This window comes from Enterobacter sp. Res13-Sevr-PEC09-46 (assembly GCF_015672585.1).
Classification (GTDB): Bacteria; Pseudomonadota; Gammaproteobacteria; order Enterobacterales; family Enterobacteriaceae; genus Enterobacter; species Enterobacter hormaechei_C.
The window spans coordinates 228,398-459,083 of sequence record NZ_JADABR010000017.1 but is presented as its reverse complement, the minus strand read 5'-3'; the positions used below and the strand labels follow the sequence as shown (position 1 = coordinate 459,083).

Sequence of the window (230,686 nt, the reverse complement as noted above, 5' to 3'; positions counted from 1 at the left end):
AAAATGGTTGCGATTTTGCCGTCAATCACCCCCAGCTCACGCAGTTTTGCCGCAGTGACGCCCGCCGGGCCAAAGTGGGCGATAAAGACATCGGCCCGGTACGGCTGGGCCGTTTGCCCGCAAATGGCGGAAAGGATCAGGTTGCGGGCCTCCGCCCCATAGCGCGACATATTCAGCGCCCGCCACGTCGAGGCGCGATGAAGGCCGCGCAGCGTCTGGCTGGCGCGATGGCGCAGTTTGTTCATTCGTCCGGTGGGTTCATCCTGCAACCAGCGGGTTTTCGCCTCCAGCCCATACCGGGTATACGCCGCATGGGTATTTTGCGTATCGCCCTTTTGCAGGGCGATAATCTCCACGTCATACCCCATATCGATAAACGCGGTGATTTGGTTCAGCACAAAGGTTTCAGACGACAGCGGAAATTTCAGTAAGAAGAAACCAACCTTCATTTCCCCTCCCGGACGCGGTCGAGTACGGATTTCACCATGCCAATACCTTTTTCGCGTTCGGCTTTTACCGCCACCGCCAGACGTTCGTTGATCGCAGGCAGCTGGCCGAGCGTGTCGCCCACCATCGCCCCCAGAGATCCGTCCAGCAGATGACGAATATCGACGGCCATTTCCGGCATACCGAGCTGCTGCATAATGCCCGCGGACTTGTGTTCGTAGTTAATGGCGATGGCTGGCGTGCCGAAGTTCATCGAGATAATGGCCGAGTGCAGACGCGTGCCCACGGTCAGGTCACAGGCGGAGAGCAGCTTGCCCATCTCAAGGTCGTTCAGCTCGTCCATCACCACGTGATAGCGGGACGGGTCGTTCACCAGGTTGCGCAGGTTGAGCGCCACCATACGGTCATCTTTGTTGTAGCTGTCGATACCGGTACAGGTGGAAAGCGCCAGCACCTGGTAACCGCTGTCCAGCACGCGGTTCACCACGTCGGCAAAGGCTTTCTCGTACGCCGCCTGGGTCGTGCCGAGGCGTTTATCGAACGGAGCAAGTTCACGCAGGGTAATGGCGACGGTTTTCTGCTTTGCCGCCACGTCCAGCCAGTGCTGTACCGCGTAGCTGGCCTGGAAACTGTCATCCTGATGATCCACCAGCCAGGCGGTGTCCACACCGTGCTCCACTTTGGTGGTGTCGATTTCACTGCGTTTCATCATGTCGAGGCTGACCGATTCACGCAGGATCAGCGCGTCGCAGTGGCCGAAGACATAGTTCGCCAGCTGGTTAAACTGCGGATCCTGGAATGGCCCGACGCTGTGGCCGATCATAAACAGCGGTTTTTTCGCCATGAAGGTGCAGAGTGCATGCTCAAACTGTGGCACGCCGTAGAGATCGACGAAGAATGAACCGCCCACCTGAATAATGGCGTCATAGCCGGACAGCAGACGAACAAAATCGGTAAAACCCTGCGCGATGGCGATGTTGCGCAGCTTGCCGGTGTCGGTCACGCGAGAAAGCAGCACCTGATGCTGGTAGCGGCGACGCAGCACTTTCTTCACTCGCCCCATCACGCCCGCGGCGTTGTTGTGCTGTTTCATCTGGCTGTAGAGCGGGTCGCCCATCACCGGGCGGTTCAGTAACCAGGATGAGCTGACCGGATAACGGCTCATCACATCCACTTCTGTCTCAGGCTTAAGGGTGTTAATTGCATCCAGTAAACCGCGCAGGATGGCGCTGTCGCCACGGTTGCCGCAGGTATGGTTGCCAAGAATAAGTAATTTCATAATGGCCTCGTAAAATTAGCCTGCGCGAAGCAGCGTTTTCATTTTTTCGTTACGGCAAAACTGGCGCTTCATCTCGACCACCAGCGCATTGCGTGACAGCACAATCATCACGGCGAACGCCAGCGCGCCTGCCGCGACCTGCACCGCAAGCAGCGCCGCCAGCGGCAGATGCCCGTTGAGCACCACGCCCAGGCCGTAGCTCACCGCAAGCGTCGGTAAGGAGAGATAGAACGGCAGCCACAGGCTGAGGATGTACTGACGGTAGCTGGAGCCCAGCACCGGTTTGATCATCACAAAGTAGCTCAGCACGGTATTGACGATTTGCACCAGCAGGAAGCCGAGCGTCACGCCAATGGCGCCCGCCATGTGGCCGCCCACAATAATTGCCGGAATAAACAGGAAGGTTTTAAACACGTTGAACTTGAAGCTGATATCCACGCGCGCCTTCGCCATTAGCAGAGAACCAATCGGGTTCCCCACCGAGCGCAGCAGCCCCACGACGCACAGCAGTTGCAGGATCGGGATGATGCTGTTCCACTTCTCGCCAAACACCAGCGGTACGAAATTGCTGGCGACCACCATCAGCCCCAGCAGGACCGGGAAGTTGATGATCCCCACGACGGAGAGCAGCTTGTAAAAGTTCACGCGCAGCTTTTCGGTATCGTCCTGAATTTTGGCGAACGCCGGGAACAGCACGCGGGTAATGATAGGGTTGAGCTTCATCGGCGGGACAACCGCGACGTTATACGCCAGGTTGTAGCCACCCGCGACGCTCGCGCCCAGAATGCGCGCCAGCACCAGCGTGGAGAGGTTAGTATTCACGTAGTTGATAATGCTGTCTGCCGTCAGCCACGCGCCGAAGCGCAGGTTGGATGAAACAGACGCCAGCGAAAAATGCAGCCCCGGGCGATAAATCTTACGGCCAAAGAAGCCAAACAGCAGCGTGCGCACGGCAGAGTTAACCAGGTAGCCGAGGATGGCGGTCATCGCCAGCGGCCAGAAATGGGCGCTGACCACGGTGAAGGTAAAGCCCGCCAGCACGGCGCTGGTTTCAATCATGCCGATTTTGTTGAACTCCAGCTCCTTCTGCATCAGCGCGCGGAACTGCTGCCCGTGCGGGATCACCACGAAAGCGAACGACAGGGTGCGCATCAGCGGCGCCAGGTCCGGGTTATGCAGCACGCCGGCGATCACATCGCTCAGCAGGAACACCAGCACAAAAACGAAGATACCCAGCCCAACGTTCAGCCAGTAGAGGGTGGTCAGTTCCAGATGGCTGATCTCTTTGCGCTGGATAATGGAGTTGGCGATACCAAAGTCCGACAGCGTATCGGCCAGGGCGATAATCACCAGCGAGACGGTCAGCAGACCAAACTGGTGATTATCGATAATGCGCGCCAGCACCGTCATCTGCACCAGGCCGAGGCCAATGATGACGATGGTGGCCATGGCTGACCATTTCGCGCCGCTGATGGTTTTTTCTCGTAAGCTCATCTTAGTACGCCGCTTTGTTCACGAAGCCTTTGAAAATGGTCAGAAAAACAATCTTGATATCGAACCAGAGGCTCCACTCGCGGATGTACTCCAGATCGAACTCGATACGTTTTTCCATTTTTTCCAGCGTGTCGGTCTCGCCGCGCCAGCCGTTGATCTGCGCCCAGCCGGTGATGCCTGGCTTCACCTTATGGCGCAGCATGTAGCCTTCAATCAGGGTGCGGTACTGCTCGTTATGGGCCACGGCGTGAGGACGAGGCCCGACGATGGACATCCCGCCGGTGAACACGTTGATGAACTGCGGCAGCTCATCGAGCGAGGTACGGCGCAGGAAGTTGCCCACGCGGGTGACGCGCGGATCGTTCTGCGTCGCCTGGGTCACCACCTTGTCGTTCTCCATCACCTTCATGGAGCGGAATTTCCACACCATGATCGGCTTACCGTCCATGCCGTAGCGGGTCTGACGGAAGATGATCGGCCCCGGCGAGCTGAGCTTCACCGCCAGCGCAATACAGCACAGCACCGGGGAGATGAGCAGCAGGATCAGGGACGAAAGCACGATATCTTCCACGCGCTTCAGCACGCGGTTAATCCCCGACAGCGGCGTGTCGTACAGTGGAACAACCGGTACCCCGTTCACCTCTTCAATACGGGAGTGGAGAATATTGAAGGTGAAGACATCCGGGATGAGGATCACCGAGCAGGTGGTATCCGCCAGCTCGCGCATCAGTTTCTTGATGCGGGATTCATCTTTCATCTGCATGGCGATGTAGACGTTATGAATTTTGCCGGCTTTCGCATCGTCAATAAGCTGTTCGTAGTTACCTGCCCAGTCGGACGGCACACCGCCGGGCTTCGCGTCGTGATAAATCCCGACCACTTCAAAACCTAACCACGGCTCTTTGCGGAAGCTGTCGAGCAGCACCTGCCCCACCGGCAGGTCGCCCGCCACGGCAACGAAGCGACGGTTATACCCGCGGTTGCGCAGCCAGCCCGCGCCAAAGCGGATCAGCGAGCGGCAGACCACCATGCCAATGCTGGTTAACAGATACCAGCAGAGATAGGTCACAAGACGGTTATCAAAATCATGGCTGAACGCCACCAGCCCTGCGCTGAAAACCAGGCTTAAGGTCCAGTTCTGGAGCAGCAGCATCAGTTCGGTGGTCATTTTGACGCCGCGCCATGAACGATAGAAATCGGTCATGCCGCCGATCATCTGAAACACCACCAGCGCAATCAACGCCATCAGCAAGTGCATGTATAAGAACGACTGCCCGCTGACCCAACACACCGCCCACAGTCCGCCGACCATGATGGTGATATCAGAAAAACGCTGCACCATAGAGATTAACGATGCATTCGTTCTCGCTCGTTCGCGCTTTTTTAGATTTGTCATCGTTGTTCCTTTAGTTCTAAACCTTACCCCTCACCCTACCCCTCTCCCCAGAGGGTAGAGGGAACTTGAACACCCTCTCCCCTCTGGGGGGAGGGCTGGGGTGAGGGGCAGTTTTTACTGATTCAACAGCGCCAGAATGTCCTTCGTTCGGGCTTCCATCAGCGCGGTATCGGCGCGGGACTCCACGTTCAGGCGCACCACCGGCTCGGTGTTGGAGGAGCGCAGGTTGAAGCGCCACTGCGGGAACGCCATGCTGATACCGTCGGTACGGTCAATCTCCAGCGCATGAATGGCAAAGTGGTGCTCTACGCGGGCAATGGCCTCAGCGGGCTGCGCCAGTTTGCTGTTGATCTCGCCGCTCGCCGGGAACGCCGCCATGCGGTCGCGCACCAGTTCGCCCAGGCTCTTCCCTTTCAGGCACAGCAGCTCAGTCACCAGCAGCCACGGGATCATCCCGCTGTCGCAGTAGGCAAAATCACGGAAATAGTGGTGGGCGCTCATCTCGCCGCCGTAGATGGCGTCTTCCTCACGCATACGCTCTTTGATAAACGCGTGGCCGGTTTTGGACATCACCGGCTCGCCGCCCGCGGCCTTCACCACGTCGACGGTGTTCCAGGAAAGACGCGGATCGTGAATGATCTTCGCCCCCGGGTTTTTCTCGAGGAACGCTTCCGCCAGCAGGCCAACGATGTAGTAGCCTTCGATAAACTGCCCTTTCTCGTCGAACAGGAAGCAGCGGTCGAAATCGCCGTCAAAGGCGATACCCATATCGGCGCCGTGCTCAATCACCGCGTTGCGGGTGTCGTCGCGGCACTCCGGCAGCAGCGGATTAGGAATACCGTTCGGGAAGTTGCCGTCTGGCGTGTTGTGCACTTTGACGAAGGTCACCGGCACGTTCAGCGCCTTAAAGCGGGCTTCAAGTGCATCGACAACCGGGCCTGCCGCGCCGTTGCCGGAGTTAATCACCAGCTTCAGCGGTTTGAGGTTCGCCACGTTGATGTAGCCCAGCAGGTGGTCGATGTACTCTTTTTGCAGGTTAATCTGCTTATAGCTGCCGCGTGTGGCTTCATTCACCGGCGGGAAGTCGTTGGCCTCGGCCAGACGCTGCACGTCACGCAGGCCGGTGTCACCGCTGATAGGACGCGCGCCCTTGCGCACCAGCTTCATGCCGTTGTAGTCCATCGGGTTATGGCTGGCCGTCACTTCGATACCGCCGTCCACGCCCAGGTGGAAGGTGGCAAAATAGATCTCTTCGGTACCGGAAAGGCCAATGTCCAGCACATCGACGCCCGCGTCCTGTAGCCCTTTCGCCAGCGCCAGCTTCAGGGATTTGCTGGTCAGACGCACGTCGCCGCCCAGCACGATAGTTTTTGGTTTCAGGTATTCGCCGTACGCGCGGCCGATGCGCCACGCAATGTCTTCGTTCAGCTCTTCGCCCAGCTTGCCGCGAATATCGTAGGCTTTAAAACAGGTTAATTTTTCCATGATGACCCCTTTTTCAGGCAACAGTTGGCCCTGACCATGTAATGGCCAAATTTATTTTTGTCATTCGTAGGCCCGGAAAGCGCAGCGCCACCGGGCATGATGCGGAGTGCTACACGCGCCCGTAGCGATCCTGGAAGCGGATGATGTCGTCCTCTTCCAGATAGGAGCCGGAACGCACCTCAATTAAGTCGAGCGGAATTTTCCCCGGGTTCTCCAGACAGTGCGTCGCCCCCAGCGGAATATAAATGGACTCGTTTTCACCGAGCAGCTTCACTTCACCGTCGATGGTCACTTTGGCGGTCCCCGCCACCACCACCCAGTGTTCGGCGCGGTGATGGTGCATCTGCACCGACAGCCCTTCTCCCGGCTTCACGGTGATGCGTTTCACCTGGTAACGCTCGCCGGCGTCGATGGAGTCATATTTGCCCCACGGGCGGTAGACTTCGCGGTGAATATGGTGTTCGTGGCGGCCATCGGCCTTGATCTGCTCCACCACTTTTTTAACGTCCTGCACGGCATTACGGTCGGCAATCAGCACCGCGTCTTTGGTCTGCACGACCACCAGATCCTTCACCCCTACCGTGGTGACGAGGCCAGATTCGGCGTAGACGTAGCTGTTTTCCGTTTTGTGGCTGATCACATCCCCGTGATGGACGTTACCCTCCGGGGTATGCGCGCTGATCTCCCACAGTGACGACCAGGAGCCGACGTCGCTCCAGCCCGCATCCATCGGTACCACTACCGCATCTGCCGTACGTTCCATTACCGCATAGTCAATGGACTCTTCCGGACAGGCGAGGAAGGCTTCTTCGTCCACACGGATAAAATCGAGATCCGGATCCACCACCGCCATCGCTTTTTCGCAGGCGCGTAAGATATCCGGGCGATATTTTTCCAGCTCTTCCAGGTAGCGACCGGCGCGGAACAGGAACATACCGCTGTTCCAGTAGTATTCCCCGCTGGCCACGTACGCCTGCGCGGTTTCCAGATTCGGTTTTTCGACAAACTGCGCCACGTCAAAGGCCACGCTGTCGCCTTCACCAGGCGTAACGCTGCCGCGACGAATATAGCCATAGCCGGTTTCCGGGAGATCCGGCACGATGCCGAAGGTCACCAGCTTGCCGTTCTCAGCGTAAGGAATCGCGGCGCGTACCGCGTCGCGGAAGGCCTCTTCCTGCTGGATTACGTGGTCAGCCGCCAGCACCAGCATCAGCGGGTCGCAGTCCGGGCTGCTGCGTTTTGCCGCCAGCGCCGCGAGGGCAATGGCAGGCGCCGTGTTGCGTCCGGCAGGCTCCAGAATGATATTTTCGGTCAGTTTGTTCAGCTGGCGCAGCTGCTCGGCAACGATAAAGCGGTGCTGTTCGTTACAGATCACCACCGGGCTTTCACACTCCACGCCGTGCAGACGGTTAACCGTCGTTTGCAGCATGGTGAGGTCGCCTTTCAGGCACAGAAATTGTTTTGGATAAAGCACGCGGGACAGTGGCCACAACCGGCTCCCGGATCCACCCGCCATTACGACCGGATACAAAGTGGTTTGACTCATGATTTATCCCCGTATATCTGCAATAAATTGGCTCAGCACGTTCTCTTTCTCGAGCGTGCGTTCGGCATATTCACGTGCCACCGTGTTCTCTTTTGGCATGGCGAGTGCCTGCTCAATTCCGGTCACCAGCGCAGGAACCGATTCCGGCTCCACGCAAACGGCAATGCCCGGGTAGCTGTTGCACAGCTGGCCTAATTCTGTTGCGGCTTCTGCCGTAATCACCGCGTTTCCGCCCACTGCCAGAATGTTGGTCAGCTTGGACGGCAGCACCGCATCCGCCGCGCCGCGTTTTTGCACCACCAGATGGCAATCCGCCATTTTCAGCAGCGCGGGCAGCGCGTCATAAGACTGAAGCGGGAAGAAGCGGATGTTGGTCAGTCCGCGCTCGCTGGCCATTTTTTCCAGCCGCGCTTTACCGCCGCCCTGCCCGACTATCACGAACATCCACGGGTGTTCGCTCAGCTGAAGCGCGGCGTCAATCACGCTCTCCAGCCCCTGTTTTTCGCCGATGTTGCCTGAGTAAAGAATGATTTTTTGCTCAGCAGGCAACCCGAGCTGCGCGCGTAACGCCTGCGCATCCTGGTCTGTCACATCGCGGAAGCGCGCCACTTCGGACCAGTTCGGAAAGAAGATCACTTTTTCCGCCGGGACGCCCTTCTCCTGCGCCTTGTTCATCATCGAGCGCGAAATGGTCGAGACGTAATCTACGTTGTGCAGGCCGCTGCGCTCAAAGGCGCTGGCGAGCTTCGCCACCTTGCCGCCCTTGCCTTTCCCGGCCATCCCCAGCCCGAGCATGGCGTCCACTTCATAATCCTGAATGTGCAGCAGGGTGCGCGCGCCGGAGAGTTTGCCCAGCAGGCGCATGCCTGGCGTACAGAACAGCGTCGGCACCACGCCGATGATGCGATCCGGCTTCCAGCGACGCTGCGCCATCAGCGGGAAGAAACTGCTCAGGGCAAAGCTGCCCAGATGAATTAAACGTTTCAGCGTCGAGGGCTGTTTCGGCACGTAGAGCGGGCAGCGCCAGACGGTCGCGGCGCCCTCTTCGCGGCGGTAGCGCCAGCTGGAATAGCGTTCGCCTACCTTCCACTCCGGGTAATACGGCGGGGCAGTAATCACCCGCACGTCATGTCCCTGGCTCGCCATCCACTCGACCATCTCGCCGGTGTATTTCCCGATACCGGTAAGCTCCGGCGAGTAGTTAATTCCGTAGACGAGGATTTTCATAGACCTGGCACCTCGGCCTGACGTTCCGCAAGGAAGTACGCCCGACTGTTGTCATGGACGTTGTCGCTTGCCAGCAGCGCCTCTGGCGTTAACCAGCGGTAATCGTCATGCTGAGAATCAGGCAGACGCAGGTCTGCCTCACTCACCTTCAGGCGGAACCCCAGCACGATGTAGTGCGTGGTGAACCCGGTGCCTGAAAAGTTATCGTCATAGAAGTGCTGCCAGACCCCGTAAAACTGGCCCGCTGCCATCGGCAGTTGCAGGCCCAGTTCCGCCAGAGTGAGACGCTCAAACGCATCGGTAAGCGTCTCATCCTTCTGCACGCGCCCGCCGGGCACGAACCAGAAGCCCTGTGCAGGACGATTGGTTCGTTTCCCCAGCAAGAACTCGCCGCGTTCGTTCTCCACGATCAAATCAATTGAGATCAGCGGAGTGGAACGCACTACCGTGGCAAAATCTTCCTGACTTAAAAACATCATTACCCCCGGAAGCGGTGCTGGTTTTCCAGGAACCACTGGTAGGTGCTGGCCAGCCCCTGCTCCAGTGAGACCTCGTGATACCAGCCCAGCTGATGCAGACGGGTCACGTCCAGCAGCTTGCGCGGCGTGCCGTCCGGTTTGGTGGCGTCAAACACCACGCGTCCTTTGTAGCCCACCACCTGCGCGATGGTCTGTGCCAGCTCGCGAATGGTGCAGTCCACGCCGGTCCCGACGTTAATGTGCGACAGCATCGGCTCGGTGTTTTCCTGCCACACCTCGCGATCCAGCTCCATGACGTGAATGCTGGCCGCCGCCATGTCGTCCACGTGCAGGAACTCGCGCATTGGCGTACCGCTACCCCACACCACCACATCCGGGGCGTTTTCGGCAGTCGCCTCGTGGAAACGACGCAGCAGCGCCGGGATCACGTGCGAATTGCTCGGGTGGAAGTTGTCGTGCGGTCCGTACAGGTTGGTCGGCATCACCGAGCGATAGTCGCGGTTATACTGACGGTTGTAGGATTCACACAGCTTGATCCCGGCAATTTTGGCAATCGCATACGGCTCGTTGGTGGCTTCAAGCGTGCCCTGCAACAGTTCGCTCTCGGCGATCGGCTGCTTCGCCATTTTCGGGTAGATACAGGATGAGCCGAGGAACAGCAGTTTATTCACGTTGTGCAGATGCGCCGCGTGAATGATGTTGCTCTCAATCATCATGTTCTCGTAGATGAAATCCGCCGGGTAGGTGTTGTTAGCGACAATGCCGCCCACCTTCGCCGCCGCCAGATACACCTGGTCGATACGTTCGCTGGCGAAGAAGTCCTGCACCGCTTTGCTGTCAAGCAGGTTCAGCTCGTCGCGGGTGCGAACAATCACCTCAACGTCGCCGCGCTGTTTCAGCTGGCGAACAATCGCGGAACCCACCATTCCGCGATGACCGGCGACAAAAATACGTTGTTTTGTCATTCTCAGGACTCCAGCGCGATGGCAACCTCGTAGCCATGAGACTTGAGCAGGGAGTGTTTTTTCGCTGCTTCAAGATCTTTGGCCACCATCTCGGATACCATTTCTTGCAGGGTGGTTTCTGGTTTCCAGCCCAGCTTCTCGTGCGCTTTGGTTGGGTCGCCCAGCAGGGTTTCCACTTCAGCAGGACGGAAGTAACGCGGATCAACCTGGACAATCACGTCGCCTGGCTTCACGCCCGGTGCGTCGTGGCCGGTTACGGAAACAACGATACCCTTCTCTTCCACGCCGGTGCCTTCGAAGCGCAGCTTGATGCCCAGCTGTGCCGCAGCCATCTCAACGAACTGACGTACGGAGTACTGCACGCCGGTCGCGATCACGAAGTCTTCTGGCTGTTCCTGCTGCAACATCATCCACTGCATTTTCACGTAGTCTTTCGCATGGCCCCAGTCACGCAGGGAATCCATGTTGCCGAGGTGCAGGCAAGACTCCAGGCCCTGAGCGATGTTGGCGATCGCGCGGGTGATTTTGCGGGTCACGAAGGTTTCGCCGCGACGCGGAGATTCGTGGTTGAACAGAATGCCGTTACAGGCGTACATGCCGTAGGATTCACGGTAGTTCACGGTGATCCAGTAAGCGTACAGTTTCGCCACAGCGTACGGAGAACGTGGGTAGAACGGCGTGGTCTCTTTCTGCGGAATTTCCTGCACCAGACCGTACAACTCAGAGGTAGATGCCTGGTAGAAGCGGGTTTTCTTCTCAAGACCAAGGAAGCGAATCGCTTCCAGCAGACGCAGCGTACCCATCGCATCCACGTCAGCGGTGTACTCCGGGGACTCGAAGGAAACCGCAACGTGGCTCATTGCCCCCAGGTTGTACACTTCGTCCGGCTGTACTTCTTGCAGGATGCGGGTCAGGTTGGAGGTATCGGTCAGGTCGCCGTAATGCAGATGGAATTTCGGGTTTGCCGCATGCGGATCCTGGTAAATGTGATCGACACGCTCGGTGTTGAATGAAGAGGCACGACGCTTAATACCGTGAACTTCATACCCTTTTTCCAGCAGCAATTCTGCCAGGTAAGAACCATCTTGTCCGGTAACGCCGGTGATGAGAGCGACTTTAGACATGTTTATATTCCTCTGTACTTATCAAAGTTTTTCAGTTTCAACGCGTTCGCGTATCACCACTGCGGGGTTGCCACGGCAAATTTTATTTGCCGGTAGCGATTTAAAAACGCTGCTGCGGGCACCGACTACCGTGCCATCGCCAACAGAAACACCGGGTGCAACAAAGACGTCTGTTGCCAGCCAGCATTTTTCACCGATCACAACAGGCGAAGCGGTGATATCAAAATGCGGGCTCATAAAATCGTGGCTGCCGGTGCACAAATAACACTTCTGTGAAACCACCGAATTTGCGCCAATCGTAATCTCGCCAAGGGTATATAACACTGCGTCATCCCCAACCCAGGCGTAATCCCCAAGCGTTAATTTCCAGGGATAAGTAATTTTCACCGAAGGTCGAATGACTACGTTTTTTCCTATTTTTGCGCCAAACAGACGCAGTAAAAATGCGCGCCAGCGGTACAGTATTTGCGGCGACCAGGCAAATAACGTTGCCTGTACAGCCCACCACAGTTGTACTTTAATACCGCTCCCGCCCCGAAAACCTTTCGGCACGGAGAATCCCTTTAATTCCTGCATTACGTTTCCTTATATCTCAGGCTTTGTTATATAAGGCTTTCGCTTTACCCGTCGTTTTCAGACGTAAGAAATAAGATAATTCCGCCCAGAACCCCGGCACGCGTAATATTTTACGCTGCACGTTTTTGGCATCCTGGCACAGTTCCAGATTATTCGAGGTTGACACGCCACCCATTGAAAATTCAGATACCAGTCCTTTAATTCGACGGAACGGGTAGCCAGATTTGTACAGGCTGGCGGCCAGGGCATAATCTGATGACACTTTATAGCGCAAATCGTAAGGCTGTTTTTTCAGGCCGCTCATTGGGAAGAAAATAGCCTGATGGCTGGCCGGCAGGCTGTGGTAGATATACCAGCCTGGTTTCGCGCCGCGCAGCACTTTTTTCCCCTCGCCGAAATCAAGCAGCGCATCACCAATAAACATGGCATCTTCTTTCTGGCGCGCCAGTTGACGGGCAAACAGCGCCACATCTTCATGGAACACATCGCCGGAATTGAGGAAGATCGCGTAACGCCCCTGCGCCATGTTGATGCCTTTATTCATGGCATCGTAAATACCTTTATCTTTCTCGCTGATGTAACGTAAGTTGAACTCACCGTTGAGTTTTTCCAGGAACTCCGCCGTGCCGTCGTTCGAGCCGCCATCGACCACGATCCACTCAAAGGTGAGGCTCGGATCGCGCGCCAGGTTGCGCAGCGAGCGCCAGGTTTTTACCACCCCTTCGTAGTTACGAAAGGCGACAGTAATGACGCTAAGAAACATAAATCACCTCATTTCGTCATACGCTCGTAATATTCAGCGCTTTGCGCAAAATAAACGGACATACAATTAAGAATGCATATTCCGGGCTAAATATTGACCCGGTAAAAAACAACGACACCGGTGTGAACAGATAAAGTTGCACGCGAAAGTTCTGGTTATCACCAAACGCGTTAATCATCATTTTGAAAACTTTAAACAGATACCACAGTGTCAACAGTACGGCGAACCAGGAAAAATAGATAATTAACAGATACAGACCATTGTCTATGGTTTTACCGACATCCGCACCGTTAAAGATTCCGAATGATGCAACATATTCGTAAAGTGAGCCGAATCTTACTACGCCATCAATATGGGTTAAGGAATAACCCACCATCACCAGTGGACCAATGATGCGATAATAGGACGACGAACCTTCCGTTCCCAAATCACCCAGACGTTCAGAAATGTACGGAAACGCAAATATTACGCCCACTAAAAATACCGTCAGAGAGATTATCGCCAGCGGCAGTTTTTTCTTAATCGCCTCTTTGTTCAGGTACTGGAACGCCCACTCCAGCAGGTAAAACAGAATAAACGTCATTACCCCGGAGAACGACCCTGACAGAACGATTCCTGCAAGAATCATAGCATCGGTCTTGGGGGTTTTGATACCGAACTGTTTGATGCTGAGCCAAATTGAGATTAATGCCAGAGCAAAAAACGCCGGTTCAAAATAGAGCGCGGTTGTACGCTTGCCACCAAACTTAATGAAGTTCAGTACATAGCTGTTACTGTATATAAGATATTTCGAAATTATTTCCATCAGGCTACTGCCGCCTGTGAGAATAATTTGCGCCATCTCCATTGCCGCAAGCACAACAATCAGCCCGACGACAATATAAAAGAACCTGAGGATTTTCCTATAATTGTGCGGAGAAATAGTTTTAAAGCGAATACTCCACACCATGCCAATAATGATAACGATATAAACAAACAGCATGGTGGAGGTGACATATTTGCTGGCGTCCAGCGACTGACCAAAGATGTAGTTAAACGCCGTCAGACCAAACCCGATGCCCAGTGAAATCATCAGCTTTTTGAGGTTAAGCTTGTCAACGTAAAGCAACAGCAGAACCGGCAGGAAGGTGACGATAGTGATCGGGAAGCTTTCACCGAGCTGGGCAATCTTAACGTTGACCAGCAGGTAGATCAGCGGCAGCAGCAGATAACTACAGATTCTGATAGAACGAGACATACTCCTCCAGCATCTGTTGTCCACTGTACGCTTTGCGGCTACGGTTGCGGAACGATTCCAGGTCCGTGCCAAAAACAGCCTGCGCGATATCGGCCTTCGACAACTGCACCAGCGGCAGCACCTCATTTTCACTGAAGGTTTTACCGCCGGATTTCTCCAGCACTTCCCGCGCGGCGTCGCTGTGGGTGGCAATCACCGGTACGCCGATGGAGAGCGCTTCGCACAGGATCAGCGGGTAGTTGTCCACGCGGGAGCTGAACACCAGCGCGTCCATACCGTTCAGCGCGCTCATCAGTTTGCGCTTGTCGGTTTCAAACCCGTGGTTCACCACGTTAGCGCCATCAAACGGCGAGAATTTGCCAAAGGTATGCAGCTCAATTTTGTCGCCGAGCGCCATCATGTCGCGCACCAGCTGCTGGTTGGTTTTGCCGTCGTAGCGCAGGTCATGGGCGACGACCGCAATTTTCGGCTTACCGGGGGTAACGGCTACGGGCATCAGTTCGGCCAGGATCGCTTCCGTTGCCACATCAATACCGTTGTTGATGATCTGGCAGCGCCCTGCTCCGTACAGGCTATTAAAAGCGTCCGCCACGTGCTGGCTTGGGGAGATAAAGGTGCAGCCGAGCGAGAGCATATCGCGGAACAGCTGACGCTTACCCTCAACCAGCTGATGCGCGCGATCGACCTTCACCGGCGGGTAGTTGCTGAGCGTAGGGCATTTCTGGCAGTTATCTTTCCAGCCTTCGCAGCCGTCGGTAAAGGCGCAACGTCCGGTCACGCTCCAGTGGTCGTGCAGCGTCCAGACAAATCGGGTATCCGGCTTGTGCGCCTTCACCTTGCCACAAAACGCCACCACCTCTTCCAGATTCAGCCAGTAGCTGTGCAGCACGTGGAAGTGCAGCACAACCGGGCCGCGAGTGCGGGTGACGGTGCGGTAGAGATTATTCAGGTTGCCGAACAGGTCGCGGTTAAACAGGCGGAACAGCGCAATATTGGCGATGGAGGTCAGACGTGGCGTCTGCTTCAGCACCTGCGGATAGTTATCATGGCTGACGCTTTTCTTGCCGCCTTTACCGTAACCGTAAACAAAGCGCGACTGGAGTCCTTTTTGCAGCGCGCGCTGGTGCAGATCCAGCGCTACGCCTGCCGCCCCGCCCTCTGCGAGGCGTACGTTAAATTGCAGAATGTTCATTTAATCACCTTCACGCGGGCTTTCTCGCCCACCACCAGCGCGTTGTCCGGAATGCTGTCCAGCACCACGCTGCCTGCGCCAATCGTCACGTTATTACCCACGGTAATGTCCCCGATCATCACCACGTTGGCGCCCAACTCGACGTTATTGCCAATCACCGGGCAGGCCAGGCTGTCTGGCCCGCGGTTGCCGATTGTCACCCCGTGGCGAATGGTGAAATCATCACCCGCGACGACGAACTTGTTGATGACCACCGCATAGCCGTGATGAATGGTAAAGCGGCGGCCAATGGTGGCAGCGGCCTGAATTTCATAGCCAAAAAAGCATTCGGTGATGATGCGGTACAGCACCAGCACCGGCGCGGCCCAGATATTGTTCAGCACATTTTTTTTGCGCCACACCGAGCAAAAGTGCGCAATACGGTAGGCCAGAACCATGCAGCACGGGCGCAGGCTCCAGCTGTTAGCGCGGCAATCTTCCAGAAACATTATTTCCCCCGAAGCCCGTCAGCCAGACGCTTGCCGTTACGTACCGACAGCAGCGTCAGCAGCGTGCGCCAGTTCATGCGCTTGTTGCGGATCTGATACAGGGTAAAGAGCTGATACTTCCGGCTGGCACGGTCAAACTTGTCCTTGTGCTTGCGGTAAAAATGGAAGTAGCCCGAGAATTTCTTCGGCGACGAGGTGATTTGCATCTCCCCGTGATTGATGTGCAGGATCTGCGTGGCCTCTTCCACCTTCCACGGCTCGCCGTACTCCACCACCATCCGCAGGAAGATGTCGTAATCCTGCGCGGCCTTCAGCTCGGTATCGAACAGGCACTCCTTAAAGCGCCATGCCCAGGTAAACACCTGATTGCCGATAATGTTGCGCTTGTAGAACAGGCGGCGGGAATACGGTGATTTCGGATACAGCGGCAGGCTGGCCGGCTGCGAATAGACCTCGCCCTGGCAAACATAGTCATTGGCATACAGAAACGCGTGGGTCACCAGCTGCGCTTTGTGCGACAGGAAGATTGACAGACGGTTTGGCGTCCATTCGTCATCGTCGTCGATACCGGTCAGATACTGCCCTTTCGCCTGCATAATCGCCTGGTTGCGCACCGCACACGCCCCGGAGTTGATGGCGTTGTGCGTGTACACCACGCGCGGGTCGTTCAGGTCTTCAACAAACTTTTGCAGTTGTTCGTAAGAGGAGGAACAGTCATCCACGATAATCAGTTCCCAGTTATCGTAATCCTGACGCAGGACCGATTTAATCGCGCGGATCGCCAGCTGCTGACGATTCCATGTCGGCATATAGATAGAAATCAAAGGGCGTTGTGTGGTCATGGTCTTCCCCTTATCCCTCACCCCGCCCCTCTCCCGGAGGGAGAGGGAGAAAAGCTGCACCATGCAGTCCTCCTTCCCCCCTGGGGAGAGGGTTAGGATGAGGGGGATTATTATTTACTGTCAGACTTGTATTCGTACTCGTAGTAGCCGTAATCCTGGTATCCGGTCGCGCGGCGGAAGATGGAGTTCAGAATGACCCCCTTCACCTCAATACCGTTCTGCTCAAAGCGGCTCAGGCTGGTTTCCACTTCCTTCAGGGTGTTCACCGCATAGCGTGCGACCATCAGCGTGGTGCCCGCATGACGCCCTACCACGGCGGCGTCGGTAACCGCCAGAATTGGTGGGGTATCGATCAGCACCAGGTCATAGTTTTTGCTCGCCCACTCAATCAGCTGCGTGAAGCGCTCGCTCATCAGCAGTTCAGACGGGTTCGGCGGCACCTGACCGCGCGGGATCAGGTCAAATTTCGGAATCGACGTCGGCTTGGCGCTCTCGCTGATTTCCCCTTTACCGAGCAGGATTTCTGACAGACCGTTAACGTTGTTGGTGCCCAGCAGCTCGTGGGTGTAGCCCTTACGCATATCGCAGTCGATCAACAGCACGCGCTTGTTGGTCTGGCTCACCACCGCCGCCAGGTTGGCGCAGACGAAGGTTTTACCGATTGACGGGCTGACACCGGTCATCATCAGGACGTTGTTTTTGGCCTGCATCATGGCGAAGTGGAGGCTGGTACGCAGGCTGCGCACCGCTTCAATCGCCAGGTCAGTCGGGTTACCCACGGCCAGCAGCTGGCTCTGTTTGTAACGCTTGACGCCCTTAACGGTTTTCACGCTGTCACGGGACTTCTGCCACTCTGAAAGCGGGATGCTGGCGTACACGCTGATCCCGTTCTCTTCCAGCACCTGCGGGCTTTCGATACCGCGGTTGAACAGCGAGCGCAGCAGCACGCCGACAATGGAAAGCATCAGGCCGAGAATAATGCTGCCGAGGATAATCAGCGCTTTCTTCGGCTTCAGCACGCCCGGCTGGGTAATCGCCGGGTCAACGATACGCACGTCGCCGACGGTGCTGGCTTCGGTGATTTTCAGCTCCTGCTGTTTGTTCAGCAGCTGCATGTAAACCTGCTGGCCGGATTCCACATCACGCGTCAGGCGTACAATTTCCTGCTGCGTCTTCGGCATCGCGGTCACGCGGTCATTCAGCTTCGCCTTCTCTTCTTCCAGGGTACGACGTTTCTCCAGCAGCGTGCGGTACGCCGGGTGACGTTTGGTATAGAGCTTGGAAATCTCCGCCTCTTTGAAGGTCAGCTCGTTCAGCTGCGCATCAATATTCACCATGGAGTCGAGAACCGATTTCGCCTCCAGCGGCAGATCGACGGAATCCTTGTCCTGACGGTACGCGTTCAGCTTGTTCTCAGCGTCATCCAGACGGGCGCGCACCTCCGGCAGCTGTTTACTGAGAAACGCCAGGCTTTTTGCGGCTTCCGCTGACTTGCGCTCAACGTTCTGCTCCAGATAGTTGCGGGTGATGCTATTGAGGATGTCGCGAATTTGATCCTTGTCTTCACCGGTGAAGGTCATGCTCAGGACGCCGGTGTCCTTGCCGTTTTCGGTGACGGTCAGGTTGTTTTGCAGGTTGTTGATCATCCCGAGCGTCGAGAATTTGGTGACCGTAAACTCCCCGCCCTCATGCGCCTGAATTGCGCTGACCTTGATGCTGACGCCCTCTTTGGTCAGCATCTGCCCCACCTCACCGCGTGCGCTGAAGCCCGCGTCGCTGGTCAGTTGATACTGTTTTGGTCCCAGCACGGTCAGGGTAAAGGTTTGGTCCCCTGCCCCTTTTGGGATCACGAAGTCGGTCACTTTTACCGTATCGTTACTGCGCCCCATCAGGCGATCCCAGCCTGCGCCAAATACCGGGAAGGTGTTTTTGGTAACCGCGATATCCAGCCCCAGATCGTGAACCGTTTTGCCCAGTACCAGGCGCGACTGGATCAGCTGAATTTCGGCTTCCGATGCCGGCGGCTTGTTGGCCAGCGCCGAGCCGATATCCTGAACCAGCGAGTTTCCGGTATTTTGTTCGATCTGCACCAGCGCGTCGGCGCTGTAAATAGGCGTCGCGAACAGCGTATAAACGATCGCCGCCACGGCAAAGATGGCGGTAATACCCAGCACCCACCATTTCGCTTCAATAACGGTCCCGACCAGGCGACCGATATCGATTTCATCACTGCCCGACGTCGGGGCGGCAGAAGGTCTTGTTTTTTCTGTCATTGTTATCCCTGCTGAGCTTTCAGTGCCTGCGCCCACTGACGGGCAGACTGGTCTAGTAAGGTGTATACCGCCTCAAAGGCCTCGCGGCTCTTGCGATACGGATCGGGAATTTCGCGCTCACCATCCCAGTGACCAAACAGCATCACCTTGCCGCGCATCTCCGGTGCGATATCGCACAGCGCGTGAATGTGGCGTTTTTCCATCGCGAGAATCAGGTCATATTCCCGGCACATCCGGCCAGAGACCTGACGGGCAACGTGCCCGTCGAGTGAGAGGTTATGCTCAAGGGCAACGCTTGCGGCACGTTCGTCGGCACCTTTTCCGACCAGCGCGCCCAGCCCTGCGGAGTCGACCGTTAACGCAGGCTGGTAATTTTTCAACAGCCTTTCAGCCGTGGGGGAACGGCAAATGTTCCCCACGCACACCACCAGAATTTTGTTAAACATCGCGGCTTACCAGTTATGAACGTCGCTCGCCGTATCCGTCATGTAGCGAACGCCACTGATGGTAGGCAGCAACTGGTTGATCAGACGGTTCCAGCGGGCAACCGGCGCGGTGGTGACATAGACCACATCGTACGGCTGGAGACGGAACGACGTTGCCATGACCAGGGACGTCGCGTCGGACATATCCAGCTGGTAGATGTTGGCAATCTTGCCCTTCGCGTTCTCGCCTTTGATAGGACGGATCACGAAGATACCGCTGGCGTTGGAGGCGGTCAGATCGATGCCTTCCGCATTGCCCAGCGCTTCGGTCAGGGTCATACCGCTGAAGTCCATCTTGAGGGTGCTCTGTTTCTTCACTTCACCCATCACGAACACTTTCAGATCGTCGTTGCGCGGCACGTACAGAATATCGCCCGGATAAAGGAGGCGGTTCTGGGTCAGGTCACCGTTTTGCATCAGCGCCTGAAGCGAAATGCGCTGCTCTTTGCCGTTGTGGGTCAGCACCACGTTGCGCCAGTCAGCGCCGTCGGTTAAGCCGCCTGCGGCATTGATCGCATCGAGAACGGTGAGCGGGACGTTGGTGATCGCCTGCTGACCGGATTTGTTGACCTGGCCAGAGATATAGGCTTTCTGGGATCGGAACGCGGCGATATTAACGTCCACCTGCGGGTCAGCAATGTACTGCGCCAGGCGGCCGGTAATATCACTACGGATCTCAGCAAGCGTTTTGCCCGCGACGTGCACTTTGCCAATGTAGGGATAGAACATGGTGCCATCGGACTGTACCCAGTTACCGGTGTCACTTGAGCTGCGGTACTGGCCCGCAGGCGTGGTCAGTTCAGGGTGATCCCAGACGGTCACATTAATGACGTCACCCGGACCCACGCGATACTGGTAAGAGGCAATTTCCTGGTCCAGAGACATATTTGGCTGAGCAACATTTGGACGTGGGCGTAATTGTTCCACCAGACGTGGGGTTAATGGATACACATTCACCATTTTGTCGAGATCAAAATCAGCATCCTGCTGTTTAATCACATCCTTGCCCATTGTCGACATATTGCTGCCGGGAAAGACCGTGCAACCACTCATCAAGGTCACAGACACCAATAATGGCATCAATTTCATTTTGGATTTCATCATTGATTATTTATCACTTTGGCAGAGTAATTATCCTGTGCAATTAAAATAAGCGCGGGTCGTGGTGACAATCAGAATGCAGTTAATCATTTAGCAATATAACTGGCATCAGTCCTAAAAAAAGCTTATTCATCCATTGGCTATTGACAGAATAATTGAGGCTGATTCACACGCTTTCAGGCACGCTACCGCCCTTGGCTTTCAGTTACCAATCCACTGACTAAACAATGCGTTATGGTTAGACACCCTCTTGGATAAGGCCTTTTGCGAAATATATCAAACGCCTCACAGGGGCGATTGATAATGTATAACCTTCACCAAAGACCGAAACAAAAATAGCAACAAGGAGATTTAACATTTGATGCTGGAAGAATTGTTGCAGCTAACCTAATAGCAGGCAAGGAGACAACCGTCCTAATATTCGTTTTTAAGATTAATATTAAGAGCAAAGTTTTAAGGTTTTCGGATTTTCTTTATATTGACAAAATAGATCGCCGGACCATTTATTGCGATATTTCCTAAATATCGACTTGTGTAATTAAATCTTCGCAATTAACTTATTTACACCGCCCGGCAAATGGGGTTTACCAGAGTGTAGCATTAAGAGAAATCTCACCCCGGCATTGCAATTTCCGTCGGCTTTATCCATGATCGAAGTGTGACATTAGTCATATAACAGAAGGTATTGCATTTACTATGGAATGGATTGCCGATCCATCAATCTGGGCCGGGCTGGTGACGCTGGTCGTCATCGAATTAGTGCTCGGCATTGATAACCTGGTGTTTATCGCCATCCTTGCCGATAAATTACCCTCTTCACAACGCGACCGCGCCCGCGTGACGGGTCTTCTGCTCGCCATGGTGATGCGTCTGCTGTTACTGGCCTCAATCTCCTGGCTGGTGACGCTGACCAAACCCTTATTCAGCGTGCAGGGTCTGAGCTTTAGCGCCCGCGACCTGATCATGCTTTTCGGCGGATTGTTCCTGCTGTTCAAAGCCACGGTTGAGCTTAATGAGCGGCTGGAAGGAAAAGACAGTGAAAACCCCACCCAGCGACGCGGTGCAAAATTCTGGCCAGTGGTCGCGCAGATAGTGGTGCTGGATGCCGTCTTTTCTCTCGACTCCGTGATCACGGCCGTCGGGATGGTTGACCATCTGGCGGTGATGATGGCCGCGGTGATCATCGCCATCACCCTGATGGTGATCGCCAGTAAAGCCCTGACGCGCTTCGTGAACAGTCACCCGACTATCGTCATCCTCTGTCTGAGCTTCCTGCTGATGATTGGCTTTAGCCTGGTCGCGGATGGTTTTGGCTTCCATATCCCGAAAGGGTATCTGTACGCCGCCATTGGTTTCTCGGTGCTGATTGAGTTTCTCAACCAGCTGGCCATTTTCAACCGTCGCCGTTTTCTCTCCGCGAACCAGACATTACGACAGCGCACCGCAGATACGGTGATGCGCCTGCTGAGCGGCAAAAAAGAGGATGCCGAGCTGGATGCTGAATCCGCGGCGATGCTTGCCGACCACAGCGACGGGCAGATCTTCAACCCGCAGGAACGCCGGATGATAGAGCGCGTGCTTAACCTCAACCAGCGCTCGGTGAGCAGTATCATGACCTCCCGCCATGACATTGAGCATATTGACCTGACGGCGCCGGAAGAGCAGATCCGCGCCCTGCTGGATAAAAACCAGCACACCCGCGTGGTCGTGACCGGCGGTGAAGAGGAAGAAGAGCTGCTGGGCGTGGTACACGTGATTGACCTCCTGCAACAGCAGCTCCACGGCGAGCCGCTCAACCTGCGGGCGCTGGTGCGCCAGCCGCTGGTCTTCCCGGAAGCGCTGCCGCTGCTCTCCGCGCTGGAGCAGTTCCGCAACGCGCGTACCCACTTCGCGTTTGTCGTTGATGAGTTTGGTTCTGTGGAAGGGCTGGTAACGCTCAGCGACGTGATGGAAACCATCGCCGGTAATCTGCCTAATGAGGTGGATGAGATCGATGCGCGTCACGATATTCAGAAAAACGCCGACGGCAGCTGGACCGCCAACGGCCATATGCCGCTCGAAGATCTGGTGCAGTTCGTTCCGCTTCCGCTGGATGAGAAGCGCGAATACCACACCATCGCCGGTTTGCTGATGGAATATCTGCAACGTATTCCGCAGCCGGGCGAAGAGGTCCAGGTGGGGGATTACATGATCAAAACCTTGCAGGTAGAGAGCCATCGCGTGCAGAAGGTGCAGCTGATACCGCTGCGCGGTGAAGATGAGATGGATTTTGAGGTGTAAAAAAGCCGGGTGGCGCTTCGCTTACCCGGCCTACGGTGTCTGGCTTTTATAGGCCGGGTAAGACAAAGCCGCCACCCGGCACAACAGGCATCACAGCTTATCGAGCAGCTTTTTCACGTCCTTACCTGACTGAGACTCTTTATTGCGGTCCGCCCAGTCATTCAGCCGACGTTTCGCTTCATCCTGAAGGTGCTTCCGCAGGATCTGATCGACCTGCAAACTGTAATTCAACTCCTGCCATTTTCCGTACACGCGCAGCGGTATCGGCGTCTCTTTCAGGAACTCCACAAGCTGGCCTTCGCCTTCCCAGCCAGCCTTCACGCGGACGTTGAAGCGGGTGTCTGCCGTCTCTTTCACCAGATCCAGCGCGCCGGTTCCGGTCAGCGCCAGCAGTGACGAAGTCCCCTGCATGTCGTCAAGCGAGAGCTGACCGTTGTCGAGGGCAAGCTCGCTGGTAAAGCTGTCCAGACGGGTTGCGCTGTCGTAGTTTTCATTCGCTTTCACGCTGCTGCTGCGTTCTACCGCCTGCTGCACCAGCTGCTGGAAGTTCAGCCCTTCCATGCGCGAATCTTTCAGCTCAACGTGCGCCTTCCCCTGCCAGCTACGACGGAAGGCGTCCGCATCAATCTTCGTACCAGAGAAATCCCCTGCCAGCGACAGCTGCCCCGTGAGGGCAATCGGGTAATTAAAGGCTTTCAGGATGGTGCCAATCTCAACGTTTTCCAGACGCGGCTGGAACGCGGCGCTGGCAACGTCTTTGCGTACATCCAGCGTGCCCGGCAGGGAGAGGTTCCCTGCTCCCATTTTTCCGCTGAGCTCGGAGATGACCAGCAGGCCGTTGTGGTTGAACATCTGGCTGCTGACGTCAGTAAAATCAATCCCACGCCAGCGCACGCTGTTCGCTTTCAGCAGAATGTCGGCGGTAAATCCGCGCAGGCCGTTGTAGTCAGGCTGATCGAGATTTGAGGAGATCACCGGACGCGACTGCGTGACCTGGCTTTGCCCCACCTGCGTGGCTCCCTCATCGGTCGCGTTCACCGATTGGGGCGGAAGCAGGTTCTCGAGGTTCAGCTTGTCGAATTGCAGATCCAGCACCCACTTAGGTTTCTCATCAAGCGTGACGCTCGCCTGCCCCTTCAGGGCACTGTCGTTGGCCTGGAGATTGAGCGCGTTCAGTTCGAGCTGTTTGCGCTCTTCATGCCACACCGCCTGCATCGTGCCCTGGCCGACAATCCCCTTCGCGGGTAAATCCGCGCCGGTCAGCTGCCAGTTGAGCTGCTGAACGTCCGCCGTCAGCTGGTGCGGATAGTCAGAGGCGTTCACGTTCGCGTTCATCGACAGGTTGAGATCGCGCTGATTGCGGTTGATCCGCCCGGAGAACTCCATGGTGGCGTGATGGTTGGCATCCTGCTCCATCCTGAGGTTGATATTGCGTACGGTGATCTGTTCGTCATCTTCATGCTGGAAAACCAGCACGCTGTCAGCAACTTTCAGATTACCAATATCGAACGACCAGCCGGTGTCAGACGGGACGTCAGGCAAGGTGTTTTCACGCGGTGCGACCGGAGCATCCGCCTGACGAACGGCTTCGGTTTGCGGCGTAAGCTGAATCACCGCCCCTTTCAGCATCACCTGTTCAACCTGGAGCTGATGGGATAAGAGCGGGATGAGAGCGACATCAAGACGCATGTTATCCGCCGTGACCAGCGGCTGCGCGGCACCCGGCGCGGTGAGGGACATACGTCCGGAGAGAATGCTGAGCTGAGGCCAGACGTGCCAGCGCAGCGGCCCGTCCAGCTTGAGTTCATACCCGCTGCGCGCTTCCACCTGCCGCACCATGTAGGCCCGGAAGTCATTCGGGTTAACCAGCAGCACCAACGCTGAAAGGCCAGCCACCAGCACCACCAGCAAAATCATCAGCGTTGTCAGAACTCTTCTCATGGCTTCCTCAGTGAACTCACAGATCAGTCTTTATCGATACGACTGGCAACCGCACCCTGCTGGTCGCGATATTTTGCGTCCTGACGGCGGTTATAAGGACGGTCTGCCGGGCCGGTCAGCGGTTCAAAGCTCAACGCACCAATCATCATTCCCGGACGAAGCGCCAGCGGCAATTTACCGGCGTTAAAGAACTCCAGCACGATACGGCCAGACCAGCCCGGATCGATACGGTGCGCGGTGACGTGCACCATCAGGCCCAGACGCGCCAGGGAAGAGCGTCCGTCAAGCCAGCCGACCAGGTCCGCAGGCAGCGTGACCGATTCAAAGGTCACCGCCAGCGCCAGTTCGCCAGGATGGAGATAAAACGCCTCTCCTTCTTCGATGACGATTTCGTCGCTCATGACGCGATCCAGCGCCGCACTGACTTCGTCTTTCGGCCCGCTGAGGTCTATAAACGGTGCCGTGTGGCCGCTGAAGGTGCGGAATTTATTCCCCAGACGCACATCGACGGTCACGCCGTTAATACGCTCAACCGGCGGACGCGGGGTGATAGACAGGCGGCCTTCATCCAGCCAGGCTTCTATATCGCGGTCACAAAGACGCATGGCACTTTCTCCTTTCGTGCATCGCGCCCTGAAGCCTTACGGCGTCAGGGCAAAACCAGGTTATCTCTGAACGGTACACAATTCACACGGCTTATTCAAAAAACTGACTGATTTTCGCTTTTAAGATATCAATGGCAATACGGTTTTTACCGCCGCGAGGCACGATAATATCGGCGTATTGTTTCGAAGGCTCAATAAATTGCAGGAACATCGGGCGAACGGTTTTCTGATATTGCGCCATCACGGAGTCCATGGAGCGGCCGCGTTCGTTAACGTCGCGTTTAATACGCCGCATCAGGCAGATATCCAGCGGAGTGTCGACGAAAATCGAGAAGTTCATAGATTCCCGCAGACGGGCGTCGGTGAGCAGCAAAATCCCTTCAAGGATAATCACCTTCTTGGGCTCGATACGGATCGTTTCCTGGGTGCGGGTATGTTCCACGTAGCTGTAGACGGGCAGCTCAATCGCCTCGCCGCGCTTGAGCGCTTCCAGATGCTGGAACAGCAGGCTGTGATCCATCGCACTGGGGTGGTCGTAGTTGGTTTTTACGCGCTCTTCCATCGAAAGATGGGATTGATCTTTGTAATAGCTATCTTCGGGAATCACACCGATATGCTCATCACCCACTTGTTCACGCAGTTCGCGATAAAGCGTACTGGCAATAAGACTTTTACCTGAAGCCGATGCGCCGGCGATGCCTATGATGACGCACTGATGAGACTTATCAGTCATAAATTTAGCGACCTGATTAACCTGGATGTAAGGAAGGACGACGCCGGAGCGTCAAACGCGGCAATTATAGGGATTTCGGGGGCGTGATACCAGTCGAATGCGCAGGTTATGCGAGGCGGGCTGAAAAGCGCTGTTTCACGCCTTTAGCAAAATTTTTACGCGCGGTTTTTCGCCATTTCATCACCCTTCTTCGCAGAGTAACTATTTTATAAGTCTATGAAGTCAAAATCTGACCACTCAGCATATGAATTGTAAAATGTTTGTACTAGCATAAACCAAATTATTAATTTCACGCGTCCGGACCTGGCTCCTGACAACATGGCGTCCCTGGATAGAGCGGTAATGAATAAACAATACCAGCGGGTTTTGGTTACTACCCCACATCCTTTACTGCGGCTTGTCTGTCTGGGTCTGGTCACGTTCATCTTCACCTTATTTTCCCTCGAGCTGACTCGCTTCGGTACGCTGCTGGCGCCACTATGGTTCCCGACTTCAATTATGATGGTGGCGTTTTACCGCCATGCGGGAAAAATGTGGCCCGGCATTGCGCTCGCCTGCTCCTTTGGCAATATTTTTGCCTCGTGGATGCTCTTCTCATGGGCATCGATCAACATCACCTACACGGCGATCAATATCATTGAGGCCACGGTTGGCGCGCTGTTACTGCGTAAGCTGCTCCCCTGGTATAACCCGCTGCAAAACCTCAACGACTGGGTCCGGCTTGCCCTCGGCAGTGCCCTGGTGCCGCCGCTGGTGGGGGGCGTTCTGGTTCATTTTCTGGTGCCGAGCGCGGAGCCGCTGCGTAATTTCCTTGTCTGGGTACTTTCAGAAGCCATTGGCGCACTGGCGCTGGTGCCGTTAGGTCTGCTGTTTAAGCCGCATTACCTGCTGCGCCACCGCAACCCGAAACTGCTGCTGGAAACGCTGGTGACCCTGGTCGTCACGCTGGTTCTTAGCTGGACGGCAATCACCTGGCTGCCGTGGCCATTCACCTGCATTATCGTTCTACTGATGTGGAGCGCGGTCCGTCTGCCGCGTATGGAAGCGTTCCTGATATTTTTATTCACCATCATGATGGTGTCCCTGATGATGGCGCGAAATCCGCTCTCCATGACGCCCTCCACCATGATCGTCACCTTCAACGCGCCGTGGCTCCCCTTCCTGATGATGCTGCTCCCCGCCAACATTATGACGATGGTGATGTATGCCTTCCGGGCCGAGCGTAAACATATTACGGAAAGCGAAGAACGTTTTCGCAATGCGATGGAGTATTCCGCGATTGGTATGGCGCTGGTGGGCATTGAGGGCCAGTGGCTTCAGGCCAACAAGGCGCTGTGCAATTTCCTCGGTTACAGCCAGTCTGAGCTTCAGTCGCTCACGTTCCAGCAGTTAACCTGGCCGGAAGATTTAAATACCGACCTGGAACAGTTGCAACAGCTGATTCACGGCGAGATCAACACCTACACCCTCGAAAAACGCTACTACACCCGCAGCGGCGAGGTGGTGTGGGCGCTGCTGGCCGTCTCCGTTGTGCGCCATGCCGACGGCACCCCGCTCTACTTTATTGCCCAGATTGAAGACATCAACGATCTGAAACAGACCGAGTGGGTGAATAAGCGTCTGATGGAGCGTATCACTCTCGCTAACGAAGCCGGCGGAATCGGGATTTGGGAGTGGGATCTCGAGCCGGACGTAATCAGCTGGGATAAACGGATGTTTGAGCTGTACGAGATCCCCTCGCACATTAAACCCACCTGGCAGCTCTGGCATGCGGCCATGGTGCCTGAAGATCGTACGCACGCCGAACAGGTCCTGCGTGAGTCACTCCAGGCCAGGGTACCTTTCAAGCTGGAATTTCGCATTCGCGTCAAGGATGGCATTCGCCACATTCGTTCGCTGGCGAACCGGGTGCTGAACAAACAGGGCGAAGTGGAGCGGCTGTTAGGGATCAACATGGATATGACCGAGGTGAAGCAGCTGAACGAGGCGCTATTCCAGGAAAAAGAGCGCCTGCATATCACCCTCGACTCTATCGGCGAAGCGGTGCTGTGTACCGACATCGACATGAACATCACCTTTATGAACCCGGTCGCCGAGAAGATGAGCGGCTGGTCGCAAAGCGAAGCGCTGGGTCAGCCCATTCTGAAGGTGCTACACATTACCTTCGGCGAGAACGGTCCGTTAATGGAAAACATCCACAGCGGCGATATGTCCCGTACCGATATCGAACAGGATGTGGTGCTTAACTGCCGCAATGGCGGCAGTTTCGACATTCATTACAGCATAACCCCCCTCAGCACTCTGGAAGGACACACCATCGGCTCGGTGCTGGTGATTCAGGACGTCACCGAGTCGCGCAAAATGCTGCGCCAGCTGAGCTACAGCGCTTCCCATGACGCCCTTACCCACCTGGCGAACCGCGTCAGCTTTGAAAACCATCTGAAGCGCCTGTTGCAGACGGTACAGGAGACCCATCAGCGTCACGCGCTGGTCTTTATCGATCTTGACCGTTTTAAGGCGGTGAACGATACGGCAGGCCACGCGGCGGGCGACGCTCTCCTGCGCGAACTCTCTTCGCTGATGCTGACCATGCTGCGCTCCAGCGACGTACTGGCGCGTCTGGGCGGCGACGAGTTTGGCCTGCTGCTGCCGGACTGCAACGTCGAAAGCGCACGCTATATTGCGGGCCGGTTGATCGACGCCATCAACAACTATCATTTTTCCTGGGAAGGACGCCTGCACCGCATTGGCGCCAGCGCGGGGATTACGCTGATTGACGACACCAATTACCAGGCTGCGGAAGTGATGTCTCAGGCCGATATCGCCTGCTACGCCTCGAAAAACAGCGGGCGCGGCGTGGTCACCGTCTACGAACCCCAGCAGGAGCGGATCCACAGCACGCGCAGCATGATGTCGCTGGATGAGCAGTGGCACATGATTAAAGATAACCATCTGCTGATGATCGCCCGCAGCGTCGCCTCGCCGCGCATTCCCGAGAGCAGTAGCTTCTGGCTGATTTCCTTGCGGCTGTGGACCAGCCAGGGAGAAGTGCTGGAAGAGCATGCCTTCCGCGCCGGGCTGGCGGAGCCGGAGCTGCTGCACGCCCTGGACCGACGGATATTCAGCGAATTTTTCCGTACCTATGCCGCACAGGTGGCGGCCAAAGGAATGGGCGTCGCGCTGCCGCTCTCAGAAGCGGGTTTAGCCAGCGTCACGCTGGTGGATGAGCTGCTCGACCTCATTACCAAAGGTCCGCTGCCGGCGCGGCTGCTGCATCTGGCGATCGCCGCTGATGTGCTGAGCAATAAAGATGAAAACGTGCAGCAGGGTCTGCAAAAGCTTCGTCAGGCTGGCTGTCGCGTGGTGCTGACCCGGGTCGGACGCGATATGAACGTCTTCAGCCAGCTCAGCGCCAATACCGCTGATTATCTGCTGCTGGATGCAGACGTGGTGACTAACGTCCACGGCAATCTGATGGATGAGATGATGGTGACAATCATTCAGGGCCACGCCCAGCGTCTGGGCATAAAAACCATTGCCGGGCCATGCCATCAGTCGATCATGATGGATACGCTATCGGGCATCGGCGTTGACTTCATTTACGGCGACACCATCGGGGAAGCGCAGCCGCTCGATCTACTGCTGAATACCAGCTATTTCGCCATCAACTGACGGCGACCAGCCGTCGGTGTACCAGATATGTAACAGCGCATACGAGCGCCACGGCTGCCAGCGCTCGGCATAGCGACGGATCTGCGCGGGCGTCATACCGGCAAAGCGCTGTTTAATCAGATAGTCATCCGGCAGGAAAACATCCTTCGCCTGTCAGCCGCGCAGGGCCAGATAATTCGCGGTCCAGCGCCCGATGCCGGGGCGCTGTTGTAGCGCCTTCATCCCGGCCTCAACGTTCGCAGGCGGGAACAGCGGGAATTCACCGTCCACCACCGACTGCGCCAGATGAATCAACGACTCCGCACGCCTGAGCGGCATCCCGAGGGCTTTCAACGCCAGCGGATCTGCCGCGGCCAGCACCTCTGGCGGAGGAAAGCAGAGATAGCCCGGCGCATCCTCAATGGGTTCACCGCACAGCGCCACCACCCGTGACGCCAGTTTTGCCGCCATCGCCACGCTCACCAGTTGCCCGAGAATGGCGCGCACGCCCTGCTCGTATGCATCCATCGCGCCGGGCAAACGTAAGCCCGGCCGCGCCGCGCCGAGCTCGCCGAGAGTCTGCGCAATGTGCAGCGGGTCGCAATCGAGGTCAAACAGGCGGGAGATGCGGTCGAGGCAGATATCCGCCACCGGGATCAGGCCAGGGCTGAGCGACACCGCCAGCGTAGGGGTTGCGCTGTCTGGCGTAACCCGGAAAACGCCCTGGTGCCCGGCATAGCCAAAACTGCGCTCGTAGTAATCCTCCGTAACGGTCTCAACCCCCGTGACCGCACGCGCGGCAAGAAAGCCAAACATCCACGACCAGTCGTAGGGCGGTTGCCAGTTCAGGGTGTACATCGTCTCTCCTTTTGTATTTACCTCAGCATAAACCGAAAGATCGCCTTGCGCCTTGCTTTCATATTCCTGTTGTCGCCTGGCAGACATTTCGCTAAAGTCTCGCCCCTTCTCACCGGCATGGGGATTTATTGTGTTTATTGGATTCGACTACGGCACCGCAAACTGCTCGGTTGCGATAATGCAAAACGGACAACCGCAGCTCCTGAAAATGGAAAACGGCAGTACGCTGTTGCCGTCAATGCTTTGTGCGCCCACGCGTGAAGCGGTGAGCGAGTGGCTGTTCCGCCACCATCAGGTTCCGGCCACGGCGGCGGAGACCCAGGCGCTGCTGCGCCGTGCGGTCAGCTTTAACCGCGAGGAAGATATCGACGTTACCTCGTCCAGCGTGCAGTTCGGCCTCTCTTCCCTCGGGCAGTACATTGAAGATCCGGAAGAGGTCTACTTCGTTAAATCGCCGAAATCCTTCCTCGGCGCCAGCGGCATGAAGCCGCAGCAGGTGGCGATGTTTGAAGATCTGGTCTGCGCGATGATGCTGCACATCCGCAATCAGGCGCAGTCTCAGGTGCCGGATGCCATCACCCAGGCGGTGATTGGCCGTCCGATTAACTTTCAGGGGCTGGGCGGCGACGAAGCCAACCAGCAGGCGCAGGGGATCCTTGAGCGTGCAGCGCACCGGGCAGGCTTCCGTGACGTGGTGTTCCAGTATGAGCCGGTTGCGGCGGGGCTGGATTTTGAAGCCACGCTGACGGAAGAGAAACGGGTGCTGGTGGTGGACATCGGCGGCGGTACGACGGACTGTTCATTACTGCTGATGGGTCCGCAGTGGCATCACCGTCGCGATCGTGAAAATAGTCTGCTGGGGCACAGCGGCTGCCGCGTGGGCGGTAACGATCTGGATATTGCCCTGGCCTTCAAGAGCCTGATGCCGCTGCTCGGCATGGGCGGTCAAACCGAGAAAGGCATCGCCCTGCCGATCCTGCCGTGGTGGAACGCGATTGCCATCAACGACGTCCCTGCCCAGAGTGATTTTTACAGCACCGCGAATGGCCGTTTCCTCAACGATCTGGTGCGTGATGCGCAGGATGCAGAGAAGGTCGCACTTCTGTATAAGGTGTGGCGTCAGCGTCTGAGCTACCGCGTGGTGCGCACCGCCGAAGAGAGCAAAATTGCCCTTTCCGATCGTCCAGAGCATGCGGTTTCGCTGCCGTTTATCAGTGACGATCTGGCTACGGCTATCACTCAGGAAGGGCTGGAAATGGCGCTGACTCAGCCGCTTCAGCGTATTCTGGAGCAGGTGCAGCTGGCGCTTGAGAACGGCAACGTGAAGCCGGACGTAATTTACCTGACTGGCGGTAGCGCCCGTTCGCCGCTGATCAAGAAAGCGCTGGCGGAACAGCTGCCGGGGATCCCGATTGCCGGTGGCGATGACTTTGGCTCCGTTACGGCAGGGCTGGCGCGCTGGGCGCAGGTGGTGTTTAGCTAATGGGGTTGTGCCGGGTGGCGGCTTCGCCTTACCCGGCCTACAAGATCCTCCAACCGTAGGCCGGGTAAGCGCAGCGCCACCCGGCGAAGGCGAAACCGCAGCGCCACACTCAGACAATTCCCGACAGTCTTCCATATTTCCTCCATTTTTCCGCTGTGTTAGCTGACTAAACTAGTATCATTCCCCGAAAGAGTTTCAGGATGAGAACGTATAACGATGAAAGGCAGTAACAAATCCCGCTGGGCAATCGCCGTTGGTCTGATTGTGGTGGTCCTGGCCGCCGCCTGGTACTGGCACAGCCAGTCCGCGAACTCCACGGCACCTGCTGGCGCTAATAGCCCCTCACAACGCTCAACGGGCGGCGGGCGCCACGGTATGCGCGGCGGTGCGCTGGCACCGGTGCAGGCGGCAACGGCGGTGAATAAAGCGGTGCCTCGTTATCTCTCCGGGCTGGGAACCATCACCGCCGCCAACACCGTGACGGTACGTAGCCGCGTGGACGGTCAGTTGATGGCCATCCATTTCCAGGAAGGTCAGCAGGTAAAAGCCGGCGATCTGCTGGCGGAAATCGATCCAAGCCAGTTTAAGGTGGCCCTGGCGCAGGCGCAGGGGCAGCTCGCGAAAGACAAAGCCACCCTCGCCAATGCCCGCCGCGATTTAGCCCGCTATCAGCAGCTGGTAAAAACCAACCTCGTGTCGCGCCAGGAGCTGGACACCCAGCAGTCTCTGGTCAGTGAATCTCAGGGCACCATCAAGGCCGACGAAGCCGCGGTCACCAGCGCCCAGCTCCAGCTTGACTGGAGCCGGATCACCGCGCCGATTGACGGCCGCGTGGGCCTGAAACAGGTCGATATCGGGAACCAAATCTCCAGCGGCGATACCACGGGCATCGTGGTGATCACCCAGACGCACCCTATCGATCTCGTCTTTACCCTGCCGGAAAGCGACATTGCGACGGTGATACAGGCGCAGAAGGCCGGAAAAACGCTGGTGGTTGAAGCCTGGGATCGCACCAACAAGCAGAAGCTGAGCGAAGGTTCGCTGTTGAGCCTGGATAACCAGATCGACACCACCACCGGCACCATTAAGCTAAAAGCACGCTTCAACAATCAGGACGATGCGCTGTTCCCGAATCAGTTCGTCAACGCGCGAATGCTGGTCGCGACCGAAGAAAACGCGGTAGTGATCCCGACGGCGGCCCTGCAAATGGGCAGTGAAGGCAACTTTGTCTGGGTGCTGAACAGCGAAAACAAGGTCAGCAAACACCTGGTGAAAACCGGCATCCAGGACAGCCAGACGGTGGTGATCAGCGCCGGGCTGTCCGCTGGCGACCGCGTCGTGACCGACGGTATTGACCGTCTGACCGAAGGGGCGCAGGTCGAGGTGGTGGAAGCGCAGAATACAGGAGCAAAAGCCTGATGCAGGTGATGCCGCCGAGCTCTACAGGTGGGCCATCACGCCTGTTTATTTTACGTCCGGTTGCGACGACCCTGCTGATGGTGGCGATCCTGCTGGCCGGGATCATTGGCTACCGTTTTCTGCCCGTGTCGGCGCTGCCGGAAGTGGACTACCCGACCATTCAGGTTGTCACCCTCTATCCGGGCGCCAGTCCGGATGTGGTGACGTCCGCCATCACCGCCCCGCTGGAGCGTCAGTTTGGCCAGATGTCTGGCCTGAAGCAAATGTCCTCCCAGAGCTCCGGTGGCGCTTCGGTCGTCACGCTTCAGTTTCAGCTCACGCTGTCGCTGGACGTCGCCGAGCAGGAGGTGCAGGCCGCGATTAACGCCGCCACAAACCTGCTGCCGTCTGACCTGCCGAATCCACCTGTTTACAGCAAGGTCAACCCGGCGGATCCGCCGATCATGACCCTTGCCGTCACCTCCTCCGCCATGCCGATGACCCAGGTGGAAGACATGGTTGAAACCCGCGTGGCGCAGAAGATTTCGCAGGTGACCGGCGTGGGGCTGGTGACGCTGGCGGGCGGTCAACGCCCCGCCGTGCGCGTCAAACTGAATGCCCAGGCCATTGCCGCGCTGGGGTTAACCAGCGAAACCATTCGCACCGCCATCAGCAGCGCCAACGTCAACTCAGCGAAGGGTTCGCTGGACGGCCCGACCCGCGCGGTCACGCTCTCCGCCAACGACCAGATGCAGTCCGCCGATGAGTACCGTCAGCTGATCATTGCCTACCAGAACGGCGCGCCGATCCGTTTGGGCGACGTGGCAACCGTTGAACAAGGCGCGGAAAACAGCTGGCTCGGGGCGTGGGCCAATAAGCAGCAGGCGATTGTCATGAACGTTCAGCGCCAGCCGGGCGCGAACATTATTGATACCGCCGACAGCATTCGCACCATGCTGCCGCAGCTGGTGGAAAGCCTGCCAAAATCGGTCAGCGTGAAAGTGCTCTCTGACCGCACCACGAATATTCGCGCGTCAGTGACCGACACCCAGTTCGAGCTGATGCTGGCGATTGCGCTGGTGGTGATGATCATCTACCTGTTCCTGCGCAACGTCCCGGCAACCATCATTCCCGCCGTCGCCGTGCCGCTCTCGCTGGTCGGAACGTTCGCGGTGATGGTGTTCCTCGACTTCTCGATTAACAACCTGACGCTGATGGCGCTCACCATCGCCACCGGGTTTGTGGTGGACGACGCCATCGTGGTAATCGAGAACATCTCGCGCTATATCGAAAAAGGTGAAAAGCCGTTAGCCGCCGCGCTGAAGGGCGCGGGGGAGATCGGCTTTACCATTATCTCGCTCACCTTCTCGCTGATTGCGGTGCTGATCCCGCTGCTGTTTATGGGCGATATCGTCGGGCGGCTGTTCCGCGAGTTTGCCGTGACGCTGGCGGTCGCCATTCTGATCTCTGCCGTGGTGTCGCTGACGCTGACGCCGATGATGTGCGCCCGCATGCTGAGCCACGAGTCCTTGCGCAAGCAAAACCGCTTCTCGCGCGCCTCCGAGCGGATGTTCGAGCGCATTATCGCCGCCTACGGCCGCGTGCTGGCGAAAGTGCTGAACCATCCGTGGGCAACGCTCGGCGTGGCGCTCGGCACCCTGGCGCTCAGCGTCATGCTGTGGATTTTCATTCCGAAAGACTTCTTCCCGATTCAGGACAACGGCATTATTCAGGGCACGCTTCAGGCGCCGCAGACGGTCTCCTTCGCCAACATGGCGCAGCGCCAGCAGCAGGTGTCTGAGATCATCATGAAAGATCCGGCGGTGGAAAGCCTGACTGCCTACGTGGGCGTGGACGGTACCAACCCGTCGCTCAACAGCGCGCGCCTGCAAATTAACCTTAAACCGCTCGATGACCGCGACGATCGCGTTAACGCGGTGATTGAACGCCTGCAAAGCGCGGTGGCGCGCGTGCCGGGCATTGAGCTGTATCTGCAACCGATCCAGGATTTAACCATTGATACGCAGGTGAGCCGCACGCAGTACCAGTTTACGCTCCAGGCCACCTCGCTTGAGGCGCTGAGCACCTGGGTGCCGCAGCTGGTGGACAAGCTGAAAGCACTGCCGCAGGTTTCTGACGTCAGCAGCGACTGGCAGGATAAAGGGCTGGCGGCGTACGTGAACGTCAACCGCGACACCGCCAGCCGTCTGGGCATTACCATGTCCGACGTGGATAACGCCCTGTATAACGCCTTTGGCCAGCGCCTGATCTCCACCATCTATACCCAGGCCAACCAGTATCGCGTGGTGCTGGAACATAACACCGAGAACACGCCCGGGCTGGCCGCGCTGGACACGGTGCGCCTGACCAGCAAAGACGGCGGGATTGTGCCGCTCAGCGCCATTGCCAGCGTGGAAGAGCGTCACACCCCGCTGTCGATTAACCATCTCGATCAGTTCCCGTCCACCACCATTTCCTTCAACGTGCCGGACGGGTATTCCCTGGGCGAAGCGGTGGAGGCCATTCTGGGCGCGGAGAAAGAACTCAGCTTCCCGTCCGATATTCAGACCCAGTTCCAGGGCAGTACGCTAGCGTTCCAGGCCGCGCTGGGCAGCACCGTCTGGCTGATTGTCGCGGCGGTGGTGGCGATGTATATCGTGCTTGGCGTGCTGTATGAAAGCTTTATCCATCCGATCACCATCCTCTCCACCCTGCCGACGGCGGGCGTGGGGGCGCTGCTGGCGCTGATGCTGGCGGGGAGCGAGCTGGACGTCATTGCGATCATCGGCATCATCCTGCTTATCGGCATCGTGAAGAAAAACGCCATCATGATGATCGACTTTGCGCTGGCCGCCGAGCGCGAGCAGGGTATGGCGCCGCGCGAGGCCATTTACCAGGCCTGTCTGCTGCGTTTTCGTCCGATCCTGATGACCACCCTCGCCGCCCTGCTGGGCGCGCTGCCGCTGATGCTGAGCACCGGCGTGGGGGCCGAACTGCGCCGTCCGCTGGGCATCGGGATGGTGGGCGGCCTGCTGGTAAGCCAGGTGCTGACGCTGTTTACCACGCCGGTTATCTACCTGCTGTTTGACCGTCTGGCCCTGTGGACGAAAAGTCGCTTCCCGAAACGTGAAGAGGAGGCGTAAGTGAAGTTTTTCGCCCTCTTCATTTACCGTCCGGTGGCGACGATTTTACTCTCCGTCGCTATCACCCTGTGCGGCGTGCTGGGCTTCCGGCTGCTGCCGGTGGCCCCGCTGCCGCAGGTCGATTTCCCGGTGATCATGGTCAGCGCCTCGCTGCCGGGTGCCTCGCCGGAAACCATGGCGTCATCGGTGGCGACGCCGCTTGAGCGCTCGCTTGGGCGAATTGCCGGGGTTAACGAGATGACCTCCAGCAGCTCGCTGGGCAGCACGCGCATCATTCTGGAATTTAACTTTGACCGGGACATCAACGGCGCGGCGCGTGACGTGCAGGCCGCGATTAACGCCGCCCAAAGCCTGCTGCCAAGCGGCATGCCGAGCCGTCCAACCTACCGTAAGGCTAACCCGTCCGACGCGCCGATCATGATCCTGACGCTCACGTCAGAGACCTACTCCCAGGGCGAGCTGTACGATTTTGCCTCCACCCAGCTGGCGCAAACCATCGCCCAGATTGACGGTGTGGGCGACGTGGACGTCGGCGGCAGCTCCCTGCCCGCCGTGCGCGTGGGGCTGAATCCGCAGGCGCTGTTTAACCAGGGCGTGTCGCTGGACGACGTGCGTTCCGCCATCAGCAACGCCAACGTGCGTAAGCCGCAGGGCGCGATTGAGGACAACAGCCACCGCTGGCAGATCCAGACCAACGACGAGCTGAAAACCGCCGCCGAGTATCAGCCGTTGATTATTCACTACAACAACGGTGCGGCGGTGCGCCTGAGCGACGTCGCCAGCGTCACCGATTCGGTGCAGGACGTGCGTAACGCCGGGATGACTAACGCCAAACCGGCGATTTTGCTGATGATCCGCAAACTGCCGGAAGCCAACATTATCCAGACGGTGAACAGCATCCGCGCGCGCCTGCCGGAGCTCCAGGAAACGATTCCGGCGGCCATCGACCTCCAGATTGCGCAGGACCGCTCCCCTACCATCCGCGCCTCGCTTGAGGAGGTAGAGCAAACGCTGATCATCTCCGTCGCGCTGGTGATCCTGGTGGTGTTCCTGTTCCTGCGCTCGGGGCGCGCCACGCTGATCCCGGCGGTGGCGGTTCCGGTATCGCTGATAGGCACCTTTGCCGCCATGTACCTGTGTGGGTTTAGTCTTAACAACCTGTCGCTGATGGCGCTGACGATTGCCACCGGGTTTGTAGTGGATGACGCCATCGTGGTGCTGGAGAATATCTCGCGCCATCTGGAAGCGGGCATGAAGCCGCTCCAGGCGGCGCTTCAGGGGACGCGCGAAGTGGGCTTCACGGTCCTGTCCATGAGCCTGTCGCTGGTGGCGGTGTTCCTGCCGCTGCTGCTGATGGGCGGCCTGCCGGGGCGACTGCTGCGCGAATTTGCCGTCACGCTTTCCGTCGCCATCGGTATCTCCCTGGTGATTTCGCTGACGCTGACGCCTATGATGTGCGGCTGGATGCTAAAGCGCAGCCAACCGCACTCGCAGCCGCGCAGGAAAGGCTTTGGCCGCGTCCTGATGGCAATGCAGTCCGGCTATGGCAAATCGCTGAAATGGGTGCTGAACCACACGCGTCTTGTCGGGCTGGTGCTGATCGGCACCATTGTGCTCAACGTCTGGATGTATATCACCATCCCGAAAACCTTCTTCCCGGAGCAGGATACCGGCGTGCTGATGGGCGGTATTCAGGCGGACCAGAGTATTTCGTTCCAGGCGATGCGGGGCAAACTGCAAGACTTTATGAAAATCATCCGGGAAGATCCGGCCGTGGATAACGTCACCGGATTTACCGGCGGCTCGCGCGTTAACAGCGGGATGATGTTTATTACCCTTAAGCCACGCGGTGAACGTCACGAAACGGCGCAGCAGATCATTGACCGCCTGCGGCTGAAGCTTGCCAAAGAGCCGGGGGCAAATCTGTTTTTGATGGCCGTTCAGGATATCCGCGTCGGCGGACGACAGGCTAACGCCAGCTATCAGTATACCCTGCTCTCAGATGACTTAGCCGCCCTGCGCGAGTGGGAGCCGAAGATCCGTAAAGCGCTGGCCGCGCTGCCGCAGCTGGCGGACGTGAACTCCGACAGCCAGAATAACGGCGCCGAGATGGCGCTCACCTACGATCGCGAAACCATGTCCCGCCTGGGCATTAACGTTGAAGCGGCCAACAGCCTGCTTAACAACGCCTTCGGGCAGCGTGAAGTCTCCACCATCTATCAGCCGATGAACCAGTACAAGGTGGTGATGGAAGTTGATCCGCGCTACACCCAGGACATCAGCGCGCTGGACAAGATGTTTGTGATCAATAATGACGGCAAGGCGATCCCGCTGTCGTACTTCGCCAGCTGGCAGCCGTCGAACGCGCCGCTGTCGGTGAACCACCAGGGGCTTTCCGCCGCCTCGACCGTGTCGTTTAACCTGCCAACCGGCTCGTCGCTGTCTGAGGCCAGCGACGCCATCAACCGCGCCATGACCCAGCTCGGGGTGCCCTCCTCCGTGCGCGGCAGCTTTGCCGGTACGGCGCAGGTGTTCCAGGACACCATGAACTCGCAGGTCATTTTGATCCTGGCGGCTATTGCCACGGTTTATATCGTGCTGGGCGTGCTGTACGAAAGCTATGTGCACCCGTTGACCATTCTCTCCACGCTTCCCTCTGCGGGCGTGGGGGCGCTGCTGGCGCTGGAGCTGTTCGGTGCCCCGTTCAGCCTAATCGCGCTCATCGGGATCATGCTATTAATAGGTATTGTGAAGAAAAACGCGATTATGATGGTCGACTTTGCCCTGGACGCCCAGCGTAACGGCAACCTGACGCCGGACGAGGCGATATTCCAGGCCTGTCTGCTGCGTTTTCGCCCGATCATGATGACCACGCTGGCCGCGCTGTTCGGTGCGCTACCGCTGGTTATATCCGGCGGTGACGGCTCTGAACTGCGCCAGCCGCTGGGGATCACGATTGTCGGCGGCCTGGTGATGAGCCAGCTGCTGACGCTCTACACCACGCCGGTAGTCTATCTGTTCTTTGACCGACTGCGGCTGCGTTTTTCGCGTAAAAAGAGAACCACGGTGACCGAGTAAATGACCGACCTACCCAGTAATGTTCGCTGGCAATTGTGGATCGTCGCGTTCGGCTTCTTTATGCAGTCGCTGGACACGACCATCGTGAACACCGCCCTCCCCTCGATGGCGAAAAGCCTGGGGGAGAGCCCGCTGCACATGCATATGGTGATTGTCGCCTACGTGCTGACGGTCGCCGTGATGCTGCCCGCCAGCGGCTGGCTGGCGGATAAAGTCGGTGTGCGAAACATCTTCTTCACCGCCATTGTGCTGTTTACCACCGGGTCGCTGTTTTGCGCCCAGGCCAATACCCTCGACCAGCTGGTGATGGCGCGCGTGCTACAGGGCGTCGGCGGCGCGATGATGGTGCCCGTCGGGCGGTTAACGGTGATGAAAATTGTTCCGCGCGCGCAGTATATGGCGGCGATGACCTTCGTCACCCTGCCCGGTCAGGTCGGCCCGCTGCTTGGCCCGGCGCTGGGCGGTATTCTGGTGGAGTATGCCTCCTGGCACTGGATCTTCCTGATCAACCTGCCGGTCGGTATTATCGGCGCGATTGCCACCCTGACGCTGATGCCGAACTATAAAATGCAGACCCGGCGCTTTGATTTCGTTGGCTTTATCCTGCTGGCGGCTGGCATGGCGACGCTCACCCTGGCCCTCGACGGGCAAAAAGGGCTGGGGATCTCCTCCCTGTCGCTCGCCCTGCTGGTGGCGCTGGGGATCACCGCGATTCTCTGGTATCTGTGGCATGCCAGAGGCAACGCTAACGCGCTGTTCAGCCTGAATCTGTTCAGAAATCCCACCTACCGTCTTGGTCTCTTCGGCAGCTTTGCCGGACGCATCGGCAGCGGCATGTTGCCGTTTATGACGCCGGTGTTTTTACAGATTGGGATGGGCTTCTCGCCGTTCCACGCCGGGCTGATGATGATCCCGATGGTGCTCGGCAGCATGGGGATGAAGCGTATTGTGGTGCAGGTGGTGAACCGCTTTGGCTATCGCCGGGTGCTGGTGACCGCCACGATCGGGCTGGCGTTGGTTTGCCTGCTGTTTATGGCCGTGGCGCTGCTGGGCTGGTACTACATCCTGCCGCTGGTGCTGTTCTGCCAGGGGATCATCAACTCCATGCGCTTCTCGTCGATGAACACCCTGACGCTGAAAGATCTGCCGGACGAGCTGGCGAGCAGCGGTAACAGCCTGCTGTCGATGATCATGCAGCTCTCCATGAGCGTGGGGGTCACGGTCGCCGGATTGCTGCTCGGCATGTACGGGCAGCACCATCTCAGCGCCGACACCCCCGTCGCGCATCAGGTATTTTTATACACTTACCTCAGCATGGCGGTAATTATCGCCCTGCCCGCTTTTATCTTTGTCAGAGTACCGAATGACACGACCAAAAACGTCGTGATCCGACGCGGCAAAAGGAGTGCACCATGAAATTCTGGCGTCCGGGGATCACCGGTAAGCTTTTTGTGGCGATTTTCGCCACCTGTATCGTTCTGCTGATTACCATGCACTGGGCGGTGCGGGTCAGCTTTGAGCGCGGCTTTATTGACTACATTAAGCACGGTAACGAACAGCGACTACAGGGCTTAAGCGACGCGCTGGGCGAACAGTATAGCCTGCACGGTAACTGGCGTTTTCTGCGCAATAACGATCGCTTTGTGTTTCAAATCCTGCGCTCGCTGGAGCACGATAATGACGACGACCGCCCGGGGCCGGGCATGCCGCCGCACGGCTGGCGCACCCAGTTCTGGGTGATAGATCAGGAGATGCGCGTGCTCGTTGGACCACGCTCTCCGGTACCGCCGGACGGCACAAAGCGCGCCATTACCTCGAACGGCGCGACGGTGGGCTGGGTTATCGCCTCGCCGGTCGAGCGGCTGACGCGCAACACCGACATCAACTTTGACCGCCAGCAGCGTCAGACCAGTTGGCTGATTGTCGCGCTTTCTACCCTGCTTGCGGCGCTCGCCACCTTCCCGCTGGCGCGCGGCCTGCTGGCGCCGGTTAAGCGCCTGGTGGAAGGCACGCACAAGCTGGCGGCGGGTGATTTCTCGACCCGCGTTGACACCCGCAGCCAGGATGAACTGGGCAAGCTGGCGCAGGACTTCAACCAGCTCGCCAGCACGCTGGAAAAAAACCAGCAGATGCGCCGCGATTTTATGGCCGACATTTCGCACGAGCTGCGCACCCCGCTGGCGGTGCTGCGCGGCGAGCTGGAGGCGATTCAGGACGGCGTGCGACAGTTCACCCCCGAGTCCGTGGCCTCGCTTCAGGCGGAAGTCGGCACGCTGACCAAGCTGGTGGACGATCTGCATCAGCTTTCCATGTCCGACGAAGGCGCCCTGGCCTACCAGAAAGCCCCAGTCGACGTGATCAATATCCTTGAAGTCGTGACCGGCGCATTCCGCGAACGCTTCGCCAGCCGTGACCTGAAAATCAACCTCTCGCTGCCGGACAGCGCGGTGGTATTTGGCGACAGAGATCGCCTGATGCAGCTGTTCAATAATCTGCTGGAGAACAGCCTCCGCTACACCGACGGCGGCGGCGCGCTGCATATCTCCGGCAGGCAGGAAAACGGGCGCTTTGCCCTGACCTTTGCGGACTCCGCCCCTGGCGTGAAAGATGCGCAGCTGGAAAAACTGTTCGAGCGCTTCTATCGCACCGAAGGTTCACGCAACCGCGCCAGCGGCGGTTCCGGCCTTGGGCTGGCGATTTGCGTTAACATTGTTGAGGCCCACGGCGGCACCATCCGCGCCGCCCATTCGCCTTTTGGCGGGGTTAGCATTACAGTAGAGTTACCTCTGGAACGGGATTTATCGAGGGAAGCATGACCGAGTTACCGATTGACGACAACACACCGCGTATTTTGATCGTGGAAGACGAGCCTAAACTTGGACAACTGCTGATCGACTATTTGCGTGCCGCAAGTTACGCGCCAACGCTTATCAGCCACGGCGACCAGGTGCTGCCCTACGTGCGCCAGACGCCGCCGGATCTGATCCTGCTGGATCTGATGCTGCCGGGTACCGACGGCCTGACCCTGTGCCGGGAAATTCGTCGTTTCTCCGATGTGCCCATCGTGATGGTGACGGCCAAAATCGAAGAGATCGACCGTCTGCTGGGGCTCGAAATCGGCGCCGACGATTACATCTGCAAGCCTTACAGCCCGCGGGAGGTGGTCGCTCGGGTGAAAACCATCCTCCGCCGCTGTAAGCCACAGCGTGAATTGCAGGTGCTGGATGCGCAAAGCCCGCTGATCGTCGACGAAAGCCGCTTCCAGGCGAGCTGGCGCAGCAAACTATTGGATCTTACCCCAGCGGAGTTCCGCCTGCTGAAAACGCTCTCCCACGAGCCGGGAAAAGTGTTTTCCCGCGAGCAGTTGCTCAACCATCTGTATGACGATTACCGCGTGGTGACCGACCGCACCATCGACAGCCACATCAAAAACCTGCGCCGCAAGCTGGAGGCGCTCGACGCCGACCAGTCGTTTATTCGCGCGGTGTACGGCGTGGGTTATCGCTGGGAAGCGGATGCGTGTAGGATTGCCTGAATACCCCCCCCCTCACCCCAGCCCTCTCCCTCAAGGGAGAGGGGGCCGTCTGTGCAGGCATTATTTTGTGGGGAACCCTCAGCCCCAAAGGGGAGAGGGTTAGGGTGAGGGGCAAAGCTTTACCTCTCTTCCCCGCAGCGCTACAATGCCCGCCCTTAAAGTGGGGGATCTCCCCTTACCGCTGCACCAGGTGCACGCGGATCTGACCTGTCATCAGAACGAGAACAAACATGTTTAAACCGGAACTCCTTTCCCCGGCGGGAACGCTGCAAAATATGCGTTACGCTTTCGCCTATGGTGCCGACGCCGTTTACGCGGGCCAGCCGCGCTACTCGCTGCGCGTGCGTAACAACGAATTCAACCACGAGAATCTTCAGCTCGGCATCAATGAAGCGCATGCCCTGGGCAAAAAATTCTACGTGGTGGTGAACATCGCGCCGCACAACGCCAAGCTGAAAACGTTCATTCGCGACCTGAAGCCGGTCGTGGAGATGGGGCCGGACGCGCTGATCATGTCGGACCCGGGTTTAATCATGCTGGTTCGGGAGAACTTCCCGGAGATGGACATTCACCTCTCGGTGCAGGCTAACGCCGTCAACTGGGCAACGGTGAAATTCTGGAAACAGATGGGGCTGACCCGCGTCATTCTGTCCCGCGAGCTGTCCCTCGAAGAGATCGAAGAGATCCGCACCCAGGTGCCGGATATGGAGATCGAAATCTTCGTTCACGGCGCGCTGTGCATGGCCTACTCCGGCCGCTGCCTGCTCTCTGGCTACATCAACAAGCGTGACCCGAACCAGGGCACCTGCACCAACGCCTGCCGCTGGGAATATAACGTTCAGGAAGGCAAAGAAGATGACATCGGCAATATCGTGCACAAACACGAGCCGATCCCGGTCACCAACGTTGAGCCAACGCTGGGTATCGGCGCGCCTACCGACAGCGTGTTTATGATCGAAGAAGCCAAACGTCCGGGCGAATACATGACCGCCTTCGAAGACGAGCATGGCACCTACATCATGAACTCCAAAGATCTGCGCGCCATCGCACACGTCGAGCGTTTAACCCAGATGGGCGTACACTCCCTGAAAATCGAAGGCCGCACCAAGTCTTACTACTACTGCGCCCGTACCGCACAGGTGTATCGCAAAGCCATCGACGATGCCGCCGCCGGCAAACCGTTCGACACCAGCCTGCTGGAAACGCTGGAAGGTCTGGCGCATCGCGGCTATACCGAAGGTTTCCTGCGTCGTCACACCCACGACGACTACCAGAACTACGAGCATGGCTACTCGATTTCCGAACGCCAGCAGTTTGTAGGCGACTTCACCGGCGAACGTAAAGGTCCGCTGGCCGCCGTCGCCGTAAAAAACAAATTCACTAAAGGCGACAGCCTGGAGCTGATGACGCCTCAGGGCAACATGAACTTCCGCCTCGAGCACCTGGAAAACAAAAAAGGTGAGGCGATAGAGGTCGCTCCTGGCGACGGCCATGTGGTCTGGCTGCCGGTTCCTGAAGAGGTAGAGCTGGAGTTTGCGCTGCTGATGCGTAATTTTGAAGGTGAAAATACCCGAAATCCACACGGCAAATAGTCAATCAACGGGATTTTTTCACGCTGGGATAATTCTTAGAATCGGATCACATACCGCTTCGTTCAATACGGGTATTATCCCCCCGCTGAAAAACATAACCCATAAATGCTAGCTGTACCAGGAACCACCTCCTTAGCCTGCGTAATCTCCCTTACGCGGGCTTATTTTTTACCTTTCATCCTGTTCTTACCCGCTTTTTCCTTCTCTGGGATACACTCTTTCTATAGTTAAAAAAGGGAGCAACCCGGATGGCATCCTATCCAGACAGTTTATTAATTCTCAATGGCAAAAGTGCAGGCAACGATCTGTTGCGCCAGGCGATCACCGAATTGCGTGAAGATGGCGCGCGTATTCACGTGCGGGTGACCTTCGAAAAAGGCGATGCGGCACGCTATATCGACGAAGGCATCAGGTTAGGCGCTGAGACCATCATTTCAGGCGGCGGCGACGGAACAATCAACGAGATCGCTGGTGCGCTTATTGACCTCAACACAGCACATCGCCCGGTGATGGGCATTTTACCGCTCGGTACCGCCAATGATTTTGCCACCAGCGCCGGCATACCTGAGGATTTAGGCAAAGCGCTGCAACTGGCTATCCTCGGGAAAGCGACCGCCGTCGACATTGCACAGGTGAATGAAAGAACCTGTTTTATCAACATGGCAACGGGCGGTTTCGGCACGCGGATCACCAGCGAAACGCCGGAGAAGCTGAAAGCCGCGCTGGGCGGCGTCTCGTACCTCATTCACGGCCTGATGCGCATGGACACCCTCAAGCCCGACAGCTGTGAAATCCACGGTGAGAACTTCCACTGGCAGGGCGACGCGCTGGTGATTGGTATCGGCAACGGACGTCAGGCAGGCGGCGGTCAGCAGCTTTGCCCGGAAGCCCTGATTAATGATGGTCAGCTACAGCTGCGCATTTTTACTGGCGACGGGCTGCTGCCCGCGCTGTTTACGACGCTGACGCAGCCAGAGGAGAGCCCCAATATCATCGCCGGGAAATCCGCGTGGTTTGAAGTGATCGCCCCACACGGCATGACCTTTAACCTTGATGGCGAACCGCTGAGCGGAGAGAAATTCCGCATCGAAGTTGTTCCGGGCGCGTTGCAGTGCCGATTACCGCCGGATTGTCAGCTCTTGCGCTGATGGTTTGCCGGGTGGCGGCTACGCCTTACCCGGCCTACAGGACCGATCGCGTAGTCGCCACCCGGCTACCTAATACACCGCCACCTCCCGCGCCATCTCGCGGGAATACTGCTGTGAGGCATTGACCAGCATCCGCGTATAGTCGGTTTTGGCCTGCCCGGCGACCAGTTCGTCCACCGTCAGGCTTTCAAGGATTTTGCCATACTGCATTACCGCCACCTTCTGACACAGATGGGCAATCACGCCCAGATCGTGGGTGACCATCAGGTAGGTCAGGTTCGACTCACGCTGAAGTTCCGCCAGCAGGTTGAGGATTTCCGCCTGTACCGAGACGTCCAGCGCCGAGGTAGGTTCATCCAGCAGCAGCACCTGCGGCTCCAGAATCAGCGCCCTGGCAATCGCCACGCGCTGGCGCTGCCCGCCGGAAAGCTGGTGCGGATAGCGATCGCGAAACGCCCGGCTAAGCCCAACTTTATCCAGCAGGGCGTGAACGCGCCGCTCCCGATTTTTTATGCGGTGAATGTGCAGCGGCTCTTCCAGAATATCGCCGATGGTGTGACGCGGATGCAAAGAGCCGTACGGATCCTGAAATACCATCTGCACCCGGCGGCAGCGTTCCTGGCTGATACGTTTTTCCAGCCGCTTGCCGTTAATCGCCAGCTCGCCCTCCCAGTGGGTAAACAGCCCGGCAAGGCATTTCAGCACCGTGGTTTTGCCCGAACCGGACTCCCCCACCAGGCCGTAAATCTCGCCGTCCCTCACGCTGATATTCACATCGTCCAGCACCTGATTACGCTTCTCGCCCTCGCCAAACGTCAGGTTAAGGTGTTGTATCTCGATCATCTCTGCTCCTTACTCGGTGAGCCAGCTGGCCTGACGCTGTAATACCGGCAGCGTCGGTCGGCGATGGTTGATTTCCGGTAGCGCGCTGATGAGCCCCTGGGTGTAGGGATGCCTGGCGTTGTGCAGATCCTTCGCGGCAATCGACTCCACCACCCGTCCGGCGTACATCACCAGCACCCGGTCGCAGAAGCTGCGCACCAGGTTGATGTCGTGGCTGATAAAGATCAGCCCCAGACCGCGGGACTGCACCAGGTCGTCGAGCAGGCCCAGCACCTGCAAACGCACCGACACGTCCAGCGCCGAAGTCGGCTCGTCGGCAATGACCAGCTCGGGATCGGCGATCAGCATCATGGCGATCATGATGCGTTGCCCCTGCCCGCCGGAAATCTCGTGCGGGCAGAGGTGATACACCCGTTCCGGCTGGCGAATGCGCACCACGTCGAGCATCTCCAGCACTCTGGCTTTGGCTTCCGCCTTGCGCCCCGGATGATGGGTCAGCCAGGCTTCGGCAATTTGGTCGCCCACGCACACCACCGGGTTAAGGGAGTATTTCGGGTCCTGCATGATCATCGAGATGCGCTTGCCGCGAATGCCGCGCATCTGCGCCTCGCTGACGGCCTGTAAATCGACATCGCCAAACTGCATCCGCGCGGCGCGGATCTGCGCTTTGGCCGGATGCAGGCGTAGCAGCGCCCGCCCGACGGTGGATTTACCGGAACCGGATTCACCGACAATCGCCAGCTTTTCGCGTCCGAGCTGGAAAGAGACGCCGCGCACCGCGTGGGTGACCGCGCCGCCGTTGATAAAATCGACGTGGAGATCGCGCACGTCGAGCATCGGGTTATTCGCTACGAGGATCGAGGATGTCACGCAAGCCATCTCCTAAGAAGTTGAACGCCAGACTGTTGATCAGGATCGCCAGCCCCGGAATAGTCACCACCCACCAGCACTCCATCATGTAGGTACGACCGCTGGAGATCATCGCTCCCCACTCCGGCTCCGGCGGCTGTGCGCCAAGGCCAAGAAAGCCCAGCCCGGCGGCGGTGAGAATGATCCCCGCCATGTTCATGGTGATGCGGATAATCACTGACGGCAGGCACAGCGGGACAATGTGACGCCACAGTACGCGCACCGGGGAAGCACCCTGAAGCCGCACGGCGGAGACAAAATCGGCCTGGCGCAGAGAGAGAGTTTCGGCGCGCGCCAGACGGGCAATCGGCGGCCAGGCGGTGAGCGTAATCGCAATCACCACGTGCTCCAGCCCCGGCCCGAGCGCCGCGACAAACGCCAGCGCCAGCACCAGGCTCGGGAAGGAGATAAAGATATCGGTGACGCGCATCAGCACCGCGTCCACCCTCACGCCCAGCAGCAGCCCCAGCGGGCCAACGGTCACGGAGACCAGCAGCACGATGTAGAGCGTGATGCGCGCGCCGTACACCAGCCGGCTGAAGATGTCCCGGCCAAACTCGTCGGTGCCGAACCAGTGCAGTGCGTTCGGGGCGACCAGCGCGTTATTGAGGTCCTGCACCAGCGGGTTGTACGGCGCGATCAGCGGGGCAAACGCCGCCACAATCAGCAGCAGTAGGATAATCCCGCCGCCGATGGCGGTGAGCGGATTGCGCGCCATCTTGCCGACGAAGCCCGCGGCGCGGCCCAGCGTGCGTCTGATACGCTGGCGGCGTTCGGATGGCCCGGTCCCCAGCGGCGAATCCAGAGAAACGGTCATGATTTCGTCCTCGGGTCAAAGAGTTGATACAGCATGTCGGAGAGCAGGTTCAGCATCACGAAGATGACCCCCACCAGCAGCACGCAGCCCATGACCGCGTTCATATCCCCGAGCAGCAGGCTGCCGGTGAGATACGAACCGAAGCCCGGCCAGGAGAAGACGGTTTCAATCAGCACCGCCCCCTCCAGCAGCGAGCCGTAGGCCAGCGCCACTACCGTCAGGAGCTGCACGAGAATGTTGCGAAACGCGTGATTCCAGATCACCTGACGTTCAGTTAAGCCCTTCACCCGGGCAGTGATAATGAACTCCTGCGACAGCTGCGCCAGCATAAAGCTGCGGGTCATGCGGCTGATATAGGCCAGGGAGTGGAAGCCAAGCAGCGACGCGGGCAAAACCAGATGGTTAATGGCGTTCCAGAACACCGCGCCGTTTCCGGCCAGCAATGCATCCACCGTCATCAGTCCGGTGCGGCGTGGGACTACCCCCTCCAGTCCGAGATCCAGACGTCCCGCGCCTCCCACCCAGCCAAGCCAGGCGTAGAACAGCAGCAGCCCCATCATCCCGACCCAGAAAATCGGCGTGGAATAACCCGCCAGACTGATGATGCGCACCACGTAGTCGGAAACGCTGTTGCGCCGCGCCGCCGCCAGTACGCCCAGCGGAATGCCCAGACCCGCACCGACGATAATCGCCATCGTCGCCAGCTCGAGCGTCGCCGGGAAGACGCGCAGAATATCGGCAGTCACCGGTTTACCCGTCAGCAGGGCATTGCCCAGATCGCCGTGCAGCAGGTTATTGAGGTAAATACCGAACTGAGCCAGCAGCGACCGGTCGAATCCCAGCTGGTGATAGACCTGCTGATAGGTGCTGTGGTCGGCATCCGGTCCGACAATCGCCAGCACCGGATCAACGGGCATTACGCGGCCGATGAAAAAGGTCAGCAGCAGAAGGCCGAACAGCGTCACCACCACCTGCGTTAACCGCTTTGAGAAGCGCCGGGTCCGTGAGCCGGGCGCGAGAATTGCCACACTCATTTGTCACCTCCGGTTTTGTAGACCTCACGCAGGAAGGTGGTGGCCGACGGGTGCGACTGGAAGTTCTTCACCTCGTTACGCACCACCACCGAATCGACCATCTGTGACAGGGGGATCATCGCCGGGATCAGCGCGTCGTAGCGGACCTGGATCTGCTGGTAGTCGGCGATCTGTTTTTCCGGATCGCGCTCCAGCAGGGCCTTGTCGATCATTTCGTTGAGCGGCTTGTCGTAGAAGCTGGTACGCCAGCCCTGGAAGTTGGTCAGACGGGCTTCATCGCTGTTGTCCGGGTTATAGACCAACGCCCGCAGGCTGGAGTGCGGATGGGGTTCGACGCCGCTACCGCCGCGCCCCACCAGCATGTCGAACTTGCGCTCGCGCATTGCGCCGTAAATCTGGTTCCCGGTGCCGGTGATGATTTTGGCGTTGATGCCCGCCTGCATCAGCGTCGACTGCACGGCGATGGCGATATTGAGGAACGGCTGATCCGCCAGCACCCGCAGGGTGGTGTCAAACCCGTCCGGGTAGCCCGCCTCCGCCAGCAGCTTTCTGGCGCGCGGGAGATCGAGCCTATAGCCCGGGTCCGGCAGCGTGGACGGCATACCCGCCTTGATCGGGCGCTGGTGCAGCACGCCGTAGCCCGGCATCAGCGCGCTGTTGATGCCCTGATAGTCAATCAGATAGCGCACCGCTTCGCGCACCTTCGGGTTAGCGAAATGGACCTCTTTCATGCTCATCGCCACGTAGTAGACCGTGCCTTTCTGCACGGCTTCGACGGTGAGCTGCGGGTCTTTGCGCAGGGCGTTAATGTCCGCCACCGCCATGTTGTTGGCAACGTCGAGGTCGCCTTTCTCAATCATCAGGCGCAGGGTTTGTGACTCCTGGAAATGACGCAGCACCACCCGGCTCATTTTGGGTTCTTCCCGCCAGTATTGCGGGTTGCGCTGCATGCGCAGCATGTCCTTCGCCTGCCAGGTTTCCAGCATAAACGGGCCGGAACCCGCTTCGTTGGTGGTAAGCCAGCGGTTGCCCCAGTCGTTATTCACCGCGTGCTGCTGCACCGTTTTGCTGTCGAGCACGCCGAGGTTGCCGAGCGCGCCGAGGGAGTAGATCACCAGCTGCGGATCGTTGGCTTTTGGCAGGACAATCTGCACGGTGTATGCATTCGGGGCGCTGATTTGGTTATCAATGTTCTTTTTAGAAAATCCGTAGGATTTCCACACCGAAGCCTGGGCCAGGTTGAGGTGCAGCAGGCGGCGCATTGACCAGACCACGTCCTCCGCCGTGAGCGGGTTGCCAGAGTGGAATTTAACGTCGTCACGCAGGTGAAAGGTCAGGGTTTTACGGTCCGGCGAAATATCCCAGGACGTCGCCAGCGCGGGCCTGACGTTGGTGAGCGCGTTCGGGTCCAGCTCCACCAGCGAGTCGTAGAGATTGACCACAATGCCGACCACTTCGTTACCGGTCATTGCCGCCGGATCGAGGGTCAGCAGGTTATTCATGTTCATGCCGATGATGAGCTGGTCGGGCGGCGTTTTCGCGTACGCCGCACCGCTCCCCATCATCAGCGAGAGCGCGAGCAAGCACGCCCCGGCTAAGGGAGATCGTTTCATGTATATATCGCCTGTAGGGTACGTTTTTATCTGTCAGTCGTGGCTGACGGTATTGGCTTCGATATATGCAAAATTAATGTCTTCGCCCAGTCCCGGGCGGGTCGGCAGACTGACCATGCCGTTTTCGTCCATCGGGTCCACCAGGCTGTTGAGGTACGCCGCCGGTTGGTCGTAGTCGAGGAACGGGTGCAGCAGGCCGCGCTCGTACCAGCGGCAGTTTTTGATGGCGCCAATCACCGCCAGGCTGGCCGCGCCGTTGCCGTGTATTTCGCAGTCCATGCCAAAAGATTCCGCCAGGTTCGCCACCTTCAGCGTTGGGGAAATGCCGCCCACGCCGTTCGACCCTGCGCGCAGGATGTCGCAGGCCCCGGCTTTGATCCAGTCCGCGCGGCTGTGGTGCTTTCCGCCCAGGCTTTCCGGGCCGATAACCGGAATCGAGAGGTTCTCCGCCAGCCACGCGTAGGAGGCCATGCTCTCCTCCTCCATCGGCTCTTCAAACCAGGCGAAGTCAAGCTTTTCCAGCGCTTTGCCGATGTACAGCGCCTCGGTACGGCTATACCAGTGGTAGCCGTCAATCATGAGGTCAATGTCCGGGCCAACCGCTTCACGCACGGCGGCACAGGCTTTGACGTCCATCTTTGGATTGGGGGCGAAAGAGACTGGCGGCATCCAGGTGTGCAGCTTGATGGCCTTGTAACCGCGCGCTACCAGCTTTTCGGCAAAGCTGGCGTACTCCTCCGGCGTGGATAATCCGCCCGGCAGATCGTCGCCGCACATGGTGCTGCCGTAGGCCGGCACCTTATCGCGATAGCCGCCAAGCAGTTTCCAGACCGGCAGGTTGAGCTTACGGCCAATCAGATCCCACAGCGCCTGTTCAACGAAGCCCAGCGCACGCTCGGTCAGCTGATGCGCGCTTCCCCGCTGCCAGTGCGCCAGATCCTGCCAGATGCGTTCCCGGTTGAATGCGTCCTGCCCCACCAGCACTTTGCGAAAGAAGGTATTGACCACAAAGGGGCGCACCACTTCCGGCGGCGCGAACGAATATCCGCGGGTGCCCTCTTCTGCCGTGATGGTCAACATCGCCATTTTGGCCATGCTTTCCGGCCCAGGATGCGAATGCCCCGCGGCGTCAGAGACCCGACGCGTCGGGTACTGAAAGACGGTGACGTTTACAGATTCAATTTTCATTATCGGTCCTTAAGTCCGGCGATAAGCCCAGAAGCAGAAAATGACAAAGGGGTTTTATGTTTTTAAAAATGCGTTTCAGTATGTAATTTAAGCATAAAAAATCAGCACGTCCTCGGACAAAACGCGTTAAGGAGAGGCTATTTTTTGGGCATATGCACGGTCGGACGTGACAATTTTCACAAAAGCGCGGGGAAATGTGAGGTTGATCGGGAGACGTTATTTGAAGGTAAGCGCAGAAGCAGGAATATGCTGACCGGCAACAACCCGCGGAAACTTCTGCGCTTACAAATCAGTCAACTAACCCGCTTCCGGGGCTGGAACGGCAAGCGTTTCCAGCAGCGCATGCATAGACGCATACCGGCCACTGGCATTGTTAAAGCTGGCATGATGGCACGCTGGCGAGACGATGAGGGTTTTGAGCCCCGCACTAAGGGCGGCACGGTAGCCGCTCTGGCTGTCCTCAATCACTATGCACTGCGAGGCCGTCAGGCCTAATTTTCGCAGCGCCGAGAGATAGACGGCAGGGTGCGGTTTTCCGTAGCGTTCATCGTCGGCGCTGCAAATGACCTCAAAATAGTGACCCATCCTGAGTTTCTTAAGCACCGCATGCACGATTTCATGCGACGAAGAGGTGGCAAGTGCAATCCGGTAACCTGCCTCACGAAAATACGACATCACGTCGTAGATGCCCTCTATCGCTTTGCCTTCCCGGCCAATCAGTTCGATGATGCGCAGACGAATGTCCGCTTCAATCATTTCAGGATCGGCCTCAAGTTTGCAGTATTCGCACCAGGTCCGGGCAATCTCATCCAGCCGCTTGCCTTTCGTCAGTGACTCACACTCTTCGTCGCTGACCTCAGCACGCCAGCCTGCCAGAGCTGCTTTCTGCGCCTGACGCCACAGGCCTTCGGAGTCAATGATGACGCCATCCATGTCAAAAATTACCGCCTTAACATCCATCATACGTCTCCGTGAATGGCCCGACGCTGCCGTCAGGCCTGAATAAATTACGAAATTCCGACCGTTTCACCCTTACAGGTTTCCTGACGAACAAACCCAGGCTGTTCAACCCGAATAAACGGACACAGGATGAAGGCCACGACATACAGCGCCGTGTAGGCAATGACCACGCCGAGCGTGCTGAACCAGGGCAGCAGCACCACGGCAATCGCCGGCGCAAGGAAGTTAGACAGACCGGCTGACAGGTTATACACCGAAATCGCCGCCCCCTTGTGCCGCGGCTCCAGCGCCGGGAACACCGCCGCCATCGGTACGAAGGCCGCCACAAAAATCCCCAGCGCGATGGCCGGGACCAGCGCCATGGCAAAGTTATGCCCGAAGTGCTGCGGAATGTAGTAAAACGCCAGGCTCGAGAGCGCCATCCCGATACAGCCAAACCAGCGCACCACCCGCATCCAGCCCATTTTTTCCGCCACCACGCCCCAGAAGACGTTCGAGAAGATGGTGGTGAAGAAGAATACCGCCCAGACCTGAAGCCACTCGGAGGTGGTGAAGCCCAGCTCGTCAACAAACATCATCGGCATGATGACGGCAAACCCGAACAGGGAGAGGGTGTTGATGATACGCACCATGCTGGAGAGCAGAATACTGCGGTTGGTGTAGAGCAGCGTCGCTGCACGGCCCAGCTCGGCGAATTTTTCTCGGGTGGAGAGAGTCTGCATATGCCGTGGCGTTTCCACCTTACGCATAGAGACCAGCGCAATGATCCCGCCGGTTACGCAGAATGCCAGCGCCAGCCACAGCGTGCCCATCTCCCCGATGTGCGGAATGGTAAAGCTCGGAATGTAGCTGCCGAACACGCCGATGCCGATAGAGTAAACCGCCCAGAACCAGCCCAGCGCCGCGCTGGTACTGTCACTGCGAACGTTATGCACAATGGCGACGATAAAGGCATAGAGGAACAGCGGATAGGCCAGGCCGCGGATCCCGTAGAACAGCAGAATTAATGCGTAATTTGCCTGACCCAGACCAAAAACGAGAAACAGGACGTGGAAAACGCACCACAGGACGAAGCCAATCAGCATGGTTTTTTGCGGGGTGATGATTTCAGCCACCACGCCGGAAATCCATGCGGAGAGCGCCGCCGCGAGACCGTAGAGCGTGAAGGCGAAAGAGGCTTCAGCAGGCGTGAAGCCCAGCGCCTTAATATAGTGCGACAGGAATGCCAGCTCGAAACCATCGCCCGTCATAAAGACCGCGATAGCGATATACCCCCAGACCAGACTCAGGGGTAATCCCAGCCATTGTTTGTTATTTAACGACATATTGACCTCGTTTTTAGGGTACAGGGAACCGCTCCGGCAGCATCACCGGAGGGTCTTTGCCACAGAATTATGGGTTTCGGTAGTTCAGGTCGTTTTGGTAAAGCGCGTTAAACTGCTGGTAACGCGTCATCAGCGCACGGTGGCGCGCCGGATCGCTGCGCCAGGTTTTATAGACTTCAGGTTTTTCGCACACGGAAGCCAGCGGCTTACCGGCTGCGAGACAGGCCAGCCGTGCAGCCCCCAGCGCACCGCCGGTTTCGCCGCCCTTATGCGTCACCACCGGCATCGCCAGAATATCGGCCAGCAGCTGGGCCCAGAAGGGGCTCCGCGCCCCGCCGCCGACGAGGGAGCACTGTTCAATCTGCGTGCCGCTCTCCTGCAACACGCGAAGGCCATCGGCAATACCGAAGCTGACGCCTTCCAGCACCGCATACCCCATCAGCGCACGCTGGCTGGAGTGCGTTAGCCCCCAGAACATGCCCCGTGCACAGGGATCGTTATGCGGCGTACGTTCCCCGGAAAGGTACGGCAGGAACATCGGCGCGCTCGCTTTCTCCGCATCGCTTAGCTGGGCGATCTCCTCAAGCAATGCCAGCTCCGTGACGCCCACCAGACGGCAAAACCACTGTAGACAACTGGCGGCGCTTAACATCACGCTCATCTGATGCCACAGGTTTGGCAGCACGTGACAGAACGCGTGCACGGCAGACTGGGGTGCCGGACGGTAGGCATCTGTGACCACAAACAGCACGCCGGAGGTGCCCAGCGAAATAAACGCATCGCCCGGCGAAACGGCCCCAACCCCTATCGCGCTGACGGCGTTATCTCCCCCGCCGCCGGCAACGATAACCGAGGGGTTCAGACCCCACCGCTGCGCTACCGCAGGTTCGAGTAGCGCCGAGACCTCACACCCTTCCACCAGCGCAGGCATGGCGGCACGCGACAGCCCACATTTTTCCAGCAGTGCATCCGACCAGTCTCGTTTTCCCACATCCAGCCACAGCGTCCCTGCCGAGTCCGACATATCAGAGATTTTTTTTCCGGTCATTTTGAAGCGCAGATAATCCTTCGGCAGCAGCACGGTGGCGAGACGGCTGAAGTTCTGCGGCTCATGACGGCGCACCCAGAGCAGCTTTGGTGCCGTAAACCCCGGCATTGCCAGGTTCCCCGCCACCTGGTGCAACTCGGGCGCCATCTCTTCCAGCTCTGCGCATTCCTGCGCGCAGCGGGTGTCATTCCACAGGATGGCCGGACGCAGGGGTTCACCCGCGGCATCCAGCAGTACCGCACCGTGCATCTGTCCGGAAAGGCCAATGGCTTTTATCGCCTGCCAGTGGTGGCCGCACTTCTCCCGGAGGGTGGCAATCAGGTATTCGGTTGCCTCCCACCAGGCTTCCGGCGATTGTTCAGACCAGTGCGGCTTCGGACGCTGTATCGTCAGCGGCGCGCTATGGGTGGCGACAACGCCGTTGTTTTCGTCAATGACCAGCGCCTTTACTTCTGATGTGCCAAGATCGATGCCCAGATACATACCCACCTCTCACTTAATCAGCGCGTAGACGTCAGCGATTTTTTCACGCAGAAGCGCGGCAAAATCTTCCCGGCCGGTCAGATCGCCAAACAGGGCGGTATCGCTGGCATATCGGGCTATCGGATCGTCCGATTCGAACATCGCATGTACCGCAGAGGCGTTAAGGATACCGTCCTGGTATTCATATGGCAGCTTGCCGTGATGCCACTGCTCCATATAGACGTAGAACAGCGCAGGCAGCATAGCGGTAGCGTCAGGACGTACGCCGCGCTGGTAACATTCACGCAGCGTTGGGGCGATCATCGCCGGGATCTTCGAAAACCCGTCGGCCGCGACGCGCTGGTTGGTGTCCTGAATCCAGGGGTTGGTAAAACGCTTAAGCACTACGTCGCGGTAGGCTGGCAGATCGATGCCATTATCTCCCAGGCAGGGAATGACATCTTCCGTCACGTAGCGGTCGGCAATCTTGTAGATAAACTCTGTCAGCGTGCTTTCATGGATATACTGCTGCCCGACCAGAGTACCCGCCCAGGCGATACAGCTATGGGAGGCATTGAGGATGCGGATCTTCGCCTCTTCATAAGGGATGACGGATCCCACCAGCTCCACGCCCACCGTTTCCAGCGCGGGACGAACGTCGCGGAAATTGTCTTCAATCACCCACTGAATAAAGCGTTCCCCCATAACCGGGGCGTTATCGTCTATGCCCGTCCGGGCCTTAATGCGCGCCGGGAGATCGGCCGCCGGACGCGGTGTGATGCGATCCACCATGGTATTCGGACAGGTCGCATTAGCGCTCAGCCAGTCGATGACCCTCTGTTTGCCGCTGAGGGTTAAGAATTCAATCAACCCGTCGTGGAAGCGCTCGCCGTTATGCCGCACGTTGTCACAGTTAAGCAAGGTTACCGGACCCGCTCCGTTCGCCATACGCGCTTCGAGGATGCGGGCAATTGTCCCGTAGATGGTTTTACAGCCGCCCTTAATATCGCTCGCCAGATCGGCATTGGCCACATCCAGCCTGTGGCTGGTATCCAGATAGTAGCCCCCCTCCGTCACGGTAAACGCGATGACCCGAGTCTGCGGGTTCGCCCCTTCGGCAATCAGCGGCTGCAAATCCGCCTGCCACGGGATCAGCGTCTGAATCGAGGCGATCTCTTCATAGTCTCTCTCGCCTTCCGGGCTGACGGTCTCCAGTACATATCGCCCCTTCTGCGCGGCCAGCGCCTGCACCACATGTTCAGCATCGTTGCGTATGTTGCCCGCAGCGATGTGCCAGCGCGTATCGCCGCCGGCAATCAGGCGGTGCAGATACCACGCCTGATGCGCACGATGAAAAGACCCCAGTCCAATATGTAGCCATGTGTATTTCTCGGTCATTGTTCTGTTCTCCAGTGAGGTTATGGCTGAACTGTAGATGATCATTTGCTTAAAATAAGAGCCACAGATCACAAAAGAACAAATGACCACTTAAATAACAAATGACCAATAAAGAGCAAACCGCTTGCCTCAGCGCGGAGCACCCGCCAGAATGACAGACAATTGTTGTGGGTGTTGACCGCCCTCAACCCCACTCTTGAGGCAGGGAAACGTGAGCAAAGAAGATGACATCAGGCTCGATCAAAAAGTGCGGGCGGCATGGATGTATTACATCGCCGGGCTTAATCAAAGCGAAATTGCCAGCCAGCTCGGCACATCAAGACCGGTGGTGCAGCGGCTGATTGCCGCCGCGAAAGAGGAAGGCATTGTCTCGATTGGGCTTCATCACCCTGTCGCTAACTGCCTCGATTATGCGCAACTTCTCGCGGAAAAATATCACCTGACCCACTGCAACATTGTGCCCGTCTACCGCAATGAAAGCGCGCTGGATAGCGTGACGTTTGGCTGTTATCAGCTGATGGCCCGCTACCTGCAAGGTGATAAACCCACGGTTGTCGGAATTGGCTCCGGACTGACGCTAAAAAAAACCATCAAGCGTATCGATTTTGACAGCCACAACACCCGCTGTGTCGCCCTGATCAGCGCCATGAACGAGCACGGGCAATGTAACTATTACGATGATGTGCCGTTGCTGCTGGCGCGTAAAATTCAGGGAAAATATTACCAGTGGCCGGCGCCGCGCTATGCTCAGTCCAGCGAGGAGCATGAGATGTGGTGCTCAAACCGCCTGTTCCGTAACGTCTGCGCCGTGGCGGATGCGGCCGATGTGATTTTTGTCGGCATCGGGGCGCTGGGCAGGCAGAGCCCTATCTTCAAAGACGGGTTTATCGATGAGGCACAGCTGGAAGAGTTGACCCAGCGCGGTGGCGTTGGCGAAATACTCGGACGCTTTATCGATGCCGACGGCAAGGTCATCGACAGCCAGATTAATCGCTTTATTACCAGCTACGATATTCGCCAGAGCCAGTGTCCACGTATTGCGGCCGCCTGCGGCGAGGATAAACGCCCGGCGATCCTTGCCGCCCTCAAAGGCGGCTGGGTAAACGGTCTGGTGACGGATGAACAGACCGCGCGCTGGCTGCTGACGCGTCAGGGCTAGCCCGTGACGCTCTGGCTGCCAATCAGTTCCGGTGGGATCTCAATACGCCTGACCGAGGTATCACCGGAATCGAGAATTTCAAATACCTTCTCCAGCATCGCCGGGACGTCCTGGCGCACCATGTCGATATCATGTCCCAGCAGAGAGACAAATGGGTCCCAGTCAAAACAACCCATCGGCGGCTGATTTTGGCCGGTCTGCCCGTATTGGGCCAGCCAACGTACCACCCCCTCCAGCGAAATGGTCGAATTGACAAACAGCCCCTTTAGCGCCGTCGATGGCGACGGGAAGGTGGCTCTGAGCTGCTCCTCCACGCGCGATGACGAGTACCCGGTGACCAGCAGCTGCTGTTCCGGAACGGTCAGCCCATGGGCCTGATGGGCATCAAGGAACCCGCGCAGGCGCTCTGCGGTGTTGTTATCACTCCGGCGTCCGCCCACGAAGGTCAGCGGAGCCAGCGAACCAAACCGTTTAAAGCTGCTGGCGAGGATCCGCTCTGTCAGCATCTTCGCGCCGCCGTAGTTATCCGAAATGATAGAGGGCGCCAGGGTACCCGGCAGATCAAGATTTAGCGTAGGTACGCCCGCCTGATGACAGAGTTCAGCAATTTTGTCCGGGTGTGTCGCCCCCGTGGCAATGACCCAGTCAACCTGCCAGGAGAGCATGGCACGGGCGGCATCCAGCTCGAGTTCCGGCTGTCGGCGTGTGCAGGTAATAATCGGCAACAGCCCTCTGGCACGCGCCATCTCTTCGAATTTTTCCGCTATAGAGCCGAAATAGCGGTTGTCATATTTCGGCACAATCATGCCGATAACGTTCGATTTCTTGCTGCGCAGCAGGCTTGCCTGACGGTTAACCGCGTAGCCCTGCTCTTGTGCAATGCGGGTTACCTTCTCTGCCAGGCTGGCGCTGATGCGGCGTTTCTTCCAGTTGCCATTCAAAATAGCACTCACCGCGCTGGCAGAAACGCCGGTGAGTTCCGCCAGATCGTAAATGGTCGTTTTCTTCGTTTTCTCAACGCGCGTCACAAAATCGCCTCTTCATTTTGAATGTCTCTTGCTGGAGAAATAAGCAAGTGCTAGATCTGCTTCATCGATTGAGCAGTTTGCTTCACGCGTCAGTCAGAACCCCCGTTCTTCACGCGAAAGCAGACACACCCTAAAAATCATCTCTGCATAAAGGATTATAAAATGAATCACTCTGTCCCCTCCATGAATAGTTCCCTTCAGGGCAAAGTCGCTGCTATCACTGGCGCCGCCTCAGGTATTGGCCTGGAGTGTGCAAAAACGCTGCTCGGCGCTGGCGCAAAGGTGGTGTTAATCGACCGTGAAGGCGAGAAGCTTCAGCGCCTTGTCGCCGAGCTGGGCGAGAACGCGTTTGCCCTGCAAATCGATCTGTTCAAACCCGAGCAAGTCGACGCGATGCTGAGCGACATTGTCGGCCTCGCCGGCGGCCTGGATATTTTTCACGCCAATGCAGGCGCCTACATCGGCGGGCCGGTTGCTGAAGGCGACCCGGACGTCTGGGATCGCGTACTGAACCTGAATATCAACGCCGCTTTCCGCTGCGTTCGCGCCGTACTGCCGCATATGATTGCGCAGAAGTCAGGCGATATTATCTTCACCAGCTCCATTGCGGGCGTGGTGCCGGTTATCTGGGAGCCGATCTACACCGCGTCCAAATTTGCCGTTCAGGCGTTCGTGCATACCACCCGTCGTCAGGTCGCGGAACATGGCGTACGCGTCGGAGCCGTTCTGCCTGGGCCGGTAGTGACGGCTCTGCTCGACGACTGGCCGCAGGCCAAAATGGATGAAGCGCTGGCAAACGGCAGCCTGATGCAGCCGATTGAAGTCGCAGAATCGGTGTTGTTCATGGTGACCCGTTCGAAGAACGTTACCGTCCGGGATCTGGTGATTCTGCCTAACAGCGTCGATCTTTAAGGGCCGCAAGGATGAAGAGTACACCAGAAACCGTTATCGGCGTAGACGTCGGCTCCGGCAGCGTCCGCGCGGGCATTTTCGATCTCAGCGGCAGGCTGCTTTCCCACGCGACGCAGAAAATTGCCACCGTGCACCGCAGCGGAAGCCGCGTGGAGCAGTCCAGCGCCGAGATCTGGCAGGCCGTTTGCCGCTGCATCCGCGAGGCGCTGGCGCGCTCCGGGACGACTCCGCAGAGCGTTGCCGGCATCGGGTTTGACGCCACCTGCTCGCTGGTGGTGTTGGACAACAATGGCGAACCGCTGGCGGTCAGCCCTGACGGTGAAGCGGAAAACAATATCATCGTCTGGATGGATCACCGTGCGACAGACCAGGCGGAGCGCATCAACGCCACCCATCATCCGGTGCTGGACTACGTTGGCGGGAAAATATCGCCCGAAATGGAGACGCCCAAGCTGCTGTGGCTGAAAGAAAACCACCGAGAGGTCTACGATCGCGCCTGGCAATTTTTCGATTTGGCCGATTTCCTGACCTGGCGCGCGACCGGCGATGTCACCCGTTCCATCTGTACCGTAACCTGTAAATGGACGTGGCTGGCCCATGAGAATCGCTGGGACCCGGACTATTTCCGCACCGTTGGCCTGGACGAGCTGGCCGGAGAAGATTTTGTCCGCATAGGGCAGCATATTGCCGCCCCCGGCACCCCTTGCGGCGAGGGCTTAACGGAGCAGGCCGCGCGTGAGATGGGCTTGCTGCCAGGCACGCCGGTGGCGGTAGGGTTAATTGATGCCCACGCTGGCGGCATCGGGACGTTGGGCGTTGGCGGCGGCGCGCTGAACAATCTTGCGTATGTCTTTGGCACCTCATCGTGCACCATGACCAGCGCCGAGAGCGCCGTTTTTGTGCCCGGCGTTTGGGGGCCTTATTTTAGCGCGATGGTACCTGGACTGTGGCTGATTGAGGGCGGACAAAGCGCCGCGGGTGCCGCTATCGATCGGTTATTAAGTTTCCATCCTGCCGCACCGCAAGCGCGCCAGCTGGCACAGGAGTCAGACCTGCCGCTGCCGGTTTACCTGGCGGACAGGCTTTTACAGACCTTCGCCACCGCCTCAGAGGCGGTGAACCTGGCAGCAGGACTGCACGTGGTACCCGAATTTCTGGGTAACCGCGCGCCCTTTGCCGATCCCCATGCGCGGGCCACGATCTGCGGGCTGGGCATGGAGAACGATATCAATAACCTGATGGCACTGTATGTGGCCGGTCTGTGTGGTATCGGTTACGGTTTGCGACAAATCATTGACGCCCAGCGTGAATGCGGCGTACAGACCGAAAATATCGTTATCAGCGGCGGCGCGGGCCAGCACCCTTTCGTTCGCCAGCTGCTGGCAGATACCTGCGGGCTGCCGGTGTTAGCGACCCAATGCAGCGAACCGGTATTACTGGGTTCGGCCATTCTCGGGGCGGTGGCGGGAAATATAGCGCCTTCAGTGACCGATGCCATGAAACAATTTACCCACGTGGATAAATATTTCTATCCGCAAGCGAACTTTCAGTCCCTTCATCTGCGTCGATACGAGGCTTATAAGCAGTTACAACAAACTGCGACAGTAATCAGAGAATAAATACACGTCAGTATATTTAGAGAAAAAGACAATAAGAAAACTCACGCCGGAATATTTCCGGTGTGGGCTTACCTGTACGCTACAAACGAGGTCAATATGTCCGAAATAAATAAACAGTGGCTGGGATTGCCGCTGAACCTGCTATGGGGATATCTGGCGATCGCGGTCTTTATGACGGGTGACGGTTTCGAGCTGGCATTCCTGTCGCACTATATTAAATCACTGGGCTTCACGCCTGCTGAAGCCTCTTTCGCCTTCACGCTTTACGGTCTCGCGGCGGCGCTCTCCGCGTGGATCTCCGGCGTGGTGGCTGAAATCATCACCCCGCAAAAAACCATGCTGATTGGCTTCGTCCTGTGGTGCGTTTTCCACGTCCTGTTTCTCGTTTTTGGTCTGGGTCAGGCAAATTACGCATTAATTCTGCTGTTCTATGGGATCCGCGGTCTGGCCTACCCGTTATTTTTGTACGCCTTCATCGTGGTCATTATTCATAATGTACGTAGCGATAAATCCAGCTCGGCGCTGGGCTGGTACTGGGCGGTTTATTCCGTAGGTATTGGCGTGGCGGGCAGTTATATTCCGAGCTTTACCATTCCGCACATCGGGGAGATGGGCACCCTGTGGCTGGCACTGGCGTTTTGTCTGGCGGGGGGAGTCATCGCCATGGTATCCCTGCGCAGCGTCAAAACCCCAACGCACATGCATAATCTCTCCACCCGGGAAAAATTCGCCGAGCTGGGCCGTGCGGCGACGCTGCTCTACACCAACCGCAGTATTCTGCTCTCCAGCATGGTGCGTATCATCAACACCCTCTCCCTGTTCGGGTTTGCCGTCATCATGCCGATGATGTTTGTTGACGAACTGGGCTTCACCACCTCCGAGTGGCTTCAGGTCTGGGCGGTATTCTTCTTCACCACCATCTTCTCGAACGTCTTCTGGGGCGTGGTGGCGGAAAAAATGGGCTGGATGCGGGTGGTGCGCTGGTTTGGCTGCATCGGGATGGCGCTCTCGAGCCTGGCGTTTTACTACATTCCGCAGCACTTCGGGCATAACTTTGCCATGGCGCTGGTCCCGGCCATCGCGCTGGGGATTTTTGTGGCGGCCTTCGTACCGATGGCGGCGGTGTTCCCGGCGCTGGAGCCGCGGCACAAGGGGGCGGCGATTTCGGTGTATAACCTGTCAGCCGGTCTGTCTAACTTCCTTGCGCCGGCGATTGCCGTGGTGCTGCTGCCCTGGTTCAGCACGCTCGGCGTGGTCATCGCCTATACGGTGCTTTATCTGCTGGCTTTTGTTCTGTGTGCCTTTATCCGCGTCACGCAGCCGGGCTTAGAAAAAGCAAATAGCAGCAAGAGAGGGATGGCGGGTCTGCTGAATACTCCTCATCCTGAAACGCTGAAGGAGTAAGCGAGAGAACTTTCCTGCCGGGTCACGCTTATCCCGGCAGGAAGATGCGTGCGATTAGGCAATCGTCACTTTATTGTCCAGATAGACATCCTGAATCGCATTAATCAGCTTCACGCCGTCGGCCATGGATTTTTTAAACGCTTTGCGGCCCAGGATCAGCCCCATTCCGCCGGCGCGTTTGTTAATCACCGCCGTGCGCACCGCGTCGGTCAGATCGGTTTCACCGCCTGCTGCACCGCCGGAGTTAATCAGCCCGGCGCGGCCCATGTAGCAGTTAGCCAGCTGGTAGCGCACCAGATCGATAGGGTTGTCGCTGGTCAGCTTGCTGTAGACGCGGTCGTCGGTATAGCCAAAGTTCACCGCTTTATACCCGCCGTTATTCTCGGCCATTTTCTGTTTCACGATGTCCGCGCCGATGGTTGCCGCCAGGTGATTTGCCTGACCGGTCAGATCCGCTGATACGTGGTAATCCACGCCGTCTTTCTTAAACGCGTTGTTACGCAGATAGGCCCACAATACGGTCACCATCCCCAGCTCGTGCGCGCGCTCAAACGCGGCAGAGATCTCTTCTATCTGCCGACGCGACTGCTCAGAGCCAAAATAGATAGTCGCCCCGACCGCTACCGCACCCATGTTGAACGCCTGTTCGACGCTGGCGTACAGTGTCTGGTCGTATTCGGTTGGGTAGCTCAGGGTTTCGTTGTGATTCAGCTTGACGAGGAACGGAATGCGGTGAGCATAGCGGCGGGAAACGGAGGCCAGCACGCCATAGGTCGATGCCACACAGTTACAGCCCGCTTCAATCGCCAGCTCGACAATGTTTTTCGGGTCAAAGTAGAGCGGGTTAGCAGCAAACGACGCTCCCGCCGAGTGCTCTACGCCCTGGTCAACGGGCAGAATGGAGAGATACCCGGTCCCGCCCAGACGACCGGTATTGTAAAGCGTCTGCATGTTTCGCAGTACGGCAGGCGGACGGTTGTTGTCGACCATGACGCGGTCTACGTAATCATGGCCAGGCAGATAAAGCTGATCGGCTGGAATGGTCATACAACGATGCTGTAAAAGGCTGTCGGCGTCTTTGCCAAGCAGTTGCGCAATATCAGTCATAGTGATGCTCCCGTAAGTCCGACATGATGTCGGAGCGTGTGATCCAAGCCCACGTTTTTGCAGGCAGACTAAGCCTGGTACCGACTTAACCTATTTTCCACCATTTGCAACTTTTTTAAGCACAATCTGCTGGCTCGTTTCGTGTACAACATTTTTGTTACACTGATCAAACAATCGCCTTAAAGGTATTTAAAAGGTATTATCACATGGTATGTTACATGCGTACCTCTGACATGCAGGATTAAAAAATGAAAACGAAAGTCCAACTGTCATTCATGATGTTCGTTGAATGGTTTATCTGGGGCGCATGGTTTGTGCCGCTGTGGCTGTGGCTGAGTAAGAGCGGGTTTACCGCCGGGGAAATTGGCTGGTCGTACGCCTGTACCGCGATTGCCGCGATCCTCTCTCCCATCCTGGTCGGCTCGCTGACGGACCGTTTCTTCGCCGCCCAGAAAGTGCTGGCCGTGCTGATGTTCGCTGGCGCGATTCTGATGTATTTCGCAGCACAGCAAACCCAGTTCAGCACCTTCTTCCCGCTGCTGCTGGCCTACTCCCTGACCTATATGCCGACCATCGCGCTGACCAACAGTATCGCCTTCGCGAACGTCGATGACGTGGAGGCTGATTTCCCGCGCATTCGCGTGATGGGCACCATCGGCTGGATTGCCTCCGGCCTGGCGTGCGGCTTCCTGCCGCAGATGATAGGCTATAGCGACATCTCTGACACCAATATCCCGCTGCTGATGACCGCTGCCAGCTCCCTTCTGCTTGGCGTCTTCGCGCTGTTCCTGCCGAATACCCCGCCGAAGAGTACCGGCAAGCTGGATTTCAAAGTGATGCTGGGGCTGGATGCGCTGATCCTGCTGCGCGATAAAAACTTCCTGGTGTTCTTCTTCTGCTCGTTCCTGTTCGCCATGCCGCTGGCCTTCTACTATATCTTTGCCAACGGCTATCTCACCGAAGTGGGGATGAAAAACGCCACCGGCTGGATGACCCTCGGCCAGTTCTCTGAAATCTTCTTCATGCTCGCTCTGCCATTCTTTACCAAACGCTTTGGTATTAAGAAGGTCTTGCTGCTGGGCCTGATCACCGCCGCCATTCGCTACGGTTTCTTTGTTTACGGCGGCGCCGAGCAATACTTCACCTACGCCCTGCTGTTCCTCGGCATTCTGCTGCACGGCGTAAGCTATGACTTCTATTACGTCACCGCGTACATCTACGTGGATAAAAAAGCGCCCGTGCACATGCGCAACGCGGCGCAGGGCTTGATCACGCTGTGCTGTCAGGGCTTTGGTAGCCTGCTGGGTTACCGTCTCGGCGGCGTGATGATGGAAAAAATGTTCGCATATAAAGAGCCGGTGAATGGGCTGACCTTCAACTGGGCCGGAATGTGGACGTTTGGTGCAATCATGATTGTGGTGATTGCCGTGCTGTTTATGCTGTTTTTCCGCGAATCGGATAAAGAGATCACCGCAATTGAGGTGGTTGATGGCGATACCGCGCTGACACGAGGGGAAGTTAAATGAAACAAGACCGTATTCTCGGTGCTCTTTACGGGCAGGCGTTAGGGGATGCGATGGGGATGCCGTCGGAGCTGTGGCCGCGCAAGCGGGTGAAAGCGCACTTCGGCTGGATCGACCGTTTCTTACCCGGCCCGGCTGAGAATAATGCCGCCTGTTACTTTAAGCAGGCCGAATTTACGGATGATACGTCGATGGCGCTGTGCCTGGCCGACGCGATTATCGAATGCGACGGGGAAATTAACCCTGACGTTATCGGTAAGCATATTCTGGACTGGGCGCTGGATTTTGACGCGTTCAATAAGAATGTGCTCGGCCCGACCTCCAAAATTGCCCTGAACGCCATCCGTGACGGCAAGCCGGTGAGCCAGCTGGAAAACAACGGCGTCACCAACGGGGCGGCGATGCGCGCCTCCCCGCTGGGATGCCTCCTGCCAGCCACGCGTCTGGCGCACTTCGTGGAACAGGTTGCGTTAGCCTCCAGCCCGACCCATAAATCGGATCTCGCCATCGCCGGTGCGGTGGTGATCGCCTGGGCGGTTTCACGCGCTATCGACGGCGAACGTTGGCATCACATCGCCGATGCCCTGCCGGGTATTGCCCGTGCGGCGCAGGAGGCGAACACGACCACCTTCAGCGCATCGCTTTCCGCTCGTATTGAGCTGGCCCTGAAAACCGTGCGCGAAGCCAACGGTACCGAGTCCGCCAGCGAGCAGATCTATCAGCTTATTGGCGCGGGCACGAGCACCCTTGAGTCCGTTCCGGCGGCGATTGCGATGGTCGAACTCGCGGGTACCGATCCGAACCGCTGCGCGGTGTTATGCGCCAACCTGGGCGGTGATACTGACACTATCGGCGCGATGGCAACGGCTATCTGCGGCGCGCTGCACGGTGTACAGGCCATTGATCCGGCACTCAAAAACGAACTTGATGCCGTAAACCGGCTCGATTTCGGCCACTACTGCGAAAAACTGCTGCACTTCCGGGAGCAAAGGGAGGGCGTATGAGTGCTTTTGCCCGCCGTCTCGAAACCCTTCACGCCACGCGCCCCGTAACGGTACTCGGCGCGGCGGTCATCGACGTGATTGCCGACGCCTACGCCCTGCCCTGGCGCGGGTGTGATATCGAGCTGAAGCAACAGGGAGTGAATATTGGCGGCTGCGCGCTGAATATCGCCATCGCCCTGAAGCGGCTCGGCATTGCTGCGCAAAACGCCCTTCCCGTCGGCCACGGCGTGTGGGCCGATATTATCCGTAACGCCATGGCGAAGCAGGATCTGCACAGCGCCGTGGAAGCGGAAACGGGCGATAACGGCTGGTGCCTGGCGCTGGTGGAGCCTGACGGTGAACGGACCTTTATGTCGTTTAGCGGCGTGGAGAACCAGTGGCAGCAGCGCTGGCTGGACGGGTTAAGCGTGCCGGCAGGGAGCCTGATCTCTTTGTCCGGCTACCAGCTGGCGTCCCCCAGCGGTGAGCTGCTGACGGCCTGGCTGGAAAGTCTTCAGGATGCGACGCTCTTTATCGATTTCGGTCCGCGCATCGCGGATATTCCCGACCCGCTGATGGCGCGGATCATGGCCTGCAAACCAATCGTCTCGCTCAATCGTCAGGAGGCGGAACTTGCCGCCGAATGGCTTGGCGTAAACGTGGAAGAGCTCGGCACACGGTGGCAGCAGAGGTTTGGCGCTGCGCTGATCGTACGCCATGATAAAGACGGGGCAGTCTGGTACGACGGTGACGCTTCCGGACACGTTCCGGCGTTTCCTGCTACCGTGGTCGATACCATCGGCGCGGGTGACAGCCATGCGGGAGGTACCCTTGCCGGGCTGGCCGCGGGATGGTCACTGCCAGAGGCGGTGCAGCTTGGCAATGCCGTAGCCGCCTGGGTAGTCAGCCATCGCGGTGGCGACTGCGCCCCCACGCGCGAGGTCCTACTCCTCGCACACAAAGACGTATAGGTCGCTGCGGCAGTAGCTGATGCTGTACTCAATTGGCCGGTGCTGTTGATCGAGCGCGACTTGCTTGATCACCAGCACCGGTATCTTATCGTCCATCTTGATATGCGCCTGAAACTCGCTGTCCGGCATCCGGGCGCTGACGCGGGAACGGGTGCGCTGCGGAAAGATATTCTGGCTGCGGAAGTAATCGTAAAGCGAGACGCCGATGTCGTCCGGATTGGGGATTAATCCTACCGGTACCCAGGACTCCTCTATTGATACCGCATCGTCATCCACGTAGCGGATGCGCTTAAGCAGAAATACATCGCTGTCCGGCGCAAGGGAAAGGTGGCGGGCGATCTCTTCCGGGCACTTCACGACGCGTTTATTAACCCACAGCGTGTTGGGCGTTTTGCCCCGCAGCACCACCTGCTGAGAAAACCCGCGCGCCTCTTTTAGCGAATATTCAAAGATATTGTTGATTTGCGTACCGTATCCACGCGCGCGGGTGACGACGCCGGCCTCTTCCAGCGCCTGCATCGCTTTACGCACCGTAATGCGCGACACACCGGCCAGCTGGCTCAGATCGCGCTCGCCCGGCAAAATATTACCGTGCGCGAGCACGCCGCTGCGTACCGCGTTTTTAACCGTTTCGGCAAATTTCAGGTACAACGGCGTGTTGTCCGGTGCGGCAATTCGTTCCTTGAGTTGAGCAATTAACCGGGTATGCGCTTGTTCCATCTCTGTTTTTCTCTGGCATAAGGTTTTATGCCAGTATACGGCTTACCACCATGCATGAAAATGGTGAACCGGCCCAATACCGTGACCCACTTCCAGAGAATCGGCTTTTGCCAGCGCGCACGAGAGCCAGATCTTCGCCTCCTGCACCGTATCCGGCCAGTTCGCGTTTCGGGGACGCAGCGCCGCCAGCGCCGCCGAGAGCGTACATCCCGTGCCGTGGGTGTTTTTGGTCTGTACCCGCGGGGCGGTGAAACGTTGCGCGCCATCGCGGGTGAAGAGCCAGTCCGGGCTTTCTGCATCATCAAGATGACCGCCTTTCATCAGCACCGCGCTGCATCCCATCGCCAGCAGCGCATTGCCCTGCTCTTTCATCTCACGTTCGTTTTGCGCGTGTGACGCACCCAGCAGCGCGGCGGCTTCAGGGAGGTTTGGCGTGATCAGCGCCACCTGCGGCAGCAGCTTTTTACGCAGGGTGTCGACGGCAGAGGCGGAGAGCAACGGATCGCCGCTTTTGGCCAGCATCACGGTATCGAGCACCACGTTTTTTATCTGATAACGTTTGAGACGTTCAGCGACCGCTTCAACAATGTCCGCCTCTGCAAGCATGCCGATTTTGGTGGTGTCGATGCGTACATCGCTGAATACCGAATCCAGCTGTGCGGCGACAAAATCCGGCTCAATACGATATACCGACTGTACACCGCGCGTGTTTTGCGCCACCAGCGCGGTGATAACCGAGCATCCGTAAGCGCCGAGCGCAGAGAAGGTTTTCAGGTCTGCCTGGATCCCCGCTCCGCCGCTGGGATCGGTTCCCGCAATAGTCAAGGCATTAATGCGTGTCATACCAGCTCCTCCAGCGCGTAAAGCGCATCCAGAAACGCCGGGGCAAAGCTGCCGGGGCCCCGGCTGTGAGTCAGTGCAGCTGACCCTGCGCGCTTCATAAAGCCGCAGGCTGCCGTCGCATTATCAAGCCTGTCGCCAGGCAGCGAACAGCAGGCGGCGACGACCGCCGAGAGCGCACAGCCTGTTCCCACCACGCGGGTCATCAGCGGGTCGCCGCCCGCGACCGTACGGGTTCGCTGACCATCAGTGATGTGATCCACTTCTCCTGTGACGACCACAACGGCGTGGGTCTGGCGGGCGAGCGTCTGCGCAGCGGTCAACGCGCTCGCCGCCGTATCGGTGGAATCAACCCCGCGCCCGCCCGCACTCATTCCGGCAAGGGCGAGGATTTCGGAGGCGTTTCCACGAATGGCCGCAGGTTTAAGGGACAATATTTGCTGGCAAAATCGGGTGCGGTACGCCAGCGCGCCAACCGCAACCGGATCTAGAACCCAGGGCGTACCCGCGGCTACCGCGCTCTCAATGGCCCGACGCATCGACTGGGCGCGCGGCGCGGTGAGTGTACCCACGTTGATGAGCAGAGCATCGGCAAGCGCGGCAAACTGTTCCGCTTCCTCGGCTTCGATCACCATTGCCGGGGAAGCACCCAGCGCGAGCAAAACGTTGGCGGTGAAGGTCTGCACGACATCGTTGGTCATACAGTGCGTGAGCGGGGAACGGGTTCGGAATTGATGTAAAACGTGTGAGTCTAGCAGGTCAGGCTGCATGATTTCGCTCCTGCCGTGCGTGAAGAAGCGATGACCGGGTAGGCATCTGACTTCCCTACGCTGGCATTATCCAGATCAGGTAATACGGGTATTTCTCAGCCTTCACAAAGAAGGGCACCCCGAGTCAAATTACTTATAAAACAGCTACTTACGAAATAGCAATTCGTAGTCATGTAGTGTAACCGGGGGGTAACCCGGGTGCAAGGGGTTTTGGGCTGTCCGTTAATCCCCTGTAACGAACAAAAAACGACAAGATATTAACTACCCTCTATATGTATACATTATTGTTCAGTTAATTATCCCGCCAGATTTGTTAAGAACACATGAAAAATATTATTTACTCACTGTGCTGAGAAATATTATTTTTATCCATAATGACGCACCGGGAGTGCTTTTATAAGACAGCCCACCTTCTTTCGTATGAAATAAACCCACATATTAATGTAAACATTTATTTTGCAGAATTTTATCTCTGTCAAACACTTAATTTAACTCTCTCATTTACCACCTCATTTTCACCTTAATGTTTACATTAATAACAACCGCAAAATGACTTTTACGCCGTCGGAACTATTCATAATATTTATGACTTAGATCAACATCATTGGTTTGCGTTTAATTGATAGTTTACTCGCGTTACTAAATAAGATTTAGACAACGTTCACCCGTTTTTTAAATCCACAAAACAAAGCGATTCAGCTTCAGTATTTTTCGACAATTAATGATGTGAGCTTTTCAAATGAAATCTATGAATAAAATCTTTATTGCTATTTTTGTAATGGGCGTTGTCTTAGCGGGTACAATGAGCCAGGCTGAAGCCGCGAATACGGTTTGGGACGATCAGCAAATCACTAATATTGTAAATGACCATCAGGATCAGATTGCACAAAACAACGCTGATAGCATTAACCGCGATATCGCAACGGATAACCGCTTAACGCAGGTTAATGACGACCTTCAGTCCACAAAATTAGGCGTGTTAGTCGTGGATAAAATGGCTAACGACGCACATCAGAAAGCGTTGCTTGCCGGCGCGCTTGCCGATACCGCCAGTCTGAAAAGTGAGACGGCCCTACAGGGTGTGGCGACTAACGGCGCAGCCATTATCAACCTTCAACACGTCGATAATATTCAGGATAGCCGCCTTACTGCTCTAGAAAATGCACCTAAACCCATCAACGGTACAGATGGAGCGAAAGGTGATAAAGGGGAGACCGGTGCGACTGGCGCAAAGGGCGATAAAGGGGATACCGGCGCGACTGGCGCAAAGGGTGAAAAAGGGGATATCGGTGCAACCGGCGCGAAGGGTGAAAAAGGCGATGCTGGCGCGACAGGCATGAAAGGTGATAAGGGTGATAAGGGTGATAAGGGTGATACTGGCGCACAAGGCATTGCGGGAAGAAACGGTCGCGACGGTGTAGACGGTCATAACGGTAAAGATGGTGTGACAACCACCGTGACACAACGACAACTGGATACGGCTACCCAGGCGAAGGTCGCTAAAAATAGCCTGGCTGTTACTGCCGCCACGCAGGATCTGCAAGCCACCAGGCAGACATTACAGGCAATGAATACTACCACCAGCCAGCAATTTAAATCTCTGCGTGATGAAGTGGACAATAATAAGAAGCAGGCCAATGCCGGTATTTCAGGGGCGATGGCGATGGCGGGTTTGCCACAAGTGCAAACCAATCAGCGCGTCATGTTCTCTGCTGGCGGCGCGACTTACAACGGCGAGAGCGCGCTTGCTGTCGGTGCGTCCGTTAACTTTAATTCCCATGTCATCGCGAAAGTGAGCTTCTCAGATGATACCGCGAATAATATGGGCGCTTCGGTTGGGATTGGAATGGGCTTTTAACGCGTAAAATAATCATCGGGAAAAATAGAATGCCTCATTTTAGTGGATGGGCATTTTGTTAATACAAAAAGATGTCTAAATATATTTTTATTTCGGTAGCCCTTTATCTGATGCTGATTTCGGTCGGGATCTGGATCGGCGTGATGTATGTCTCCTGGTATTTGTGTCGTTTTTAAGGCGGTAAAATGAAAAAAGTAATGATGTTCGTTATAGGTACTGCGGTGCTTGCAGGTTGTGTCTCGCCTGCGCACGCCATAAACGCCCATTATCGCGCTCAATTAGAGCGTTCGGGATGCACGCAAATTAGCGCTGGCGATGGCTCTTGCGATATCAGCAAAACCAGAGCGGAAAATGCGGCACAACACGAACCAACGACATCCGTTCACGATCCCCTGCGTGAAGCCTCGTTCTCGTCGGATACGGTTAACGCCACGCTTTCTAACGGCTTTTTTAGCGCTACCGTTAACGGCAAGAAAGCCAGCGTTAAACGCCTGAATGCGAATTTCTATGAGATCCGTGGTAATGGTTTTGTGATATCGCTAAGCCTGGATGAAAACGGTATTACGGACGCGTCGTGGAATAAAACGAAGGGACGCGAACACGGTATTTTACGCGTTAGCCAGAAATAAACAGCGTAAGGAGGCTCACTGCCTCCTTTTCACCTGACAATCGCACGATTTGTCACACTCTTTTGTCTGATTTTACAATGCGGATAAATCATACGTAAGCTGCTGTTTTTATTTAGCATAAAGTGCAATCTCCCCCATACAAACGGCGATCTTCCCTGCCCTGTGCCCTGTGTCACAAAACAGTAAGCAAATTAACCATTGAGCCCGGTGACAAAAGGCTCTATATTGGCGGCGTTTTTTTCAGGCCCCATCTGTTTTTTAACTTTTTATTCAATCGTGGCTCATAACGAAGCGGCGGTTGTAGGAGTGATATGATGACGGATAAAGTCCGTATTGACACCGTAGATGCCCACAAAAGCAACGAAACCTATCTGGCCCGTCAGGCCGAGTTTGAATCTAACGTCAGGAGTTATCCGCGCAAACTGCCTTTAGCAATCACTAAAGCAGAAGGCGTGTGGATCACCGATGCAGATAATAAAGAATACCTTGACTGTTTAGCAGGCGCAGGCACCCTTGCGCTTGGCCACAATCATCCTGATGTGCTGAAAAGCATCCAAAATGTCATTACCAGCGGCTTGCCGTTACATACCCTGGATCTGACCACGCCGTTGAAAGACGCGTTTTCAGAATACCTGCTCTCTCTGTTGCCTGGTCAGGGCAAAGAGTACTGCCTGCAATTCACTGGCCCGTCCGGGGCTGACGCCGTTGAAGCGGCGCTGAAGCTGGCGAAAAAAGTGACCGGTCGTAGCGGTATCATCAGTTTCTCTGGTGGTTACCACGGTATGACCCACGGCGCACTGTCCGTCACCGGCAACCTGTCTCCGAAAGAAGCGGTTGACGGTATGATGCCAGAAGTCCAGTTCATGCCTTACCCACACGAGTACCGTTGCCCACTGGGTATCGGTGGTGAAGCGGGCGTGAAGGCGCTGACCTACTACTTCGAAAATCTGATTAACGACGTCGAAAGCGGCGTGCGTAAACCTGCCGCGGTGATCCTCGAAGCCGTTCAGGGTGAAGGTGGCGTGAACCCGGCGCCTGTTGAGTGGTTGCAGCGCATCCGTAAAGTCACTCAGGAACACGGTATCCTGCTGATCCTCGACGAAGTCCAGGCTGGCTTTGCCCGTACCGGTAAATTCTTTGCCTTCGAACACGCTGGCATTGAGCCAGACATCATCGTGATGTCTAAAGCAGTCGGTGGCGGTCTGCCGCTGGCCGTGCTCGGTATCAAAAAGCAGTTCGATGCATGGGCGCCAGGTCACCATACCGGTACTTTCCGCGGCAACCAACTGGCGATGGCTACCGGTCTGACCACGCTGAAGATCCTGAAAGACCAGAACATCGCGGGCAAAGTAGCTGCACAGGGCGAATGGCTGAAAGGCCAGCTGAAAGAGATGGCGAAACGCTATCCGGTGATCGGCCACGTTCGCGGTCTGGGCATGATGATCGGTATTGAAATCGTTAAGCCACATGAAGCCGCCGATCACATGGGTTGCTTCCCGGGCGATGGCGAGCTGTCTGCACTGATCCAGAAGAAATGCTTCGAAGCCGGCCTGATTCTGGAGCGTGGCGGCCGTAACGGTATCGTTCTGCGTCTGCTGCCTTCTCTGCTGATCAGCGATGACGAGCTGAAAGTCTTCCTGGATAAATTCGAGCAGGCACTGCTTGCTGCGGGCGTTAGCCCGGCGTAACCGGAGTTGTTGAATACGATGTCTGATTCAAACCCAATTTTGTTCTCCTCTGCGCAGAGCATTGAAGCTTACCAGCAGGCGATTGAACAAAGCACTCAGGCTGTGATGCAGTGGCTGAAACAGCCTGAGATGTACCAGGGCAAAACGGTCGCGGAGCTGCGCGACCGTATTAAGCTGGATTTCAACCCGAAAGGGCTGGGCAACGAAGCGGCGATCGAACGCGCCGTGGAGTTCTTCCTGAAAGACAGTTTGTCCGTTCATCACCCGCAGTGTGTGGCGCACCTGCACTGCCCAAGCCTGGTGGTTAGCCAGGCGGCGGAAGTGCTGATCAACGCCACTAACCAGAGTATGGACTCCTGGGATCAAAGCCCGTCCGCAACCATCATTGAGATCAAACTGATCGAATGGCTGCGTACCCGCGTGGGTTATCAGGCTGGCGACGCAGGCGTCTTCACCAGCGGCGGCACCCAGAGTAACCTGATGGGGCTGATGCTGGCGCGTGACGCGTTCTTTGCGCGTCAGGGCCACTCGGTTCAGCAGGACGGTCTGACAGGCGATCTGCGTAAGATCCGCGTGCTGTGTTCGGAAAATGCCCACTTCTCCGTGCAGAAAAACATGGCGCTGATGGGTCTGGGCTACCAGTCCGTGGTGCAGGTGAAAACTGACGAATTCTCCCGCATGGATCTCACCGATCTGGCGGCGAAAATCGAACAGTGCAACGCGAACGGCGAGCAGATCCTGGCGATTGTGGCCACGGCCGGTACGACCGATGCGGGTGCTATCGATCCGCTGCGTGCTATTGCTGAGCTGGCTGCGAAACAGAATATCTGGGTGCACGTTGATGCGGCCTGGGGCGGCGCGCTGCTGATGTCTGAGCAGTATCGTCACTACCTGGACGGTATCGAGCTGGTGGATTCCGTCACCCTGGACTTCCACAAGCAGTTCTTCCAGACCATCAGCTGCGGTGCGTTCCTGCTGAAAGAAGCGCGTCACTATGAACTGATGCGCTATCAGGCGGCCTATCTGAACTCTGAGTTCGATGAAGAAGCGGGCGTACCTAACCTGGTCTCCAAATCTCTGCAAACCACGCGCCGTTTCGACGCGCTGAAACTGTGGATGAGCCTGGAAGCGCTGGGTCAGGAGCAATACGCGGCAATCATCGATCACGGTGTGACGCTGGCGCAGCAGGTTGCGGCTTACGTGAAAGAGCAGTCTGCTCTGGAACTGGTGATGCAACCCCAGCTGGCAAGCGTGCTGTTCCGCTTCCGTCCGCAGGCGCAGCTGGATGACGCCGGTATTGCCCTGCTGAACCAGAAAATTGGCGATGCGCTGCTGGAGTCTGGCCGTGCAAACGTCGGTGTGACCGAGCATAACGGTATCACCTGCCTGAAGCTGACCCTGCTGAACCCAACCGTGACGCTGGAGGACGTAAAAATCCTGCTGTCTCTGGTTGAGCGTACCGCGCAGGAAGTGATGGCGAAGTAATGCTTATCCCTCTCCCACCCGGGAGAGGGATTGTTTTTCCCGCGCTAACGCCTTTCCCCTTTTTTCCTCGAAGCATAACCGTATTCATACTGGCTGTACCCCGAGCTGTAATACAGCGCTGCGGATTTAACAATATCGTTGAGGATTGTGCCGCTGACCTTCACGCCAACGTGCTGTAACCGTTTAACGGTATTCTCCATCTCTTTCACGCTGGTTTTATCGAAACGGGCAACCATTAGCGTTGTTCCGGCTGCTCTGGCGACCAGCGCGGCATCGGTGACGGCCAGGACCGGCGGAGTATCAATGATGACAATGTCATATTGCTCGTTAACCCAGGACATGACGGAAAGGAATCGTTCGCTTAACAGCAATTCTAACGGGCGCAGGGGTTCCGGGCCGCAGGTGATGACGTCAATTCCCCCTTTTTCAGCATGCTGAATGACCTCCGCTAAGTCGCGTTTCCCTTCGAGCAGGCAGGACAATCCGTGGCGGTTCTCCAGACCAAAAATATTATGAACATAGCCCTGGCGCATATCCGCATCAATAAACAGCACCCGCTGACCGCTCTGCCCGGCGATGGCCGCCAGATTCGTCGCCACCAGCGTTTTTCCGCAGTCCTGCGTGGGGCCAGAAATCATCACAATGCGGTTCTCAGCCTCCATCATGGTGAAATGCAGATTGGTCCGCAGCCCGCGCACCGCTTCAACAAACATATCAGCAGGGCGATCGACGGGCAGGAAAGGCACATCCGAGGTTTTGTGTTTCCAGCGACGAGAAAACGGATTTTTTCTGCGCAACTGCGTTTTACTCCACAGCCACTGTGAACGTGGCAACGTAGCCAGAACCGGCATCCCCTGCGCTTCCAGCTGTTCGGAAAGCGTGATCCCACGTTTGAACGCCTGACGTACCAGCACGGTCCCCATTGAGAGCATTAGCCCGAACAGCGCGCCAAGAACGATGATTAACGCTTTACGCGGCTTTATCGGGTCCGGCAGCGTAACAGCCTCATCAATGATCCTTACGTTCCCGACAGCGCTGGAGCGGGAAATATTCAGCTCCTGCTGGCGCGTCAATAGCTGTAAATAAATCGTGCGACCCGACTCAACATCGCGGCTCAGGCGTAAAATCTCCTGCTGCGTGGAGGGCATAGCTGACACACGGTTATTGAGACGCTCCCGTTCCCGCTCAAGGGTCTGTCTCTTTTCATGCAATGCACGATAGGTAGGGTGACTTTTTTTAAAGAGCTGGGAGATCTCTGCCTCCCGGAACGTCAGCTCATTTAGCTGATTCTCAACGTTAACAACCTGATCCAGGACAGATTTTGCCTCCAGAGACAGGTCCACCGAGTCTCGCTGCGCCCGGTAGGCATTCAGCCGCGCTTCTGCCTGATCAAGGTCCGCGCTGATTTTCGGCAACTGCGCCTGTAAAAAATCCAGACTACGAGAATCCTGAGCCTCCTGGCGCGCGATATTTTGCTGGAGATAATTTTCAGCAATTGCATTCAGCACCCGGGCGATGCTGTCAGGATCTTCGCCCGTCAGGGTTAAGGTCACGATACCGCTCTGTTTCTCCGATTCCGCAACCGTGAGACGTTTCTTCAGCGCGTTGATCGTCTCAAGCCGCGTCAACGACTTAAGCGAAAATTGCGTGCCTGGCTCAGCCTCAATCGACGTCACCAGCAGAACGATCCCTTGCGTAACCAGCGTTTTCCCAACCTGGCCGTCGGCCTCAATGTTTTCGCCCGTCAGGTGATATTTTCCCGCTTCCTGTACGGTCAGCGTGAGCTCTTGCGCGTTGCCTTCCACCTGCGGGATCTGGAGTTCGCCTAACGTGATTTTGCCCTGCTCACGCCCTTGCAGACGCTGCCAGAGACGCCCCACCACAGGCAAAACGCGCTGCTTTGCCTGCTGTGTCAGAGCTAATTTGTCAACGGTCTCGCCGAGGATCATGCGGGATTTCAGCAGTAAAATTTCAGGGGCAACATCCGGCGACACATCGGTGCCCAGCTGGCTCAAACCTTTGAGCAGGTTGTTATCGTGTTTGTTTTCAATTTGCACCATGGCATCCGCCTGATAAACAGGTGGCGCAATCCAGGCATAGAGACCGGCGCACATGATGAACAGGAACGTCACGCACAGAATCATCGTGCGGTGGTCGATCATCTCGACGAGCAAACGAACGAGATCGACTTCATGTTGTTGGGGTGCCGCTGCACCATAATTGTCTGTTGTGTAAGACGACATTAATGCTTCATTCCTTTCTGACCTAAACGACGTGCCCATTCCTGACTGGCTTTACCCAATAGCCCAAACACATATTCAAACGCTTCCCGGCTTTTACGGTAGGGATCGGGGATCTCCTGCGGCTCCAGCCATTGCCCAAAAAGCAGCGACTTTCCTCGAATCTCCGGCGCCATGGCCGCAATGAAGCGAAGATGTTCCGGCTCCATAACCAGGATAAGATCGGATCCCTGCATCAAATTGCGTGTCAGCCTGCGCGCCACATGACCGTCGAGGGAAATCCCATGCCGCCAGGCTACGTCCTGGGCGCTGTCATCCGCCGGGCACCCTTCAAGCCCGAATATGCCCGCCGAGGCGATATATCTGTCGGGCAGGTGCTGGCGTAAAAGCCGCTCCCCAATCGGAGAACGGCAGACATTTCCGGTGCAAACCACGAGTATTGATTTGAACATTATTGCGGCCACGATCTGATGTAACGAACCGTTTCGGTAAGGTCATGCACCCCGCTGATGGTCGGAACAAGCTGTGATATCACGCGATTCCAGCGGGACAGTGGTGCAGTGGTGACATAGACAATGTCATAGGGCTCAAGCTGAAACTCGGTGCCTAACACCATGGCTGATGCGTCCTGAGCATTGAGCTGGTAGAGGATGGCAATTTTTTCTGAACGCTCGCTTTTCGGCAGCGAACGAATGACAAAAATTCCGGTGGCATCGGCCATATTCTGGTTCAGCCCACCGGCATTGCCCAGCGCTTCGGCCAGGGTCATGCCGCTGCGATCCATTTTCAGCGTGCTCTGTCTAACGACCTCGCCCATGACGAACACTTTCAGCGCATCGTTACGGGGGACAAACAGAATATCGCCGGGATAGAGCAGCTTATTTTGCGTGAGATCGCCATGCTGCATCAGCGCATATAGCGAGAGGCGCGTGTCCTTCCCATTATGCGTCAGCACGACATTGCGCCAGTCCGCGTCGGCAGAGAGCCCCCCAGCGGCGTTCACGGCATCCATGACCGTTAACGGAATATTAGTAATAGCCTGCTGCCCTGACTTCACCACCTCGCCCGTCACATAGGCTTTTTGTGAGCGAAAAGAGGCGACGCTGACATCCACCTGCGGGCTTTCAATAACATTGTTCAGCCGGGCCGTGATCTCCTCGCGTACCCGTGCGACCGTTTTGCCAGCCACCGGCAATTTACCGACATAGGGATAGAAAAGTGTGCCGTCGGCATTGACCCAGTTACCGGTGTCACTGGCGCTACGATACTGCCCTGCCGGGGTTGTAAGTTCAGGGTGATCCCAGACGGTGACGGTCAGAATATCCCCAACGCCGATACGGTATTCCCAGTTTTTGACCTGTTCATCCAGATTAGGATTTGCCTGAGATTTCAAAACCGATGGCCGCAATTTTTCAATTAACGAAGGCGTAAGAGGATAAACATCAATCCGTTTCTCAAGACGATCATTTGCATCTTCTGCGGCAATTATCTTTTTCCCAGCGAGATCGAGATGCTGGCCAGGGTAAAATACGCAGCCAGATAAGGGGGTAATAATTAAAAATAATATCGATACAACTGTTGTGTTTTTCATTTATTACATAATATCTTTTATAGTAGTGATTATCGTATACAGGATAAAACAGTAACATTTCACTCAAGCACAAGTTGCTGTTATTCAATGAATTAACAGAAACACAAAGAGTATTTATAAAACCACACGACATTCCTTTGGGCAGACTTTACAGCCCTGCATTGTCTTAATCAGGCATTCGGAAAGAGGGTTTCAGGCAATCTTAAATGTTCTATTTGTTGAATGCATGCCTGAATCTTAGTAAATTCGCCTTGAAAATGTTTTTTCAGAATTAATTAATAAACCAATAATTATGTTATCTGTATAAGCTCATATTTATTCGTCGAAGTAATAATTAATGACGGTTGCGACTACACAAAACCGTGCACTTTTGTTACATTTTTTGCAAACTCACCCTGTGAGGATACTTAAAATGAACTGTCTGCCATCCGTTAGCGGATCTGCACACAAAAAGTATCAGTAACGATATGACTGGAGAAAAAATGGCTAAGCGTAAATTGTTGCTTCTGGGTGTATTACTGTCACTGGCGGGGGCCGCGCACGCTGCACCGCAAACATCGACAGCGCCTTCCGGCATCAAGGCCTATGAAGAGCAAGAGTTTATTGCCGATTTTACGAAGTTTAAAATCGGCGACACCGCGCCCGCGCAGTATCAGACGCCTGAGTACACCATCAAACAGTACCAGCTGCGTAACCTTCCCGCGCCCGATGCCGGCACACACTGGACCTACATGGGTGAGAATTATGTACTGATTGGCGATGCCGATGGCAAAATCTACAAAGCCTATAACGGAGATATTTTCTATCACCGCTGATACGATCCTAATCCGTCCGTGGCAGGAGAGCGATCGCCCTTTCCTGCGCACGCTCTTCCTTCACGCCCGACGTGAAGCCTGGCCGTGGATGGACAGTTCTGCGTGGCAGCTTGAAGATTTTGACGCGGCAACCCTGGACGAAGGGATTTGGGTGGCGGAGCAGGATGGGCACCGACTTGGCTTTGCCTCAGTCTCGACGAACGATAATTTTCTGCACAACCTGTTTGTCGATCCGAACTATCAGAGCATGGGCGTCGGACATGTGTTGCTTGAACACGTGCAGAAGACGTTTACCAGCACGGGTTCACTCAAGTGTCTGGTGAAGAATGAGCGGGCGGTTGCGTTTTACCAGCGCCACGGCTGGCACATTGAGGCGACGGGAGATTCTCCGGACGGAGAGTATTATTTGATGCACTATCGGCTTGGGTAAAGTCAGGTGGCGCTACGCTTACCTGACCTACAAAATCGAGCCAGGCCGGGTAAGGCGAAGCCGCCACCCGGCACTAACGCGCAGAGGCGTTACACCGCGCGGAAGGCGATTTCACCCGGAATGACTTCGCCCTGCCAGTAAAGCTGCGCCGCAACGCGCCCCGCCAGCTGACGATAGATTTCCGTGAATTCGCTATCCGGACGGCTGACCACCGTTGGCTTACCGCTATCCAGATCTTCACGCAGTGTGATATGCAGCGGCAGTTGCCCCAGCAGTTGCGTGTGGTATTGCGCCGCCAGCTTTTCGGCGCCACCGGTACCAAAGATAGGCTCATGGTGCCCGCAGTTGCTGCAAATGTGCATGCTCATGTTCTCGACGATACCCAGTACCGGCACCTCCACCTTCTCGAACATGACGATGCCTTTTTTGGCGTCGATCAGCGCGATATCCTGCGGCGTGGTGACCACGACGGCGCCGGTAACCGGAATGTTCTGCGCCAGCGTCAGCTGGATATCACCGGTGCCCGGCGGCATGTCCAGTACCAGATAATCGAGGTCAGGCCACATTGTCTCCTGCAACATTTGCAGCAGCGCCTTGCTGGCCATCGGGCCACGCCAGACCATTGCGTTATCGTCCGTGACCAGGTAACCAATGGAGTTGGTCGCCAGACCGTGCGCCACGATTGGCGCCATGTGGGTGCCGTCCGGCGAAGTTGGACGCTGGTTTTCCGCCCCCAGCATGTTTGGAATGGACGGGCCGTAGATATCCGCATCCAGAATGCCGACTTTCGCCCCTTCAGCCGCCAGCGCAAGCGCCAGGTTCACGGCGGTCGACGATTTACCCACCCCGCCCTTGCCCGAGCTGACGGCGATGATGTTCTTCACGCCGTTAACGCCCGGCTGATTTTTCACGCGCTTGAGCGTGGCGATGCTGTGGCTTAGCTTCCAGTCAATTGCTTTTGCGCCGGTAATGCGCAGCAGCTCAGAGCTGGTTTGCTCTTTCAGGGCATCAAAGGCGCTGGTCCAGACGAACGGCATCTGTAGCTCAATGTGCAGCGTATCGTCCAGCCATGCGACGTGATGAAGCGCTTTCAGCGTCGTGAGATTGTGCTTCAGGGTTGGATGCTGAAAATTAGCCAGCGTCCCGGCGACCATTGCTCGTAAGGCTTCCGGTGATTTGGCCTGGGATTGAGAACTCATCCCGACTCCTTTGTAGTGGTTCTGAAAAAGACGTGTAATCACCAAGTTTACCCCAGAGGTAACAATTAATCATTTATGGATTAATGCCCTTATCACTTGGCGTAGTTATTACCTTTCGGGTAACATCGAAAACCCTTTTCACAGTTAAAAGAAGTAATGCCTACTATGACTCAAGTCGCGAAAAAAATTCTGGTAACGTGCGCCCTGCCGTACGCCAACGGCTCAATCCACCTCGGCCACATGCTGGAGCATATCCAGGCTGATGTCTGGGTCCGTTACCAGCGAATGCGCGGCCACGAGGTGAACTTCATCTGTGCGGACGATGCCCACGGCACGCCGATCATGCTGAAAGCGCAGCAGCTGGGCATTTCCCCGGAACAGATGATCGCCGAAATGAGTCAGGAGCATCAGACCGATTTTGCTGGCTTTGACATCAGCTATGACAACTATCACTCCACGCACAGCGACGAAAACCGCGAGCTGTCAGAGCTGATCTACACCCGTCTGAAAGAGAACGGTTTCATTAAAAACCGCACCATCTCTCAGCTGTACGATCCGGAAAAAGGCATGTTCCTGCCGGACCGTTTCGTCAAAGGCACCTGTCCGAAATGTAAATCCCCGGACCAGTACGGCGATAACTGCGAAGTATGCGGCGCAACCTACAGCCCGACCGAGCTTATCGAACCGAAGTCCGTGGTCTCCGGCGCGACGCCGGTGATGCGTGACTCCGAGCACTTCTTCTTCGACCTGCCGTCGTTCAGCGAAATGCTGAAGGCGTGGACCCGCAGCGGTGCGTTGCAGGAGCAGGTGGCGAACAAAATGCAGGAGTGGTTCGAATCCGGTCTGCAACAGTGGGATATCTCCCGCGATGCGCCATACTTTGGCTTCGAAATCCCGAACGCGCCGGGCAAATATTTTTACGTCTGGCTGGATGCGCCGATTGGCTACATGGGGTCGTTCAAGAATCTGTGTGACAAGCGCGGCGACACCGTCAGCTTCGACGAATACTGGAAGAAAGATTCCGATGCCGAGCTGTATCACTTCATCGGTAAAGACATCGTTTACTTCCATAGCCTGTTCTGGCCAGCAATGCTGGAAGGCAGCAACTTCCGCAAGCCGACCAACCTGTTCGTACATGGCTACGTAACGGTGAACGGCGCGAAGATGTCTAAATCTCGCGGGACGTTTATTAAGGCCAGCACCTGGCTAAACCACTTTGACGCGGACAGCCTGCGCTACTACTACACCGCGAAGCTCTCTTCCCGCATCGACGATATCGACCTGAATCTGGAAGATTTCGTGCAGCGCGTGAACGCGGACATCGTCAACAAGGTGGTGAACCTGGCGTCCCGTAACGCAGGTTTTATCGCCAAACGCTTTGACGGCGTGCTTTCTGCCGAACTGGCCGATCCTGAGCTGTATAAAACCTTCACCGACGCCGCCGCTGCGGTTGGCGAAGCCTGGGAAAGCCGTGAATTCGGTAAAGCCATTCGCGAAATCATGGCGCTGGCAGACGTGGCCAACCGCTATGTGGACGAGCAGGCGCCGTGGGTGGTGGCGAAACAGGAAGGCCGCGACGCCGACTTGCAGGCGATCTGCACCATGGGTCTGAACATGTTCCGCGTGCTGATGACCTGGCTGAAGCCGGTTCTGCCGCAGCTGGCAGCCCGCGCGGAAGCATTCCTGAACACCGAACTGACCTGGGATGCCATCCAGCAGCCGCTGCTCGGCCACAAGGTGAACACCTTCAAGGCGCTGTATAACCGCATCGAGATGAAGCAGGTTGACGCGCTGGTGGAAGCATCCAAAGAAGAGGTGAAAGCGGCTGCCGCACCGGTGACCGGCCCGCTGGCGGACGATCCGATTCAGGAGACCATCACCTTTGATGATTTCGCCAAAGTCGACCTGCGCGTGGCGCTGATCGAAAACGCGGAGTTCGTGGAAGGTTCTGACAAACTGCTGCGTCTGACCCTGGATCTGGGCGGCGAGAAGCGTAACGTCTTCTCCGGCATTCGTTCCGCGTATCCCGATCCGCAGGTGCTGATTGGTCGTCAGACCGTGATGGTGGCAAACCTGGCGCCGCGCAAAATGCGCTTCGGCATCTCTGAGGGGATGGTGATGGCCGCAGGCCCGGGCGGGAAAGATATCTTCCTGTTAAGCCCTGACGAAGGCGCGAAGCCGGGTCAGCAGGTGAAGTAATAAAAAAGCCGGATGAGAATCCGGCTTTTTTTTGCCCGGCGGCGCTACGCTTGCACGGGCCTACGGGTTTTGTAGGCCGGGTCAGGCGAAGCCGCCATCCGGCTAAAATCACCCCTTCTGGTTATGCACCCGCTGCGTCAACCCACGCAGGAAATAACGCAGAAACTGATCCCCACACTCGCGGTAATTCTTATGATCCGGCGCGCGCATCATGGCGGTGATTTCCGGCATCGACACGCGAAATTTCTGCTCGGTCATGATCGCCAGAATGTCGTCAGTTTTCAGGGAGAAAGCAATACGCAGCTTTTTCAGCACCGTGTTGTTATTCACCCGACGCTCCAGCGCCAGCTCAGGCGCAGATTCATCTTTGCCGCGCTTGTCGTAGATCAGGCCATTCAGAAAGCCCGACAGAATAATGTCCGGGCAGCGAACAAAACCCTCTTCATCTTCTTTAGTCATCCAGGTGTCGAACCCGGCGGACGTGGATTCCATGTCGGAGAGCGCAAGAATGCGCACCATGTCATTATTGTTCGCTTTCAGGGTGTAGCGCAGGCTACGAAGAATATCGTTACTTAGCATAGAGCCTTCGAATGTCGATGATGCAATGGCGCGCAGTGTACCAGTTTTACAGCCCTATCGCCTCTTTCAAACTTTTCAGGTAGCGACGACTGACGGGAACGGTTTGCCCGGCACGTAACACCAGCTCGGCCTGGCCGTTATCTTCCAGACGGATCTCTTTCAGGTGCGCCATGTTCACCAGATACTGACGATGGCAGCGGATTAGCGGCGTGCGGCTCTCCAGCGTGCGCAGGGTCAGCTCGGTAAAGCCTTCGTTACCTTCAGCGCTGGTGACGTATACCCCGCTCAGACGGCTGCTGACAAAGGCAACGTCGTCCATTTGCAGGAGGTAAATCCGGCTGTGCCCGGTACAGGGTATAAACTTCAGGGGCTGCTGATGCTCCGGCAGCAGCGTCACGTCCTGCACGGTACGCTCCTGATGCAGGCGGGTCAGGGTCTTTTCAAGGCGTTTCTCTTCAATCGGCTTCAGCAGATAATCAAATGCGTGCTCTTCAAACGCCTTTACCGCGTACTCATCAAAGGCCGTCAGAAAGACGATATAGGGACGGTGCTCCGGGTCGAGCATGCCGACCATCTCCAGCCCGCTGATGCGCGGCATCTGAATATCGAGGAACAGCACGTCCGGGCGCAGTTTATGCACCGCACCGATGCCTTCAATCGCATTGGCACATTCCCCCACAACCTCGATATCACTCTGCTCCTGCAACAGAACACGCAGGTTTTCCCGTGCTAACGGCTCATCATCGACAATCAGCACTCTTAACATGCGTTCTCCTCCAGCGGCAATCGTAAAGTAATTCGGGTATAGCGGTCTGGCTCACAGGCGACGGTGATACCGCAGTCGTCACCAAAATGCGCGCGCAGGCGTTTATCCACCAGGCTCATGCCCAGACCGCCTGACGCGGAAGCTTCATACAGCCCCGCGTTGTCTTCAATATCCAGCACCAGATGGTGGTTAAAACGGGAAGCGGAAATCATAATCTCTCCACTTCCCAGCAGCTGCGACGTCCCATGCTTAATGGCATTTTCTACAATCGGTTGCAGGGTAAAGGCCGGAAGATGCTGATACGCCAGATCGTCCGGGACGGATAACGACACCTGTAAACGTGACTGGAAGCGCGCTTTTTCAATTTGCAGATAGGCGTTTACATGCTCAATCTCGTCCGCGAGGGTGACGATCTCCGAGGGTCGCTTCAGATTTTTGCGGAAAAAGGTCGAGAGAAATTGCACCAGCTGCGCGGCCTGATCGCTGTCGCGGCGGATCACCGCCTTCAGCGTGTTGAGCGCGTTAAACAGGAAATGCGGGTTCACCTGAGCGTGCAGGAGCTTAATTTCTGACTGCGTCAGCAGCGCTTTTTGCCGTTCATACTGCCCCGCCAGGATTTGCGCCGAAAGCAGCTGGGCGATCCCCTCCCCCAGCGTGCGGTTGATGGAGCTGAACAGGCGATTTTTGGCTTCGTAAAGCTTAATAGTGCCCATGACGCGCTGGTTTTCACCCCGCAGGGGAATGACCAGCGTAGAGCCGAGTTTGCACTGCGGATGCAGGGAACAGCGGTACGGCACTTCATTTCCGTCGGCATACACCACTTCACCCGTTTCAATAGCGCGCAGGGTATAGGCCGAGGAGATCGGTTTGCCCGGCAGATGGTGGTCGTCGCCGGTACCGGTAAACGCCAGCAGCTTCTCGCGATCGGTAATCGCCACGGCTCCGATATCCAGCTCTTTATACAGCACCTGCGCCACCTTCATACTGTTCTCCTCGTTGAATCCCTGCCGCAGGATCCCTTCCGTCGACGCCGCAACTTTTAAGGCGGTGGCAGAAAATGCCGAGGTGTATTTTTCGAACATGGCGCGTTTGTCGAGCAGAATGCGCATAAACAGCGCCGCACCTACGGTATTGGTGACCATCATCGGTGCGGCAATGCTGCTGACCAGATGTAACGCATCGTCAAACGGGCGCGCGATCAGCAGGATGATCGCCATCTGCGCCATTTCCGCCACGAAGGTAATCGCCCCTGCGGTAAAGGGACTGAACACTTTATCCGGGCGACCGCGCTTAATCATATAGCTGTGGACGAGACCACCGAGCAACCCTTCGACGATGGTGGAGATCATGCAGCTCAGCGCCGTCATACCGCCCATCGAATAGCGGTGCAGGCCGCCGGTTAACCCCACCAGACCGCCGACAACCGGGCCTCCGAGCAGCCCGCCCATTACCGCGCCGATGGCGCGCGTATTGGCGATGGAATCTTCGATATGGAGACCAAACCAGGTCCCCATAATGCAGAATATGGAAAATACGACGTAGCAGAGGAATTTGTGCGGCAGACGGACGGTGACCTGCATCAGCGGGATAAACAGGCGCGTTTTGCTCATCAACCAGGCGATGACAAGGAACACGCACATCTGCTGAAGCAACAGCAGCACCAGATTAAACTCGTACATACTCACAAACCGCACATTCTAAAAACGCGTAACATACACTGATAGCGGTTAACTTTCTTTGAAACGTGCCAAAAAAGCGATAAATCGTGTCCGCCATCACACCTTTTGCCGGAGATAACCTGTCTTTCGTATAATTTGTACAAAAAAGAATCAAATCTTCCTGGTTCCGCAAAGTGGGTCTACAGTTAAGCTGGGGACGCGCAAGCCTGGGGGCTAAAATGGCGCTTTACACAATAGGTGAAGTGGCACTCCTGTGTGATATCAATCCCGTTACGCTACGGGCGTGGCAGCGACGGTATGGATTGCTTAAGCCGCAAAGAACGGACGGCGGGCACCGCCTGTTTAACGATGCGGATATTGACCGGATCCGCGAGATCAAAAGCTGGATCGACAATGGCGTACAGGTCGGCAAGGTAAAATCGCTTCTGAGCCAGGACGATCCAGATACGCAACTTCTCTGGCGCGAGCAGCAGGAAACGCTGCTGAGGCTGTTGCAGAGTGGCAATTTGCAGCGTTTGCGCGGCTGGATCAAAGAACAGGGTCGAGACTACCCGGCGCAAACCTTGATCACCCATCTTTTTATTCCCCTACGGCGTCGGCTTCAGTGTCAGCAAACCACCTTACAGGCACTGCTCAGCATGCTTGATGGCGTGCTGATTAACTATATTTCCGTCTGTCTTGCCTCAGCGCGGAATAAAAACAGCAAAGATGCGCTGGTGATCGGCTGGAACGTACACGATACCACCCGGCTGTGGCTCGAAGCCTGGATTGCCACCCAGCAGGGCTGGCGCGTTGACGTGCTTGCCCACTCCCTGGCCCAGCTCAGGCCGGAACTGTTTGAGGGACAGACGCTGCTGGTCTGGTGCGGCGAAGTCCCCTCCGCTTCCCAGCAGCAGCTCCTGACGGAATGGCGCGAACATGGTTATCCCGTTTACTCGCTGGGGCCAAATGCGTCGTAACGGCATTTAATGGTTCATTTACAGCTGCGCTTCACCGTATAATTGTTCCGTTAACAACAGGAGCACATGATGAAGGCAACGAAACTGGCCGTAATTACCCTCTTTGCACTGATGGCCATCAGCGGTATCGGTGGCGTTATGCTTGCAGGTTATTCATTTATTGTTCGCGGCGGTGTTGGCTGAGGTATCCGGCCAGGCGTTCAAACAGGCGATCCACCACAATCGCCGCCAGCGCAACCAGAACCGCCCCCTGAATAATGTAAGCCGTATTAAACCCGCTTAACCCGATAATGATCGGCGTTCCCAGCGTATTGGCTCCGACCGTCGAGGCGATGGTTGCCGTACCAATGTTGATAATCACGGACGTTCGCACGCCGGCGATAATCACCGGTGCGGCCAGCGGCAGTTCGACCTTCACCAGCCGCTGCCAGGCGCTCATCCCCATCCCTTCCGCTACGCTCAGCACCGATGCAGGCACCGCCGCAATCCCCGCCAGAGTCCCTTGCAGAATGGGCAACACGCCGTACAAAATCAGCGCAATGATGGCAGGCTCCTGCCCAAAACCGATCGCCGGCACGGCAATCGCCAGCACGGCCACCGGCGGGAAGGTCTGCCCCGTTGCGGCGATGGTCTCCACCAGCGGACGAAACTCCCTGCCCGCGGGTCTCGTCACCGCAATCCCGGCGCCTGTGCCCAGCACGATGGCAATCACGCTTGACACCGCCACCAGCCAGAAGTGCGCCAGGGTGAGATTAACAAAGCTCTCCTGCTGGTACACCGGGCGCGGCAGCCCGGGAATAAGCGCATTAAACAGCGCCGCGCTGTGCGGCATCAGGTAGAGTAAGGCGATAAACAGCCCTGTCAGCCAGAGTAACGGATCACGGACCCACTTCACGCGTCACCTCCCCCGCCAGCAGATCGCGAAAATGGATCGTCCCGCATGGCGTCCCCTGCCCGTCCGCAACGGGTAACACCTCGCACTGCCGGGCGACAAACGCCGACAGGGCATCGCGCAGGCTCATCCCATCGTGCAGCGGTTCACCACCGATTTGCGCATCCTGCGGACGCAGATAGTCCCTGACGGTGCGCAGCGAGAGCAGCCTGACGCCCAGCTCGCTGCGGCCAAAAAATTCACGCACAAAATCATTCGCCGGCGAGGTTAACAGCTCAAGCGGCGTACCCTGCTGGACGACTTCGCCGTGATCCATCAGTATCAGACGATCGGCCAGCCGCAGCGCTTCGTCGATATCATGCGTCACCAGCACGATGGTGCGCCCTAGAATACGGTGGATGCGACTCATCTCCGCCTGAAGTGCGCCGCGGGTGACCGGATCCAGCGCGCCGAAGGGCTCATCCATCAGCAGCACCTGCGGGTTAGCGGCCAGCGCGCGCGCCACCCCGACCCGCTGCTGCTGTCCGCCGGAAAGCTGGTGCGGATAGCGGTCGCGAAGCGACGCGTCCAGGCCCAGCAGCGCCATCAGCTCGTCGACACGCTCATTGATCTTCCCCCGGGACCATTTTTCCAGCTGTAGCACGGTGGCAATGTTCTGGGCCACCGTCCAGTGGGGAAACAGGCCGATGGACTGAATGGCGTAGCCCATACGCCGCCGCAGTTCCAGCACCGGCAGGCTGCGGATCTCCTCTCCGGCAAAGCGAATCGTCCCGCTGTCATGTTCCACCAGCCGGTTGATCATCTTCAGCGTCGTCGATTTTCCCGACCCCGACGTCCCGATCAATACCGAGAACGCCCCCTCGGCAAAATGCAGATTGAGGTGGCTTGCCGCCGGACGGCCCGCAAAGGTTTTACTCACATCATGAAATTCAATCATTGGCTCTTCTCCTGAGCAGCGCGAGCCACAGGGCAAACAATGCATCCAGTACGACCGCCAGCGCAATCGTGGGCACAACGCCCAGCAGCACCAGATCCAGCGCGCTGCTCAGCAGCCCCTGGAACACCAGTGCCCCAAAGCCGCCCGCCCCGATCAGCGCGGCAATCACCGCCATCCCCACGGTTTGCACCGTCACCACCCGCAGGCTGCGAACCAGCAGCGGAAGCGCAAGCGGCAGCTGTATTTTCCAGAAACACTGGCGCGCACTCATCCCCATCGCATGGGCGCTTTCCAGCACGTCAGGCGGAACCTGGCTTAACCCCGCCACCACGCCGCGCACCAGCGGCAGCAGCGCATACAGCACAAGGGCGATAAGGGCAGGCGTCAGCCCGGTTCCGGCAATGCCTGCCGCGGCCAACGCAGGGAAGGATTTCACCAGACCGGCCAGGGGGGCAATCAGCAGGCCAAACAGCGCAACGGAGGGGATGGTCTGAATAACGTTGAGCACGGTAAAGACGGCACCCTGGCGGCTGGGATGCCGGTAGCACCCGATGCCCAGCGGCACGCCCAGCAGCAGCGCCGGGATCAGCGTCCCGAACAGGATCGTCAGATGTTGCGCCAGCGCGTTGTCAAACACCTCCTGGCGGTTGGCGTACTCTTTTAACAGCGAGAGTTGATTCAGATCGCCGCTGAAGAGGATCAGCAGAGGGATAACCCAGAATTGCGCGTTCAGCAGCCAGCGCCAGACGGGTAGCGGCGTGAGACGGCGAATGGCATCGCTACAGACCAGCAGACAAAGTGCCAGCCACAGCCACAGCCCGCTGCCAATCGACGTGCGCGCCAGCGGGCTTTCAACCGAGGCCATCTGCGTTGCCGCCTGTCCCGCGCTCCAGAACAGCACGATAAACAGTGCTTCGCTGAGCAGAAGCGTCAGCCAAAGGGCGGCTCGCCCTGGCCAGAAGGCTAAGGCTACAGTACTCGCCAGCGCCGCGCCCAGCAGTAGCGGCGTAAATGACCAGATCTGCCAGAGCGCGCGCGGTTCGCCCGACACCAGACGGTTTGGCGCGACATTTACAAAGGGTAACGCGACCGCCGCAATGGCCACACAGGCCAACAGCAGCAGGACGCGGTTATGACATTTTATTGGCACAGCCTTGTCCCGTTACTTCACAAGCCCTTGTTGTTTCAGGAAGTCGGCAGCCACCTTTTTGGCATCCAGCCCCTCAACGGCAATGCTGGCATTCAGCTGTTGCAGCGTTTTCGCATCCAGTTTTTCAAACACCGGTTTGAGCCATTCCGCAATATCCGGATAGGCTTTCAGCACCGCCTCGCGCACGACCGGGGTTGGGGCGTAAATTGGCTGAACGCCTTTCGGGTCGGTCAGGGTTTGCAGACCAAGCGCCGCGACCGGGCCGTCGGTGCCGTAGGCCATCGCCGCGTTGACGCCGGAGGTTTGCTGCGCCGCCGCCTTAATGGTCACCGCCGTGTCGCCGCCCGCCAGCGAGAGCAGCTGAGACTGATCGAGCTTGAAATCATAGGCTTTTTCAAACGCTGGCAGGGCATCAGCGCGCTCGATAAACTCTGCCGAGGCCGCGAGCTTAAACTCGCCCTTCTCTTTCAGGTAGCGGCTGAGATCGTCAAGCGAGGTGAGCTTGCCTTTCTCGGCAATATCTTTACGCACCGCGATGGTCCAGGTGTTGTTGGCCGGTGCCGGCGTAAGCCAGACCAGCTTATTTTTTTCCGCGTCCAGCTTTTTGACTTTTTCGTACCCGGCTTTGGCATTTTTCCAGGCCGGATCGTTTTCATCCTTGAAGAAGAATGCCCCGTTGCCGGTGTATTCCGGGTAGATATCCAGCTCGCCGGACGTGATGGCACCGCGCACGACAGGCGTGGTGCCAAGCTGTACTTTATTGACCGTTTTCACGCCGTGGCTTTCGAGTACCTGCAAAATGATATTGCCGAGCAACGCGCCCTCGGTATCAATTTTGGAACCCACCTTAACCGGCTCTGCGGCCTGTAGCGGCAGGCTTAGCGCCGCCAGAAGCACCGCCGATCCTGTTATCCCCTTAATAATCGTCATTCTGCTTTCCTCATTATTTTGTGGCCTTTTTCATAGGCTTGAGACAAAAGCGTAGCTTAAAACAGCGAATTTAACCGTTTTTCGTACAAGATGAGAGGCATCCCCCGCCAGGCGGGGGATGGGGAGGAAGGTAAGATTATTGCAGCTCGAATTCGGCTTTGTTCACGCGGGCGGAATCCACGCCAATGAAGACGTTGAATTTGCCAGGCTCGGCATCGTATTTCATCTGCTGGTTCCAGAACTTCAGCGCATTCACGTCAATCGGGAAGCTGACCGTTCTGGTTTCGCCCGGTTTCAGGTTGACCTTCTCGAAGCCGCGCAGCTGTTTCACCGGACGGCTCATGGAGGCCGTGACATCCTGAATGTACATCTGGATCACCGTCGCGCCTTCGCGTTTGCCGCTGTTGGTCACCTCCACGCTGGCGGTCACTTTGCCGTCATGCTTCAGGGTCGGCGCCGACATTTTCACGTCAGACACCTTGAAGGTGGTGTAGCTCAGGCCATAGCCAAACGGATACAGCGGGCCGTTCGCCTCATCGAAATAACGAGACGTGTACTTGTTCGGCTTGTCGGCGTTATACGGACGACCGGTGTTCAGGTGGCTGTAGTAAACCGGGATCTGCCCGACGGAGCGCGGGAAGGACATCGGCAGCTTGCCGGACGGGTTGTAATCGCCAAACAGCACGTCGGCAATGGCATTACCGCCTTCGGTACCGGCGAACCAGGTTTCCAGAATGGCGTCAGCCTGCTTATCTTCTTTCACCAGCGCCAGCGGACGCCCGTTCATCAGCACCAGCACCAGCGGCTTGCCGGTGGCTTTCAGGGCCGCGATCAGATCACGCTGGCTTTGCGGGATAGTGATGTCGGTACGACTGGAGGCTTCGTGCGCCATCCCCTGCGCTTCACCCACCACCGCGACCACCACGTCGGACTGCTTCGCGGCGTTCACCGCTTCGTCGATCATCTCTTTCGGCGTGCGCGGATCCACCTTCACCGCTTCCTCGTACTGGTTGAGGAAGGTCACGATGTCTTTATCGTTGGTGACGTTCGCGCCTTTGGCGTAAACCACTTTTGCATTATCACCCACGGCGCTCTTAATGCCGGTCAGCACGGTAACGGACTGATCCGCCACGCCTGCGGCGGACCAGCTGCCCATGACGTCACGCTTGCTGTCGGCCAGCGGACCGACCACGGCAATGGTGCCGGATTTTTTCAGCGGCAGCGTGTCGAGACGGTTTTTCAGCAGCACCAGGCTTTCGCGCGCTACTTCCCGGGCTTCTTTACGGTGCAGACGGCTTTCGGCGTTGGTGTCCGCCGGGTCTGAATCCTTCGGCCCCAGATGGCTGTAAGGATCGTTAAACAGCCCCATGTCATATTTCACGTTCAGCACGTGGCGAGCGGCGTCGTCCAGCTCTGCCATCGTCACTTTGCCGCTCTTCACCAACCCCGGCAGGTATTTGCTGTAATACTCGTCGCTCATGCTCATGTTGATGCCGGACTTGAGCGCCACGCGTACCGCGTCTTCCGGATCGGACGCCGTGCCGTGTTTAATCAGCTCTTTAATCGCGCCGTGGTCAGAGACGGTAATGCCCTTAAAGCCCCACTGGTCGCGCAACACGTCTTTCAGCAGCCACGAATCGGAGGTGGCAGGCGTGCCGTTGAGAGAGTTCAGCGCTACCATCACCGCCCCGCTGCCCGCGTCCAGCCCTGCCTTGTATGGCGGCATGTAGTCGTTAAACAGGCGCTGTGGGCTCATGTCGACGGTGTTGTACTCTTTACCGCCCTCCACCGCGCCATAGGCGGCGAAGTGCTTGACGCTGGTCATGACCGAGTAACGATCTGCCGGACTTTTGCCCTGCATCGCTTCCACCATGGTTTTGCCCATCGTGGCGGTTAAATACGTGTCTTCACCGAAGCCCTCCGAAGCGCGGCCCCAGCGCGGATCGCGGGAGACGTCAACCATCGGTGCCCAGGTCATATTCAGGCCGTCGTCTGCGGCTTCATATGCCGAAACGCGCCCGACGGTTTTCACCGCATCAAGATTAAAAGAGGAGGCTAAGCCGAGACTAATCGGGAAGACGGTACGCTGGCCGTGCACCACGTCATAAGCGAAGAACAGTGGAATTTTCAGGCGGCTCAGCTCCATCACCTGATCCTGCATCTTGCGGATATCCTGGCGGGTAACGGTGTTAAAAATGGCCCCTACCTGCCCGTCTTTGATCATCTCGCGAATGGCTTCCTTCGGGTTATCCGGACCGACGCTGATCAGGCGCAGCTGGCCGATTTTCTCATCGACCGTCATCTTTTTGAGTAAATCCGTGACAAAGGCGTCGCGGGCTTCGGGCGTGAGCGGGTGATTACCAAACAAATCCTCTGCCAGCGCAGGTTGCAGCGCCAGGCTGACGGCAACACCTACAGAACATAGCCATTTCATGTTGTTATTCTCTCTCATCAATAACCGCGGGAAGCACCCGGCCAGACCGTGCGAAAAGCGCAGTGTGCCATAAAGCCTGAAAACCTTGCAGGGTTATTCTCTGATTTTTCTCATGAATACCCGACCGCTCAACGGCTAATCGCGCTATGCTTTACAGCGAGAAATTTGCCCCACCACAAGGAGTGGAAGATGTCTTCTGTTCGAACTGACGATAACACTACATTTATTAACGAACTGTCTCGCCTGGTTGGTCACTCTCACCTGCTTACCGACCCGGCCAAAACCGCCCGCTATCGTAAGGGCTTTCGCTCCGGCCAGGGCGACGCGCTGGCGGTAGTTTTCCCCGGTACGTTGCTCGAACTGTGGCGCGTGCTCAGCGCCTGCGTTGCGGCAGACAAGATTATTTTAATGCAGGCTGCGAATACCGGCCTGACCGAAGGCTCCACGCCGAACGGCAACGATTACGATCGTGACATCGTGATTATCAGCACCCTGCGCCTCGACAAACTGCACCTGCTGGACAAGGGCGAACAGGTGCTCGCCTTCCCCGGCACCACGCTTTACTCGCTGGAAAAAGCGCTTAAGCCGCTGGGACGCGAACCGCACTCGGTGATCGGCTCATCGTGCATTGGCGCCTCGGTGATCGGCGGGATCTGCAATAACTCCGGCGGCTCGCTGGTGCAGCGCGGCCCGGCTTACACGGAAATGTCGCTGTTCGCCCGTATCGATGAAAACGGCAAGCTGACGCTGGTTAACCATCTGGGGATCGATCTGGGCGTAACGCCAGAGCAGATCCTCAGCAAACTCGACGATGACCGCGTAAAGGACGAAGACGTTCAGCACGATGGCCGTCACGCGCATGACCACGATTACATCACCCGCGTGCGCGATATCAATGCCGATACGCCGGCGCGCTATAATGCCGATCCGGATCGCCTGTTTGAATCCTCCGGCTGCGCGGGCAAGCTGGCCGTTTTTGCGGTGCGCCTCGATACCTTCCCGGCAGAGAAAAAGCAGCAGGTGTTTTACATCGGCACCAATCAGCCGGAGGTGCTGACGGAGATCCGTCGTCATATTCTGGCCGAGTTCACTCACCTGCCGGTGGCGGGCGAGTATATGCACCGGGACATTTACGACATCGCCGAGCGCTACGGCAAAGATACCTTCCTGATGATCGACAAGCTCGGCACCGACAAAATGCCGTTCTTCTTCACTATGAAGGGCCGCACCGACGCGATGCTGGAGAAAGTATCGTTGTTCAAACCGCACTTCACCGACCGCTTTATGCAGAAGCTGGGTAACGTCTTCCCGGCGCATTTACCGGAGCGGATGAAGACCTGGCGCGACAAGTATGAGCACCATCTGCTGCTGAAAATGGCCGGGGACGGAATTGCCGAAGCGCAGAGCTGGCTCACCGAATTCTTCAAAACCGCCGACGGGGATTTCTTTGCCTGTACGCCGGAAGAAGGCAGCAAAGCCTTCCTGCACCGCTTCGCCGCGGCGGGTGCTGCCATCCGTTATCAGGCGGTGCATTCCGAAGAGGTGGAGGATATTCTGGCGCTGGATATCGCCCTGCGTCGCAACGATACCGAGTGGTTTGAACATCTGCCGCCGGAGATCGACAGCAAGCTGGTGCATAAGCTCTATTACGGCCACTTTATGTGCTATGTCTTCCATCAGGATTACATCGTCAAAAAAGGGGTTGATGCACACGCGCTGAAAGAACAGATGCTGGCGCTGCTGCACGAGCGTGGCGCGCAATATCCTGCCGAGCACAACGTAGGACACCTGTACAAAGCGCCGGAGACGCTTAAACAGTTTTATCGCAAAAATGACCCTACAAACAGTATGAACCCGGGCATTGGTAAGACAACGCGGAAGAAATACTGGAAAGAGAGTGCCGAAACAGAGGAACACAATACGCAAGCCTCTGATGAACTCTTATAGCCAAATTTAAGAGATTGTTAAGCCCTCCTCAAACGTACTAGAGTATCTGCCTGTTGCCAGAGAAACGTTTCTCTGGCTTTCCAAACAAGGAGCGGGCAGAACATGTCGGCTGTAGAAATTTTCCCCGAAACTGAAATCGAGGTGCGCGACGCCCTTCCTGACGATGCGCATGCCATCTCGGCGATATACGCCTGGCATGTGCTTCATGGCCGTGCGTCCTTCGAGGAAGTTCCTCCCACCGTCGATGAGATGCTTCAGCGGATGAAGAGCGTGACCGACAGCGGTTTACCGTGGCTGGTTGCGCTGTATCGCGGCATTGTTGTCGGCTACTGCTACGCCACGTTTTATCGTCCACGCCAGGCCTACCGGTACACCCTTGAGGAATCCATCTATGTGGATGCCAGCACTACCGGGCGCGGGTTTGGCTCGGCCTTACTCCAGGCACTGATCGCCCGTTGTGAACAAGGACCCTGGCGGCAGATGATTGCCGTGGTTGGTGACGGAAACAATAATGCGGGATCGTTACGGCTGCATAAAAAACATGGCTTCGAGGTTGTCGGTCAACTGCGCAGCGTGGGGTATAAGAAGGGCGACTGGCGGGATACGTTGATCATGCAGCGTCCACTCAACGATGGTGACTGGACGCTGCCGGAGTAGGCGCTTTCGCCCGGTGGCGCTTCGCTTGGCCTACGTATCGGGGCCGCTTTTGGGCCGTAGGCCGGGTAAGGCGAAGCCGCCACCCGGCACAGACAGGCGGCTCAGTCGTTCTGCGCCGTCGCCATCTGTTCCGCTTTCTGCTTTTTATACGCCAGCGCTGAAGCCGGCACCGGCTGCACTTTCCCGGTTTCAATCCAGGTGCGCAGGCGGCTGGCGTCCGCAAAGTGGGTATATTTGCCGAAGGCATCCATCACTACCAGCGCCACTGGCTTACCGTTAAACACGGTGCGCATCACCAGGCAGTGCCCTGCCGCATTAGTGAATCCGGTCTTGGTTAACTGAATATTCCAGTTATCGCGATACACCAGATGGTTAGTGTTGCGGAACGGCAGCGTATACGCCGGGTTCGAGAATGTCGCCATCTCCTCACGCGTGGTACTGAGCTGACCGATCAGCGGGTATTGCTTACTGGCGATCAGCAGCTTGGTTAAATCACGCGCCGTCGAGACGTTATGAATCGACAGACCGGTTGGCTCTACGAAATGGGTATTTTTCATCCCCAGCGCTTTGGCTTTGGCGTTCATCGCGCGGATAAACGCGTCGTAACCACCAGGATAATGGTGGGCAAGGCTTGCCGCCGCGCGGTTCTCAGAGGACATCAGCGCCAGCAGCAGCATATTTTTACGGCTGATTTCACTGTTCAGACGCACGCGAGAGTAGATCCCTTTCATCTCTGGCGTGTGGCTGATATCCACCTTCAGCTTTTCGTCCAGCGGCAGTCGTGCATCAAGCACCACCATCGCGGTCATGACTTTGGTTATGGAAGCGATCGGGCGCACCAGATCCGGATGACTGGCGTAGATCACCTTGTTGGTATTCAGGTCAACGATCATCGCGCTGCCGGACGCAATCTGGGGTTGCGCAGCAGCGGTGGCGACTGCGGTCGTTTTGGCGATGGCTGGCGCGGTAGCGGAGACGCCCAGCAGCAGCGCAAGACTAAGGAGTGACACTCGAAATTTCAGCATGATGAGACTTCTGATAATGATTCACGCACGTTATGACGTACACCGCCTGTGTCAACGGATAAACACAGGCTGGCTTCGGCATCATAGCGATCACCGTGCGTTGTCGCCAGCGGAGAATCATAACCAGATGCTGCATTGCTGGCATTTACGCCAGCAATGCAGGGAACTTAAAAGAGACGGTATCCATAACCCCAAAGAATAACTGTCAGGGCCAGTAGCGCCTCAAGGACCAGTACGCCGATGGCAAGCGTAGAGCTGGAGAAGCTCAGGCCCTCTTCTTTATTGATATTGAGGAAGGTTGGCACCCCTACATACAGCAGATAACCGGTGTAAAAGAGGGCAACCGTACCGATCAGCGCGCACAGCCAGACCAGTGGATAGAGCGCGACAATACCGCTTAAAAACAGCGGGGTCGCGACGTATCCGGCGAAGACCATACAGTGTGCCAGCGACGGGCGCTGCGGATAGTTGCGCGCCATCCAGTGGATGACCCGCCCCATCACCGCCACCCCGGCCAGCATCAGGCCATAAAACAGAATGGCCAGGTACAGTCCGGTAAACCAGGAAAGCTGAACCACGGTGCCGTCACCAAAGTTCCAGCCTATCTGCGTAGTACCAATAAACGCGCAGACCACCGGCACCGCTGCCATCAGCAGGACATGGTGGGTATAGTGATGCGCGACCGTTTCGTTCTCGTTACGGATCACCTGCATTTCACGATCGGGATGGGAGAAAAGTCCCCAGACATGGTTCATAACGCCCCCTTGTTGTCGGCCCGTCAGCGATAGCTTAAGTATAATGCAGGCTTTAGATTATTTTATGTACAGTGGGAAATTTCCGTTGATTGCCGCGCGGTTGATGGATGGGGTATATGATTAACGCAGGCACAGTAAGGGAGATGACGTTTACGTAATGGATATCAACGGTCTTATTGAACAATATGGATACGCCGCGCTGGTGATCGGCAGCGTCGCGGAAGGCGAAACCATCACGCTGCTGGGCGGGGTGGCCGCACATCAGGGATTGCTGAAATTCTCGCTGGTGGTCGCCGCCGTCGCGTTGGGCGGTATGATTGGCGATCAGCTGCTCTACTTTCTGGGGCTGCGCTTTGGCCCGACGCTTTTGCAACGTTTTGCTAAGCATCAAAAGAAAATTCGCCGTGCTCAGCGGCTTATCCAGCGACGTCCCTGGCTGTTTGTGATTGGTACCCGCTTTATGTACGGCTTTCGCATCATCGGGCCAATACTGATTGGCGCGAGCCGCTTACCGCCGAAAATCTTCCTGCCGCTGAACATTCTCGGGGCGATTGCCTGGGCGCTGATTTTCACCACGCTTGGCTACGTGGGTGGCGAAGTAATAGGTCCGTGGCTGCATAATCTCGATCAGCATCTTAAACACTGGGCCTGGTTGATCCTGGTTGTTGCGGTGGTGATTGTGGTACGGCTGTGGCTCAAGCATCGCGAAAAGCGGCGGGATGAAGAGTGAGTTCGGCCTGCTGCCCCTCACCCTACCCCTCTCCCCAAACGCTATACACCCTCTCCCCTTGGGGGTGAGGGGAATGCTTATTCCGCAGGCTTAAACTGCGGATTCGCCAGCATAAAACCGCCGTCGACGATAAACGACTGCCCGGTGGTGTAGCTGGCGTCGCTGTCACACAGCCACGCCACCAGGCTGGCAATTTCTTTGGTATGCCCTGGCCGTGCCAGCGGGATTTCCGGCATTGCGCCTTCTTTCACTTCGCTGTCGTCCATATCATTCATCGGCGTGGCGATCGCTCCGGGCGCAACGGCGTTCACCAGAATCTTATGTTTAACCAGCTCCAGCGCCATCGACTTTGTTAACCCGCCCAGCGCATGTTTGGCCGCCGTATAGGCGCTGGCGTCCGGCAATGGCGTATGTTCATGCACCGAGGTGATATTCACGATCCGCCCCCCTTCCCCCTGCTTCACCATCTGACGCGCCGCGATTTGCGAGCAGAGAAATGCGCCGTCCACGTCAACGGTGAATATGTGCCGCCAGTCGTCAAACGACAGGTCTAGAAATGGCGCTTTATTCATCGCCCCGGCATTGTTAACCAGCACATCCAGCCGCCCGAAACGCGTAATCAGGGTTTCAATGGCCTTTGCGCCTTCCGGCAAATTGCTTAAGTCGAGATGAATGGCCTCGGCACGCTGCCCGCGCGCTTCAATTTCACGGCAGGTTGCCAGCGCCCCTTTCTCATCTGAATGCCAGGTTACTCCGACATCAAACCCGCGTTCGGCCAGCATCAGGGCCGTCGTTTTGCCAATTCCTGAATCCGATGCGGTAACAATTGCGACTCGCGTCATACTCACCTCCTGATAATCTGCAAAGAGGTAAGTATAGATAATGCGCAATGTTAGCCGTGATGATATCCGCCACCCAGCGCGGAGGTGAGCTGGAGCGTGGCATCCACGTACTGACCTTTCAGCATCAACCCGGTAATACGCTCTTTGAGCGCCGGAATTTTTGCTTCACTCACCCGGGAGCCGGCAATGATCCCGGCGCTGAAACGCGCCTGTGCCAGCGCAACGACGCGCGCCGCATCTTTTTCGATCTGCTGCTGGTGCTGATTTTTGGCGGTCAGCGTTTCCACTTCGCTGGCCGTCCGGGCAACCTGGTTTACGGCATCTACCACGGCCTTGTTGTAGTTCGCCACGGAGAGGTTGTTTTGCGCCTGGGCGATATCCAGGTTCGCATTCAACCGACCGCTGTCAAAAATTGGCAGCGTCAGCCCGGCGGTTACGCCCATTTGCTGCGCAGATGAGCGGAACAGGTCACTCAGGTGCAATGCATCCTGCTGCAAGAATGCCATCAAATTGATGTCAGGGTAGAACGCGGCTCTGGCGGCATCCACTTCGCTCATGGATGCTTCGATATACCAGTGCGCCTCCTGCAAATCCGGGCGCCGAGCCAGCAGTTCATAACCGAGCGTTGATGGCAACGACGCCTCTGCGTCAGGTAAGGCATGCCGGGCGAGCGTGACTGAAGGGGTATGGGTCAACGCATTCAGACGCGCCTCAATGACCTTCATTTTGCCGTGCACGTCAGCGAGCTGTTCATCGGTTTTGCTGGCATTGATATCCGTTTCAACGCCTTCCACCGAGGAGGTAATGCCGTGCTGATAAAGCTCACGATCGGCACCGATGATATTTTCCTGCTCCCGTTTGATTTGCGCGAGTACGTCACCCACCGCGGCCTCGGTCTGCCAGTCCCAGTACAGCCGCGCGACGCTGCTGGCGAGCAGCTGGCGGGTCTGCTCCAGCTCCGCTTTTTGCGCATTCACCTGACCGATGCGGGCCTCAATTTGGGCGCGGTTTTTACCCCATAAATCCAAATCCCAACCCGCCGTCAGACCAAAGGTGCCGTTGGTGTACCAGGGGCCGGTTGTCCCCGCCGCCGGATCGGTCAGCGCAAATGGACCCATCAGCCCCTCTGCCGACATTTTTTGCCGTTCAACATCTGCGGAAAAATCCAGCTGTGGACCCTCAGCAGCGACAGCGGCTTTCGCCTGTGCTTCCGCCAGGGTGATACGCTGACGGGCAATTTGCATATCCGGCGCATCCGCCAGCGCTTTGTCGATCAGCGCGTTGAGCTGGGGGTCGTTAAAGTCTTTCCACCATTCGCTTTTTGGCCAGTCGGCATGACGCAGTTGGGTATTTACAGCTGCGGCGGCGGCTTGCGTTTTTACTGGAGACACCGTGGCATGTTCCGGCGCGCAGGCGGCCAGCATAAAAACAAGAGGAGCACTCAGATATAAAGTAAGAGAACGTTTCATTACGCCATGAACTCAAAAAAATAAAGGCGCAACTTACGCTTACTGACGTTCCGTTTTTTAGTAACGCGTGGCAATCTGCATATTGTTATACATTTTCATATCCGGAAATTTATTCTCCAAGACAATGATTTAATTTCATGTATTCATGCTAATTATGAATTGGCTGCTACACTTACTTCGACAGACATACGCAGGAGAGGCGAATGAAAATATTATTGTGGGTTATTTTGATTATATTTCTGATAGGGCTGCTGGTGGTAACCGGCGTATTCAAGATGATTTTCTGATTCTGTTGCCCGGCTCCGCGCCGGGCAAACACTTCACACTTCGCTCAGGATTTTGACTGGATCACCCGGGCAATATCCGCAGACGTCTGTAGGGTACGGATCTCCTGAAATAATCCCAGCGCGTCGTCGTACTCTTTACGCAAATAACTCAGCCACTGCTTAATGCGCGCGACGTGATACAAGCCGGTATCGCCCTGCTTTTCCAGCCGCGTGTATTTTTGCAGTAGTTTCACCACATCCGCCCACGGCATCCGCGGCTCATTATATTTCACCACCCGGCTGAGGTTCGGCACGTTCAGCGCACCGCGGCCAATCATCACGGCATTACAGCCGGTCTCTTTGAGGCAGGCCTGCGCGCTCTCGTAATCCCAGATTTCGCCGTTGGCAATCACCGGGATCGTAAGCCGTTTGCGGATCTCGCCAATCGCCTGCCAGTTAATGCGCTCGGCTTTATAACCATCCTCTTTGGTTCGCCCGTGCACCACCAGCTCGGTGGCGCCCGCCTGCTGCACCGCGTCAGCAATTTCAAACTGCTTGTCGTCGCTGTCCCATCCCAGACGCACTTTGACCGTCACCGGCAGATGCGATGGCACCGCCTCACGCATGGCCTTTGCGCCGCGATAAATCAGCTCCGGATCTTTAAGTAGCGTCGCCCCCCCGCCGCTGCCGTTGACCAGCTTTGACGGACAGCCGCAGTTAAGATCGACGCCGTACGAACCAAGCGCTACCGCGCGGGCGGCGTTTTCAGCCAGCCACTCAGGATACTGGCCGAGCAGCTGGACGCGCACCAGCGTACCGGACGGAGTGCGGCTCTGACGATGCAGTTCCGGGCAGAGACGATAAAATGATTTTTCTGGCAGCAACATATCGACCACGCGCAGAAACTCCGTCACGCAGAGATCGTAATCGTTCACCTCGGTAAGCAGCTCGCGCACGAGAGAGTCGAGCACACCTTCCATCGGGGCCAGTAAAACACGCATTCTGAGTACCTGTGAAAAAAGACGCGCTATAGTAGCTGCTCTCTATGTATGTTGAAAGCCCGGCGTTCCATTGCGGAATGTCTGGTATGCCCAAAATTCATGATGTGATCCGTGGCACATTTTCAGGTTTAATTGTATGATGAATACGTCTCAGCAAGGACTTTCACCATGAGCAAATCACTGAATACTATCTGGCAATACCTTCGCGCCTTCGTCCTCATTTATGCCTGCCTGTACGCCGGCATTTTTATCGCTTCGCTGCTGCCGATTACGATACCCGGCAGCATTATCGGCATGCTGATCCTGTTTGTGCTACTGGCATTACAGGTGCTGCCCGCGAAATGGGTTAATCCGGGGTGCTTCGTTCTCATTCGCTATATGGCCCTGCTTTTTGTGCCTATCGGCGTTGGGGTGATGCAGTATTACGATGTGCTTAAAGCGCAGTTCGGCCCGATTGTGGTCTCCTGCGCCATCAGTACGCTGGTGGTATTCCTGGTCGTCAGCTGGAGTTCACACATTGTGCATGGCGAACGCAAGGTCGTCGGGGAGAGAACAAAAAAATGATGGCGAATATCTGGTGGTCCCTGCCGTTAACCCTGGTGGTGTTCTTTGCTGCGCGTAAGCTTGCGGTGCGTTTCAAAATGCCGTTGCTCAACCCGCTGCTGGTCGCCATGGTGGTGATTATTCCTTTTCTGCTGCTCACCGGCATTCCTTATGAGCGTTACTTCGCCGGGAGCAAGATCCTCAACGATTTGTTGCAGCCTGCCGTGGTGGCGCTGGCGTTTCCTTTATATGAGCAACTGCATCAGATCCGCGCGCGCTGGAAATCCATCATTACCATCTGCTTTGTGGGTAGCCTTGTTGCGATGATCACCGGCACCTCGGTGGCCTTATTGATGGGCGCGTCGCCGCAGATCGCCGCCTCTATCCTGCCTAAATCCGTCACCACGCCGATTGCCATGGCCGTGGGCGGCAGCATCGGGGGCATTCCGGCCATCAGCGCCGTGTGCGTGATTTTTGTCGGTATCCTGGGCGCGGTGTTTGGTCATACGCTGCTGAATATCATGAAAATTCGGACCAAAGCGGCACGCGGTCTGGCGATGGGTACCGCCTCGCACGCGCTGGGCACCGCACGCTGCGCGGAACTGGATTATCAGGAAGGGGCATTCAGCTCGCTGGCGCTGGTGATCTGCGGGATTATCACTTCCCTGGTCGCGCCGTTTATCTTCCCGATTATTCTGGCAGTCATGGGCTAAAATTTGCGATGCGTCGCGCAAATTTCATTTTCATTTCATAAGTTGCACACATAATGAGATTTGGATCACATATAAAGGCCGTACGGCTCCGTACACTACCGATCCATTAACCTTGATGAGGCAACGTCATGCATCCACGTTTTCAAGCTGCTTTCTCTCAGCTTGCAGAGAATTTGCAATCAGCCCTGGCTCCGGTTCTGGCGGATGCGCATTTCCCCGCCCTGCTGACGGCAGATCAGGTCACGGCCCTTAAACAGGCAACGGGGCTGGACGAAGACGCGCTGGCTTTCGCCCTGCTGCCCCTTGCGGCTGCCTGCGCCCGCGCTGACCTTTCCCATTTTAACGTAGGCGCAATTGCGCGCGGCGTGAGCGGAACCTGGTACTTCGGCGGAAACATGGAGTTTCTTGGTGCGACCATGCAGCAAACCGTCCACGCGGAGCAGAGCGCCATCAGTCACGCCTGGCTGCGCGGCGAAAAAGCCCTGCGCGCCATCACCGTCAACTATACCCCTTGCGGCCACTGCCGCCAGTTTATGAATGAGCTGAACAGCGGTCTTGAACTGCGTATCAACCTGCCGGGACGCGCACCGCATACGCTGGGTGATTACCTGCCGGATGCTTTCGGCCCGAAAGATCTTGAGATCAAAACCCTGCTGATGGACGAGCAGGACCACGATTATGCGCTCTCGGGAGATGAGCTGAGCGAAGCGGCCATTGCCGCCGCCAATAAAAGCCACACGCCCTACAGCAAATCTCCAAGCGGCGTCGCCCTTCAGTGCCGCGACGGCCGCATCTTCACCGGCAGCTATGCAGAGAACGCCGCATTTAACCCGACGCTGCCTCCGCTCCAGGGTGCCCTGAACCTGCTTAGCCTGAACGGGTATGACTACCCGGATATTCAGCGCGCAATCCTGGCTGAAAAGGCCGATGCGCCGCTGATCCAGTGGGACGCGACCGCAGCCACGCTGAAAGCGCTGGGCTGTTCAACCATCGACCGCGTGCTGCTGGCATAATCTGTTCGGCGGGCAGAGTTGCCCGCCAGTCTGACGAAAAACCCCTCAGTTGAATCGCTGTTTCTTGCGCTAACCAGGCTGGTACAGTAGCCTGAGGGAAATTTCATCATCGGTACGAGCCATCTGCATGTTAAAGCGCGTGTTTTACAGCCTGTCTGTCCTGGTCGGCATACTGCTGTTGATCGTGCTGGGCCTCGACCGCTGGATGAGCTGGAAAACAGCCCCCTACATTTTTGATGACCTACAGGATCTCCCCTACCGTCAGGTTGGTGTGGTGCTTGGCACCGCCAAGTATTACCGCACTGGCGTCATAAATCAGTATTACCGGTATCGTATTCAGGGCGCGCTGAACGCCTATAACAGCGGCAAGGTGAACTATCTGCTGCTGAGCGGCGATAACGCGCTGCAAAGCTATAACGAGCCGGTGACGATGCGCAAAGATCTGATTGCCGCAGGCGTCGACCCGGCCGATATCGTGCTCGACTACGCCGGATTCCGCACGCTTGATTCCATCGTGCGTACCCGCAAGGTGTTCGACACCAATGATTTCATCATCATTACCCAGCGTTTCCACTGCGAGCGGGCGCTGTTTATCGCCCTGCATATGGGCATTCAGGCGCAGTGTTATGCGGTGCCATCGCCAAAGGATATGCTGAGCGTGCGCGTACGTGAGTTTGGCGCTCGTTTTGGCGCGCTGGCTGACCTGTACTTATTCAAACGTGAACCGCGCTTTTTAGGCCCGCTGGTGCCGATCCCAACGATGCACGAAGTGCCGGAGAATGCACAGGGTTACCCGGCGGTAACGCCAGAGCAGTTGCTGGAAATTCAGAAGAAGTAATTCAGATCTACAATGCGTGATATAAAACGCATTACTCTCTTTTTAGACACCTAATGAGTGATATAAGTAGCAATACTTGTTTTTATCACTGACTATGAGTAATATTTTACACATTGTCGCGTTATGGAGGTGAGATGGAGACGTTAACCGTACAGGCATATCTGAACGAAACATGGACGGATATCGCTCTCATCAAATATCCAGGAAGTGAAAAAAATGACTGGAATACCACGCAGTTAGACTATCTCACTGAGTATGCGATTAATTTTCTCGACTATGATGATTTTCACGCAGTCTCAGTCAATCACCCTGTATCACTCTTTTTTGATGACCATGGCCAACCGGGCTGGCTGCGATTTATCGACGATATTATTCCCGCCGGAGCAAGCCGCCGTTACTGGATTAATGCGCTCGACATCAGTGAATTACCCGTTGGCCAGCAAAATTTCTTATTGCTGAAATTTGGCACAATGTCCCCTGTGGGGAATTTGCGCATAAAAGAATCCGTCCCAGAATGGAATAAATTCGCCAGCACTAAAACGTTTACGGTTGCGGACGTAATCGATCGTGCGGCCGATTTTCTGGATTATGCCCAGGAAAGAGGCGCGGCGGCGGGTGGTGCAACCGGTGCTGGCGGTGAAGCGCCTAAACTTTTGCTGCGCTGTAGTGAAACTGATGCCATCTGGATCGATACCTGGCAAAACGAGCCGGATAACCGGGACCGCTATTATTTGGTTAAATATCCACGCGGTAACAGGACAGAAGTTGATTGTAATATTCTGCGAGCTGAATTCCATTATTATCATGAGCTTAACGCGATGGGTTTTTCCACGATCCCAGTGGAAACAATGCGCCTTGAAGAAGGTAGCCATTACCCGTCTCTGTGGTTACCGCGTTTCGACATAGTGAGAAATGAGCAGGACCAACTGGTCAGGCTGGGTATGGAATCGGTGTATTCGCTATTACAAAAGGCACCCGGCACCCTCCTTGATCATGAGACAACGTTGCGCACGTTAATTAATAAAATCACCTCCAGCCATATGGTCCAGCAGCAGGGCTATCATTTTGATATTCCGGGATTTGTAACAGAATGGGTGCGTCGCGATCTGCTAAATATTATTTTTGGAAATAGTGACAACCATGGGCGAAATACCGCCTTTGTGAAGGCTGAAAATCAAATTATGCTCTCCCCTGTATATGACTTTGCGCCGATGAAAGCCGATCCTGAAGGGATACCAAGAACCCTGAAGTGGTCATTATCTTGCGAATCAGGAGGGGATTATAATTTCAACACTATCGCACAAACGCTGGCGGAGTGGATCCCTCCCACAACATTACTTGATGCTCTGCATGAAACAGCCGTTCAGCTTATTGATCTCCCGGAAAGGCTGGCGGCGCGAGGCGTTCCGGAACAGATAATGGAAATGCCCGCGATGGGTTTTCGCTACATCCCGGATAAACTTTCCCGTTGGGGTTTATTATGAAAACACCTAATGAAGCTGAATCAGAGCTTTTACAGACATTAGCTCAAGTACGCAGCGTAAATAAAAAGCGACATCATGACGAGGCGGAAGATCCGGACAAGCCATCGGTAGTGAAGAGGCAACGCGTTACACAAGGCTTAACGCGGATTAGTACTCTTGATCGCCAGGCTGTACTGCATGCAGCCATACGGGACATTTTGCTGGGGAAAATTACACAGGGAGAGGCGCTGAAAAGGCTCAGGGTCGAGGTGTTAGGGCTGAAGCAGGATGAATATGCAAAGCTGGTCAGCGTATCCCGGAAAACATTGTCGGATGTAGAAAATAACAGAGGCAATTATTCCGCTGACGTCATAAATAAAATCTTTAAACCCTTTGGGCTTCAAACCGGACTAGTGCCCGTTTCAAAATCGCTTATCGCTTCACTTTTCTCATAAAAAAACCCGCATCGCTGCGGGTTCTTTCATTCCAGCGCTTATTTCTTACGCGCGTACTTCAGTGAATCCAGCGCAACCGCGAAGATGATGATGGCACCCTTGATGATGTACTGCCAGTAGGGGTTCACGCCGATGTAGGTCAGGCCGTAGTTGATAACGGTGAAGATGATCACACCGGTCACCACGCCCAGCACGGTCCCCACGCCGCCGCTGAAGGAGACGCCGCCAACCACGCAGGCTGCAATCGCATCCAGTTCGTACATAAAGCCGAGGTTGTTGGTTGCAGAGCCGATACGGCCCGCTTCCAGCATCCCGCCGAAGGCGTAGAAGACCCCGGACAGGGCGTAAATCATCAGCAGGTTCAGAGCCACGTTGACCCCGGACACTTTAGCCGCTTCAGGGTTACCGCCGATAGCAAAGATGTTTTTACCGAAGCGGGTTTTGTTCCACAGGATCCAGACGAACGCCACCGCAATCAGCGCATAGAAGGTGATGTAGGAGAGACGGAAGCTGCCCAGCGCAACAAACCCCTGCGTGAAGGTCGAGAAGCCGCTGTCGAAGCCAGAGATTGGAGACGCGCCGACGAAATCGTAGTACAGGGAGTTGATACCATAAACGATGATCATCGTGCCAAGCGTGGTGATGAATGGCGTCACGTTCAGGTAAGCAATGATGATGCCGTTAATCAGGCCAATTACCGCGCCGATGGCGCACACGATCAGGATCACCACGAAAATCGGCATGGTCGCCATCTCCGGGAACACCTTGTTGGCGTTTTCCATCGACTGCAACAGGGTTGCCGCAATGACCGCCGCCAGACCCACCTGGCGCCCTGCCGAAAGGTCAGTCCCCTGGGTAACGATAAGTCCCGCCACGCCAAGCGCGATAATAATACGTACGGAAGACTGGGTCAGAATGTTACTCAAGTTCAGCAGACTTAAGAACGTAGGGTCCTGGAAAATAATAATCGCCAGCAAGACTAAAAGAACAACGTAAATACCGCCTTCTTTCAGATAAGTGAGAAAACTTTTTTTATTTAACGCACTCATGAGGAGCCCCTGATCTTAAAGGTGCAAAGACGCAAGACGCAAAATTTCGTTTTGCGTTGTCGTTTTGGTTTCAACAATACCGGCAACGAGACCATTGCTCATAACCAGAATACGGTCTGTGATCCCTAACAATTCCGGCATTTCGGAAGAAATAATAATGATCCCTTTATCTTTTTTCGCCAGCTCGGCGATCAGCTGGTATATCTCAAATTTTGCACCCACGTCGATACCGCGCGTAGGTTCATCCAGCATCAGAATTTCAGGCTGGGTTAATAGCCAGCGACCAATAATGACTTTCTGCTGGTTCCCTCCCGAGAGTGAGCCAATTTGCGTGCGGTGGCCCGGCGTTTTCACGCGCATGGAGTCAATCACCCACTGGGTATCGCTCTTCATGCGGGAATTATCCAGCAGCCCGACTTTATTTTTGTAATTGCGAATATTAGAAATTAACGAGTTAAAGTTAATATCCAGATAAGCGTAAATACCGGTGGAACGACGCTCTTCCGTCACCAGCGCAAAGCCATTATTAATGGCTTCGTTGGCGTTGTGGTTGTTGATCTTCTTACCGTGCAGCGTAATGGTGCCTTCGGCTTTCTCACGGATACCAAACAGGGTTTCCACGATATCGGTGCGCTTGGCGCCCACCAGCCCTGCGATGCCAAGGATCTCCCCCTTGTGCAGATCGAAAGAGACATCGCGGATAGACGGCTGACGCAGCGAGGTCAGGTTACGCACCTCCAGAATCACTTCGCCTGGCTTGTTTTCTTTATCCGGGAAACGCTGGTTCAGAGAACGGCCAACCATCATGGCGATGATCTTGTCCATATCCAGCCCTTCCAGCGGCTGGGTGGCGATCCACTGGCCGTCGCGCAGGATGGTGATTTCATCGCACAGCTGGAAGATCTCTTCCATTTTATGTGAGATATAGACAATGCCGCAGCCGCGATCTTTCAGCTTACGAATAATGGTAAAAAGGTGGTTAACCTCTTTTTCCGTTAATGACGATGTCGGTTCATCCATGATCACGATTTTCGCATCATAGGAGAACGCTTTGGCAATTTCGATCATCTGCATCTGGGAAACGGATAATGTCCCGACGCGTGCGCGCGGGTCGATATCAATATCCAGCTCATCAAAAATGGCTTTGGTGTCGCGATACATTTTATCCTGATCGACAAAGACACCTTTGGTTGGATAACGACCCAACCACATATTATCCATAACTGAACGTTGCAGAACCAGGTTTAATTCCTGGTGTACCATCGAGATACCGTTCTCCAGCGCTTCTTTCGCTGAATGGAAGTCGATCTCTTTTCCCTGAAAAAGAATGCTGCCAGAATCTTTTTGATAGATCCCAAAGAGGCATTTTAATAATGTTGATTTACCCGCACCGTTTTCACCCATTAACGCATGAATAGAGTGTGGACGAACTTTTAAATTAACATTATCGAGCGCCTTAACACCGGGGAATGACTTGTTGACACCGGTCATTTCCAACAAGTATTCACCGGACGACTGAGTAGTTGTGCTGACCATAATTATACCTTGTTGGCCTCGCATATCGCGTTATAAAAGGGCGCAACGAATTGCGCCCAGTGAAGACAATGCAGATAACTTATTTACCGATAAACTCAGCCAGGTTGGACTGGTCTACGCCCACGTAAGGAACGCGAACGATTTTGTTGTCAATTTTCCAGTTAGTCCCGTCAGCGGCGCCTTTACCGTCGGCCAGGTTTTTCGCCAGATCGAAGGTGGCTTTCGCCTGGTTGTTGGCATCGTTCAGCACGGTACCGGCCATAGCGCCAGATTTCACCAGCGCCAGCGCTTCTGGCAGGGCATCCACACCGAACACAGGAATGGCGGACTTGTTGTGGGCTTTCAGGGCTTCAACGGCACCCATTGCCATCGCATCGTTGTTGGCGATGACCACTTCAATTTTGTTGGCGTTCGGACCAGAGAGCCACGCGTCCATCTTATCTTTCGCCTGAGCGGTGTCCCACATTGCGGTGTCTAACGCCAGCTGCTGGGTTTTCAGGCCCTTGTCGTTCAGCTCTTTAATAACGTAGGTGGTACGTGCTTCAGCATCCGGATGGCCCGGTTCACCTTTCAGCAGAACGAACTGAATCTGACCATCTTTGTTCAGATCCCAGTTCGGGTTCGCCGCCCAGTGTTTCGCAATCAGATCGCCCTGGATAATCCCGGACTCTTTGGAGTCGGTACCCACGTAATACGCTTTGTCGTAGCTGTCCAGCGCCTTACGGGAAGGTTCTTTGTTGAAGAAGACAATTGGCACGTTCTGGCCGCGCGCTTTCTCGATCACCGTGCCTGCCGCCGCCGGGTCAACCAGGTTAATAGCCAGCGCTTTCACGCCTTTTGCCAGAAGAACGTCAATCTGATCGTTCTGTTTGGACTGGTCATTCTGGGAGTCATTCATCAGCAGCTGCACGTCTGGCGCTGATTTAGCATCTTTTTCAATTGCTTTACGCACAACGGACATGAAGTTGTCGTCGTATTTATAGATAGTCACGCCAATACGGGTATCCGCTGCGTGTGCTGCTGCGCCAAAAAGCATGCTTGCCATGACAGCAGACAGAGTCAACACCTTCTTATTCATGGTATCTCCGGTTTTTTTTATGCAGGGTAGTTCTTGTGAAAAACGGTCGGCGGGCAGAAGTTAATAAAACGTTACTGATCGCCGAAGTTCACTTATAAAATGTCCAGCTTCCGTGTTCGGTAACGCTCCAGAAATGCGTTTTATTCGTTGTTTGAGGCATGCTGGTAACGGTAAAAGTGAATAATCACCGTTACATTGTGTTTCAGCCCCTAAAACGCTGACATCATAGACAGCGGCTTGTTAAGATACTGTGAATTTACTCACAGATTGAAAACGGTTACATCACGTGATGTTATCAGTTAGTGATCGGAGCCACAGTTTGTCGGATAGCGACCGAATGGCGGCGTACTAAAGTCGGCATAAAACAATGCGTTGCGTCAGGATCTAACAGCCCTGCCGCCCCCTGTAACGCCAGCTCTGTCGCCAGTTTCGCCATCGACGCAATGGGGTAACGCACCGTTGTCAGCTGCGGATCGGTGTAACGGGCAATCGGGATATCGTCAAAGCCGATCAGCGATAAATGCTGTGGCACCGCAATGCCGTTGTCTTTCAGCGCGGTAAGCGCACCTGCCGCCATGCTGTCGTTATAGGCAAACACGGCCGTCAGCTGAAGATTACGCCCCAGCAGTTCCACCATTGCCGCTTCACCGCCCTGCATGTCCGGCGAACCGGTACCTACCCAGCTTTCCAGCGGCGCAATGCCCTGCTCTTTCAGGGCGTTTTGCCAGCCCTCGCGGCGCATCATGTCGTCTTCAATACCGTGGCTGGAGGCCAGATAACCAATGCGCTGATGGCCGTTGCTGATGAGCATCCGCGTCGCCATCATCGCGCCGCTGATGTTATCCAGACCGACGCAGCGGTGCGCGTAGCCGGGGACGATACGGTTGATCAGCACCATGCCGGGGATCTGCTCCATAAACCCGGCCAGCTCTTCATCGCTCAGGGCTTTAGAGTGCACAATCAGGGCGTTACAGCGCTGGCGGATCAGTACCTCAATGGCATAACGCTCTTTTTCAGCCTCGTGATAGCTGTTGCCAATCAGCACATATTTCTGGTGCTGCTGGGCAACGACGTCCACCGCTTTGACCAGCGCGCCGAAGAAGGCGTCCGACACGTCCATCACCACTACGCCAATGGTATCGCTGACCTGCGTCGCCAGCGCCTGGGCATTAGCGTTTGGCCGGTACCCCAGCTGGGTCACGGCTTTCATTACGGTTTCACGCGTTTCAGGGCTGACCAGCGCACTGTTGTTCAGCACGCGGGAGACAGTAGCAACAGAAACACCCGCCTGGCGGGCGACGTCACGAATGGTGATCATATTCACCACCCTTTAAAGGATTGCAGCAACTCACAGACACCCCCTGTGTTTAGCAAGGTGGCTATTCTGGCAGCGAGAGAGAGGAGACTACGTGAAGAAGCTCACACAGATGAAAACGCTTACATCCGTTTTGTTAATGATTGTGATCCAGATCGTTATCTGGATGTATTACGCAATGACACGCCCGAAGCACGGGCGGTTAACCGTCGCCATGCCCATTCCAGCGGGCCCTGGCGGAAAAAACGCAGCCAGACAACCGAAAACACCACGTTAACAATCCAGACCGGAATAACAAACGCCAGCAGCGTCAGGCGGTCGAATTTCATAAACAGGCCGAATCGGTAGAAAAGCGTGGTGCATATCAGCGTTTGCAGGATGTAATTGCTTAACGCCATCCGTCCAACACAGGCCACCGCACTGACGATCCACAGGCGGGAAAGCTGGGGCCAGAAGCCGTAGATCAGCGCCGCATAGCCAATAGTCTGGAACGGCGCGCTCAGTTCGCGCGGCACCTGCAACAGGAACGCACACCAGCGGTAATCCCACTGAAGATGCCACTGCATCATCACCGCCGGGAGGTTGATGATCACGCCGAGCAGCACCAGCCCTGCTCCCGTACGACGATAGTGTCGCAGGCTAAATTCCCCTTTCAGCCAGCCGGTGCGCATCAGGGCTGCGCCCATCAGCATCATCCCCGCCAGCTGCCAGCCGTATTGCGCGCCCAGCGCCAGCAGATTATCGCCGAGCATATCGGCCCGGTTGCCTATCGCTTCCATGCCGCCTTTCAGCTTCCAGAACTGCTCATATTGCAGGTTGGCCGCATCCGGGATCCATGAACGACTGGTGGAAGCATCGGCAATCATGCCAAGCAGCAATAACACGGCCAGTCCCATGACATAGAGCATCACGCCGGTATTAAACAGGCTTTTCACACCGGGCGCGTCGCGGATCAGCCGCCAGCAAATCAGCCCCACCAGACCATACGCGAGCAGAATATCGCCGTCCCAGAACAGCAGCCCGTGAATAAAACCGAGGATAACCAGCAGCGTTAAACGCGACTGGATCCAGCGCGTACCGCGTTTAAGGAGAAGCTGAAGTCCCGCGCCAAACAGAAGCGCAAAGAGGGTCAGGAATTTAACCTGTGCAAAGAGATCGAGGATTGCCCACGTCCAGGCGTCGCTGCGCGTGATGTCGCCATACCACGCAGGATTCAGATAGGCGGCCTTCGGCAGACCGAAGGCGCTGATATTCAGCAGCAGGATACCGAGAATGGCGACGCCGCGAACAAAATCGAGCGTGACGTTTCGCTCCATGGTCCCTGCCCTGTCTGATTAGTTGTGGTGACGCACGGCGCGCAGGAACTCCTGGCGGGTGTTCTGGCTCGATTTGAACAGGCCGCCCAGCGAAGTGGTGGTGGTTGCGCTGGTTGCATCACGCACGCCGCGCGCTTTCACGCAGTAGTGCACCGCGTCGATAGACACCGCCACGTTGTTAGTACCCAACAGAGTTTGCAGTGCGGTCAGGATCTGCTGCGTCAGACGCTCCTGCACCTGCGGACGCTGGGCAAAGAACTGCACGATGCGGTTGATCTTGGACAGGCCAATGACCGTATCTTTTGGAATATAGGCCACCGTCGCTTTACCATCGATGGTCACAAAGTGATGCTCGCAGGTGCTGGTCAGCGTGATATCGCGTACCGTCACCATCTCATCGACCTTCATCTTATTTTCAATGACGGTGATTTTCGGGAAGTTCGCGTAATCCAGGCCGGAGAAAATTTCGTCGACGTACATCTTCGCGATGCGGTGCGGCGTCTCCATCAGGCTGTCGTCGCTCAGATCGAGATTCAGCAGTTGCATGATCTCCGTCATATGGCCGGCGATCAGACTCTTGCGGGTATCATTGTCCAGCTCCTGCACGGGCGGGCGCAGTGGCGTTTCAAGACCGCGCGCAACCAGCGCTTCATGGACAAGGGCTGCTTCTTTACTGAGTGATGACATTCTTTTCTCCTGCAGGTGTGGCGTCTTTTGCCCTCGTTGTGGCAAAAGTGTGCGCTCATTGTGCGTGAGGCGACGCACATAATCCAGTATTCACGACGATAATTATTGCAATTGCTGTTGCCTTTCAGCCTGACGGTTCCAGACTAACGCTCCGCCAACGAACAGCGCGATCCCCGCCAGCCCCAGCGCAGGTTCCAGCCGATGCGTGAGCCAGGTCGACAGTGCCGACGTGACCGGACCCACCAGCTGACCAATGGCATACCCGGTGGTGAGCAGTCCCGCCATATAACGCGTGTGGTCTGGTGCCAGCTCGCGACCGTACAAAAGAGAGAGCTGCACGGCGCAGAGGAACCCGCCGCCCACCAGCAGCCCACCCGTCAGCAAGCCGCCTATGCCCGGCAGCAGCCAGGCCGCCAGCACGCCAATCCCCTGTAACCACAGAACAATCGCCAGCCTGCGGTTAGCGCTTGATGTATGCCGCAGGGCAATGCTGAGCGCAATTCCCACCACCGAGGCGGCGCCAAATATCGGCCAGACAAACTGGGCAAACAGGCTGCCAGGAAAACGCACCGCCGCCATTTGCGATAAAAAGGTCGCCGGGAGGATATAGCCGAACCCTGCCAGGCTGTAGCTCCAGACCAGACGCTTGAGATCTGCGGTCAGCAGCAGCGGTTCAGGCGCGGTACCGGGCCGATGGAGCTGCCCGGACCGTGGCAGGTGGCGCGCCACCAGCACAATCAGCACCAGCGCCAGTACACCGTAGATTTGCCATGCCGCCCCGGCGGACAAGGATTTCGCCTGAATATAGACCGCCAGCAGGCCGCTCAGGGCGATGCCGGCCCCGGGTCCGGCAAAGACGGCCGCACTGAGTCCCGGTTTGCCCAGCTGCCCCAGCCGCTCGTTGGTCCAGGCGGCAATCAGCACCATCGACCAGCCGCTCATGCAGCCGATCACAAAGCGCAGCAGACCGTGAACAACGGCATTATCTGCCGCCGCGGAGAGCAGCGTTAGCGCCACCGCACCGGTGATGCCAAGCCAGAGACGCGTTTCAACGAAGCGATGGGCGCGCATGGCATCCCATGCCCCCACCAGATAGCCCAGATAGTTCATTGCCGCCACCAGCCCCGCGCTGGTAAGCGTGAGTTGCCCGGCGGCTATCATCAGCGGCACCTGAGGCGTGAAGGCGAAGCGCCCTATCCCCATCGCCACGACCAGAACCACAAATCCGCTGAGCGCGATACGCAGCGCCATGATCGCTCCAATTGTTAAAGAAAAGTAAATTTATGATGCAACATCTCGCCGTCCTGCGAAAGTGAAAGTTGCTCACAGGTCAATGAAAACTCTGTATTATGCGTTTTATGAATCGTCTTACCTTTAAGGAGCCCTGCATGGAACTGCTCGAAGAGCATCGTTGTTTTGAAGGTCGACAGCAGCGCTGGCGGCACGACTCCACCACGCTGAATTGTGCTATGACGTTCAGCATTTTCCTGCCCCCTGCGGACAATCCACCGGTGCTGTACTGGCTTTCAGGCCTGACCTGCAACGACGAAAACTTCACCACCAAAGCGGGTGCCCAGCGTATTGCCGCCGAACTGGGCATTGCGCTGGTGATGCCAGATACCAGCCCGCGTGGCGATGACGTGGCCGACGATGCCGGATACGATTTGGGTAAAGGCGCCGGGTTCTATCTCAACGCCACGGAACAACCGTGGGCGAGCCATTACCGCATGTATGACTACATTCGCGATGAACTGCCTGCCCTGGTGCACTCTCAGTTCGCGGTCAGCGAGCGCTGCGCGATAAGCGGACATTCGATGGGGGGCCACGGGGCGCTGATAATGGCGCTGAAAAATCCGGGGAAATACACCAGCGTGTCCGCATTTGCGCCGATTGTGAACCCAACGCAGGTGCCGTGGGGGCAAAAAGCCTTTACGCACTATCTGGGTGAAGAAGCAGAAAAATGGCAGGAATGGGACAGCTGCGCGTTGATGCTGGCGAGCGATTCGGTGAATGCGATCCCGATGCTTATCGATCAGGGCGATGCGGATCAGTTCCTCGCCGGACAACTACAGCCTGCGGTGCTGGCGGAAGCCGCGCGCCAGAAGGACTGGCCGCTAACGCTGCGCATTCAGCCGGGATACGACCACAGCTATTACTTCATGGCGTCCTTTATTGAGGATCATCTCCGCTTCCATGCGGAGCATCTGTTCAGGTAAGTTCCGCCTTTTGCCCGGTAGCGCCTCCTGCCTACCGGGTCTTCCCCTCCCCCTCTTTACATACTTCTATCCGCTTGAATCCAGCCTGATTTCTGTCGCCGACGCCCAAACACAAATGATTTCAATTATCATTTGTGTTTACAATTCTACATTCTTTTGTACAATTCCAGGCTCTTCTCCATCTCAAAGAGTTCTTACAAGACAAAAACATACAGTTCTCAGGGTTATCCCGATGGAGTTTTATTCATTTTTATACGGAATGTACAAATGACAATACCGCGCATTAAGCTCCTGGCCGTCGCCATTGGCGCTGCCACATGTTCCCCCTTCGTTCACGCAGCCGATCAGGACACCGTTGTCGTCACCGCGACGGGTTTTGAACAAAAGATCCAGAATGCCCCCGCCTCCATCTCTGTGATTTCAAAACAGCAGATTGAAGATAAAGCCTACCGTGATGTTACCGATGCCCTGAGAGACGTCCCGGGCGTTGTTGTCACTGGCGGCGGGAGCAGCAGTGATATCAGTATTCGCGGCATGGCCTCTCAGTACACCCTGTTCCTGGTGAACGGCAAACGCGTCAGTACGCGAAGCACCCGCCCCAACAGCGACAACTCGGGTATTGAACAAGGCTGGCTGCCGCCGCTGGAGTCCATTGAGCGCATCGAGGTCATCCGCGGCCCGATGTCCTCGCTTTACGGCTCCGATGCTATGGGTGGCGTAATTAACGTCATTACCAAAAAAGTCTCGAACACTAAAGCCTGGACCGGTTCGTTGCATGGCGATGCGACCTTCCAGGAAAACAATGATTCCGGCGATATCTTCCAGACCAACGCCTACGCTTCTGGTCCCCTGATCGACGGACTGCTGGGCGCAAAAGTGACGGGGCTGTTGTCACGCCGCGCAGAAGATAAAATCGTGAACGGCTATAACGAGCAGAAAATGCGTAACGGTGGCATTACGCTGAACTTCACGCCGGACGAGAAGAACGATTTCGACCTCGACTTTGCTCGCGAGCTTCAGGACAGAAACAGCACCCCGGGGATGTCGAAAGCGGCTGAAACCTGCCGGGGAACAACCTGTACGCCAAATACCAAAAGCGACTCGCGCTATGAGCACACGACCTACTCCTTAACGCACAGCGGGTATTACGACGACTTCAATACCACCAGCTATATCCAGCAGGAAGAGACCAATAATCCAGGTCGCAAAATGCGCTCCTATAACACCACCTTCAACAACCAGAACCAAATTTTCCTCGGCGATCATACATTGACCCTCGGCGGGCAGTATCGTTATGAGAAACTGCGCGACAAGGGTAATCAGCTGGAAGCTGCTGACGGCCTGAACAAACTGACGCGCTGGAGCTGGGCCCTGTTTGCCGAAGATGAATGGGCAATGACGGAAAGCTTTACGTTGACCGGCGGCCTGCGTATGGACAAAGACCAAAACTACGGTACTAACTGGACGCCGCGCGGTTACGGCGTATGGCACCTGGCCGATCAGTGGACGTTAAAAGGCGGGGTTTCGGCTGGCTATCGTGCGCCGGATCTGCGTCAGTCGTCTGCCAGCTGGGGCCAGGTAACGGGTGGCGGCCGTCTTGACGGTATCATCGTTGGCAACCCGGATCTGAAACCAGAGAAGAGTCTGAGCGAAGAGCTCGCCCTGCTCTGGGATAACAACGATAACCTGAATGCCGGCGTAACGCTGTTTAATACCGACTTCAAGGACAAGATTACGGAAGTTCGCCGCTGTAACAGCAGCGCCGATCCCGCCTGTACGATTGGCGATCACAGCTATGATTTCGTCAGCGATCGCGTCAACGTGGACAAAGCCAACATGCGCGGTGTGGAGTCCTCCTTCGGGTGGAAAATCACGCGCGATGTGAACTGGACTGCAAACTACACCTATACGGAGTCCGAGCAGAAGAGCGGCCAGTTCTCCGGCAAGCCACTGAACAAAATGCCGAAACACATGTTCAACACTACCCTGGACTGGCAGGCGACGCCAGATGTCGGATTCTGGAGCCGTCTGAACCTGCGCGGTAAAACGTCTGAGTACCTGAGCCGCACGTCAATGTCCCAGGGTACGCCGTCCTACACTCAGGTTGATGTCGGTATGCGCTACAACGCCAACAAAAACCTGCTGGTTACTGCCGGTGTGTATAACGTGCTCGATAAGCAGATTGATTACGATACGTATGACACCGTGCTGGATGGCCGTCGCTATACCGTCGGCATGACCTACAGCTTCTGATCTGCCCATAAAAAAGCCCGCTCAACTGAGCGGGCTAAAAAAGAGGAAGTGCGGTTATTGTTTAAATCGTTCCGGGAAATCCATTTCACTGTAGCGAACGAAGCGTGTTCCTTTCGTCAGTTTGTAGCCAAACCAGATGATCAGGAACAGCGGAATGCCAATATAGGTGGCCGTGACGGCGCCCCAGTCAATGGTGTCCGCAAGGAAGGCCTCATAGTTCTGACCCAGGGTAATAATCAGGCACAGAACGAAGGCGAAGATCGGCCCCAGCGGGAAGAACCCTGACCGGTACGGCAGATTATTCAGATCATGCCCCTGCTTGACGTACCCGCGACGGAAACGGTAGTGGCTGATGGCAATGCCCAGCCAGGCAATGAAGCCCGTCATACCAGAGGTGTTAAGCAGCCACAGGTAGACCGTCTGATTGCCGAACATGGAGGTCAGGAAACAGAGACCCGCAATCACCGTGGTCGCATACAGCGCGTTGCGCGGCACGCCACCGCGAGACAGTTTCGAGAAAATACGCGGCGCTTTACCGTCGCAGGCCAGGGTGTAGAGCATGCGGGTGGAGGCGTACATCCCGGAGTTACCCGCAGACAGTACCGCCGTCAGGATCACCGCGTTCATCACCGCCGCGGCAGAGAGCAGACCCGCGTGCTGGAAGACCAGCGTGAACGGGCTGACGCTGATGTCTTTCACATCGTTACGCAGCAGGCTTGGGTCGGTATACGGAATAATCAGGCTGATAATCAGGATCGCGAACACATAGAACAGCAGGATACGCCAGAACACCTGACGCACCGCGCGCGGAATGTTCTTCTCCGGGTTTTCGGATTCACCGGCCGCGATACCAATCAGCTCGGTACCCTGGAAGGAGAAGCCGACAATCATCGCCACGCCAATCATCGCCGAGAAGCCCCCGGCAAACGGCGCATCGCCTATAGTCCAGTTACTCCAGCCCGCCGGTTCAGCCCCTTTGAAAATACCAACGATCATCGCCACACCGACGACGATAAAGATGATGACGGTTGCCACTTTAATCAAAGAGAACCAGTATTCCGCTTCGCCAAAGCCGCGCACGGAGATGTAGTTCAGCAGGAAGATGACCGCCAGGAACAGGGCGCTCCAGATCCAGCCTGGCGTGTCCGGGAACCACCAGGTCATCACCAGCTGTGCGGCGACGAGGTCAACGGCGATGGTCACCGCCCAGTTGTACCAGTAGTTCCAGCCCAGCGCGAAGCCGAAGCCTTCCTCAACGTATTTTTGTCCGTAGGTCGAAAACGAACCAGACACCGGCATGTATGCCGCCAGTTCACCCAGGCTGGTCATCAGGAAGTAGACCATCAGGCCAATCAGGATATAAGAGAATAATGCCCCACCCGGGCCGGCTGCCGAAATTGTTGCGCCAGAGGCAACGAAAAGACCCGTACCGATGGAGCCGCCAATGGCGATCATCGTCAGGTGACGCGCCTTAAGTGCGCGACGTAGCGCGGGCGCTTCTGTGGTTTTAGTTTCTGAAACCATGTGAAAATGCTGTCCATTCAATAAATGAGGCGCGATTGTAGCAGACGATCTGCGTTGCTTCCGGCAGAAATGCTCAGTTATAAGAGAGCTTCATGACTCGGCCAGGATTATAAGTAAAGCATAAAAATGTGGGGTGATAAGCGCACATAGCCCCGGTAAGCGAAGCGCCACCGGGGAACGTTAAATGGCGCAGTAGCGCAGAAAACGCTGGAGCGAGCTGGAAAGGTGTTTCTGACGATGATGGATGCACCACAGCGTGCGCACCAGCTTCGGCAGCGGAACGGGGATCTCAACCAGAGAGCCGGTTTCCAGCTGTTCGGCAATCACCCGTCGGGAAAGACAGCTAATGCCCAGGCCATGACGCACCGCATGCTTAATCGCCTCGGAGTTACCTAACTCCATCCCTAACTGGAACTGCGGCAGATGGGACAGCAGCAGATAATCGACAATCTCACGCGTGCCGGAGCCCTGCTCTCGCAGGATCCACTGCGCCTGCGCCAGACGCTCCAGCGTCACCTCGCCCTGGAGTAAAGAAGAGGCCGGGGAGGCAAACACCACCAGTTCATCCTCCAGCCAGGGTTCCGCAATGATATCCACGTTGTGGCACGGCCCTTCGATAAGCCCGATGTCCACGCGGAAATCGATCACCGCGTTGATCACGTCCTGGCTGTTGCCGACGCTCATTTCCAGCGGCAGGGTCGGAAAATCCCGGCGGTAGCGGGCAATCACTTCCGGCAGGATATAGTTACCGATCGTGCTGCTGGCGTAGACGCGAATAGCGCCGTTGTCCTCGCGGAACAGCTGTTCGATCTCCGTTGCCTGCTCCAGCAAGGCCAGGGCACGCGGGTACAGCAGGCGGCCATGTTCGTTCACCACCAGCCGCTTTCCTACCCTGTCGAAAAGCTGAACGCCCAGTTGCCCTTCAAGATCGGTCAAGGCCGCGCTAACGGCGGACTGCGAGAGCGCCAGCATTTGTGACGCCTGGGTTGTCGAGCCGCTTTTCAGCACCTCGGCAAAAACTTCCAGCTGACGCAATGTAATGTGCATGGTTGCTTACCACTTATAAAGATTGATTATAAATATATAATCAATTTTATTTTTAAGCCAGAGCGCCGTAACCTTTAGCCAGACAAAGGAGAAGGTTATGTCAGAAATCACCTTACAACATCATCGTACAGTGTGGCACTTCGTGCCGGGTCTCGCGCTCAGCGCCGTGGTGACCGGCGTGGCTTTATGGGGCGGGAGTATACCGGCGGTTGCCGGCGCAGGGTTCAGCGCCCTGACGCTGGCCATTCTGCTCGGCATGGTGGTCGGGAACACCGTTTATCCACACATCTGGAAATCCTGCGACGGCGGCGTGCTTTTCGCCAAGCAGCATTTATTACGTCTCGGGATCATCCTTTATGGCTTCCGTCTCACCTTTTCGCAGATTGCGGATGTCGGTGTCAGCGGGATTGCCATTGACGTCCTGACCCTTTCGAGCACCTTTTTACTGGCGTGCTTTATCGGCCAGAAGATCTTTGGGCTGGACAAACAGACCAGCTGGCTGATCGGTGCGGGTAGCAGCATCTGCGGCGCGGCGGCGGTACTGGCAACAGAACCCGTCGTTAAAGCCGAAGCCAGTAAAGTCACGGTTGCCGTCGCGACGGTAGTTATCTTCGGTACGCTGGCGATCTTCCTGTATCCGGCCATGTATCCGCTGGTGGCGCACTGGTTTAGTCCGGAAACCTACGGCATTTATATCGGCTCAACCATGCACGAAGTGGCGCAGGTGGTGGCGGCAGGTCACGCCATTAACCCGGAAGCGGAAAACGCGGCGGTCATCGCCAAAATGCTGCGCGTGATGATGCTGGCCCCGTTCCTGATTTTCCTCGCGGCGCGGGTTAAACAGCTTGCTCCGGCAGGCGGCAGCGAGAAAAGCAAAATCACCATTCCGTGGTTTGCGATCCTGTTCATCGTGGTCGCTGTCTTCAACTCTTTCCACCTGCTGCCAAAAGCGATGGTGGATATGCTGGTGACGCTGGATACGGTCCTGCTGGCGATGGCGATGGCGGCGCTGGGCGTCACCACACACGTCAGCGCGCTGAAAAAAGCCGGCGCGAAACCGCTGCTGATGGCGCTGGTGCTGTTCATCTGGCTAATCGTTGGCGGTGGTGCGATTAACCTTGCGGTACACAGCCTGTTGGCATAAACCATCTCGTCCTTCTCCTGTTAACCCGCTATCATAGGCATTTCGGGTTAACAGGAGTCTTTTTATGAAATATGTTGGAGCGCACGTCAGCGCTGCCGGTGGCCTTGCGAATGCCGCCATTCGCGCCGCCGAAATCGAGGCGACCGCTTTCGCCCTGTTCACCAAAAACCAGCGCCAGTGGCGCGCCGCAGCGCTCACTGCTGAAGTGATTGATGATTTCAAAGCCGCCTGTGAGAAATACCACTATGGGCCTGGCCAAATCCTCCCCCATGACAGCTACCTCATTAACCTCGGTCACCCGGTTGCCGAGGCGCTGGAAAAATCCCGCGAAGCGTTCCTGGATGAGGTTCAGCGCTGTGAACAGCTGGGGCTGACGCTGCTGAACTTCCATCCCGGCAGCCATCTGATGCAGATTGACGAAGACGCCTGTCTGGCGCGCATCGCCGAGTCCATCAACATGACGCTGGATAAAACCCAGGGCGTGACGGCGGTGATTGAGAATACTGCCGGTCAGGGCAGCAACCTCGGCTTTAAGTTTGAGCATCTGGCGGCGATCATCGACGGCGTGGAAGATAAATCCCGCGTGGGGGTGTGCATCGATACCTGTCACGCCTTTGCCGCCGGCTATGACCTGCGCACAACCGAGGCCACGAAAAATACCTTCGAGGAGTTCGAGCGTATTGTCGGTTTTAAATACCTTCGCGGTATGCACTTAAACGATGCGAAAAGCGCGTTCGGCAGCCGCGTTGACCGCCACCACAGCCTGGGCGAAGGCAACATCGGCCATGATGCGTTCCGCTTTATCATGCAGGACGCCCGCTTCGACGGTATTCCGATGGTGCTCGAAACCATTAACCCGGATATCTGGGCGGAAGAGATTGCCTGGCTGAAGGCGCAGCAAACCGCTGAACAGGCGGCATAAAAAAAGCCGGGCTGCTTACGCACCCGGCTTTTTTTGTAGGTCGGGTAAGGCGAAGCCGCCACCCGACACCTCTTTTAGGCTGCTTTTGCGACCACTTCCGCTTCCGGGCGCTTCAGCACCGCGTAAGACAGGCCTGCCACCAGCGTACCGGCAACAATCGCCAGCAGATACCCCAGCACCGGCGTGATGGCGCCAGGGATGAGCAGGACGAACAGACCGCCGTGCGGCGCCATCAGTTTCGCACCTACCGCCATGGAGATAGCCCCCGTCACCGCACCACCCACGATACAGCACGGCAGAACACGCATTGGATCGCGTGCCGCAAACGGGATTGCGCCTTCGGTGATGAAGCACAGGCCCAGCACCAGCGCCGCTTTACCGCCTTCCTGCTGCGCTTTATCGAACTTACGGCGGGCAATAATCGTCGCCAGACCGAGCGCCAGCGGAGGCACCATACCGGCCGCCATGATCGCCGCCATCGGCGCGTAGGTCTGGGTACTCAGCAGGCCAACGCCAAACGCATATGCCGCTTTGTTCACCGGACCACCCATGTCGGTACACATCATACCGCCGAGGATTGCGCCCAGCAGCACCGCGTTCGCCGTCCCCATGGTTTGCAGCCAGTGGGTCAGACCTTCCAGAATGCCCGCGACCGGCTTACCAATCAGGTAAATCATCGCCAGACCGACCACCAGGCTGGAAATCAGCGGGATGATCAGGATAGGTTTCAGCGCCTCCATACTCTGCGGTAGCTTCAGCTTCGAGCTGATCAGCTTCGCCACATAACCGGCGAGGAAACCGGCAATGATACCGCCGATAAAGCCAGAACCGGTGCTCACGGCGAGCATACCGCCGATAAGACCCGGCGTCAGACCCGGACGGTCAGCAATGGAGAAGGCGATAAAGCCCGCCAGCACCGGCACCATCAACGCAAACGCGGAGCCGCCGCCAATCTGCATCAACGCGGCCGCCAGTGTGCCCGGCTCTTTAAACGCCTCGATACCAAAGGCGAAGGAGAGCGCAATACACAGGCCGCCCGCCACCACCATCGGCAGCATGTAGGACACGCCGGTCAGCAGGTGACGATACGCGCCCGCAGACTCTTTTTTCCCTTCGGTCGCAGTTTTAGCCGCACCGGTTGCCTGATACGGTTTGGCTTCCGCCAGCGCCTTATCAAACTCCTGCGCGGTCTTCTTCAGCGCCAGGCCGGTAGAGGTACGGTACATCGGCTTGCCGGCAAACTTCGCCAGATCCACTTCGATATCCGCCGCCACAATCACCAGATCGGCTTCCGCCACCTCTTCCGGCGTGATGGCATTGCCCGCACCAACAGAGCCGCGGGTTTCAACCTTCACCCACCAGCCACGTTTTTTCGCTTCGGTTTCAATGGCTTCAGCCGCCATAAAGGTGTGCGCCACACCTGTCGGGCAGGCCGTTACCGCAACAATGCGTTTCGGCCCAGCGGCGGCAACCGGCGCCGCCTCAACAGGTGCGCTGTAAACCGTCGCATGACCTTTTGCTTCGCTCAGAAACAGTTCAGGGTGTGCCACCGCGCGATTAATATCACCCAGCCACACTTTTTTGCCGTTCAGGGCGCTGTCAGCGGGGATTTTGTCGCCCAGAACAATCGCCATTTCAGCATCACCCGGGTTATCAATGATATCCAGATGCGCTTTTTGTGCCGCCGCGCCCAGCAGGGTCTTCGCCATATAGGCACGAGCCTGTCCGAGACCGGAGTCAATGATCAGCAGCGTTTTCATTATTCCTCTCCTGCTGTTAGTTAAAAGGTTTTAAGTCAACGCGCGCCATCATCGCGGCTAACTGGGTACGATCGGTAATACCGACATTGCTCTGGCTCACGGCCAGGGCCGCAACGGCGGTAGCAAGACGTAAGGTATGTTCACTGGATTCGCGCATCAGCAGACCGTAGATCAGGCCGCCAACCATCGAATCCCCGGCACCCACGGTGCTGACCACCTCCATTGAAGGCGGTTTGGCAATCCATTCCCCGGAGGCGTTCACCCACAGGGCACCTTCTGCACCCAGCGAAATCACCACGTGAGCGATACCCTGCTCGCGCAGCGCATGGGCAGCGTCAATCACATCCTTTAATTCTGGCAGCTTACGGCCCGCCCAGATCTCCAGTTCGCGGCGGTTAGGCTTAACCAGCCATGGCGAGGCTTTCAGACCGGCGACCAGCGCGTCGCGGCTGCTGTCGAAAATAATGCACGGGCACTGGCTGCGCAGGCGCGTCATCCAGTCGGTGAACGCTTCCGGGCTGACGCCGGACGGCAGACTGCCGCTGACGCACACCATGTCAAACTGGCCCAGCCAGCTCAGGGAATCGGCAACAAAGCGCTCCCAGTCAGCCGGGGTCACTTCGAAGCCGGAGAAGTTCAGATCGGTCACTTCACCGTCTTTCTCGGTCAGCTTAACGTTGATGCGGGTACGGCCTTGCACAACCTGAAAACGGTTAGCGATGCCCAGTTCACTGAACAACTGCTGAAAACCATCCTGGTTGTCTTTACCGAGGAAGCCGCCTACGGTGACGTCGATGCCGAGATCTTTCAGCACCTTCGCCACGTTAATCCCTTTTCCTGCGGCATGCAGGCCGGTCGTCCGCACCAGGTTGACTTCGCCACGCTCAATTTCCGGGCAGAAACCCACCAGATCGTAAGCCGGGTTCAGCGTAATGGTCGCAACACGTCTGCTCATTATGCGCCCTCCCCCAGACCGGCCGCGATGGCGTCGCCAATCGCTTTCAGCGCCTGTTCAGCATCCGCACCCTGCGCGGTAAAACGCAGACGATGGCCTTTCTTCACGCCCAGCGCGACTACTTTCATCAGGCTGCGCCCGTTGGCTGGTTTACCCGAACCGTCCAGATTGGTCACGGTGATCTCACTTGCAAATTGTTTAATGGTATTCACCAGCATGGTGCCCGGACGGGCATGCAGGCCGTGTTCGTTACGCACCACGTACTCTGCGCTCAGCAGTTCATCCGTCAGCGCATCGTCGCTGGTCAGCAGGGCCAGCACCGTCGCCGCGTCTGCGTTCAGCAGTTTTTCAGCTTTATTGTTCAGCAGCAGATCGCCCAGACGCTTCAGCACGGAAACCGGCTGATCGTCCGCCATGGCAACCGTTACCAGCATCGCGGCGTGTTCGCCGTCTGTCTCAAAGGCAACCGCAGCACGGCTGACCGCGATAGCGCTACGCAGGTTGCCTTCAGCACTGTCGTTCAGCCAGATGCCCTGACCCAGGTTTAATGGCTTATCATTGATGGCGCGCGTCACAAAAGTGTTATCCGCCGCACCGACCTCTTTCAGGCGGGCCGCGTTAAGCGCCTGGAGCGTCAGCAAATCGGACGCGACGACGCCCAGCGTCAGAGTTTCATTATCCAGCTTCAGCGCTTCGCTCTGTTTTTCGCCCATCAGCAGGGCACGCAGCTCTTCAGCAGTGGTGGCGGATTTAAGCTGTTCCGCGACGGCATCATCACTCAGCACGTGCGTCAGCTGACGCAGCAGGCCCAGGTGTTCGTCACCGCTGGCCGCGATGCCAATCGCCACGTAAGCCACCTGACCCTCGCCCCACAGCACGCCCTGCGGGAACTGGAAGACCTGCACGCCGGTTTTCAGCACCTGATCGCGGGTGTCCGTGGTGCCGTGCGGAATTGCAATACCGTTACCGAGGAAGGTGGAGGTCTGCTGTTCACGCGCCAGCATGCCGTTGACATAGCCGTCAGCCACGTTGCCAGCCTGCACGAGCGCAGCGGCGACCTGGCGAATAGCCTCTTCTTTATTCCCGGCCTGTTCGCCCGGGTGAATATCCTGAACAGATAACTGGAACATGATTCTCCTCTCCTGCTGAAATTGAATCGTTTCAGCTTAACTGAGAAAATAAGCGCTAGCCTGCTTCGTCAGGACATGCAAGATAGCGCTGAAACGTTTCAAGAAGTCTTGTCTTTTCTACAAAAGGTTGCAAGAAAAGTTACATTTCTTGTTGCAGAATTTAGAAGTGCAGCACATTTCTTCTTCAGTCGGGAGGTTTTTGCTGATGTTCAGCAAACAGGTTCAGCACGCTTCAGCGAAACGGCGATAAACTGAAATGCTATTTTGATTTATTGTGGCAATCTTGATTTTGCCCTCTGTTTATTTCATGACAGGCGGCGTAAACTCCGCCTCTCTCTGTTACTCGCAAAGACTGAACATGCATAACACCCCCGCTGCCGCCTCACCAAAGCCTTTTGATTTGACGTCAACGGCGTTTTTGATCGTTGCTTTTCTCACCGGTATTGCCGGTGCGTTACAAACGCCTACGCTGAGCCTGTTTCTGACCAACGAAGTCCACGCCCGCCCGGCGATGGTTGGCTTCTTCTTCACCGGGAGCGCCATCATCGGCATTTTCGTCAGCCAGTTTCTTGCCGGGCGTTCAGACCGCAAAGGCGATCGCAAAAGCCTGATCGTTTTTTGCTGCCTGCTCGGGGTGTTTGCCTGCCTGCTGTTTGCCTGGAACCGTAACTACTTCATTCTGCTGTTTGTGGGCGTCTTCCTGAGCAGTTTCGGCTCGACCGCCAACCCACAGATGTTCGCCCTTGCCCGCGAGCATGCCGACCGCACCGGGCGAGAAGCGGTGATGTTCAGCTCGATACTGCGCGCGCAGGTGTCGCTGGCCTGGGTGATTGGCCCCCCGCTCGCCTACGCGCTGGCGATGGGTTTTGGCTTTACGGTGATGTACCTCAGCGCAGCCGTGGCCTTCGTGGTATGCGGCGCAATGGTCTGGTTCTTTCTGCCCTCCATGCGCAAAGAGCCGAAAGTGGCGACCGGTACGCTGGAAGCTCCGCGACGTAACCGGCGCGACGCGCTGCTGTTATTCATTATCTGTACGCTAATGTGGGGAACCAACAGCCTCTATATCATTAATATGCCGCTGTTTATTATTGATGAGTTGCATCTGCCGGAGAAGCTGGCCGGGATCATGATGGGAACCGCCGCGGGGCTTGAGATCCCCACCATGTTGATTGCGGGCTATTACGCGAAGCGCTTCGGCAAGCGCTTTTTGATGCGCGTCGCCGCCGTAGCCGGGCTGCTTTTTTATGTCGGTATGCTGACGGTTCATACGCCAGCCCTGCTTCTGGCTTTACAGCTGCTGAACGCCATTTACATCGGCATTCTGGCCGGTATCGGCATGCTCTACTTCCAGGATCTGATGCCGGGTCAGGCAGGCTCTGCCACCACCCTTTATACTAATACCACCCGCGTGGGCTGGATTATTGCAGGCTCACTGGCGGGCGTTGTGGCTGAAATCTGGAACTATCATACGGTGTTCTGGATTGCGCTGGTGATGTGCGTCCTGACGCTGAGCTGCCTGACGCGAATCAAAGACGTTTAAGGCGCGGTGAGCGCTTCCAGCTCAAGCAGATAAGTGATGGCCTGCTGGCGCGTACTGCCGCACATTTCGGCGGTTGGCTGGAGCCCGGAGCACACCTTCGGGCGCAGGGGCGAGCCAAAGATCATGCACAGGTTAGTGTCAGAGAGCTGAACGCAGCGGGTATTGGCAGGCTTGCCCTCCGGCATGCCTGGAATGGGGCTTGAGATGGACGGTGCGGTACAGCACGCGCCACAGTCGGAACGACAATCCATACATGCTCTCTGTTGGTGGCAGATGCCCGCGCAGTCGGGCATTGCGCGCACAGTAACACCTTTTATGTATTGATAGCAAAACCCACGAATTCCGCTTGCCTGAAAGGCCGCGCGCGAGTAATTTGGCGCGATATTTTTTACCTCCCGTAAACAGGATTACTGCAATGCCAAGAGCGAACGAAATTAAGAAAGGTATGGTACTGAATTACAACGGCAAACTGCTGATTGTGAAAGATATCGACATTCAGGCACCCAGCGCCCGTGGCGCAGCAACGCTGTACAAAATGCGTTTCTCCGATGTCCGCACCGGCCTGAAAGTGGAAGAACGTTTTAAAGGCGACGATATCGTTGATACCGTGACCCTCACCCGTCGCTACGTTGATTTCTCCTACATCGATGGCAACGAATACGTGTTCATGGATAAAGAAGATTACACCCCGTATATCTTCACCAAAGATCAGATCGAAGAAGAGCTGCTGTTTATTCCTGAAGGTGGGATGCCGGACATGCAGGTGCTGACCTGGGATGGCGTGCTGCTGGCGCTGGAGCTGCCGCAGACCGTTGATCTGGAAATTGTTGAAACGGCACCGGGCATCAAAGGCGCGTCTGCAAGTGCGCGTAACAAACCGGCTACCCTGACTACCGGTCTGGTCGTACAGGTGCCAGAGTACCTGTCAGCGGGCGAGAAAATCCGTATCCATATCGAAGAAAAACGCTATATGGGTCGTGCTGACTGATTGCGGCGTTTGTCGGGTGGCGGCTGCGCCTTACCCGGCCTACAAAAACACAAAAACCGGCCTCAGAGCCGGTTTTTCGTAGGCCCGGTAAGCGTAGCGCCACCGGGCGATCAGGCTTAAAGAAGTTCAGGATACTTCGTCATTTTCAGCGCCAGCTCGATACCGCGCACTTCCGCCATCCCTTTCAGACGGCCAATCGCCGAATACCCTGGATTCGTTTTCTTGCGCAGATCGTCCAGCATCTGGTGCCCGTGATCCGGACGGAACGGGATTGGACGCACATCCCCCGCCTGCTTACGACGTACCTCTTCAGAGAGAATGGCATCCACCACCGCAACCATGTTCACGTCGCCGCCAAGATGGGCTGCTTCGTGGAAGGTTTTCGGGTTCTCTTCACGGCAGGTTGCACGCAGGTGGGTGAAATGAATGCGATCGCCGAAGGTTTCGATCATCCGCACCAGATCGTTATCCGCCCGCACGCCATACGAGCCCGTACACATGGTAAAGCCGTTGTAGATGCTGTCCACCGTCTCTTTCAGCCACTGCATATCTTCAATCGTAGACACGATACGCGGCAGGCCGAGGATAGGGCGCGGTGGATCGTCAGGATGAACCGCCAGCCGCACGCCGACTTCTTCTGCCACCGGCACAATAGCGCGCAGGAAGTGCGCCATGTTTTCACGCAGCTGGTTTTTATCGATATCGCCATATTCCGCCAGGCGCGCGCGGAACTGATCGAGGGTATAACCCTCTTCCGCCCCCGGCAGGCCCGCGATGATATTGCGAACCAGCTTCTCAATGTCCGACTCACCGGCGGCATTGAACCACGCCAGCGCCTGCTGCTGCTCTTCGGCGGTGTAGTCTGTTTCCGCCCCCGGACGCTTCAGAATGTGCAGTTCGAAAGCCGCAAAAGCGATTTGATCGAAACGCAGCGCCTTCGAACCATCGGCCATTTCATATTCCAGGTCGGTACGCGTCCAGTCCAGGATCGGCATAAAGTTGTAGCAGACGGTATCAATACCACAGGCTGCCAGGTTACGAATGCTCTGCTGATAATTCGCAATCCAGGTATCACACTCACCGGAGTGGGTTTTGATATCTTCGTGAACCGGAATACTTTCCACAACAGACCAGGTTAACCCCTTCTCTGCCAGCTGAGCCTGACGCTTTTGGATTTCCTCCACCGGCCACACCTGACCGTTCGGAATATGATGCAGCGCCGTGACCACACCCGTTGCGCCAGCCTGACGCACATCATCAAGAGAAACCGGATCGTTCGGCCCGTACCAACGCCAGGTTTGTTCCATTGCCCCACCCTCTCAAGTTGTTATACCAATATGTGTTACTTCAATGACGACTACCATACATGTTTAATCGAAGTGGTCAATACAGCACGCGGCATTGATTGATCAAACTCACATAACAGGGATATTTACGGCTTACCAATTTAATTTGTTGTCATATAACTTTACACTGGCATTGTTAATTAATGGTTACTCAGGTGTGTATTACATGAAGACTATTGCCTCCACCGCGCTTCCTGCTCATGTCCAGCAGCCCCGCTACGATCGCGAGCAGTTACACTCCCGCATCGTCCATTTCGGTTTTGGCGCGTTCCACCGGGCGCATCAGGCGTTGTTAACAAACCGGGTACTGAATGCCAAAGGAGGCGACTGGGGAATTTGTGAGATTAGCCTCTTTAGCGGCGATGTCCTTATGGGCCAGCTCCGGGCGCAGGATCATCTGTTTACCGTGCTGGAGAAAGGTGCCGAAGGCAATCAGCCCATTATTATCGGTGCGGTAAAAGAGTGCCTGAACGCTAAACTCGACTCGCTGGCAGCCATTATTGAGAAATTCTGCGAACCGCAGGTGGCAATTGTCTCCCTCACCATTACCGAAAAAGGCTACTGCATCGATCCGGCGACGGGAAAACTGGATATGCGGAACAGCCGCATCCTGCACGATCTCGAGCACCCGTCTGAGCCGCATTCCGCGCCGGGTATTCTGGTTGAAGCGCTTCATCGCCGCCGCGAGCGGGGCCTGCCGGCGTTTACCGTGCTCTCCTGCGACAATATTCCCGACAACGGCCACGTGGTGAAAAATGCCGTTCTCGGCATGGCCGGAAAGCGTTCCGCAGAGCTGGCCGCATGGATCGAGGCGCACGTGAGCTTCCCTGGTACCATGGTCGACCGAATCGTGCCCGCCGCCACCGACGCCTCACTCGCGGAAATCACCCAGGAACTTGGCGTTGAAGATCCCTGCGCCATCAGCTGTGAACCGTTCATTCAGTGGGTAGTGGAAGATAACTTTGTCGCCGGGCGTCCGGAGTGGGAGGTGGCAGGCGTACAGATGGTTGAGGATGTCCTGCCCTGGGAGCAGATGAAGCTGCGGATGCTGAACGGCAGTCACTCCTTCCTCGCGTATCTGGGCTACCTTGCCGGCTACGCGCACATAAATGAATGTATGCAGGACGACAGTTTACGCGAGGCGGCCCGCAGGCTGATGCTGAATGAGCAGGCCCCTACGCTGCGCATCACCAACGTTGATCTGACAGCCTATGCTGACAGCCTGCTTGACCGCTTCGCCAACCCGGCCCTACAGCATCGTACATGGCAAATCGCCATGGACGGCAGCCAGAAGCTGCCTCAGCGCATGCTGGATGGGATCCGCGTGCATCTTGAGCGTAACACCGCCTGGCCATTACTGGCGCTGGGGGTGGCGGGCTGGATGCGCTACGTCAGCGGTACGGACGAACAGGGCAACGCCATTGACGTACGCGATCCGCTGAGCGACAAGTTTCAGGCCATTGTCGCTACCAGCAGCGACGCAGAACGCGTTAGCGCCCTGCTGACGCTAAATGAAATCTTTGGCGACGACCTGCCGCAAAACCCTGTCTTTGTCGAGGCAATCACCAGCGCGTACCAGCGCCTCGTCCTGCTCGGCGCGCGCCAGGCCGTTATCGAAACGTTAAAAATTTAGCGATTATTGCGTTTAAGGCGAACGGTTTTGTGCTCCGTTCGCCCTCCCTCTTCTCAATGTCCGATTTTTTCATCAGGATGATGGATAGTTGTTACTACATCACAATTATTTATCGGAGCGCACGTGACCAAAACCAACCTGATCACCGGTTTTCTAGGCAGCGGTAAAACTACGTCCATTCTGCATTTGCTGGCCAATAAAGACCCGGCGGAAAAGTGGGCCGTGCTGGTCAACGAATTTGGCGAAGTGGGGATCGACGGCGCGTTGCTCGCCGACAGCGGCGCGATGGTGAAAGAGATCCCGGGCGGGTGTATGTGCTGCGTGAATGGTCTGCCGATGCAGGTCGGGCTGAATACGCTGCTGCGTCAGGGCAAGCCGGACCGTCTGCTGATTGAGCCCACCGGGCTGGGGCATCCTAAGCAAATCCTTGATTTACTGACCGCCCCGGTATACGAGCCGTGGCTTGAGCTGCGTGCGACGCTTTGCCTGCTCGACCCCCGCCAGCTGCTGGATGAAAAAGCGATCAATAATGACAATTTCCGCGACCAGCTCGCCTCGGCAGATATTATCGTGGCGAATAAATCCGATCGCGCGACGGCTGAGAGTCAGGCCGCGTTCCAGTCCTGGTGGCAGCAGGCTGGCGGTGGACGTCAGTATGTGCAGACGACCCAGGGCAACATTGATGGCGCCCTGCTCGACCTTCCCCGCCTCAACCAGACGCAACTGCCTACCAGCGCTGAGCATTCGCATAGCCACGGCGCGAAGCAAGGCCTGGCTGCACTGAGCCTGCCGGAGCATCAGCGCTGGCGTCGCAACCTGAACAGCGGCCAGGGGCATCAGGCCTGCGGGTGGATCTTCGATGCCGATACGGTTTTCGACACCATTGGTATACTGGAATGGGCGAGACTCGCGCCGGTTGAGCGGGTAAAAGGGATCATGCGCACTTCGGATGGTCTGGTGCGCATTAACCGTCAGGGCGAGGATTTCTTTATTGAAACCCAGAACGTCGCGCCACCCGACAGCCGGATAGAGTTAATTAGTGCGGTTAATACCGACTGGAATGCCCTCCAGTCAAGCCTGTTGAAGCTTCGTTTAAGTTTGGGCGGCTAACGTTGCCCCTGATTTCACACATTGCTGAAGACTATGACGACTCGACTTCCTGCTATTTTATTGCTCAACGCTGCCGGCCTGGCGATCTTTTTCTCCTGGTATATCCCGGCGGATCACGGTTTCTGGTTCCCGCTGGATTCCGGGCTGTTCCACTTCTTTAACCAGGCGCTGGCGAAGAGTGAAGCCTTCCTGTGGCTGGTGGCGATCACCAACAACCGCGCGTTTGACGGCTGTTCGCTGCTGGCAATGGGCTGTCTGATGCTCTCCTTCTGGCTGAAGGAAGACAAAACGGGTCGTCGCCGTATTCTGATTATCGGCCTGGTGATGCTGCTGACGGCCGTGATTATCAACCAGCTGGCGCAGCATCTGATGCCGGTTAAACGCGCCAGTCCTTCGCTCTTTTTCCCGAATATTAACCGCGTCAGCGAGCTGCTTCATATTCCAACCAAAGATGCCTCGAAGGACAGTTTCCCGGGCGACCACGGTATGATGCTGCTGATTTTTGCAGGCTTCATGCTGCGCTATTTTGGTAAAAAAGCCTTCGCCATCGCCCTGGTTATTGTGGTGGTATTTGCATTCCCGCGGGTGATGATTGGCGCTCACTGGCTGACAGATATCGCCGTAGGCTCCCTCACGGCGGTGTTAATTGGTTTACCGTGGGTGCTGATGACCCCACTCAGCGATCGCATAATAGGCATTTTTGATCGCTATCTTCCTGGCAAATTTAAACAAGCTGGAAACAAATAAATAACGAAAATTAACACCATTCATCAGGGATCGTTTTCGATCCCTGCGTCACTTCTTTTCGGCGTCATTCAACGCTGTCATCACCCCGTCATACAATTCGTGATAAAAATGAAGCAATTGCAGGGATTACCGATATGAATGGCGGCATTTTGAGCAATTCCGCGCTGTAACTTTGTGTATCACATTTTCTTATAAAAAAACGGACTTTTTTGCTCGCAATACCCCGTGCAATCGGTTAACCTCGAACTCGTTTTGCCCCACTGAGATAATTATTATCATGGTGAATAATTTTGTGCGTTGAGCCACAGTTTTCACCATAAAGAATTGTCTCATTGTGAACAGATTATTAGTCTCGTCACGGTTGGCATTTTTATAACGATATTTTCGTTAAGGACTTCAAGGGAAAACAAACAAAATGGTCAAATCTCAACCAATCTTGAGATATATCTTGCGGGGGATCCCGGCGATTGCAGTGGCGGTTCTGCTTTCGGCATGTAGTACGACGAACACCGCGAAGAATATGCATCCTGAGACGCGTGTTGTGGGAATGGAAGATTCCTCTTCACTGCAAGCCTCTCAGGATGAATTTGAAAATATGGTACGTAATCTCGACGTTAAGTCGCGTATTATGGATCAGTATGCTGACTGGAAAGGCGTGCGTTACCGTCTGGGCGGCAGCACCAAGAAAGGCATCGATTGTTCCGCGTTCGTACAGCGTACGTTCCGTGAGCAGTTTGGGTTAGACCTTCCGCGTTCTACTTATGAACAGCAGGAAATGGGTAAATCCATTTCGCGCACTAAACTGCGCACGGGCGATTTAGTCCTGTTCAGAGCGGGTTCAACCGGTCGACACGTTGGCATCTATATCGGTAACGATCAGTTTGTCCATGCTTCCACCAGCAGTGGTGTGACGATTTCCAGCATGAACGAACCTTACTGGAAGAAGCGCTACAACGAAGCTCGCCGCGTTCTGAGCCGTAGTTAATATTGCTGTCGTATCGTTGGTTATCCCTTGGCTGGCGATACGATAAAAAAAGCACTGCTCCGGCAGTGTTTTTTTTTGCCCGTTACACTGATAACTATCCAGCGGCATTTCAGGAATCACGACATCTATGTTTACCCGCTACTTCTCCAGCAACCGCAAGATTCTGTTTCTCAGTTTCCTTACGGGGTTATTCACTGCCCTGCTCCTGGGAGCATTACAGTTTTACTGGAGTTACCACAAGCGAGACGTCAGATTCGATACCCTTATTACCGATTTAAGCGTCTACATGGAGAGCTATTTCGATGAGCTCAAAATGTCGATTGATACACTCCAGCCACTCACGCTAAACAGCTGCGAGGAAGTGAGTGCCGCCCTGACCTCCCGGGCGGCCTTTAGCATCAACGTGCGCGCCTTTTTGCTGGTCAGGGATAAAAACGCCTACTGCTCTTCCGCCACCGGCCCGATGAATGTCCCTCTGGAAGCGCTTATTCCTGAACTGCACATCAATAAACAGGTTGATATGGCGCTCCTGCCGGGCACCCCCATGATGCCGGACAAGCCCGCGATTGCCATCTGGTATCGCAACCCACTGGTGAAGGACGGCGGTGTATTTACCTCCGTTAATCTTAACCTGACTCCTTATCTCCTCTACACCTCAAGACAGGATGAGTTTGCCGGTATTTCCATCATTATTGGCGATTATGCGTTATCAACCCATTCCGGAACGCTGGTCTCTGCGCGTGATTTGCCTGATATCCCGGTCCGTACCGCCACGCTGAAAAATGTGCCTCTGACCATCCATGTTTATGCGGAAGCCTGGACGACCGATGAAGTGCTGTACGCCCTGTTTTTCGGCCTGGTCTGCGGTATCGCGGCGGGCCTGTTGAATTTCTATATTCTTACTATCCGTCTTAATCCGGGGAAAGAGATCCTAACGGCCATCAAACGCGACCAGTTTTACGTGGTCTATCAACCCGTCGTGGATGCGCAGTCGCTCAAAATGACCGGGCTGGAAGTCCTGATGCGCTGGAAGCATCCGGTGATGGGAGAAATTCCACCGGATGCCTTTATTAATTTCGCTGAAGCGCAGAAGCTGATTGTCCCGCTGACGCTGCATCTTTTTGACCTGATTATCCGCGATGCCCCTGTCCTGCAAACGGTGCTCCCGCCTGGGGCCAAGTTTGGGATCAACATCGCGCCCGGGCATCTGCATGCGGAAAGCTTTAAAGAGGATATGCGCGCGTTTGCCGCCGCCCTTCCACCCGATCACTTCCAGATTGTGCTGGAAATAACCGAGCGCGATATGATCAACCACCGCGAGGCTAATCAGCTGTTCGAATGGCTGCACGAAGAAGGTTTTGAAATTGCCATCGATGATTTTGGCACCGGCCACAGCGCGCTGATCTATCTGGAACGCTTCACGATGGATTACCTGAAAATTGACCGTGGCTTCGTGAATGCCATCGGGACTGAAACCGTCACCTCGCCAGTGCTTGACGCGGTGCTGACGCTGGCAGAACGCCTGAATATGTTAACCGTTGCCGAGGGTGTTGAAACGCCGGAGCAGGCGGCGTGGCTGCGCGAGCATGGCGTGAACTATCTTCAGGGCTACTGGATCGGCCGCCCGATGCCGCTGGAGCAGTTCAGGACGTGGCAACCCGACATCACGCTCGGGGAATAATTTCACAATCACGGCGCTGTCCCTTATTATTCTGTTCAACCGAGCCTGCCTGTGAACAAAGGGATCCGCCGCACTATGATTATGCGCGTTGTGTTGACGCTATTGGCGCTGGTGAGCCTGTCGAGCCAGGCGCAGACCATCAAAGAGAGCACGGCCTTTGCCGTCATTGGCGAGCCGAAGTACGCGGTTAACTTTAACCACTACGATTACGTTAACCCCGCCGCCCCGAAAGGCGGAAACGTGACGCTTTCCGCCACGGGAACGTTTGACAACTTTAACCGCTTTGCCCTGCGCGGCGTGGCGGCAGCGCGTACCGAATCCCTCTATGACACGCTGTTCGTCACCTCCGACGACGAGCCCGGCAGCTATTATCCCCTGGTCGCCGAGAACGTGCGATACGCCGATGATTTCAGCTGGGCAGAAATCGCGATTAATCCGCGGGCGCGTTTTCACGACGGTACGCCGGTTAGCGCCCGTGACGTGGCATTCACCTTTCATAAATTTATGACCGAAGGCGTGCCGCAGTTTCGTCTGGTGTACAAGGGCACCACGGTGAAAGCCATCGCCCCGCTGACCGTGCGAATCGAACTCCCTGAGCCGAACAAAGAGAATATGCTGAGCCTGTTCTCCCTGCCCGTCATGCCCGAATCCTTCTGGAAAAACCATAAGCTGAGCGATCCCCTCTCTACCCCGCCGCTGGCGGGAGGGCCGTATCGCATTACCGACTGGCGAATGGGCCAGTACGTGATCTATTCCCGGGTGAAAGATTACTGGGCAGCCACGCTGCCGGTAAACCGGGGCCGCTGGAACTTCGATACAATCCGCTACGACTACTACCTGGATGATAACGTGGCCTTCGAGGCATTTAAGGCGGGCGCGTTTGATTTACGTGTCGAGAACAGCGCCAAAAATTGGGCGACCCGCTATATCGGAAAAAATTTCGCGAAAGGCTATATCGTTAAAGACGAACACAAAAACGAATCCGCGCAGGACACGCGCTGGCTGGCGTTTAATATTCAGCGCCCGGTTTTTTCCGATCGTCGGGTGCGTGAAGCCATTACCCTGGCGTTTGATTTCGAATGGATGAACAAAGCGCTGTTTTACGGAGCCTACAGCCGGGCGAACAGCTATTTCCAGAATACTGAATATGCCGCCCGTGATTATCCCCACGCGGACGAGCTGGTTTTGCTGGCGCCAATGAAAGCGGAGCTTCCGCCGGAGGTGTTCACCCGCGTATTTGAACCGCCCAAATCCGACGGAAACGGGTTCGACCGGGACAACCTGCTGAAAGCCAGCAACCTGCTGGATGATGCTGGCTGGGTGCTGAAAAATCGGCAACGGGTTAATGTGCAAACCGGTAAACCGCTCAGCTTCGAACTGCTGATTGCCTCCGGCGCAAACGATCAGTGGGTGCTGCCATTTAAGAAGAACCTTGCCCGGCTTGGCGTCACCATGAATATCCGCCAGGTCGATATGGCCCAGTTAACCAACCGCAAGCGCAGTCGCGATTACGACATGATGCAGACCCTGTGGGCCGCGCAGCCGTGGCCAAGTTCAGATCTGCAAATCTCCTGGGCATCGGGGTATATCGACTCCTCCTACAACGCCCCGGGCGTAAAGAGCCCGGTGATTGATGCGCTGATTGCAAAAATTGTCGCTGCTCATGGCGATAAGAACAAGCTTCTGCCGCTTGGCCGCGCGCTCGATCGGGTCTTAACCTGGAACTATTACATGCTGCCGATGTGGTATATGGGCGAAGATCGCGTGGCCCGCTGGGATAAATTCTCCCTGCCTGCCGTTCGCCCGGTCTACACCCTCGGCTTTGACACCTGGTGGTATGACGTGAATAAAGCCGCAAAACTGCCCGCAGAGCGGCGTTAAGGAGTGACGATGGGCGCTTATCTTATCCGCCGGCTGCTGTTAGTGATCCCGACGCTGTGGGCCATCATTACCATTAACTTTTTTATCGTCCAGATCGCCCCCGGCGGTCCGGTGGACCAGGCAATTGCGGCAATAGAATTTGGTCACGCTGGCGGCATGCCGGGCGGCGGCGGTGAAGGAATGGGGGCCAGCCATGCCCGGACGGGCGTGGGCAACATCAGCGAAAGCCACTACCGGGGCGGTCGCGGACTGGATCCGGAGGTGATCGCCGAGATCACCCATCGCTATGGTTTTGACAAGCCGCTGCACGAGCGTTATTTCAGGATGCTCTGGGATTATGTCCGTTTCGATTTTGGCGACAGCCTGTTTCGCAGCGCCTCGGTATTAACCCTGATCAAACAAAGCCTGCCGGTTTCCATCACGCTCGGACTGTGGGGGACGCTGATTATTTATCTGGTCTCCATTCCGTTGGGGATCCGAAAAGCGGTCTACAACGGTAGCCGTTTCGATATCTGGAGCAGCACATTCATTATCATCGGCTACGCTATCCCGGCGTTTCTGTTTGCCGTGCTGCTGATTGTCTTTTTCGCCGGCGGCAGTTATTTCGACCTCTTCCCGCTGCGCGGGCTGGTCTCTGCGGATTTCAGCACCCTGCCGTGGTATCAGAAAATCACCGATTACTTCTGGCACATCACGCTTCCGGTGCTGGCGACGGTCATCGGCGGTTTTGCGGCGCTTACGATGCTGACCAAAAACGCCTTTCTTGATGAGATCCGCAAACAGTACGTCGTCACCGCGCGCGCCAAAGGCGTCGGTGAAAAGCAGATCATGTGGAAGCACGTTTTTCGTAACGCCATGCTGCTGGTGATTGCCGGTTTCCCCGCCACGTTCATCAGTATGTTTTTTACCGGCTCGCTGCTGATAGAGGTGATGTTCTCGCTCAACGGATTAGGGCTGCTGGGCTATGAGGCCACCGTCTCCCGTGATTATCCGGTGATGTTTGGCACACTCTACATTTTCACCCTGATCGGCCTGCTGCTGAACATCATCAGCGATATCAGCTATACGCTGGTCGATCCCCGTATCGATTTTGAGGGTCGCTGATGTCGCGTTTAAGCCCCGTCAATCAGGCCCGCTGGGCGCGCTTTCGCCACAACCGTCGCGGCTACTGGTCGCTGTGGATCTTCGCCGTCCTGTTCGCCTTAAGTATGTGTTCGGAACTGATTGCCAACGATAAACCCCTGCTGGTGCATTTCAAAGACCGCTGGTATGTGCCGGTGCTGACCACCTACAGCGAAAGCGATTTTGGCGGCCCGTTTGCGACGCCAGCCGAGTACCAGGACCCCTGGTTACGTGAACAGATCGCGCAGCACGGCTGGGCTATCTGGGCGCCGATTCGTTTTGGCGCGAACAGTATTAACTTCGCCACGTCCACCCCCTTCCCTTCGCCGCCTTCCGCGCAAAACTGGCTGGGAACGGACGCCAACGGCGGCGATGTGCTGGCGCGCATCCTCTATGGCACCCGCATCTCGCTCCTGTTTGGGCTGCTGCTGACGCTCTTTAGCAGCGTAATGGGCGTTGTGGCGGGCGCCGTGCAGGGCTATTACGGGGGTAAAATAGATTTATGGGGACAGCGCGTGATTGAAGTCTGGTCCGGTATGCCGACGCTGTTTCTGATTATCCTGCTGTCCAGCGTGGTACAGCCTGGCTTCTGGTGGCTGCTCGGGATCACCGTCCTGTTCGGCTGGATGGCGCTGGTCGGCGTGGTGCGCGCGGAGTTTCTGCGTACGCGAAATTACGACTATATTCGCGCTGCGCAGGCGTTAGGCGTGAGCGATGGCGCAATCATCTTCCGCCACATGCTTCCCAATGCGGTGGTGGCGACCCTCACCTTCCTGCCGTTTATTTTGTGCAGCTCCATTACCACCCTGACGTCGCTTGATTTTCTTGGTTTCGGTTTGCCGCTGGGCTCACCGTCCCTTGGCGAACTGCTGTTGCAGGGCAAAAACAATCTCCAGGCCCCCTGGCTGGGCATCGCCGCATTCCTCTCCGTGGCGGTGCTGCTTTCCCTGCTGATTTTTATTGGCGAAGCCGTGCGCGATGCCTTCGATCCCAACAAGGCGGTATGACATGACCCGGCCTCTTCTGAGCATAGAGAACCTGTCGATTGCGTTTTCAAAACAGGGCGAATCACGCACGGTGGTGACGGATTTATCGTTGCAGATCCAGCGCGGAGAGACGCTGGCGCTGGTCGGGGAATCCGGCTCCGGTAAGAGCGTTTCGGCGCTGTCGGTGCTGCGCCTGCTCCCTTCCCCGCCGGTCAGCTATCCGCAGGGGGATATTCTGTTCCATGGACAATCGCTGCTGAACGCTGACGAGCAAACCCTGCGCGGCATTCGTGGCAACAACATCGCCATGATTTTTCAGGAGCCGATGGTGTCGCTCAACCCACTGCATACCCTGGAAAAACAGCTCTATGAAGTGCTGTCACTTCATCGGGGAATGCGTAAAGAGGCAGCGCGGGGTGAAATTCTGGACTGCCTTGAACGCACCGGTATCCGTAATGCGGCGAAACGGCTGAACGATTTCCCGCACCAGCTTTCCGGCGGCGAGCGCCAGCGCGTGATGATTGCAATGGCCCTGCTCACGCGCCCCGAACTGCTGATTGCCGATGAACCTACTACCGCGCTGGACGTCACGGTACAGGCACAAATTCTGCAACTGCTGCGCGAACTGCGCGACGAGCTGAACATGAGCCTGCTGTTTATTACGCACAACCTGAGCATCGTGAAAAAGCTCGCTGACACGGTGGCCGTGATGCAAAACGGCCGCTGCGTGGAACAGAACCGGGCATCCGCCCTGCTGAGCGCGCCTCAGCACCCGTATACACAGCGCCTGCTCGATAGCGAACCCGCTGGCGACCCGGTTCCGCTTAACGCTGACAGCGCGCCGTTGCTGAGGGTTGAGGGGCTGTCGGTGTCATTCCCGATCCGCAAAGGCATTTTGCGTCGCGTGGTCGATCACAATCATGTTCTGAAAGACATGAGCTTCGCTCTGCGTCCGGGCGAATCGCTTGGGCTTGTGGGCGAGTCCGGTTCAGGCAAAAGCACCACCGGCCTGGCGCTGCTGCGCCTGATCGCCTCTCAGGGAAGCATTGTTTTTGACGGCATGCCGCTGCAAAACCTGAATCGCCGGATGATGCTTCCCGTGCGCCCGCGGATGCAGGTGGTATTTCAGGATCCAAACTCTTCGCTTAACCCGCGCCTGAGCGTATTACAGATTATTGAAGAGGGCCTGCGCGTCCACCAGCCGACAATGACGGCGCAACAGCGTGAAATCGACGTGATGCGGGTGATGGCGGAAGTGGGTTTAGATCCCGAGACCCGGCACCGGTATCCGGCTGAGTTTTCCGGCGGACAGCGCCAGCGTATAGCGATTGCCCGCGCGCTGATCCTGAAACCGGAGCTGATCGTGCTGGACGAGCCAACCTCTTCCCTGGACCGCACCGTTCAGGCGCAAATTCTGGCGCTGCTGAAGGGGCTACAGGAAAAGCATCGGCTGGCCTATATCTTTATCAGCCACGATTTACAGGTGGTGCGTGCGCTTTGCCATCAGGTGGTGGTATTGCGGCAGGGAGAAGTCGTTGAGCAGGGAGAGTGCCAGCGCGTATTCACCGCGCCGACGCAGGATTACACACGCCAGCTATTGTCCGCTGACTAGCACTCAGAAAGGATATTGACCGGAGAACGGCTCGGCAATGGCCACGCCGAAGTTTTTCAGACGACAGGTGGCGGCAAACTCATCCTGGCTGTTAACAAACAGGCACGGCTCACCTTCGCATTCCAGCACGGAGCTGTCCACTTCGATGTCCGTCAGCGCCTGGCTGAGACGTTCCATGACCGGCCACGCATTTTCATCGCTCGGGCTGAGCAGTTTGAGGGCCACCAGACAATTATCCTCCCCGGCAACGCTTTGCGGAATCGGTTCAACTTTCGAACCTGCAAAACCCGTCGACCAGCGATAGCTCTGGGGCAAGCGATGGACAATGGAGAGTTGTAATGTATTCACGTTCAGATCCCCGGAAGCAAATTTACTTCACAATTTATTTACATTTATAGTAACACATCATCGCCAACCTGCACTGTTTAGCGGATTTTATAGGCGTTGCAGGCTCGCGTCGGCGCTATATGTACCCGTTTCTGCGATCTAACTCAACCTTTTTAAATACAATGATGTGACTTTTTACATAAATAGATTTTACATAAAAGAAACAAACACAGGGTAAACGAACGGAGGGTTGGTTGATATGGGTCAACAAAAAGGCCCGTCACGGGCCTTAAGTGGTCATTTATGCGCCGTCTTTCGCGGCCGGCTGGCGTAAAGATAGAAGAGAATGGAGCAGGTCGCGCAGAGGGCAATCGCCCACAGCATCGGCCAGGCAGTATTAAACGTCGCCGTCGAGAGCAGCGCCCCGACTATCGCGCCAATGCCGAAACGGAACGTTCCTGCCAGCGACGAGGCGGTGCCTGCCATATGCGGAAATTCGTCGAGGATCACCGCCATCGCGTTGGATGAAACCATCGACACGCAGCCGACAAACGCCGCCACGCCCACCACCAGCGCCCAGAAACCGACGCCCAGCAACGCGCTCAATACCAGCCAGATAGCCATCACGAACTGGATCCACAGCCCGGCGCGGAACATATTCAGCGCCCCAACCCGCCGGACAAAGCGGCTGTTGATAATGGTCATCACAAACAGGAACACAATATTCAGCGCGAAGTAGTAACCAAAATGCTGGGGTGACACATGGTTCAGTTCGATGTACACAAACGGCCCCGCGCTCAGGAACGAAAACATTCCAGCAAAGCTGAAGCCGCTGGCCAGCATATAGCTCAGCACACGTTTATGGCGAAACAGCGAGGCAAAGTTGCCAAGCGTGGTGCGAACGTGGAACTTCTGACGTCGCTCGACCGGCAGCGTTTCATCGATAAAGACGAAGATCATCACCGAGGCCAGCAGCGCGGCAATCGCCAGGATCCAGAAAATCGCATGCCAGCTGAACCACACCAGGACCGCCCCGCCCACCATGGGGGCGACCAGCGGCGCAATTGTCGTGACCAGCATGACGAACGACATCATGCGTGAGAACTCTTCCTTCGGGTAGACGTCGCGCATCAGCGCGTTAATCACCACGCTTGCCGCAGCAGCCGCCAGGCCATGGAAGAAGCGCATCACAATCAGCTGATCGATACTCTGCGCCAGCGCGCAGGCCACCGCCGCCGCGGCAAATATCAATGTCCCGCCCAGGATAACCGGTTTACGCCCCAGGCTGTCGGCCATTGGGCCATAAAAGAGCTGACCGAGGGCAAAACCAAGAATGTAGGTGCTGAGCGTCATCTGCGCGCTGCCTGCCGGTACGCCAAACTGCGCGGAAATCACCGGCAGCGCGGGCAGATACATATCGATAGACAGCGGCATCAGCATGGCCAGCAGGCCAAGGATAAATACAATTTTAAACGACGAGTGTGGCCTGGTGGTCACAGGGTTCTCCTGAATTTAGCGTGAAGGCAGCCCGACGCTGGCAATCTCTTCTTCCGTCAGCGGGCGATATTCCCCTGGGGCCAGGTCTGGATCGAGTTCAATCGCGCCGATACGTTCACGATGCAGCCCCACAACGTGGTTGCCCACGGCGGCAAACATCCGCTTCACCTGATGGTAGCGGCCTTCACTGATGGTCAGACGGACGTCCGTGGGGGTGAGGATTTCCAGCACCGCCGGTTTGGTCAGATCCTTCTCATTATGCAGCTGAACGCCTTTCGCGAATTGCTCTGCCGTGTCATCCGAGACCGGAGACTCAAGCATCACCCGATAGGTTTTCTCACAGTGATGGCGCGGGGAGGTGATGCGGTGCGACCACTGGCCGTCATCGGTCATCAGCACCAGGCCGGTAGTATCGATATCCAGTCGCCCTGCCGCATGCAGCTTGTGCGCCACAGGTTCGTCGAGGAAATAGAGCACCGTCGGGTGATCCGGATCGTCCGTTGAACAGACGTAACCTTCCGGTTTGTTGAGCATGAAGTAGCGCGGGCCATTCTGCTGGGTCAGCGGGTTGCCGTCATACTCCACCTGGTGCTCAGGCTGGAGTTTAAAAGCGCTGTCTTTCACAATGTCGCCGTCCACGGTTACGCGGCTGGCGCGAATTTCACGCCCGGCAATAGCGCGGCTTACGCCGAGTTGCTGAGCGATAAACTTATCAAGTCGCATGAAATCTTTTTAGCCTTAATGGTGCTGGAAGTCGGACTACGCGTCCGAAAAAGAAGCAGTCAGAAACAGTTCAGTATAATGGTCTGGTTGCGCCACTCAAGGGAAAAAGTTTCGTGGCATACTATATGCGAGTTAACTGAATAGAGAAGCCATGACGTTCACATTACGCCCCTATCAGCAGGAAGCCGTTGATGCCACCCTCGCCTGGTTTCGCAAGCATCGGGAGCCCGCCGCCATCGTTCTCCCGACCGGAGCCGGTAAAAGCCTGGTGATTGCCGAACTGGCGCGCCTGGCCCGCGGACGCGTGCTGGTGCTGGCGCACGTCAAAGAGCTGGTGGCGCAAAACCACGCCAAATATTGCGCGCTCGGCCTGGAGGCCGACATTTTTGCCGCCGGACTGAAGCGCAAAGAGAGCCACGGAAAAGTGGTGTTTGGCAGCGTACAATCCGTTGCGCGCAACCTGGAACTGTTTCGCAGCGAGTTTTCCCTGCTGATTGTCGATGAGTGTCACCGCATCAGCGATGACGACGACAGCCAGTATCAGCAAATCCTCACTCATCTGAAAAAGGTGAATCCTCACCTCCGTCTGCTTGGCCTCACCGCCACGCCGTTTCGTCTGGGCAAGGGCTGGATTTATCAGTTTCATTATCACGGCATGGTGCGTGGCGATGAAAAGGCCCTGTTCCGCGACTGTATCTATGAGCTTCCGCTGCGCTACATGATCAAGCACGGCTACCTGACGCCGCCGGAGCGGCTGGATATGCCCGTCGTGCAGTACGATTTCAGCCGCTTACAGGCGCAGAGCAACGGGCTGTTCAGCGAGGCAGATCTTAACCATGAGCTGAAAAAACAGAAGCGGATCACGCCGCATATCATCAGCCAGATTGAAGAGTTCGCACAAACGCGCAAAGGGGTGATGATTTTTGCTGCCACTGTCGAACACGCGCGCGAAATTACGGGGCTGCTGCCCGCCGACGACGCGGCGTTAATTACCGGTGAAACCCCCGGCCCGGAGCGCGACAGCCTGATTGAGGACTTCAAAGCTCAGCGGTTCCGCTATCTGGTGAATGTCTCCGTACTAACCACCGGCTTTGACGCCCCGCACGTCGACCTGATTGCGATTCTTCGCCCGACGGAATCCGTCAGCCTGTATCAGCAGATTGTTGGCCGCGGGCTGCGTCTGGCGCCGGGCAAAACCGACTGTCTGATCCTTGATTACGCCGGTAACCCGCACGATCTCTATTCGCCGGAAGTCGGCACGCCAAAAGGCAAGAGCGACAACGTGCCCGTTCAGGTTTTTTGCCCTGCCTGCGGGTTTGCCAACACCTTCTGGGGGAAAACCACCGCCGACGGCACGCTGATCGAACATTTTGGCCGCCGCTGTCAGGGCTGGTTTGAAGACGATGAAGGCCATCGCGAACAGTGTGACTTCCGCTTCCGCTTCAAAAACTGCCCGCAGTGCAATGCCGAAAACGACATTGCCGCCCGCCGCTGTCGGGAGTGCGACACGGTCCTGGTCGACCCGGACGACATGCTGAAAGCGGCGCTGAAGCTGAAAGATGCGCTGGTGCTGCGCTGTTCCGGCATGGCCTTACAGCCCGGCGCGGATGAAAAAGGCGAGTGGCTAAAAATTACCTACTACGACGAGGATGGCGCAGACGTCAGCGAGCGGTTCCGGGTCCAGACGCCCGCCCAGCGCACCGCGTTCGAGCAGCTCTTTATCCGCCCGCATACCCGCACGCCTGGCGTGCCGCTGCGCTGGATAACCGTGGCCGATATCGTGCGCCAGCAGGCGTTACTGCGCCATCCTGATTTTGTTGTCGCCCGTAAAAAAGGGCAGTTCTGGCAGGTGCGTGAGAAGGTCTTTGACTATGAAGGACGCTTTCGCCGGGCAAACGAATTGCGCGGTTAACGGGACTTTTCGTTGATGCGCGAGCCATTTGAGTATAAAATGCCGCCCGCTTCACATCCGTGAGGCAGAACACTCACCTGCTGCTGGGTCGCCTGTAGTAGGGTTTTAAATACAGAGAGAAATCAATGTTCACTATCGAAGCAGAAGTACGTAACGTGCAGGGTAAGGGTGCGAGCCGCCGCCTGCGTACCGCAAACAAGTTCCCGGCTATCGTTTACGGTGGCGAAGCTGCTCCAGTTGCTATTGAACTGGATCACGACAAAGTATGGAACATGCAGAACAAAGCTGAATTCTACAGCGAAGTTCTGACCATCGTTGTTGACGGTAAAGAAGAAAAAGTGAAAGTTCAGGCTGTTCAGCGTCACGCGTTCAAGCCAAAACTGACTCACATCGACTTCGTTCGCGCGTAATCGCAAACCTGTCGAGAAAAACCCCGCGTTTGCGGGGTTTTTTTATGGCTGTTACTTACCGCCTGAGGTGCGACGCTGAAGCTGGTCGCGCAGATTCGGCGGCGTGCCTTTAATGGTCAGCGTGTCGGTGGCCGGGTCCCAAAAGATACGTTCCCCGAGCAGCATGGCATCAAAGTTAATGGTTAACCCACCGCCGCTACCGGCAAATTTCGTCAGCTGACGCAGCGTACTGCGATCCGCCGGGAAGCTCTCTTCCAGCTCATAGCCTTTTTCCGCAGTAAATTCCTGGAAGCTGACTTCGCTGACGCCTGCCAGCTCTTTGGACAGCGACTCCAGCTCAATCTCTTCCCCGGCCTGTAACTGCTCGTTGCAGTAGCTGTAAACCTGCTGACGCACGGTCTGACGCTCAGATTTATCAAGCTGCGCCTCAGCCGTAAAGTCATCCACCGCCTGGAGTAGACCTTTGTTCTGCGCTTTGGCATTCAGCCCTTCGCTGGCGCCGAGGAAGTCCATAAAGAAATCCGCCACTTTGCGGCCCACGCGGCCTTTAAGGAAGGTCAGATAGCGCGTTGATTCCGGGTTGGTTTCCCATTCGGTTAAATCGATACGCGCCACAATATCCGCATGGTTGATATCCAGGTAGTGCGTTGAGCTGATATCCAGCTGCTCGTTCACGCGCATACTGCTTAAGTTATTCAGCACGGTGACCAGCAGATACTCTACCGCCAGATAGCGGTAGTGGCAGAACAGGACGATACCGCCATCGGCGAAGGGATATTTCGCCAGCTCGTCACGCAGACGGCCAGTAGCAGCGCGGCTGAATGCCAGGAAATCCTCTTCGCCCTGACGTTGCAGGCGCAGGCTATCCGCCAGTTCGCTCTCTTCGCTGAACAAGCCATAGGCTTTATTTTTCGCGCTGTAGACGCGATGCAACTCCGCCATCATCTCGACAACGGTAGGCGTTGGTTCCAGTAACGAATCGCGCAGCACCACTTCAAGGGTTTGCTCATCACGCTTGATAAGCTGGTGCAAGGCAATCTGGTTGATTTCCAGACTCATGATAAACTCTCCTTTAAGACCGGGCGGTATTCAACCACCACCAACGCATGTGTGCAACAGAAGATAAAAAAGGGGAAAAAAAGCTGTTGCTACGGTAATATGTCGCCCTTCTCTCAACAAACTGATTTTGATTTATGCCACAACATTCCCGCTACAGTGACGAACACGTTGAACAACTGCTCAGTGAGCTGGTCAACGTACTGGAAAAACATAAAACGCCAACCGATCTCTCCCTGATGGTTTTGGGAAATATGGTTACCAACCTGATCAATACCAGCGTTGCTCCGGCTCAGCGTCAGGCGATCGCCAAATCTTTCGCCCAGGCTTTGCAGTCCTCCGTTAGCGACGACCAGGCACACTAAGGGAAACGAACAACAGTTTATGGTGACGAATCGTCAGCGCTACCGTGAAAAAGTCTCCCAGATGGTCAGCTGGGGGCACTGGTTTGCCCTGTTCAACATTCTGTTGGCGATGGTGCTCGGCTGCCGTTATCTGTTTGTGGCGGACTGGCCAACCACGTTAACCGGGCGCATCTACTCGTGGATGAGTCTTGTTGGTCACTTTAGCTTTCTGGTCTTCGCCACCTATCTGCTGATCCTGTTCCCACTGACGTTTATCGTCATGTCGCAGCGGCTGATGCGCTTCCTGTCCGCCATTCTTGCGACGGCGGGCATGACGCTGTTGCTGATCGACAGCGAAGTCTTTACCCGTTTCCACCTGCACCTGAATCCTGTCGTCTGGGAGCTGGTGATTAACCCGGATCAGAACGAGACCGCGCGCGACTGGCAGCTGATGTTTATCAGCGTGCCGATTATCCTGCTGATCGAAATGCTGTTCGCCACGTGGAGCTGGCAAAAACTCCGCAGTCTGACCCGACGCCGCCATTATGCGAAGCCCGTCGCGGCGCTCTTTTTCGCCTCATTTATCGGTTCGCACCTGATGTATATCTGGGCAGATGCGAACTTCTACCGCCCGATTACCATGCAGCGCGCGAACCTGCCGCTCTCCTATCCGATGACGGCGCGTCGTTTCCTCGAAAAACACGGCCTGCTGGACGCGCAGGAGTATCAGCGTCGTCTGGTCGAACAGGGTAATCCGGAAGCGGTCAGCGTGCAGTATCCCCTGAGCGATCTGAAATATCGCGACATGGGCCGCGGTCAGAACGTGCTGCTGATTACCGTCGATGGCCTGAACTATTCCCGCTATGAGAAGCAGATGCCAGCGCTGGCTGAATTCGCTGAGAACAACATCGTATTCACTCAGCATATGAGCTCCGGTAATTCGACCGACGCGGGTATTTTCGGCCTGTTCTACGGCATTTCACCGAGCTATATGGACGGCGTGCTGTCGGCCCGTATTCCGGCGGCATTGATTACCGGGCTTAATCAGCAGGGCTACCAGCTGGGGCTGTTCGCCTCTGATGGTTTCAACAGCTCGCTGTACCGCCAGGCGCTGCTGTCTGATTTCTCACTGCCAGCCGCGCAGAGCCAGTCTGACGATCGGACCGCTGACCAGTGGATAGACTGGCTGAAGCGCTATGCGCAGGAAGATAACCGCTGGTTCTCCTGGGTTGCGTTTAACGGCACAACGCTTGATGACAGCAATCAGAAAGGCTTCGCGCGCCGCTATAGCCGTGCGGCGGGCGATGTCGATGCGCAGATCGGCCGTGTGCTGACCGCCCTGCGCGACGCGGGCAAGCTGGATAATACGGTCGTGATTATCACGGCGGGGCATGGCGTGCCGCTCGGCGACGAGGCGAAGGGCATGGAGTGGTCGCGTCCGAACCTGCATGTTCCCCTGGTGATCCACTGGCCGGGCACTCCCGCGCAGCGCATCAACATGCTCACCGACCATAAAGACGTCATGACCACGTTAATGCAACGGCTGCTGCACGTTAGCACACCGGCAATTGAGTACTCGCAGGGACAAGACCTCTTTAGCGCCACGCGGCGTCATAACTGGGTCACGGCTGCTGGCGGAAACACGCTGGTGGTGACCACGCCGACGTTGTCCCTGGTGCTGAACAGCAATGGCAATTACCAGACGTATAACCTCGAAGGTGAGAAGCTGAAAGACCAGAAGCCGCAGCTCAGTTTGCTGTTGCAGGTGCTGACAGACGAGAAGCGCTTTATCGCTAACTGATTATTTATGAATCAGTTAGCGTTGCTTGCCCCTTGCATTCAAAAAGGAATCGAGTAGTATTCCTTTTATGCGTCGGCACGTAGCGCAGCCTGGTAGCGCACCGTCATGGGGTGTCGGGGGTCGGAGGTTCAAATCCTCTCGTGCCGACCAAAACTACACAAAAAAACCAGCCGCTTATGGCTGGTTTTTTATTGCCTGTCTCCGCATGCGCAATGCTTAGTGTTTTTCACGCCCACCGAGAAAGAAAATCCCCAGCGGAATCGCCAGCAGGACGGTGAACACCAGGCTGTAAACAAAGATCATCGCCGATTGCAGGACAAACATGCTGGTTGTCCAGGCAGAGAGCGGGATGTTGTACTGCTCAATCACACCGACAATGGTTGCTCGCCCCACGCATGCAGCAGCAATCATAAACACAACCAGTAACGCCAGCAGGAACTTGCGGCCTTCAGGTGTCTTCAGTTTTTCCCGTACCATCTCCCCTCCCTTTACAGATGAATAACAATAATTAACGCGTAAAATAACACGATTGCCGCATCGACTCCAACACAGCATTAAACACCAATAAATGAACATAAAAGCAGTGCATTACTCCGTTTAAAATGAAAATATGAGTAAATTGCGCCAACTATTCACGTGCTATATGTTAGTCTTTCCAGGATCGTTTTAACAAAAAGGAATGACAGTGAAAAACGCACCTAAATTTGCCATCGCCCTCATCGCCGCTGCGTGCGCCAGCACCAGTGCTTTCGCCAGCGAAACCCGGAAAGAGCAGCCGCTGGAAAAAGTTGCTCCGTATCCGCAAGCGGACAAAGGGATGAAGCGCCAGGTTATTCAGCTCCCGGCTCAGCAGGATGAAGCAAATTTCAAAGTTGAGCTGTTAATCGGCCAGACGCTGGAAGTGGACTGCAACCAGCATCGCCTGGGCGGCCAGCTGGAAAGCAAAACGCTGGAAGGCTGGGGCTATGACTACTATGTCTTCGACAAAGTAACCTCGCCAGTCTCCACCATGATGGCGTGCCCGGACGGCAAGAAAGAGAAGAAATTTATTACCGCGTATCTGGGTGATAACAGTCTGCTGCGCTATAACAGCAAGCTGCCGATCGTCGTATACACGCCGGAAAACGTGGATGTGAAATATCGCGTATGGAAGGCTGATGAGACGGTAGGACAAGCGGTAGTTCGTTAAAAATAAGTCGGGTGGCGCTCACGCTTACCCGACCTGGAAAGGGTGCGGTCTGGTGCCCTCACCCCAACCCTCTCCCACCGGGGAGAGGGAGAAAACACTAAAAACGGTAACAGATGTTACCGTTTTGCGTTTACCTTACAGCGCGATATCCGCTACCGGCTTGCTTTCCGCCTGAGGCTTCAGCTCTGCCTTAGGCGCAGCATCCGCAGCCTGCGGTTTGACGTATTGCAGTTGCAGAACGCGGCTGGTGTATTCCAGCTCTTGTTCCGTGGCTTCAACGTTACCGTTCAGCTTCGTACCGTAGGATGGAATAATGGTTTTCAGCTTCGCCTGCCATTCCGGGCTGGATACTTTGTCCTTAAACACTTTTTCCATCAGGTGCAGCATGATTGGCGCAGCGGTAGACGCCCCCGGAGATGCCCCCAGCAGCGCGGCAATGGTGCCATCCTTATCGCTTACCACTTCGGTACCCAGACGCAGCACGCCGCCCTCTTTCGGATCGCGTTTGATGATCTGCACGCGCTGACCCGCCTGCCACAGACGCCAGTCTTCTTTCTTCGCCTGCGGATAGTACTCTTTCAGCGCCTCGAAGCGCTCTTCATCAGAGAGCATCACCTGGCTAATCAGGTATTTCACCAGATCGAAGTTATCCAGCCCCACGTCCATCATTGGCTTGACGTTTGACGTCGTGGTCGCGCTCAGCAGATCCCACAGGGAACCGTTTTTCAGGAATTTGGTGGAGAATGTGGCGAACGGCCCGAACAGCACTACGCGCTTACCGTCCAGCATACGGGTGTCGATATGCGGAACGGACATCGGTGGTGCGCCCACAGAGGCCTGACCGTACACTTTCGCCAGATGACGGTTAACCACTTCCGGGTTTTCCGACACCAGGAACTGGCCGCCAACCGGGAAGCCCGCGTAGTCGTCCGCTTCCGGAATACCGGACTCCTGCAACAGTTTCAGCGCCGCGCCGCCCGCACCGATAAACACGAACTTCGCCTTAATCACATGCTCGGCTTCGTTGTTTTTCAGATCGGCAACGGTCACGCTCCAGCTGTTATCCGCGTTGCGCTTGAAACCACGCACTTCGGAGCTGAGTTGCAGGTTAAAGTTCTCTTTTTTCTTCAGAGAGGACACCAGCTGACGGGTGATTTCACCGTAGTTAACGTCAGTACCAATTTCAGTGCGGGTCGCCGCTACTTTCTGGTTCGGATCGCGGCCTTCCATGACCAGCGGCGCCCACTCTTTGATTTGAGCGTGATCTTCAGAGTATTTCATCCCGCGGAAAAGCGTGCTCTGTTGCAGGGCAGCGTAGCGCGCGCGCAGGAAGTTGACGTTTTGATCGCCCCACACAAAGCTCATGTGCGGTACGGTGTTGATGAAGGAGTGCGGATTGTGCAACACACCGCTGTTCACCTGGTGAGACCAGAACTGACGTGAGATCTGGAACGCTTCGTTGATCTCTACCGCCTTCTCGATACTAATGGAACCGTCCTTTTTCTGCGGCGTATAGTTCAGTTCCATGAGTGCCGAGTGCCCCGTCCCGGCGTTGTTCCAGCCGTTAGAGCTTTCCTGTGCCACGCCATCGAGGCGCTCGACCATGGTCATGGACCAGTTCGGCTCTAATTCCTGAAGATACGTTCCCAGCGTGGCGCTCATGATGCCGCCACCAATTAAAAGGACATCCGTTTCCTGCTCTTTTGGTGCGTCAGCCTTCGCCGCCAGCGAGACGACGTTCAGCCCCACGGCCAGAGAAAAGAGCACGGCAGTCATTTTTTTCATCATTTATGCCTTAGTTGAATAGTGCTTGATGCGTGGAAATTACAGGTGAAACACGCTGCGGTGGCACGGTAGCAACTTTTAAATATTGTTTAAAGGTTACGAAATTATTGTAATTGTGAAATTTAATGATGGATTGTTTGTAGGGATTTGGCAGACAGGCTGGCACCCGACGATTTTCCTGGCTATCATGCTGCACTTTGTGATCGCGCGCACGGAAGCCTGCCCCTACCAGCGAATTGTTATGTCATTACCCCACTCGTCTGTACCTCAAGAAGGCCATGTCGCCACTGTTTTACGTTCGCCTCACCGTCTGATGCGCGAAACCCTGGCCGGTGTGATTACCGCGCTGGCGCTGATCCCGGAAGTGATTTCGTTTTCCGTGGTCGCGGGCGTGGATCCGAAAGTGAGCCTTATCGCCTCCGTGGTGCTCTGTTTCGCCCTTTCCCTGCTCGGCGGGCGTCCGGCCATGGTGACGGCGGCGGCAGGTTCCGTCGCGCTGGTGATTGGGCCGATGGTCCATCAACACGGCGTACAGTACATTCTGCCCGCGGTGGTAATGGCAGGCGTGATTCAGATCCTGTTCGGCGCGCTGGGTATGGCGCGGCTGATGCGCTTTATTCCCCAGTCGGTGATGACCGGGTTTGTTAACGCCCTTGGCATTTTGATTTTCTTTGCCCAGGTGCCCCATTTCTGGAGCCGAAGCCCGCTGATTGTGGGCCTGTTCGTGCTGACGCTGCTGATTGTGCTCTGGGTGCCACGCTATATCAAAAGCGTGCCCTCCCCGCTGATTGCCATTGTGCTGCTGACTTTGTTCACCGTCACCAGCGGGCAAATCCTGCCGACGGTAGGGGATGAAGGTTCCATGGGCGGCGGTTTGCCGGGCTTTACGCAACTGCTGGTGCCGCTCAATCTGGAAACCCTGAGCATCATCTGGCCGTGCGCGCTAAGTATCGCTTTCGTTGGCCTGCTGGAATCCTTGTTGACGGCAAAACTGGTGGACGAGCTGACCGCTACCCCCTCCAGTAAGCGCCGCGAGAGCATCGGACTGGGCGTGGGCAATATTATGGCCGGGTTCTACGGCGGCATTGCGGGCTGCGCGATGATTGGGCAGACCATCGTTAACGTGGAGATGGGGAAAGGCAGAAGCCGTATCTCCACCCTTGCGGCGGGCATCGTACTGCTGGTGCTGGTTACGGCGCTCAGCGAGGTGATGGCCAAAATTCCGATGGCGGTACTGGCGGGAATTATGGCCATTGTGGCCGTCAAGACCTTTAGCTGGCATAGCGTTCAGCCCGGAACGCTGAAAAACGCGCCGGTGGCTGAAACCGTCGTGATGCTGGTGACGGTTGTGGCAACGGTTTTCACCGGCAACCTGGCAATTGGCGTGCTGGGCGGGATTATGATGATGTTCATCCTCCCTGCCCGACTTAAGCAAAAAGCGCTGGCTACAGAAGAAAAATCGTCGCCAGTCCAAGAAAAATAAAGAAACCGCCGGTATCGGTAATGGCGGTGATCATCACGCTCGACCCCACCGCGGGGTCGCGCCCCAGCCGGGTCATGGTCAACGGGATAATCACGCCCATCATCGCCGCCACCAGCAGGTTCAGCACCATCGCCAGCATCATGACCCCGCCCAGCGCCATATCATCATACAGCCACCAGGTAATGCCGCCCATGATGCCGCCCCAGACCAGGCCATTAATCAGCGCGACGCCCATCTCCCTGAAAATCAGCCACGAGAAATTACCCGGCTGTATGTTTTCCAGCGCCAGGGCGCGAACGATCATGGTGATAGTCTGGTTACCGGTGTTCCCGCCGATCCCCGCCACAATCGGCATCAGCGACGCCAGGGCCACCAGCTGGGAAATGGTATGTTCGAAGCCGTCAATAACGCGGGACGCCACGAACGCGGTGCATAAATTGATGGCGAGCCACGCCCAGCGCGTTTTGACGGCCTTGCCGACGGAGGCATGAACGTCATCTTCGGCACTGATCCCGCCAAGGGCACGCAGGTCGTTATCGGTCTCTTCATAGACCACGTCAACGATCTCATCGATGGTCAGACGCCCCATCAGCTTGCCCACCGAATCCACCACCGCCGCGCTCACCAGGTCATCACGTTCGAAGGTACGCGCCGCTTTTTCGGCATCGTCTTCCGGCGAGAAGACCATCGGCTCGGTTTCCATGACCTCACTCACCCGCTGCTGAGTGCTGTTAAGCAGGATCGTTTTCAGCTCCAGCTCCCCGAGCAGGGTTTTATCCCGCGAGGTGACGAACAGTTTATCGGTGTTATCCGGCATACTGCCCAGGCGACGAAGATAGCGCTGCACCGTACCCAGGGTAACGTCCGGACGCACGGTGATGACGCCAAACTCCATGATCGCGCCGACGCTGTTTTTCTCGTAGTGCATCACCTGACGCACGCGCGCCCGCTCTTCGGCAGGCAGGGAAGCCAGCAGGCGTCCGGTCAGGTTGCGCGGAAGATGCTGAACGAGGTAAATCTGCTCATCGATATCCAGCGTTTGCAGGGCGTCAAGGATGTCCCGGTCGCTCATCTCATCGATAAGGTCATCCCAGACGTTTTCCGAGGCTTCAAGCAGTACCTGACCGCGCTCGTGATCCTGCACCAGCCGCCACAGGGCGTGGCGCTCTTCGGAAGGCAATGCCTCCAGGGTGTCCGCCAGGTCCGGGGGCGGTAAATGTGCAACCAGCGCACCTACCTCAGCAATATCGTCGGCCAGCGTGCCGACATCATATTGCTCAGCCAGGGTTAGCTTACCCAATAACGTTGACGTGACCGCTTTATCGGTCGTCAGGAGCCAGATGAGCCGCGCACGCTCCTGGTCACGCTGCCTGGCGCTGTTTTTCTTTAATACCGACATCAATCATAAATCCATTAAATGAGTTGGCGTTAAGCATAGCGCGGGGATATGTAAATAAGAATAAACGGCGGGTCGGGATGGAGAAAAAAACGGCATATATGAAAAATTAGTGTGCCGGGCGCCACCCGGCACAATTGCAATCAGGCCGTACGCGCCACCGCGTCCCGTGACGCTGCATCGCGCTCATCGCCGGTCAGCTCGCTCAGCTTGCCGTCGCGCATCTCCAGCAGACGGTCGGCGTGAATGAAGTAGTGATCGTCATGGCTGATGGCAAAAATGGTTTTCCCCATCGCCTGCATCAGCGGCAGCAGGACCTGATAAAACTCGCGACGGAAGTGCGGGTCCTGATCGGCGGCCCACTCATCCAGCAGGATGATGTCACGCTCTTCGGCCAGCGCCAGCAGCAGCGCCACGCGTTTCTTCTGCCCTTTCGACAGTTTGAGATTCAGGATTTTGCCATCCTGTAGCTCCAGTTTGTGTGACATTTGCAGGTGCGCAAGCCACTTCTCCACCAGCGCCGGATCCGCCTGCTGCCCTTCCGGTCCCAGCAGCCGGTCGAACAGCCAGACGTCGGTAAATACCGCCGAGAAGAGCTTGCGGTAGTCCTCCGGTTTCTCCGCGCTCAGCGCTTTACCATCCAGCAAAATTTCACCCGCCTGCGGCTGGTAGAGGCCCGTCAGCAGCATCGCCAGCGTAGATTTGCCGCTGCCGTTGCCGCCGATAAGGAACAGCAGTTCGCCGCGATGAATGGTCAGGTTTATCGGCCCTACGGAGAAGGCGTTATCCTGATAGCGGAAGGTAACGTTACGCAGCTCCAGCGTTTGCCAGTTCGGGAAGGCCTGCGGGCGCGGGAACTCAGCCTTAAACGGCGCAAGGTCGAATTTCTTCAGCTTGTTGAAGGCCACCTGAGCGCTCAGCAGCGTCGGCAGTGCGCCAACGGCCGACAGCAGCGGCGTACGTAAAAACAGCAGCGTCAGGGAGTAGGTTGCCGCCACGTTGGTATCCGCCCACCCCAGGCTGTTCGCCATCCAGAACACCAGGCCAATCGCGCCCAGCATCATGATATTGGACCAGTTCACGGCGCTCAGGTGGAACGTATCGGCGCGGATAATGTGATGACGATATTCGTGCGCATCCGGGATATAGAGATGGTTGAAGATATGCTCGGCACGCTCGCGGTTCAGCGTCAGCTCTTTGCGCCCTTCCAGCACCGTCTGATAATCGTTATAGAGCTTGTCTTCCGTTTCGCGCAGCACCGCCATGTGCTTATAGACGCGTGATACCAGCAGGAACCCGCCCCAGATGGTAATAACAATCCACAGCGCCGTAACCGCCAGCATTTTGCTGGACAGCCAGGCGAGATAGGCTGCCGAGCCAAATGTCAGGATGATCCCCTGCACCAGCTCCGGCAGGCGCACAAAGGCGATGGTAATGGCGCGCACATCGCTGGTCAGCCCCGCCAGCAGAGAGGCACTTCCCAGCTGCTCGATGCGTTCCACCTGAGTATCAAGGATCCGTTTGATGAACTCACTGCGCAGACGGAAAACGAAATGGTGGCCGAGGGCGGTCAGCGCCAGCTGTGACCCGAGCGTGACTGCCATCAGCAGCAGCAGTAAACCCAGAAATTCCGGCAGGACGGAGAGTGACGTGTCGACCATTTCGATCAAACGCACGTTAATGAAGGCAATCAGGCCGATCCCCAGCGCCGCGCTGGCAAGGCTTAACGCCATCACCGCGATAAAAGGCCAGCGATACTGCCGCCAGACAAGAAGAAGTAGTTGCATGCAGAGCAATCCGGACAAGAAAAATCAGCCAGCAGTGTAAACTGCCTTTCACACACATCAAGAATAATTCTTATTTTTATTCTCTGTATGCCGCCTGACGGAACGTGAGGTTGTAGCGAAATGCCCCCGCCACCGGGTGATCGCCAGGTTTAAGCGGCTGAATACCGTGGTAAAAAAGCCGTGATTCACCGCCCCAGACCACCACATCACCATGCTCCAGCATCAGCCGTTTGAGCGGGTCGTTGCGCCGCAGGCCGCCAAACTGAAAGACAGCGGGCAGCCCAAGGGATACCGAGACGATCGGCGCGCGCAGGTCCGGCTCGTCCTTATCCTGATGCAAGGAGAGCTTTGCCCCAACGGCATAGCGGTTGATAAGACAGGCATCGGGTCGAAAATCAGGATAGCCGGCCGCCACGGCGGCGTCATGACACAGCGCCTGAAACGCCTCCGGCATCGGCGGCCACGGCTGATCCGTCAGCGGATCGTTCGCGGCATATACATAGCCCCGCTCATTCGTCGCCCATCCCAGTTCGCCGCAGTTGGTCATCGCCACGGACATGGTATACCCGCCTGGCGTAACCATATGGCGAAATGGTGAACAAGCGGTAACGGCATCAATACCGTCGAACAGCGCCGCCGCGCGGGAAAGCGCGAAGCGTCTCAGGATCGTCGCCCCCGGCGCGAGCGGCTCGTGCCAGGGTTCAGCATCAGCAAAAAGATCGAGCATTATCCCTCCGGGTTGTTCGCCTCACGTTTCAACAATAGCATCTTACGCGCTGCTCCCCAGCGATAACCCGACAGCGCACCGTCGTTACGCACCACGCGATGACAGGGGATGACTATCGCCAGTTTGTTGGCACCGCAGGCCCCCGCCACGGCACGTACGGCATTGGGTTTACCAATGGCCTTCGCCACCTGCTGATAGCTTGCCGTTTCACCGCAGGGGATATCCCGCAGCGCCTGCCAGACCTGCTGCTGGAAGGCGGTACCACGAATATCCAGCGGCAGCGTCAGCGGCGTCGCGCGGCTGTCGACAGAGGCAATAACCTGCCGAACACGCCCGGCAAACGCGCCTTCCATCGGTTCACGGACGGCAAGCGGAAACAGTGACAGCAGCTCAGCCGTCAGCCCGGCGTCGTCATCACCCAGCAGTATTGCGCAGATCCCGCGCTCGCTTTCCGCCACCAGACAGCGGCCCAGCGAGCAGTCACTGATGGCATAGCGGACCGCAGCCTCTCCGTTGCGGTACTTTTTTGCCGTCATGCCCAGCGCGCCGTTGGCTTTACGGTAGTAGCTGCTGCCGTCCGGAAAGCCAGCGGCCAGTACGGCGTCGGTGATTTTACCGCCCTGTGCAAGCAGGGTGCGCAGGCGTTGTTCACGCGCGGCCTGCTGCCATGCTTTCGGCGTCATGCCGGTGACGGATTTAAACAAGCGGTGGAAATGGAACGGACTCATGGCAACCTGCTGCGCCAGTGCCTCCAGGTTCAGCGCGGCATCCTGTTCAAGCAGTCGACAGGCCAGCGCAATGTTGGCCTTTTTCTGCGCCATAGGGTCGACCTGGTCCGGCCTACAGCGCTTACAGGGGCGGAAACCCGCCTGCGCGGCCTGGTGAGCATCAGGATAAAAGCAGACATTTTTACGCAGCGCGTGGCGGGCGCGGCAGGACGGACGACAATAAATGCCGGTCGTCTGCACGGCAAAGACAAACTGGTTATCCGCACGCGGATCGCGGGCCAGTACGGCCTGCCAGCGATCCTCATCGGTAAGATAGGTTGTGTTTTTCATTATCGGCTCCTCTTACAAGCATACGCTCAGCTTGCCTGAACGCCACCGAACAAAAACCCGCAACCTTGCTTTTTAATTTTTTTCGCTCACCAGGAAGCTATTGAACTGCGGCGAACTCCAGGTTTTAAATCCGTCAGCCTCTTTGGTGATCATATAGACGGCCAGCCCTTCCTGACGCACCACCTCTTTGGCCTTCTCCGTGCCGAGCACCATCAATCCGGTATCCCAGGCATCCGCTTCCAGCGCGGTTGGGGCTATCACCGTCACGGACACCAGGTTGTGGGTAATCGGGCGTCCGGTTTGCGGATCAATCACGTGCGAGATACGTTTGCCATCCAGCTCGTAATAGTTGCGGTAGCTTCCGGAGGTGCTTATACCGTGCCCGTTGATGTCGACAATCGCCTGCACCGCGTTCTGCTGATCGGTTGGTTTTTGGATGGCCACTCGCCACGGCCTGCCGCTGGCGTTCATGCCCCGGCTGACGAGCGCGCCCCCGACGGAAACCAGATAACGCGGAATGCCTTCCTGCGCCATCAGGGCCGCGAGATGATCCGCAGCATACCCCTCGCCTACCGTGGAGAGATCGACAAACAGGTCGGGAATATCTTTTTGCAGGTATTGCTGACCGTACTGGGAGATCACCGCCAGATGCTGTAACCCTGTACGGGCGCGGGCGTCGTCGATGGCGGCTTGATCGGGTGTAGTCACCGGCTGCTTGTTGGGGCCAAATCCCCACAGGTTCACCAGCGGCCCCACGGTCACATCCATTGCGCCATTGGTTTTGTAGCCCACGCGCATGGATTCCGTGACGATATCGGCCATCGCTTCGCTCACCGGCCACAGCGAGGTGCTGCTGGAGCGATTGAAACGCATCAGCGCTGAGTCATTTTTATAGGTAGAGAGTAGCTGATCGTCGGCATCCAGCTGCGCCTGAATTTTACCGCGTAATTCTTCAGCGCGGGATTTATCAATATCCATCACGCTGACGCGCCAGAAGGTCCCCATGGTTTTCCCTTCCAGCACCGTCGCGGCGGGTGCGTCGATTTTTGCGGGCTGTGTGGAAGAGTCACACGCGGTCAGGAGTAAAAAAGTCGCCAGAACGCTGGCGCGTAAAAAAGTCATATCCATTGGTTATTATCCTCATGCCAGGGCGGCAAGAGTACACTAAAACAGCGTATTTGTAAGACCCTAAAAAAGCATGAAAAAAGGGGCCTGATGGCCCCTTTGTCGCTGTATGAGCAATTAGAACTGGTAAACCAGACCCAGCGCGACGATATCGTCAGTACCGATACCTGCTGCGCGAGTGAAGTCGTTCTCATCAACCAGGTTGATTTTGTAATCAACGTAGGTGGACATGTTTTTGTTGAAGTAGTAAGTCGCGCCAACATCAACATACTTCAGCAGATCCTGGTCGCCGTAGCCGTTTTCCAGGTCCTTACCTTTAGATTGCAGGTACGCCACGGATGGACGCAGACCGAAGTCGAACTGATACTGCGCAACCACTTCGAAGTTCTGCGCTTTGTTAGCCCAGCCCAGGTCGCCCGCACGGGTCGCGTTGTAAGTCTGAGTATACTGTGCAGCCAGGTAGATGTTGTTCGCGTCATATTTCAGACCACCGGTGTAGGTCTCAGCACGATCGCCGTTACCGTAGGCCATGGCGTTCTGGTCATCAGTACGTTTAGAGCTGGTGACCGCCGTACCGAGTGCGAAGCCTTCGCCCAGATCGTAGGTCAGAGAGCCGCCGTAGCCATCACCGTTCTGACGCAGTGCCTCACGACCGTTGTTGGTCTGGCCTTCGCCGCTTGGGCTGCCGTTTTTACCCTGGTACTGCAACGCGAAGTTCAGACCATCAACCAGACCGAAGAAGTCCTGGTTACGGTAGGTCGCGAAGCCGTTACCACGCTGCTGCATGAAGTTGTCAGAACCGTAGGTATCGCCGCCGAATTCCGGCAGAACGTCGGTCCAGGAAGTCACATCGTAAACAACGCCGTAGTTACGACCGTAGTCGAATGAACCCGCATCAGCGAATTTCAGACCTGCGAACGCCACACGCGTCCATGAGTTGTTTTCGTTCTCACCAGAGTTACCCTGGATCTGGTATTCCCACTGGCCGTAACCGGTCAGCTGGTCGTTAACCTGAGTTTCGCCTTTGAAGCCCAGACGCATGTAGGTCTGGTCGCCGTCTGCACTGTCGTCATCAGAGAAATAGTGCAGACCATCCACTTTACCGTACAGATCTAATTTGTTGCCGTCTTTGTTATAAATTTCAGCCGCATTTGCTGCGCCTGCCACCAGCAGAGCTGGTACCAGGAGGGACAGTACTTTAACTTTCATTTTATTAACCCTCTGTTATATGCCTTATTATTTACCACTGCTTACTGATCAACCCTCTTAACCAGTCGGCAAGTTCATTCTCCTCAAAAATGCAGAATAATCCAACAGGAATATGATACGAAAACTTTGAAGATGTTTCACTTTACCATCAACATGTTTCAATTTGTAAATTTGAAGGAACTTTTACAGAGCATAAATAGTTTAAAAATATAGCACGGATAATCAAAACAAAAATATATTCTATTTAATACAAGTGATTAGCTTAAAAAACGGTACAGCACTGAATGACAAAAAAATTCCCTTCAACACCACTAAAATAACTCTCGCTATCATCATTAACTTTATTTATTACCGTCATTCAGTTCTGAATGTCTGTTTATCCCTAATTGAACCGGATGCTTCGCATTCGGTTTTTTTTTACCTTTCTTTACGTCAGCCTACATTTTATGTGCTACCCCTCAGAAATGATAACGACTATTAACTAAATCCAGCATCCGGCTTTCGCTGAATTCTTTTTTATGCTATTGAAATTAATTTCTTGTTTATTCGTGCTATTTTCCTGCCGGTGCGATCGCGTATTTATACATTTCACGGGGTTTTGTACACCTTTCATCCGGGGACGTTGAAGCCGGTTACCCGGATAAAAAGTCAAGGTCATACCGTTAACGACGCTGGAAATTCAGTTATTACCCTTTATACTGCCCTATCCCATTACCGCGCGGCCATTACGGGTTAAACACATCGATGAGTCAGACTGAAACTACCGCCCCGAGCAAATTCTCCCTTCTACCGGGCAGCATCACCCGTTTCTTTCTTCTGCTGATCGTTGTGCTGTTAGTCACAATGGGGGTGATGGTTCAGAGCGCCGTTAATACCTGGCTTAAAGATAAAAGCTATCAAATCGTCGATATCACCCATGCGGTGCATAAGCGCATTGATACGTGGCGCTATGCGACCTGGCAAATCTACGACAATATCGCTGCCGCGCCTGCCACCTCGTCAGGCGAAGGGTTGCAGGAAACGCGCCTTAAGCAGGATGTGTATTACCTTGAAAAACCGCAGCGCAAGACGGAAGCCCTGATTTTCGGCTCGCACGACAGCGCAACGCTTGAGATGACGCAGCGGATCTCCTCGTATCTGGACACCCTGTGGGGCGCCGAGACCGTACCGTGGTCAATGTATTACCTGAACGGTCAGGACAACAGCATGATCCTGATCTCGACCCTGCCGCTTAAGGATCTCTCGTCCGGCTTTAAAGAGACCACCGTTGGCAGTATTGTGGATTCCCGTCGGGCAGAAATGCTGCAACAGGCCAACGCGCTGGACGAGCGAGAAAGTTTCTCGTCATTACGCCGTCTTGCCTGGCAGAATGGCCACTACTTTACGCTGCGAACCACCTTTAACCAGCCGGGCCATCTGGCGACCGTGGTTGCCTTCGACCTGCCGATTAACGATCTCATCCCACCGGATATGCCGCTGGACAGTTTCCGTCTGGAGCCAGACAACAGCACCCAAAATATGCGCACGCCGTCGGATAAAGAAGGCGCGGACAGCGTAGCGATCTCCTTTAATGGCTCAAAGATTGAGATTGCCTCATCGCTCAACTCAACCGGTATGCGTCTGGTGTGGCAGGTGCCTTTTGGCACCCTGATGCTTGATACTCTGCAAAACATTCTGCTGCCGCTGTTGCTGAATATTGGCCTGCTGGCGCTGGCGCTGTTTGGCTACAGCACCTTCCGTTTCCAGTCGGGCCGCCAGAGCGACTCGACGTCGGTATCAGCCGGGACCAGCAACGAGTTGCGCATTCTTCGTGCCCTGAATGAAGAGATTATTTCCGTGCTGCCGCTTGGGGTGCTCGTTCACGACCAGGAGGCTAACCGCACGGTAATGAGCAATAAAATTGCCGATCACCTTCTGCCGCATCTTAACCTGCAAAATATTACGGCCATGGCGGACCAGCACCAGGGCGTTATTCAGGCCACCGTTAATAATGAACTGTATGAGATCCGTCAGTTCCGCAGTCAGGTCGCCTCGCGCACGCAAATCTTCATCATTCGCGATCAGGATCGCGAAGTGCTGGTGAATAAAAAGCTCAAGCAGGCGCAAAGGCTGTACGAGAAAAACCAACATGGCCGCGCGGCGTTTATGCAAAATATTGGCGATGCCTTTAAACAACCGTTGAAGTCACTCGCCACGCAGATTGCTGATCTGAGCACGCCGGAAAGCCGACAGCTCAGCAGCCAGGCCGACTCCCTGGTTCGTCTGGTGGACGAAATCCAGCTTGCGAACATGCTGGAAAATGACATCTGGAAGGGCACCCCTACGCTCTTCTCCATCCAGGACCTGATTGATGAGGTGGTGCCGGAAGTCCTGCCGGTGATCAAGCGCAAGGGACTCCAGCTGCTGATCAACAACCATTTACCGGCCAACGACGAACGTCACGGCGATCGCGATGCCCTGCGTCGCATCCTGATGATGTTGATACAGTATGCCGTCACCACGACGCAGATCGGCAAGATCACCCTTGAAGTCAGCACCGATGAGTCCACCGACGATCGTCTGACGTTCCGCATTCTGGATACGGGCGAAGGCGTCACCGTGAGCGAAATTGATAACCTGCACTTCCCGTTCCTGAACGATACCCAGCGCGACCACTACGGCAAGGCGAATGCCCTCACCTTCTGGCTTTGCGATCAGCTGGCGCGTAAGCTGGGCGGTCATCTGAACATTAAGGCCCGCGAATCCCTCGGCACCCGCTACTCTTTACACGTGAAAATGGCGGCGAATCCCCAGGAAGAGGATGAAGAGCGTCTGCTGGACGATGTGGTGGTGATGGTGGATGTGACCTCCAGTGAGATCCGTAATATCGTCGTTCGTCAGCTGGAAAACTGGGGGGCGTCCTGCATTACCCCGGACGAAAGGCTCGCGAGTCAAGAATTTGATCTATTTTTAACTGATAATCCGTCTAATCTTACTGCCTCAGGCTTGCTTTTAAGCGATGATGAGCCAGGCGTGCGGAAAATCGGCCCTGGGCAGCTGCGCGTCAACTTTAATATGAGCAATGCAATGCAGGAAGCTGTATTACAACTGATTGAAGAGAATCTGGCGCAGGAAGAGATCCTGGAGTCACCGTTAGGCGGCGATGAAAATGCCGAACTCCATGCCAGCGGATATTATTCGCTCTTCGTTGATACAGTACCAGATGATGTTAAGCGGTTGTATACTGAGTCCGCTGCGCAGGATTTTGCAGCGCTGGCACAGACAGCACACCGGCTTAAAGGGGTGTTTGCCATGCTTAATCTGGTTCCCGGCAAGCAGTTATGTGAAACGCTGGAACATCTAATTCGTGAGAAAGATGCCTCTGGCATTGAAAAATACATCAGCGACATTGACGCTTACGTCAAGAGCTTGCTGTAGCAAGGTAGCCTTATACATGAACAATATGAACGTAATTATTGCCGATGACCATCCGATTGTACTGTTCGGTATTCGCAAATCACTTGAACAGATCGAGTGGGTGAATGTAGTCGGTGAATTTGAAGATTCCACAGCCCTCATTAACAATCTGCCTAAACTTGATGCGCACGTGCTCATTACCGATCTCTCCATGCCTGGAGATAAGTACGGTGATGGGATCACGCTCATCAAATACATTAAACGCCACTTCCCGGACATTTCGATCATTGTTCTGACCATGAACAATAACCCGGCGATCCTGAGCGCCGTTCTGGATCTCGATATTGAAGGGATTGTGCTGAAACAAGGCGCACCTACCGATCTGCCAAAAGCGCTGGCGGCGCTACAGAAAGGGAAGAAATTCACTCCTGAGAGCGTCTCACGCCTGCTTGAAAAAATCAGCGCGGGTGGTTATGGCGACAAGCGTCTCTCGCCTAAAGAGAGTGAAGTTCTGCGTCTGTTCGCTGAAGGTTTCCTGGTCACTGAAATCGCCAAAAAGCTGAACCGCAGTATTAAAACCATCAGTAGCCAGAAAAAATCCGCGATGATGAAGCTGGGTGTGGATAACGATATCGCCCTGCTGAACTATCTCTCTTCCGTGACGCTGAGCGCAACGGACAAAGATTGATCTTCGCTGTCTACGCCGGGTGGCGCTCGCGCTTACCCGGCCTACAGCCGCCGGAGAAATAAAAAAGGCCCTTTCGGGCCTTTTTTATTGTCTCGCTTTTCGTACCCGCTCCGCATACACGGACAGTGTCTGCTTCAGTACATCCAGCGTGACCGGCTTCGACAGGCAGCTGTCCATTCCCGACTCCAGACAGCGCTGCTTCTCCTCCGCCAGCGCGTTGGCTGTCACGCCCACCACCGGCAGCGTCAGCCCCAGCTGTCGGATACGCTGCGTCAGACGGTAGCCGTCCATGTTAGGCATGTTCACATCGCTGAGCACAATATCAATATGGTTCTTACTTAAGACATTCAGGGCATCCACGCCATCATTGGCCGTTTTACACTGATAGCCCAGAGAGCCAAGCTGGTCTGCGAGCAGACGACGGTTAATTGGATGGTCGTCGACGACCAGAATCATCATGTCGTCGTTCACCGACGCCAGCTCATCAGGGGAAGCCAGCACGGTCGCGCCGTCGCTGTCCTCAAGCTGCACGCTGTAAATACGCGCCAGCAAGCCCAGCAGCTCGTGCGGTGTCGCCACGCTGTGCACCCATACCCCAGGCGAACGCTCAATCGGGATACCGATATGACGGCGGCAGAACATCACCACGCCGCGCCCCGCCCACGCCTGCTCCGGCTCAACGTCGGTGATCAGCATGTCATCCGCATCCGGTGTCTGGCCTTCGTAGCGTGAAACCCGCACGCCGCTGCTGGTCAGCATTGAGGTCAGGAAATCATGTAAGGAGGCGTTGTGCACCGCCAGCCAGCAGTGCTTATCGCTCAGCCCGTCGACCGTAGTTTTCGCCGGATAGTGTGCCGAATAGAGCGGAATACGAATGGTGAACTGGCTGCCCATACCCGGCTCAGTATCGACGGAGATATCCCCGTCCATCATGCTGATAAGCTTCTCGCAAATCGCCAGACCTAGCCCGGTCCCCTGGAAATTACGCTGGACGCCGGTTCCCACCTGGAAGAACGGATCGAACAGGCGAACGACCTCTTTCGCCGGAATGCCGACACCCGTGTCGCGCACGCGAATGGTCAGGTACTCCCCTGCCCGACAGACGTGCAGCACAATACAGCCGATATCGGTGAATTTGATGGCGTTGCTCAGCAGGTTTGAGATGACCTGTTGCAGACGCATCGGATCGCCATGCAGCGTCAGCGGCACATCCGGCTCGATAAAGCAGTACAGCCCAAGCTGTTTACGCACCACCAGCGGCAGGTAGTTAGCGCAGATATGGTTCATCACTTCGCGCGGGGAGAACTCGCGCGGCTCTATTTTCAACTGCTCGGATTCAATTTTAGAGAAATCGAGAATATCGCTGATGATTTTCAGCAGCAGGCTGGACGAGTTGTTCATGGCCGTCACCAGCCGGTCGACCCCTTTCGGCAGCTCTTTGGTCTGGAGCAGGTCGAGGTTACCGATAATGCCGTACAGCGGCGTTCGTAGCTCATGGCTGACGGTCGCGAGGAACATCGATTTCGACTGACTGGCCTGCTCCGCCGCCTGCGCCATATCCTGCAATGACTCTTCCATTTTCACGCGCGCAGAGACGTCCACCAGCACGCAAATGGCCACGTTTTCATTGCGGTAGCGAGAATGGACGAAGCTGATTTGCAGGTTGGTGTGGGTGCTGGTCAGCACATCCACAAAGTTAACCTGCTGACCGCAGATGATCTGCGTTAACCTCTGGCGGTCTTCATGCGTGAGCATGTTCAGGTAGTTATGGGCAAGCTCGTTACTGAGGATATTTGTCCCGTCCTGAGTACGCAGGATGCAGATCCCTACCGGCGCCGAGGCGACAATTTTACGGTTAAACTGCTCATGCTCTTCCAGACGCTGAGCATCCGCTTCTGCCGGAATAAAGATCCGCCGCTCATACATTCTCGCCAGCATAAACAGCGCGACGCCTACCGCGATGTTCAGCAAAATGGCGTTAAGGATCAAGATGCGAATGCGCTCCAGGACCTTGTCCACCGGCAGCGAGTAGACAATGCTCAGCGACGATGGCGGTAAACTTTTCTTCAGCACCAGCTCGCGGAACCCGGAGGTATAGCCAAACCATGACCGCTCCTGCATCCAGCTGGGTTCCACCTTCAGGCGGTTTTCAGGCCCGGTAAGGGAGATGAGCGGATGGCCGTTTTCATCCAGAATGGTCACGCCCATCGGCAGACTGCCCGGCGTGAAGAAGTTTTCCATACGGATGGTTTGTTCAATCCCCAGCAGCGCTTGCAGGCGGTTTCCGAGGTAAACCGGAGTCAGGGCATAGAAATAGCCGACGCCCATGCGCGGCCCCTGGCTTATCCAGAAGATGTTGTTCCCGCGCTCTTCCTGAGGCGCATTGCGGTATTTCACTATACGCTCATGCAGACTTTTCAGCGCGTCTTCGCGTTCGACGGGCATATCCCGCAGGCCGAAATCCGCCATGCAGAGATTTTCGTTGCCAATCAGGTAGACACGGTTCAGATCGTAGGCGGCCGAGAAATTATCGCGCCAGTAGCGCATAAACCATGAGAGGGACTCCAGTGAACCACGCCAGGCTTTGCCCATGGCGGAACAATCGGAGTCCGGGAAGAGCGGTTCGAAATCAGGTACTTCGGTTTTTTCATCCCGACCGCGGATAGCAAGAATGCCGTTCTCCGCCGTGAGTCGATTCTCAGCAATATACTTAAGCTCTTTCATCACGTCAGACGTGCGCTGGATATAGCGCTGAGCCTGATCCGAGCTTAAGTTAAACTCCTGGCGGATCTCCGCTTCTTTCTGGTGTAACGCGTTAACAATGTAAAACACCGAGAGCAGTGCCACCAGCAACCATAGCAGTAGCGCAAGCGCCCGAAACAGATAGCGAGAGACTTTTAACGTGGTACGAAAGGAGACGAGGTATTTCAAAGGGGCGAGGCTCCGCCGTCGGGGTCAAAAAGAATGTGGTTAAGGTAGCGGTAAACGCGGCTTGTCGCAACGTTCACTTGTCTGCTTGCGCAAAACAAAAGGGCCGGAAACCGGCCCTTTATGCGTCAGGAGACGTTACTCGTCAGCGTCATCCGCTACTTCATCATCGGTGTCCGCTTCCGGGGCGATTTCATCATCCCCTTCCGCAACGCTGCCGTCGATAGAGTCGAGCTCTTCGTCATCCACCGGCTCAGCAACGCGTTGCAGACCGACGACGTTTTCATCTTCCGCAGTGCGGATGAGGATAACGCCCTGGGTGTTACGACCCACCACGCTGATCTCAGACACGCGGGTACGCACCAGCGTACCGGCATCGGTGATCATCATGATCTGGTCCGCGTCGTCCACCTGCACCGCGCCAACAACGGAACCGTTGCGCTCGGTCACTTTGATGGAGATAACGCCCTGCGTGCCGCGTGACTTGGTCGGGTATTCGCTTTCCGCCGTACGTTTACCGTAGCCGTTCTGGGTGACGGTCAGGATTGCGCCTTCGCCACGAGGAACGATCAGGGAAACCACGCTGTCTTCACCCGCCAGCTTGATACCACGCACGCCGGTCGCCGTACGACCCATTGCGCGCACGGCGTTCTCTTTAAAGCGCACCACTTTACCGGCGGCAGAGAACAGCATGACTTCATCAGAACCGGAGGTCAGATCCACGCCGATCAGCTCATCGCCTTCGTTCAGGTTCACCGCGATGATCCCGGCAGAACGTGGACGGCTGAACTCGGTCAGCGCGGTTTTCTTCACGGTACCGCTCGCGGTCGCCATAAAGACGTTCACGCCCTCTTCGTACTCGCGTACCGGCAGAATAGCGGTGATACGTTCGTTCGCTTCCAGCGGCAGCAGGTTGACGATAGGACGACCCCGCGCGCCACGGCTCGCTTCCGGCAGCTGATAGACTTTCATCCAGTACAGACGGCCCCGGCTGGAGAAGCAGAGGATCGTGTCGTGGGTGTTGGCCACCAGCAGACGGTCAATGAAGTCTTCTTCTTTAATACGCGCCGCAGATTTGCCTTTACCGCCACGACGCTGTGCTTCGTAGTCGGTCAACGGCTGATACTTCACGTAGCCCTGGTGAGACAGCGTCACTACCACGTCTTCGCGGTTGATCAGATCTTCAATGTTGATATCAGAGCTATTGGCCGTGATTTCGGTGCGACGCTCGTCGCCGAACTGATCGCGAACCAGCTCCAGCTCTTCACGGATCACTTCCATCAGGCGCTCTGCGCTACCCAGGATATGCAGCAGCTCGGCAATCTGCTCCAGCAGCTCTTTGTACTCGTCGAGCAGTTTTTCATGCTCAAGGCCGGTCAGTTTCTGCAAACGCAGATCCAGAATCGCCTGGGCCTGCTGTTCAGTCAGGTAGTACTGACCGTCACGCACGCCAAATTCCGGCTCCAGCCACTCAGGACGCGCAGCGTCATCACCGGCACGTTCCAGCATTGCCGCCACGTTGCCCAGATCCCATGGACGCGCAACCAGCGACGCCTTCGCTTCTGCCGGCGTCGGCGCACGGCGGATCAGCTCGATGATCGGGTCGATGTTCGCCAGCGCAACGGCCAGTGCTTCAAGGATATGGGCACGGTCGCGCGCTTTGCGCAGTTCGAAGATGGTACGACGGGTCACCACTTCACGGCGGTGACGCACGAACGCGCTCAGGATCTCTTTCAGGTTCATGATCTTCGGCTGGCCATGGTGCAGCGCAACCATGTTGATACCGAAGGAGACCTGAAGCTGAGTCTGGGAGTAAAGGTTGTTCAGCACAACTTCACCCACCGCGTCGCGCTTGATTTCAATCACGATGCGCATACCGTCTTTATCAGACTCGTCACGCAGCGCGCTGATGCCTTCAACGCGTTTTTCTTTTACCAGCTCGGCGATTTTTTCAATCAGTCGCGCTTTGTTCACCTGATACGGGATCTCGTGAACAATAATGGTTTCACGGCCGGTTTTAGCGTCCGCTTCCACTTCGGCGCGGGCACGGATGTAAATCTTGCCGCGACCGGTGCGGTACGCTTCTTCAATACCGCGACGGCCATTGATGATTGCCGCCGTCGGGAAGTCCGGGCCCGGGATGTGTTCCATCAGCCCTTCAATGCTGATGTCTTCATCGTCAATGTAGGCCAGGCAGCCGTTGATCACTTCCGTGATATTGTGCGGTGGAATGTTGGTTGCCATACCGACGGCGATACCGGACGAACCGTTCACCAGCAGGTTTGGGATCTTCGTTGGCATAACGTCAGGAATTTTTTCCGTGCCGTCGTAGTTATCAACGAAATCAACCGTCTCTTTTTCCAGGTCAGCCATCAGCTCATGGGCAATCTTCGCCAGACGGATTTCCGTATAACGCATTGCCGCGGCGGAGTCGCCGTCGATAGAACCAAAGTTACCCTGACCATCTACCAGCATGTAACGCAGCGAGAAGGGCTGCGCCATACGGACAATGGTGTCGTACACCGCGGAATCACCATGAGGATGGTATTTACCGATTACGTCACCAACGACACGGGCAGATTTTTTGTAGGCTTTATTCCAGTCATTGCCCAATACGTTCATGGCGTATAGTACGCGACGGTGTACCGGCTTCAGGCCATCGCGGACGTCCGGCAGCGCACGGCCAACAATGACCGACATCGCATAGTCCAGATAGGAGCTTTTCAGCTCTTCCTCGATGTTAACCGGTGTAATTTCTCTCGCAAGGTCGCTCATCTAACCGCTATCCCTCTACTGTATCCCGGATTCAAAGGTCGCAAATTATAACACAGCCGCGGTGATACAGGTAAACCTATACGCTTTATTCACAGGGATTGCCTGATATACTCATTTGTCTTGCTAAATAAGGAGTAAAAGCGCCCATGAATGCCGAAAAATCCCCGGTGGCTCACAACGTTGACCACGAAGAGATTGCCAAATTTGAAGCGGTGGCGTCCCGCTGGTGGGATCTCGAAGGTGAGTTCAAACCTCTGCATCGTATTAACCCGCTGCGTCTGGGCTATATCGCGGAGCGTTCCGGCGGTCTGTTCGGTAAGAAAGTGCTCGACGTCGGCTGCGGCGGCGGCATCCTGGCGGAAAGTATGGCGCGTGAAGGAGCCACGGTCACCGGTCTGGACATGGGCTTCGAACCTCTACAGGTTGCGCGTCTTCATGCGCTGGAGTCCGGCGTACAGGTAGAATATGTCCAGGAAACCGTGGAAGAGCACGCGGCAAAACATGCGCACCAGTATGACGTGGTGACCTGCATGGAGATGCTGGAGCACGTTCCCGATCCGCAGTCGGTGGTCAGCGCCTGTGCAAAACTGGTGAAACCGGGTGGACAGGTCTTCTTCTCGACCATCAACCGCAACGGCAAAGCCTGGCTGATGGCCGTGGTAGGCGCGGAATACGTGCTGCGCATGGTGCCGAAAGGGACGCACGACGTGAAGAAGTTCATCAAGCCTGCCGAACTGCTGGGCTGGGTTGACCAGACATGGCTTAAGGAGCAGCACATGACGGGCCTGCACTACAATCCGCTGACGGATAAATTCAAACTTGCCCCGGGCGTGGATGTTAACTATATGTTGCACACAACCGCCAAAAACGACTAACGTCATCCGTTATTCTTATAATGATTGCGCGACATCATGTTGCGCAATTCTGACCTCCCGTTGAAGAAATCAGCACTCGATCAAATTTTGAATTTTTTTTCTTAATTATTGACATCTCTTCCAGGCCTTACGGCACGAGGACTTAGCCTTTTTTACCCTTTCACAACCTCAATTTAACGTCAAAATCAACCCTTGTGCTGAAAAGATTCGATACTAGAATACTCACCATATAGCGTTCTTCTTATCGCAAAACCCCTATATGTAGTATTTATCCACAGAGTTAGTCACAAGACGGTTCTGTGGATAAGCGGGGGATATTTTTTTATTTCACGGACAGGTAAAAACCCACATGAATCAGAGTCTGCTGGTGACAAAGCGCGACGGTACCACCGAGCGTATCAATCTGGACAAAATCCATCGAGTTCTCGACTGGGCAGCAGAAGGACTGAACAACGTATCTATCTCCCAGGTTGAACTGCGTTCTCACATTCAGTTCTACGACGGCATCAAAACGTCTGATATCCACGAAACCATTATCAAAGCCGCGGCAGATCTGATCTCCCGCGACGCACCGGATTATCAGTACCTCGCTGCGCGTCTGGCGATTTTCCACCTGCGTAAAAAAGCCTACGGCCAGTTCGAGCCGCCGAAGCTTTACGATCACGTAGTGAAAATGGTCGAGCTGGGCAAATACGACACGCATCTGCTGGAAGACTATACGGAAGAAGAGTTCGAGCAGATGAACGGGTTTATCGATCACTGGCGCGACATGAACTTCTCCTACGCGGCGGTGAAGCAGCTCGAAGGCAAATACCTGGTTCAGAACCGTGTGACGGGCGAAATCTACGAGAGCGCCCAGTTCCTCTATATTCTGGTGGCCGCCTGCCTGTTCTCTAATTACCCGCGTGAAACCCGTCTGGACTACGTGAAGCGTTTCTACGATGCGGTCTCTACGTTCAAGATTTCTCTGCCTACGCCAATCATGTCTGGCGTGCGTACCCCTACCCGTCAGTTCAGCTCCTGCGTACTGATCGAGTGTGGTGACAGCCTGGATTCCATCAACGCGACCTCCAGCGCCATCGTGAAATACGTCTCCCAGCGTGCCGGTATCGGCATCAACGCCGGCCGTATCCGTGCGCTGGGCAGCCCGATCCGCGGCGGTGAAGCGTTCCACACCGGCTGTATTCCGTTCTACAAGCACTTCCAGACGGCAGTAAAATCCTGCTCTCAGGGCGGCGTGCGTGGTGGTGCAGCGACCCTGTTCTACCCGATGTGGCACCTGGAAGTGGAAAGTCTGCTGGTTCTGAAAAACAACCGCGGCGTGGAAGGCAACCGCGTGCGTCACATGGACTACGGCGTGCAGATCAACAAGCTGATGTACACCCGTCTGCTGAAAGGGGAAGACATCACCCTGTTCAGCCCGTCCGACGTCCCGGGTCTGTACGACGCGTTCTTCGCCGATCAGGACGAGTTCGAGCGTCTGTACACCAAATATGAAAAAGACGACAGCATCCGCAAGCAGCGCGTGAAAGCGGTCGATCTGTTCTCCCTGATGATGCAGGAACGTGCCTCTACCGGTCGTATCTACATCCAGAACGTTGACCACTGCAACACCCACAGCCCGTTTGACCCGGTGGTTGCGCCAGTGCGCCAGTCTAACCTGTGCCTGGAGATCGCCCTGCCGACTAAACCGCTGGAAGACGTAAACGACGAAAACGGTGAAATCGCGCTTTGTACGCTGTCCGCGTTCAACCTGGGTGCGATTAAGAGCCTGGACGAGCTGGAAGAGCTGGCGGTGCTGGCGGTTCGTGCGCTCGACGCCCTGCTGGATTACCAGGATTACCCAATCCCGGCGGCAAAACGCGGCGCAATGGGCCGTCGCACTTTAGGTATCGGCGTGATCAACTTCGCCTACTGGCTGGCGAAAAACGGCAAGCGTTACTCCGACGGCAGCGCCAACAATCTGACGCACCAGACGTTCGAAGCGATCCAGTACTACCTGATGAAAGCCTCTAACGAGCTGGCGAAAGAGCAAGGCGCGTGCCCGTGGTTCAACGAAACCACCTACGCGAAAGGCATTCTGCCGATCGACACCTACAAAAAAGACCTGGATGCGATCGTCAGCGAGCCGCTGCACCTCGACTGGGAAGGCCTGCGCGAGTCCATTAAAACTCACGGCCTGCGTAACTCCACGCTCTCTGCCCTGATGCCGTCCGAGACCTCTTCGCAGATCTCCAACGCCACCAACGGTATTGAGCCACCGCGCGGCCACGTCAGCATCAAAGCGTCGAAAGACGGCGTGCTGCGTCAGGTGGTGCCGGATTACGAAACGCTGGGTGACAACTACGAGCTGCTGTGGGAAATGCCAAACAACGACGGCTATCTGCAACTGGTGGGTATCATGCAGAAGTTTATCGACCAGTCGATCTCTGCCAATACCAACTACGACCCAACGCGCTTCCCGTCTGGCAAGGTTCCGATGCAGCAACTGCTGAAAGACCTGCTCACCGCCTACAAATTTGGCGTGAAAACGCTGTACTATCACAACACCCGTGATGGTGCGGAAGACGCCCAGGACGACCTGGTGCCGTCAATTCAGGACGATGGCTGCGAAAGCGGCGCATGTAAGATCTAAGCACTTCGCCGGGTGGCGCTACGCTTACCCGGCCTACGGTTTTGTAGGCCCGGCAAACGCAGTGCCGCCGGGCAATAAAATCTCAACAGGACTCACCGCAATGGCATATACCACCTTTTCACAGACGAAAAACGACCAGCTCAAAGAGCCGATGTTCTTCGGCCAGCCGGTCAACGTGGCACGCTACGATCAGCAAAAATATGACATCTTCGAAAAGCTGATTGAAAAGCAACTCTCCTTCTTCTGGCGTCCGGAAGAAGTTGACGTTTCCCGCGACCGTATCGATTTCCAGGCGCTACCGGAACACGAAAAGCACATCTTCCTCAGCAACCTGAAGTACCAGACGCTGCTGGACTCCATCCAGGGCCGTAGTCCAAACGTGGCGCTGCTGCCGCTGATCTCGATTCCTGAGCTGGAAACCTGGGTAGAGACCTGGGCGTTCTCCGAGACGATCCACTCCCGCTCTTACACCCACATCATCCGCAACATCGTGAACGATCCGGCGGTGGTGTTTGACGATATCGTCACCAATGAGCAGATCCAGAAGCGCGCGGAAGGCATTGCGCACTACTACGACGAGCTGATCGAGATGACCAGCTACTGGCATCTGATGGGCGAAGGCACGCATAACGTGAACGGCAAAACCATTACCGTAAACCTGCGGGCCCTGAAAAAGCAGCTGTACCTGTGCCTGATGAGCGTCAACGCGCTGGAAGCAATCCGCTTCTACGTAAGCTTCGCCTGCTCCTTCGCTTTTGCCGAGCGCAAGCTGATGGAAGGTAACGCCAAAATTATCCGCCTGATCGCCCGTGACGAAGCCCTGCACCTGACCGGCACCCAGCATATGCTGAACCTGCTGCGCAGCGGCGCGGACGACCCGGAAATGGCTGCGATTGCCGAAGAGTGCAAGCAGGAATGCTACGATCTGTTCGTGCTGGCCGCCCAGCAGGAGAAAGAGTGGGCAGACTACCTGTTCCGCGACGGCTCCATGATTGGCCTGAACAAAGACATTCTGTGCCAGTACGTGGAGTACATCACTAACATCCGCATGCAGGCTGTGGGTCTCGATCTGCCATTCCAGACGCGCTCTAACCCGATTCCGTGGATCAACACCTGGCTGGTGTCCGATAACGTGCAGGTTGCGCCGCAGGAAGTGGAAGTGAGTTCTTATCTGGTCGGTCAGATTGATTCTGAAGTCAACACCGACGACCTGAGCGATTTCCAGCTCTGATGAGCCGCGTAACGCTGAGCCTTTCTGGTACAGAGGTGTTGTGCCAGGAAGAGCACCCTTCTCTGCTGGTGGCGCTTGAAGCGCATCAGGTAGAAGTAGAGTACCAGTGTCGTGAAGGCTACTGCGGCTCCTGCCGCTGCCGTCTGGTCGCAGGCCAGGTAGACTGGCTGACCGAACCGCTGGCCTTTATCAGTGAAGGGGAGATTTTGCCCTGCTGCTGCCGGGCAAAAGGCGATATTGAGATCGAGATGTAATTATGTCGGGTGGCGCTTCGCTGACCCGACCTACAAAACCGCAGTTCGTAGGCCGGGTAAGGCGCAGCCGCCACCCGGCAATTTCAGCGTTTATCCTTCAAAAAGCTCACCGCTTTATCCGGGAAATCCGTAAACACCCCGTCCACATCCGCCTGGTTATACAGTACGTCGTAAAGCTGATTCACGTCCGTCGCATACTCCGGCAGCTGGTCTGCGCGTACGGTATACGGATGCACCTGCATCTTGCTCGCATGCGCCTCTTTCACCATCGCCGTCAGCTTCACGTGACCCGGCGTTGAGCCTTCCGCCACCAGCATGTGGTAATCCGGCCCGATGCCGTCGGCGTACTGCGCAATCTGCTTCATCGCGCCCGGCTTAAACATCCAGTCGTAGGTGTAGTTCACCCACTTCCCGTCCGGCTGTTTTTCCTGGGTTTCATTCCAGTCGGTATACGCAATCAGCTGCACCAGATTGAGATCCATCCCCATTTTCGGCTCCAGCTCGGTTTTGATGCGCTTCAGTTCCGCGGCGTCGAAACATTGCAGGAAAACCTTATCCTGCTTGCTGGTGTAGCCGTACTTTTTCAGTACCTCCAGCGTCTTCGCGGCAATGTCCTTCCCTTCCTGATGGTGGAACCACGGCGCTTTGATTTCCGGGTAGATACCGATATTTTTTCCTGTCGAGTGGTTCAGCCCCTGAACAAACTCGATCTCCTCTTCGAAGGTGTGAATACGGAAGTCAGACTTGCCCATCGGGAAACGTCCCGGATAGACCTGTACCTTCTTACCGTTTTCAATCTCGAAGCCCTCGGTAAACTTCAGCGAGCGGATCTCCGCCAGCGTGAAGTCGATGGCGTAGTAGCGACCATCTTTACGGGCGCGATCCGGGAAACGCTCCGCCACGTCCGTCACGCGGTCAAGATAGTGGTCATGCAGAACGACCAGCTGGTCGTCCTTCGTCATCACCAGATCCTGCTCCAGATAATCCGCGCCCTGGGCATAGGCCATCGCTTTTGCCGGCAGCGTATGCTCCGGCAGATAACCGCTGGCGCCACGGTGGGCGATCACGATCTTATCCGCCGCCAGCGCGGAGCTTGTCATCAGGCCCGCCAGCAGCAGACCTGTCGCTAACTGAGTTAATTTCATCGCAATGCTCCTTATTGACGACGCGCCAGCACTTCGGCGTGGTGACGTTTTTCACCAATCATCACAACAACCAACAGCAGAACAGCCAGCACGCTGCCGCCAATCATCACCATAAAGCCGCCGTCCCAGCCGAAGAAGTCGACGGTGTAACCGACGATGGCGCTTGCCGCCACTGAACCGCCGAGGTAGCCAAACAGACCGGTAAAGCCTGCCGCCGTGCCTGCCGCTTTCTTCGGCGCCAGCTCCAGGGCATGCAGACCAATCAGCATAACCGGACCATAAATCAGGAAGCCGATGACGATCATACAGGCCATATCCACACCCGGATTCCCCGGCGGGTTAAGCCAGTAAACGACCGTCGCGATGGTGACCAGCGTCATAAAGAACACGCCCGTCGCCCCACGGTTGCCCTTAAACACTTTGTCCGACATCCAGCCACAGATCAGCGTGCCGGGAATGCCCGCGTATTCATACAGGAAATAGGCCCAGGAGGATTTATCCAGCGCGAAGTGCTTCACCTCTTTCAGGTAGGTTGGCGACCAGTCGAGGATGCCGTAGCGCAGCAGGTAGACAAATACGTTTGCCACCGCGATGTACCACAACAGCTTGTTCGGCAGCACGTACTTCATGAAGATCTGCTTTGCCGTCAGCTCTTCTTCGTGCTTCTCGCTGTAATCATCCGGGTAGTCGTTTTTGTACTCTTCAATCGGCGGCAGGCCGCAGGACTGTGGGGTGTCGCGCATCAGAGCGAAGGCGATAATCGCCACCAGAATGGCGCCAAAGGCTGGCATATAGAGCGCGGCATGCCAGTCGTTGAACCAGGCCATCCCCAGCAGGAACAGCAGCGGCGGAAGCCCGCCCCCGACGTTATGTGCGCAGTTCCACACAGATACAATTCCACCACGCTCTTTCTGTGACCACCAGTGAACCATGGTGCGTCCGCATGGCGGCCATCCCATCCCCTGGAACCAGCCGCAGAGGAACAGCAGCACGAACATGATGGCAATGCTGGAGGTCGCCCACGGCACAAAGCCCATGAACAGCATCACCGCTGCCGCGAGGATCAGACCGGCGGGCAGGAACACGCGCGGATTCGAACGATCCGACACCGACCCCATAATGAACTTCGAAAAACCGTACGCGATGGAGATCCCCGACAGCGCAAATCCCAGATCGCCGCGAGAGAAGCCCTGTTCCACCAGGTACGGCATGGCGAGCGCGAAGTTTTTACGTACCAGATAGTACGCCGCATACCCGAAGAAGATCCCGAGGAATATTTGCCAACGCAGACGGCGGTAGAGAGGATCAATCTCTGCCTCTGGCAGTCGCGCCCGATGTGGCGCAGGTTTAAAGATACTGAGCATAACAGCCTCCGTGGCCTTTCAAAAAATGACCGGGCATCTCGCGCCCGGCTACAGAGGCGGCGATGTTAAGAAATCACGGTGAATGTTACTGTGAATCAACGCACAGATTGTTACAGAAATATGACAGAATGCGCAAAAAAGCGCATGAAATCACGTTTCACTTTCGAATTTCGCGCGTTTATGTTCGAAATCAAACAAACCATACGATCAATGTGGCTAAATGCTAAAAAACGAACATAGAGGAAAGGCAATGACAATTCACGATCCACGCTTCAGCGATGTGATTATCATTGGCGGTGGCGCGACGGGTGCCGGCATCGCACGCGACTGCGCCCTGCGGGGATTGAGCGTCACGCTTCTGGAACGCCACGATATCGCCACCGGCGCGACGGGACGTAACCACGGTCTGTTGCACAGCGGCGCCCGCTATGCGGTCACTGACGCTGAGTCAGCACGCGAGTGTATCGCTGAAAACCAGATCCTCAGGCGCATCGCCCGCCACTGCGTTGAACCGACCAACGGTCTTTTTATCACCCTTCCAGAAGATGACCTCGGCTTTCAGCAAACCTTTATCACCGCCTGCACGGCGGCAGGCATTCAGGCCGAGGCGATCGATCCTGCGCAGGCGCGCCGTCTTGAACCCTCGGTAAACCCGGCGTTACTGGGCGCGGTAAAAGTACCGGACGGAACCGTTGATCCTTTCCGCCTGACCGCCGCCAATATGCTCGACGCGCGGGAACATGGCGCCCAGATCCTGACCGGGCATCACGTCACCGGGCTTATTCGTGAAGGTAATACCGTGCGCGGAGTGCGCGTGTTTGATGCGCAGTACAACGAACACCGCGAGCTGTATGCCGCCGTCGTGGTCAACGCGGCGGGGATCTGGGGCCAGCGCATCGCGGAATACGCGGACCTGTCGGTGCGCATGTTCCCGGCGAAAGGCTCGCTGCTGATCCTCGACCACCGCATCAATAACCATGTCATCAACCGCTGCCGTAAACCGTCTGACGCCGATATCCTCGTGCCGGGGGACACCATTTCGTTAATCGGCACGACCTCAATGCATGTGGACTACAGCGAAATTGATTACAACCGCGTCACCGCTGAAGAGGTGGATATCCTGCTGCGCGAAGGGGAAAAGCTGGCCCCGGTGATGGCGCAGACGCGTATTCTGCGTGCCTACGCGGGCGTGCGTCCCCTTGTCGCCAGCGATAACGATCCGAACGGGCGTAACGTCAGCCGCGGCATCGTGCTGCTCGATCACGCCGAACGCGACGGCATGGACGGGTTTATCACCATTACCGGCGGCAAGCTGATGACCTACCGGCTGATGGCCCAGTGGGCCACCGATGCCGTCTGCCGTAAGCTCGACAACACCGCACCGTGCGTGACGGCGCAACAGGCTCTGCCCGGCTCGCAGCAATCGACAGAAAAAACGCTGCACAAAATCATTTCACTCCCTGCCCCGCTTCGCGGTTCGGCGATTTACCGTCACGGCGACCGCACCCCAACCTGGCTCGGTGAAGGGCGACTCAGCCGCAGCCTGGTGTGCGAATGCGAAGCCGTGACCGCAGGCGAGGTGCAGTATGCCGTGGAAAACCTGACGGTGAACAACCTGCTCGATTTACGCCGCCGCACGCGCGTCGGGATGGGCACCTGTCAGGGGGAGCTGTGCGCCTGCCGTGCCGCCGGGCTGCTGCAACGTTTTCACGCCACCACGTCAACCCAGTCGCTTGCCCAGCTCAGCGATTTTTTAAACGAGCGCTGGAAAGGCATTCAGCCCGTCGCCTGGGGCGATGCCCTGCGCGAAAGCGAGTTTACCCGCTGGGTCTATCAGGGGCTTTGCGGTCTGGAGAAGGAGCACAACCATGAAATTTGATACCGTGATTGTGGGTGGGGGGCTGGCGGGCCTGCTGTGCGGCCTCAAACTGACGCAGCGGGGTCTGCGCTGCGCCATTGTCACTCGCGGTCAGAGTGCCCTGCACTTCTCTTCCGGCTCGCTGGATTTACTGGGCGCGCTATCGTTCGCCGATCTGCCGCCTGAACATCCCTACCGCCTGACGGGCGCAGAGAATATGGCCCGCTTTGCCTGCGAAACCGAACACCTGCTCACCACCTGCGGCGCACGCATGCAGGGTGACGCCGAGCAAAATCATCAGCGCGTCACGCCGCTCGGCACCCTGCGCGCCGCCTGGCTTAGCCCGGAAGAGGTGCCTGTCGCCCCCATCGCTGCCGAGCGCGTGCGGGTGGTGGGGATCAGCGGCTTCCTCGATTTCCAGCCGCATCTGGCCGCCGCGTCTCTCAGACAGCAGGGTGTTCAGGTGGATACGGCGGAGATTGATCTCCCCGAACTCGACGTGCTGCGCGAAAACCCCAGCGAGTTTCGTGCGGTGAACATTGCCCGCCTGCTGGATAATGAAAGTTACTGGCCGCAGCTGTACGCGGCGCTTCAACCGCTCGGCGAGACCTGCGACGCCCTGTTTATGCCCGCCTGTTTTGGCTTAACGGACAACCGGCTCTGGCGCTGGCTCTCGGCGCGCCTGCCCTGTACGCTCGGTTTACTGCCGACGCTCCCCCCTTCCGTGCCCGGCATTCGTCTGCACACCCAGCTTCAGCGTCAGTATGTTGCCCAGGGTGGCGTCTGGATGGCAGGCGACGAGGTGAAAAAAATCACCCTGGCTGAGGGTGCGGTAAGCGAAATCTGGACCCGCAACCACGGCGACATCCCGCTTCGCGCACGCTTTACGGTGCTGGCAAGCGGCAGTTTCTTCAGTAACGGTCTGCTGAGCAGCCGGGATGGCGTGCGTGAGGCGATCCTCGGTCTGGACGTCCGGCAAAGCGCTTCCCGCGCGGACTGGTATCAAAGCGATTTCTTCACCCCGCAGCCCTGGCAGCAGTTCGGCGTGATCGTCGACAGCCAGCTGCGCCCGCGGCTGGGCGGGGAACCGGTTGAAAATCTTTACGCCATCGGCTCGGTTCTGGGCGGGTACGATCCCGTGGCGCAGGGCTGCGGTGGCGGCGTCTGCGCCGTCACTGCGCTGCATGTCGCGGAGCAGATTATCCAGCGCAGGGAGGGAGCACAATGAACGACACCCGATTTGAAAGCTGTATCAAATGCACGGTCTGCACCACGGTTTGCCCGGTCAGCGGCGTCGATCCGCGCTATCCCGGCCCGAAACAGGCCGGTCCCGACGGGGAGCGTCTGCGCCTGAAGGATGGCGCGCTCTACGACGAGGCGCTGAAATACTGCATCAACTGCAAACGCTGCGAAGTTGCCTGCCCGTCGGACGTGAAAATAGGCGATATCATCCAGCGCGCCCGCGCCCGCTACAGTACGCAAAAACCGACGCTGCGTGACGCGATACTGAGCCACACCGATCTGATGGGTAGCCTCTCGACGCCTTTCGCGCCGGTCGTCAATGCCGCCACCGCCCTGAAGCCGGTGCGCAGGCTGCTGGATGCGACGCTCAAAATCGACCATCACCGCAGTCTGCCGAAATATTCTCACGGCACCTTCCGCCGCTGGTTTAAATCCGTGGCGGCAGAACAGGCGCAGTTCTCTGAGCAGGTCGCCTTCTTCCACGGCTGCTACGTGAACTACAACCATCCGCAGCTGGGGAAAGACCTGCTGAAAGTCCTGAACGCCATGGGAACGGGCGTTCAGCTGCTGAGCAAAGAAAAGTGCTGCGGCGTTCCGCTGATTGCCAACGGCTTCATCGACAAAGCGCGCAAGCAGGCGAGCAGCAACGTCACCTCTTTACGTGAGGCGATCGTCGACAAAGGGATACCGGTACTGGCGACGTCGTCAACCTGTACCTTCACGCTGCGCGATGAATATCCGCATCTGCTGGAGGTGGATAACACCGGCCTGCGCGAGCACATTGAGCTGGCGACCCGTTTTCTCTGGCGCAAACTGGACAGCGGGCAGACGTTACCGCTGGGCAAATTGCCGCTGAAGGTGGTGTATCACACGCCATGTCATATGGAGAAGATGGGCTGGTCGATCTATACGCTTGAGCTGCTGCGGCTGATCCCCGGGCTGGAGCTGACGGTGCTGGACTCACGCTGCTGCGGCATCGCAGGCACGTACGGCTTCAAGCGTGAAAACTACCCAACGTCACAGGCCATTGGCGCGCCGCTGTTCCGGCAGATTGAAGAGAGCGGCGCAGATATCGTGGTGACGGACTGCGAAACCTGCAAGTGGCAGATCGAGATGTCCACCAGCAAACGCTGTGAACATCCCATTACCTTGCTGGCAAAAGCGCTGGCGTAACCGTTGCCGGGGACACGGCCCCGGCACACTCTCACTCCACGAACAGCGATTCCACGACGTTAATCCAGCCGTGCTCGCTGGCGACCTCTTTCCCGTTCAGCCAGCGGCGCAGCATGTTCAGCGCCATCATCGCGCACACCTCCTGACGCACGGCCAGGCTGTGGCGGGTAATGCTCATCCTGACCCGCAGGGCGTGCGTCCCTTCCGGCGTTGCAAGGGCAAAGTTGAGATGCTCCTCATCCAGCCCGCCCGCAAACAGCGCCAGCCCGGCGAAATGCTTCACTCTGCGCTCGGACGCCCAGCGCGCGGTCTGCGCCAGCGTCTCCTGCTGGAACGGCACCACTTCACTGGCCAGCAGCGGCGCACCCGCCCGGGTAAGCTGAAGCGCCAGAAGCCCACCGGTAAACTGCTCGCTTAACGTCACGCTCAACTGGCGGGACTGCAAATGCGCTGCGATCTGCGCCGGCAGCCCTTCCGTTCCTTCGAAAATCAGGCTTTCCCCGGCGACGCGCTGCACTTCCGGCCACAGCGCCAGCATGGCGGCTTTCTCTGACGCCGGTCCGGTCAGCTTCAGTTCAATAATCGGCATGGAGGAGCGATAGCCCATCGACACGCCAGGAGGCAGTTGCAGGTGATCGAGGCTCTGGGCCAGATCGCTTTCCGAGCGACCAAAGGTGGTCAGACGCAGGCACAGCGGCGGTTCAGGCAGCGTAAAGCGCGCGCGCAGGCGCGGCAGGATCTGCTGCTCGACCATCACTTTAAATTCCGACGGGACGCCCGGGGTGAAGAACATCAGGCAGCGGTTCAGCTGAACGGCAAACCCGCAGGCGGTGCCGACCGGGTTATCAATCAGTTCCGCGCTGGCGGGAATTTCAGCCTGCTTGCGGTTGCTGGGGGCCATCACGCGGCCACGCCCGGAGAAAAAGCGCTCCATCTGTGCCAGCCACGCCTCGTGCAGAACCAGGCCTTCGCCTTTGGCCGTGGCGGCGGCCAGCGCGCTGAGATCGTCGCTGGTGGGTCCCAGCCCGCCGTTCACAATCAGCACGTCGCAGCGTTCGCTGCGCTCGCGCAGAACGTTGACCAGCGACTCAAGATTGTCACCTACGGTGTTGCGGCGCGTTAACGGTAATCCTTGCTCAAAGAAGAGATCGGCGAGCCAGGCGGCATTGGTATCAATGATTTGCCCATGCAGCACTTCGTCGCCAGTGGATAACATTTCCACATTTATCATTGTGTTCTCCCATTTCAATGGTCAAAACACTATAGCGCAATCGAGGACCGGGGGAAGAGAGAAACTGGCGCGACTGAACGCCGCGCCGAGAGGATTAGAAACCGGCGCTCACGCCGACGTACGGGCCGTCTGCCAGGGCGTTGTCGCGGTTGCCGTCTTTACCGGCCAGGTTCAGATAGCGATAACCCGCTTCGATGGTGATCGGACGCATGATGGTCCAGCGCGCGCCGGCATTAGCTTCCTGATAGCTGTCGATACCGCTGGAGAGGGAATCCGGGGAGTAGTAGTACTCACCGAACAGGCCAAAGCTGTCGCCAATTTTCCACTGCAAGCCGCCGCCCACTGCCGCCGCGTAGCCTTCGTCGCCGTCGTTCGGGTTGGTGTAAATGCCTTTACCGCCGACGGTCGCCAGGAAGGGACCCAACGGCACGTTGAAGCCGAGGCCCAGGCTTGCCGCATCCCCATCGTCGTCGTTGTGCGTCCAGCCGCCGGTCATTGCCAGGCCTGCGCTATCCGTGCCAAGACCAAAGCCCAGATGGGTATAATCTTGTCCCGCCGAGCCGTTGAAGGAAATTGCGTTTGCCGCTGCTGAAACAAACATCAGGCCGCTTAAGCCCATTAATGCCACTTTTTTCATTGTCGTGATCCCGCACAATTTATTCAGAGATGTCCAAAAACCGCGAGATTTTAACCTGACTGCCTGTGTGATCAATGGACTCCGCGTGCGGCGGGCAATTAGTTTGTAACGATTTGATAATATCGGCATTTATACCAGCATCAGAAAGCGCATTTTCACGCTCAGCCCACCCAGATTTTCACTGGGCATCAGCTGAAGATGGCTGCGGTGCAGGCGGGCAATATCGTTAGCCAGCGCCAGGCCAATGCCGGACCCGGCGGCATCGCCCACGTTATCCAGCCGATGAAACGGCAGCATGGCCTGGGAGATCTGGTCTTCAGCAATGCCCGGTCCGCTGTCCTCCACGCTCAGCTCAACGGCATCGTTAGCCGTGCGCAGGTACACCGTCACGACGCCCTGCTCCGGTGTGTATTTGATCGCGTTCTCCAGCAGGTTGGCGCAAAGTTCGCCCAGCAACACGTCATCCCCCTCAATCATTACCGGCTGCTGTACGCCGTCATAACCGAGATCGATACCCTTGCTGCGCGCCTGCGCCAGCCGGGAAAAGCAGCAGTTTTGCACCACCTGTACCAGATCGACAGGCGCAAACTGTCGCTCCCCCTGCTCTTTTCGCTTCACCGCCGAAAGCTGCAACAGCCTTTCCGTCAGCACGATGGTGTTATCCAGCGTGACGTTCATCGCCCGTAAGCTCTCCTGCCACAGCGCCGGATCGTTACGCGTCAGGGCAACCGATACCTGGGTTTTCAGCACCGCCAGCGGCGTTTTGAGCTGGTGTGAGGCGTCGGCGTTAAAGCGCGCCTGCCGCGAAAGTACGCCGCGCAACCTGTCGATATAGCGGTTAAATGCCACAATCAGCAGCCGCGTTTCCGACCAGGGCAGCAGCTCCGGCAGCGGAGCCAGCAGTCCGGGCTCACGGCGCACCATCAGGGACGAGAGCTGCCGCATCGGGCGCAGCACGCGACGCAGCAGCCACGCGGTCAGGACCAGCGTCAGCAGCACCAGCAGCCCCTGCGACACGAGCGAGGAAAACAGCAGCTGAGTGGCCAGATAGCGCCGCGACTGCAACGTTTCGGCGACGTAGATCTCCGCCATCCCGAACACACTGTCCTCGTTAACCGGCTGGAGCAGCTTCGCCACGCGGATCGCCTGCCCGCGATACTCGGTATGATAAAACCACGCCAGCGCCGGATAGTGTGTAGTGCGCGACGTGGAGGGAGGCATATTCGGCAGATCGTCGTAGCCGGAGATCACCCGCCCGTCGGGGTCCACGACCTTGTAATAGAGGCGATCGTTCATGTTCAGCTCGAAGCTGTCGAGCACGACCCAGGGCACGTTCACCTGGAGTTTACCATTGTGCACCACCAGCCGCTCTGACACCGTGCGCGCCGAGGATAACAGCGTGCGGTCATAGGCCTGCGTCGCCGCCTGTAACGCGCTAACGTAGCTGTTAAAGGCTGACAGCCCCCATAACAGCAGCAGCGGCAAACCCAGAAAAAGCAAAAGTTGCAGGTAAAGCGACTGCGGCTTAACCCACTTCATCGCCGCACTCCAGCACGTAGCCCAGCCCCCGGAGGGTGGTGATCCGCACCCCGCTGCCGGTCAGCTTCTTACGCAGGCGGTGAATATAGAGATCGATGCTCTCGGGGCTGACGTCGTCGTTCAGGCTGAATACCTGGTCGAAAAGCTGTTGCCGGGAGACGGGACGGGTCCGGCGGTACATCAGCACCTTCAGCAAAGAGAGTTCGCGCGGCGTGAGGGAAAGGGGTTCATCGCGAAGCAGAAAAAAGCCTTCATCATCGTACTCCAGCTCTCCCAGCCGCTGGCGCTCCTGGGTTCGTCCTTCGCTGCGGCGCAGCAGCGCGCGCAGGCGGGCATCAAGCTCCTCCAGCTCGAACGGTTTCGGCAGGTAGTCATCCGCCCCGGCATTCAGCCCCTTCACCCTGTCTGCCACGTTGCTGCGGGCGGTAAGAAACAGCACCGGCAGCGTCTGCCCGCGCTTTCTCAGGCGATGCACCACCTCCAGCCCGTCGAAGCCGGGCATACCGATATCAAGGATCGCGACGGCATAGTTTTCTCCCTGCAAAAGATGATCGGCCGCCCGTCCATCGTTGACGCAATCCACGGCAAATCCGTTTTGTACCAGCGCTTTTTCCAGCCAGTGAGCCAGCTCACGATTATCTTCCGCCAGTAAGAGACGCATATCACATCCTGTAAAGTTGGTGTCGCAGTGAAAGGGAAATGAAAGGTTATTGTTTTAACAATCACGCAACGGAACCGCTACAAGGTGGTTCACATAATCAGAAAAAATACACCCGTACCCGTACTCCCGGTTCTCCGGCGTGAGGATAAACGATGAAAAAACAATTACTTTCTACCCTTGCTGCAAGCGTATTGCTGTTGAGTGCCTCTGTCGTCCAGGCGCAGGACGCGCCATCCCGTACCGAATGTATCGCCCCGGCCAAACCCGGCGGCGGCTTCGACCTGACCTGTAAGCTGATTCAGGTCAGCCTGCTGGAGACGAAGGCCATTGAAAAACCGATGCGCGTCACCTACATGCCCGGCGGCGTGGGCGCGGTAGCCTATAACGCCATCGTCGCGCAGCGCCCTGCCGAAGCGGGCACCGTGGTGGCCTTCTCCGGCGGTTCGCTGCTAAACCTGTCGCAGGGGAAATTTGGTCGTTATGACGTGAATGACGTGCGCTGGCTCGCCACCGTAGGCACCGATTACGGCATGATCGCCGTGCGCGCGGACTCCCCGTGGAAATCCCTGAAAGATCTGCTGACCGCCATGGAAAAAGATCCGAACAGCGTGGTCATTGGCGCGGGCGCCTCTATCGGCAGCCAGGACTGGATGAAAGCCGCGCTGCTGGCGCAGCAGGCCAAAGTGGATCCGCACAAGATGCGTTACGTGGCCTTTGAAGGCGGCGGCGAGCCGGTGACGGCGCTGATGGGCAATCACGTCCAGGCGGTATCGGGCGATCTCAGCGAAATGGTGCCCTACCTGAGCGGGGATAAGATCCGCGTGCTGGCGGTCTTCTCGGAAAACCGTCTGCCGGGCCAGCTGGCAGACGTCCCAACCGCTAAAGAGCAGGGTTATAACCTGGTCTGGCCGATCATCCGCGGCTTCTTCGTCGGGCCAAAAGTGACCGACGCCGAGTACCAGTGGTGGGTGGATACCTTCGCAAAACTTCAGCAAACCGAGGAGTTCAAAAAACAGCGCGATCTGCGCGGGCTGTTTGAGTTCAACCTGAACGGCAAGCAGCTGGACGAGTATGTCAAAAAACAGGTGAATGACTACCGCGAACAGGCGAAAGCCTTTGGTCTGGCGAAATAACCGGAGGCGCTATGAGCGATCGCATTTTTGCCGGGATATGGCTGCTGCTCTGCATTGGCGGCATGTTCGTCGCCTGGCAGATCCACAGCGAATACAGCTATGAACCCGTGGGGCCACGCCCCTTCCCCGTCGGCATAGTCGGCCTGATGCTGCTCTGCTCGGTGGCGCTGCTGCTGCGCCATCCGGATACCGTGGAGTGGCCGCCACGCCGTACGCTGCAACGTCTGCTGGTAATGGTAATTGTCCTGCTGATGTATGCGTGGGGCTTTGAGTGGCTCGGCTTCCCGATTGCCACCGCCCTGCTGACGATGGTGATTGGCATACTGTTTAACGCCTCGCTGCCTGCGGCGGGGATCTCCGGGGTCGTACTGGGCATTTTACTCTGGTACGCCTTCGACCGCCTGCTGGACGTGACCCTGCCGCTCGGCGCATGGTTTAACTAACGGAGCACGCTATGGATACCTGGATCTATCTCTCTCAGGGGTTCGCGGTAGCGATGACCCCGGAAAACCTGGTGATCGCCCTGATCGGCTGTTTCGTCGGGACCATCGTCGGCCTGCTGCCGGGCCTTGGCCCTATCAACGGCGTGGCGATTTTACTGCCGCTGGCCTTTGCGCTACACCTGCCTGCGGAATCGGCGCTGATCCTGCTGGCGACGGTTTATATCGGCTGCGAATACGGGGGGCGTATTTCCTCGATTCTGCTTAACGTGCCCGGCGATGCCGCCGCCATTATGACCGCGCTGGATGGCTACCCGATGGCGCAGCAGGGGCGCGGCGGCGTGGCGCTCTCTATTTCTGCCGTCAGCTCGTTCTTTGGCTCCATGATCGCCATTGGCGGCATCATCCTCTTCGCCCCGGCGCTGGCCCAGTGGTCGCTGGCGTTTGGTCCGGCCGAGTATTTTGCCCTGATGGTGTTCGCCATCGCCTGTCTCGGCAGCATGATGGCGCAGAATCCGCTGAAGTCGTTTTTGTCTGCGTTGATTGGCCTCAGTCTGGCCACCGTCGGCGTGGATGCCAACACCGGGGTTTATCGTTTTACCTTCGACAGCGTTCATCTCTCCGACGGCGTGCAGTTTATCGTCGTGGTGATTGGTCTGTTCTCTGTCTCAGAAATCTTACTGATGCTGGAGCATACCAGCAGCGGGCAGACGCTGGTGCGTAAAACCGGACGTATGCTCTTTAATGCCAAAGAGGGGGCGCAGTGTATTGGCGCCACCCTGCGTTCGTCGGTGATCGGTTTCTTCGTCGGCATTCTGCCCGGCGCGGGGGCTACTATCGCCAGCGCTATCACCTACATGACCGAGAAAAAGCTGAGCGGTAACAGCGACAGCTTCGGCAAAGGCGATATCCGCGGCGTGGCAGCGCCGGAGGCGGCGAATAACGCCTCGGCCTGCGGCTCGTTTATCCCGATGCTGACCCTCGGCGTGCCGGGCTCCGGCACCACGGCGGTAATGATGGGCGCGCTGACGCTCTATAACATCACCCCGGGTCCGGCGATGTTTACCGAGCAGCCCGATATCGTCTGGGGTTTGATTGCCGCCCTGCTGATCGCCAACGTGATGTTGCTGGTGATGAACATCCCGCTGATCGGCCTGTTCACCCGCATGCTGACCATTCCCCTGTGGTTCCTGGTCCCGGCCATCGCCGCCGTCTCTGCGGTTGGGGTGTACGCGGTGCACAGCACCACCTTCGACCTGGTGTTGATGGTGCTGCTCGGCGTGCTGGGCTACATTCTGCGCAAGATGCACTTCCCGATGTCGCCGCTGATTTTAGGGTTTGTGCTGGGGGAAATGCTGGAGCAGAACCTGCGCCGCGCCCTCTCCATCAGCAATGGCAACATGGGGATCCTGTGGGAGAGCAGCGTGACGAAGATCCTGCTGGCAATGGCGATTATGGTGATTGTCGTGCCGCCGGTGCTGCGCTGGGTCCGCCGACGCCAGCACAAACCGCAGCCGGATATCGGTTGATTAGCCCCTCAACAGGGCATTGACCCACTGCTTTAACGCCTGGCGGGAGATTTTAATCCCGCCATTTTTCAGTTCTGACGGCAGCGCCAGCCAGTGTACAGGCTGCTCAAAGCGCGCCAGCCTGCCCTGAACCCACTCCGGCAGCAGCGTGATATCCGTGCCCGGCTCGCATTCCACTACCGCCACCGGACGTTGCCCGTACTCGGCATCATCCAGCGGAACGACAAACGCCTGGCTTACCTGCGGATGCGTGGCGATAACGCGCTCCAGCGCTTCCGGCTGGATCCCTTCTCCGCCGCTGAAAAAGAGATTGTCCATTCGGCCCAGAATGGTCAGGCGTCCGTCATGCCACTCGCCGCGATCGCGGGTGGCAAACCAGCCCTGCTCATTGACCAGCGGCAATAATGCGCCGTCTCGCCAGTAGCCCGCCGCCATGCTTTCCGCCCGGAGCCAGACTTCACCGTTCACCACCTGAACGTCTCTGCCCGGCAGCGCGCTGCCCACGTCCGGCGCGCCGTCGGCCTCTTTGGCGCAGACGGTGGAGGCGAACTCGGTCAGACCGTAACCGCAGAACGTACGGATCCCCTGCTCGCGCGCCTGTTCGGTCAGCGCAACGGGGATTTCCGCCCCGCCGAGCAGCACGGCTTTCAGCGCGACGGGATGGTGTGAATTAAGCAGCCGCCACAGCTGCGTTGGCACCAGCGAGGCGTGGGTACAGCCCTGTAGCGCCTGCTCCAGCGGCTGTTTTTCACGCACGGTGAGACGGCCTCCGCCCTGCAACCAGCGCCACAAAATCCCCTGACCGGAGACGTGAAACAGCGGCAGAGAGAGCAGCCAGTCATCGCTACCGCCGTAAGGCATCAGCGCCAGCACGCCCTTTGCGCTGGCAAGGTGGGCGGCACAGGTGTGCACCGCCGCTTTCGGCAAGCCGGTGGAGCCAGAGGTGAGCGTCATTGAGGCCAGCCGTTCTGCCCGCCACGTCACGCAGCCCTGCCCCTCGCCCTCTCTTAATACCAGACCGGGCAGACCGTCATACTCACCGTTAAGCACCAGCGCAAAGCGCAGGGTCATCTGCGGCAGGAGGACGTCCAGCAGCGGACGGGGAAGCTGAGGGTTCACCGGCAAAATGCGGGCGCCGCACTGAAGCAGCGCCAGCCAGGCCAGCAGGGTCTGCGGGTGGTTGTGGGCGAGCAGCATGACGCCGTCACCGTTCGTAACGCCCTGAGACTGAAAACCGGCTGCGAGACGATCGATACGCTTGCCCAGCTGAGACCAGCTGAGCGTTACATCGTCTAAACGCAGCGCGGGTTTATTGGCACTCCGGGTGCGCCAGTGCCGCCACGGCCAGTCGGTAAAACTCATCGCAGTGGCTCCAGCGCCCCGACGTCGAGGCACGGCAAGGTGCTGCCAGGCCACTGACGAATCAACTGGGCCTGCATCAGGTTTAGCGTATCGAGACCGGGAACGGTGTCCGGCGTTAACCATGCAGCGATGCGCGCCAGCTGCGTCAGGCCGAGGCTGGATTCGATGGATGAACTGATCACCGCCGTCAGCCCTGCGGCATGGGCCGCCGCAACCTGCTCGCGCACCTTGTCGAGGCTGCCGGTCAGCGTTGGCTTAATCACCACGGCCCTGACGCCCGGCTCGGCGGCAAACGCGAAATCGGCTTCGCGCAGGCTCTCATCCCAGGCAATGGCAATGCCGGTTTCCCGGGCAAAGGCGCGCGAGTCGTCGCGCGTTTTGCACGGCTCTTCGAGAAACGCGATGCGGCTGCGGTACGCCGGGTTGACGTACTTCGCAAACTGTTGCGCCCTGAGCGGCGTCCAGGCGCGGTTGGCGTCCAGGCGCAGGTGTAGATCGGGAATGGCCTCCAGTAACAGATTAACCACCATTCCGTCGCGCACTGCTTCGTACAGGCCAACCTTTATTTTCGCCACCTTCTCGCCAGGCATCGCGGAAAGGAGCGCGAAAAGTTCATCCGGATCGCCGGTACAGAGCGGCGCGGCGCAATAGTTCGCCGCGTCCGGTAAACTGCCGTCCAGCTCTGCCAGCGCACAGCTGATGCCGAACGCGGCGGAAGGAACGTCCGGCAGCGCCGGAACTGCTCCCTCACGCCATTCGTACGTCCAGGCCATCAGCGCAGCCTGCGCCTCGTCCGGCGTTTCCAGGCTAAAGCCCGGAAGCGGGGCGATTTCGCCCCACCCTTCCCGCTCGCCCTGCCGGAGATGCACGAAAAAGCCGTCACGGGTTTTTAACCGCCGTTCACGCAGCACCACGCCCGCGTCCATCGGTATCTGCCAGCGGTAAACCTGCGCGCAACGCATTACGGGTTCCGTTTGTATTTGCTGAAGTCCGGCTGGCGTTTTTCGTTGAACGCGTTGCGCCCTTCCTGACCCTCTTCGGTCATATAGAACAGCATGGTGGCGTTACCTGCCAGCTCCTGAAGGCCCGCCTGACCGTCACAGTCGGCGTTGAGGGCCGCTTTCAGGCAGCGCAGCGCCATTGGGCTGTTTTGCAGCATTTCGCGACACCAGCGCACGGTCTCTTTTTCCAGATCGGCGATCGGCACCACGGTGTTAACCAGCCCCATATCCAGCGCTTCCTGGGCGTTGTACTGACGGCACAGGAACCAGATTTCGCGGGCTTTTTTCTGACCGACAATGCGCGCCATATAGGACGCGCCCCAGCCGCCGTCGAAAGAGCCGACTTTCGGGCCAGTCTGACCGAAAATGGCATTTTCCGCCGCGATCGTCAGGTCACACATCATGTGCAGCACGTGACCGCCGCCGATGGAATACCCTGCCACCATCGCGACCACCGGTTTTGGACAGGTGCGGATCTGGCGCTGGAAATCCAGCACGTTCAGGTGGTGCGTGCCCGCATCATCCTGGTATCCGCCGTAGTCACCGCGGACTTTCTGATCGCCGCCGGAGCAGAAGGCTTTCTCCCCTTCCCCGGTGAGGATGATGACGCCGATAGTGTCATCGTAGCGGGCATCCGCCAGCGCCTGGATCATCTCTTTTACGGTCAGTGGACGAAACGCGTTGCGCACCTGTGGACGGTTGATGGTGATTTTGGCGATACCATCGGCGGATTTGTGGTAACGAATGTCGGTGTAGCCTTCGGAGCAGTCCTGCCATTCAACCGGCGCGTAAAGCATGTGTTCATCAGGATAGATCATAGCGTGTCCTTTGTTCGATAACGCAGTATCTGAGCCAGACTCGCGGCAACCGCGTCCGGGTTGTCCCGGTGGGCGTTGTGTCCGGCGTGAGGGATAGCATGACGCGTGGCGTTAAGTTCAGCGGCGATAGCTGCAAACTTCCCGTCACGTTCGCCATAGAGATAGTCAAAAGAAAAATCACGCGCGATGAGCGCGGGACGTAAATCAGGCTGAACGGCAAGCGAGGTGGACTCCAGCATCTCTGCCAGCCTCGGGCCGTTGTTCCGGCTGCGCAGCGCGATCAGCGCCCTGCGCTGATCATCCGTAAGTGAGGCAAAGACCGGCTGTTGATACCAGTCGGCAAAGACGGCCTCCAGCGGCTCACTGCAAAACCGTGACGCCCAGCGGCGGTCAGAGATCAGCCGGGCCTGGCGCGCATCGGCGTCTTGCAGGCCCGGGTGTCCACCTTCCACAATCACCCCGTCTAACCCCGCAGGATGCTGGCAGGCATGGAACATCGCAATGCGGCCGCCGAGGGAGTACCCCACGAGCCAGTATCTTAGTATGTTGTAACTAATAAGGGTATGCGAGAGCAATTCATTTACCTCTGCAAACCCCGTCACGCCCGTATCTGCTGAACCACCGTGCCCGGGCAGGTCAAGGTAGAGCCGGGGGTAGTCATGCAGCGACGCCCCAACAGCCTGCCACTCGCGACAGTCGCCGGAAAAACCGTGCAGGAAAACCAGCCAGGGGTAGCCTGGTTTTCCTGGCTGGGAGAGGCCTGCGAGGATCACAGGTGACTCACCTGCGCAAGCAGATGTTGCAGCTTCTGCGCGCCGTCAGCATCGTTTACCACCAGCTCAATCAGCGTCGCGCCAGGCTGCCGCCAGGCGGTGTTCAGCGCCGTCTCCAGCGCGTCCCAGTTTTCCGGGCGATGGTACTTCAGGCTGAACATGGCAGCGGCGTGTTCGAACTGCACGTTTTGCGGCATCAGATAGAAGCGCTCACGCTCGCTTTGCGGCGTCGGCAGCAACGAGAAAATCTGCCCGCCGTTATTGTTCACAACAATCAGCACGAACGGGGCCGACGCCTGACGCAGGAGCGCCAGCGCGTTGAGATCGTAGAGGGCTGAGAGATCCCCCACAATCGCCAGCGTGGATTTCGCGCTGGCCCGCTGTACGCCAGCGGCGGTGGAGATCAGGCCGTCAATGCCGCTCGCGCCCCGGTTGCTGTACACCGGATAACCCGCCGGCAGCTGCGAAAAGGCGTCAATCAGGCGCACCACCAGGCTGTTACCGACAAAAAGTTGTCCCTGCTCGGGAAGATATTTGCGGATACGGTGCGCAAGCCCGGCTTCACTGAACGCCTCGCACTGCGTTTTGGTGAGTTCCCACGCCTGACGTGACAGCGCCGGGATCTCCACCGCCCAGGGTTTGCGTTTTTCCGCCGGATGCAATTCCAGCCAGCTGTCAATGTTGCTCACCAGGCGGCGGCCGCGATGGTGCGCCGGGTCAAGGCGTCCTTCGAGCGGATCCACCAGCCAGTACTCTTCTGGGGTACAGGTGGCCTGCCACTGGAGCAGACGCTTCCCCGTCAGGCTCGATCCCAGCTGGACGACAATCTGCGCCTGCGCCAGCTCGGTAACCGCTTTCGCGTTACCCAGCCAGAGGTCGGCGCAGGGCAGCGGCTGGCCCGTCTGGGAAAGCACGTCACCAATCAGCGGCCAGCCAAGCGTTTGTGCCCACTCCGCCGCCAGCTTGCCTTCCGCCGCACTCATCCGCCCGGCAATCACCACGCCGCGCTTCTGGCGCCAGAAGAACCAGTCGCGCTGTTTTGCGCTTTCCAGATGCGTCTGCTCGCGCAGCCAGGGTTTTTCGCTCTTCCACCAGTCTCCCAGCTGCTGTTGCCAGACGAGGCCAGTATCGTTCATTTCACCGTACAGCGGCTCGGCAAACGGGCAGTTAATGTGCAGCCCGCCGCTGCGCAGTGCGTTCATGGCGTGGTCGAGGGTTGAGACCAGCCAGCTGGCGGGAATATCCTGGGTGGGGCGCGGCAACGAGACCGTCTGTGAAGGATGCGAGGCAAAAATGCCAGGCTGACGAATCGCCTGATTAGCACCGCAGTCAATAAGTTCCGGGGGACGGTCGGCAGTGAGTAAAATCAGCTTTTCGCCGGTTAATCCCGCTTCTATCAGCGCCGGATAGAGGTTCGCCACCGCCGTGCCGGAGGTGACTATCACCGCCACGGGCGCTTTGCTGACTTTCGCCAGCCCGAGCGCCAGATGGCCCAGACCCCGCTCATCAAAATGGGTGTGGTGAATAAAAGCCCGGTTTTCCGCGGCAGCAAGGGTGAGCGGCGTGGAGCGAGAGCCCGGGGCAATACACACATGCCTGACACCATGACGGGTCAGGGCTTCAAGGATCACCGCCGCCCAGCGTCGGTTAAAAGAACTTACTGACATGAGATTGTCCAGTATCAAGAATGCGACACAGTATAAATAATAGAAAAAGTCAGAATTTTGATATGAATCGGGATTGCACGAATCAGTATTAATCCCTTAGGAGAAGGGAACGCAGCCCGGCGGCCTTGTTTTCGATCTCCTGCCACTCCTGCTCCGGATCGGAGCCGCTGACGATGCCCGCCCCCGCATAAAGACGCAGCGCAGCGTCGTGAACGCGGGCGGAGCGTAATGCCACACAGAATTCGCTTTGATCGCGCGATAAATAGCCCGCCGACCCGGCGTACCACTCCCGGTCAAACGGCTCCACTTTCGCAATAAATTCTCGCGCCGCCTGTCGCGGCAGCCCGGCCACCGCCGCCGTCGGTTGCAGAATATGCAGGCACTGCTCGTCGTCAGGCTGTTTAAGTTCGGTCCAGATACAGCGGCGTAAATGCTGCACCTTGCGCAGACGCAGCACCTGCGCAGGCAGGATCTCCAGCGTCCGGGTATGGTGCTGAAGACGCTGGCAGATATCTTCCACCACCAGCATATTTTCCCGCTGATTTTTGTCGTCATTCATCAGCCAGTCGCCCAGACGCTGGGCCTGCTTATCGTCAGAATGGCTGGCGACGGTGCCTGCCAGCGCTTCAGTGCGCAGCAGCGTGCCGCGTCGCCGCCACAGGCGTTCAGGCGTCGAGCCGAGGAACGCGTTGCTGGCGTCAAAGACCATACAAAAATGATAGCAGTTGAGGTTTAGCGCGCGGCTGGCAGCCATCAGCGCGATGGCGTTCACGGGCTGCTGGCAATGCACGTCTGTAGCACGTGCGAGGACCACTTTCTCAAAATCGCCGCGAGCAAGGGTATCCGTCGCCTGACGAATCAACGCCAGCCATTCCGGTTTTTCCGGATGATGGGTTTCCTGCACAATCTGCACGGACAACGGGCGGATCGGCGCGGCGTCGCGCAGGTTATCGACAAAATTCAGCGCCTCACGGGCATCTTCCCGCAGCGACGTTTCGCTCCACAGTTGCAGACGCAGCGTGGCGACCCCGCCAGACCGTCGCCAGAGAAGGCGCGGTAAAAACAGCTTGCCCTGCGCCGGGTTGAAGGCGTTCAGGCCGCAGATACGGGTGTCATTGGCTACGTCGTGGGTGTGCAAAAACCGCGAGGCCGAGGCCAGAGAATCAAAATGGGCGAGGCTTCCGAGCGCGGCAAGTTCTTCATCGCCGCTGCGCTGTTGCCAGTAAAACTGAGGATAGCATCGCTGCACACCGAGCCAGGCCAGCGGATCGAAGGCGTCGTTTAACGGGAAAGAGACATCGAAATGGCGTAAACCGGGTGTAGCTGGCAATGCTTGCGCAAGCTGAGTACGCAGGCTTTGCAGCGCGAGGAAAATCGAGTGCACGCGAACCTCTCCCTGTTAAAGCCTTATATTATACGGGGTACTGACGATAAATAGCAGTACCCACGTGTAGGGAGTGGTTTACCGGCTTAACGACGGGCTAACAGCAGACCCAGCACCAGCCCTACGGCCGCACCGACCCCAATGCCCTGCCACGGTTTTTCATGCACATAATCGTCAGCACGATAAACCGCCTGCTTGGCGCGGTAGTAGTAATTGTCGGATGCGTTACTGACGCGGTTTTTCACGTCATGCAGCGCCTGCTCGGCGCGGGCTTTGAGCTCAATGTACTTCTGATCGGCAGGATCGCCTGAAGAGCGCAGCACTTCTTCCAGCGTTTCGCTTAGCAGCGTCAGGTCGTCGTCGACTCGGGTATCCCAGGATTGAAATGACATATTTTTCTCCATGTTAGTACACCAGTCCGGTAACTATAGACAACGTATTGCTATTGCGCCTGTTTCGCTTCGCGTGCCATGCCGATGTGTGGGATGCCGTCTTCGTCGTAAATGTCCGTGACCGGGGTAAAAACAAAATGGCCATAGAATGATTGCAAATGCGCCTGCGCGCCCAGGTATAACGCCTTGTCCGGCCACTGTTTCTGGCATGCGTCCAGCGTTTTTTCCATCAGCTGATAGCCCAGCTTTTCACCGCGCGCGCGGCCGCTGATAATGACGCGGCCAATGACGACAGGGTCAAAATCCTCTTCGCTTTTCAGAATCCTCGCATACGCCACCAGTTCGTTATCGCGCCAGCCGAGGATGTGCCGGTTCTCGCCGATCAGGTCATCGCCGTCGATATCCTGATACGGGCAGGTTTGTTCAACCACAAAAACTTCGCAGCGCAGCTTGAGCAGGGCGTAGAGTGAATGAACGGTCAGTTCGCTGTGGTGTAGATCTTGCCACTGGATCATGTGTTTCTCCTTCCTGGGGTTCATCACGTTATACTAAACCCCTTCCCATTCGGCAAAGGGCTGATTGCGTTATGGAACTGATTTTTCTGGGTACGTCCGCCGGGGTGCCAACCCGCTCACGAAACGTGACGGCGATTCTGCTGGATCTTAAGCATCCTACCCGCGGTGGGCTGTGGCTGTTTGACTGCGGCGAGGGTACGCAACATCAGCTGCTGCATACCTCATACCACCCGGGGAAAGTGGATAAAATATTTATCACCCATCTGCACGGCGACCATCTGTTTGGCCTGCCGGGCCTGCTGTGCAGCCGTTCGATGGCCGGTAACGCTAACCCGCTGACCATTTATGGCCCCGCGGGTATTCAGGAATTCGTTGAAACCACGCTGCGCCTGAGCGGCTCGTGGACCGATTATCCGCTGGAGGTGTTAGAGATCGGCGAGGGTCTGGTGTTCGATGACGGAGATTACCTGGTGCGCGCTTACCCGCTTAACCATCCGGTGGAATGCTACGGCTATCGCGTTGAGGAGCATGACAAGCCCGGGGCGCTGAACGCCGCCGCGTTGCAGGCCGATGGAGTGAAACCTGGCCCGCTGTTCCAGCGTCTGAAGCACGGCGAGACCGTCACGCTGGAAGACGGGCGCGTCATCAACGGTCAGGATTACCTCGCCCCACCGCAGCCGGGCAAAAAACTGGCTATTTTTGGGGATACCGCCCCCTGCCCTTCGGCGCTCAGGCTTGCCAGAGGTGTAGATGTGATGGTGCATGAGGCGACGCTGGAAGCGGCGATGGAAGAAAAAGCCAACAGCCGGGGGCACAGCTCTACGCGTCAGGCGGCGCAGCTGGCACGTGAGGCTGGCGTCCGGAAACTGATTGTTACTCACGTCAGCTCACGCTATGACGTCCGCGGCGCTGAAAGCCTGCTGGCAGAGTGCCGGGAAGTATTTCCGGCATGCGAGCTGGCGGAAGATTTTGCTCAGGTCAGCGTTTAGTCCTTCATTTTTCCCTCAGCGTGCCGATAACGATTAAAAGGCCAGCATTTCTCTTGAGGGTAGAATGGATAATTTCCAGAAAGATATTGATGACAGGGCGAACCTGACCCTGTCCAACCGTTTTGAACTGTTGCTGTTCCGTCTTGGCACCTCTCTGAACGAAAATAAATCCGAGCTGTTCGGCATCAACGTATTCAAATTGCGCGAAATTGTGCCGATGCCGACCTTCACCAAACCGGCGGGAATGAAGTCTCCGCTGATGGGGATGGTGAACATTCGTGACCAGGTGATCCCGGTGATCGATCTGGCCGCCGTCGCCGGCTGCAAACCAGCCACCGGGCTGAACATCCTGCTGATCACCGAATATGCCCGCAGCGTGCAGGCGTTTGCCGTAGAATCGGTGGAAAACATCATGCGTCTGGACTGGAAGCAGGTGCACGCCGCGGAAACCGCCGTCAGCGGTCGCTACATCACCAGCATTGCCTGTCTGGACGAGAAGACCGATACCAACGATCTGGCGATGGTGCTGGACGTGGAGCAGATCCTGTACGACATCACCCCGGCGAACCACGATCTGCACGCCACCCATCTGGAAACCACCAAATTCAACATCAAGCCTGGCTCTGTCGCGATTGTTGCAGAAGATTCAAAAGTAGCGCGCTCAATGCTGGAGAAGGGATTGCAGGCGATGGAGATCCCGGCCCAGCTGCATATCACCGGCAAAGACGCATGGGAGAAAATCACTCAGCTGGCCGCGCAGGCACAGGCCGAGGGCGTTCCCGTTACCGATAAGATTGCCCTGGTATTAACCGACCTCGAAATGCCGGAGATGGACGGATTTACGCTGACGCGAAAAATCAAATCCGACCCGGTACTGAAAGATATTCCGGTGGTGATCCACTCGTCTCTTTCCGGCAACGCGAACGAAGATCATATTCGCAAAGTGAAGGCGGACGGCTATGTGGCGAAGTTTGAGCTGAACGAGCTGTCGTCGGTAATTGAAGAGGTGCTGGACCGCTCGATGAAGAAGATTGAAGGGCCGTTGATTAGCCGCAAGCAGCTGGCTTAGTCGGGTGGCGCTACGCTTACCCGACCTACAAAACCCGTAGGCCCTGCAAGCGTAGCGCCGCTGGGCATGTTTTACTCTGTGCGGGCTGGTGCCCTCACCCCGGCCCTCTCCCACGGGGAGAGGGAGAAAACAATAAAAAACCCGCCGAGGCGGGTTTTTTGTTTTTACATCAGCGGCATCGCGCGCTGCACGATATCAATCAGCGGCTGCGGATAGATACCGAAGATCAGCACCAGCAGCGCGGAGATCAGCACCACGATACCGCCGGCGCTATACTGCCAGTTGGACGGCGCATCGCGGTTGAGCTGCTGAGGCGCGCTCAGGTACAGGCTCACGGCAACGCGCAGGTAGTAGTAGAGACCAATCGCGGAGCCGATAACGACACCCGCCGTCAGCCACCACAGACCCGCCTGCACACCGACGGCCAGCACGTAGAACTTACCGATAAAGCCCAGCGTCATCGGGATACCCGCCAGAGAGAGCATCATCACGGTCATTACCGCAGACAGAATCGGACGGTGCCAGAACAGACCACGGTAGGAGAACAGGGAATCCGCATCCGGGCCACGGTACGGGCTGGACATCAGGCTCACCACGCCGAACGCGCCGAGGCTGCTAAACAGGTAACCGGCCAGATAGACGCCCACAGTTTCCATCGACATCTCACCGCTTTGCAGCGCAATCAGCGCCACCAGCAGGTAACCCAGATGGGAGATAGAGGAGTAGCCCAGCAGACGCTTGATGTTGGTCTGGCTCAGCGCCATCAGGTTACCGAAGATGATGGACACGAACGCGATAATGCCCAGCACCACGCGGACCGCTTCGCTGTCGCCCACCGGGGCGTACAGGAACAGACGCATGACCACACCGAAGATAGCGATTTTGCTCGCCGTCGCCAGGAAGGTCGAGACCGGTGCAGGGGCACCCTGGTATACGTCTGGCGTCCACAGGTGGAACGGAACCAGTGAGAGTTTAAAGCCAAGGCCAACAATCATCATGCCCAGACCCGCCAGCAGCAGCGGCTCATGCATCATGCCGTCGCCAAGGCTCTTACCGAGCGCCATGAAGGAGAGATTACCCGTCTGTGCGTACAGCAGCGCGATACCAAACAGCAGGAACGACGACGCGGCAGCAGACAGGATCGTGTACTTGATTGCCGCTTCCAGAGAGCGCTTCTGGCGGAAAGCGTAACCAATCAGGCCGAACAGCGGGAGTGAGATCAGCTCAATACCGAGGAACAGCGCGGCCAGGTGGTTCGCGTTCGCCAGCAGAATACCGCCCAGTGCGGCAATCAGTACCAGCAGGTAAAACTCTTCTTTGTTGTCGTTGTACCCTTCGAGCCACGGGTACGCAAAGGTACAGGTTGCCAGGCTCGCCAGCAGCACCAGACCGGTGTAGAGCATGGCGTAACCGTCAACGCGCATCAGCGGCGTGACGTCCATCGCTCCCGCCTGGCCAACAAACCAGAGGGAAACTAACGCAGCGTTCAGACCCAGAACGGACAGGGTCGCATTCAGGAAGTGATTGCGTCGCCACGCAATGGAGAGCATCACAACCACCACCGTCAATCCGACGATCAGCAGCGGTAGCAGCGCGATCAGTTGTTGTGGAGTTATTGTCATGGCGAATTACGGCCTTGTAGTAGAAGCAGAATTAACAAACCACTGCTGGATGTTACCCATCGCGGAGTGCGAGGTATCCAGAATCGGCTGCGGATAGAAGCCCAACAGCACCAGCAGTACGACCAGCAGCAGGATGATGAACAGCTCACGCAGCGACATCCCCGGCAGTTCTTGTGCAGCAATTTCACTCTTCGCTTTACCGAAGTAAGCGCGGTGCAGCATCGCCAGCGAGTACACGGAGGCAAACACCAGACCAAAGGTGGAGATGACGGTGATCGTCGGTACCACGTTGAAGCTGCCGAACAGGATCATAAACTCGCCGACGAAGTTACCGGTACCCGGCATACCCAGAGTCGCCACCGCGAAGAACATGGAGAGCGCCGGCAGCCATTTCATTTTGCCCCACAGGCCGCCCATCATACGCATGTCGCGGGTATGCAGACGTTCGTACAGCTGACCACACAGGATGAAGAGACCGGCAGCGGACAGGCCGTGCGCAATCATCTGGATCACCGCCCCCTGGTACGCCAGCTGGCTGCCGGTGTAGATGGCAATCAGCACGAAGCCCATGTGGGAAACGGAGGTGTAAGCAATCAGACGTTTGATGTCGTACTGCGTGAAGGCCATCCATGCACCGTAGAAGATACCGATCACGCCCAGCCACATGGCAATCGGCGCGAACTCTGCGGAGGCGTTCGGGAACAGCGGCAGGGAGAAACGCAGCAGACCGTAGGCCGCCGTTTTCAGCAAGATACCCGCCAGGTCAACGGAACCCGCCGTTGGCGCCTGAGAGTGCGCGTCCGGCAGCCAGCCGTGCAGCGGTACGACCGGCATTTTCACCGCGAAGGCGATGAAGAAGCCGAGCATCAGCAGGTATTCCACACCGTGAGACATCGGGGTCTTCAGCAGGTCTTCGTAGTTGAAGGTCCACACGCCGGTCGCATTGTAATGCACAAATACCAGCGCCAGGATGGCAATCAACATCACCAGACCACTCGCCTGGGTGTAGATGAAGAACTTGGTGGCCGCCGTGATACGCGTTTTACCGTCGGATGCCTTGTGGCCCCACAGCGCGATCAGGAAGTACATCGGCACCAGCATCATCTCCCAGAAGAAGAAGAACAGGAACATGTCGATGGCCAGGAACACGCCGATCACGCCGCCCAGGATCCACATCAGGTTCAGGTGGAAGAAGCCCTGGTATTTTTCGATTTCTCGCCAGGAGCAGAGTACCGCCAGAACGCCGAGCAGACCGGTCAGCACCACCATCAGCAGCGACAGACCGTCAATCGCGAGGTGGATCGTAATACCGAAACGTGGGATCCACGGCAGAATGAACTCAGACTGCCACTGCGGAAGGCCCGCGGACTGGGTCAGTGAGTAGCCACCCTGCAACCAGAGTTGCAGACCAAGCGCGAGCGTCAATCCCATGGTGATCAGCGCGATCCAGCGCGGCATCTTCACGCCAAAGCGTTCAGTCTGCCAGCACAGGAAGCCGCCGATGAAGGGAATTAATATTAGCCAGGGTAGTAACATGGCGATTTTTATTCCTTGTTAAAGTCCCTCAGGGACCGATTTTCAACGAATTCGACAAAATTCACGTTTGAGTGCGGGGCCTTTTGCCCGGTGGCGCTTCGCTTACCGGGCCTACGGTCCGTAGGTCGGGTAAGCGCTAGCGCCACCCGACAATCCCCGCTAACTCAAAATCAACGCAACACCATCAGCAGCGCCAGTACGACAACCGCACCGATGCTCATGGACGCCACATACCAGCGCAGATAACCGTTCTCGCTGAACAGCAGGCCTTTACCTGCAAAGCGGGAGAGGATCGCCGGGATATTCATCAGGCTGTTCAGTGGATCGCGCTTCAGCAGCCACGCAATGCCCAGGAACGGCTTCACGAAGATCATGTCGTACAGCCAGTCGAAGCCCCATGCGTTGTACCACCAGGTGCCCAGCAGACGGCCCGGCGCGCTGTTGGCAACGGCAGTCACCAGCGTGCGTTTGCCCAGCCACAGCCATGCGGCAATCAGGATGCCCGCGATAGCCACTACGCCGGAGGTGATTTCAAGCGTCAGAACGCGACCGTGCTCAAGCTCGGTTGTCGCCGGCAGTACGCCCTGCAACGGTGGCACAATCATCGCGCCAACGAAGGTGGACAGGACCAGCAGCACAATCAGCGGCAGGTGGTGGGTAATCCCCTTCCCTGCGTGAGCGTGAATTTGTTCTTTACCGTGGAAGACGATGAAAATCATACGGAAGGTGTACAGGGAGGTCATAAACGCACCGACCAGACCCGCAACCATCAGATTGATATGACCATTCGCCATGGCGCCCGCCAGGATTTCGTCCTTACTGAAGAAGCCCGCGGTGATCAGCGGCAGTGCCGCCAGCGCCGCGCCGCCTACCAGGAAGCAGACATAAACCAGCGGGATGGACTTACGCAGTCCGCCCATTTTGAAGATGTTCTGCTCGTGGTGGCAGGCCAGGATCACCGAACCGGATGAGAGGAACAGCAGCGCTTTAAAGAACGCGTGCGTCATCAGGTGGAAAATGGCCGCGTCCCACGCCTGAACGCCCAGCGCCAGGAACATGTAGCCAATCTGGCTCATGGTGGAGTACGCGAGCACGCGTTTGATGTCGGTCTGCACCAGCGCGGCAAAGCCAGCCAGCACCAGCGTAACCGCACCGACAATACCCACTAGATGCAGAATTTCCGGGGTCATCAGGAACAGGCCATGGGTACGCGCAATCAGGTAGACACCGGCGGTGACCATGGTCGCGGCGTGGATCAACGCGGAGACAGGGGTTGGACCCGCCATCGCGTCGGCCAGCCATGTCTGCAACGGCAGCTGCGCGGATTTACCCACAGCGCCACCCAGCAGCATCAGCGTTGCCCACCACAGCATGTTGTTGCCTGCTTCGAAGTGCGCCGGCGCCAGTTCCACCATTTCGCGGAAGTTCAGCGTGCCCAGTTCGTTGTAGAGAATGAACAGCGCGAAAGCGAGGAACACGTCACCCACACGGGTCACGACGAACGCTTTCATGGCCGCTGCGCCATTCTTCGGATCGGTGTAGTAGAAACCGATCAGCAGGTAAGAACACAGACCCACGCCTTCCCAGCCCAGATACATCAGCAGCAGGTTATCGGCCAGCACCAGAACCACCATGCTGGCGATAAACAGGTTGGTGTAGGCGAAGAAGCGGGAGTATCCCTCTTCACCGCGCATGTACCAGGAGGCGAACATGTGGATCAGGAAGCCGACGCCGGTGACCACGGAGAGCATGGTCAGAGACAGACCATCCAGCACCAGGTTGAAACCGATGTTGAAGTTACCGACCGACATCCAGTTCCACAGCGGTACGCTGTAGGCCTGACGTCCATTGTTAAAGAAGTCGATACCCGCATACGCTGTGACCAGCGCAGCCAGGCCGATAGAGCCAATGCCCACGGTGGCAGACAGATTCTCAGACCAGCGGCCGCGAGAAAACGCCAGCAGCACGAAGCCAATCAGCGGAAAAATAATGGTTAAGGCAAGCATGTTCATCCACGCAACTCACTTACTGAATCGATGTTCAGGTTCTGGCGGCGACGATGGAGCTGTAGCAACAGCGCCAGGCCAATACTCGCTTCAGCAGCCGCGAGGCTGATGGCGAGAATGTACATCACCTGACCATCGGTCTGGCCCCAGTAGCTACCGGCGACCACAAAGGCCAGCGCGGAAGCGTTGATCATGATTTCCAGACCGATCAGCATAAACAGCAGATTGCGGCGGATAACCAGACCGGTTAAGCCCAGAACGAATAAAATCGCAGCGAGGATCAGTCCATGTGTTAAGGGGATCATGCGCGTTCCTCCGTTTTTCTTTTCGCGCGGTCGTCAGTGCGGTTGCTCAGCACCTCGCCGACACGCTCTTCGCGGCCAACGTGGAAGGCCACAACCAGACCCGCCAGCAGCAGCATTGAGGCCAGCTCAACCGCCAGAACGTACGGACCAAACAGGGTGATCCCCACGGCTTTCGCGCTGATTGGCGTCCCGTCGATACCCTGGTCGTTGACGCCCAGAATGGCGTAAACAATCACCGCCAGCATGATGGCCGACAAAATTGCCGGACCAATCCACACCTGCGGTTTTAACCACTGACGTTCCTGCTCAATTTCAGAGCCGCCCAGGTTCAGCATCATCACCACGAACACAAACAGCACCATGATGGCCCCGGCGTAGACGATGATTTCCAGCGCACCAGCGAAGTGCGCGCCCAGCGCAAAGAACACCCCGGAAATAGCCAGCAGCGAAATGATTAAATACAGCAGCGCATGCACCGGATTGGTGTGCGTGATCACTCGCAGCGTAGCCAGGATGGCGATAAGGCCACAGATATAAAAAGCGAATTCCATTGCCCTCTCCTTACGGTAACAGGCTCTTGACGTCGATAGGCTTAGCTTCGTTCTCTGCTTCGCCTTTATCTTTGCCGTCGATTGCCATACCCGCCATCCGGTAGAAGTTATATTCCGGGTATTTGCCCGGACCGGAAATCAGCAGATCCTCTTTCTCGTACACCAGATCCTGACGCTTGTACTCACCCAGCTCGAAGTCTGGAGTCAGCTGAATCGCCGTGGTTGGGCACGCTTCTTCACACAGACCGCAGAAAATGCAGCGTGAGAAGTTGATGCGGAAGAACTCAGGGTACCAGCGGCCGTCTACCGTCTCTGCTTTTTGCAGAGAGATACAGCCCACCGGACACGCTACCGCACACAGGTTACAGGCAACGCAACGCTCGGAACCGTCCGGGTCGCGCGTCAGCACGATACGTCCACGGTAGCGCGGCGGCAGATATACCGGCTCTTCCGGGTACATCCGGGTTTCGCGTTTGGCAAACGCATGCAGGCCGATCATCCAGATACTGCGTACCTGGGTGCCGAAACCTACCAATAATTCTTTTAAGGTCATGATCTCAAAGCCCCTTATGGCTGCTGCCAGAGAATGACAGCCGCCGTTACCAACAAGTTGACGAGCGTCAGCGGCAGGCACACTTTCCAGCCGAAGGACATTACCTGGTCATAACGCGGACGCGGTAACGCTGCGCGAATCAAAATGAACATCATCATGAAGAACGCGGTTTTCAGCGCGAACCAGATGAACGGCGGTAAGAACGGGCCATGCCAGCCACCAAAGAACAGCGTTACCATCAACGCGGAAATGGTGACGATACCGATGTACTCGCCCACGAAGAACAGACCGAACTTCATACCGGAATATTCAATGTGGTAACCGTCGGCCAGTTCCTGTTCGGCTTCTGGCTGGTCAAACGGGTGACGGTGACACACCGCCACGCCCGCGATGGCAAAGGTAATAAACCCAAAGAACTGCGGGATAACGTTCCAGATGTCGGCCTGGTTGTTGACGATGTCGGTCATGTTAAATGAACCGGCCTGCGCCACCACGCCCATCAGGGAGAGACCCAGGAACACTTCGTAGCTCAGCGTCTGCGCGGAAGCACGCATCGCACCCAGCAGCGAGTATTTGTTGTTACTGGACCAGCCTGCGAACAGCACCGCGTAAACCGCGAGGCCTGCCATCATCAGGAAGAACAGAATGCCGATGTTCAGGTCAGCCACCACCCAGGTCGGGCTGACCGGAACGATAGCAAACGCCAGCAGCAGCGAGGTGAAGGCAATCATCGGCGCCAGCGTAAAGATCACGCGGTCCGAGAAGCGCGGAACCCAGTCCTCTTTAAAGAACATCTTGATCATGTCCGCGACCAGCTGGAGTGAACCACCCCAGCCCACGCGGTTCGGTCCGTAACGGTTCTGGAACAGACCGAGCAAACGACGTTCACCAAAGCTCATGAACGCGCCGCAGGTGACGACCACCAGCAGAATCACAACCGCTTTCAGAATGCTCAGCAGGATGTCGATAAGATCCGGCGTTAACCAACTCATGCTTTTGCCTCCTGAAGGTTATCAAGATGCGCACCCGCCAGGACCGGCGCGATGCCAGGCATACCCATCGGCAGACCCACCTGCCCTGCTGACAGGCGTTCAGAAATAATCAGCGGCAGGCTGATTGTCTGGCCGTCGTAGCTAAAGGCAATGTTCGCACCCGCGTTAACGCCAAGCTTCGCGGCATCCGCCGGGTTGAGCTTGATGTACGGCTGCGGCATACGCTGCTGGAATACCGGAGAACGCTGGGACATTTCGTCGCTACCGAACAGATGGTAGTACGGTGCAATACGCCAGTGACCTTCCTGCGCCTGGAAGCTCGCCGGAACGGTGGTGAAGAAGTCCAGACCGGTTTCGGAGGCTTCAATCAGACGCACGCCCGGATCGCCGTGGCGCAGGTGACCGCCCACTTCAGCCTGGAACTTGTTCCATGCCTGCGGGGAGTTCCAGCCCGGTGCCCATGCAAACGGGATTTGCGAACGCGGCGCAGACGGCTGGTTGTTCCCTTCCATCGAGAAGGCAAACATGGTGTCTTTGTCCTGCGGCTGACGCGGTTCGTGCACGCTGATGTTGGCGCGCATCGCGGTACGACCGCTGTAGCGGTGCGGCTCACGCGCCAGTTTCTGGCCGCGAATGCGGAAGCTTGCGTCAGGCGCGGCGTCTTTAATACCCGCCAGCTGAGGCAGTTTCTCAACAACCGCGTCGATAACGTGGTCGAGCTGCGTCCAGTCCACTTCACGGCTCTGCACGGTGCTGTGCAGAGAGTGCAGCCAGCGCCAGCTTTCCAGCATCACAGTGTTGCTGTCGTAGTAGGCCGGGTCATAAACCTGGAAGAAACGCTGGGCGCGGCCTTCGTTGTTGATCACCGTCCCGTCGCTTTCTGCGAAGCTTGCCGCAGAGAGAACCAGGTGCGCTTTATCCATGATCGCGGTGCGCTGATGGTCGATAACCATCACCAGCGGCGCTCTGGAGAGCGCGGCGTCAACGCGAGCGGCAGAAGCATGGCGATGCAGGTCGTTTTCCAGCACCACAACGGCGTCAGCGGCACCGGATTCCAGTTCGCTTAACGCGTCTTCCAGCGAGCCGCCGCCAATCATACCCAGACCGATGCTGTTCACCGCACGGGCAATCATGGTCACACCGACGTCAGCGCCACGGCCCTTCAGGGCTTTGGCAACGTTCGCTGCGGCCTGAATGATTTCAGCGCTACCGGCGTTGGTACCGGAAATAATCAGAGGTTTCTTCGCCCCCGCCAGTGCCTGAACAATCACGTCGACCTTGTTTTGCAGGTCGCGATCCAGTTCAACGGCCGGCGAGTTGCTGTCCAGCGCGTGGGCAATGGCAAAGCCGAGGCGCGCCTGATCTTCAACCGGCGCGCAGTAGGTCCACGCGGCGATATCGTCCAGACGAGTGTTGTCGACGTTAGTCACAAACAGAGGATGCTTCGCGCGCTGACCGATGTTGAGAATGGCCGCAATCTGCCAGTCAGCCACTTTCTGCGCCGCTGCCATTTCACGTGCTTTGCCTTTCACCGCCTGACGAACCGCCAGAGCCGCGCGTGCGCCAGTCTGCGTCAGGTCTTCACCGAGCACCAGAACCGCATCATAGGATTCGATTTCGCGCAGCGCAGGCGTATGAATGCCGCCTTCACGCAGCACTTTCAGCACCAGCTGGAGACGTTCCTGCTCGCCCTGGGCGATACCGGTGTAGAAGTTTTCCGCCCCAACCAGCTCGCGCAGCGCGAAGTTGCTTTCGATGCTGGCGCGCGGGGAACCGATGCCGATCACTTTCTTCGACTGACGCAGAATATCCGCCGCGCCCTGCATCGCCTGCTCGGCGTTGAGGGTAATGACGTCATCGCCACGGCGCTGTACCGGCTGACGCGGACGGTCTTTCAGGTTCACATAGCCATAGCCGAAACGACCGCGGTCGCAGAGGAAGTAGTGGTTAACGGTACCGTTGTAACGGTTTTCGATACGACGCAGTTCGCCGTAACGTTCACCCGGGCTGGTGTTACAGCCAAGGGAGCACTGCTGGCATATGCTTGGCGCAAACTGCATGTCCCATTTACGGTTGTAACGTTCAGAGTGGGTTTTATCCGTGAATACGCCGGTCGGACAGATTTCTACCAGGTTACCGGAGAATTCGCTTTCCAGCGTACCGTCTTCCGGACGACCGAAGTAGACGTTGTCATGCGCGCCATATACGCCCAGATCCTGTCCGTCTGCATAATCTTTGTAATAACGCACGCAGCGGTAGCAGGCGATGCAGCGGTTCATTTCGTGAGAGATGAACGGCCCCAGATCCTGGTTACGGTGGGTACGCTTGGTAAAGCGATAGCGACGGAAGCTGTGACCGGTCATGACGGTCATATCCTGAAGGTGGCAGTTACCGCCCTCCTCACACACCGGACAGTCGTGCGGGTGGTTGGTCATCAACCACTCCACCACGCTTTCACGGAACTGTTTGGCTTCTTCGTCATCAATCGAAATAAAGGTGCCTTCGGCGGCTGGCGTCATACAGGACATCACCAGGCGACCACGCGTGTCTTCCGCGTTTTGATATTGCTTCACCGCACACTGGCGGCAAGCACCGACGCTGCCCAGCGCCGGATGCCAGCAAAAGTACGGAATATCGAGGCCAAGAGACAGACAAGCTTCCAGCAGGTTGTCCGCCCCGTTGACTTCGTATTCTTTGCCGTCTACATGAATCGTAGCCATTAGCATGCTTCCAGTTGGCTCGGCCGAAACCGAGCGTTAATCAAAATTCTGTTTTTACCAGCGCGCTTTCAGCAGGTTCGGCTGAATACCATTGATCGAATGGGTATTGCTGAACGGCTGCTTGATGCCTGCTTCGAATTCGTCGCGGAAATATTTAATCGCGCTTTGCAGCGGCTCGACGGCGCCCGGTGCGTGGGCACAGAAGGTTTTACCCGGCCCTAAGAATCGACACAGTTGCTCAAGTGTCTCGATATCGCCAGGCTGGCCTTCGCCACGTTCGATAGCACGCAGGATCTTCACGCTCCACGGCAGACCATCACGGCACGGTGTACACCAGCCGCAGGACTCGCGGGCGAAGAACTCTTCCAGGTTACGCACCAGGGATACCATGCCGATCTCATGGTCGACGGCCATCGCCAGCGCGGTACCCAGACGGCTGCCTGCTTTACCAATGCTTTCGAACTCCATTGGCAGGTCAAGGTGGGCTTCGGTCAGGAAGTCCGTCCCTGCCCCACCCGGCTGCCAGGCTTTGAATTTCAGGCCATCGCGCATGCCGCCGGCGTAGTCTTCAAGAATTTCGCGTGCGGTGGTGCCGAACGGCAGCTCCCAGACGCCAGGGTTCTTCACGCGACCGGAGAAGCCCATCAGCTTGGTACCGGCATCTTTGCTTGAGGAGATGCCCTGATACCACTCCACGCCGTTCGCGAGGATCGCCGGGACGTTGCACAGGGTTTCGACGTTGTTGACGCAGGTCGGTTTACCCCACACGCCGGAGCTTGCCGGGAACGGTGGCTTGGAGCGCGGGTTCGCGCGGCGGCCTTCCAGGGAGTTAATCAGCGCGGTTTCTTCACCGCAGATATAACGTCCGGCACCGGTGTGCACGAACAGCTCGAAGTCAAACCCGGTGCCCAGGATGTTTTTACCCAGCAGACCGGCTTCAGTGGCTTCGGCAATCGCGCGACGCAGGTTTTCAGCCGCTTCGATGTATTCACCGCGCAGGAAGATATAGCCACGGTACGCTTTCAGCGCGAACGCGGAGATCAGCATGCCTTCAACCAGCAGGTGCGGCAGCTGTTCCATCAGCAGGCGGTCTTTATAGGTACCCGGCTCCATTTCATCGGCGTTACACAGCAGGTAACGGATGTTCATGGATTCATCTTTCGGCATCAGGCTCCACTTCAGACCGGTGGAGAAGCCCGCGCCGCCGCGGCCTTTCAGGCCAGACTCTTTCACCGCGTTAACGATGTCGTCCGGCGCCATGCCGCCAAGGGCTTTACGCGCGCCGGCATAGCCGTTTTTGCTCTGATATTCGTCGAGCCAGACCGGCTGTTTGTCATCACGCAGACGCCAGGTCAGCGGATGCGTCTCAGCAGTACGAATTACAGTTTTCATTTGTACTGCTCCAGCAGGTCAGGAATCGCTTCCGGCGTCAGATGGCTGTGAGTGTCCTCATCAATCATCATGGTCGGCCCCTTGTCGCAGTTACCCAGGCAGCAGGTTGGCAGCAGAGTAAAGCGTCCGTCGAAGGTGGTCTGGCCCGGCTTGATATTGAGTTTCTTCTCAATCGCAGCCTGAATGCCCTGATAACCGGTGATGTGGCAGACCACGCTGTCACAGTAGCGGATCACATGGCGGCCTACCGGCTGACGGAAGATCTGGCTGTAGAACGTGGCTACGCCTTCTACGTCACTTGCCGGAATGCCCAGCACTTTTGCGATCTCGTAGATCGCCCCATCCGGCACCCAACCACGCTGTTTCTGTACGATTTTCAGCGCTTCAATGGACGCCGCACGCGGGTCTTCGTAGTGGTGCATCTCGTGCTCAATGGCGGCACGCTCTGCTTCACTCAGCTCAAAAGCCTCGGTTTGTGGTTGTTGATTCTCGTGCATAATTAGCGGTCCACATCTGACATAACAAAATCGATACTACCCAGATACACAATCAGGTCGGAGACCAGACTGCCGCGAATGGCGGCCGGGATCTGCTGCAAGTGCGCGAAGCTTGGCGTACGCACGCGGGTGCGGTAGCTCATGGTGCTGCCGTCGCTGGTGAGGTAGTAGCTGTTGATACCCTTGGTCGCTTCAATCATCTGGAAGGATTCCTGTGCCGGCATGACCGGGCCCCAGGAAACTTGCAGGAAGTGGGTGATCAGGGTTTCGATATGTTGCAGCGTGCGCTCTTTCGGTGGCGGCGTCGTCAGCGGGTGATCCGCCTTGAACGGGCCTTCCGGCATGTTGTTGAGGCACTGCTCAAGGATGCGCAGGCTCTGGCGCAGCTCTTCCACTTTCAGCATCACGCGGGTATAGCAGTCGGATACGCCGCCGCCAACCGGGACTTCAAAGTCGAAGTTCTCGTAACCAGAGTAAGGACGGGCTTTACGCACGTCGAAATCAATACCCGTCGCACGCAGACCTGCACCTGTGGTTCCCCACTCCAGCGCTTCTTTCGCGCCGTAGGCAGCAACGCCCTGAGAACGGCCTTTCAGGATGGAGTTACGCAGCGCGGCTTTCTCGTAAGACGCCAGACGTTTCGGCATCCAGTCGAGGAATTCACGCAGCAGGCGGTCCCAGCCGCGCGGCAGATCGTGCGCCACACCGCCGATGCGGAACCAGGCCGGGTGCATACGGAAACCGGTAATCGCTTCCACCAGATCGTAGATTTTCTGACGATCGGTAAAGGCGAAGAAGACCGGCGTCATCGCGCCGACGTCCTGAATGAACGTGGAGATGTACAGCAGGTGGCTGTTAATACGGAACAGTTCAGACAGCATCACGCGAATCACGTTAACGCGATCCGGGACGGTGATGCCTGCCAGCTTCTCAACGGCCAGCACGTATGGCATTTCGTTCACGCAGCCGCCGAGGTATTCGATACGGTCGGTGTACGGAATGTAGCTGTGCCAGGACTGACGCTCGCCCATCTTCTCGGCACCACGGTGGTGATAGCCGATGTCAGGCACGCAGTCGACAATCTCTTCGCCGTCAAGCTGAAGAATAATACGGAATGCACCGTGCGCAGACGGGTGGTTTGGACCGAGGTTGAGGAACATGAAGTCCTCGTTTTCGGTGCCGCGCTTCATGCCCCAGTCTTCCGGCTTGAAGGTCAGCGCTTCCATCTCCAGATCCTGCTTGGCTTTGGTCAGCTCAAACGGGTCGAATTCGGTGGCGCGTGCCGGGTAGTCTTTACGCAGCGGGTGGCCGGTCCAGGTCTGCGGCATCATGATGCGCGTCAGATGCGGGTGACCGTCGAAGGTCATGCCGAACATTTCCCAGGTTTCACGCTCGTACCAGTTGGCGTTCGGGAAAAGTTTGGTGATCGTCGGCAGATGCATGTCGTTTTCAGACAATGCCACCTTGAGCATGATATCCGTGTTGCGGTCTATTGAGATCAGGTGGTAGAAAACGGAAAAATCCGCAGCAGGGAGACCCTGGCGGTGCGTTCTCAGACGTTCGTCCATGCCGTGTAAGTCAAACAGCATGACGTAAGGTTTTGGCAATTTCTTGAGGAAATCGACAACTTCCAGTAATTGCTCACGCTTCACCCAAACAACGGGTACCCCGGTGCGGGTGGCCTGAACAGTAAAGGCATCCGGCCCAAAACGGTTGCGCAGTTCGCCAATGACGGGGTCATCGAGATGATCCCGGGTCTGCCAGGCGGCTTCTTGCGCGGTTAAGTCGGTCATATTGTTCACCATTGCAAATGGTCCGTGGTGACTGTTAAGCCTGGCTTCGCGCTATTTGAGTAGTGATATGCGAAGGTGTTCTCCAGGCCCACAGGCGCAAATTAAATTTCGTCAGGCGTACGCAGGTTGGTGACGGCAATACGTTCACCACGTTTACGCTCGCGCTCAGACTGCATGTTCGCGCGATAGACACCCTGATCGCCAACAACCCATGAAAGCGGGCGGCGTTCTTTACCAATTGACTCCTGGAGCAGCATCAGCGCCTGCATATAGGCCTCTGGACGCGGCGGGCAGCCCGGGATGTACACATCCACCGGAATGAACTTATCAACGCCCTGCACAACGGAATAAATGTCGTACATACCGCCGGAGTTTGCACATGCGCCCATGGAGATAACCCATTTTGGCTCCAGCATCTGGTCATAAAGACGCTGAATAACCGGTGCCATCTTGGTAAAGCAGGTCCCGGCCACCACCATCAGGTCAGCCTGACGTGGAGAAGCACGCAGTACCTCGGCCCCAAAACGCGCAACGTCATGCACCGCAGTGAATGACGTCACCATTTCAACGTAGCAGCAAGAAAGGCCAAAGTTGTATGGCCAGATGGAGTTCTTACGACCCCAGTTGACCATGTCGTGCATGGCATGTTCGAGCTTGCCCATGTACACGCTTTTGTTGACTTCTTGCTCCAGGGGGTCGGTTACGATCTCCTGTTTTTGCAGGGGGTAACGGTCATTCTCACCGTTAGGATCTATGCGGGTGAGCGTATAATCCATCTTATTGCCTCGCTGTTACTGCTGACGATTAGAGATACTGTTTTCCGGGTTGATGTGTTCACGGCGTGAACGCACAGGTGTCCAGTCCAGCGCGCCAATACGCACCAGATAAACCAGACCGGCCAGTAACACTAAAATGAAAATTGCGGCCTCGACAAAGCCCACCCAACCACTTTCGCGAATGGAGGTAGACCACGCGAAGAGGTAAAGCGCTTCCACGTCAAAAATGACGAAGAACATGGCTACCAGGTAGAACTTGGCAGACAGGCGTAAGCGAGCGGTACCTACTGAATCAATACCTGATTCGAAAGGTGTGTTTTTGTGCCTTGCGCGGGCGCGACCGCCCAGGAACCAGCCGCCGACTAACATCAGGCAGCACAGGCCAATGGCTACAATAAGAAAGATTGCGAATGCCCAGTGATGAGCGATGACTTCTGTGGATGTTGACATACTCATTGCTTACTCATCAAAAGTGATACCGACGACACTGCTCTTGCTGGCAGATGGGCATCACATCGATTCATGGGGAGGAACAAAATAACCTTACACTAACTGTCAGAAATGAGACATAGACAGCAAAATGATGGGGTTTTTTACTCCTTTCTATAACCTTTTGTCAACTTTAACAAAGGTTTCTTCACATTAAATTACAACGTGCGATTCTCATTAACATTTGGTGCCCTTTAACCCTGGTGGGTACATGACTTTCCGTCAAATGCATCTTGTTGAATCGTGTCCGTTTTGGAAGTAAAAAAAATAACCCTCCTATTTTGACAGGATTTGCCAACGATTCCTCCCCCCAAATGGGAGTATTTTCTTGATCTGAGACACGCTTTTGTTAATTCAATCAAAAAAACAGCAACATATTTCCTGTTTTTTTAACATCGGCGGGGTATGAGGTAAGTTAGAACAGGTATTGTTTACATATTAACCAAAAACATTTTCTGCATTGATAAATAAGCGGTATTTGCTTTATCCCTGCTCCATTCACGGTTATGAATAGCAAAAAAAACCACTCGCAGGAAAAAATCATGCGAGTGGCTCTTTTTTGCACTTACATTTTGTTACGAGAATTTTGAGGGAATGATCACTCAAAATCCCCTTCCACGATCAGGGAGTCGTCCCCTCCTTCGGGAGTAACAGGCGCGTACTGCCATGGATTGTGGTAGTTTTCCATTGCCTCGAACACCACTTTTGCCAGCTCGTTGTTGCTGGCGGCGTTATGGCACAGCAGGTACTCCGTATCCGGCAACGACGGGAGTCCCTCGGATTGACCCAGCACACGCAGATCGGGGCTCATCATCTCCACCGGACGGGCCGTTACGCCAAGCCCGGCCTTCACCGCCGCTCGCACTGCGGGCAAGGTTGACGCCACGTACGCCAGGCGCCATGGAATACCGGCTTCGTTGAGCGCAGCCAGCACCATATCGCGGAACGGACTCGGATCGTCCAGCAGGACCAGGGGTATCGGCTCACCTTTCTGCAATACATACTCCGCGGCACAGTACCAGTGCGTTGGAGAAGTACGCAGCGTCAGGCTGTCAAACTGGCCAGGTCGATGCGTGGTGACCACCAGGTCAACCTCGTTTTCTTTCAGCATCTCAACCATGAAAGCATTGCGTTTAACGCTAACGTCCAGGGCAAGCTTCGGATAAACCGAGCTAATTCGGTTGAGAAGGAAGGGTAAAATGGTATCTGCTGATTCATCTGACGCCCCTAATGTTAACACTCCCTGAAGGTTGCTAAACATTAATGACATACAGGCTTCATCATTAAAGCGCAGTATCTTTCTGGCATAACCCAGAAGCTGAATACCATGTTCTGTTAAAAGCTTATTACGTCCATGACGCGCAAAAAGCTCTTTACCAACCAGTTGTTCCAGCCGCTGCATTTGCTGACTCACGGCGGACTGGGTACGGCAAACGGCGGCAGCAGCTGCTGCAAAAGTGTTGAGATCGGCGACCGCAACAAACGTTCTCAGCAGATCGAGGTCGAGATTCATTATCGGACGATTTGCATTTATCATATCTTTTCACTTTCAGGTTGCTCGTGCGGAGCTGCCCGGGTTGAAGCTGTGTGTAACAGTTAAGCAATTCCTTCTGAAGAGTTTCCCTCGCATCCCGGCCCGGCAGACTGCCTGACAGATAGTTATTGTACTGCGGTATATCACCAGTCAGAAATCACGTTTCATGACGTTATTTTTATTCTCTTGCGTCCAGGATATTTCGTTGTTTGCAGGTCGATGTTAATACCATAAAGAGTAAGACATGTTTTCTGCCATCTATATCGCAGCGTTGGCAACGTAGCAAGATGTGACTTACCCAATCAGCCAGAGATAATTTTAACAATAACAATCGATTAATACAGGAAAGCAGTATCCGATATACGTAACAGGCCTATCGCTATGCTGCATTCCCGAAACACATCTTAACCCAAATCCACTATATTTATAAGTCTTATTGCAATATTAAGGATTTACCGCCAATGATAAGCAACTACACTCTTTTTATTAAAATTAACGAAAGTTGCATTTTCGTCGTTAATAATAAATAAAGTTTAATTTAGATTCAGGCCATTCATTAATAACCCTTAACATTAATTTCACATGAGTAACTTTTAACCTGGCTTTGCTAATATGGCAATCGGTATCTCAGCATTCAGGTTTTACGAATGGTCACTCAGGGGGACTAATGCATCAGCCAGAATCGTCTTTTTATTTATTCCAGAATAATATTCATCTTTATATGAAATTTTTAGCACAAACAACCCAACAACCCTCTTTATCACGATAAATTCAGGCACAAAATCACTCCGTCGTTAGAGTAAGCGATCACCGCGGCATTGCCCGGTTGGACGAAATCTTCTTCTGTGCGCCCTTCAAAACGAAGCGCGGTGGGAGTACATTGTTCCGTGCTCACTTCCACGGCAGGAAGTTGCAATAATAGCGAAAAGGTTAAAGGTTCATGTCCCCTATCGAAAAATCCAGCAAGCTCGACAACGTCTGTTACGACATCCGTGGCCCGGTACTCAAAGAGGCAAAACGCCTTGAAGAGGAAGGCAATAAGGTTCTGAAACTCAACATCGGCAACCCCGCGCCATTTGGTTTTGAAGCGCCGGATGAGATCCTGGTGGATGTGATCCGTAACCTGCCCACTGCACAAGGCTACTGCGATTCAAAAGGGCTTTATTCCGCCCGTAAAGCCATCATGCAGCACTATCAGGCTCGCGGTATGCGCGACGTCACCGTTGAAGATATCTACATTGGCAACGGTGTCTCGGAGCTGATCGTTCAGGCGATGCAGGCGCTCCTGAACAGCGGCGATGAAATGCTGGTTCCTGCCCCGGATTATCCGCTGTGGACGGCTGCGGTGTCCCTGTCCAGCGGTAAAGCGGTGCACTACCTGTGCGACGAATCCTCTGACTGGTTCCCGGATCTGGATGATATTCGCGCCAAAATTACCCCGCGCACCCGGGGTATCGTGATCATTAACCCGAATAACCCGACGGGTGCGGTCTATTCAAAAGAGCTGCTGATGGAGATCGTCGAGATCGCCCGCCAGCACAACCTGATCATCTTTGCCGACGAGATTTACGACAAGATCCTGTACGACGCGGCGCAGCACCACTCTATCGCCGCGCTGGCGCCCGATCTGCTGACGGTCACCTTTAACGGACTGTCTAAAACTTACCGCGTTGCCGGTTTCCGTCAGGGCTGGATGGTACTGAACGGTCCGAAAAAACATGCGAAAGGCTACATTGAAGGGCTGGAGATGCTGGCATCCATGCGTCTGTGCGCCAACGTACCGGCGCAACATGCGATCCAGACAGCTCTCGGCGGCTATCAGAGCATCAGCGAGTTTATCGTTCCAGGCGGCCGCCTGTATGAACAGCGCAACCGCGCATGGGAATTGATTAATGATATTCCGGGCGTCTCCTGCGTGAAGCCTAACGGCGCGCTGTACATGTTCCCGAAAATCGACGCGAAGCGCTTCAATATTCACGACGACCAGAAAATGGTGCTCGACTTCCTGTTGCAGGAAAAAGTGCTGCTGGTTCAGGGAACGGCGTTTAACTGGCCGTGGCCGGATCACGTGCGTATCGTCACCCTGCCGCGCGAAGACGATCTCGAGATGGCCATCAGCCGCTTCGGGCGCTTCCTCTCCGGGTACCATCAGTAACGCTGACTTTCCGCCGGGTAGCGCTGCGCTTACCCGGCCTGCAACATCCGCAAATTTGCATCTTCCCTCCCCTCCCCGCACAATGAAGTCTGTCGCAGTGAAGACATAAGGTAACCTATGAGTCAGAGTCATTTCTTTGCCCACCTCTCCCGCCTGAAACTCATCAGCCGCTGGCCGCTGATGCGCAACGTGCGTACTGAAAATGTGTCTGAGCACAGTTTGCAGGTTGCCATGGTCGCGCACGCGCTGGCCGCGATTAAAAACCGCAAATTCAACGGGCAGGTGAATGCCGAACGTATCGCCCTGCTGGCGATGTATCACGATGCATCGGAAGTGCTGACCGGGGATCTGCCTACGCCGGTGAAATATTTCAACTCGCAGATTGCCCAGGAATATAAGGCCATTGAGAAGATTGCCCAGCAGAAGCTGATCGACATGGTGCCTGAAGAGCTGCGCGATATCTTCGGGCCGCTGATCGATGAGCATCAGTATACGGAAGAGGAGAAATCCCTGGTTAAGCAGGCCGATGCGCTGTGCGCCTACCTGAAGTGTCTGGAAGAGTTATCCGCCGGGAATAACGAATTTTTACTGGCAAAAACGCGTCTGGAAAAAACGCTGGAATCCCGTCGCAGCGAAGAGATGGACTACTTTATGCGCGTGTTTGTGCCGAGCTTCCATTTGTCGCTGGATGAGATTAGCCAGGATTCGCCACTCTGATTTTCGCCCAGCGGCGCTGCGCTTGCAGGGCCTACGGGGTTGTAGGCCGGGTAAGGCGTAGCCGCCACCCGGCAAAATGCTCAGAACGGAAACAGGACCGGTATCAATACCACGCACACCAACATCACCAGCACGGTGAACGGCACACCCAGCTTCACGAAATCACTGAACCTATAATTCCCGGGCCCCAGCACCAGCGTATTGACCGGGGAAGAGACCGGCGTCATAAATGCCGCGGACGCCGCCATCGCAACCATCATCGCAAACGGATACGGCGAAACGCCCATCGATTTTGCCATCGCCAGCGCAATGGGCGCCATCAGCACCGCCGTTGCGGTATTGGAGATGAACAAACCAATGGTGGCGCACATGACGAACAGGCAAACCATCATCAGGTACGGACCATATCCCCCGCCCGCGTCCATTAAGCCTTTCACGATCAAATCCACCCCGCCGGTTTTCTGTAGCGCCAGGGCGAAGGGCATCATCCCGACGATGAGAATGATGCTCGGCCAGTGAATCGCTTTGTAAGCGCTTTCGGCGTCAATACAGCGGAATTTGCCCATTAACAGACAGGCGATTATCGCCGCCACCGGGTTAGGGATCTCGTCCGTCAGCATCAGCGCGACCATCAATACCAGGCAAAAAATCGCATGGGGCGCCTGGCTGTGCGCCGGTGATGCATCGTTCTCTTCAATCGGCATATTCAGCACCACAAAATCGCGGCCTTTCTGCCCGAGCTGGCTAATCAGTTTCCAGTTGCCGACCACGAGGAAGATATCCCCCAGCAGGATCGGCTCATCCACCACCGCCCCTTCAAGGGCTACGCCATCGCGCTTCAGGCCCACCACGTTGAGGCCATAGCGGGTACGAAAGCCGATTTCACGCACGGTTTTGCCCAATAACTCCGATTCCGGGATCAGCGACACCTCGGCCATTCCCACATCCAGCGCCTGGTCAGAGAAATACTCGCCGCGCAGGACCATCGGCTCCAGCAGCTGCTCGCTACAAAACTCCCGCAGATCCACGTCTGCGGTGGACATATCAATCAGCAGGACGTCACGCGCGCGAAACTCTGACACCCCGTTCACGTTAACGATCACCCGGCGAAAACGACGCCAGCGCTCAACCCCGATGACGTTCGCGCCATAGCGTTCGCGTAGCTTAAGGTCATCCAGCCGCTGCCCCACCATGGGCGATCCCGGGCGGATAGCCAGACGTCGGGCACGCCCGGTCAGACGATACTCTTTAATCAGATCGCGGAAAGAGCGCCGCTTCCAGCCCTCTTTGGCTTTATCCTGCTTCTCCCCTTTCAGCGCAAAACGGGTCAATAGCATATAGATAATGCCCATCACCAGTACCACCAGCCCGATCGGCGTAACGCTGAAAAAGCTAAACCCCTCAAGCCCCTCACGGATCAGTTCGCTGTTCACGACGAGGTTCGGCGGCGTCGCGACCAGCGTCATCATGCCGCTGATGAGCCCGGCGAAGCTCAACGGCATCATCAGCCGCGACGGGGAGATCTGCATCCTCATGCAGACGCTCAGCACGACCGGAATAAAGATGGCCACGACGCCCGTAGAGCTCATAAACGCGCCCAGCCCGGCGACCGTCAGCATCAGGTAAATCAGCATTTTGGTTTCGCTGCTGCCCGCCACCTTAACCAACCACGACCCCATCATCGTCGCCACGCCGGTGCGTACCAGCCCGTCGCCAATAATAAACAGGGCGGCAATTAAAATAACGTTGGGATCGCTAAACCCGGAAAAGGCTTCCGGCAGGGAAAGGGTACCGCTCAGAACGAATGCGACAATCACAAACAGGGCGACGGCATCCATGCGCACCTTGCCCGTGGCAAAAAGAATGATGGCGATTAACAGCAGGCTCAGGACCCAAATCAGTTCACCGTTCACAACATGTCCTTGTCAGTGGAGGAGAAGCAATTCTGCCATAAAAAAGCCCCGGTAATGCGGGGCTATATCATGGGATTACATTTTTAGCGAGACGGTTACAACTCCGTCTGACGCCTTCGAGACGTCGATGGCGGTCAGGGTGTTAAGCACGAAATCCGCCTCTTCCAGCCGGGGGGAACCCGCCGGGACGTTAACGGCAATGACGTGGCTTCCGGCGTTCAGCCCGGCCAGCACGCCTGCCGCCGCGTCTTCCACCACCACGCACTCCGCTGGCGCAAGGCCAAGCAGTTCTGCGCCGAGCAGAAACGCATCCGGTTCAGGCTTGCCGCGCTTCACGCGCTCAGCGGTAATGAAGACGTCCGGCGTCGGTAAACCTGCCGCCTTATGACGGGCATGCGCGACGGGAACCGAGCCGGAGGTGACGATAGCCCACGGGATCTGCGCTTCATTCAGGTGCTCAAGCAGTTCACGCGCACCGGGCAGCGCGGTGATGCCTTCGGTATCGGTAGCTTCAATCTGCTCAAGATAGCGGAACTCCGCCTGAATATCTTCCTCAGAACGTCCCGCAAGGAAGTGCCGCAATGAGGTAATGGCCTGTTTGCCATGGATGAAATTCAGTACGTCCTGATGGTCGATGCCGTGCCGGTCGGCCCAGTGGCACCACGAGCGCTCCACCACCGGTAGCGAATCCACCAGCGTACCGTCCAGATCAAACAGAAAACCTTTACACTGCACACGCACCTCCGTCAGGCATTAATGATTTGTTGAATTTCGTTGCTGCTTAAATGGTACTGACGCGGACAGGCGTGCCACGCGCTCAGCATACGTTGATACTTATCCCACATCGGGGTCTGGGCGTTGAAGCCGTGCGTACCCGCATCAAAATGGGTGTAGCGCCCTTCGGTATTCACCATAAAGCGTACATAGCTCAGATAGCGCGCTTCCGTCGCAGCATCAAAGCCCAGGAACGTCACGCGGCGCTCGTCAATGGTCTCCTGGTCCTTCAGATTGGTCCAGGACACATGCAGCGCATGGTACATCTCCATGATGTCGATAACGATACGGCAGGTTTCCTCTTTCAGTTCGCCGAATTCGCGATCCAGTTCGCGCATCTGCAAGCCAAAACCACGTTCGACAATGGTTTGCAGGCGGCTGTAGCGCGCAGCGTTATCGGGATCAAGCATAGTCATCATCTTGTACTGGTTAGACAAAATCAGACGTTGAGCATGGGTCATTTCCATCTTTCGACTCCTGTAGCGCATTGCACTGTAAAAAAAAGACACGGTAACTGATTGTTACTGTGCCTTCTTTTGGTCGTCGTTTCGATGATCAATCACAAGTCATCGAGGAATGTTTTATCAAGCTGTTTAAACGCACGCTTGAGGGTATCCGCCAGCGCCTGATAGTCCGGCTTGCCTTCAACCGGCGCCAGCGCCTGGCCCGCCTCCTCCAGCTTTCCACGCACTTCATAAAACCAGTGTAAAATAGTAGGCGGAAGTGGCGTGACGGAACGTTTACCTAACCACCATAGCCCCTGCATCGGCAGGCTTAACGCAAAGAGCGCCGTCGCGACGGCAGGGCCAAGCTGTCCACCTAACGCTATCTGCCAGCACAGGGTAAAAACGGCAATCGGGGGCATAAAGCGAATCGCATAACGCGTGGCGCGAATAGTGCGATTTTCAATAAACATGGGCGCGAGGCGCTTTTCCATCGGCCATGTCTTTGCGTAATGCTGTCCCCGACGAAACAGACTAAAAAAGTTCACGGACGGGATTTCGGGTGTCGACATGGCTGTACCTCAACTTCACATATAAAAATTAAAATTTTCGTGCAAAACCACAACAGGCTATGACAACGTTCAAAATATTTTGTCATCGCTACCCCGTATCGGGTATCCTGTGCCAGCCTGATAGGGCCGTAGACGATAAGCGTTAACTCGTCAAATTATCGCATATTATGCCATTGTCTGAAAAATGTTCAAAATGGCTTAAAATCATAGGTATTTCTTCCATCCTGCCAGAATGTTCGTTTGGCATGATGTTAATCATAAATGTCTGGGTCAGCATGCGTTACGCTTTTAGACTCACTGACGTTTTTTTAGCCACGTATCAATAATAGGTACTTCCATGTCGAGTAAGTTAGTACTGGTTCTGAACTGCGGTAGCTCCTCACTGAAATTCGCCATCATCGATGCGCTCAACGGTGACGAGTACCTCTCTGGTTTGGCCGAATGTTTCCATCTGCCTGAAGCACGTATCAAGTGGAAGATGGACGGCAGCAAACAAGAAGCGGCTTTAGGTGCAGGCGCCGCTCACAGTGAAGCGCTGAACTTTATCGTTAACACTATTCTGGCACAAAAACCAGAACTGTCTGCTCAGCTGACCGCAATTGGTCACCGTATCGTCCACGGCGGCGAAAAATACACCAGTTCCGTGGTAATCGACGACTCCGTGATTCAGGGTATCAAAGACTCTGCGTCTTTCGCACCGCTGCATAACCCGGCTCACCTGATCGGTATCGCTGAAGCACTGAAATCCTTCCCGAGTCTGAAAGACAAAAACGTGGCCGTGTTTGATACTGCGTTCCATCAGACCATGCCGGAAGAGTCTTACCTCTATGCCCTGCCATACAGCCTGTACAAAGAGCACGGCGTCCGTCGTTACGGCGCTCACGGCACCAGCCACTTCTATGTGACTCAGGAAGCCGCAAAAGTGCTGAACAAGCCGGTTGAAGAAGTCAACATTATCACCTGCCATCTGGGCAACGGTGGTTCTGTTTCCGCTATCCGCAACGGTAAGTGTGTTGACACTTCTATGGGTCTGACCCCGCTGGAAGGTCTGGTGATGGGTACCCGTTCCGGTGATATCGACCCGGCGATCATCTTCCACCTGCACGACACCCTGGGCATGAGCGTTGACGACATCAACAAAATGCTGACCAAAGAGTCTGGCCTGCTGGGCCTGACCGAGGTCACCAGTGACTGCCGTTACGTTGAAGACAACTACGCAGAAAAAGCTGACGCTAAACGTGCAATGGACGTTTATTGCCACCGTCTGGCGAAGTACATCGGTTCTTACACCGCGCTGATGGAAGGCCGTCTGGATGCTGTTATCTTCACCGGCGGTATCGGTGAGAACGCGGCAATGGTACGTGAACTGTCCCTGGGCAAACTGGGCGTTCTGGGCTTCGAAGTTGATCATGAGCGTAACCTGGCTGCCCGCTTCGGCAAGTCTGGCTTCATCAACAAAGAAGGCACCCGCCCTGCTATCGTTATCCCAACTAACGAAGAGCTGGTCATTGCGCAAGACGCGCACCGCCTGACTGCCTGATTCCACACCGCCAGCAATGCTGGCGGTGCTGTTTTGTAACCCGCCCAACGCGGCGGTAACGAAAGAGGATAAACCGTGTCCCGTACTATTATGCTGATCCCTACCGGAACCAGCGTCGGCCTGACCAGCGTCAGCCTCGGCGTGATCCGCGCTATGGAACGCAAAGGCGTTCGTCTGAGCGTCTTTAAGCCTATCGCCCAGCCACGTGCCGGTGGCGATGCGCCAGACCAGACCACCACCATCGTTCGCAAGAACTCCAATCTGCCAGCGGCTGAACCGCTGAAGATGAGCCACGTTGAATCTCTGCTCTCCAGCAACCAGAAAGACGTGCTGATGGAAGAGATCATTGCCAACTACCACGCAAACGCGCAGGACGCGGAAGTGGTGCTGGTTGAAGGCCTGGTCCCGACCCGTAAACACCAGTTTGCCCAGTCTCTGAACTTTGAAATCGCGAAAACCCTGAACGCAGAGATCGTTTTCGTGATGTCTCAGGGCACGGATACCCCAGAGCAGCTGAAAGAGCGTATCGAACTGACGCGCAGCAGCTTCGGCGGTGCGAAAAACACCAGCATCACCGGCGTGATTGTTAACAAGCTGAACGCGCCAGTAGATGAGCAGGGCCGTACACGTCCTGACCTGTCCGAAATTTTTGACGACTCTTCCAAAGCGAAAGTCATCAAAGTTGACCCGGCTAAGTTGCAGGATTCCAGCCCGCTGCCTGTTCTGGGCGCGGTGCCATGGAGCTTCGATCTGATTGCCACCCGTGCAATCGATATGGCGCGTCACCTGAACGCCACCGTGATCAACGAAGGCGATATCAACACCCGCCGCGTGAAGTCCGTGACCTTCTGTGCGCGCAGCATTCCGCACATGCTGGAGCACTTCCGCGCAGGTTCCCTGCTGGTGACCTCCGCAGACCGTCCGGACGTGCTGGTCGCTGCCTGCCTGGCGGCGATGAACGGCGTGGAAATCGGTGCCATTCTGCTGACCGGCGGCTACGAAATGGACGCGCGTATCAGCAAGCTGTGCGAACGTGCGTTCGCCACTGGCCTGCCAGTCTTCATGGTGAACACCAACACCTGGCAGACCTCCCTGAGCCTGCAAAGCTTCAACCTCGAAGTGCCGGTTGATGACCACGAGCGTATCGAGAAAGTTCAGGAATACGTTGCGGGCTACATCAACGCAGACTGGATCGAATCCCTGACGGCGACTTCCGAGCGCAGCCGTCGTCTGTCTCCTCCAGCCTTCCGTTACCAGCTGACCGAGCTGGCGCGTAAAGCGGGCAAACGCGTGGTTCTGCCAGAAGGCGACGAACCACGTACCGTTAAAGCGGCGGCCATCTGTGCAGAGCGCGGTATCGCGACCTGTGTGCTGCTGGGTAACCCGGATGAGATCAACCGCGTTGCGGCGTCGCAGGGCGTTGAGCTTGGCGCGGGCATCGAAATCGTTGATCCTGACGTGGTCCGCGAAAGCTACGTTGCCCGTCTGGTTGAGCTGCGTAAGAACAAAGGCATGACCGAAGCCGTTGCGCGTGAGCAGCTGGAAGACAACGTGGTGCTGGGTACGCTGATGCTGGAGCAGGACGAAGTTGACGGTCTGGTTTCCGGTGCGGTTCACACCACCGCGAACACCATCCGCCCACCGTTGCAGCTGATCAAAACCGCACCGGGCAGCTCTCTGGTCTCCTCCGTGTTCTTCATGCTGCTGCCTGAACAGGTTTACGTTTACGGCGACTGTGCGATCAACCCGGACCCAACCGCAGAGCAGCTGGCAGAAATCGCTATCCAGTCTGCGGACTCCGCGATTGCCTTCGGTATCGAACCACGCGTCGCGATGCTCTCCTACTCCACCGGCACCTCTGGTGCAGGTAGTGACGTAGAGAAAGTCCGTGAAGCGACCCGCATTGCACAGGAAAAACGTCCGGATCTGATGATCGACGGCCCGCTCCAGTACGATGCCGCGGTAATGGCTGACGTGGCGAAATCCAAAGCGCCGAACTCGCCGGTTGCAGGTCGCGCTACCGTGTTCATCTTCCCGGATCTGAACACCGGTAACACCACCTATAAAGCGGTACAGCGTTCAGCAGACCTGATCTCCATCGGGCCAATGCTGCAAGGCATGCGCAAACCTGTGAACGACCTGTCACGTGGTGCGCTGGTTGACGATATCGTCTACACCATCGCGCTGACCGCGATCCAGTCTTCGCAGCAGCAGTAAGCTAAAAAGCCCGGTGGCGCTAGCGCTTACCGGGCCTACGGTTTTATAGGCCGGATAAGCGAAGCGCCATCCGGCAAGAGAGGCGACCACAAATGGTCGCCTTTTTTATTACAGCAACTCTCGCGCCGCCGACACAATGTCATGTGCCGTCAGGCCATACTCCTTCTGCAAGAAGTCCTGCGTACCCACCTGACCATACCGTTCCTTCACCCCCACCCGCCGCATAGGCACCGGACAGGTTTCCACCAGCACTTCCGCCACCGCCGACCCCAGCCCGTTGTGAATGCTGTGATTTTCGCAGGTCACAATACGCCCGGTTTTCTCGGCATAGTTTTTCACCAGCATCCGATCGATGGGCTTCAGGGTAAACATGTCGATGACCGCTGCGCTTACCCCCTCCTGCTCCAGCTGGCGCGCCGCCTCCAGCGCTTCCGCCACCATAATGCCGTTAGCAATCAGGGTAATATCGGTTCCCTCGCGCAGCACGTTGCCCTTGCCGATGGTGAAGGTTGACCCCGGGGCATACACGCTCGGCGCCTGTTTACGGATGGTCCTTACCCAGTAAAAGCCTTCCAGGTCGATGAGCTGACGCAGCACATCTTCGAACATCACCGCATCGGTCACCTCCAGCACCACTGAATGCGCCAGACCGCGCACGATGCCCATATCCTCAAACGACATATGCGTCCCGCCGTTGTGACAGGCCGTCACGCCCGCATCCGAGGCAATCACCTTCACGTTATTGCGCTGGTAGTCCAGGGACATAAACAGCTGGTCAAAGCAGCGACGGCTGGCAAAGGCGGTAAAGGTATGGACGAACGGCTTCCGTCCGGTGAGCG

General features: G+C 56.7%; 191 protein-coding genes, 1 tRNA gene, 1 pseudogene and 1 riboswitch (2 of these 194 cut by a window edge). Of the genes and pseudogenes, 77 read left to right on the top strand and 116 right to left on the bottom strand.

Going from position 1 to position 230,686, the window contains the following annotated elements:
* The 19 genes from wcaL to IMQ56_RS11335 all read right to left on the bottom strand — a co-directional run.
* Window positions 1–449, bottom strand: the start of a protein-coding gene (gene wcaL, locus IMQ56_RS11425) for a colanic acid biosynthesis glycosyltransferase WcaL (protein ID WP_017383280.1). It extends 772 nt beyond the left edge of the window; 449 of the gene's 1,221 nt are visible here — the first part of the coding sequence; it begins with the start codon at window positions 447–449; its stop codon lies beyond the left edge, outside the window.
* The gene (wcaK, locus tag IMQ56_RS11420) at window positions 446–1,726 is read right to left on the bottom strand and encodes a colanic acid biosynthesis pyruvyl transferase WcaK (protein ID WP_006811234.1); all 1,281 of its coding nucleotides are present in this window, start codon (window positions 1,724–1,726) and stop codon (window positions 446–448) included. Before wcaK ends, wcaL begins: the two co-directional genes overlap by 4 nt.
* A 15-nt stretch (window positions 1,727–1,741) precedes the next feature.
* Complete coding sequence (gene wzxC, locus IMQ56_RS11415; RefSeq protein ID WP_015572379.1) at window positions 1,742–3,220, bottom strand: colanic acid undecaprenyl disphosphate flippase WzxC; 1,479 nt, start codon at window positions 3,218–3,220, stop codon at window positions 1,742–1,744.
* A gap of 1 nt (window position 3,221) precedes the next feature.
* Window positions 3,222–4,616 (bottom strand): undecaprenyl-phosphate glucose phosphotransferase, encoded by a 1,395-nt coding sequence (gene wcaJ, locus IMQ56_RS11410; RefSeq protein ID WP_006811236.1) that lies wholly within the window; start codon window positions 4,614–4,616, stop codon window positions 3,222–3,224.
* A 114-nt stretch (window positions 4,617–4,730) separates the two neighbouring features.
* Window positions 4,731–6,101, bottom strand: a complete 1,371-nt coding sequence (cpsG, locus tag IMQ56_RS11405) for a colanic acid biosynthesis phosphomannomutase CpsG (protein ID WP_058700794.1) — start codon at window positions 6,099–6,101, stop codon at window positions 4,731–4,733.
* Between the two features lie 109 nt (window positions 6,102–6,210).
* Entirely contained in the window at window positions 6,211–7,647 is a 1,437-nt protein-coding gene (gene cpsB / locus IMQ56_RS11400; RefSeq protein ID WP_017693088.1) for a mannose-1-phosphate guanyltransferase, read from the bottom strand.
* Window positions 7,648–7,650: 3 nt separating this feature from the next.
* Window positions 7,651–8,874 carry a colanic acid biosynthesis fucosyltransferase WcaI gene (gene wcaI, locus IMQ56_RS11395; protein WP_022651482.1) on the bottom strand — a complete coding sequence of 408 codons (1,224 nt, stop codon included), beginning with the start codon at window positions 8,872–8,874 and terminating at the stop codon, window positions 7,651–7,653.
* Complete coding sequence (locus IMQ56_RS11390) at window positions 8,871–9,350, bottom strand: GDP-mannose mannosyl hydrolase (RefSeq protein ID WP_065186924.1); 480 nt, start codon at window positions 9,348–9,350, stop codon at window positions 8,871–8,873. The genes wcaI and IMQ56_RS11390 overlap by 4 nt, the downstream gene beginning before the upstream one ends.
* A gap of 2 nt (window positions 9,351–9,352) precedes the next feature.
* Window positions 9,353–10,318: a GDP-L-fucose synthase gene (locus IMQ56_RS11385; RefSeq protein ID WP_196063828.1), complete on the bottom strand. Its 966-nt coding sequence runs from the start codon at window positions 10,316–10,318 to the stop codon at window positions 9,353–9,355.
* A 2-nt stretch (window positions 10,319–10,320) separates the two neighbouring features.
* Window positions 10,321–11,442: a GDP-mannose 4,6-dehydratase gene (gene gmd / locus IMQ56_RS11380; RefSeq protein ID WP_003863514.1), complete on the bottom strand. Its 1,122-nt coding sequence runs from the start codon at window positions 11,440–11,442 to the stop codon at window positions 10,321–10,323.
* Window positions 11,443–11,463: 21 nt separating this feature from the next.
* A complete protein-coding gene (gene wcaF, locus IMQ56_RS11375; RefSeq protein ID WP_063134485.1) occupies window positions 11,464–12,018 on the bottom strand; it encodes a colanic acid biosynthesis acetyltransferase WcaF in 555 nt (184 codons plus the stop codon).
* A 16-nt stretch (window positions 12,019–12,034) separates the two neighbouring features.
* On the bottom strand, window positions 12,035–12,781 hold the full coding sequence (wcaE, locus tag IMQ56_RS11370) for a colanic acid biosynthesis glycosyltransferase WcaE (RefSeq protein WP_003863510.1): 747 nt from the start codon (window positions 12,779–12,781) through the stop codon (window positions 12,035–12,037).
* A gap of 16 nt (window positions 12,782–12,797) precedes the next feature.
* Window positions 12,798–14,018 carry a colanic acid polymerase WcaD gene (wcaD, locus tag IMQ56_RS11365; protein WP_015572375.1) on the bottom strand — a complete coding sequence of 407 codons (1,221 nt, stop codon included), beginning with the start codon at window positions 14,016–14,018 and terminating at the stop codon, window positions 12,798–12,800.
* A complete protein-coding gene (wcaC, locus tag IMQ56_RS11360) occupies window positions 13,993–15,210 on the bottom strand; it encodes a colanic acid biosynthesis glycosyltransferase WcaC (protein WP_032669515.1) in 1,218 nt (405 codons plus the stop codon). The genes wcaD and wcaC overlap by 26 nt, the downstream gene beginning before the upstream one ends.
* Window positions 15,207–15,698, bottom strand: coding sequence for a colanic acid biosynthesis acetyltransferase WcaB (wcaB, locus tag IMQ56_RS11355; RefSeq protein WP_003863505.1), 492 nt, complete (start codon window positions 15,696–15,698; stop codon window positions 15,207–15,209). The genes wcaC and wcaB overlap by 4 nt, the downstream gene beginning before the upstream one ends.
* Complete coding sequence (gene wcaA, locus IMQ56_RS11350) at window positions 15,698–16,540, bottom strand: colanic acid biosynthesis glycosyltransferase WcaA (RefSeq protein WP_017383272.1); 843 nt, start codon at window positions 16,538–16,540, stop codon at window positions 15,698–15,700. The genes wcaB and wcaA overlap by 1 nt, the downstream gene beginning before the upstream one ends.
* 110 nt (window positions 16,541–16,650) lie before the next feature.
* Window positions 16,651–18,813 carry a tyrosine-protein kinase Wzc gene (wzc, locus tag IMQ56_RS11345; protein WP_015572374.1) on the bottom strand — a complete coding sequence of 721 codons (2,163 nt, stop codon included), beginning with the start codon at window positions 18,811–18,813 and terminating at the stop codon, window positions 16,651–16,653.
* Between the two features lie 2 nt (window positions 18,814–18,815).
* Complete coding sequence (wzb, locus tag IMQ56_RS11340; protein WP_003862078.1) at window positions 18,816–19,259, bottom strand: low molecular weight protein-tyrosine-phosphatase Wzb; 444 nt, start codon at window positions 19,257–19,259, stop codon at window positions 18,816–18,818.
* Between the two features lie 6 nt (window positions 19,260–19,265).
* Complete coding sequence (locus tag IMQ56_RS11335; protein ID WP_003862079.1) at window positions 19,266–20,402, bottom strand: polysaccharide export protein; 1,137 nt, start codon at window positions 20,400–20,402, stop codon at window positions 19,266–19,268.
* Window positions 20,403–21,095: 693 nt separating this feature from the next.
* Here IMQ56_RS11335 and IMQ56_RS11330 point away from each other — a divergent pair.
* Window positions 21,096–22,679 carry a TerC family protein gene (locus tag IMQ56_RS11330; protein WP_040117855.1) on the top strand — a complete coding sequence of 528 codons (1,584 nt, stop codon included), beginning with the start codon at window positions 21,096–21,098 and terminating at the stop codon, window positions 22,677–22,679.
* 90 nt (window positions 22,680–22,769) lie between these two features.
* Here IMQ56_RS11330 and asmA read toward each other — a convergent pair whose 3' ends face one another.
* The 3 genes from asmA to udk all read right to left on the bottom strand — a co-directional run bounded on the left by asmA (window position 22,770) and on the right by udk (window position 25,958).
* A complete protein-coding gene (asmA, locus tag IMQ56_RS11325) occupies window positions 22,770–24,620 on the bottom strand; it encodes an outer membrane assembly protein AsmA (protein WP_196063827.1) in 1,851 nt (616 codons plus the stop codon).
* Between the two features lie 23 nt (window positions 24,621–24,643).
* Window positions 24,644–25,225 (bottom strand): dCTP deaminase, encoded by a 582-nt coding sequence (gene dcd, locus IMQ56_RS11320; RefSeq protein WP_006811250.1) that lies wholly within the window; start codon window positions 25,223–25,225, stop codon window positions 24,644–24,646.
* Window positions 25,226–25,316: 91 nt separating this feature from the next.
* The gene (gene udk / locus IMQ56_RS11315; RefSeq protein ID WP_000130320.1) at window positions 25,317–25,958 is read right to left on the bottom strand and encodes a uridine kinase; all 642 of its coding nucleotides are present in this window, start codon (window positions 25,956–25,958) and stop codon (window positions 25,317–25,319) included.
* A gap of 342 nt (window positions 25,959–26,300) precedes the next feature.
* On the opposite strand from udk, the gene IMQ56_RS11310 reads away from it, so the two are divergent.
* Window positions 26,301–29,630, top strand: a complete 3,330-nt coding sequence (locus IMQ56_RS11310) for a diguanylate cyclase (protein ID WP_126291887.1) — start codon at window positions 26,301–26,303, stop codon at window positions 29,628–29,630.
* On the opposite strand, the pseudogene alkA reads toward IMQ56_RS11310, so the two are convergent.
* Window positions 29,595–30,467, bottom strand: a pseudogene (gene alkA / locus IMQ56_RS11305) (DNA-3-methyladenine glycosylase 2). The gene IMQ56_RS11310 and the pseudogene alkA overlap by 36 nt on opposite strands.
* A 130-nt stretch (window positions 30,468–30,597) precedes the next feature.
* Here alkA and yegD point away from each other — a divergent pair.
* From yegD to yegS, 9 genes are all read left to right on the top strand, one after another.
* The gene (gene yegD / locus IMQ56_RS11300; RefSeq protein ID WP_045349357.1) at window positions 30,598–31,950 is read left to right on the top strand and encodes a molecular chaperone; all 1,353 of its coding nucleotides are present in this window, start codon (window positions 30,598–30,600) and stop codon (window positions 31,948–31,950) included.
* Window positions 31,951–32,166: 216 nt separating this feature from the next.
* A complete protein-coding gene (locus tag IMQ56_RS11295) occupies window positions 32,167–33,369 on the top strand; it encodes an MdtA/MuxA family multidrug efflux RND transporter periplasmic adaptor subunit (protein WP_196063826.1) in 1,203 nt (400 codons plus the stop codon).
* Entirely contained in the window at window positions 33,369–36,491 is a 3,123-nt protein-coding gene (locus tag IMQ56_RS11290; protein ID WP_196063825.1) for an MdtB/MuxB family multidrug efflux RND transporter permease subunit, read from the top strand. Before IMQ56_RS11295 ends, IMQ56_RS11290 begins: the two co-directional genes overlap by 1 nt.
* On the top strand, window positions 36,492–39,569 hold the full coding sequence (mdtC, locus tag IMQ56_RS11285) for a multidrug efflux RND transporter permease subunit MdtC (protein WP_017693079.1): 3,078 nt from the start codon (window positions 36,492–36,494) through the stop codon (window positions 39,567–39,569).
* Window positions 39,570–40,985: an MFS transporter gene (locus IMQ56_RS11280; RefSeq protein ID WP_015572366.1), complete on the top strand. Its 1,416-nt coding sequence runs from the start codon at window positions 39,570–39,572 to the stop codon at window positions 40,983–40,985. It abuts the gene before it with no gap.
* On the top strand, window positions 40,982–42,385 hold the full coding sequence (gene baeS, locus IMQ56_RS11275; RefSeq protein WP_015572365.1) for a two-component system sensor histidine kinase BaeS: 1,404 nt from the start codon (window positions 40,982–40,984) through the stop codon (window positions 42,383–42,385). Before IMQ56_RS11280 ends, baeS begins: the two co-directional genes overlap by 4 nt.
* A complete protein-coding gene (baeR, locus tag IMQ56_RS11270; protein ID WP_015572364.1) occupies window positions 42,382–43,104 on the top strand; it encodes a two-component system response regulator BaeR in 723 nt (240 codons plus the stop codon). The genes baeS and baeR overlap by 4 nt, the downstream gene beginning before the upstream one ends.
* 230 nt (window positions 43,105–43,334) lie before the next feature.
* Window positions 43,335–44,696, top strand: coding sequence for a tRNA 5-hydroxyuridine modification protein YegQ (gene yegQ / locus IMQ56_RS11265; protein WP_017383261.1), 1,362 nt, complete (start codon window positions 43,335–43,337; stop codon window positions 44,694–44,696).
* Window positions 44,697–44,944: 248 nt separating this feature from the next.
* Window positions 44,945–45,844 (top strand): lipid kinase YegS, encoded by a 900-nt coding sequence (yegS, locus tag IMQ56_RS11260; protein ID WP_015572360.1) that lies wholly within the window; start codon window positions 44,945–44,947, stop codon window positions 45,842–45,844.
* 69 nt (window positions 45,845–45,913) lie between these two features.
* Here the strand turns inward: yegS and IMQ56_RS11255 are convergent, their stop codons facing one another.
* The 10 genes from IMQ56_RS11255 to dalD all read right to left on the bottom strand — a co-directional run bounded on the left by IMQ56_RS11255 (window position 45,914) and on the right by dalD (window position 57,441).
* Window positions 45,914–46,687, bottom strand: a complete 774-nt coding sequence (locus IMQ56_RS11255; RefSeq protein WP_032669504.1) for an ABC transporter ATP-binding protein — start codon at window positions 46,685–46,687, stop codon at window positions 45,914–45,916.
* Window positions 46,688–46,696: 9 nt separating this feature from the next.
* Window positions 46,697–47,557 carry an ABC transporter ATP-binding protein gene (locus IMQ56_RS11250; protein WP_032666825.1) on the bottom strand — a complete coding sequence of 287 codons (861 nt, stop codon included), beginning with the start codon at window positions 47,555–47,557 and terminating at the stop codon, window positions 46,697–46,699.
* On the bottom strand, window positions 47,529–48,413 hold the full coding sequence (locus IMQ56_RS11245; RefSeq protein WP_196063824.1) for an ABC transporter permease: 885 nt from the start codon (window positions 48,411–48,413) through the stop codon (window positions 47,529–47,531). The genes IMQ56_RS11250 and IMQ56_RS11245 overlap by 29 nt, the downstream gene beginning before the upstream one ends.
* Window positions 48,410–49,447 carry an ABC transporter permease gene (locus tag IMQ56_RS11240; RefSeq protein WP_017693076.1) on the bottom strand — a complete coding sequence of 346 codons (1,038 nt, stop codon included), beginning with the start codon at window positions 49,445–49,447 and terminating at the stop codon, window positions 48,410–48,412. The genes IMQ56_RS11245 and IMQ56_RS11240 overlap by 4 nt, the downstream gene beginning before the upstream one ends.
* Window positions 49,444–51,060 (bottom strand): ABC transporter substrate-binding protein, encoded by a 1,617-nt coding sequence (locus IMQ56_RS11235; RefSeq protein WP_103270043.1) that lies wholly within the window; start codon window positions 51,058–51,060, stop codon window positions 49,444–49,446. Before IMQ56_RS11235 ends, IMQ56_RS11240 begins: the two co-directional genes overlap by 4 nt.
* A gap of 33 nt (window positions 51,061–51,093) precedes the next feature.
* The gene (locus tag IMQ56_RS11230; protein ID WP_015572356.1) at window positions 51,094–52,248 is read right to left on the bottom strand and encodes a mandelate racemase family protein; all 1,155 of its coding nucleotides are present in this window, start codon (window positions 52,246–52,248) and stop codon (window positions 51,094–51,096) included.
* Between the two features lie 297 nt (window positions 52,249–52,545).
* On the bottom strand, window positions 52,546–53,211 hold the full coding sequence (locus IMQ56_RS11225) for an HAD-IA family hydrolase (RefSeq protein WP_080339249.1): 666 nt from the start codon (window positions 53,209–53,211) through the stop codon (window positions 52,546–52,548).
* A 44-nt stretch (window positions 53,212–53,255) separates the two neighbouring features.
* Window positions 53,256–54,533: an RbtT/DalT/CsbX family MFS transporter gene (locus IMQ56_RS11220; protein WP_017693074.1), complete on the bottom strand. Its 1,278-nt coding sequence runs from the start codon at window positions 54,531–54,533 to the stop codon at window positions 53,256–53,258.
* 67 nt (window positions 54,534–54,600) lie between these two features.
* On the bottom strand, window positions 54,601–56,064 hold the full coding sequence (gene xylB / locus IMQ56_RS11215) for a xylulokinase (protein ID WP_015572354.1): 1,464 nt from the start codon (window positions 56,062–56,064) through the stop codon (window positions 54,601–54,603).
* A 9-nt stretch (window positions 56,065–56,073) separates the two neighbouring features.
* On the bottom strand, window positions 56,074–57,441 hold the full coding sequence (gene dalD / locus IMQ56_RS11210; RefSeq protein ID WP_017693073.1) for a D-arabinitol 4-dehydrogenase: 1,368 nt from the start codon (window positions 57,439–57,441) through the stop codon (window positions 56,074–56,076).
* A 211-nt stretch (window positions 57,442–57,652) separates the two neighbouring features.
* On the opposite strand from dalD, the gene IMQ56_RS11205 reads away from it, so the two are divergent.
* Window positions 57,653–58,600 (top strand): sugar-binding transcriptional regulator, encoded by a 948-nt coding sequence (locus IMQ56_RS11205; RefSeq protein ID WP_017383561.1) that lies wholly within the window; start codon window positions 57,653–57,655, stop codon window positions 58,598–58,600.
* On the opposite strand, the gene IMQ56_RS11200 is transcribed toward IMQ56_RS11205, so the two are convergent.
* On the bottom strand, window positions 58,597–59,628 hold the full coding sequence (locus IMQ56_RS11200; RefSeq protein ID WP_032654226.1) for a LacI family DNA-binding transcriptional regulator: 1,032 nt from the start codon (window positions 59,626–59,628) through the stop codon (window positions 58,597–58,599). The genes IMQ56_RS11205 and IMQ56_RS11200 overlap by 4 nt on opposite strands.
* Before the next feature lie 162 nt (window positions 59,629–59,790).
* On the opposite strand from IMQ56_RS11200, the gene IMQ56_RS11195 reads away from it, so the two are divergent.
* From IMQ56_RS11195 to IMQ56_RS11185, 3 genes are all read left to right on the top strand, one after another.
* Entirely contained in the window at window positions 59,791–60,540 is a 750-nt protein-coding gene (locus IMQ56_RS11195; protein ID WP_017693070.1) for an SDR family oxidoreductase, read from the top strand.
* A gap of 11 nt (window positions 60,541–60,551) precedes the next feature.
* Window positions 60,552–62,159 carry an FGGY family pentulose kinase gene (locus tag IMQ56_RS11190; RefSeq protein WP_017693069.1) on the top strand — a complete coding sequence of 536 codons (1,608 nt, stop codon included), beginning with the start codon at window positions 60,552–60,554 and terminating at the stop codon, window positions 62,157–62,159.
* Window positions 62,160–62,255: 96 nt separating this feature from the next.
* Window positions 62,256–63,563: an RbtT/DalT/CsbX family MFS transporter gene (locus IMQ56_RS11185; protein ID WP_023304097.1), complete on the top strand. Its 1,308-nt coding sequence runs from the start codon at window positions 62,256–62,258 to the stop codon at window positions 63,561–63,563.
* 54 nt (window positions 63,564–63,617) lie between these two features.
* On the opposite strand, the gene fbaB is transcribed toward IMQ56_RS11185, so the two are convergent.
* Window positions 63,618–64,670, bottom strand: a complete 1,053-nt coding sequence (gene fbaB / locus IMQ56_RS11180; protein ID WP_196063823.1) for a class I fructose-bisphosphate aldolase — start codon at window positions 64,668–64,670, stop codon at window positions 63,618–63,620.
* Window positions 64,671–64,918: 248 nt separating this feature from the next.
* On the opposite strand from fbaB, the gene IMQ56_RS11175 reads away from it, so the two are divergent.
* From IMQ56_RS11175 to IMQ56_RS11165, 3 genes are read left to right on the top strand one after another with little or no spacing between them, the layout of a single operon-like run.
* The gene (locus IMQ56_RS11175) at window positions 64,919–66,196 is read left to right on the top strand and encodes a nucleoside permease (protein WP_126523721.1); all 1,278 of its coding nucleotides are present in this window, start codon (window positions 64,919–64,921) and stop codon (window positions 66,194–66,196) included.
* The gene (locus IMQ56_RS11170; protein WP_015572351.1) at window positions 66,193–67,197 is read left to right on the top strand and encodes an ADP-ribosylglycohydrolase family protein; all 1,005 of its coding nucleotides are present in this window, start codon (window positions 66,193–66,195) and stop codon (window positions 67,195–67,197) included. Before IMQ56_RS11175 ends, IMQ56_RS11170 begins: the two co-directional genes overlap by 4 nt.
* Entirely contained in the window at window positions 67,194–68,147 is a 954-nt protein-coding gene (locus IMQ56_RS11165; RefSeq protein WP_045347825.1) for a PfkB family carbohydrate kinase, read from the top strand. Before IMQ56_RS11170 ends, IMQ56_RS11165 begins: the two co-directional genes overlap by 4 nt.
* On the opposite strand, the gene IMQ56_RS11160 is transcribed toward IMQ56_RS11165, so the two are convergent.
* From IMQ56_RS11160 to thiM, 3 genes are read right to left on the bottom strand one after another with little or no spacing between them, the layout of a single operon-like run.
* The gene (locus IMQ56_RS11160; protein WP_003859242.1) at window positions 68,121–68,867 is read right to left on the bottom strand and encodes a GntR family transcriptional regulator; all 747 of its coding nucleotides are present in this window, start codon (window positions 68,865–68,867) and stop codon (window positions 68,121–68,123) included. The genes IMQ56_RS11165 and IMQ56_RS11160 overlap by 27 nt on opposite strands.
* Before the next feature lie 42 nt (window positions 68,868–68,909).
* Window positions 68,910–69,710: a bifunctional hydroxymethylpyrimidine kinase/phosphomethylpyrimidine kinase gene (thiD, locus tag IMQ56_RS11155; protein ID WP_048219776.1), complete on the bottom strand. Its 801-nt coding sequence runs from the start codon at window positions 69,708–69,710 to the stop codon at window positions 68,910–68,912.
* On the bottom strand, window positions 69,707–70,477 hold the full coding sequence (thiM, locus tag IMQ56_RS11150) for a hydroxyethylthiazole kinase (RefSeq protein WP_017693063.1): 771 nt from the start codon (window positions 70,475–70,477) through the stop codon (window positions 69,707–69,709). Before thiM ends, thiD begins: the two co-directional genes overlap by 4 nt.
* Window positions 70,478–70,512: 35 nt before the next feature.
* A riboswitch (TPP riboswitch) is annotated at window positions 70,513–70,609 on the bottom strand.
* A gap of 616 nt (window positions 70,610–71,225) precedes the next feature.
* Between thiM and IMQ56_RS23125 the strand changes: the two genes are divergently transcribed.
* From IMQ56_RS23125 to IMQ56_RS11120, 4 genes are all read left to right on the top strand, one after another.
* Window positions 71,226–72,335: a YadA-like family protein gene (locus tag IMQ56_RS23125; RefSeq protein ID WP_268868195.1), complete on the top strand. Its 1,110-nt coding sequence runs from the start codon at window positions 71,226–71,228 to the stop codon at window positions 72,333–72,335.
* A gap of 185 nt (window positions 72,336–72,520) precedes the next feature.
* A complete protein-coding gene (locus tag IMQ56_RS11130) occupies window positions 72,521–72,964 on the top strand; it encodes a hypothetical protein (protein ID WP_048219774.1) in 444 nt (147 codons plus the stop codon).
* Between the two features lie 311 nt (window positions 72,965–73,275).
* Complete coding sequence (locus IMQ56_RS11125) at window positions 73,276–74,652, top strand: diaminobutyrate--2-oxoglutarate transaminase (RefSeq protein WP_015572345.1); 1,377 nt, start codon at window positions 73,276–73,278, stop codon at window positions 74,650–74,652.
* A gap of 18 nt (window positions 74,653–74,670) precedes the next feature.
* Entirely contained in the window at window positions 74,671–76,137 is a 1,467-nt protein-coding gene (locus IMQ56_RS11120) for an aspartate aminotransferase family protein (RefSeq protein ID WP_058686256.1), read from the top strand.
* 44 nt (window positions 76,138–76,181) lie between these two features.
* On the opposite strand, the gene IMQ56_RS11115 is transcribed toward IMQ56_RS11120, so the two are convergent.
* From IMQ56_RS11115 to IMQ56_RS11105, 3 genes are read right to left on the bottom strand one after another with little or no spacing between them, the layout of a single operon-like run.
* Window positions 76,182–78,380, bottom strand: a complete 2,199-nt coding sequence (locus tag IMQ56_RS11115; RefSeq protein WP_196063822.1) for a polysaccharide biosynthesis tyrosine autokinase — start codon at window positions 78,378–78,380, stop codon at window positions 76,182–76,184.
* Window positions 78,380–78,829: a protein-tyrosine-phosphatase gene (locus IMQ56_RS11110; protein ID WP_015572343.1), complete on the bottom strand. Its 450-nt coding sequence runs from the start codon at window positions 78,827–78,829 to the stop codon at window positions 78,380–78,382. Before IMQ56_RS11110 ends, IMQ56_RS11115 begins: the two co-directional genes overlap by 1 nt.
* Entirely contained in the window at window positions 78,829–79,968 is a 1,140-nt protein-coding gene (locus IMQ56_RS11105; protein WP_047729324.1) for a polysaccharide export protein, read from the bottom strand. The genes IMQ56_RS11110 and IMQ56_RS11105 overlap by 1 nt, the downstream gene beginning before the upstream one ends.
* A gap of 482 nt (window positions 79,969–80,450) precedes the next feature.
* Between IMQ56_RS11105 and IMQ56_RS11100 the strand changes: the two genes are divergently transcribed.
* Window positions 80,451–80,783 (top strand): RcnB family protein, encoded by a 333-nt coding sequence (locus IMQ56_RS11100; protein WP_017383366.1) that lies wholly within the window; start codon window positions 80,451–80,453, stop codon window positions 80,781–80,783.
* Entirely contained in the window at window positions 80,734–81,213 is a 480-nt protein-coding gene (locus IMQ56_RS11095) for a GNAT family N-acetyltransferase (protein WP_048219769.1), read from the top strand. Before IMQ56_RS11100 ends, IMQ56_RS11095 begins: the two co-directional genes overlap by 50 nt.
* 89 nt (window positions 81,214–81,302) lie before the next feature.
* On the opposite strand, the gene apbC is transcribed toward IMQ56_RS11095, so the two are convergent.
* The gene (gene apbC, locus IMQ56_RS11090) at window positions 81,303–82,412 is read right to left on the bottom strand and encodes an iron-sulfur cluster carrier protein ApbC (RefSeq protein ID WP_017383367.1); all 1,110 of its coding nucleotides are present in this window, start codon (window positions 82,410–82,412) and stop codon (window positions 81,303–81,305) included.
* A 165-nt stretch (window positions 82,413–82,577) separates the two neighbouring features.
* Between apbC and metG the strand changes: the two genes are divergently transcribed.
* A complete protein-coding gene (gene metG / locus IMQ56_RS11085; protein WP_015572338.1) occupies window positions 82,578–84,611 on the top strand; it encodes a methionine--tRNA ligase in 2,034 nt (677 codons plus the stop codon).
* A 108-nt stretch (window positions 84,612–84,719) separates the two neighbouring features.
* Here metG and IMQ56_RS11080 read toward each other — a convergent pair whose 3' ends face one another.
* The 3 genes from IMQ56_RS11080 to IMQ56_RS11070 are packed head-to-tail and all read right to left on the bottom strand — an operon-like array spanning window position 84,720 to window position 87,635.
* Window positions 84,720–85,190 carry a DUF1456 family protein gene (locus IMQ56_RS11080; RefSeq protein ID WP_015572337.1) on the bottom strand — a complete coding sequence of 157 codons (471 nt, stop codon included), beginning with the start codon at window positions 85,188–85,190 and terminating at the stop codon, window positions 84,720–84,722.
* Between the two features lie 46 nt (window positions 85,191–85,236).
* Window positions 85,237–85,956: a two-component system response regulator BtsR gene (gene btsR, locus IMQ56_RS11075; protein ID WP_015572336.1), complete on the bottom strand. Its 720-nt coding sequence runs from the start codon at window positions 85,954–85,956 to the stop codon at window positions 85,237–85,239.
* Window positions 85,950–87,635 (bottom strand): sensor histidine kinase, encoded by a 1,686-nt coding sequence (locus IMQ56_RS11070; protein ID WP_017383370.1) that lies wholly within the window; start codon window positions 87,633–87,635, stop codon window positions 85,950–85,952. The genes btsR and IMQ56_RS11070 overlap by 7 nt, the downstream gene beginning before the upstream one ends.
* A 218-nt stretch (window positions 87,636–87,853) precedes the next feature.
* Here IMQ56_RS11070 and mlrA point away from each other — a divergent pair, with 218 nt between their 5' ends.
* Both mlrA and IMQ56_RS11060 read left to right on the top strand, forming a co-directional pair.
* Window positions 87,854–88,594, top strand: coding sequence for an HTH-type transcriptional regulator MlrA (gene mlrA / locus IMQ56_RS11065; RefSeq protein ID WP_017693055.1), 741 nt, complete (start codon window positions 87,854–87,856; stop codon window positions 88,592–88,594).
* Window positions 88,595–88,663: 69 nt separating this feature from the next.
* Window positions 88,664–88,777, top strand: coding sequence for a protein YohO (locus IMQ56_RS11060; protein WP_017383372.1), 114 nt, complete (start codon window positions 88,664–88,666; stop codon window positions 88,775–88,777).
* On the opposite strand, the gene IMQ56_RS11055 is transcribed toward IMQ56_RS11060, so the two are convergent.
* From IMQ56_RS11055 to bglX, 5 genes are all read right to left on the bottom strand, one after another.
* Window positions 88,752–89,489: an ABC transporter permease gene (locus tag IMQ56_RS11055; protein ID WP_017383373.1), complete on the bottom strand. Its 738-nt coding sequence runs from the start codon at window positions 89,487–89,489 to the stop codon at window positions 88,752–88,754. The genes IMQ56_RS11060 and IMQ56_RS11055 overlap by 26 nt on opposite strands.
* Window positions 89,473–90,423 carry an ABC transporter ATP-binding protein gene (locus tag IMQ56_RS11050; protein ID WP_015572334.1) on the bottom strand — a complete coding sequence of 317 codons (951 nt, stop codon included), beginning with the start codon at window positions 90,421–90,423 and terminating at the stop codon, window positions 89,473–89,475. Before IMQ56_RS11050 ends, IMQ56_RS11055 begins: the two co-directional genes overlap by 17 nt.
* Window positions 90,416–91,573, bottom strand: a complete 1,158-nt coding sequence (locus IMQ56_RS11045) for an ABC transporter permease (protein ID WP_017383374.1) — start codon at window positions 91,571–91,573, stop codon at window positions 90,416–90,418. Before IMQ56_RS11045 ends, IMQ56_RS11050 begins: the two co-directional genes overlap by 8 nt.
* 12 nt (window positions 91,574–91,585) lie before the next feature.
* Window positions 91,586–92,503, bottom strand: a complete 918-nt coding sequence (locus IMQ56_RS11040; RefSeq protein WP_015572333.1) for an ABC transporter substrate-binding protein — start codon at window positions 92,501–92,503, stop codon at window positions 91,586–91,588.
* Between the two features lie 136 nt (window positions 92,504–92,639).
* Complete coding sequence (gene bglX / locus IMQ56_RS11035) at window positions 92,640–94,937, bottom strand: beta-glucosidase BglX (RefSeq protein WP_108394049.1); 2,298 nt, start codon at window positions 94,935–94,937, stop codon at window positions 92,640–92,642.
* A 189-nt stretch (window positions 94,938–95,126) separates the two neighbouring features.
* Between bglX and dld the strand changes: the two genes are divergently transcribed.
* Together dld and IMQ56_RS11025 are read left to right on the top strand one after the other, a co-directional pair.
* Window positions 95,127–96,884, top strand: a complete 1,758-nt coding sequence (gene dld / locus IMQ56_RS11030) for a D-lactate dehydrogenase (protein WP_015572331.1) — start codon at window positions 95,127–95,129, stop codon at window positions 96,882–96,884.
* 102 nt (window positions 96,885–96,986) lie between these two features.
* Complete coding sequence (locus IMQ56_RS11025) at window positions 96,987–97,541, top strand: GNAT family N-acetyltransferase (RefSeq protein ID WP_017693051.1); 555 nt, start codon at window positions 96,987–96,989, stop codon at window positions 97,539–97,541.
* A gap of 101 nt (window positions 97,542–97,642) precedes the next feature.
* Here IMQ56_RS11025 and pbpG read toward each other — a convergent pair whose 3' ends face one another.
* Both pbpG and IMQ56_RS11015 read right to left on the bottom strand, forming a co-directional pair.
* Window positions 97,643–98,566 carry a D-alanyl-D-alanine endopeptidase gene (pbpG, locus tag IMQ56_RS11020; protein WP_015572329.1) on the bottom strand — a complete coding sequence of 308 codons (924 nt, stop codon included), beginning with the start codon at window positions 98,564–98,566 and terminating at the stop codon, window positions 97,643–97,645.
* Window positions 98,567–98,733: 167 nt separating this feature from the next.
* Window positions 98,734–99,321, bottom strand: coding sequence for a Yip1 family protein (locus tag IMQ56_RS11015; RefSeq protein WP_003859296.1), 588 nt, complete (start codon window positions 99,319–99,321; stop codon window positions 98,734–98,736).
* Window positions 99,322–99,478: 157 nt separating this feature from the next.
* Between IMQ56_RS11015 and IMQ56_RS11010 the strand changes: the two genes are divergently transcribed.
* Complete coding sequence (locus IMQ56_RS11010) at window positions 99,479–100,051, top strand: DedA family protein (protein ID WP_015572327.1); 573 nt, start codon at window positions 99,479–99,481, stop codon at window positions 100,049–100,051.
* 77 nt (window positions 100,052–100,128) lie between these two features.
* On the opposite strand, the gene IMQ56_RS11005 is transcribed toward IMQ56_RS11010, so the two are convergent.
* From IMQ56_RS11005 to dusC, 3 genes are all read right to left on the bottom strand, one after another.
* Window positions 100,129–100,893, bottom strand: coding sequence for an SDR family oxidoreductase (locus IMQ56_RS11005; protein ID WP_023295053.1), 765 nt, complete (start codon window positions 100,891–100,893; stop codon window positions 100,129–100,131).
* 50 nt (window positions 100,894–100,943) lie between these two features.
* On the bottom strand, window positions 100,944–102,362 hold the full coding sequence (mdtQ, locus tag IMQ56_RS11000) for a multidrug resistance outer membrane protein MdtQ (RefSeq protein ID WP_063136629.1): 1,419 nt from the start codon (window positions 102,360–102,362) through the stop codon (window positions 100,944–100,946).
* Window positions 102,363–102,693: 331 nt separating this feature from the next.
* Window positions 102,694–103,629, bottom strand: a complete 936-nt coding sequence (gene dusC / locus IMQ56_RS10995; protein WP_015572323.1) for a tRNA dihydrouridine(16) synthase DusC — start codon at window positions 103,627–103,629, stop codon at window positions 102,694–102,696.
* Between the two features lie 168 nt (window positions 103,630–103,797).
* On the opposite strand from dusC, the gene IMQ56_RS10990 reads away from it, so the two are divergent.
* The 6 genes from IMQ56_RS10990 (at window position 103,798) to IMQ56_RS10965 (ending at window position 108,654) form a co-directional block, all read left to right on the top strand.
* Complete coding sequence (locus tag IMQ56_RS10990; RefSeq protein ID WP_032671768.1) at window positions 103,798–104,193, top strand: CidA/LrgA family protein; 396 nt, start codon at window positions 103,798–103,800, stop codon at window positions 104,191–104,193.
* Window positions 104,190–104,885, top strand: coding sequence for a CidB/LrgB family autolysis modulator (locus IMQ56_RS10985; RefSeq protein ID WP_015572322.1), 696 nt, complete (start codon window positions 104,190–104,192; stop codon window positions 104,883–104,885). The genes IMQ56_RS10990 and IMQ56_RS10985 overlap by 4 nt, the downstream gene beginning before the upstream one ends.
* Before the next feature lie 128 nt (window positions 104,886–105,013).
* On the top strand, window positions 105,014–105,898 hold the full coding sequence (cdd, locus tag IMQ56_RS10980; RefSeq protein ID WP_032671769.1) for a cytidine deaminase: 885 nt from the start codon (window positions 105,014–105,016) through the stop codon (window positions 105,896–105,898).
* Between the two features lie 127 nt (window positions 105,899–106,025).
* A complete protein-coding gene (sanA, locus tag IMQ56_RS10975; protein ID WP_017383381.1) occupies window positions 106,026–106,736 on the top strand; it encodes an outer membrane permeability protein SanA in 711 nt (236 codons plus the stop codon).
* A 134-nt stretch (window positions 106,737–106,870) separates the two neighbouring features.
* Complete coding sequence (locus tag IMQ56_RS10970) at window positions 106,871–108,220, top strand: HipA domain-containing protein (protein ID WP_045333653.1); 1,350 nt, start codon at window positions 106,871–106,873, stop codon at window positions 108,218–108,220.
* Window positions 108,217–108,654, top strand: coding sequence for a helix-turn-helix transcriptional regulator (locus IMQ56_RS10965; RefSeq protein ID WP_045333654.1), 438 nt, complete (start codon window positions 108,217–108,219; stop codon window positions 108,652–108,654). Before IMQ56_RS10970 ends, IMQ56_RS10965 begins: the two co-directional genes overlap by 4 nt.
* A 38-nt stretch (window positions 108,655–108,692) precedes the next feature.
* Here IMQ56_RS10965 and mglC read toward each other — a convergent pair whose 3' ends face one another.
* The 7 genes from mglC to IMQ56_RS10930 form a co-directional block, all read right to left on the bottom strand.
* A complete protein-coding gene (mglC, locus tag IMQ56_RS10960; RefSeq protein WP_003859318.1) occupies window positions 108,693–109,703 on the bottom strand; it encodes a galactose/methyl galactoside ABC transporter permease MglC in 1,011 nt (336 codons plus the stop codon).
* A gap of 15 nt (window positions 109,704–109,718) precedes the next feature.
* Window positions 109,719–111,239, bottom strand: a complete 1,521-nt coding sequence (gene mglA / locus IMQ56_RS10955) for a galactose/methyl galactoside ABC transporter ATP-binding protein MglA (RefSeq protein ID WP_003859320.1) — start codon at window positions 111,237–111,239, stop codon at window positions 109,719–109,721.
* 79 nt (window positions 111,240–111,318) lie between these two features.
* Window positions 111,319–112,317, bottom strand: a complete 999-nt coding sequence (mglB, locus tag IMQ56_RS10950) for a galactose/glucose ABC transporter substrate-binding protein MglB (protein ID WP_017383382.1) — start codon at window positions 112,315–112,317, stop codon at window positions 111,319–111,321.
* Between the two features lie 295 nt (window positions 112,318–112,612).
* Window positions 112,613–113,635 carry an HTH-type transcriptional regulator GalS gene (gene galS, locus IMQ56_RS10945; protein ID WP_003859324.1) on the bottom strand — a complete coding sequence of 341 codons (1,023 nt, stop codon included), beginning with the start codon at window positions 113,633–113,635 and terminating at the stop codon, window positions 112,613–112,615.
* A gap of 155 nt (window positions 113,636–113,790) precedes the next feature.
* A complete protein-coding gene (gene yeiB / locus IMQ56_RS10940) occupies window positions 113,791–114,948 on the bottom strand; it encodes a DUF418 domain-containing protein YeiB (RefSeq protein WP_015572318.1) in 1,158 nt (385 codons plus the stop codon).
* An 18-nt stretch (window positions 114,949–114,966) separates the two neighbouring features.
* Window positions 114,967–115,635: a GTP cyclohydrolase I FolE gene (gene folE / locus IMQ56_RS10935; protein WP_015572317.1), complete on the bottom strand. Its 669-nt coding sequence runs from the start codon at window positions 115,633–115,635 to the stop codon at window positions 114,967–114,969.
* 102 nt (window positions 115,636–115,737) lie between these two features.
* Complete coding sequence (locus IMQ56_RS10930; protein ID WP_196063821.1) at window positions 115,738–116,886, bottom strand: YbfB/YjiJ family MFS transporter; 1,149 nt, start codon at window positions 116,884–116,886, stop codon at window positions 115,738–115,740.
* A gap of 137 nt (window positions 116,887–117,023) precedes the next feature.
* Between IMQ56_RS10930 and fghA the strand changes: the two genes are divergently transcribed.
* Both fghA and IMQ56_RS10920 read left to right on the top strand, forming a co-directional pair.
* On the top strand, window positions 117,024–117,851 hold the full coding sequence (gene fghA / locus IMQ56_RS10925) for an S-formylglutathione hydrolase (protein ID WP_033487347.1): 828 nt from the start codon (window positions 117,024–117,026) through the stop codon (window positions 117,849–117,851).
* A 267-nt stretch (window positions 117,852–118,118) separates the two neighbouring features.
* Window positions 118,119–120,104, top strand: coding sequence for a ligand-gated channel protein (locus IMQ56_RS10920; protein WP_015572315.1), 1,986 nt, complete (start codon window positions 118,119–118,121; stop codon window positions 120,102–120,104).
* 54 nt (window positions 120,105–120,158) lie between these two features.
* On the opposite strand, the gene IMQ56_RS10915 is transcribed toward IMQ56_RS10920, so the two are convergent.
* Window positions 120,159–121,628 carry an amino acid permease gene (locus tag IMQ56_RS10915; RefSeq protein WP_006811308.1) on the bottom strand — a complete coding sequence of 490 codons (1,470 nt, stop codon included), beginning with the start codon at window positions 121,626–121,628 and terminating at the stop codon, window positions 120,159–120,161.
* Between the two features lie 180 nt (window positions 121,629–121,808).
* Entirely contained in the window at window positions 121,809–122,675 is an 867-nt protein-coding gene (yieE, locus tag IMQ56_RS10910; protein WP_017383387.1) for a DNA-binding transcriptional regulator YeiE, read from the bottom strand.
* Between the two features lie 97 nt (window positions 122,676–122,772).
* Here yieE and IMQ56_RS10905 point away from each other — a divergent pair, with 97 nt between their 5' ends.
* Both IMQ56_RS10905 and nfo read left to right on the top strand, forming a co-directional pair.
* On the top strand, window positions 122,773–123,819 hold the full coding sequence (locus IMQ56_RS10905) for a YeiH family protein (protein WP_033487350.1): 1,047 nt from the start codon (window positions 122,773–122,775) through the stop codon (window positions 123,817–123,819).
* A 64-nt stretch (window positions 123,820–123,883) separates the two neighbouring features.
* Window positions 123,884–124,741: a deoxyribonuclease IV gene (gene nfo, locus IMQ56_RS10900; RefSeq protein WP_017693043.1), complete on the top strand. Its 858-nt coding sequence runs from the start codon at window positions 123,884–123,886 to the stop codon at window positions 124,739–124,741.
* Window positions 124,742–124,815: 74 nt separating this feature from the next.
* Here nfo and fruA read toward each other — a convergent pair whose 3' ends face one another.
* From fruA to fruB, 3 genes are read right to left on the bottom strand one after another with little or no spacing between them, the layout of a single operon-like run.
* Window positions 124,816–126,501 carry a PTS fructose transporter subunit IIBC gene (gene fruA / locus IMQ56_RS10895; protein ID WP_015572312.1) on the bottom strand — a complete coding sequence of 562 codons (1,686 nt, stop codon included), beginning with the start codon at window positions 126,499–126,501 and terminating at the stop codon, window positions 124,816–124,818.
* 16 nt (window positions 126,502–126,517) lie between these two features.
* Window positions 126,518–127,456, bottom strand: a complete 939-nt coding sequence (fruK, locus tag IMQ56_RS10890; protein WP_006811313.1) for a 1-phosphofructokinase — start codon at window positions 127,454–127,456, stop codon at window positions 126,518–126,520.
* Window positions 127,456–128,586 (bottom strand): fused PTS fructose transporter subunit IIA/HPr protein, encoded by a 1,131-nt coding sequence (fruB, locus tag IMQ56_RS10885; RefSeq protein WP_163313246.1) that lies wholly within the window; start codon window positions 128,584–128,586, stop codon window positions 127,456–127,458. The genes fruK and fruB overlap by 1 nt, the downstream gene beginning before the upstream one ends.
* Window positions 128,587–128,661: 75 nt before the next feature.
* On the opposite strand from fruB, the gene IMQ56_RS10880 reads away from it, so the two are divergent.
* Entirely contained in the window at window positions 128,662–128,841 is a 180-nt protein-coding gene (locus tag IMQ56_RS10880) for a hypothetical protein (protein WP_139152746.1), read from the top strand.
* A gap of 103 nt (window positions 128,842–128,944) precedes the next feature.
* Window positions 128,945–130,126 (top strand): sugar efflux transporter SetB, encoded by a 1,182-nt coding sequence (setB, locus tag IMQ56_RS10875; protein WP_015572310.1) that lies wholly within the window; start codon window positions 128,945–128,947, stop codon window positions 130,124–130,126.
* On the opposite strand, the gene IMQ56_RS10870 is transcribed toward setB, so the two are convergent.
* Window positions 130,123–130,377, bottom strand: coding sequence for a YkgJ family cysteine cluster protein (locus tag IMQ56_RS10870; RefSeq protein ID WP_003859353.1), 255 nt, complete (start codon window positions 130,375–130,377; stop codon window positions 130,123–130,125). The two genes, setB and IMQ56_RS10870, sit on opposite strands and share 4 nt — an antisense overlap.
* 164 nt (window positions 130,378–130,541) lie before the next feature.
* On the opposite strand from IMQ56_RS10870, the gene yeiP reads away from it, so the two are divergent.
* Complete coding sequence (gene yeiP / locus IMQ56_RS10865) at window positions 130,542–131,114, top strand: elongation factor P-like protein YeiP (protein ID WP_003859355.1); 573 nt, start codon at window positions 130,542–130,544, stop codon at window positions 131,112–131,114.
* 116 nt (window positions 131,115–131,230) lie between these two features.
* On the opposite strand, the gene uxuA is transcribed toward yeiP, so the two are convergent.
* Window positions 131,231–132,421, bottom strand: coding sequence for a mannonate dehydratase (gene uxuA / locus IMQ56_RS10860; RefSeq protein WP_023295062.1), 1,191 nt, complete (start codon window positions 132,419–132,421; stop codon window positions 131,231–131,233).
* Between the two features lie 205 nt (window positions 132,422–132,626).
* Here uxuA and IMQ56_RS10855 point away from each other — a divergent pair, with 205 nt between their 5' ends.
* The 9 genes from IMQ56_RS10855 to yejF all read left to right on the top strand — a co-directional run bounded on the left by IMQ56_RS10855 (window position 132,627) and on the right by yejF (window position 144,217).
* Window positions 132,627–134,093 carry a fructuronate reductase gene (locus IMQ56_RS10855; RefSeq protein ID WP_196063820.1) on the top strand — a complete coding sequence of 489 codons (1,467 nt, stop codon included), beginning with the start codon at window positions 132,627–132,629 and terminating at the stop codon, window positions 134,091–134,093.
* A 123-nt stretch (window positions 134,094–134,216) separates the two neighbouring features.
* On the top strand, window positions 134,217–135,203 hold the full coding sequence (locus IMQ56_RS10850) for a GTP-binding protein (protein WP_196063819.1): 987 nt from the start codon (window positions 134,217–134,219) through the stop codon (window positions 135,201–135,203).
* Between the two features lie 33 nt (window positions 135,204–135,236).
* Window positions 135,237–135,950 (top strand): phosphatase PAP2 family protein, encoded by a 714-nt coding sequence (locus IMQ56_RS10845; RefSeq protein WP_023295065.1) that lies wholly within the window; start codon window positions 135,237–135,239, stop codon window positions 135,948–135,950.
* 415 nt (window positions 135,951–136,365) lie between these two features.
* On the top strand, window positions 136,366–136,935 hold the full coding sequence (gene mepS, locus IMQ56_RS10840) for a bifunctional murein DD-endopeptidase/murein LD-carboxypeptidase (protein WP_003859364.1): 570 nt from the start codon (window positions 136,366–136,368) through the stop codon (window positions 136,933–136,935).
* A 127-nt stretch (window positions 136,936–137,062) separates the two neighbouring features.
* Window positions 137,063–138,616, top strand: a complete 1,554-nt coding sequence (locus IMQ56_RS10835; protein ID WP_045327800.1) for a cyclic di-GMP phosphodiesterase — start codon at window positions 137,063–137,065, stop codon at window positions 138,614–138,616.
* Between the two features lie 75 nt (window positions 138,617–138,691).
* Window positions 138,692–140,497: an extracellular solute-binding protein gene (locus IMQ56_RS10830; RefSeq protein WP_196063818.1), complete on the top strand. Its 1,806-nt coding sequence runs from the start codon at window positions 138,692–138,694 to the stop codon at window positions 140,495–140,497.
* A 9-nt stretch (window positions 140,498–140,506) separates the two neighbouring features.
* Entirely contained in the window at window positions 140,507–141,601 is a 1,095-nt protein-coding gene (locus IMQ56_RS10825) for a microcin C ABC transporter permease YejB (protein ID WP_003859369.1), read from the top strand.
* Entirely contained in the window at window positions 141,601–142,626 is a 1,026-nt protein-coding gene (locus IMQ56_RS10820; protein ID WP_015572302.1) for a microcin C ABC transporter permease, read from the top strand. Before IMQ56_RS10825 ends, IMQ56_RS10820 begins: the two co-directional genes overlap by 1 nt.
* A 1-nt stretch (window position 142,627) precedes the next feature.
* Window positions 142,628–144,217, top strand: coding sequence for a microcin C ABC transporter ATP-binding protein YejF (yejF, locus tag IMQ56_RS10815; RefSeq protein ID WP_017383398.1), 1,590 nt, complete (start codon window positions 142,628–142,630; stop codon window positions 144,215–144,217).
* Window positions 144,218–144,220: 3 nt separating this feature from the next.
* Here yejF and IMQ56_RS10810 read toward each other — a convergent pair whose 3' ends face one another.
* From IMQ56_RS10810 to rsuA, 3 genes are all read right to left on the bottom strand, one after another.
* The gene (locus tag IMQ56_RS10810; protein WP_003859372.1) at window positions 144,221–144,565 is read right to left on the bottom strand and encodes a YejG family protein; all 345 of its coding nucleotides are present in this window, start codon (window positions 144,563–144,565) and stop codon (window positions 144,221–144,223) included.
* Window positions 144,566–144,841: 276 nt separating this feature from the next.
* Window positions 144,842–146,041, bottom strand: coding sequence for a Bcr/CflA family multidrug efflux MFS transporter (locus tag IMQ56_RS10805; protein WP_003859373.1), 1,200 nt, complete (start codon window positions 146,039–146,041; stop codon window positions 144,842–144,844).
* Window positions 146,042–146,056: 15 nt separating this feature from the next.
* A complete protein-coding gene (rsuA, locus tag IMQ56_RS10800) occupies window positions 146,057–146,764 on the bottom strand; it encodes a 16S rRNA pseudouridine(516) synthase RsuA (RefSeq protein WP_017383401.1) in 708 nt (235 codons plus the stop codon).
* Window positions 146,765–146,915: 151 nt separating this feature from the next.
* Here rsuA and IMQ56_RS10795 point away from each other — a divergent pair, with 151 nt between their 5' ends.
* Window positions 146,916–148,676: a DEAD/DEAH box helicase gene (locus tag IMQ56_RS10795; protein ID WP_023304130.1), complete on the top strand. Its 1,761-nt coding sequence runs from the start codon at window positions 146,916–146,918 to the stop codon at window positions 148,674–148,676.
* Window positions 148,677–148,801: 125 nt separating this feature from the next.
* A complete protein-coding gene (gene rplY / locus IMQ56_RS10790; protein WP_015572298.1) occupies window positions 148,802–149,086 on the top strand; it encodes a 50S ribosomal protein L25 in 285 nt (94 codons plus the stop codon).
* Window positions 149,087–149,137: 51 nt separating this feature from the next.
* Here rplY and yejK read toward each other — a convergent pair whose 3' ends face one another.
* On the bottom strand, window positions 149,138–150,145 hold the full coding sequence (yejK, locus tag IMQ56_RS10785) for a nucleoid-associated protein YejK (protein ID WP_017693031.1): 1,008 nt from the start codon (window positions 150,143–150,145) through the stop codon (window positions 149,138–149,140).
* A 134-nt stretch (window positions 150,146–150,279) separates the two neighbouring features.
* Here yejK and IMQ56_RS10780 point away from each other — a divergent pair, with 134 nt between their 5' ends.
* The 3 genes from IMQ56_RS10780 to IMQ56_RS10770 all read left to right on the top strand — a co-directional run bounded on the left by IMQ56_RS10780 (window position 150,280) and on the right by IMQ56_RS10770 (window position 152,437).
* Window positions 150,280–150,507 carry a YejL family protein gene (locus IMQ56_RS10780; protein WP_001135586.1) on the top strand — a complete coding sequence of 76 codons (228 nt, stop codon included), beginning with the start codon at window positions 150,280–150,282 and terminating at the stop codon, window positions 150,505–150,507.
* A 19-nt stretch (window positions 150,508–150,526) separates the two neighbouring features.
* Window positions 150,527–152,287 carry an LPS biosynthesis-modulating metalloenzyme YejM gene (yejM, locus tag IMQ56_RS10775; RefSeq protein ID WP_017383404.1) on the top strand — a complete coding sequence of 587 codons (1,761 nt, stop codon included), beginning with the start codon at window positions 150,527–150,529 and terminating at the stop codon, window positions 152,285–152,287.
* Between the two features lie 73 nt (window positions 152,288–152,360).
* Window positions 152,361–152,437: transfer RNA gene (locus IMQ56_RS10770), tRNA-Pro, on the top strand.
* Window positions 152,438–152,503: 66 nt separating this feature from the next.
* On the opposite strand, the gene IMQ56_RS10765 is transcribed toward IMQ56_RS10770, so the two are convergent.
* A complete protein-coding gene (locus IMQ56_RS10765; RefSeq protein WP_006811332.1) occupies window positions 152,504–152,764 on the bottom strand; it encodes a DUF2534 family protein in 261 nt (86 codons plus the stop codon).
* 202 nt (window positions 152,765–152,966) lie between these two features.
* Here IMQ56_RS10765 and eco point away from each other — a divergent pair, with 202 nt between their 5' ends.
* Complete coding sequence (gene eco / locus IMQ56_RS10760; protein ID WP_015572295.1) at window positions 152,967–153,476, top strand: serine protease inhibitor ecotin; 510 nt, start codon at window positions 152,967–152,969, stop codon at window positions 153,474–153,476.
* Between the two features lie 135 nt (window positions 153,477–153,611).
* Here the strand turns inward: eco and mqo are convergent, their stop codons facing one another.
* On the bottom strand, window positions 153,612–155,261 hold the full coding sequence (gene mqo, locus IMQ56_RS10755) for a malate dehydrogenase (quinone) (RefSeq protein WP_032619315.1): 1,650 nt from the start codon (window positions 155,259–155,261) through the stop codon (window positions 153,612–153,614).
* 187 nt (window positions 155,262–155,448) lie between these two features.
* Here mqo and IMQ56_RS10750 point away from each other — a divergent pair, with 187 nt between their 5' ends.
* Entirely contained in the window at window positions 155,449–156,744 is a 1,296-nt protein-coding gene (locus tag IMQ56_RS10750) for a SulP family inorganic anion transporter (protein WP_040118313.1), read from the top strand.
* Here the strand turns inward: IMQ56_RS10750 and mgtE are convergent.
* The 6 genes from mgtE to IMQ56_RS10720 all read right to left on the bottom strand — a co-directional run bounded on the left by mgtE (window position 156,707) and on the right by IMQ56_RS10720 (window position 164,046).
* The gene (gene mgtE / locus IMQ56_RS10745) at window positions 156,707–158,143 is read right to left on the bottom strand and encodes a magnesium transporter (protein WP_006811337.1); all 1,437 of its coding nucleotides are present in this window, start codon (window positions 158,141–158,143) and stop codon (window positions 156,707–156,709) included. The genes IMQ56_RS10750 and mgtE overlap by 38 nt on opposite strands.
* A gap of 140 nt (window positions 158,144–158,283) precedes the next feature.
* Entirely contained in the window at window positions 158,284–159,927 is a 1,644-nt protein-coding gene (locus IMQ56_RS10740) for a multidrug ABC transporter permease/ATP-binding protein (protein WP_017383408.1), read from the bottom strand.
* Between the two features lie 76 nt (window positions 159,928–160,003).
* Entirely contained in the window at window positions 160,004–160,654 is a 651-nt protein-coding gene (gene alkB, locus IMQ56_RS10735; protein WP_003859395.1) for a DNA oxidative demethylase AlkB, read from the bottom strand.
* Entirely contained in the window at window positions 160,654–161,712 is a 1,059-nt protein-coding gene (gene ada, locus IMQ56_RS10730; RefSeq protein ID WP_165730084.1) for a bifunctional DNA-binding transcriptional regulator/O6-methylguanine-DNA methyltransferase Ada, read from the bottom strand. Before ada ends, alkB begins: the two co-directional genes overlap by 1 nt.
* Before the next feature lie 72 nt (window positions 161,713–161,784).
* Window positions 161,785–162,840, bottom strand: a complete 1,056-nt coding sequence (gene apbE, locus IMQ56_RS10725) for an FAD:protein FMN transferase ApbE (RefSeq protein WP_015572290.1) — start codon at window positions 162,838–162,840, stop codon at window positions 161,785–161,787.
* A 114-nt stretch (window positions 162,841–162,954) separates the two neighbouring features.
* Entirely contained in the window at window positions 162,955–164,046 is a 1,092-nt protein-coding gene (locus tag IMQ56_RS10720) for a porin OmpC (RefSeq protein WP_017693024.1), read from the bottom strand.
* 744 nt (window positions 164,047–164,790) lie between these two features.
* Here IMQ56_RS10720 and rcsD point away from each other — a divergent pair.
* Window positions 164,791–167,463: a phosphotransferase RcsD gene (gene rcsD / locus IMQ56_RS10715; protein ID WP_017383411.1), complete on the top strand. Its 2,673-nt coding sequence runs from the start codon at window positions 164,791–164,793 to the stop codon at window positions 167,461–167,463.
* A 16-nt stretch (window positions 167,464–167,479) separates the two neighbouring features.
* Entirely contained in the window at window positions 167,480–168,130 is a 651-nt protein-coding gene (gene rcsB, locus IMQ56_RS10710; protein WP_003859405.1) for a response regulator transcription factor RcsB, read from the top strand.
* 84 nt (window positions 168,131–168,214) lie between these two features.
* Here rcsB and rcsC read toward each other — a convergent pair whose 3' ends face one another.
* Together rcsC and gyrA are read right to left on the bottom strand one after the other, a co-directional pair.
* Complete coding sequence (gene rcsC / locus IMQ56_RS10705; protein ID WP_193042307.1) at window positions 168,215–171,061, bottom strand: two-component system sensor histidine kinase RcsC; 2,847 nt, start codon at window positions 171,059–171,061, stop codon at window positions 168,215–168,217.
* Window positions 171,062–171,196: 135 nt separating this feature from the next.
* Window positions 171,197–173,833 (bottom strand): DNA topoisomerase (ATP-hydrolyzing) subunit A, encoded by a 2,637-nt coding sequence (gene gyrA, locus IMQ56_RS10700; RefSeq protein WP_017693022.1) that lies wholly within the window; start codon window positions 173,831–173,833, stop codon window positions 171,197–171,199.
* Window positions 173,834–173,979: 146 nt separating this feature from the next.
* On the opposite strand from gyrA, the gene ubiG reads away from it, so the two are divergent.
* From ubiG to yfaE, 4 genes are all read left to right on the top strand, one after another.
* Window positions 173,980–174,708 (top strand): bifunctional 2-polyprenyl-6-hydroxyphenol methylase/3-demethylubiquinol 3-O-methyltransferase UbiG, encoded by a 729-nt coding sequence (ubiG, locus tag IMQ56_RS10695; protein WP_006811346.1) that lies wholly within the window; start codon window positions 173,980–173,982, stop codon window positions 174,706–174,708.
* Window positions 174,709–175,057: 349 nt separating this feature from the next.
* Window positions 175,058–177,343 carry a class 1a ribonucleoside-diphosphate reductase subunit alpha gene (gene nrdA, locus IMQ56_RS10690; protein ID WP_023295072.1) on the top strand — a complete coding sequence of 762 codons (2,286 nt, stop codon included), beginning with the start codon at window positions 175,058–175,060 and terminating at the stop codon, window positions 177,341–177,343.
* A 100-nt stretch (window positions 177,344–177,443) separates the two neighbouring features.
* Complete coding sequence (gene nrdB / locus IMQ56_RS10685) at window positions 177,444–178,574, top strand: class Ia ribonucleoside-diphosphate reductase subunit beta (RefSeq protein WP_032620274.1); 1,131 nt, start codon at window positions 177,444–177,446, stop codon at window positions 178,572–178,574.
* Window positions 178,574–178,828: a class I ribonucleotide reductase maintenance protein YfaE gene (gene yfaE / locus IMQ56_RS10680; protein ID WP_003859419.1), complete on the top strand. Its 255-nt coding sequence runs from the start codon at window positions 178,574–178,576 to the stop codon at window positions 178,826–178,828. Before nrdB ends, yfaE begins: the two co-directional genes overlap by 1 nt.
* A gap of 83 nt (window positions 178,829–178,911) precedes the next feature.
* Here the strand turns inward: yfaE and glpQ are convergent, their stop codons facing one another.
* Complete coding sequence (gene glpQ / locus IMQ56_RS10675; protein WP_126498853.1) at window positions 178,912–179,973, bottom strand: glycerophosphodiester phosphodiesterase; 1,062 nt, start codon at window positions 179,971–179,973, stop codon at window positions 178,912–178,914.
* A gap of 11 nt (window positions 179,974–179,984) precedes the next feature.
* Complete coding sequence (gene glpT, locus IMQ56_RS10670; protein ID WP_003859423.1) at window positions 179,985–181,337, bottom strand: glycerol-3-phosphate transporter; 1,353 nt, start codon at window positions 181,335–181,337, stop codon at window positions 179,985–179,987.
* A 250-nt stretch (window positions 181,338–181,587) separates the two neighbouring features.
* Here glpT and glpA point away from each other — a divergent pair, with 250 nt between their 5' ends.
* The 3 genes from glpA to glpC are packed head-to-tail and all read left to right on the top strand — an operon-like array spanning window position 181,588 to window position 185,610.
* Window positions 181,588–183,216, top strand: coding sequence for an anaerobic glycerol-3-phosphate dehydrogenase subunit A (gene glpA, locus IMQ56_RS10665; RefSeq protein ID WP_163358672.1), 1,629 nt, complete (start codon window positions 181,588–181,590; stop codon window positions 183,214–183,216).
* Window positions 183,206–184,423: a glycerol-3-phosphate dehydrogenase subunit GlpB gene (gene glpB, locus IMQ56_RS10660; RefSeq protein ID WP_045339263.1), complete on the top strand. Its 1,218-nt coding sequence runs from the start codon at window positions 183,206–183,208 to the stop codon at window positions 184,421–184,423. The genes glpA and glpB overlap by 11 nt, the downstream gene beginning before the upstream one ends.
* A complete protein-coding gene (gene glpC, locus IMQ56_RS10655) occupies window positions 184,420–185,610 on the top strand; it encodes an anaerobic glycerol-3-phosphate dehydrogenase subunit GlpC (RefSeq protein WP_045141706.1) in 1,191 nt (396 codons plus the stop codon). Before glpB ends, glpC begins: the two co-directional genes overlap by 4 nt.
* A 31-nt stretch (window positions 185,611–185,641) precedes the next feature.
* Here the strand turns inward: glpC and IMQ56_RS10650 are convergent, their stop codons facing one another.
* The 4 genes from IMQ56_RS10650 to tctD form a co-directional block, all read right to left on the bottom strand.
* On the bottom strand, window positions 185,642–186,841 hold the full coding sequence (locus tag IMQ56_RS10650; protein WP_096204959.1) for a nicotinamide mononucleotide deamidase-related protein YfaY: 1,200 nt from the start codon (window positions 186,839–186,841) through the stop codon (window positions 185,642–185,644).
* A 94-nt stretch (window positions 186,842–186,935) separates the two neighbouring features.
* Window positions 186,936–187,478 (bottom strand): YfaZ family outer membrane protein, encoded by a 543-nt coding sequence (locus tag IMQ56_RS10645; protein WP_003859436.1) that lies wholly within the window; start codon window positions 187,476–187,478, stop codon window positions 186,936–186,938.
* Between the two features lie 129 nt (window positions 187,479–187,607).
* Window positions 187,608–189,017 carry a sensor histidine kinase gene (locus IMQ56_RS10640; RefSeq protein ID WP_196063817.1) on the bottom strand — a complete coding sequence of 470 codons (1,410 nt, stop codon included), beginning with the start codon at window positions 189,015–189,017 and terminating at the stop codon, window positions 187,608–187,610.
* Window positions 189,004–189,678: a transcriptional regulator TctD gene (gene tctD / locus IMQ56_RS10635; protein WP_196063816.1), complete on the bottom strand. Its 675-nt coding sequence runs from the start codon at window positions 189,676–189,678 to the stop codon at window positions 189,004–189,006. The genes IMQ56_RS10640 and tctD overlap by 14 nt, the downstream gene beginning before the upstream one ends.
* A 152-nt stretch (window positions 189,679–189,830) precedes the next feature.
* Between tctD and IMQ56_RS10630 the strand changes: the two genes are divergently transcribed.
* The 3 genes from IMQ56_RS10630 to IMQ56_RS10620 are packed head-to-tail and all read left to right on the top strand — an operon-like array spanning window position 189,831 to window position 192,780.
* Window positions 189,831–190,811, top strand: a complete 981-nt coding sequence (locus IMQ56_RS10630; protein WP_006811363.1) for a tripartite tricarboxylate transporter substrate binding protein — start codon at window positions 189,831–189,833, stop codon at window positions 190,809–190,811.
* Between the two features lie 11 nt (window positions 190,812–190,822).
* Window positions 190,823–191,254: a tripartite tricarboxylate transporter TctB family protein gene (locus IMQ56_RS10625; RefSeq protein WP_003859443.1), complete on the top strand. Its 432-nt coding sequence runs from the start codon at window positions 190,823–190,825 to the stop codon at window positions 191,252–191,254.
* Window positions 191,255–191,265: 11 nt separating this feature from the next.
* Window positions 191,266–192,780: a tripartite tricarboxylate transporter permease gene (locus IMQ56_RS10620; RefSeq protein ID WP_006811365.1), complete on the top strand. Its 1,515-nt coding sequence runs from the start codon at window positions 191,266–191,268 to the stop codon at window positions 192,778–192,780.
* On the opposite strand, the gene menE is transcribed toward IMQ56_RS10620, so the two are convergent.
* From menE to IMQ56_RS10580, 8 genes are all read right to left on the bottom strand, one after another.
* Window positions 192,781–194,142: an o-succinylbenzoate--CoA ligase gene (gene menE / locus IMQ56_RS10615; protein ID WP_196063815.1), complete on the bottom strand. Its 1,362-nt coding sequence runs from the start codon at window positions 194,140–194,142 to the stop codon at window positions 192,781–192,783.
* Complete coding sequence (menC, locus tag IMQ56_RS10610; protein WP_032102727.1) at window positions 194,139–195,104, bottom strand: o-succinylbenzoate synthase; 966 nt, start codon at window positions 195,102–195,104, stop codon at window positions 194,139–194,141. Before menC ends, menE begins: the two co-directional genes overlap by 4 nt.
* On the bottom strand, window positions 195,104–195,961 hold the full coding sequence (gene menB, locus IMQ56_RS10605; protein WP_003859452.1) for a 1,4-dihydroxy-2-naphthoyl-CoA synthase: 858 nt from the start codon (window positions 195,959–195,961) through the stop codon (window positions 195,104–195,106). The genes menC and menB overlap by 1 nt, the downstream gene beginning before the upstream one ends.
* Complete coding sequence (gene menH / locus IMQ56_RS10600) at window positions 195,958–196,734, bottom strand: 2-succinyl-6-hydroxy-2,4-cyclohexadiene-1-carboxylate synthase (protein WP_048219739.1); 777 nt, start codon at window positions 196,732–196,734, stop codon at window positions 195,958–195,960. Before menH ends, menB begins: the two co-directional genes overlap by 4 nt.
* Window positions 196,731–198,401: a 2-succinyl-5-enolpyruvyl-6-hydroxy-3-cyclohexene-1-carboxylic-acid synthase gene (menD, locus tag IMQ56_RS10595; protein ID WP_048219737.1), complete on the bottom strand. Its 1,671-nt coding sequence runs from the start codon at window positions 198,399–198,401 to the stop codon at window positions 196,731–196,733. Before menD ends, menH begins: the two co-directional genes overlap by 4 nt.
* A gap of 88 nt (window positions 198,402–198,489) precedes the next feature.
* Complete coding sequence (gene menF, locus IMQ56_RS10590; protein ID WP_017693007.1) at window positions 198,490–199,785, bottom strand: isochorismate synthase MenF; 1,296 nt, start codon at window positions 199,783–199,785, stop codon at window positions 198,490–198,492.
* Between the two features lie 86 nt (window positions 199,786–199,871).
* Window positions 199,872–200,177, bottom strand: coding sequence for a stress response protein ElaB (gene elaB, locus IMQ56_RS10585; protein WP_017693006.1), 306 nt, complete (start codon window positions 200,175–200,177; stop codon window positions 199,872–199,874).
* A gap of 50 nt (window positions 200,178–200,227) precedes the next feature.
* The gene (locus IMQ56_RS10580; RefSeq protein WP_064489642.1) at window positions 200,228–200,692 is read right to left on the bottom strand and encodes a GNAT family N-acetyltransferase; all 465 of its coding nucleotides are present in this window, start codon (window positions 200,690–200,692) and stop codon (window positions 200,228–200,230) included.
* Between the two features lie 71 nt (window positions 200,693–200,763).
* On the opposite strand from IMQ56_RS10580, the gene rbn reads away from it, so the two are divergent.
* Together rbn and IMQ56_RS10570 are read left to right on the top strand one after the other, a co-directional pair.
* Window positions 200,764–201,681, top strand: coding sequence for a ribonuclease BN (gene rbn / locus IMQ56_RS10575; protein ID WP_015572275.1), 918 nt, complete (start codon window positions 200,764–200,766; stop codon window positions 201,679–201,681).
* A 64-nt stretch (window positions 201,682–201,745) separates the two neighbouring features.
* Window positions 201,746–202,750: a chemotaxis protein gene (locus tag IMQ56_RS10570; protein WP_015572274.1), complete on the top strand. Its 1,005-nt coding sequence runs from the start codon at window positions 201,746–201,748 to the stop codon at window positions 202,748–202,750.
* Window positions 202,751–202,914: 164 nt separating this feature from the next.
* On the opposite strand, the gene nuoN is transcribed toward IMQ56_RS10570, so the two are convergent.
* The 14 genes from nuoN to lrhA all read right to left on the bottom strand — a co-directional run bounded on the left by nuoN (window position 202,915) and on the right by lrhA (window position 219,519).
* The gene (nuoN, locus tag IMQ56_RS10565) at window positions 202,915–204,372 is read right to left on the bottom strand and encodes an NADH-quinone oxidoreductase subunit NuoN (RefSeq protein WP_015572273.1); all 1,458 of its coding nucleotides are present in this window, start codon (window positions 204,370–204,372) and stop codon (window positions 202,915–202,917) included.
* A gap of 6 nt (window positions 204,373–204,378) precedes the next feature.
* A complete protein-coding gene (gene nuoM, locus IMQ56_RS10560; RefSeq protein WP_003861498.1) occupies window positions 204,379–205,908 on the bottom strand; it encodes an NADH-quinone oxidoreductase subunit M in 1,530 nt (509 codons plus the stop codon).
* 170 nt (window positions 205,909–206,078) lie between these two features.
* Window positions 206,079–207,920, bottom strand: coding sequence for an NADH-quinone oxidoreductase subunit L (gene nuoL, locus IMQ56_RS10555; RefSeq protein WP_003861497.1), 1,842 nt, complete (start codon window positions 207,918–207,920; stop codon window positions 206,079–206,081).
* Complete coding sequence (gene nuoK / locus IMQ56_RS10550) at window positions 207,917–208,219, bottom strand: NADH-quinone oxidoreductase subunit NuoK (RefSeq protein WP_003861496.1); 303 nt, start codon at window positions 208,217–208,219, stop codon at window positions 207,917–207,919. Before nuoK ends, nuoL begins: the two co-directional genes overlap by 4 nt.
* A complete protein-coding gene (nuoJ, locus tag IMQ56_RS10545; RefSeq protein ID WP_003861493.1) occupies window positions 208,216–208,770 on the bottom strand; it encodes an NADH-quinone oxidoreductase subunit J in 555 nt (184 codons plus the stop codon). Before nuoJ ends, nuoK begins: the two co-directional genes overlap by 4 nt.
* A gap of 10 nt (window positions 208,771–208,780) precedes the next feature.
* A complete protein-coding gene (gene nuoI, locus IMQ56_RS10540) occupies window positions 208,781–209,323 on the bottom strand; it encodes an NADH-quinone oxidoreductase subunit NuoI (protein WP_003861491.1) in 543 nt (180 codons plus the stop codon).
* 14 nt (window positions 209,324–209,337) lie between these two features.
* Entirely contained in the window at window positions 209,338–210,315 is a 978-nt protein-coding gene (gene nuoH, locus IMQ56_RS10535) for an NADH-quinone oxidoreductase subunit NuoH (RefSeq protein WP_003861490.1), read from the bottom strand.
* The gene (gene nuoG, locus IMQ56_RS10530; RefSeq protein ID WP_003861488.1) at window positions 210,312–213,035 is read right to left on the bottom strand and encodes an NADH-quinone oxidoreductase subunit NuoG; all 2,724 of its coding nucleotides are present in this window, start codon (window positions 213,033–213,035) and stop codon (window positions 210,312–210,314) included. The genes nuoH and nuoG overlap by 4 nt, the downstream gene beginning before the upstream one ends.
* A gap of 54 nt (window positions 213,036–213,089) precedes the next feature.
* Window positions 213,090–214,427, bottom strand: a complete 1,338-nt coding sequence (nuoF, locus tag IMQ56_RS10525; protein ID WP_003861487.1) for an NADH-quinone oxidoreductase subunit NuoF — start codon at window positions 214,425–214,427, stop codon at window positions 213,090–213,092.
* Window positions 214,424–214,924, bottom strand: coding sequence for an NADH-quinone oxidoreductase subunit NuoE (gene nuoE / locus IMQ56_RS10520; RefSeq protein WP_006176513.1), 501 nt, complete (start codon window positions 214,922–214,924; stop codon window positions 214,424–214,426). Before nuoE ends, nuoF begins: the two co-directional genes overlap by 4 nt.
* A 2-nt stretch (window positions 214,925–214,926) precedes the next feature.
* Window positions 214,927–216,729 (bottom strand): NADH-quinone oxidoreductase subunit C/D, encoded by a 1,803-nt coding sequence (nuoC, locus tag IMQ56_RS10515; protein WP_003861484.1) that lies wholly within the window; start codon window positions 216,727–216,729, stop codon window positions 214,927–214,929.
* A gap of 89 nt (window positions 216,730–216,818) precedes the next feature.
* Window positions 216,819–217,493 carry an NADH-quinone oxidoreductase subunit NuoB gene (nuoB, locus tag IMQ56_RS10510; protein WP_003861482.1) on the bottom strand — a complete coding sequence of 225 codons (675 nt, stop codon included), beginning with the start codon at window positions 217,491–217,493 and terminating at the stop codon, window positions 216,819–216,821.
* A gap of 15 nt (window positions 217,494–217,508) precedes the next feature.
* Window positions 217,509–217,949, bottom strand: a complete 441-nt coding sequence (nuoA, locus tag IMQ56_RS10505) for an NADH-quinone oxidoreductase subunit NuoA (protein ID WP_003861475.1) — start codon at window positions 217,947–217,949, stop codon at window positions 217,509–217,511.
* 631 nt (window positions 217,950–218,580) lie between these two features.
* A complete protein-coding gene (lrhA, locus tag IMQ56_RS10500) occupies window positions 218,581–219,519 on the bottom strand; it encodes a transcriptional regulator LrhA (protein ID WP_017693002.1) in 939 nt (312 codons plus the stop codon).
* 937 nt (window positions 219,520–220,456) lie between these two features.
* On the opposite strand from lrhA, the gene alaA reads away from it, so the two are divergent.
* Both alaA and yfbR read left to right on the top strand, forming a co-directional pair.
* Window positions 220,457–221,671, top strand: coding sequence for an alanine transaminase AlaA (alaA, locus tag IMQ56_RS10495; protein WP_003861471.1), 1,215 nt, complete (start codon window positions 220,457–220,459; stop codon window positions 221,669–221,671).
* Window positions 221,672–221,788: 117 nt separating this feature from the next.
* The gene (yfbR, locus tag IMQ56_RS10490) at window positions 221,789–222,388 is read left to right on the top strand and encodes a 5'-deoxynucleotidase (RefSeq protein ID WP_108394058.1); all 600 of its coding nucleotides are present in this window, start codon (window positions 221,789–221,791) and stop codon (window positions 222,386–222,388) included.
* 80 nt (window positions 222,389–222,468) lie between these two features.
* On the opposite strand, the gene IMQ56_RS10485 is transcribed toward yfbR, so the two are convergent.
* The 4 genes from IMQ56_RS10485 to yfbV form a co-directional block, all read right to left on the bottom strand.
* Entirely contained in the window at window positions 222,469–224,301 is a 1,833-nt protein-coding gene (locus tag IMQ56_RS10485) for an SLC13 family permease (protein WP_047636881.1), read from the bottom strand.
* A 75-nt stretch (window positions 224,302–224,376) separates the two neighbouring features.
* Entirely contained in the window at window positions 224,377–225,036 is a 660-nt protein-coding gene (locus IMQ56_RS10480) for a sugar phosphatase (RefSeq protein WP_032669441.1), read from the bottom strand.
* A gap of 11 nt (window positions 225,037–225,047) precedes the next feature.
* Window positions 225,048–225,542 (bottom strand): YfbU family protein, encoded by a 495-nt coding sequence (locus IMQ56_RS10475; protein ID WP_032669440.1) that lies wholly within the window; start codon window positions 225,540–225,542, stop codon window positions 225,048–225,050.
* Between the two features lie 92 nt (window positions 225,543–225,634).
* Window positions 225,635–226,090, bottom strand: coding sequence for a terminus macrodomain insulation protein YfbV (gene yfbV, locus IMQ56_RS10470; protein WP_032669438.1), 456 nt, complete (start codon window positions 226,088–226,090; stop codon window positions 225,635–225,637).
* Window positions 226,091–226,427: 337 nt separating this feature from the next.
* Here yfbV and ackA point away from each other — a divergent pair, with 337 nt between their 5' ends.
* Both ackA and pta read left to right on the top strand, forming a co-directional pair.
* Complete coding sequence (ackA, locus tag IMQ56_RS10465) at window positions 226,428–227,630, top strand: acetate kinase (RefSeq protein WP_015572267.1); 1,203 nt, start codon at window positions 226,428–226,430, stop codon at window positions 227,628–227,630.
* A 75-nt stretch (window positions 227,631–227,705) separates the two neighbouring features.
* Window positions 227,706–229,847, top strand: coding sequence for a phosphate acetyltransferase (pta, locus tag IMQ56_RS10460; RefSeq protein ID WP_047636877.1), 2,142 nt, complete (start codon window positions 227,706–227,708; stop codon window positions 229,845–229,847).
* A 108-nt stretch (window positions 229,848–229,955) separates the two neighbouring features.
* Here pta and IMQ56_RS10455 read toward each other — a convergent pair whose 3' ends face one another.
* Window positions 229,956–230,686, bottom strand: partial view of a transketolase family protein gene (locus tag IMQ56_RS10455; protein WP_015572265.1) — the 3' portion only. It continues 223 nt past the right edge of the window; the window shows 731 of its 954 coding nt (coding positions 224–954); its start codon lies beyond the right edge, outside the window — the gene reads right to left on this strand; its stop codon occupies window positions 229,956–229,958.

Excerpts from the sequence above, each read along its gene's own strand:
- wcaK (WP_006811234.1), bottom strand. The coding sequence starts at position 1,726 with ATGAAATTACTTATTCTTGGCAACCATACCTGCGGCAACCGTGGCGAC.
- wzxC (WP_015572379.1), bottom strand. The coding sequence starts at position 3,220 with ATGAGCTTACGAGAAAAAACCATCAGCGGCGCGAAATGGTCAGCCATG.
- wcaJ (WP_006811236.1), bottom strand. The coding sequence starts at position 4,616 with ATGACAAATCTAAAAAAGCGCGAACGAGCGAGAACGAATGCATCGTTA.
- cpsG (WP_058700794.1), bottom strand. The coding sequence starts at position 6,101 with ATGGAAAAATTAACCTGTTTTAAAGCCTACGATATTCGCGGCAAGCTG.
- cpsB (WP_017693088.1), bottom strand. The coding sequence starts at position 7,647 with ATGAGTCAAACCACTTTGTATCCGGTCGTAATGGCGGGTGGATCCGGG.
- wcaI (WP_022651482.1), bottom strand. The coding sequence starts at position 8,874 with ATGAAAATCCTCGTCTACGGAATTAACTACTCGCCGGAGCTTACCGGT.
- IMQ56_RS11390 (WP_065186924.1), bottom strand. The coding sequence starts at position 9,350 with ATGTTTTTAAGTCAGGAAGATTTTGCCACGGTAGTGCGTTCCACTCCG.
- IMQ56_RS11385 (WP_196063828.1), bottom strand. The coding sequence starts at position 10,318 with ATGACAAAACAACGTATTTTTGTCGCCGGTCATCGCGGAATGGTGGGT.
- gmd (WP_003863514.1), bottom strand. The coding sequence starts at position 11,442 with ATGTCTAAAGTCGCTCTCATCACCGGCGTTACCGGACAAGATGGTTCT.
- wcaF (WP_063134485.1), bottom strand. The coding sequence starts at position 12,018 with ATGCAGGAATTAAAGGGATTCTCCGTGCCGAAAGGTTTTCGGGGCGGG.
- wcaE (WP_003863510.1), bottom strand. The coding sequence starts at position 12,781 with ATGTTTCTTAGCGTCATTACTGTCGCCTTTCGTAACTACGAAGGGGTG.
- wcaD (WP_015572375.1), bottom strand. The coding sequence starts at position 14,018 with ATGTCTCGTTCTATCAGAATCTGTAGTTATCTGCTGCTGCCGCTGATC.
- wcaC (WP_032669515.1), bottom strand. The coding sequence starts at position 15,210 with ATGAACATTCTGCAATTTAACGTACGCCTCGCAGAGGGCGGGGCGGCA.
- wcaB (WP_003863505.1), bottom strand. The coding sequence starts at position 15,698 with ATGTTTCTGGAAGATTGCCGCGCTAACAGCTGGAGCCTGCGCCCGTGC.
- wcaA (WP_017383272.1), bottom strand. The coding sequence starts at position 16,540 with ATGACCACACAACGCCCTTTGATTTCTATCTATATGCCGACATGGAAT.
- wzc (WP_015572374.1), bottom strand. The coding sequence starts at position 18,813 with ATGACAGAAAAAACAAGACCTTCTGCCGCCCCGACGTCGGGCAGTGAT.
- wzb (WP_003862078.1), bottom strand. The coding sequence starts at position 19,259 with ATGTTTAACAAAATTCTGGTGGTGTGCGTGGGGAACATTTGCCGTTCC.
- IMQ56_RS11335 (WP_003862079.1), bottom strand. The coding sequence starts at position 20,402 with ATGATGAAATCCAAAATGAAATTGATGCCATTATTGGTGTCTGTGACC.
- IMQ56_RS11330 (WP_040117855.1), top strand. The coding sequence starts at position 21,096 with ATGGAATGGATTGCCGATCCATCAATCTGGGCCGGGCTGGTGACGCTG.
- asmA (WP_196063827.1), bottom strand. The coding sequence starts at position 24,620 with ATGAGAAGAGTTCTGACAACGCTGATGATTTTGCTGGTGGTGCTGGTG.
- dcd (WP_006811250.1), bottom strand. The coding sequence starts at position 25,225 with ATGCGTCTTTGTGACCGCGATATAGAAGCCTGGCTGGATGAAGGCCGC.
- udk (WP_000130320.1), bottom strand. The coding sequence starts at position 25,958 with ATGACTGATAAGTCTCATCAGTGCGTCATCATAGGCATCGCCGGCGCA.
- IMQ56_RS11310 (WP_126291887.1), top strand. The coding sequence starts at position 26,301 with ATGAATAAACAATACCAGCGGGTTTTGGTTACTACCCCACATCCTTTA.
- IMQ56_RS11295 (WP_196063826.1), top strand. The coding sequence starts at position 32,167 with ATGAAAGGCAGTAACAAATCCCGCTGGGCAATCGCCGTTGGTCTGATT.
- IMQ56_RS11290 (WP_196063825.1), top strand. The coding sequence starts at position 33,369 with ATGCAGGTGATGCCGCCGAGCTCTACAGGTGGGCCATCACGCCTGTTT.
- IMQ56_RS11280 (WP_015572366.1), top strand. The coding sequence starts at position 39,570 with ATGACCGACCTACCCAGTAATGTTCGCTGGCAATTGTGGATCGTCGCG.
- baeS (WP_015572365.1), top strand. The coding sequence starts at position 40,982 with ATGAAATTCTGGCGTCCGGGGATCACCGGTAAGCTTTTTGTGGCGATT.
- baeR (WP_015572364.1), top strand. The coding sequence starts at position 42,382 with ATGACCGAGTTACCGATTGACGACAACACACCGCGTATTTTGATCGTG.
- yegQ (WP_017383261.1), top strand. The coding sequence starts at position 43,335 with ATGTTTAAACCGGAACTCCTTTCCCCGGCGGGAACGCTGCAAAATATG.
- yegS (WP_015572360.1), top strand. The coding sequence starts at position 44,945 with ATGGCATCCTATCCAGACAGTTTATTAATTCTCAATGGCAAAAGTGCA.
- IMQ56_RS11255 (WP_032669504.1), bottom strand. The coding sequence starts at position 46,687 with ATGATCGAGATACAACACCTTAACCTGACGTTTGGCGAGGGCGAGAAG.
- IMQ56_RS11245 (WP_196063824.1), bottom strand. The coding sequence starts at position 48,413 with ATGACCGTTTCTCTGGATTCGCCGCTGGGGACCGGGCCATCCGAACGC.
- IMQ56_RS11240 (WP_017693076.1), bottom strand. The coding sequence starts at position 49,447 with ATGAGTGTGGCAATTCTCGCGCCCGGCTCACGGACCCGGCGCTTCTCA.
- IMQ56_RS11235 (WP_103270043.1), bottom strand. The coding sequence starts at position 51,060 with ATGAAACGATCTCCCTTAGCCGGGGCGTGCTTGCTCGCGCTCTCGCTG.
- IMQ56_RS11230 (WP_015572356.1), bottom strand. The coding sequence starts at position 52,248 with ATGAAAATTGAATCTGTAAACGTCACCGTCTTTCAGTACCCGACGCGT.
- IMQ56_RS11225 (WP_080339249.1), bottom strand. The coding sequence starts at position 53,211 with ATGATGGATGTTAAGGCGGTAATTTTTGACATGGATGGCGTCATCATT.
- IMQ56_RS11220 (WP_017693074.1), bottom strand. The coding sequence starts at position 54,533 with ATGTCGTTAAATAACAAACAATGGCTGGGATTACCCCTGAGTCTGGTC.
- xylB (WP_015572354.1), bottom strand. The coding sequence starts at position 56,064 with ATGTATCTGGGCATCGATCTTGGCACATCAGAAGTAAAGGCGCTGGTC.
- dalD (WP_017693073.1), bottom strand. The coding sequence starts at position 57,441 with ATGACCGAGAAATACACATGGCTACATATTGGACTGGGGTCTTTTCAT.
- IMQ56_RS11195 (WP_017693070.1), top strand. The coding sequence starts at position 59,791 with ATGAATCACTCTGTCCCCTCCATGAATAGTTCCCTTCAGGGCAAAGTC.
- IMQ56_RS11190 (WP_017693069.1), top strand. The coding sequence starts at position 60,552 with ATGAAGAGTACACCAGAAACCGTTATCGGCGTAGACGTCGGCTCCGGC.
- IMQ56_RS11185 (WP_023304097.1), top strand. The coding sequence starts at position 62,256 with ATGTCCGAAATAAATAAACAGTGGCTGGGATTGCCGCTGAACCTGCTA.
- fbaB (WP_196063823.1), bottom strand. The coding sequence starts at position 64,670 with ATGACTGATATTGCGCAACTGCTTGGCAAAGACGCCGACAGCCTTTTA.
- IMQ56_RS11175 (WP_126523721.1), top strand. The coding sequence starts at position 64,919 with ATGAAAACGAAAGTCCAACTGTCATTCATGATGTTCGTTGAATGGTTT.
- IMQ56_RS11170 (WP_015572351.1), top strand. The coding sequence starts at position 66,193 with ATGAAACAAGACCGTATTCTCGGTGCTCTTTACGGGCAGGCGTTAGGG.
- IMQ56_RS11165 (WP_045347825.1), top strand. The coding sequence starts at position 67,194 with ATGAGTGCTTTTGCCCGCCGTCTCGAAACCCTTCACGCCACGCGCCCC.
- IMQ56_RS11160 (WP_003859242.1), bottom strand. The coding sequence starts at position 68,867 with ATGGAACAAGCGCATACCCGGTTAATTGCTCAACTCAAGGAACGAATT.
- thiD (WP_048219776.1), bottom strand. The coding sequence starts at position 69,710 with ATGACACGCATTAATGCCTTGACTATTGCGGGAACCGATCCCAGCGGC.
- thiM (WP_017693063.1), bottom strand. The coding sequence starts at position 70,477 with ATGCAGCCTGACCTGCTAGACTCACACGTTTTACATCAATTCCGAACC.
- IMQ56_RS23125 (WP_268868195.1), top strand. The coding sequence starts at position 71,226 with ATGAATAAAATCTTTATTGCTATTTTTGTAATGGGCGTTGTCTTAGCG.
- IMQ56_RS11130 (WP_048219774.1), top strand. The coding sequence starts at position 72,521 with ATGAAAAAAGTAATGATGTTCGTTATAGGTACTGCGGTGCTTGCAGGT.
- IMQ56_RS11125 (WP_015572345.1), top strand. The coding sequence starts at position 73,276 with ATGATGACGGATAAAGTCCGTATTGACACCGTAGATGCCCACAAAAGC.
- IMQ56_RS11120 (WP_058686256.1), top strand. The coding sequence starts at position 74,671 with ATGTCTGATTCAAACCCAATTTTGTTCTCCTCTGCGCAGAGCATTGAA.
- IMQ56_RS11115 (WP_196063822.1), bottom strand. The coding sequence starts at position 78,380 with ATGTCGTCTTACACAACAGACAATTATGGTGCAGCGGCACCCCAACAA.
- IMQ56_RS11110 (WP_015572343.1), bottom strand. The coding sequence starts at position 78,829 with ATGTTCAAATCAATACTCGTGGTTTGCACCGGAAATGTCTGCCGTTCT.
- IMQ56_RS11105 (WP_047729324.1), bottom strand. The coding sequence starts at position 79,968 with ATGAAAAACACAACAGTTGTATCGATATTATTTTTAATTATTACCCCC.
- IMQ56_RS11100 (WP_017383366.1), top strand. The coding sequence starts at position 80,451 with ATGGCTAAGCGTAAATTGTTGCTTCTGGGTGTATTACTGTCACTGGCG.
- IMQ56_RS11095 (WP_048219769.1), top strand. The coding sequence starts at position 80,734 with ATGGCAAAATCTACAAAGCCTATAACGGAGATATTTTCTATCACCGCT.
- apbC (WP_017383367.1), bottom strand. The coding sequence starts at position 82,412 with ATGAGTTCTCAATCCCAGGCCAAATCACCGGAAGCCTTACGAGCAATG.
- metG (WP_015572338.1), top strand. The coding sequence starts at position 82,578 with ATGACTCAAGTCGCGAAAAAAATTCTGGTAACGTGCGCCCTGCCGTAC.
- IMQ56_RS11080 (WP_015572337.1), bottom strand. The coding sequence starts at position 85,190 with ATGCTAAGTAACGATATTCTTCGTAGCCTGCGCTACACCCTGAAAGCG.
- btsR (WP_015572336.1), bottom strand. The coding sequence starts at position 85,956 with ATGTTAAGAGTGCTGATTGTCGATGATGAGCCGTTAGCACGGGAAAAC.
- IMQ56_RS11070 (WP_017383370.1), bottom strand. The coding sequence starts at position 87,635 with ATGTACGAGTTTAATCTGGTGCTGCTGTTGCTTCAGCAGATGTGCGTG.
- mlrA (WP_017693055.1), top strand. The coding sequence starts at position 87,854 with ATGGCGCTTTACACAATAGGTGAAGTGGCACTCCTGTGTGATATCAAT.
- IMQ56_RS11060 (WP_017383372.1), top strand. The coding sequence starts at position 88,664 with ATGAAGGCAACGAAACTGGCCGTAATTACCCTCTTTGCACTGATGGCC.
- IMQ56_RS11050 (WP_015572334.1), bottom strand. The coding sequence starts at position 90,423 with ATGATTGAATTTCATGATGTGAGTAAAACCTTTGCGGGCCGTCCGGCG.
- IMQ56_RS11040 (WP_015572333.1), bottom strand. The coding sequence starts at position 92,503 with ATGACGATTATTAAGGGGATAACAGGATCGGCGGTGCTTCTGGCGGCG.
- bglX (WP_108394049.1), bottom strand. The coding sequence starts at position 94,937 with ATGAAATGGCTATGTTCTGTAGGTGTTGCCGTCAGCCTGGCGCTGCAA.
- dld (WP_015572331.1), top strand. The coding sequence starts at position 95,127 with ATGTCTTCTGTTCGAACTGACGATAACACTACATTTATTAACGAACTG.
- IMQ56_RS11025 (WP_017693051.1), top strand. The coding sequence starts at position 96,987 with ATGTCGGCTGTAGAAATTTTCCCCGAAACTGAAATCGAGGTGCGCGAC.
- pbpG (WP_015572329.1), bottom strand. The coding sequence starts at position 98,566 with ATGCTGAAATTTCGAGTGTCACTCCTTAGTCTTGCGCTGCTGCTGGGC.
- IMQ56_RS11015 (WP_003859296.1), bottom strand. The coding sequence starts at position 99,321 with ATGAACCATGTCTGGGGACTTTTCTCCCATCCCGATCGTGAAATGCAG.
- IMQ56_RS11010 (WP_015572327.1), top strand. The coding sequence starts at position 99,479 with ATGGATATCAACGGTCTTATTGAACAATATGGATACGCCGCGCTGGTG.
- IMQ56_RS11005 (WP_023295053.1), bottom strand. The coding sequence starts at position 100,893 with ATGACGCGAGTCGCAATTGTTACCGCATCGGATTCAGGAATTGGCAAA.
- mdtQ (WP_063136629.1), bottom strand. The coding sequence starts at position 102,362 with ATGAAACGTTCTCTTACTTTATATCTGAGTGCTCCTCTTGTTTTTATG.
- dusC (WP_015572323.1), bottom strand. The coding sequence starts at position 103,629 with ATGCGTGTTTTACTGGCCCCGATGGAAGGTGTGCTCGACTCTCTCGTG.
- IMQ56_RS10990 (WP_032671768.1), top strand. The coding sequence starts at position 103,798 with ATGAGCAAATCACTGAATACTATCTGGCAATACCTTCGCGCCTTCGTC.
- IMQ56_RS10985 (WP_015572322.1), top strand. The coding sequence starts at position 104,190 with ATGATGGCGAATATCTGGTGGTCCCTGCCGTTAACCCTGGTGGTGTTC.
- cdd (WP_032671769.1), top strand. The coding sequence starts at position 105,014 with ATGCATCCACGTTTTCAAGCTGCTTTCTCTCAGCTTGCAGAGAATTTG.
- sanA (WP_017383381.1), top strand. The coding sequence starts at position 106,026 with ATGTTAAAGCGCGTGTTTTACAGCCTGTCTGTCCTGGTCGGCATACTG.
- IMQ56_RS10970 (WP_045333653.1), top strand. The coding sequence starts at position 106,871 with ATGGAGACGTTAACCGTACAGGCATATCTGAACGAAACATGGACGGAT.
- IMQ56_RS10965 (WP_045333654.1), top strand. The coding sequence starts at position 108,217 with ATGAAAACACCTAATGAAGCTGAATCAGAGCTTTTACAGACATTAGCT.
- mglC (WP_003859318.1), bottom strand. The coding sequence starts at position 109,703 with ATGAGTGCGTTAAATAAAAAAAGTTTTCTCACTTATCTGAAAGAAGGC.
- mglA (WP_003859320.1), bottom strand. The coding sequence starts at position 111,239 with ATGGTCAGCACAACTACTCAGTCGTCCGGTGAATACTTGTTGGAAATG.
- mglB (WP_017383382.1), bottom strand. The coding sequence starts at position 112,317 with ATGAATAAGAAGGTGTTGACTCTGTCTGCTGTCATGGCAAGCATGCTT.
- galS (WP_003859324.1), bottom strand. The coding sequence starts at position 113,635 with ATGATCACCATTCGTGACGTCGCCCGCCAGGCGGGTGTTTCTGTTGCT.
- yeiB (WP_015572318.1), bottom strand. The coding sequence starts at position 114,948 with ATGGAGCGAAACGTCACGCTCGATTTTGTTCGCGGCGTCGCCATTCTC.
- folE (WP_015572317.1), bottom strand. The coding sequence starts at position 115,635 with ATGTCATCACTCAGTAAAGAAGCAGCCCTTGTCCATGAAGCGCTGGTT.
- IMQ56_RS10930 (WP_196063821.1), bottom strand. The coding sequence starts at position 116,886 with ATGGCGCTGCGTATCGCGCTCAGCGGATTTGTGGTTCTGGTCGTGGCG.
- fghA (WP_033487347.1), top strand. The coding sequence starts at position 117,024 with ATGGAACTGCTCGAAGAGCATCGTTGTTTTGAAGGTCGACAGCAGCGC.
- IMQ56_RS10920 (WP_015572315.1), top strand. The coding sequence starts at position 118,119 with ATGACAATACCGCGCATTAAGCTCCTGGCCGTCGCCATTGGCGCTGCC.
- IMQ56_RS10915 (WP_006811308.1), bottom strand. The coding sequence starts at position 121,628 with ATGGTTTCAGAAACTAAAACCACAGAAGCGCCCGCGCTACGTCGCGCA.
- yieE (WP_017383387.1), bottom strand. The coding sequence starts at position 122,675 with ATGCACATTACATTGCGTCAGCTGGAAGTTTTTGCCGAGGTGCTGAAA.
- IMQ56_RS10905 (WP_033487350.1), top strand. The coding sequence starts at position 122,773 with ATGTCAGAAATCACCTTACAACATCATCGTACAGTGTGGCACTTCGTG.
- nfo (WP_017693043.1), top strand. The coding sequence starts at position 123,884 with ATGAAATATGTTGGAGCGCACGTCAGCGCTGCCGGTGGCCTTGCGAAT.
- fruA (WP_015572312.1), bottom strand. The coding sequence starts at position 126,501 with ATGAAAACGCTGCTGATCATTGACTCCGGTCTCGGACAGGCTCGTGCC.
- fruK (WP_006811313.1), bottom strand. The coding sequence starts at position 127,456 with ATGAGCAGACGTGTTGCGACCATTACGCTGAACCCGGCTTACGATCTG.
- fruB (WP_163313246.1), bottom strand. The coding sequence starts at position 128,586 with ATGTTCCAGTTATCTGTTCAGGATATTCACCCGGGCGAACAGGCCGGG.
- IMQ56_RS10880 (WP_139152746.1), top strand. The coding sequence starts at position 128,662 with ATGCAAGATAGCGCTGAAACGTTTCAAGAAGTCTTGTCTTTTCTACAA.
- setB (WP_015572310.1), top strand. The coding sequence starts at position 128,945 with ATGCATAACACCCCCGCTGCCGCCTCACCAAAGCCTTTTGATTTGACG.
- IMQ56_RS10870 (WP_003859353.1), bottom strand. The coding sequence starts at position 130,377 with ATGGATTGTCGTTCCGACTGTGGCGCGTGCTGTACCGCACCGTCCATC.
- yeiP (WP_003859355.1), top strand. The coding sequence starts at position 130,542 with ATGCCAAGAGCGAACGAAATTAAGAAAGGTATGGTACTGAATTACAAC.
- uxuA (WP_023295062.1), bottom strand. The coding sequence starts at position 132,421 with ATGGAACAAACCTGGCGTTGGTACGGGCCGAACGATCCGGTTTCTCTT.
- IMQ56_RS10855 (WP_196063820.1), top strand. The coding sequence starts at position 132,627 with ATGAAGACTATTGCCTCCACCGCGCTTCCTGCTCATGTCCAGCAGCCC.
- IMQ56_RS10845 (WP_023295065.1), top strand. The coding sequence starts at position 135,237 with ATGACGACTCGACTTCCTGCTATTTTATTGCTCAACGCTGCCGGCCTG.
- mepS (WP_003859364.1), top strand. The coding sequence starts at position 136,366 with ATGGTCAAATCTCAACCAATCTTGAGATATATCTTGCGGGGGATCCCG.
- IMQ56_RS10835 (WP_045327800.1), top strand. The coding sequence starts at position 137,063 with ATGTTTACCCGCTACTTCTCCAGCAACCGCAAGATTCTGTTTCTCAGT.
- IMQ56_RS10830 (WP_196063818.1), top strand. The coding sequence starts at position 138,692 with ATGATTATGCGCGTTGTGTTGACGCTATTGGCGCTGGTGAGCCTGTCG.
- IMQ56_RS10825 (WP_003859369.1), top strand. The coding sequence starts at position 140,507 with ATGGGCGCTTATCTTATCCGCCGGCTGCTGTTAGTGATCCCGACGCTG.
- IMQ56_RS10820 (WP_015572302.1), top strand. The coding sequence starts at position 141,601 with ATGTCGCGTTTAAGCCCCGTCAATCAGGCCCGCTGGGCGCGCTTTCGC.
- yejF (WP_017383398.1), top strand. The coding sequence starts at position 142,628 with ATGACCCGGCCTCTTCTGAGCATAGAGAACCTGTCGATTGCGTTTTCA.
- rsuA (WP_017383401.1), bottom strand. The coding sequence starts at position 146,764 with ATGCGACTTGATAAGTTTATCGCTCAGCAACTCGGCGTAAGCCGCGCT.
- IMQ56_RS10795 (WP_023304130.1), top strand. The coding sequence starts at position 146,916 with ATGACGTTCACATTACGCCCCTATCAGCAGGAAGCCGTTGATGCCACC.
- rplY (WP_015572298.1), top strand. The coding sequence starts at position 148,802 with ATGTTCACTATCGAAGCAGAAGTACGTAACGTGCAGGGTAAGGGTGCG.
- yejK (WP_017693031.1), bottom strand. The coding sequence starts at position 150,145 with ATGAGTCTGGAAATCAACCAGATTGCCTTGCACCAGCTTATCAAGCGT.
- IMQ56_RS10780 (WP_001135586.1), top strand. The coding sequence starts at position 150,280 with ATGCCACAACATTCCCGCTACAGTGACGAACACGTTGAACAACTGCTC.
- yejM (WP_017383404.1), top strand. The coding sequence starts at position 150,527 with ATGGTGACGAATCGTCAGCGCTACCGTGAAAAAGTCTCCCAGATGGTC.
- IMQ56_RS10765 (WP_006811332.1), bottom strand. The coding sequence starts at position 152,764 with ATGGTACGGGAAAAACTGAAGACACCTGAAGGCCGCAAGTTCCTGCTG.
- eco (WP_015572295.1), top strand. The coding sequence starts at position 152,967 with ATGACAGTGAAAAACGCACCTAAATTTGCCATCGCCCTCATCGCCGCT.
- mqo (WP_032619315.1), bottom strand. The coding sequence starts at position 155,261 with ATGAAAAAAATGACTGCCGTGCTCTTTTCTCTGGCCGTGGGGCTGAAC.
- IMQ56_RS10750 (WP_040118313.1), top strand. The coding sequence starts at position 155,449 with ATGCTGCACTTTGTGATCGCGCGCACGGAAGCCTGCCCCTACCAGCGA.
- mgtE (WP_006811337.1), bottom strand. The coding sequence starts at position 158,143 with ATGTCGGTATTAAAGAAAAACAGCGCCAGGCAGCGTGACCAGGAGCGT.
- IMQ56_RS10740 (WP_017383408.1), bottom strand. The coding sequence starts at position 159,927 with ATGCAACTACTTCTTCTTGTCTGGCGGCAGTATCGCTGGCCTTTTATC.
- alkB (WP_003859395.1), bottom strand. The coding sequence starts at position 160,654 with ATGCTCGATCTTTTTGCTGATGCTGAACCCTGGCACGAGCCGCTCGCG.
- ada (WP_165730084.1), bottom strand. The coding sequence starts at position 161,712 with ATGAAAAACACAACCTATCTTACCGATGAGGATCGCTGGCAGGCCGTA.
- apbE (WP_015572290.1), bottom strand. The coding sequence starts at position 162,840 with ATGGATATGACTTTTTTACGCGCCAGCGTTCTGGCGACTTTTTTACTC.
- IMQ56_RS10720 (WP_017693024.1), bottom strand. The coding sequence starts at position 164,046 with ATGAAAGTTAAAGTACTGTCCCTCCTGGTACCAGCTCTGCTGGTGGCA.
- rcsD (WP_017383411.1), top strand. The coding sequence starts at position 164,791 with ATGAGTCAGACTGAAACTACCGCCCCGAGCAAATTCTCCCTTCTACCG.
- rcsB (WP_003859405.1), top strand. The coding sequence starts at position 167,480 with ATGAACAATATGAACGTAATTATTGCCGATGACCATCCGATTGTACTG.
- gyrA (WP_017693022.1), bottom strand. The coding sequence starts at position 173,833 with ATGAGCGACCTTGCGAGAGAAATTACACCGGTTAACATCGAGGAAGAG.
- ubiG (WP_006811346.1), top strand. The coding sequence starts at position 173,980 with ATGAATGCCGAAAAATCCCCGGTGGCTCACAACGTTGACCACGAAGAG.
- nrdA (WP_023295072.1), top strand. The coding sequence starts at position 175,058 with ATGAATCAGAGTCTGCTGGTGACAAAGCGCGACGGTACCACCGAGCGT.
- nrdB (WP_032620274.1), top strand. The coding sequence starts at position 177,444 with ATGGCATATACCACCTTTTCACAGACGAAAAACGACCAGCTCAAAGAG.
- yfaE (WP_003859419.1), top strand. The coding sequence starts at position 178,574 with ATGAGCCGCGTAACGCTGAGCCTTTCTGGTACAGAGGTGTTGTGCCAG.
- glpQ (WP_126498853.1), bottom strand. The coding sequence starts at position 179,973 with ATGAAATTAACTCAGTTAGCGACAGGTCTGCTGCTGGCGGGCCTGATG.
- glpT (WP_003859423.1), bottom strand. The coding sequence starts at position 181,337 with ATGCTCAGTATCTTTAAACCTGCGCCACATCGGGCGCGACTGCCAGAG.
- glpA (WP_163358672.1), top strand. The coding sequence starts at position 181,588 with ATGACAATTCACGATCCACGCTTCAGCGATGTGATTATCATTGGCGGT.
- glpB (WP_045339263.1), top strand. The coding sequence starts at position 183,206 with ATGAAATTTGATACCGTGATTGTGGGTGGGGGGCTGGCGGGCCTGCTG.
- glpC (WP_045141706.1), top strand. The coding sequence starts at position 184,420 with ATGAACGACACCCGATTTGAAAGCTGTATCAAATGCACGGTCTGCACC.
- IMQ56_RS10650 (WP_096204959.1), bottom strand. The coding sequence starts at position 186,841 with ATGATAAATGTGGAAATGTTATCCACTGGCGACGAAGTGCTGCATGGG.
- IMQ56_RS10645 (WP_003859436.1), bottom strand. The coding sequence starts at position 187,478 with ATGAAAAAAGTGGCATTAATGGGCTTAAGCGGCCTGATGTTTGTTTCA.
- IMQ56_RS10640 (WP_196063817.1), bottom strand. The coding sequence starts at position 189,017 with ATGAAGTGGGTTAAGCCGCAGTCGCTTTACCTGCAACTTTTGCTTTTT.
- tctD (WP_196063816.1), bottom strand. The coding sequence starts at position 189,678 with ATGCGTCTCTTACTGGCGGAAGATAATCGTGAGCTGGCTCACTGGCTG.
- IMQ56_RS10630 (WP_006811363.1), top strand. The coding sequence starts at position 189,831 with ATGAAAAAACAATTACTTTCTACCCTTGCTGCAAGCGTATTGCTGTTG.
- IMQ56_RS10625 (WP_003859443.1), top strand. The coding sequence starts at position 190,823 with ATGAGCGATCGCATTTTTGCCGGGATATGGCTGCTGCTCTGCATTGGC.
- IMQ56_RS10620 (WP_006811365.1), top strand. The coding sequence starts at position 191,266 with ATGGATACCTGGATCTATCTCTCTCAGGGGTTCGCGGTAGCGATGACC.
- menE (WP_196063815.1), bottom strand. The coding sequence starts at position 194,142 with ATGAGTTTTACCGACTGGCCGTGGCGGCACTGGCGCACCCGGAGTGCC.
- menC (WP_032102727.1), bottom strand. The coding sequence starts at position 195,104 with ATGCGTTGCGCGCAGGTTTACCGCTGGCAGATACCGATGGACGCGGGC.
- menB (WP_003859452.1), bottom strand. The coding sequence starts at position 195,961 with ATGATCTATCCTGATGAACACATGCTTTACGCGCCGGTTGAATGGCAG.
- menD (WP_048219737.1), bottom strand. The coding sequence starts at position 198,401 with ATGTCAGTAAGTTCTTTTAACCGACGCTGGGCGGCGGTGATCCTTGAA.
- elaB (WP_017693006.1), bottom strand. The coding sequence starts at position 200,177 with ATGTCATTTCAATCCTGGGATACCCGAGTCGACGACGACCTGACGCTG.
- IMQ56_RS10580 (WP_064489642.1), bottom strand. The coding sequence starts at position 200,692 with ATGATCCAGTGGCAAGATCTACACCACAGCGAACTGACCGTTCATTCA.
- rbn (WP_015572275.1), top strand. The coding sequence starts at position 200,764 with ATGGAACTGATTTTTCTGGGTACGTCCGCCGGGGTGCCAACCCGCTCA.
- IMQ56_RS10570 (WP_015572274.1), top strand. The coding sequence starts at position 201,746 with ATGGATAATTTCCAGAAAGATATTGATGACAGGGCGAACCTGACCCTG.
- nuoN (WP_015572273.1), bottom strand. The coding sequence starts at position 204,372 with ATGACAATAACTCCACAACAACTGATCGCGCTGCTACCGCTGCTGATC.
- nuoM (WP_003861498.1), bottom strand. The coding sequence starts at position 205,908 with ATGTTACTACCCTGGCTAATATTAATTCCCTTCATCGGCGGCTTCCTG.
- nuoL (WP_003861497.1), bottom strand. The coding sequence starts at position 207,920 with ATGAACATGCTTGCCTTAACCATTATTTTTCCGCTGATTGGCTTCGTG.
- nuoK (WP_003861496.1), bottom strand. The coding sequence starts at position 208,219 with ATGATCCCCTTAACACATGGACTGATCCTCGCTGCGATTTTATTCGTT.
- nuoJ (WP_003861493.1), bottom strand. The coding sequence starts at position 208,770 with ATGGAATTCGCTTTTTATATCTGTGGCCTTATCGCCATCCTGGCTACG.
- nuoI (WP_003861491.1), bottom strand. The coding sequence starts at position 209,323 with ATGACCTTAAAAGAATTATTGGTAGGTTTCGGCACCCAGGTACGCAGT.
- nuoH (WP_003861490.1), bottom strand. The coding sequence starts at position 210,315 with ATGAGTTGGTTAACGCCGGATCTTATCGACATCCTGCTGAGCATTCTG.
- nuoG (WP_003861488.1), bottom strand. The coding sequence starts at position 213,035 with ATGGCTACGATTCATGTAGACGGCAAAGAATACGAAGTCAACGGGGCG.
- nuoF (WP_003861487.1), bottom strand. The coding sequence starts at position 214,427 with ATGAAAACTGTAATTCGTACTGCTGAGACGCATCCGCTGACCTGGCGT.
- nuoE (WP_006176513.1), bottom strand. The coding sequence starts at position 214,924 with ATGCACGAGAATCAACAACCACAAACCGAGGCTTTTGAGCTGAGTGAA.
- nuoC (WP_003861484.1), bottom strand. The coding sequence starts at position 216,729 with ATGGTGAACAATATGACCGACTTAACCGCGCAAGAAGCCGCCTGGCAG.
- nuoB (WP_003861482.1), bottom strand. The coding sequence starts at position 217,493 with ATGGATTATACGCTCACCCGCATAGATCCTAACGGTGAGAATGACCGT.
- nuoA (WP_003861475.1), bottom strand. The coding sequence starts at position 217,949 with ATGAGTATGTCAACATCCACAGAAGTCATCGCTCATCACTGGGCATTC.
- lrhA (WP_017693002.1), bottom strand. The coding sequence starts at position 219,519 with ATGATAAATGCAAATCGTCCGATAATGAATCTCGACCTCGATCTGCTG.
- alaA (WP_003861471.1), top strand. The coding sequence starts at position 220,457 with ATGTCCCCTATCGAAAAATCCAGCAAGCTCGACAACGTCTGTTACGAC.
- yfbR (WP_108394058.1), top strand. The coding sequence starts at position 221,789 with ATGAGTCAGAGTCATTTCTTTGCCCACCTCTCCCGCCTGAAACTCATC.
- IMQ56_RS10475 (WP_032669440.1), bottom strand. The coding sequence starts at position 225,542 with ATGGAAATGACCCATGCTCAACGTCTGATTTTGTCTAACCAGTACAAG.
- yfbV (WP_032669438.1), bottom strand. The coding sequence starts at position 226,090 with ATGTCGACACCCGAAATCCCGTCCGTGAACTTTTTTAGTCTGTTTCGT.
- ackA (WP_015572267.1), top strand. The coding sequence starts at position 226,428 with ATGTCGAGTAAGTTAGTACTGGTTCTGAACTGCGGTAGCTCCTCACTG.